This is a genomic window from Aquimarina longa SW024, from assembly GCF_001401755.1.
In the GTDB taxonomy this organism is placed as follows: domain Bacteria; phylum Bacteroidota; class Bacteroidia; order Flavobacteriales; family Flavobacteriaceae; genus Aquimarina; species Aquimarina longa.
In genome coordinates, this window is sequence record NZ_KQ474102.1 from 57,672 (window position 1) to 288,357 (window position 230,686).

200 protein-coding genes and 1 other RNA gene (2 of these 201 only partly in view) are annotated in these 230,686 nt (G+C 31.0%); 93 read left to right on the forward strand and 108 right to left on the reverse strand.

Going from position 1 to position 230,686, the window contains the following annotated elements; all coding sequences use genetic code 11:
* The 3 genes from N456_RS16375 to N456_RS16385 all read left to right on the forward strand — a co-directional run.
* Positions 1-2,779: the 3' portion of a T9SS type B sorting domain-containing protein gene (locus N456_RS16375; RefSeq protein WP_062059594.1), read on the forward strand. It extends 35 nt beyond the left edge of the window; 2,779 of the gene's 2,814 nt are visible here — the last part of the coding sequence; its start codon lies off the left edge, out of view; its stop codon occupies positions 2,777-2,779.
* Between the two features lie 121 nt (positions 2,780-2,900).
* A complete protein-coding gene (gene uvrB, locus N456_RS16380) occupies positions 2,901-4,907 on the forward strand; it encodes an excinuclease ABC subunit UvrB (protein WP_062059595.1) in 2,007 nt (668 codons plus the stop codon).
* Positions 4,908-5,403: 496 nt separating this feature from the next.
* A complete protein-coding gene (locus N456_RS16385) occupies positions 5,404-5,748 on the forward strand; it encodes a 5-carboxymethyl-2-hydroxymuconate Delta-isomerase (protein WP_062059597.1) in 345 nt (114 codons plus the stop codon).
* A 254-nt stretch (positions 5,749-6,002) separates the two neighbouring features.
* On the opposite strand, the gene N456_RS16390 is transcribed toward N456_RS16385, so the two are convergent.
* Complete coding sequence (locus tag N456_RS16390) at positions 6,003-8,387, reverse strand: TonB-dependent receptor (protein ID WP_062059599.1); 2,385 nt, start codon at positions 8,385-8,387, stop codon at positions 6,003-6,005.
* Positions 8,388-8,658: 271 nt separating this feature from the next.
* Between N456_RS16390 and N456_RS16395 the strand changes: the two genes are divergently transcribed.
* From N456_RS16395 to N456_RS16405, 3 genes are read left to right on the forward strand one after another with little or no spacing between them, the layout of a single operon-like run.
* Positions 8,659-9,732: a sensor histidine kinase gene (locus N456_RS16395; protein WP_062059600.1), complete on the forward strand. Its 1,074-nt coding sequence runs from the start codon at positions 8,659-8,661 to the stop codon at positions 9,730-9,732.
* 1 nt (position 9,733) lies between these two features.
* The gene (locus tag N456_RS16400) at positions 9,734-10,492 is read left to right on the forward strand and encodes a LytR/AlgR family response regulator transcription factor (protein ID WP_062059602.1); all 759 of its coding nucleotides are present in this window, start codon (positions 9,734-9,736) and stop codon (positions 10,490-10,492) included.
* A gap of 22 nt (positions 10,493-10,514) precedes the next feature.
* Complete coding sequence (locus tag N456_RS16405; RefSeq protein WP_062059604.1) at positions 10,515-11,141, forward strand: DUF2306 domain-containing protein; 627 nt, start codon at positions 10,515-10,517, stop codon at positions 11,139-11,141.
* 148 nt (positions 11,142-11,289) lie between these two features.
* On the opposite strand, the gene N456_RS16410 is transcribed toward N456_RS16405, so the two are convergent.
* The 6 genes from N456_RS16410 to tssD all read right to left on the reverse strand — a co-directional run bounded on the left by N456_RS16410 (position 11,290) and on the right by tssD (position 14,920).
* On the reverse strand, positions 11,290-11,745 hold the full coding sequence (locus N456_RS16410; protein ID WP_062059606.1) for a hypothetical protein: 456 nt from the start codon (positions 11,743-11,745) through the stop codon (positions 11,290-11,292).
* A gap of 101 nt (positions 11,746-11,846) precedes the next feature.
* On the reverse strand, positions 11,847-12,275 hold the full coding sequence (locus N456_RS16415) for a hypothetical protein (RefSeq protein WP_062059608.1): 429 nt from the start codon (positions 12,273-12,275) through the stop codon (positions 11,847-11,849).
* A 206-nt stretch (positions 12,276-12,481) separates the two neighbouring features.
* The gene (locus N456_RS16420) at positions 12,482-12,913 is read right to left on the reverse strand and encodes a hypothetical protein (protein ID WP_062059610.1); all 432 of its coding nucleotides are present in this window, start codon (positions 12,911-12,913) and stop codon (positions 12,482-12,484) included.
* A gap of 52 nt (positions 12,914-12,965) precedes the next feature.
* On the reverse strand, positions 12,966-13,394 hold the full coding sequence (locus N456_RS16425) for a hypothetical protein (protein ID WP_062059612.1): 429 nt from the start codon (positions 13,392-13,394) through the stop codon (positions 12,966-12,968).
* Between the two features lie 3 nt (positions 13,395-13,397).
* Complete coding sequence (locus tag N456_RS16430; RefSeq protein WP_062059614.1) at positions 13,398-14,654, reverse strand: hypothetical protein; 1,257 nt, start codon at positions 14,652-14,654, stop codon at positions 13,398-13,400.
* Between the two features lie 2 nt (positions 14,655-14,656).
* Positions 14,657-14,920 (reverse strand): type VI secretion system tube protein TssD, encoded by a 264-nt coding sequence (tssD, locus tag N456_RS25425; protein ID WP_420834728.1) that lies wholly within the window; start codon positions 14,918-14,920, stop codon positions 14,657-14,659.
* Between the two features lie 1,232 nt (positions 14,921-16,152).
* Here tssD and N456_RS16445 point away from each other — a divergent pair.
* Entirely contained in the window at positions 16,153-16,647 is a 495-nt protein-coding gene (locus N456_RS16445; protein WP_062059619.1) for a YybH family protein, read from the forward strand.
* A gap of 66 nt (positions 16,648-16,713) precedes the next feature.
* Positions 16,714-17,133, forward strand: coding sequence for a DUF1801 domain-containing protein (locus N456_RS16450; protein WP_062059621.1), 420 nt, complete (start codon positions 16,714-16,716; stop codon positions 17,131-17,133).
* 78 nt (positions 17,134-17,211) lie between these two features.
* Here N456_RS16450 and N456_RS16455 read toward each other — a convergent pair whose 3' ends face one another.
* The 7 genes from N456_RS16455 to N456_RS16485 form a co-directional block, all read right to left on the reverse strand.
* Entirely contained in the window at positions 17,212-17,646 is a 435-nt protein-coding gene (locus N456_RS16455; protein ID WP_062059623.1) for an Hsp20/alpha crystallin family protein, read from the reverse strand.
* Between the two features lie 249 nt (positions 17,647-17,895).
* Positions 17,896-20,613 carry a protein-arginine deiminase family protein gene (locus N456_RS16460; RefSeq protein ID WP_062059625.1) on the reverse strand — a complete coding sequence of 906 codons (2,718 nt, stop codon included), beginning with the start codon at positions 20,611-20,613 and terminating at the stop codon, positions 17,896-17,898.
* A 64-nt stretch (positions 20,614-20,677) separates the two neighbouring features.
* Positions 20,678-23,713, reverse strand: a complete 3,036-nt coding sequence (locus N456_RS16465) for a hypothetical protein (RefSeq protein WP_062059627.1) — start codon at positions 23,711-23,713, stop codon at positions 20,678-20,680.
* A 678-nt stretch (positions 23,714-24,391) separates the two neighbouring features.
* Positions 24,392-27,619, reverse strand: a complete 3,228-nt coding sequence (locus N456_RS16470; protein WP_240315549.1) for a VCBS repeat-containing protein — start codon at positions 27,617-27,619, stop codon at positions 24,392-24,394.
* 170 nt (positions 27,620-27,789) lie between these two features.
* Positions 27,790-29,445, reverse strand: a complete 1,656-nt coding sequence (locus tag N456_RS16475) for a RagB/SusD family nutrient uptake outer membrane protein (protein ID WP_062059630.1) — start codon at positions 29,443-29,445, stop codon at positions 27,790-27,792.
* 21 nt (positions 29,446-29,466) lie between these two features.
* Positions 29,467-32,415, reverse strand: coding sequence for a SusC/RagA family TonB-linked outer membrane protein (locus tag N456_RS16480; protein ID WP_062059632.1), 2,949 nt, complete (start codon positions 32,413-32,415; stop codon positions 29,467-29,469).
* Between the two features lie 18 nt (positions 32,416-32,433).
* Positions 32,434-33,792: a Gfo/Idh/MocA family protein gene (locus N456_RS16485; protein WP_062059634.1), complete on the reverse strand. Its 1,359-nt coding sequence runs from the start codon at positions 33,790-33,792 to the stop codon at positions 32,434-32,436.
* 458 nt (positions 33,793-34,250) lie between these two features.
* Here N456_RS16485 and N456_RS16490 point away from each other — a divergent pair, with 458 nt between their 5' ends.
* On the forward strand, positions 34,251-38,255 hold the full coding sequence (locus tag N456_RS16490) for an ATP-binding protein (protein WP_205410278.1): 4,005 nt from the start codon (positions 34,251-34,253) through the stop codon (positions 38,253-38,255).
* A gap of 25 nt (positions 38,256-38,280) precedes the next feature.
* On the opposite strand, the gene N456_RS16495 is transcribed toward N456_RS16490, so the two are convergent.
* Complete coding sequence (locus N456_RS16495) at positions 38,281-38,736, reverse strand: TerB family tellurite resistance protein (protein WP_338021429.1); 456 nt, start codon at positions 38,734-38,736, stop codon at positions 38,281-38,283.
* 62 nt (positions 38,737-38,798) lie between these two features.
* On the opposite strand from N456_RS16495, the gene N456_RS16500 reads away from it, so the two are divergent.
* The 4 genes from N456_RS16500 to N456_RS16515 all read left to right on the forward strand — a co-directional run bounded on the left by N456_RS16500 (position 38,799) and on the right by N456_RS16515 (position 45,219).
* Positions 38,799-39,053, forward strand: a complete 255-nt coding sequence (locus N456_RS16500) for a DUF1456 family protein (protein ID WP_062059640.1) — start codon at positions 38,799-38,801, stop codon at positions 39,051-39,053.
* 82 nt (positions 39,054-39,135) lie between these two features.
* Positions 39,136-40,755: a class I SAM-dependent methyltransferase gene (locus tag N456_RS16505; protein WP_062059642.1), complete on the forward strand. Its 1,620-nt coding sequence runs from the start codon at positions 39,136-39,138 to the stop codon at positions 40,753-40,755.
* A gap of 81 nt (positions 40,756-40,836) precedes the next feature.
* Complete coding sequence (locus N456_RS16510) at positions 40,837-41,718, forward strand: IPT/TIG domain-containing protein (RefSeq protein ID WP_062059644.1); 882 nt, start codon at positions 40,837-40,839, stop codon at positions 41,716-41,718.
* 222 nt (positions 41,719-41,940) lie between these two features.
* The gene (locus N456_RS16515; RefSeq protein ID WP_062059646.1) at positions 41,941-45,219 is read left to right on the forward strand and encodes a S41 family peptidase; all 3,279 of its coding nucleotides are present in this window, start codon (positions 41,941-41,943) and stop codon (positions 45,217-45,219) included.
* A 39-nt stretch (positions 45,220-45,258) separates the two neighbouring features.
* On the opposite strand, the gene N456_RS16520 is transcribed toward N456_RS16515, so the two are convergent.
* The 3 genes from N456_RS16520 to N456_RS16530 form a co-directional block, all read right to left on the reverse strand.
* On the reverse strand, positions 45,259-45,762 hold the full coding sequence (locus N456_RS16520; protein WP_062059648.1) for a cupin domain-containing protein: 504 nt from the start codon (positions 45,760-45,762) through the stop codon (positions 45,259-45,261).
* Positions 45,763-45,841: 79 nt separating this feature from the next.
* The gene (gene sucC, locus N456_RS16525; protein WP_062059650.1) at positions 45,842-47,035 is read right to left on the reverse strand and encodes an ADP-forming succinate--CoA ligase subunit beta; all 1,194 of its coding nucleotides are present in this window, start codon (positions 47,033-47,035) and stop codon (positions 45,842-45,844) included.
* Between the two features lie 348 nt (positions 47,036-47,383).
* The gene (locus N456_RS16530; protein WP_205410279.1) at positions 47,384-48,019 is read right to left on the reverse strand and encodes an LON peptidase substrate-binding domain-containing protein; all 636 of its coding nucleotides are present in this window, start codon (positions 48,017-48,019) and stop codon (positions 47,384-47,386) included.
* A gap of 153 nt (positions 48,020-48,172) precedes the next feature.
* Between N456_RS16530 and lysA the strand changes: the two genes are divergently transcribed.
* A complete protein-coding gene (gene lysA, locus N456_RS16535; RefSeq protein WP_062059654.1) occupies positions 48,173-49,411 on the forward strand; it encodes a diaminopimelate decarboxylase in 1,239 nt (412 codons plus the stop codon).
* 224 nt (positions 49,412-49,635) lie between these two features.
* Here the strand turns inward: lysA and N456_RS16540 are convergent, their stop codons facing one another.
* The 5 genes from N456_RS16540 to bshC all read right to left on the reverse strand — a co-directional run bounded on the left by N456_RS16540 (position 49,636) and on the right by bshC (position 57,142).
* Complete coding sequence (locus N456_RS16540; RefSeq protein ID WP_062059656.1) at positions 49,636-49,860, reverse strand: DUF3820 family protein; 225 nt, start codon at positions 49,858-49,860, stop codon at positions 49,636-49,638.
* 11 nt (positions 49,861-49,871) lie between these two features.
* Positions 49,872-50,405 (reverse strand): DUF922 domain-containing protein, encoded by a 534-nt coding sequence (locus tag N456_RS16545; protein WP_062059658.1) that lies wholly within the window; start codon positions 50,403-50,405, stop codon positions 49,872-49,874.
* Between the two features lie 869 nt (positions 50,406-51,274).
* Complete coding sequence (locus N456_RS16550; RefSeq protein WP_062059660.1) at positions 51,275-53,437, reverse strand: LysM peptidoglycan-binding domain-containing protein; 2,163 nt, start codon at positions 53,435-53,437, stop codon at positions 51,275-51,277.
* A gap of 56 nt (positions 53,438-53,493) precedes the next feature.
* Positions 53,494-55,023 (reverse strand): glutamine-hydrolyzing GMP synthase, encoded by a 1,530-nt coding sequence (gene guaA / locus N456_RS16555; RefSeq protein ID WP_062059662.1) that lies wholly within the window; start codon positions 55,021-55,023, stop codon positions 53,494-53,496.
* Between the two features lie 523 nt (positions 55,024-55,546).
* The gene (gene bshC, locus N456_RS16560) at positions 55,547-57,142 is read right to left on the reverse strand and encodes a bacillithiol biosynthesis cysteine-adding enzyme BshC (RefSeq protein ID WP_062059664.1); all 1,596 of its coding nucleotides are present in this window, start codon (positions 57,140-57,142) and stop codon (positions 55,547-55,549) included.
* Between the two features lie 287 nt (positions 57,143-57,429).
* On the opposite strand from bshC, the gene N456_RS16565 reads away from it, so the two are divergent.
* From N456_RS16565 to N456_RS16605, 9 genes are all read left to right on the forward strand, one after another.
* Positions 57,430-59,913: a M14 metallopeptidase family protein gene (locus N456_RS16565; protein ID WP_062059666.1), complete on the forward strand. Its 2,484-nt coding sequence runs from the start codon at positions 57,430-57,432 to the stop codon at positions 59,911-59,913.
* Between the two features lie 12 nt (positions 59,914-59,925).
* The gene (locus N456_RS16570; RefSeq protein ID WP_062059668.1) at positions 59,926-62,091 is read left to right on the forward strand and encodes a M3 family metallopeptidase; all 2,166 of its coding nucleotides are present in this window, start codon (positions 59,926-59,928) and stop codon (positions 62,089-62,091) included.
* A gap of 95 nt (positions 62,092-62,186) precedes the next feature.
* On the forward strand, positions 62,187-62,615 hold the full coding sequence (locus N456_RS16575) for a DMP19 family protein (protein WP_062059670.1): 429 nt from the start codon (positions 62,187-62,189) through the stop codon (positions 62,613-62,615).
* 671 nt (positions 62,616-63,286) lie between these two features.
* Positions 63,287-65,503, forward strand: coding sequence for an ATP-binding protein (locus N456_RS16580; protein WP_062059672.1), 2,217 nt, complete (start codon positions 63,287-63,289; stop codon positions 65,501-65,503).
* A gap of 14 nt (positions 65,504-65,517) precedes the next feature.
* Positions 65,518-66,234: a LytR/AlgR family response regulator transcription factor gene (locus N456_RS16585; RefSeq protein WP_062059674.1), complete on the forward strand. Its 717-nt coding sequence runs from the start codon at positions 65,518-65,520 to the stop codon at positions 66,232-66,234.
* Positions 66,235-66,911: 677 nt separating this feature from the next.
* Positions 66,912-67,094, forward strand: coding sequence for a hypothetical protein (locus N456_RS16590; RefSeq protein ID WP_062059676.1), 183 nt, complete (start codon positions 66,912-66,914; stop codon positions 67,092-67,094).
* Between the two features lie 20 nt (positions 67,095-67,114).
* Positions 67,115-67,300 (forward strand): hypothetical protein, encoded by a 186-nt coding sequence (locus tag N456_RS16595; RefSeq protein ID WP_062059678.1) that lies wholly within the window; start codon positions 67,115-67,117, stop codon positions 67,298-67,300.
* Between the two features lie 19 nt (positions 67,301-67,319).
* Positions 67,320-67,502, forward strand: coding sequence for a hypothetical protein (locus N456_RS16600; protein ID WP_062059680.1), 183 nt, complete (start codon positions 67,320-67,322; stop codon positions 67,500-67,502).
* Positions 67,503-67,667: 165 nt separating this feature from the next.
* Positions 67,668-68,171: a hypothetical protein gene (locus N456_RS16605; RefSeq protein ID WP_062059682.1), complete on the forward strand. Its 504-nt coding sequence runs from the start codon at positions 67,668-67,670 to the stop codon at positions 68,169-68,171.
* Positions 68,172-68,519: 348 nt separating this feature from the next.
* Here N456_RS16605 and rimO read toward each other — a convergent pair whose 3' ends face one another.
* The 12 genes from rimO to N456_RS16660 form a co-directional block, all read right to left on the reverse strand.
* On the reverse strand, positions 68,520-69,821 hold the full coding sequence (rimO, locus tag N456_RS16610; protein WP_062059685.1) for a 30S ribosomal protein S12 methylthiotransferase RimO: 1,302 nt from the start codon (positions 69,819-69,821) through the stop codon (positions 68,520-68,522).
* Between the two features lie 307 nt (positions 69,822-70,128).
* Positions 70,129-72,303, reverse strand: a complete 2,175-nt coding sequence (locus tag N456_RS16615) for an ATP-binding response regulator (RefSeq protein WP_148639357.1) — start codon at positions 72,301-72,303, stop codon at positions 70,129-70,131.
* 167 nt (positions 72,304-72,470) lie between these two features.
* Positions 72,471-74,144, reverse strand: coding sequence for an amidase family protein (locus N456_RS16620; protein WP_062059689.1), 1,674 nt, complete (start codon positions 74,142-74,144; stop codon positions 72,471-72,473).
* 162 nt (positions 74,145-74,306) lie between these two features.
* Entirely contained in the window at positions 74,307-75,260 is a 954-nt protein-coding gene (gene ftsY / locus N456_RS16625) for a signal recognition particle-docking protein FtsY (protein WP_062059692.1), read from the reverse strand.
* 118 nt (positions 75,261-75,378) lie between these two features.
* Complete coding sequence (locus tag N456_RS23790) at positions 75,379-75,531, reverse strand: DUF4295 domain-containing protein (protein WP_082422566.1); 153 nt, start codon at positions 75,529-75,531, stop codon at positions 75,379-75,381.
* 6 nt (positions 75,532-75,537) lie between these two features.
* Positions 75,538-75,720 (reverse strand): 50S ribosomal protein L33, encoded by a 183-nt coding sequence (rpmG, locus tag N456_RS16630; RefSeq protein WP_062059694.1) that lies wholly within the window; start codon positions 75,718-75,720, stop codon positions 75,538-75,540.
* A 29-nt stretch (positions 75,721-75,749) separates the two neighbouring features.
* Positions 75,750-75,989 carry a 50S ribosomal protein L28 gene (rpmB, locus tag N456_RS16635; RefSeq protein ID WP_062059696.1) on the reverse strand — a complete coding sequence of 80 codons (240 nt, stop codon included), beginning with the start codon at positions 75,987-75,989 and terminating at the stop codon, positions 75,750-75,752.
* A gap of 428 nt (positions 75,990-76,417) precedes the next feature.
* A complete protein-coding gene (locus N456_RS16640) occupies positions 76,418-77,662 on the reverse strand; it encodes a CinA family nicotinamide mononucleotide deamidase-related protein (protein ID WP_062059697.1) in 1,245 nt (414 codons plus the stop codon).
* A 1-nt stretch (position 77,663) separates the two neighbouring features.
* Positions 77,664-78,002, reverse strand: a complete 339-nt coding sequence (locus N456_RS16645; RefSeq protein WP_062059699.1) for an Hpt domain-containing protein — start codon at positions 78,000-78,002, stop codon at positions 77,664-77,666.
* Complete coding sequence (locus N456_RS16650; protein ID WP_062059701.1) at positions 78,003-78,614, reverse strand: fumarylacetoacetate hydrolase family protein; 612 nt, start codon at positions 78,612-78,614, stop codon at positions 78,003-78,005.
* A gap of 25 nt (positions 78,615-78,639) precedes the next feature.
* Positions 78,640-79,419, reverse strand: coding sequence for a 3'-5' exonuclease (locus tag N456_RS16655; RefSeq protein ID WP_062059703.1), 780 nt, complete (start codon positions 79,417-79,419; stop codon positions 78,640-78,642).
* 81 nt (positions 79,420-79,500) lie between these two features.
* The gene (locus N456_RS16660) at positions 79,501-80,187 is read right to left on the reverse strand and encodes a metal-dependent transcriptional regulator (protein ID WP_062060082.1); all 687 of its coding nucleotides are present in this window, start codon (positions 80,185-80,187) and stop codon (positions 79,501-79,503) included.
* Between the two features lie 51 nt (positions 80,188-80,238).
* Here N456_RS16660 and N456_RS16665 point away from each other — a divergent pair, with 51 nt between their 5' ends.
* From N456_RS16665 to N456_RS16700, 8 genes are all read left to right on the forward strand, one after another.
* Complete coding sequence (locus N456_RS16665) at positions 80,239-82,521, forward strand: TonB-dependent receptor (RefSeq protein WP_062059705.1); 2,283 nt, start codon at positions 80,239-80,241, stop codon at positions 82,519-82,521.
* 2 nt (positions 82,522-82,523) lie between these two features.
* Complete coding sequence (locus N456_RS16670; protein ID WP_062059706.1) at positions 82,524-82,991, forward strand: thioredoxin family protein; 468 nt, start codon at positions 82,524-82,526, stop codon at positions 82,989-82,991.
* A 4-nt stretch (positions 82,992-82,995) separates the two neighbouring features.
* Complete coding sequence (locus tag N456_RS16675; protein WP_062060084.1) at positions 82,996-83,910, forward strand: metal ABC transporter solute-binding protein, Zn/Mn family; 915 nt, start codon at positions 82,996-82,998, stop codon at positions 83,908-83,910.
* Positions 83,911-83,952: 42 nt separating this feature from the next.
* Positions 83,953-84,327: a hypothetical protein gene (locus tag N456_RS16680; protein ID WP_062059708.1), complete on the forward strand. Its 375-nt coding sequence runs from the start codon at positions 83,953-83,955 to the stop codon at positions 84,325-84,327.
* A 63-nt stretch (positions 84,328-84,390) separates the two neighbouring features.
* Complete coding sequence (locus N456_RS16685) at positions 84,391-85,131, forward strand: metal ABC transporter ATP-binding protein (RefSeq protein ID WP_062059710.1); 741 nt, start codon at positions 84,391-84,393, stop codon at positions 85,129-85,131.
* 76 nt (positions 85,132-85,207) lie between these two features.
* Complete coding sequence (locus N456_RS16690; protein ID WP_062059713.1) at positions 85,208-86,338, forward strand: metal ABC transporter permease; 1,131 nt, start codon at positions 85,208-85,210, stop codon at positions 86,336-86,338.
* The gene (locus tag N456_RS16695) at positions 86,331-87,491 is read left to right on the forward strand and encodes a metal ABC transporter permease (protein ID WP_062059714.1); all 1,161 of its coding nucleotides are present in this window, start codon (positions 86,331-86,333) and stop codon (positions 87,489-87,491) included. The genes N456_RS16690 and N456_RS16695 overlap by 8 nt, the downstream gene beginning before the upstream one ends.
* Positions 87,492-87,597: 106 nt before the next feature.
* A complete protein-coding gene (locus N456_RS16700; RefSeq protein WP_062059716.1) occupies positions 87,598-87,927 on the forward strand; it encodes a hypothetical protein in 330 nt (109 codons plus the stop codon).
* Between the two features lie 87 nt (positions 87,928-88,014).
* Here N456_RS16700 and N456_RS16705 read toward each other — a convergent pair whose 3' ends face one another.
* The 8 genes from N456_RS16705 to N456_RS16740 form a co-directional block, all read right to left on the reverse strand.
* The gene (locus N456_RS16705) at positions 88,015-88,536 is read right to left on the reverse strand and encodes a hypothetical protein (protein WP_062059717.1); all 522 of its coding nucleotides are present in this window, start codon (positions 88,534-88,536) and stop codon (positions 88,015-88,017) included.
* 111 nt (positions 88,537-88,647) lie between these two features.
* Positions 88,648-89,811, reverse strand: coding sequence for a sigma-54-dependent transcriptional regulator (locus N456_RS16710; RefSeq protein ID WP_062059719.1), 1,164 nt, complete (start codon positions 89,809-89,811; stop codon positions 88,648-88,650).
* A complete protein-coding gene (locus N456_RS16715) occupies positions 89,811-90,710 on the reverse strand; it encodes a DUF6268 family outer membrane beta-barrel protein (protein ID WP_062059721.1) in 900 nt (299 codons plus the stop codon). Before N456_RS16715 ends, N456_RS16710 begins: the two co-directional genes overlap by 1 nt.
* 30 nt (positions 90,711-90,740) lie before the next feature.
* Complete coding sequence (locus tag N456_RS16720) at positions 90,741-91,649, reverse strand: mechanosensitive ion channel family protein (protein WP_062059724.1); 909 nt, start codon at positions 91,647-91,649, stop codon at positions 90,741-90,743.
* Between the two features lie 4 nt (positions 91,650-91,653).
* Entirely contained in the window at positions 91,654-92,964 is a 1,311-nt protein-coding gene (locus tag N456_RS16725) for an ABC transporter permease (protein ID WP_062059726.1), read from the reverse strand.
* Positions 92,957-93,886 (reverse strand): ABC transporter ATP-binding protein, encoded by a 930-nt coding sequence (locus N456_RS16730; protein WP_062059728.1) that lies wholly within the window; start codon positions 93,884-93,886, stop codon positions 92,957-92,959. The genes N456_RS16725 and N456_RS16730 overlap by 8 nt, the downstream gene beginning before the upstream one ends.
* A 322-nt stretch (positions 93,887-94,208) precedes the next feature.
* On the reverse strand, positions 94,209-95,315 hold the full coding sequence (gene dnaJ / locus N456_RS16735) for a molecular chaperone DnaJ (RefSeq protein WP_062059730.1): 1,107 nt from the start codon (positions 95,313-95,315) through the stop codon (positions 94,209-94,211).
* A 7-nt stretch (positions 95,316-95,322) separates the two neighbouring features.
* Entirely contained in the window at positions 95,323-95,892 is a 570-nt protein-coding gene (locus N456_RS16740; protein ID WP_062059732.1) for a nucleotide exchange factor GrpE, read from the reverse strand.
* 161 nt (positions 95,893-96,053) lie between these two features.
* On the opposite strand from N456_RS16740, the gene N456_RS16745 reads away from it, so the two are divergent.
* Positions 96,054-96,725: a YceI family protein gene (locus tag N456_RS16745; protein ID WP_062059734.1), complete on the forward strand. Its 672-nt coding sequence runs from the start codon at positions 96,054-96,056 to the stop codon at positions 96,723-96,725.
* Between the two features lie 57 nt (positions 96,726-96,782).
* On the opposite strand, the gene N456_RS16750 is transcribed toward N456_RS16745, so the two are convergent.
* The 3 genes from N456_RS16750 to N456_RS16760 all read right to left on the reverse strand — a co-directional run bounded on the left by N456_RS16750 (position 96,783) and on the right by N456_RS16760 (position 99,085).
* On the reverse strand, positions 96,783-97,694 hold the full coding sequence (locus tag N456_RS16750; RefSeq protein ID WP_062059736.1) for a TIGR01777 family oxidoreductase: 912 nt from the start codon (positions 97,692-97,694) through the stop codon (positions 96,783-96,785).
* A gap of 182 nt (positions 97,695-97,876) precedes the next feature.
* Positions 97,877-98,551 (reverse strand): tRNA (5-methylaminomethyl-2-thiouridine)(34)-methyltransferase MnmC2, encoded by a 675-nt coding sequence (gene mnmC2 / locus N456_RS16755; protein ID WP_062060086.1) that lies wholly within the window; start codon positions 98,549-98,551, stop codon positions 97,877-97,879.
* A gap of 12 nt (positions 98,552-98,563) precedes the next feature.
* Positions 98,564-99,085 (reverse strand): DUF4920 domain-containing protein, encoded by a 522-nt coding sequence (locus tag N456_RS16760; RefSeq protein ID WP_062060088.1) that lies wholly within the window; start codon positions 99,083-99,085, stop codon positions 98,564-98,566.
* 239 nt (positions 99,086-99,324) lie between these two features.
* Here N456_RS16760 and N456_RS16765 point away from each other — a divergent pair, with 239 nt between their 5' ends.
* The gene (locus N456_RS16765; protein WP_062059737.1) at positions 99,325-100,392 is read left to right on the forward strand and encodes a branched-chain amino acid aminotransferase; all 1,068 of its coding nucleotides are present in this window, start codon (positions 99,325-99,327) and stop codon (positions 100,390-100,392) included.
* An 82-nt stretch (positions 100,393-100,474) separates the two neighbouring features.
* Here N456_RS16765 and N456_RS16770 read toward each other — a convergent pair whose 3' ends face one another.
* From N456_RS16770 to N456_RS16845, 14 genes are all read right to left on the reverse strand, one after another.
* Positions 100,475-100,861, reverse strand: coding sequence for a pyrophosphohydrolase domain-containing protein (locus tag N456_RS16770; protein ID WP_062059739.1), 387 nt, complete (start codon positions 100,859-100,861; stop codon positions 100,475-100,477).
* A 132-nt stretch (positions 100,862-100,993) separates the two neighbouring features.
* The gene (locus N456_RS16775; protein ID WP_062059740.1) at positions 100,994-102,175 is read right to left on the reverse strand and encodes a sodium:calcium antiporter; all 1,182 of its coding nucleotides are present in this window, start codon (positions 102,173-102,175) and stop codon (positions 100,994-100,996) included.
* Between the two features lie 26 nt (positions 102,176-102,201).
* On the reverse strand, positions 102,202-103,716 hold the full coding sequence (locus N456_RS16780; RefSeq protein WP_062059742.1) for a helix-hairpin-helix domain-containing protein: 1,515 nt from the start codon (positions 103,714-103,716) through the stop codon (positions 102,202-102,204).
* 53 nt (positions 103,717-103,769) lie between these two features.
* Positions 103,770-105,179, reverse strand: a complete 1,410-nt coding sequence (locus tag N456_RS16785; protein WP_062059744.1) for a PP2C family serine/threonine-protein phosphatase — start codon at positions 105,177-105,179, stop codon at positions 103,770-103,772.
* Between the two features lies 1 nt (position 105,180).
* The gene (locus tag N456_RS16790; RefSeq protein WP_062059746.1) at positions 105,181-106,239 is read right to left on the reverse strand and encodes a TerY-C metal binding domain-containing protein; all 1,059 of its coding nucleotides are present in this window, start codon (positions 106,237-106,239) and stop codon (positions 105,181-105,183) included.
* 250 nt (positions 106,240-106,489) lie between these two features.
* A complete protein-coding gene (locus N456_RS16800) occupies positions 106,490-107,125 on the reverse strand; it encodes a vWA domain-containing protein (protein ID WP_062059750.1) in 636 nt (211 codons plus the stop codon).
* Between the two features lie 84 nt (positions 107,126-107,209).
* A complete protein-coding gene (locus N456_RS16805) occupies positions 107,210-107,848 on the reverse strand; it encodes a vWA domain-containing protein (RefSeq protein ID WP_062059751.1) in 639 nt (212 codons plus the stop codon).
* 129 nt (positions 107,849-107,977) lie between these two features.
* On the reverse strand, positions 107,978-108,451 hold the full coding sequence (locus N456_RS16810; RefSeq protein ID WP_062059753.1) for a hypothetical protein: 474 nt from the start codon (positions 108,449-108,451) through the stop codon (positions 107,978-107,980).
* A gap of 3 nt (positions 108,452-108,454) precedes the next feature.
* On the reverse strand, positions 108,455-109,114 hold the full coding sequence (locus N456_RS16815; RefSeq protein WP_062059755.1) for a TerD family protein: 660 nt from the start codon (positions 109,112-109,114) through the stop codon (positions 108,455-108,457).
* Between the two features lie 14 nt (positions 109,115-109,128).
* On the reverse strand, positions 109,129-109,683 hold the full coding sequence (locus N456_RS16820) for a TerD family protein (protein WP_062059758.1): 555 nt from the start codon (positions 109,681-109,683) through the stop codon (positions 109,129-109,131).
* 2 nt (positions 109,684-109,685) lie between these two features.
* A complete protein-coding gene (locus N456_RS16825) occupies positions 109,686-110,495 on the reverse strand; it encodes a phosphoribosyltransferase family protein (protein WP_062059760.1) in 810 nt (269 codons plus the stop codon).
* A 3-nt stretch (positions 110,496-110,498) separates the two neighbouring features.
* A complete protein-coding gene (locus tag N456_RS16830; protein ID WP_240315550.1) occupies positions 110,499-111,164 on the reverse strand; it encodes an HAD family hydrolase in 666 nt (221 codons plus the stop codon).
* 16 nt (positions 111,165-111,180) lie between these two features.
* Entirely contained in the window at positions 111,181-111,756 is a 576-nt protein-coding gene (locus tag N456_RS16835) for a TerD family protein (RefSeq protein ID WP_062059764.1), read from the reverse strand.
* Between the two features lie 667 nt (positions 111,757-112,423).
* Positions 112,424-114,478: a dipeptidyl-peptidase 3 family protein gene (locus N456_RS16845; protein ID WP_062059768.1), complete on the reverse strand. Its 2,055-nt coding sequence runs from the start codon at positions 114,476-114,478 to the stop codon at positions 112,424-112,426.
* 103 nt (positions 114,479-114,581) lie between these two features.
* On the opposite strand from N456_RS16845, the gene N456_RS16850 reads away from it, so the two are divergent.
* From N456_RS16850 to N456_RS16860, 3 genes are all read left to right on the forward strand, one after another.
* On the forward strand, positions 114,582-115,616 hold the full coding sequence (locus tag N456_RS16850; RefSeq protein ID WP_062059770.1) for an SRPBCC family protein: 1,035 nt from the start codon (positions 114,582-114,584) through the stop codon (positions 115,614-115,616).
* A 77-nt stretch (positions 115,617-115,693) separates the two neighbouring features.
* Complete coding sequence (crcB, locus tag N456_RS16855) at positions 115,694-116,059, forward strand: fluoride efflux transporter CrcB (protein ID WP_062059772.1); 366 nt, start codon at positions 115,694-115,696, stop codon at positions 116,057-116,059.
* A 164-nt stretch (positions 116,060-116,223) separates the two neighbouring features.
* Positions 116,224-117,369, forward strand: coding sequence for a porin (locus tag N456_RS16860; protein ID WP_062059774.1), 1,146 nt, complete (start codon positions 116,224-116,226; stop codon positions 117,367-117,369).
* 70 nt (positions 117,370-117,439) lie between these two features.
* On the opposite strand, the gene N456_RS16865 is transcribed toward N456_RS16860, so the two are convergent.
* A complete protein-coding gene (locus tag N456_RS16865; protein WP_062059776.1) occupies positions 117,440-118,054 on the reverse strand; it encodes a DUF1684 domain-containing protein in 615 nt (204 codons plus the stop codon).
* Positions 118,055-118,186: 132 nt separating this feature from the next.
* Between N456_RS16865 and N456_RS16870 the strand changes: the two genes are divergently transcribed.
* The 8 genes from N456_RS16870 (at position 118,187) to N456_RS16905 (ending at position 128,571) form a co-directional block, all read left to right on the forward strand.
* Positions 118,187-119,410 (forward strand): MFS transporter, encoded by a 1,224-nt coding sequence (locus N456_RS16870; RefSeq protein ID WP_062059778.1) that lies wholly within the window; start codon positions 118,187-118,189, stop codon positions 119,408-119,410.
* Positions 119,411-119,421: 11 nt separating this feature from the next.
* Positions 119,422-120,168 (forward strand): DJ-1/PfpI family protein, encoded by a 747-nt coding sequence (locus N456_RS16875; protein ID WP_062059781.1) that lies wholly within the window; start codon positions 119,422-119,424, stop codon positions 120,166-120,168.
* 449 nt (positions 120,169-120,617) lie between these two features.
* On the forward strand, positions 120,618-122,462 hold the full coding sequence (locus N456_RS16880) for a type VI secretion system Vgr family protein (protein ID WP_062059782.1): 1,845 nt from the start codon (positions 120,618-120,620) through the stop codon (positions 122,460-122,462).
* A gap of 4 nt (positions 122,463-122,466) precedes the next feature.
* Positions 122,467-123,333 (forward strand): hypothetical protein, encoded by an 867-nt coding sequence (locus N456_RS16885; RefSeq protein WP_062059784.1) that lies wholly within the window; start codon positions 122,467-122,469, stop codon positions 123,331-123,333.
* Positions 123,326-126,505 (forward strand): DUF4280 domain-containing protein, encoded by a 3,180-nt coding sequence (locus N456_RS16890; protein WP_158447918.1) that lies wholly within the window; start codon positions 123,326-123,328, stop codon positions 126,503-126,505. Before N456_RS16885 ends, N456_RS16890 begins: the two co-directional genes overlap by 8 nt.
* A 31-nt stretch (positions 126,506-126,536) precedes the next feature.
* On the forward strand, positions 126,537-127,388 hold the full coding sequence (locus N456_RS16895) for a hypothetical protein (RefSeq protein WP_062059788.1): 852 nt from the start codon (positions 126,537-126,539) through the stop codon (positions 127,386-127,388).
* Between the two features lie 2 nt (positions 127,389-127,390).
* Positions 127,391-127,792: a hypothetical protein gene (locus N456_RS16900; protein ID WP_062059790.1), complete on the forward strand. Its 402-nt coding sequence runs from the start codon at positions 127,391-127,393 to the stop codon at positions 127,790-127,792.
* Positions 127,793-128,286: 494 nt separating this feature from the next.
* Complete coding sequence (locus tag N456_RS16905) at positions 128,287-128,571, forward strand: hypothetical protein (protein WP_062059792.1); 285 nt, start codon at positions 128,287-128,289, stop codon at positions 128,569-128,571.
* 162 nt (positions 128,572-128,733) lie between these two features.
* On the opposite strand, the gene N456_RS16910 is transcribed toward N456_RS16905, so the two are convergent.
* Entirely contained in the window at positions 128,734-129,198 is a 465-nt protein-coding gene (locus N456_RS16910; RefSeq protein WP_062059794.1) for an Lrp/AsnC family transcriptional regulator, read from the reverse strand.
* Between the two features lie 221 nt (positions 129,199-129,419).
* On the opposite strand from N456_RS16910, the gene N456_RS16915 reads away from it, so the two are divergent.
* Positions 129,420-129,803, forward strand: coding sequence for a hypothetical protein (locus N456_RS16915; protein ID WP_062059796.1), 384 nt, complete (start codon positions 129,420-129,422; stop codon positions 129,801-129,803).
* 102 nt (positions 129,804-129,905) lie between these two features.
* On the opposite strand, the gene N456_RS16920 is transcribed toward N456_RS16915, so the two are convergent.
* The 3 genes from N456_RS16920 to N456_RS16930 form a co-directional block, all read right to left on the reverse strand.
* Positions 129,906-130,484 carry an NAD(P)H-dependent oxidoreductase gene (locus N456_RS16920; RefSeq protein ID WP_062059798.1) on the reverse strand — a complete coding sequence of 193 codons (579 nt, stop codon included), beginning with the start codon at positions 130,482-130,484 and terminating at the stop codon, positions 129,906-129,908.
* 64 nt (positions 130,485-130,548) lie between these two features.
* Positions 130,549-131,112, reverse strand: coding sequence for a Crp/Fnr family transcriptional regulator (locus N456_RS16925; RefSeq protein WP_062059800.1), 564 nt, complete (start codon positions 131,110-131,112; stop codon positions 130,549-130,551).
* Between the two features lie 227 nt (positions 131,113-131,339).
* Positions 131,340-134,771, reverse strand: a complete 3,432-nt coding sequence (locus tag N456_RS16930; RefSeq protein WP_062059802.1) for a methylmalonyl-CoA mutase family protein — start codon at positions 134,769-134,771, stop codon at positions 131,340-131,342.
* A gap of 281 nt (positions 134,772-135,052) precedes the next feature.
* Between N456_RS16930 and purU the strand changes: the two genes are divergently transcribed.
* The 3 genes from purU to N456_RS16945 all read left to right on the forward strand — a co-directional run bounded on the left by purU (position 135,053) and on the right by N456_RS16945 (position 137,186).
* Entirely contained in the window at positions 135,053-135,907 is an 855-nt protein-coding gene (purU, locus tag N456_RS16935) for a formyltetrahydrofolate deformylase (protein WP_062059804.1), read from the forward strand.
* A gap of 255 nt (positions 135,908-136,162) precedes the next feature.
* A complete protein-coding gene (locus tag N456_RS16940) occupies positions 136,163-136,876 on the forward strand; it encodes a DUF4197 domain-containing protein (RefSeq protein ID WP_062059806.1) in 714 nt (237 codons plus the stop codon).
* Between the two features lie 124 nt (positions 136,877-137,000).
* Positions 137,001-137,186, forward strand: coding sequence for a Lacal_2735 family protein (locus N456_RS16945; RefSeq protein ID WP_062059808.1), 186 nt, complete (start codon positions 137,001-137,003; stop codon positions 137,184-137,186).
* A gap of 97 nt (positions 137,187-137,283) precedes the next feature.
* Here N456_RS16945 and N456_RS16950 read toward each other — a convergent pair whose 3' ends face one another.
* From N456_RS16950 to N456_RS16960, 3 genes are all read right to left on the reverse strand, one after another.
* Positions 137,284-138,075, reverse strand: a complete 792-nt coding sequence (locus N456_RS16950) for an ABC transporter substrate-binding protein (protein ID WP_062059810.1) — start codon at positions 138,073-138,075, stop codon at positions 137,284-137,286.
* A gap of 426 nt (positions 138,076-138,501) precedes the next feature.
* Positions 138,502-139,323, reverse strand: a complete 822-nt coding sequence (gene pyrF, locus N456_RS16955) for an orotidine-5'-phosphate decarboxylase (RefSeq protein WP_062059812.1) — start codon at positions 139,321-139,323, stop codon at positions 138,502-138,504.
* A 28-nt stretch (positions 139,324-139,351) separates the two neighbouring features.
* Positions 139,352-140,557, reverse strand: coding sequence for an NAD(P)-dependent oxidoreductase (locus N456_RS16960; protein ID WP_062060089.1), 1,206 nt, complete (start codon positions 140,555-140,557; stop codon positions 139,352-139,354).
* Between the two features lie 153 nt (positions 140,558-140,710).
* On the opposite strand from N456_RS16960, the gene ssrA reads away from it, so the two are divergent.
* Positions 140,711-141,110: a transfer-messenger RNA gene (ssrA, locus tag N456_RS16965) on the forward strand.
* 74 nt (positions 141,111-141,184) lie between these two features.
* Here the strand turns inward: ssrA and N456_RS25430 are convergent.
* From N456_RS25430 to N456_RS16975, 3 genes are all read right to left on the reverse strand, one after another.
* Positions 141,185-141,370, reverse strand: a complete 186-nt coding sequence (locus tag N456_RS25430; RefSeq protein ID WP_062059814.1) for an NAD(P)H-dependent oxidoreductase — start codon at positions 141,368-141,370, stop codon at positions 141,185-141,187.
* A gap of 8 nt (positions 141,371-141,378) precedes the next feature.
* Positions 141,379-141,615 carry a hypothetical protein gene (locus N456_RS24745; protein ID WP_162491425.1) on the reverse strand — a complete coding sequence of 79 codons (237 nt, stop codon included), beginning with the start codon at positions 141,613-141,615 and terminating at the stop codon, positions 141,379-141,381.
* Positions 141,616-141,741: 126 nt separating this feature from the next.
* Entirely contained in the window at positions 141,742-142,149 is a 408-nt protein-coding gene (locus N456_RS16975) for a hypothetical protein (RefSeq protein WP_205410281.1), read from the reverse strand.
* Between the two features lie 338 nt (positions 142,150-142,487).
* On the opposite strand from N456_RS16975, the gene N456_RS16980 reads away from it, so the two are divergent.
* From N456_RS16980 to N456_RS16995, 4 genes are all read left to right on the forward strand, one after another.
* Positions 142,488-142,994 carry an RNA polymerase sigma factor gene (locus N456_RS16980; protein ID WP_062059816.1) on the forward strand — a complete coding sequence of 169 codons (507 nt, stop codon included), beginning with the start codon at positions 142,488-142,490 and terminating at the stop codon, positions 142,992-142,994.
* 166 nt (positions 142,995-143,160) lie between these two features.
* The gene (locus tag N456_RS16985; protein WP_062059818.1) at positions 143,161-144,135 is read left to right on the forward strand and encodes a FecR family protein; all 975 of its coding nucleotides are present in this window, start codon (positions 143,161-143,163) and stop codon (positions 144,133-144,135) included.
* A gap of 154 nt (positions 144,136-144,289) precedes the next feature.
* Entirely contained in the window at positions 144,290-146,941 is a 2,652-nt protein-coding gene (locus N456_RS16990; protein ID WP_158447919.1) for a TonB-dependent receptor, read from the forward strand.
* Positions 146,942-147,041: 100 nt separating this feature from the next.
* On the forward strand, positions 147,042-147,881 hold the full coding sequence (locus N456_RS16995; RefSeq protein WP_082422568.1) for a DUF4249 family protein: 840 nt from the start codon (positions 147,042-147,044) through the stop codon (positions 147,879-147,881).
* A 9-nt stretch (positions 147,882-147,890) separates the two neighbouring features.
* Here N456_RS16995 and N456_RS25435 read toward each other — a convergent pair whose 3' ends face one another.
* The 5 genes from N456_RS25435 to N456_RS17015 form a co-directional block, all read right to left on the reverse strand.
* Positions 147,891-148,157 carry a hypothetical protein gene (locus N456_RS25435; RefSeq protein ID WP_420834729.1) on the reverse strand — a complete coding sequence of 89 codons (267 nt, stop codon included), beginning with the start codon at positions 148,155-148,157 and terminating at the stop codon, positions 147,891-147,893.
* 943 nt (positions 148,158-149,100) lie between these two features.
* Positions 149,101-152,019 carry an Ig-like domain-containing protein gene (locus tag N456_RS17000; protein WP_062059825.1) on the reverse strand — a complete coding sequence of 973 codons (2,919 nt, stop codon included), beginning with the start codon at positions 152,017-152,019 and terminating at the stop codon, positions 149,101-149,103.
* 550 nt (positions 152,020-152,569) lie between these two features.
* Positions 152,570-153,310 (reverse strand): 4'-phosphopantetheinyl transferase family protein, encoded by a 741-nt coding sequence (locus N456_RS17005; protein ID WP_062059827.1) that lies wholly within the window; start codon positions 153,308-153,310, stop codon positions 152,570-152,572.
* Between the two features lie 38 nt (positions 153,311-153,348).
* On the reverse strand, positions 153,349-154,074 hold the full coding sequence (locus N456_RS17010; protein WP_062059828.1) for a thioesterase II family protein: 726 nt from the start codon (positions 154,072-154,074) through the stop codon (positions 153,349-153,351).
* 486 nt (positions 154,075-154,560) lie between these two features.
* Complete coding sequence (locus tag N456_RS17015) at positions 154,561-155,085, reverse strand: UpxY family transcription antiterminator (protein WP_062059831.1); 525 nt, start codon at positions 155,083-155,085, stop codon at positions 154,561-154,563.
* Between the two features lie 1,007 nt (positions 155,086-156,092).
* On the opposite strand from N456_RS17015, the gene N456_RS17020 reads away from it, so the two are divergent.
* On the forward strand, positions 156,093-159,152 hold the full coding sequence (locus N456_RS17020) for a basic secretory protein-like protein (protein WP_082422570.1): 3,060 nt from the start codon (positions 156,093-156,095) through the stop codon (positions 159,150-159,152).
* A 283-nt stretch (positions 159,153-159,435) separates the two neighbouring features.
* Here N456_RS17020 and N456_RS17025 read toward each other — a convergent pair whose 3' ends face one another.
* Positions 159,436-159,897 carry an Lrp/AsnC family transcriptional regulator gene (locus N456_RS17025; RefSeq protein ID WP_062059835.1) on the reverse strand — a complete coding sequence of 154 codons (462 nt, stop codon included), beginning with the start codon at positions 159,895-159,897 and terminating at the stop codon, positions 159,436-159,438.
* Between the two features lie 618 nt (positions 159,898-160,515).
* On the opposite strand from N456_RS17025, the gene N456_RS17030 reads away from it, so the two are divergent.
* A complete protein-coding gene (locus tag N456_RS17030) occupies positions 160,516-161,433 on the forward strand; it encodes an ROK family protein (protein ID WP_062059837.1) in 918 nt (305 codons plus the stop codon).
* Between the two features lie 94 nt (positions 161,434-161,527).
* Here N456_RS17030 and N456_RS17035 read toward each other — a convergent pair whose 3' ends face one another.
* The 4 genes from N456_RS17035 to N456_RS17050 all read right to left on the reverse strand — a co-directional run bounded on the left by N456_RS17035 (position 161,528) and on the right by N456_RS17050 (position 163,560).
* Positions 161,528-161,923 carry a rhodanese-like domain-containing protein gene (locus N456_RS17035; RefSeq protein WP_062059839.1) on the reverse strand — a complete coding sequence of 132 codons (396 nt, stop codon included), beginning with the start codon at positions 161,921-161,923 and terminating at the stop codon, positions 161,528-161,530.
* 13 nt (positions 161,924-161,936) lie between these two features.
* Entirely contained in the window at positions 161,937-162,254 is a 318-nt protein-coding gene (locus N456_RS17040; protein WP_062059841.1) for a rhodanese-like domain-containing protein, read from the reverse strand.
* A 107-nt stretch (positions 162,255-162,361) separates the two neighbouring features.
* Positions 162,362-162,988 (reverse strand): thioredoxin family protein, encoded by a 627-nt coding sequence (locus N456_RS17045; protein ID WP_062059843.1) that lies wholly within the window; start codon positions 162,986-162,988, stop codon positions 162,362-162,364.
* 47 nt (positions 162,989-163,035) lie between these two features.
* Complete coding sequence (locus N456_RS17050) at positions 163,036-163,560, reverse strand: redoxin domain-containing protein (protein ID WP_082422571.1); 525 nt, start codon at positions 163,558-163,560, stop codon at positions 163,036-163,038.
* Positions 163,561-163,786: 226 nt separating this feature from the next.
* On the opposite strand from N456_RS17050, the gene N456_RS17055 reads away from it, so the two are divergent.
* The 11 genes from N456_RS17055 to trpA all read left to right on the forward strand — a co-directional run bounded on the left by N456_RS17055 (position 163,787) and on the right by trpA (position 172,942).
* Positions 163,787-164,239 (forward strand): MarR family winged helix-turn-helix transcriptional regulator, encoded by a 453-nt coding sequence (locus tag N456_RS17055; RefSeq protein ID WP_062059847.1) that lies wholly within the window; start codon positions 163,787-163,789, stop codon positions 164,237-164,239.
* A 28-nt stretch (positions 164,240-164,267) separates the two neighbouring features.
* Entirely contained in the window at positions 164,268-164,834 is a 567-nt protein-coding gene (locus tag N456_RS17060) for a YceI family protein (RefSeq protein ID WP_062059849.1), read from the forward strand.
* A 232-nt stretch (positions 164,835-165,066) separates the two neighbouring features.
* A complete protein-coding gene (locus N456_RS17065) occupies positions 165,067-166,464 on the forward strand; it encodes an anthranilate synthase component I family protein (protein WP_062059851.1) in 1,398 nt (465 codons plus the stop codon).
* Between the two features lie 52 nt (positions 166,465-166,516).
* Positions 166,517-167,089: an anthranilate synthase component II gene (locus tag N456_RS17070; RefSeq protein WP_062059853.1), complete on the forward strand. Its 573-nt coding sequence runs from the start codon at positions 166,517-166,519 to the stop codon at positions 167,087-167,089.
* 81 nt (positions 167,090-167,170) lie between these two features.
* A complete protein-coding gene (gene trpD / locus N456_RS17075; RefSeq protein ID WP_062059854.1) occupies positions 167,171-168,166 on the forward strand; it encodes an anthranilate phosphoribosyltransferase in 996 nt (331 codons plus the stop codon).
* A gap of 64 nt (positions 168,167-168,230) precedes the next feature.
* Positions 168,231-168,752 carry a hypothetical protein gene (locus tag N456_RS17080; RefSeq protein WP_062059856.1) on the forward strand — a complete coding sequence of 174 codons (522 nt, stop codon included), beginning with the start codon at positions 168,231-168,233 and terminating at the stop codon, positions 168,750-168,752.
* A 42-nt stretch (positions 168,753-168,794) separates the two neighbouring features.
* The gene (locus N456_RS17085; protein ID WP_062059858.1) at positions 168,795-169,376 is read left to right on the forward strand and encodes a GrpB family protein; all 582 of its coding nucleotides are present in this window, start codon (positions 168,795-168,797) and stop codon (positions 169,374-169,376) included.
* A 3-nt stretch (positions 169,377-169,379) separates the two neighbouring features.
* Complete coding sequence (trpC, locus tag N456_RS17090; protein ID WP_062059860.1) at positions 169,380-170,165, forward strand: indole-3-glycerol phosphate synthase TrpC; 786 nt, start codon at positions 169,380-169,382, stop codon at positions 170,163-170,165.
* A gap of 66 nt (positions 170,166-170,231) precedes the next feature.
* The gene (locus tag N456_RS17095) at positions 170,232-170,876 is read left to right on the forward strand and encodes a phosphoribosylanthranilate isomerase (protein WP_062059862.1); all 645 of its coding nucleotides are present in this window, start codon (positions 170,232-170,234) and stop codon (positions 170,874-170,876) included.
* A gap of 61 nt (positions 170,877-170,937) precedes the next feature.
* Complete coding sequence (trpB, locus tag N456_RS17100; RefSeq protein ID WP_062059864.1) at positions 170,938-172,119, forward strand: tryptophan synthase subunit beta; 1,182 nt, start codon at positions 170,938-170,940, stop codon at positions 172,117-172,119.
* Between the two features lie 61 nt (positions 172,120-172,180).
* Positions 172,181-172,942: a tryptophan synthase subunit alpha gene (trpA, locus tag N456_RS17105; RefSeq protein WP_062060091.1), complete on the forward strand. Its 762-nt coding sequence runs from the start codon at positions 172,181-172,183 to the stop codon at positions 172,940-172,942.
* Between the two features lie 66 nt (positions 172,943-173,008).
* Here trpA and N456_RS17110 read toward each other — a convergent pair whose 3' ends face one another.
* Positions 173,009-173,956 carry a zinc metalloprotease gene (locus N456_RS17110; RefSeq protein ID WP_082422572.1) on the reverse strand — a complete coding sequence of 316 codons (948 nt, stop codon included), beginning with the start codon at positions 173,954-173,956 and terminating at the stop codon, positions 173,009-173,011.
* A gap of 1,722 nt (positions 173,957-175,678) precedes the next feature.
* Here N456_RS17110 and N456_RS17115 point away from each other — a divergent pair.
* The 10 genes from N456_RS17115 to N456_RS17160 all read left to right on the forward strand — a co-directional run bounded on the left by N456_RS17115 (position 175,679) and on the right by N456_RS17160 (position 186,344).
* On the forward strand, positions 175,679-176,143 hold the full coding sequence (locus N456_RS17115) for a PAAR domain-containing protein (protein WP_062059868.1): 465 nt from the start codon (positions 175,679-175,681) through the stop codon (positions 176,141-176,143).
* A gap of 10 nt (positions 176,144-176,153) precedes the next feature.
* Entirely contained in the window at positions 176,154-180,656 is a 4,503-nt protein-coding gene (locus N456_RS17120) for a hypothetical protein (RefSeq protein ID WP_062059870.1), read from the forward strand.
* Positions 180,657-180,665: 9 nt separating this feature from the next.
* Complete coding sequence (locus N456_RS17125) at positions 180,666-181,493, forward strand: hypothetical protein (RefSeq protein ID WP_148639360.1); 828 nt, start codon at positions 180,666-180,668, stop codon at positions 181,491-181,493.
* A gap of 71 nt (positions 181,494-181,564) precedes the next feature.
* Complete coding sequence (locus N456_RS17130; protein WP_062059873.1) at positions 181,565-181,831, forward strand: hypothetical protein; 267 nt, start codon at positions 181,565-181,567, stop codon at positions 181,829-181,831.
* The gene (locus tag N456_RS17135) at positions 181,831-182,601 is read left to right on the forward strand and encodes a YARHG domain-containing protein (RefSeq protein WP_062059874.1); all 771 of its coding nucleotides are present in this window, start codon (positions 181,831-181,833) and stop codon (positions 182,599-182,601) included. Before N456_RS17130 ends, N456_RS17135 begins: the two co-directional genes overlap by 1 nt.
* Before the next feature lies 1 nt (position 182,602).
* A complete protein-coding gene (locus N456_RS17140; RefSeq protein WP_062055737.1) occupies positions 182,603-183,454 on the forward strand; it encodes a YARHG domain-containing protein in 852 nt (283 codons plus the stop codon).
* Between the two features lies 1 nt (position 183,455).
* Positions 183,456-184,292, forward strand: coding sequence for a YARHG domain-containing protein (locus N456_RS17145; protein WP_062059876.1), 837 nt, complete (start codon positions 183,456-183,458; stop codon positions 184,290-184,292).
* 220 nt (positions 184,293-184,512) lie between these two features.
* Entirely contained in the window at positions 184,513-184,818 is a 306-nt protein-coding gene (locus tag N456_RS17150) for a transposase (protein ID WP_033566529.1), read from the forward strand.
* Positions 184,815-185,681 (forward strand): IS3 family transposase, encoded by an 867-nt coding sequence (locus N456_RS17155; protein ID WP_240315552.1) that lies wholly within the window; start codon positions 184,815-184,817, stop codon positions 185,679-185,681. The genes N456_RS17150 and N456_RS17155 overlap by 4 nt, the downstream gene beginning before the upstream one ends.
* A gap of 78 nt (positions 185,682-185,759) precedes the next feature.
* Positions 185,760-186,344, forward strand: coding sequence for a DUF1287 domain-containing protein (locus tag N456_RS17160; protein WP_062060093.1), 585 nt, complete (start codon positions 185,760-185,762; stop codon positions 186,342-186,344).
* Positions 186,345-186,374: 30 nt separating this feature from the next.
* On the opposite strand, the gene N456_RS17165 is transcribed toward N456_RS17160, so the two are convergent.
* Positions 186,375-187,055 (reverse strand): endonuclease/exonuclease/phosphatase family protein, encoded by a 681-nt coding sequence (locus tag N456_RS17165; protein WP_158447920.1) that lies wholly within the window; start codon positions 187,053-187,055, stop codon positions 186,375-186,377.
* Positions 187,056-187,577: 522 nt separating this feature from the next.
* A complete protein-coding gene (locus tag N456_RS17170; RefSeq protein WP_062059880.1) occupies positions 187,578-188,393 on the reverse strand; it encodes a hypothetical protein in 816 nt (271 codons plus the stop codon).
* A 306-nt stretch (positions 188,394-188,699) separates the two neighbouring features.
* Here N456_RS17170 and N456_RS17175 point away from each other — a divergent pair, with 306 nt between their 5' ends.
* Both N456_RS17175 and N456_RS17180 read left to right on the forward strand, forming a co-directional pair.
* Positions 188,700-189,434, forward strand: a complete 735-nt coding sequence (locus N456_RS17175; protein ID WP_062059882.1) for a porin family protein — start codon at positions 188,700-188,702, stop codon at positions 189,432-189,434.
* Between the two features lie 23 nt (positions 189,435-189,457).
* Positions 189,458-191,191: a S41 family peptidase gene (locus N456_RS17180; RefSeq protein WP_062059884.1), complete on the forward strand. Its 1,734-nt coding sequence runs from the start codon at positions 189,458-189,460 to the stop codon at positions 191,189-191,191.
* A 163-nt stretch (positions 191,192-191,354) separates the two neighbouring features.
* Here the strand turns inward: N456_RS17180 and N456_RS17185 are convergent, their stop codons facing one another.
* From N456_RS17185 to N456_RS17205, 5 genes are all read right to left on the reverse strand, one after another.
* Positions 191,355-192,008, reverse strand: coding sequence for a uracil-DNA glycosylase family protein (locus N456_RS17185; RefSeq protein ID WP_062059886.1), 654 nt, complete (start codon positions 192,006-192,008; stop codon positions 191,355-191,357).
* Between the two features lie 1,038 nt (positions 192,009-193,046).
* Positions 193,047-194,705 carry an MBOAT family O-acyltransferase gene (locus tag N456_RS17190; protein ID WP_062059888.1) on the reverse strand — a complete coding sequence of 553 codons (1,659 nt, stop codon included), beginning with the start codon at positions 194,703-194,705 and terminating at the stop codon, positions 193,047-193,049.
* The gene (locus tag N456_RS17195) at positions 194,698-195,981 is read right to left on the reverse strand and encodes a GDSL-type esterase/lipase family protein (RefSeq protein ID WP_062059890.1); all 1,284 of its coding nucleotides are present in this window, start codon (positions 195,979-195,981) and stop codon (positions 194,698-194,700) included. The genes N456_RS17190 and N456_RS17195 overlap by 8 nt, the downstream gene beginning before the upstream one ends.
* Positions 195,971-197,482, reverse strand: a complete 1,512-nt coding sequence (locus N456_RS17200) for an SGNH/GDSL hydrolase family protein (protein WP_062059891.1) — start codon at positions 197,480-197,482, stop codon at positions 195,971-195,973. Before N456_RS17200 ends, N456_RS17195 begins: the two co-directional genes overlap by 11 nt.
* Before the next feature lie 188 nt (positions 197,483-197,670).
* A complete protein-coding gene (locus tag N456_RS17205; protein ID WP_062059900.1) occupies positions 197,671-201,123 on the reverse strand; it encodes a pyruvate carboxylase in 3,453 nt (1,150 codons plus the stop codon).
* 256 nt (positions 201,124-201,379) lie between these two features.
* Between N456_RS17205 and N456_RS17210 the strand changes: the two genes are divergently transcribed.
* On the forward strand, positions 201,380-202,219 hold the full coding sequence (locus N456_RS17210; protein ID WP_062059901.1) for a hypothetical protein: 840 nt from the start codon (positions 201,380-201,382) through the stop codon (positions 202,217-202,219).
* 65 nt (positions 202,220-202,284) lie between these two features.
* On the opposite strand, the gene N456_RS17215 is transcribed toward N456_RS17210, so the two are convergent.
* From N456_RS17215 to N456_RS17250, 8 genes are all read right to left on the reverse strand, one after another.
* Positions 202,285-203,412 carry a TRAP transporter substrate-binding protein gene (locus tag N456_RS17215; protein ID WP_062059903.1) on the reverse strand — a complete coding sequence of 376 codons (1,128 nt, stop codon included), beginning with the start codon at positions 203,410-203,412 and terminating at the stop codon, positions 202,285-202,287.
* A 7-nt stretch (positions 203,413-203,419) separates the two neighbouring features.
* Positions 203,420-204,766 (reverse strand): TRAP transporter large permease, encoded by a 1,347-nt coding sequence (locus tag N456_RS17220; RefSeq protein ID WP_062059905.1) that lies wholly within the window; start codon positions 204,764-204,766, stop codon positions 203,420-203,422.
* Positions 204,766-205,269, reverse strand: coding sequence for a TRAP transporter small permease subunit (locus N456_RS17225; RefSeq protein WP_062059907.1), 504 nt, complete (start codon positions 205,267-205,269; stop codon positions 204,766-204,768). The genes N456_RS17220 and N456_RS17225 overlap by 1 nt, the downstream gene beginning before the upstream one ends.
* A 92-nt stretch (positions 205,270-205,361) precedes the next feature.
* On the reverse strand, positions 205,362-206,123 hold the full coding sequence (gene yaaA / locus N456_RS17230; RefSeq protein ID WP_062059909.1) for a peroxide stress protein YaaA: 762 nt from the start codon (positions 206,121-206,123) through the stop codon (positions 205,362-205,364).
* 93 nt (positions 206,124-206,216) lie between these two features.
* On the reverse strand, positions 206,217-206,618 hold the full coding sequence (locus N456_RS17235) for a VOC family protein (protein ID WP_062059910.1): 402 nt from the start codon (positions 206,616-206,618) through the stop codon (positions 206,217-206,219).
* A gap of 180 nt (positions 206,619-206,798) precedes the next feature.
* On the reverse strand, positions 206,799-206,990 hold the full coding sequence (locus tag N456_RS17240) for a cold-shock protein (RefSeq protein ID WP_034244160.1): 192 nt from the start codon (positions 206,988-206,990) through the stop codon (positions 206,799-206,801).
* 142 nt (positions 206,991-207,132) lie between these two features.
* On the reverse strand, positions 207,133-208,185 hold the full coding sequence (locus tag N456_RS17245) for an RluA family pseudouridine synthase (protein WP_240315551.1): 1,053 nt from the start codon (positions 208,183-208,185) through the stop codon (positions 207,133-207,135).
* Positions 208,186-208,187: 2 nt separating this feature from the next.
* A complete protein-coding gene (locus N456_RS17250; RefSeq protein ID WP_062059912.1) occupies positions 208,188-208,772 on the reverse strand; it encodes a PASTA domain-containing protein in 585 nt (194 codons plus the stop codon).
* A 244-nt stretch (positions 208,773-209,016) separates the two neighbouring features.
* Here N456_RS17250 and N456_RS17255 point away from each other — a divergent pair, with 244 nt between their 5' ends.
* The 3 genes from N456_RS17255 (at position 209,017) to N456_RS17265 (ending at position 211,437) form a co-directional block, all read left to right on the forward strand.
* A complete protein-coding gene (locus N456_RS17255; protein ID WP_062059914.1) occupies positions 209,017-209,994 on the forward strand; it encodes a D-alanine--D-alanine ligase in 978 nt (325 codons plus the stop codon).
* Between the two features lie 185 nt (positions 209,995-210,179).
* Positions 210,180-210,635, forward strand: coding sequence for a pantetheine-phosphate adenylyltransferase (gene coaD / locus N456_RS17260; RefSeq protein WP_062059916.1), 456 nt, complete (start codon positions 210,180-210,182; stop codon positions 210,633-210,635).
* A 343-nt stretch (positions 210,636-210,978) separates the two neighbouring features.
* Positions 210,979-211,437: a GyrI-like domain-containing protein gene (locus N456_RS17265; protein WP_062059918.1), complete on the forward strand. Its 459-nt coding sequence runs from the start codon at positions 210,979-210,981 to the stop codon at positions 211,435-211,437.
* Between the two features lie 178 nt (positions 211,438-211,615).
* On the opposite strand, the gene N456_RS17270 is transcribed toward N456_RS17265, so the two are convergent.
* The 3 genes from N456_RS17270 to N456_RS17280 form a co-directional block, all read right to left on the reverse strand.
* Entirely contained in the window at positions 211,616-212,707 is a 1,092-nt protein-coding gene (locus tag N456_RS17270) for a polysaccharide deacetylase family protein (protein WP_082422574.1), read from the reverse strand.
* A 534-nt stretch (positions 212,708-213,241) separates the two neighbouring features.
* Positions 213,242-213,616 (reverse strand): hypothetical protein, encoded by a 375-nt coding sequence (locus N456_RS17275; RefSeq protein ID WP_062059922.1) that lies wholly within the window; start codon positions 213,614-213,616, stop codon positions 213,242-213,244.
* Positions 213,617-213,656: 40 nt separating this feature from the next.
* Entirely contained in the window at positions 213,657-213,974 is a 318-nt protein-coding gene (locus N456_RS17280) for a roadblock/LC7 domain-containing protein (protein WP_062059924.1), read from the reverse strand.
* Between the two features lie 178 nt (positions 213,975-214,152).
* Here N456_RS17280 and N456_RS17285 point away from each other — a divergent pair, with 178 nt between their 5' ends.
* Together N456_RS17285 and N456_RS17290 are read left to right on the forward strand one after the other, a co-directional pair.
* Positions 214,153-214,440: a hypothetical protein gene (locus N456_RS17285; protein ID WP_062059926.1), complete on the forward strand. Its 288-nt coding sequence runs from the start codon at positions 214,153-214,155 to the stop codon at positions 214,438-214,440.
* A gap of 201 nt (positions 214,441-214,641) precedes the next feature.
* Positions 214,642-215,469 carry a class I SAM-dependent methyltransferase gene (locus N456_RS17290; RefSeq protein WP_062059928.1) on the forward strand — a complete coding sequence of 276 codons (828 nt, stop codon included), beginning with the start codon at positions 214,642-214,644 and terminating at the stop codon, positions 215,467-215,469.
* Positions 215,470-215,489: 20 nt separating this feature from the next.
* Here N456_RS17290 and N456_RS17295 read toward each other — a convergent pair whose 3' ends face one another.
* The 4 genes from N456_RS17295 to N456_RS17310 are packed head-to-tail and all read right to left on the reverse strand — an operon-like array spanning position 215,490 to position 219,500.
* Positions 215,490-215,708: a hypothetical protein gene (locus tag N456_RS17295; RefSeq protein ID WP_062059930.1), complete on the reverse strand. Its 219-nt coding sequence runs from the start codon at positions 215,706-215,708 to the stop codon at positions 215,490-215,492.
* Positions 215,705-217,099 (reverse strand): radical SAM protein, encoded by a 1,395-nt coding sequence (locus tag N456_RS17300; protein ID WP_062059932.1) that lies wholly within the window; start codon positions 217,097-217,099, stop codon positions 215,705-215,707. Before N456_RS17300 ends, N456_RS17295 begins: the two co-directional genes overlap by 4 nt.
* Positions 217,089-217,829 (reverse strand): prolipoprotein diacylglyceryl transferase, encoded by a 741-nt coding sequence (locus N456_RS17305; RefSeq protein WP_062059934.1) that lies wholly within the window; start codon positions 217,827-217,829, stop codon positions 217,089-217,091. The genes N456_RS17300 and N456_RS17305 overlap by 11 nt, the downstream gene beginning before the upstream one ends.
* Positions 217,830-217,868: 39 nt before the next feature.
* A complete protein-coding gene (locus tag N456_RS17310; RefSeq protein WP_062059936.1) occupies positions 217,869-219,500 on the reverse strand; it encodes a SulP family inorganic anion transporter in 1,632 nt (543 codons plus the stop codon).
* Positions 219,501-219,645: 145 nt separating this feature from the next.
* Here N456_RS17310 and N456_RS17315 point away from each other — a divergent pair, with 145 nt between their 5' ends.
* A complete protein-coding gene (locus N456_RS17315) occupies positions 219,646-221,394 on the forward strand; it encodes a M14 family metallopeptidase (protein ID WP_062059938.1) in 1,749 nt (582 codons plus the stop codon).
* Between the two features lie 7 nt (positions 221,395-221,401).
* Here N456_RS17315 and N456_RS17320 read toward each other — a convergent pair whose 3' ends face one another.
* Positions 221,402-222,619 (reverse strand): glycoside hydrolase family 18 protein, encoded by a 1,218-nt coding sequence (locus N456_RS17320; RefSeq protein ID WP_062059940.1) that lies wholly within the window; start codon positions 222,617-222,619, stop codon positions 221,402-221,404.
* A gap of 170 nt (positions 222,620-222,789) precedes the next feature.
* Complete coding sequence (lysM, locus tag N456_RS17325; RefSeq protein ID WP_062059942.1) at positions 222,790-223,257, reverse strand: peptidoglycan-binding protein LysM; 468 nt, start codon at positions 223,255-223,257, stop codon at positions 222,790-222,792.
* A 316-nt stretch (positions 223,258-223,573) separates the two neighbouring features.
* Here lysM and N456_RS17330 point away from each other — a divergent pair, with 316 nt between their 5' ends.
* Positions 223,574-224,008 (forward strand): copper chaperone PCu(A)C, encoded by a 435-nt coding sequence (locus N456_RS17330; protein WP_062059944.1) that lies wholly within the window; start codon positions 223,574-223,576, stop codon positions 224,006-224,008.
* A 183-nt stretch (positions 224,009-224,191) separates the two neighbouring features.
* Here N456_RS17330 and N456_RS17335 read toward each other — a convergent pair whose 3' ends face one another.
* Positions 224,192-224,800, reverse strand: coding sequence for an NUDIX hydrolase (locus tag N456_RS17335; protein ID WP_062059946.1), 609 nt, complete (start codon positions 224,798-224,800; stop codon positions 224,192-224,194).
* An 8-nt stretch (positions 224,801-224,808) separates the two neighbouring features.
* Here N456_RS17335 and pyrE point away from each other — a divergent pair, with 8 nt between their 5' ends.
* Together pyrE and N456_RS17345 are read left to right on the forward strand one after the other, a co-directional pair.
* Entirely contained in the window at positions 224,809-225,450 is a 642-nt protein-coding gene (gene pyrE / locus N456_RS17340; protein WP_062059948.1) for an orotate phosphoribosyltransferase, read from the forward strand.
* A 15-nt stretch (positions 225,451-225,465) separates the two neighbouring features.
* Entirely contained in the window at positions 225,466-225,858 is a 393-nt protein-coding gene (locus N456_RS17345; RefSeq protein ID WP_062059950.1) for an SRPBCC family protein, read from the forward strand.
* Positions 225,859-225,889: 31 nt separating this feature from the next.
* Here N456_RS17345 and N456_RS17350 read toward each other — a convergent pair whose 3' ends face one another.
* Complete coding sequence (locus N456_RS17350; RefSeq protein WP_062059959.1) at positions 225,890-226,621, reverse strand: biotin--[acetyl-CoA-carboxylase] ligase; 732 nt, start codon at positions 226,619-226,621, stop codon at positions 225,890-225,892.
* 91 nt (positions 226,622-226,712) lie between these two features.
* Here N456_RS17350 and rsfS point away from each other — a divergent pair, with 91 nt between their 5' ends.
* From rsfS to N456_RS17375, 5 genes are all read left to right on the forward strand, one after another.
* Positions 226,713-227,084, forward strand: a complete 372-nt coding sequence (rsfS, locus tag N456_RS17355) for a ribosome silencing factor (RefSeq protein ID WP_062059961.1) — start codon at positions 226,713-226,715, stop codon at positions 227,082-227,084.
* A 13-nt stretch (positions 227,085-227,097) separates the two neighbouring features.
* Positions 227,098-229,047 (forward strand): ATP-dependent zinc metalloprotease FtsH, encoded by a 1,950-nt coding sequence (gene ftsH / locus N456_RS17360; RefSeq protein ID WP_062059963.1) that lies wholly within the window; start codon positions 227,098-227,100, stop codon positions 229,045-229,047.
* A 115-nt stretch (positions 229,048-229,162) separates the two neighbouring features.
* Positions 229,163-229,774, forward strand: coding sequence for an LUD domain-containing protein (locus tag N456_RS17365; RefSeq protein WP_062059965.1), 612 nt, complete (start codon positions 229,163-229,165; stop codon positions 229,772-229,774).
* 2 nt (positions 229,775-229,776) lie between these two features.
* Complete coding sequence (locus tag N456_RS17370) at positions 229,777-230,580, forward strand: phosphatidate cytidylyltransferase (protein ID WP_062059967.1); 804 nt, start codon at positions 229,777-229,779, stop codon at positions 230,578-230,580.
* Positions 230,570-230,686, forward strand: partial view of a phosphatidylserine decarboxylase family protein gene (locus tag N456_RS17375; protein ID WP_062059969.1) — the start only. 531 nt of this gene lie beyond the right edge of the window; 117 of the gene's 648 nt are visible here — the first part of the coding sequence; the start codon lies at positions 230,570-230,572; the stop codon falls past the right edge of the window. The genes N456_RS17370 and N456_RS17375 overlap by 11 nt, the downstream gene beginning before the upstream one ends.

Here is a 230,686-nt window from a genome sequence, read left to right on the forward strand (position 1 = left end):
TTTTTATAATTCATTATTATATGGTCAAGGAGAAGCTAATAATTGGTATTTTGGTCAGAATGCAGGAATAAGTTTTAACGCGACTCCACCAGCAGTTCTTACAAATGGAGCATTAAATACCTTAGAAGGATGTACTACAATATCCGACGCTACTGGTAAGTTATTATTTTATACTGATGGGATTACAGTATGGGATCAATCTCATGCAATCATGCAAAACGGAACTAATTTAAACGGAGATCCCTCTAGTACCTCATCTGCATTAATTGTTCCACAACCAAACACTCCTAATATATATATTATTTTTACAGTCGATGAACCGCACCCTCATAACGGTGATAATGATCCCAGCACATCTGATGGAGATGGTATGAATAATGGGCTGATGTATTCTATTGTAGATATGTCTTTAAATACTGGTAGAGGAGCCATCATTAATGGGCAAAAAAACCTTCCTTTAATCACTTATGACACCACTAATACCCAAGAAAGTTTATTTAAATGCACCGAAAAAATTACAGCAGTAAAAGGTAATGATTGTAATTCTTTTTGGGTGATCACTTATTTTAAAGACACATTCTATTCTTTTAAAATTGATCAAACTGGTGTCACCACAATGCCTGTTACCTCTCGCGTGGGAACCATTATTCCTTTCTCTGGTCTTAGTGCATTAGGATATCTCAAGGCTTCTCCTAAAGGAGATAAACTAGCAATAGCACATACTTCTACTACAGGAATAGTCAGAGAAGGAAAAGTACTACTTTATGATTTTGACACTACTACCGGACTAGTGAGTAATGAAATCATATTGAGTACAATCGATTCTCCATATGGAATCGAATTTTCTCAAACTGGGCAACGATTATACGCAACTCTAGGTATCGGAGATCGACCAGGAACTGGATCTAGTTATTTGATGCAATACAACCTATCACTACCCGACAATCAAATAGCAGCAAGTGGTACAAAAATCAAAAATGAAACTGGATTAGTTACTTTCTCTACTACCATAGGAGCATTACAGCTTGGACCAGATAGTAAGATTTATAAGACAATGATTAATCTTGATATAGGTAAGGGGGGTGATTATCTTGGAATAATAGAAAACCCAGAAGAATTAGCCCCTAATATAGTATATAAAGAAAAAGGAATTTTAATTAATCCTAACGGTTTTAATAGTACTCTCTTTGGACTCCCTCCTTTTATACAATCCATCTTTGCTCAGAAAATTGATATTATTAATAGAGGGGATCCTAATAATGTTAATTTACCTCTTTGCGAGGGAGAAACATATCGGTTATCCTATCAAAACATTCCTGGAGCAACATATACTTGGTACACAAATGATGTTCTAATAGCAAATACTACTCCTTTTTTAGATATAACTATTACCGCTAACTATAGATTAGAAGTAGATCTTAATGATGGTAGTTGTCCTTTGATTGGCGTCGCTAATGCCACTTTTTATGAAATCCCAATAGGAGTACCATCAACATTAGTGCAATGCGATGCATATCAAACCATTGGTGACGGCAGTACTTTATTTGATTTACGTAATGCAACTAATCAACTTACATCGGGTAACCCTAATTATTCTATTCAGTTTTTTAATGATTTAGCTTCTGCACAAGCAGGAACTCCTACTATTGATGAAAAAGTACCTTTTGAAAACAATCAAAATAATCAGCAAGTATATGCAAGAGTGATTAGTAATCAAAACACCAACTGTTTTAGTATTACAACACTAACACTACAAGTAAGTTCTACCTCTGTAAATGATGCAGAATTAAGAGTATGTGATACTACTACAGAGGATGGGTTTACCGTTTTTAATCTAAATGATGCAAGTCAGCAGATATTATCAGGAATAACAATTCCTGATTTAGCGATTGCATATTATCAAAATGTAGAGGACGCATTACTAAGCAACAACCCTATTACCACTTATACCAATACAACCCCATATTCGCAAGGAGATGATATGATTTATGCAAAAGTAGAAGAAAGTGGAGGAGCATGTTTTGGAATTAGTACGATACGTTTATTTGTAGTGCCCCTGCCCGACATTGAGACTGAAGCCGACTATTTTTTATGTCAAAATCAGACAAGCACCAATATTGATAGTGGTTTACCTCATAATAATGATAGTAATGACTACTCTTTCTTATGGTCTACAACTGAAACAACTGAAACTATTGCTGTCAATCAAACAGGCACTTATAGCGTACAGGTTACCAACATATTAACCGGATGTACTAAAACCAGAACAGTAACAGTTATTGCATCTAGCAGAGCAACTATACAATCTATAGACATCAATGATGCGAGAGATAATAATACCGTTACTATTAATGCCCAAGGATTAGGAAACTATGAATATGCTATAGAAATAGATGGGACATTAAGTTCATATCAGGATACCCCTACACTTACCGATATCTCTCCTGGATTTCATACCGTATATGTAAGAGATAAAAATGGTTGTATCCCTGTAACAACCAAAGATATTTCTGTAGTTGGTTTCCCTAAATATTTTACACCTAATGGTGATGGTTTTCATGAAACTTGGAATGTAAAAGGAATATCAGCAGAAGTAATGCCTAACTCTTTAATCTATATCTTTGATCGCTACGGAAAACTAATGAAACAACTTAAAGTGGGGAGTATTGGATGGGATGGAACATATAATGGTAAATCAATGCCATCTAGTCAATATTGGTTTCGGGTAGAACTAGAGGATAGTAGAATATTAACAGGAAGTTTTTCTCTCATTCGATAGTTTTTCATTCATTTTTAATACAAACATTAGTGTAAGTGAGAAACAAATCATAAATTTTTGGTTGAATAAAAAAATACAAGATGAGTTCAGTATCTTTATTCTCTAAAAAGTAAGCGCATACATGAAGTTCGAATTAGATTCTGAATTTAAACCTACAGGAGATCAACCACAAGCTATAAAACAATTAGTAAACGGTATTGAATCAAATGAAAAATACCAAACACTTCTAGGGGTAACTGGCTCTGGAAAAACGTTTACTGCTGCTAATGTTATAGAAAGAGTACAACGCCCAACCCTAATATTAGCACATAATAAAACACTTGCTGCTCAATTATACTCAGAGTTTAAGCAATTTTTTCCTAAAAATGCAGTAGAGTATTTCGTATCATACTATGATTATTACCAGCCAGAAGCATATATTCCTACTTCGGGTACCTATATAGAAAAAGACCTATCTATTAATGATGAAATTGAAAAACTACGACTAAGCGCTACCTCATCACTTTTATCAGGAAGAAGAGATGTTTTAGTTGTTGCTTCTGTTTCTTGCTTATATGGTATTGGTAACCCTATAGAGTTTCAAAAAAATGTAATCTCCATACAAACAGAGCAACTTGTATCCAGAACTGCATTACTCCACCGTCTAGTACAAAGTTTATATTCCAGAACCGAAGCAGAATTTACACGAGGAAACTTTAGAATAAAAGGAGACACCGTGGATATTTTCCCAGGGTATGCAGATCACGCATTTAGAGTACATTTCTTTGGAGATGAAATTGAAGAAATTGAAGCCTTTAATGTTATTGATAATAGTATTATTGAAAAATATGAGCAATTAAACATCTACCCTGCCAATATGTTTGTGACCTCTCCAGAAGTTCTCCATAATGCTATAGATCAAATAGCTCTTGATCTAGGGAAACAAGTAGAATACTTTAAAGAAATCGGAAAACATTTAGAAGCCAAAAGATTAGAAGAACGTACTAATTTTGATTTAGAAATGATTAAAGAACTAGGATATTGCTCTGGTATAGAAAACTATTCTCGTTACTTAGATGGTAGAAATCCTGGTACCAGACCATTTTGCTTGCTCGATTATTTCCCTGATGATTACTTGATGATCATTGATGAAAGCCATGTTACTGTCCCACAAACTCATGCAATGTATGGAGGAGATCGATCACGAAAAGAAAACCTTGTAGAATATGGCTTTAGACTTCCGGCAGCAATGGATAATCGCCCCTTAAAGTTTGAGGAACTCGAAGCAATACAGAATCAAGTCATATACATTAGTGCTACACCTGCTGACTATGAGTTACAAAAAAGCGAAGGTATCTTTATAGAACAAATTATTAGACCTACCGGATTATTAGATCCCGTAATCGAAGTAAGACCTAGCCTAAATCAGATTGATGATTTGATTGAAGAAATGCAAAAACGTATTGATGTCGATGAACGTATTCTTGTCACAACATTAACAAAAAGAATGGCTGAAGAATTAGCAAAATACTTAACCCGAATAGATATTCGATGCCGATATATACATAGTGACGTAGATACCTTAGAACGTGTAGAAATCATGCAAGATCTACGAAAAGGGATTTTTGATGTGCTGATAGGAGTAAACTTATTAAGAGAAGGGCTAGATCTCCCAGAAGTATCATTAGTCGCTATATTAGATGCTGATAAAGAAGGGTTTTTACGAAACAAAAGATCTTTAGTACAAACCGTTGGTAGAGCAGCCAGAAATGTAAATGGAAAAGCTATCATGTACGCTGATAAAATCACTGATAGTATGCAAAAAACAATCGATGACACAGAGTATCGCCGACAAAAACAGATTGCTTACAACACCAAACATGGTATTACTCCTACTGCCATCAAAAAATCATTTGACAATGCTTTATATGGTAAAAAAACAGAAGCCTATACATTCGAGAATGCACCTACACTACAAGCCGCAGAAGAAGAAACAGCATATTATACTAAAGAACAATTAGAAACTCGAGTACGAAACGTACGTAAAGAGATGGAAAAAGCTGCAAAAGAATTAGATTTTATGACCGCAGCCCGATTACGAGATGAAATTAAGATGTTACAATCCAAAATTCAAGATCAAAAAGCATAGCTCATTGCTATAGCAAGCACTACCACTATTTTTTTTATGTAATCGAAGTTTAAAACCCTATACACATAATTTAATAAAAACTAATATAACACCATTAAGCAAAACCTCTGCAAAATGGCATGCAGAGGTTTCTAGATTTAAAAAACAAATTTTTATTATTTAGATAATAATAAACATTCTTGTAATGATAACAATACTCTGCCAATGCTTACAAAATAACCCTTTAGGTATTTTTACACATTAATTTCTATATTATTATGATTCGTCCTCTTAGTTGTAGCTCTATTTTTAGCAATAACCTACTCTATAATACCTATCAGACTTATATGCATTTCACTTTTTTAGTATACTTATCTTTAGTAAAACTAAGCAATCATACTAATATACATTTTATTCATTGTACATAGTTCTTATATAATTGTATAAAGCGCTTATAAAAGTGTATAAAAAAGTATTTTTGCAATAAGATATTTTCGCACTATTAAAACATCATAAGATGCCACATTTTATACTAGATTGCTCAGAAAACATTATCACATTAAAATCTCCTAAAGAAATCATACAAGCCGTATATAATACTGCTGATAGCACTGGTCTTTTTGCTAAAGGTGATATTAAAGTTAGAATTAATCCTTTTAAATATTATACGGTAGGAAACACCTCAGATGATTTTATCCATGTATTTGGTAATCTGATGGAAGGTAGAACTGAAGCCCAAAAAGCTGACCTCTCTAAAAAAATAGTGACCACATTAAAATCTATGTTCCCCAACGTCCCTATCCTTTCTATCAATCTTAGAGATTTTGAAAAATCCTCATACTGTAATAAATCAATGGTATAACTATTATTTTTTCAATTCTTTATCAATTCTATACATGAGTGCCTACCACCGTAAAACACCTAATCTTTAACTTGTGTAAACTATGTATCTTAACGAACATATAAATATCAAAAAGAGTGTATAAAAATTCATACACTCTTTTCTCTAAAACAAACACTATTCTAAAAAATCACTTAGGAGCTCACTCATACTTATCATCTAAAAAAAACGTATTTATTTTTATAAAAATTACTTACTTTAATTATCAAACTATTCTAAAACTGAAAACGATATCCAAAATCAGGAAAAAAACCGATCTGATCGACTTGATTTACTTGATTCGTTAAACGATTATAGCGTCTTGCAAAAATATTTTTGTTATTCGTTACATTCTGTAGATCAACATAAAATTGATGAGACCGCTTTTTCGATTTACTATTGATTTTATACCCTATTTTAACATCCCATCTAAAATAATCGTCATTTTGTTTACTATACGCTAGATCTTCTCGTAGTACCTCAAACCCTGCCTGTCTAGAAGCTTCTAAATTTACTGGAGTATAATATTTCCCCCCTGATACAGTTAATTTAGTATCTAAGAAAAAGACATCTTTTTTAGATTTTCCAATAGTAAATTCTTTTCCTGCCAAGAGATTAGCAACATATCCATTATTAAAAGGAGTATTACGTTCTATACCATCACTACCTTTATACTTACTTTCGAAAAATGATGTCGTTAGCAATCCATAATATCCATCGCTAAAAAATTTCTCTAAAGTCAGCTCTATCCCCTGATTAGAACCTGTACCCTCATTAACTAATGATACTCTATCATTTTCAAACCCAAAATCTGCCCCTTCAGTCAAAGAAGAATAACTAGATAAAAAAGGTTCTACAGCTGCTTTATCAATATCCTGATAGTACACCTCTATTTTACTTCTCCACCCCTGGCTTATTCTTACATCATATCCTAGTACATAATGAGTACTTCGTACAAAATCAAGATCACGATTAGTTTGCTTTAACGCACCATTAACATTCTCATTAAGAAACAATAATGGTAGTGATATAGGTTGATGATGCAATCCATACCCTACATTTAAACGATGATTCTTAGCGACCTTATACACTAATCCCGCTCTGGGTTCTATCACAAATTGCTTATTTAAACTACTATACTGACTATGCACACCAGTATTTAGCGTTAGTTTTTCTGTTAACCTAAACTGCCCCTGTATATAAGGCTGTACAATAGACAAACTCTCATCTATATCTGTAAATGTAAACAGGTCAGGATCACCATCGCCATTAATATCTTGTTGTTTCTCTCGGTCACGCAATACTGATTCTACTCCAAAACGCTCTACCAACACCCCCGTTCGGAGTGTACTTTTACTACTTAGCTTAGAATTAAAAAGAGTAGAAAACGTAAAACGAGATTCATTATTATCATTCTCTGTATACCTAATAAGGCGTTCTTGTGATGTATTCTTATCAATAAAACGATCTGCCTGAAACTCATTAGTTGCAAAAGATCCAGATACTATTGTTCTTAAAAAAGAAGCTTTACCAATACTAATCTGATGCTTTACTCCTACTACTCCAAATCCAGAATCCGCAGATGAATTTTCATCTTCGGCAGCAAAGAGATCGTCTTCATCAATATCATCGCCTAAAAATTCTATATCAGAAGCTCCTATAATCCCAAATAATGAGAAATTACCTAAGTTACTTTTTCCTAGATCTATATTGAATGATACATCGTAATAATTTGGTGTTGCAGATGTTCCTCCTGCTCCAATTCCTAATATACTTGCTAATGAGTACCTTCCTGCTACGAGAAAAGAGCCATTATTTTTTCCTAAAGGTCCTTCTGCCATTGCTTCTACTCCACTAAAAACACCGATTTGCCCTGTAAACTCATAATCATCGATATTACCTTTTCTAAATCCAAGATCAAACACTCCTCCGATAGCATTACCATATTCTGCAGGAAATGCCGAAGTAATAAAATCCGAATTCTTTAATAAGTTAGGGTTTAATGCCGATACGGGACCTCCTGTAGAACCAGCAGTAGAAAAGTGATTAGGATTAGGAATTGGTACACCTTCTAACCGCCATAATAGTCCTACAGGAGAATTACCACGTACCACAATATCATTTCTGCTATCATCAGGAGAAGCAACACCAGCAAAATTAGATGCCAACCGACCTACATCACTCCTTCCTCCAGAAAATCGGGTTACCTCCTCTACCCCAAACTGTCGAGCAGAAACAGACGTCAGCTTATTAATTGCATTTACCTTACTATTCTCTGCTGTAATGATCACCTCATCTAATTGCCCAAAGGCTTCGACAAGTCCTACATTGAGTATTGCATTCTTACCAGAAGTAACAACGATATTTGGTATTACAATAGGCTCAAAACCAATATAACTAACACGTATCGTCTGGCGACCTAATGGAACATTCTCTAGTGTAAAGTATCCATCTATATCCGTAATAACACCATTTACTTTATCCGCATCTAATAACGCTACTGTAGCTCCAACCATAGGGGTTTCTGATTGTTGATCTACTACAAGACCTTTTATAACACCGGTTTGTCCACTAGCGATACATCCCAATAAAACACTAAATACAAAAATGACTTTTTTCATGATTTCGAATAATTTTATTCAAAACTGTGTTTTCTTTTTTAGGATTTAAAATTGAAAAAACCAAATTGGTATTTTTACTTTTGAAATGTCAAAAAACATGTTTGAATATCCTATAATAGTATCCTATCTATAGTTTATCAAATCAACTATCATTTATAACAATTCAGCTTCTAATTCGACAATTACATATCACTACAATTAATTAATATAGAGCAGTTATGTATCTTTACACATGGTCGGTTTCAACAAAAAATAGTATCCATTTTACTGTATGATATCAAAAACATATATAAAGAAATTTTCATTACGTTTTCTAATCATCAACATTGCCTATTTATTGATTAAATTAACGGTAGATCATGATGGAGATCAGGCTGAGTTTGACGTTACAAGTCTATTTTATTATGTAAGTGGATTTCTTTTTTTTATGTTAATGTGGGAAACCAATGATTGGCTTATTAGGAGAGCAACTACACCCAATAAAAGCTTAGATCTACATACTGGATTAAAAATTATTACGCTTAATATGGTAATTTGTCTTCCTATAATTGCTTTAGTGTATTATATGGCCATTTTTGAGTTTGATTATCTCTGTAAGATTAATGCTCATAATCCTTGGCTACGGTTTAGAATAGATTTTTTTAGAGCAACCTTGTTAGGATTTGTAGTTATTATTTTTAATCTTTTTTATTATGCATTACAGCAAAAAAAAGAGTTAGAAAACACCATGAATCAGCTCAGAAAAGAAGTGATGACCTCTAGATATCAATCTTTAAAAAATCAAATTAGCCCTCATTTTTTATTCAATAGTTTAAATACGCTCACTTCGTTAATGTACGAGGATAGAGATCTAGCTTCTGATTTTGTATCTAGATTAGCAACATGTTATCGGTATATTCTAGACAACCGAGAAGAAGATCTAGTAAGTTTAGAAAAAGAATTAAACTTTCTAGATTCCTTTATATTTATGATGAATGTGCGACACCAAGATGCGCTAAGTATTACGACACACATCTCTGTTGATCCAAAAGAATATGTAATCCCAACACTATCGTTACAAATGCTAGTAGAAAATGCATTGAAACACAATTATTATTCTAAAGAAAAACCATTAGAAATTAGTATCGTTTCTACGACTACAAACAATATTATAATTCAAAACACGCTACAATTGAGATCTCAAAAAGAAGAATCTACACAACTAGGATTAAAAAATATCAAGAAACGATATTCGTTCTACACCAATCAAAACGTATTAATACAAGCAGAGGAAGATCATTTTAAGGTAACACTACCTTTACTACCTAAGAAAATAAAAGAAATTACAATAGTAAAAGCTTCATAAGATGACAGCAGTAATTGTTGAAGATGAAAATATCGCCTCTAGACGCTTAGCTAATCTTATCAAAGAACTCGCCCCAGAGATTACAATCTTAGATCATATTACATCTGTAGAAAGTGGAAAAAATTGGTTTACAAAAAACCCTTTACCAGATTTAATTTTTTTGGATATTCAATTAAACGACGGCTATGGTTTTGATATCCTCGATCTTCTAGAAGAGCATCCCCCTGTCATATTTACTACAGCATATAATGAGTATGCCATACGGGGATTTAAATACAATGGTTTAGATTACCTCTTAAAACCTATTGATAAAAATGATTTAAAGAAAGCACTAGATAAATATCGAAAAAATTTTAACACCAGTACTACAATTACAGATGATGCTAAATATGAAAGAATAAAAAACTTATTTGCAAAAGAATACAAACGACGTTTTATGGTTAAAGTAGGAAATCAATTCAATACATTTAATGTAGATGACATTGCCTATTTTAAATCTCATGAAGGGATTATTTTCCTATATGCGCATACCGGAAAAAAATATCCTATAGAGTATACTATTGATCAACTAGAAGAAATTCTAGACCCTGTTCATTTCTTTAGAATCAATAGAAAATTTATGGTATCCGTTAAAGCTGTTGTCGAAATTCATAGCTATTTTAATAGCCGATTAGCCCTAAAACTAAACCCATTAGATGAAGAACAAATTATTGTTTCTAGAGAACGGACATCTAATTTCAAAAAATGGTTAGATTTATAAAATCAAAAACAATAGGAAAAAAATGAAGAAAGTTAATCAAGGAATTATATCAATATTAAGTATTGTAATAGGCCTATATCCTCTTATCTATTTATTTATTGATAAAAGATTTGGTCTTTTAAGTTCCAAAAGTACAAACCTATTATCTGATACCTATTGGAATTTTTCTTTTTTCACACATATATTTATAGGTGCAATTGCATTATTAATAGGTTGGATTCAGTTTCATAAAAAAATACGAGAAGCCAAACCAGAAATACACCGACTTATCGGAAAAATCTATATGATCAGTGTTCTAATCAGTGGCGTTGCAGGGATATATATATGCTTTTTTGCTACAGGAGGAATCATCTCATCTTTAGGATTTATGAGCTTAGGAGTACTATGGTTATATACTACCGCCAAGGGATATTGGTACGCTAGAACAGCCCAGATCGATGAACATAAAACGATCATGTATTATAGTTATGCTGCCTGCTTTGCTGCCGTAACCCTTAGAATATGGTTACCGATACTTATGCTATTTCTAGAAGATTTTATCATCGCATACAGAATAACTGCATGGTTATGCTGGGTACCCAATATTATAGTTGCTTATTTTATCCTTAATAAAATAAATTCTAGAGATGCCTCTATAGATACAATATAGGTACTAATATTTATGCAATGTAGATACTCATTTCCTGAATATAGTATCTGCGCATATTCTATAAGTGATATAAAAAATAGCGCAAATACTTAGGAGCGCGTACTCTATCTAACCAGTTACTCATAGATTAAAATGTATTTCCTTAGTATCATAGCATAACCGTAATGTGTTTTTCTAGAATATATACTCCGAACAAAGCATCTAATATGAAAGGAAACAACGCCAAAAAAAACCATGTAAATAAATAAATGAATAAATAAATCAGACCTCTTTTCCTATCTTTTCGCTTTAAATATTCAAACTCTTTTATTATTACTTTCCATTTATTATCATAAATAAATAAAACATAGTAAATTAAAAAAACAATAAGGCTAAAAAAAATTACTATTGTGTTGGAGAAAACTAAAAATTTCTTAGAATCTATCAATAAAGAAATGTTATTGATTACAAATAATAATAATGTATTAGGTAACGCAACTATCAACATTGCACCAAAATGTGCATCAGATCGATCACTTTTATAGGGTCTGTACCAACTATAAGCGATATAAAAAAAATACCGTAGATATTTAGGAGCGCGTACTCTATCTAACCAGTTATTCATAGATTAAAATGTATTTTGTTTATAAATCACTCTAGGCGTTACATAAGTATTATCTCTAGCAAACTCCCTGCTCTCTTGTAGCATCTCTAGACGCATCTGATCTAATAATTTGATGAGTTTTTTACAATAAAATAAAAACTTAATGGCAATAAGATAATTATGATAATAAAGAAATAAAGAAATAAATAAAGAGCACCTCTCTTTCTATCTTTTTTCTTTAAATAATTAAACTCTTTTATATATTCTTTCCATTTTTGTTTTCTAAAAAAATATATATAATGAATACAAGTCATAAAAATAATTATAGTTATGATAATTCTTTTTGAACCTAAACTATTAACAATAAAATTACCTAATATCATAAAAACAAAAGAAATCAACGCAATAGTATTTGCAAAAGCTAAAAAACAAACTGAGTTAAAATGTGCATCAGATCGATCACTTTTATAGGGTCTGTACCAACTATAAGCGATATAAAAAAAATACCGTAGGTATTTTGGTGGGCGTACTCTATCTAACCAGTTACTCATAGATTAAAATGTATTTTGTTTATAAATCACTCTAGGCGTTACATAAGTATTATCTCTGGCAAACTCCCTGCTCTCTTGTAGCATCTCTAGACGCATCTGATCCATAGGTTTACTATATAAAACATCAAATTCTGAACTATAATACTTTTTATGGGCTCTCGCCCAATCGTTACATTCTTATGTCATTTTATATATTTTAATATAATCTAAGTATAATGTGGTGAGTTTTTTACTATAAAATAAACACTTAATGGCAATAAGATCAAAAAAATAATAAATAAATAAAGAAATAAATAAATAGTACCTTTTCTTCTATCCTTTTTCCTTAAATGACTAAATTCATCTATATACTTTCTCCACTTTTTCTTATAAAGAAATAAATAATAGAAAATTATATAAAAGATAAAACAAATAGAAAGTGCCCATATATGTTTGTTCCCCTTTCGATATATCGTATCTGTAAAAATAATACTCAAAAGCATCAATGCTATTAACCCATTTGATATTGATAATATTATAGTAGCTGTATAATGTGCTTCTGAACGTTCACTTTTATAGGGTCGATACCAACTATAAGCGATATAAAAAAAATACCGTAAGTATTTAGGTGGACGTACCTCTTCTAACCAGTTACTCATAGATTAAAATGTGTTTCTTTAAATCGTTCAAAATCTTCTGTAATCTTTCTATCTATTTATAATGAGGAGAAGTTTGCATAATCATCCAACCAGAAAAAATCAGTAATATTATTATGATGAATAAATAAAGAAATAAATAAACAGCTCCTTTTCTTCTATCTTTCTTCTTTAAATGTTCAAACTCTATTAAATAAAACTTCCATTTTTCTTTTTTATAAAATAAAATGTAATGACTCAAACCAATTATAAATACAATGATAAACGCGCCTATATTTCCATCAATTTTTTCAAAAAAATAATTACTAAAAAAAATAAATATGAAAGAGAACAAACCTATCATATGAAAAAAAGCTAAAAATAAAATTGTTGTTACTGGGGCTTCTTTACGTTCACTTTTATACGATCTATAAAAAGAGTGGACGATATAAAAAAAATACCGTAAGTATTTAGGTGGACGTACTCTATCTAACCAGTTACTCATAGATTAAAATGTATTTTGTTTATAAATCACTCTAGGGGTTACATAAGTATTATCTCTGGCAAACTCCCTGCTCTCTTGTAGCATCTCTAGACGCATCTGATCCATAGGCTTACTATATAAAACATCAAATTCTGAACTATAATACTTTTTATGGGCTCTCGCCCAATCTTCTGTAATCTTTCTATCCAACTCATTAGGAGTATACCCAGTGGGTTGTCCCCAGTCACCAAATACCCCTCCCATATCCATTAAAAAATAAGTACCCGAGATTGCCCAGCCAAACCCTGGGACAAAGGCTATAACCCCCATAGTGATGTCTAATGCCGATTTACCTACTACTCCCCATTTATTGGAGTCATTATCATACAATGCTGTACCTGAATTTTTTAAACTAATCGCTACAGAAATCCCAAAGCAAATTTTCCCAATTTTTGGAGAAAACGGTTTTGCCTTATCCCCTCTTACTTTTGCCCAGTGGTGGCTGGTTTTAAGGCTTTGGCGTACAAAACCATTTTTTGCTTCTAAGATCTCTTGGTAGCTATGCCATCCGCCATCTAGGCTTTTCCATTGTATCCCCGGTAGTCCTTGCATATTTAAAAACGAGTGATTGTAATGCTGGGTCATAAAATAGGCATTAAGCGTACCAGCACTCTTACCTACCATACCTGATCCCGATTTTACAATCCCCAGAAAAGGACTCTGGTACTGCATCTCTCGCCAATCCTCCTCTAAGGAACCCCAGCGGAGGTTATCTAACAGCATCAGATCTTGCTTAGTAATCTCGTGATCGATATAAAACAGGCGTTTGCCATACTCGGGATCATAGGCAGAGACATGTATCGCAGGCTCATTATCACTCTCCATACTACGCTCTATAGTAATAGAAATTTCTGATCTTTTAGAAAATAATACCCACGATTGACTATCCCTATCATAGATACGATAACCATTGCTATGCTCCTCGATATAGCGATTGCGTAGCTCCTCATCAGATAGGGTATTGGGATCATCTATAGCCCCCATTGCCATCTCATAGGCACTTCGGGAGACACTATCATCATAGCCATGCATTGCCAGATCTACCTTATATAAAGCTTCTGATAGCTGAGTACGGGTGGCATCTATCTCTCGTTCGAATGCATGTGCTAACTGGGCTGCACTACCAGAACCACTGCTATTGCTATATCGGGCTGCTCTATTCAGTGCCTCGCTAAGAACGCCATCTAACTCCTCTAGGGTTTCATTACACGTATAACTCATAATTATGCACTTTTGGTTGGCCAGTTATTAGTATGTGTAACTCCATTAAATAGGATGCTCTGAGCAGAAATTTTTAATTTTATACGTACCTGCTTACTACTTACTGAATTGTACTGACCTCCCAGTCGACCACAATAGGCATCTCTAAACTCTATAGTAAGTAATGATCCCATACCATCGTGTCGGTTAAAAATTACTTTACCACTCTTAGTCTGGGTAGGGCTTATCATCCACTCTAATAGATCCGTACTTTTTTCTAGATCAATCGNGTAACGTTACACTACAGGCAATAGTATGAGTTTCTGAGATATAATATTCTTTATAATCACAGCAGTATGCCTGATAGATTTGATGATTGATCAGCAACTCTCCATCTCCATAAAACTGAATTGTGATATCTTTTTTTTCGATACCTTCTGCCAACCAATAATTGATTGCTGGGAGGTCATTATTAGCCTCTACATCCACTCGTATATACCGCTCAAAGGGTACGTTAGGAAAATCGGGATGTTCCTCACTTCTATATAAGTGCATCAGCATATCGCATATTATATAACACTTATCATCTACATACATATGCATTGTGTATTCTGTTTCCATAAAATAAAAAATAATACAATAGTATAAAACAGTACTCGCTTTATCTATACAGTTTTTTTAAATGCCAAATTACTTATGGGGTAGGAACAAAAGTAACGATTGGCAATGTATATTATATTGGACTAAAGTAGTAAAGGGAAATAGAAGAAACAATTGCTATGCTTCTTTTTCGATAAAGTACTTATTGCAGGGATACGCTACTATAGCATCCTCGTATGACTACGATACACTACCCTTAGTAAAAATAGCTTGTCAGAGGTTTCTGATAAATAGCCCATTAGACATTAGAAATTGCCCGTTTAATGCTAAGAGGATAAAAATACAGTTCCTGATACGCTAAACTGCCTAAAAAGTATTCATCGGGGGTTCCCGATTGGCTGAACTGCATAAAAACAGCGCGTCGGGAACTCCCGATTCGTAGAACTGACCAAAAACAGCGCATCGGGAACTCCCGATTGGCTGCCCTGAGTAAAAACAGCGCGTCGGGAACTCCCGATTGGTTAAATTGACTAAAAACTAGAAACCGGAAATTCCGATTGGTTAAATTGACTAAAAAATACTCATCGGAAGCAATAATTGATTAAATTTAACAAAAAACGACTTATCAGAAACTTTCTATTGGCTAAACTGAGTAAAACATAAAAGTATAAGACTCTAGTCTACTATAGCTTTGATAGGTATGCTAAAAAATAAAATTGATTGATTTTTAAAATAATTATCTCTCCCTAAATCCTTCCTTTTAGGAAGGGCTTTTAATACTTTTTATGCTAAGAATTAATCGTAAGATTAAAAACTAAAAAACCTACAGATTCAAAAACTAAACAAATCAGTTTAATACCTAACCGTAAAACATTATTTTTAGGTACACTTACATTGGTAACACTTAATAAAATTATATATGAAAGTAACGTCTATAGTTAAACTTATACCTGTTTTATTCTTTATCATTATTATAACTTCTTGTACTACTACTAAAAAACCAGATCATAGTTTTAATACAGAAAATGAAACTGAAGCAAAAGAAGTGCTACAAAAACTATTAACTTCTATTGAAAACAAAAACATAGAATCTCTACAAGCTACACTATCTCCTACAGGGCAGATGGAACTTATTTTACCAAAGACAGCCACTACGTATACAGTAGATGAATTTGTAGAAATACATAAAAAATGGTTTAAAGACTCTACTTGGACTATGAAAACTAAAATTCTGAATATAAAATCCAGTAACACTATAGCAGCCGCTACTACCGAAGCTATATATAATGAGCCAGACAGGAATGGGGTTCCTTATTATAATCATATGATTGTTACCTATGTATTAGAGAAAATAAATGGTAAGTGGTATGTTATTAAAGATCATGCTAATTCCTTAAAAAAATCTACGGATTAAACTACGCTCTGTATCTGTAATCTATACTGTACTCAAAAAAAAAATATTGTATCTTAAATCATTGTAATGCAATTAACAAGCAACCCAAAAGTTAAGGCTATTTTTAATAACTATCCCGAATCTGTACAACCACAATTACGTTATCTTAGAGACCTAGTATTAAGCACTGCTTCAGAAATTAATGGATTAGAAAAACTCGAAGAAACCCTTAAATGGGGTGAACCTAGCTATCTTACAAAACATGGTAGTACTGTACGAATGGATTGGAAAAAGAAAAATCCAGAGCAGTTTGCAATCTACTTTAAGTGTACGGCTAATTTAGTACCTACATTTAAAACACTCTATACAGATAAGTTTACATTCGAAGGTAATAGAGCTATTGTTTTTAAACTAAACGAAAAAATCCCTGAAACTGAATTAAAACACTGCATCTCTATGGCTCTTACTTATCATAAAATAAAACACCTACCCTTACTAGGTGCATAAAAAAACGCCCTCTGATATAGAGGACGTTTTCATAACATTAACGTTAACTAACTAAAAAATAATCAAATCAAACCTATATTATAAAATTTCTATCAATCGCTTAGGCTGCGGTTTTGCCTCTTCTTTTTTAGGCAACTTTACCTCTAGTACACCATTGGTATAAGACGCTTCTATCTCATTACCATTTATAGTATCTGGTATCGTAAATGATCGTTGGAAAGTACTGTACTCAAACTCTTTTTTAGTATACTTTTCGGTTTCCGTATCTTCTGTTTTTGATGTAGTCTTAGAAGATATGGTAAGATTTTCATTATTTAATTCTATAGTAAAATCTTCCTTAGAAAGCCCCGGTGCAGCTAATTCTATTATATAACTATCATCCGATTCTTTTACATTAACTGCCGGAGTATTAAACCCCACCTTAGCAGTAGAGGCACTCCCCCCTAACCAATCGTTAGTAAATAAATCTTCAAAAATAAAAGGTAATCTGTCTGCTTGTTTTAATAAACTCATTGTATATGTTTTTTAAGTTATTTATTCTTTTTAAATACAATAGGTCTATAGCAATATGAGTTCCAATCATAAATTAATGACTTTTTGGCAGCTTATCAATGTAATAAACTGTCAAAAAGTCATTTTTATAGTTACATATAGTGACAAAACGTGAGTATAAGATCTAAAAACAAGATCCTATAGATAAAAAAGAGCTTCTGTTTAGATATAAAAACTTTAAAAACAATCTTGCTAAATCCCCCTCCTCCATTACGTATGTACTCTCCACCAATAAGTACTTCTACGAACTTGCGGTCTTCTGATTACATTGGTTCCACAGTGTATTCCTCCCAATCGCACATGATAAAACCATGAATCGACCCAATGCACAGTAAGATGAAGTGATTCTGCTACAATCTGAGTATAGGCTTCGAACAATCCTATCGTATTTTCTGGAATGGTTAGTTTCCTCCAACCGCTTCTAAGATTATCATTACGATCAAAGTCTCGTCGATTAGCATTAAAAATTAAATCCTGAATTTCATCTAAGGTGTTATCAGGAAATCCATCTCTAAATTGTTTTGCTATCTGCCTTAATTCGCTTTGTGTAGTCCCTGGGTTTAAAGGGCTTTTCATCCATACTTCTGTTTTATGTAATCGTCTGGATACAAAATACCTTCTATTTAGTTTTCCATGATACTTGGTATCCATCACTTGCCGTAATACGGTAATCGCATCGGCTGTTTTCATTCTGGGACCATGTGGCTTAGGGATGAGTAAGTGTCCATTAATGATCTGCATATTAATCATATCTGGGGTAAATGCAGTGGTACTATCATCATCAAAGTTTGGTTCTACCTCTTCTGTATCTGGGTTTTCTCGTTGTACCACTCTATCAAAGAGTACAGGTATAGGGATCAGTTCTACATCTGGTGTTTCTAAACTTAATTGCTCTACCAGATTAGTTATAAAATTATCTGCAATCCACTCATTGGTAATACTACCAAAATATAGCAGTTCGTGTGCATTTAGTGCCGCTGGATAATACCTATCCCGCCCTTCTCCTGATTGATATCTTACAAAATAAGAGAAGTACTCTACCATTCTCAGATACAGTTTTGGGGGTTCTATAGGATTTAATGCTCCTTCGGGATGATGATGCCACCAATATTTACCTCTAAACAAGCGTGTTACGGGATGATTCCCAGCATCCATTCTGCGCATTGTACCGATAGTTAGCGGGCGTCCAATCTCGTGTGGATGACCATTTGGTAGCCCCTGTATGTATAATGTATATGCCTTGGTAAGAATATCCATTGCTATTTTAGGAGAGGCATAAAATGCTGCATGCTTTGCTCCATTACTTCTAGGATCAGAAACAAAGGTAACAAGCTCATCTACATGTGCAACATCTAACCAAGAGGTATTGATATTAAGTATAGGTTGTTTACCCTGACTCATCAAAAATCCAAATAGCTCACTATCCATCCTATCGGCAGATCCTAAGACAATCTTACCTAATGGAGCTCCTGCAATTGGTGGAGTCACCTCTAGATTGCCTCCATAATTTGTAGAATCATGTAATGCATAAATTTTTGCATCCAATCGATTTGCTTCTTCTGTACTAAGGGTAATTACCCCCATGCGCTGTGTTGTAATGCTGATCTGATTTGGATGCTGTAAGACTACAATATCTCTGACCTGATTATACCGTACTGTTAGATCTGCACTTAACCCTGTATAAAAACTCCTTTGATCATCACTATAATTTATATCATCTGCTCCCCTACTATTTAATTCATCTCTGATTGCTGTATAATACCGTTCTAATTGCTCTCGAGCTTCTGATAAGTTTTCATTTTTTAGAATTTCTTTAAGGTTTTCTCGTATTGTATTCATAATTCCGCTAAGGAGCATCGTATTATCCGAGGGAGGGTGCAAAATATCAAAATCCAAGCGTATCAGTTTAGACCATAGGTTCCAGAATTTAACCAGAAGGGACATCACTTCATAACTTTGACTAAAGGATAATGATTGTGATCTTCCATTTGCATCTACATAGTTAGCTACATTACGTTCCCAAAATTCTTGAAACAACCCTAGATTAGTAGAAGGAAAATGTTCTGTCACAAAAGTAGATAGATTAGGTGTATTGTTAACCACTACCACATTAGAGCGCATCCTAGGTAAATGTAAAACTACGCGTTCTATACTTCTAGGTTTATGACAATATCCTACCTGAAACTGATCCTGAAGCCAAGAATCTCCTAAACTGGTACTAATAGGCACTTTTACTAATCGAACTCCTCTTATACTTCTAAAAGCGTTGGTAATATCTCTTATAGCAGGGGTATTGCCCTGATCTATATTTTGGATCTCAGGGATTTCGCAAATATAAAGCCGCTCTACTACAGCATTATTATCCATAAAAATCAATGGTGAAACAGATAATAATGAAGTATCTGCTACCTGTACATTGGCTCCTACTACACATAACAATTCTAGCCTTAGCAACTGATCATTAGTAAGTGTAGTGGACACCGTATTGGTAGAAGGGCTACCAGTAAGGGTATGGACTTGTATCTTAAAGGTGATCTGATTGGTAAAATTAGGTACCGAAAATAAGGTCTCAGAAAAACCAACCATAGGAATAATTCGTTGTCCTCGGGAAGAGTATAATCGTACTTTTTTTCTACTCTTCCCTACTACTTTAAGAACAAGGTTGCAATTAGCTGGAAATCGTGTTCCTGCGCTTTTTTTAATAATTATGTTAGACACTTCATTTTCTCCTCTTACCAAAGATCTATTCTTCCAATCAAGTACAGGAGCTGCTCCATTTGACACCCTATTAGGAAGTCTTCTGGATTCTACATCTATATTAGGAATTACAACGGCTCCTGTCCCAGTATTTCTGGATTGATATTCTCTTGTACTAAAAGATATTCTACCGTCTTTATCATAATCTGCATGTATCGAAAAATCTGGCATTGCTATATGTATTAGTTTACTCCTTCATTGAGGGAGATAATTTTCTCCAAGATTACTACTACTATTACGCCTCAGGGTCGGGTTCTTCTGCATTACGAATATCGATAGGTTTCCCTGTAAGGATATCTCGTATATTAGGGATCTCTTCTAAATCCTGAAGTACTACTAAACTTGTTGGTACTGTAACTTCCCAAGGTTCTGAATCTTCGGGATAGGGTACTCCATCATTTAGTTTGCCTAGATTTTCTGTGATTTCATTAATAATAGGAACGTATAATTTGTCATTTTTTAGAGGAATATCGTTTCCTTCCCATATTTTTCCGAATTGACAGAAATGTGCTATTGCTTTTTCAAAACCAGGTCGTACAGGTACTTGCACTCTTGCAGCTCCTGCTTTTAGGAATGCTGCAAAATCTGGATCGGGATCTGTAAGGTGTAATGCAGAGATCCATTTAGATTTTCTTCCCCAGAAATAAGGATATAATACATATAGCATATTTTGCCATTCGAAGATGTTTTCAAAAAATCGAATCTGAGAACCTATTTTACAGGCTTTATCAATATCCATTCTGGGTTCATTGGTATTTAAAAATACATTGATATTAATATTATTAATCCCTGTAAGCATCATAATTACCAATTTCTTTAACTCTTCTTTCTCTAATCGTCGATTCTCTAGTGGATTTCTTCCTAGAATCTGGATGCCTTCTGCAATTTCTTGTGCCGCAATTTGCTCTTCATAATCTGCTTTTTGTTGCAGATAAGCATTCATAATAGAATCATATGTATCTTGTTTCCATTTTGTATACCCTTCTGATGTCAGCTCGCAGAACACATCTACTCCTAGTGTAAAACTATTACTATAAAAAAGATGAATTGCATAGGATAGTTCTTTTTCTCGTCGGGTATGAAAGGATTTATATTGCCCACCCCAGCTTTCTGATCTATTATACTCTCTTCCTCCTACCATTACTCTGTAATGATGCCCTTTATCTTTATGAAAAGTATAATCACTCTGTACAGTCGCTCCATAGGCAGCATATCCTTTTGGGATTTCAATTTTACCTGATCTTCCAAAATGTGTATGATCTCCTGTTTTATCTTGCTTATCAAAAAAGGCTATTGTCTGATACTGTGCTGGTGGCTCATTAGCATTAGTTACCTGATATTTACTAACATAATTATGGTAATTGCTTCTTGTAAGATTACTGGGTTTTAGCGGTTTTCCAGAATATGTTGGTGCTTTGGGTTTGATCAATTCCATTTCTTTAGGTGGGTTATCCACCAATGCGTATAAAAAATAAGCTGCTGGTTCTGGGATCACAAACTCATACATCATCCGCTGTCCATAATTAAAAACCTGAGCGTCATATATTTTATTTAACCAACGATAAATCCCTCTTACATGCCCATTTTCTGCGTTTTCATTATTAATTGCATGTTTATTGATTTCTTCAATCTCTTCGAGGTTTTTATTTCTTCGTTCTTCGCGAACTCGCTCTCGTACACGTTCAGAACTTTTTTCGGTTACTTCTCTGGAGTATGAAGATACTTTCTTTTTAGATTCTTCTGTAGATGTAGAGAATCCTGTATTTAGATTTGCCGAAAAACTTACTACTGGTCCATAAGATCCACTTATTTGCAGACCTGCTTCGAGTTCAAACTGGCTTTTTACCGTTTTTTCTGCTTCTGTCTGTAATTCATGGCGTTCTGTACTTTGTAGATTTCTTTCGCTTTCTGTTTCGGTTTCTATCTCAGTAATAAACTCTTCTTCTCGTACATTTAAACGTCTGTGCTCTCGTTCTCTTAATTCTCCTGCCAATACATTTTCTACATGGGCAAATTCTGCTAGCTCATATGCTTTTAATTTTTGCTTGACCATCAATAGATCACCAATCCCTGCTTTGAACTTGCATTGCTTTACAACTGCTTTAAGCTTATCCTTTATTCCTCTGGCATACCCAATTGACTCATTAAACTTATCGGCACTTAAGTAGGCGCCACCCAGTACTACTATTTTTTCATGAGCTTCTTTTGCTTTTATTTTTCCTCCCACATAAGCCATTTCATTTTCGATTTCGGCTACAACTTTTACAGGATTAATTTTTGCTATATCGAATTGTAATTCTGATAATACTTCTTTAGTTTTTACAGGCAATCTATCTACACTTTTACTGGATAGTATAAATTGACTGTCTGTAGTATCTCCTTCATTTTGTGGCACTCCGCTATTTCCTACAATTAATTTTGAAACCATATCGATTTTACCAGAGGTTTCTTTACTAACCGCATTTAAGGTAATTAAATCATTAATTCTGTTTTCTAAACTACTAATCCTTTGATTAGGAACAGTAGTAGCTATTTTTGACACTTCTCTAAAGCGTTCATCTGTTGCTACCTTAGAAATAGCACGATGTGCTTCACTTAATATAGCGAGTTTTTCTCTTAACTTTTTTTGCTCTTCTTCTTCTGGATCATCTTTATCAGGGTCTGGATCATCATCCTCCTTAGATGGCATTTTTAAAAGATGTACAAGCTCTGGCATTATTAAATCAACTGTATTTAAAAAATCGCCTATTGCTACACCTTTTTGAAGAACAATGGTATCTTCTGCAACACCTTTAATCAATTGTAAGACCTTAAATGATAATATTAAGATATCGAGATTAGTATCTGATTCTTCCTCTTCTTCTAAAACACTATCTATAAGAAGCGTTTCTCTAAGGATCATTATGGAATCATTGAACGCTTTTTCTTTTGCTATAGTTTTTGGAGTTTTACTATAGCGCTCCTTTATTATTTTTGAAAAATCGGTTATCGGAGTAGCTGCATTCTTTTTCTCGGATAACCAATCCAGAAAAATAGAAATATCAAAAGGTAGGTTTTCGATTGTTTTTAAATATATTCCTTTTTTCTTTTCTTCTTTTGCTACTTTTTCTAGTTCTGGTCTAGTTGCTCCTGCAGTAACTACAGCTTTTAATTTTTTAAAAACACTCGATCCTCCATTATCATTCGTTACTACTCTAAATTGACCGTTTATCTTTTTCTTTATTTTGGCAGGTCTAACCGCCAAAAGTCTAAAAATACTCTCTTCTGCCATGATTAATAAATTTGTGATTTATAGTGAAGTTAATTTTATATTCTCAAAAATACGTTTTTACAACACCTTGAATATCAGTTTAAAAACTAAATTAACCGGGGGTGAACACCCCTTTTTTATGAAATATACCCCTCCCATTATTTGTTATTTCTTAAAATATGTAAACCTTAATCAGGTATTTTTGTTTAGGTAAAAAAAAGTTTGTGTTCAGAAATTAGTAAATCAATAACTTCGGAGTAAGATCAATGTTATCAAACTAAGGAGTTAGTCTTTAAATGTAAAGATTCATAAAAACCTATATTTTTAAATATGAATACAGACATTAGGATTGAATGACAAAATGAATCAACAACCTCGGAGTAAGTTCAATATCATTAAACCAATAGTATATTCTATTGATTTAAAGCTTTTTTAATACTGGATTCTGGTATACACCAGAAAGACAAAATGACCAAAAAAAACAATACACTCTACTTGTCATTCTAATATAGGGTAGAATCCATAATGAAAGTAAAAGAGTATTTTGTTTATACAGGCATTTAATAATAAAAAATATACAGCTTAATTTAATGACATTGGGAGCAAGCTTATGAGGTATGCTTCTGAAAAAGGTATTTTGATTTTTAGATAAACCTTAGAGAGTCAATTCCTTAATAGGAGATTTAAAACTAAGATGTATTAATTACGTATAGTATACATTTGAGATTTACTATTATTATTTACCACAATAACGGCTTTCTTTTTCTGAGAAGTTATAAGTAACATCTCTCTAACATCTTTATCTGCATAAAATCCCGTTTCTGTATTTTGTATAGGTTTGAATTCTCCATGTATACTTCCTTTAAGATAGATACCTATGCCTGCATCTGCTCTGGTGGTTTCTACTTCGGTATGATAATTATTCCCTGCCATTAATAAATCTTTAATTTGATCACCATCAAAATCTTCATAAAGTATACTATTTATAGGGCTCATTTGCGCCTCAATAGGAAAAGGAATAAATTCAAAACTAGTGTTGTTATTTATAAAAATACCAGATCTAAATTCGGTAACTTGATAATGAATTGCGGATTGGAAAGTTTCTCCTAGTATTTCTTGAATATCACTATTAGCAAAATCATTGTATGTTTTTATTTTATCCTTTAAGTGTGGTATTTGTTGCGCTGTACAGTGTTTACCTCTTACAGGAACTTGCTTGGACTTATAATACTTAGCCAATATAATATCTTCTGTACCATTGTTGTCAAAATCATTTGTATAGATATGAAAGGGTTTTTCTTTTGAAGCTTTATGTTTATAGTTTAATCCTAGATTTCCTGCTATTATATCGTTGTCTCCATCCTTATCTATATCGGCAATCAAGATCTTATTCCACCAGCCTTTGGTTGATGATAAGTAGTCATATTTAGTTTCTTTAGAAAGAACTCCTTTATGATTAATAAATACTTCTATACCCATCCATTCTCCTGTGATGATTAGATCTAAATCATTGTCATTATCGATATCATTCCATGCTGCACTGGTTACCATTCCGATATTTTTTAATTCAGGTGCTAGCTCATCTGTTTTATCCACAAAACTCCCATTTTCATTACTTAAGAGATAACTGATAGGTGCATAAGGGTATTTGCCTGATATAACACGGTTTCCTATAAACAAATCTATATCTCCATCTGCATCATAATCTGATGCTTTTACAATACCTCCTGTTGCCAACATGACGGGTAACTTTTCTAAAGATCGATTAAAATTATAATTCCCTTCGTTTATATATAATCGATCTTGTAGTAATGAAGAATCTGTAGAAAATTCATAGCTACCGCTTACTACATATAGATCTTTGTCCCCGTCATTATCAGCATCAAAAAAACAAGCGTTTATATCTTCATATGCACTATCTTTTATAAAATCTCTAACAGATACTGGCTTAAAACTCCCGTCTTGTGATCCAATTAATAATTGTGCAGCTTGATTGTGCGCTCCTCCAATAAAAAGGTCGTCAAAACCATCATTATTAAGGTCTGTTTTTGTAATTGCAGGCCCTGTTTGAGATAGTTTATGCGGTAAAAGTAGTTGTTTGTCAAAATCGTTGTAAGGGATTTCTGTATGTTCAAAGTCAGATGGGGCTTCAGTAAAAATCATGTTTGATTTTTTATCAATATTTTCTTTTGTTGTTTTTACACTTTTGGCATACTCAATATGTAGTAATTGATTTGCTTTTATGTTTGTAAGTGATTGTGTGTTGCCATCTGGCCAAATGATTTTGATTTGAGGAACTATAGTGGTTTTACCGATTCCAAAATGTAATGTATTGGGCATAGAGGAGAGATAACCCCTAGCATTTATAAGTTGCCGGGTTAGTATGTCTCCATTATGCTGATATATTTTTACTGTTGTTCCGACTCCAAATGTATTGTCCTTAGCTCCTTTAAAAGCAAATTGTAAAAAATTATTGGTAGTATTTTCTCTGGCGTTATTTCTGAGTATTGTAGCGTTTTCATCTAAATTATTGGTGACAATATCTAGATCTCCATCATTATCTAAATCGACATATACAGCACCGTTTGAAAATGTAGGTTTTTCATCTGACCATACTGCGGTTGTATTCTCAAATTTTAGATTCCCTTTATTTTTAAATAAATAGTTGGTTAATTTTTGTTGAGGTAGTTTTTGAGTGAATTCGAAAAAATCTTTTTCTTTTAGTTTATTTTTTTTCTCTTTGATAGTAGTGTTGATTTCAATATTCATGTCTCTATCAACGACATCTCTATAAATACCATTGGTAACATAAATATCATTTAAACCATCTAAATCAAAATCAGCAAAAAGCACAGACCAGCTCCAGTCGGTTTGAGCAAGACCAGATAAGTGTGCAATTTCACTAAAGGTTCCGTTTCCGTTATTTAATTGCATTACATTATGCATATATTGATGGTGGTAATTATTGTTGACCATTTTATTAAAACGATCGATAGACATCATAGACATCGTTGTTTTGGATCGTACATGGTCTTCTGGACTCATGTCTAAAACCATTAGATCATTAAACCCATCGTTATTGATATCTCCTATGTCACTGCCCATACTGTAGTACGAAATATGTTTAAAGAGTGAATTTCTTTTCTCAGAGAATGTTCCATTTTTATTATTTATATAAGCAAAATCGGGTCCGATAAAGTCATTGGATACATAAATATCCTGCCACCCATCATTATTAAGATCTCCTACCTGCGCATTAAGCCCAAAACCTATATCTGGTAAGATTCCTGCTTGTTCAGAAACATCTGTAAAATATCCAGTTCCATCATTGTTATATAACTTATCACTACTTCTAAATGCTTGCGTTTGTTTACTATTTTGAATTTTATTTATTGGTATTATCTTGCCCGATAGGTCGAATTTAGCGGGAGCATTGGTGATATAAACATCCAAATCACCGTCTTTGTCGTAATCAAAAAATGTAGATGTGATCGATCTGTTTGTATCTGCTAGACCATGAAGTTTTGCTTGTTCTGTAAAAGTGAGATCACCATTATTTATATAGAGCATATTGGCTAGTTTTTGATCTCCTTCATACCAACCAGCTCTATTGATATAAATATCTAAAAAACCATCACCATTAATATCTACAACAGATACAGCCGTATCAAAACCAGTTCTTTTTTTTATTCCTGCTTTTATGGTGATATCTTCAAACTGAAAATTTCCTTTGTTTAAGAAAAGTTTGTTATGATAGATATTAGAGGTAAAGAAAAGATCTTCTAATCCATCGTTATTGAAATCGGCGGCAGCAACACCGCCACCGATATAGATGTATAAATATTTATAATAGTGCAGCTGTTCGGATTCTAATATTTTATTCTCAAAAGTTACCCCAGTGATTTCTGTTGGAATTTTAGTAAACAATTTTTCTGATGGCAGTTTATTGATTGGATTCTTACATGAATACAAAGAGATAAACATCAATATTACAATCCAGGTTTTGTATATATACATCTGCATAGTTAGGGTATATCAATATTTTAAATAGTAAAAAAATAGCATAGACCTCAAAAAGAAGCCTATACTATTATATATTAATCATTTTGTATCAGGGATGGTTGTAAAATGATCTGTTGCTCGGGTATAAATTCTACCACTCTTAGACTCGTAGATGGAATTTCTAGGAATGCGTTTGTTCCATTTAGGTGTGTTCCTGGATATTTTCTATTCATTATACGCCCATTTCTATAAACATCATACCGTCTATGTCCTTCATAGGCTAATTCTAATCTACGCTCTTCTAAGACAATATCTAGTACCGTTTTATCCGTAGGAATATCAGCAAGTGTATATATCGGGATGCCTGCTCGTTTTCTAATAATATTTATGTTATCTAGTGCTAACTGATCCATATTTCTTTTGGCTAAGGATTCAGCTTTGTTTAAATACATTTCTGATAAACGAGATACCATTGGTGACCACATATGTATATCATTTTCTTGCAGTGAGGCTTTAAGAATATAGAATTTTGGGTGACCATTCCGTTTTTCTAGATCAAACCCTTTTATAACATCCTGTCTACCATCGGGGGCATTAAAATAATATACTGTTTTTCCATCTACAATTTCAGACATTAGAGTGTATGTAGTTCCATTATCTTTAAACGTAGTTGTTCCTCCGCTTTCGGATGTATTTCTAAATTCATAAGTGTATTCATCATTGACCCAATAGATAGCAGGGGTTTTATCATCATTATCATCTTTTGTAAATTGTGGTTCGATAAATGATTTTCTGGCATCGTTAGGGTTTTTGTCTATTAAATCCAGATATGTTCTCGAGGCATACATCTCTCCCCAGCCTTTGCCTTCTACATTGGCATAAAAAGAGCCTATGGTGTACCAATCGTCAGAGCCTCCTAATAGATCAGAATCAGAGCTTAATGCTACTGCAAAAATAGCTTCATCATTTTGATCAGGAGTTAAGGTATTCATTTTAGAAAATTGAGCTGTTGAGAGTAAAGAGTAGTTTCCGGATGCAATAACCTTATCTGCATATTCTTCGGCTTTTACATTATCTTCTTTATATAAATACACCCGAGATAATAAAGCATATGCTGCTTCTTTTGAGGCAAAAGAGGCTCCTTTATTTATTGTCATTAAAGATGCTGCTTTTTCTAAATCCTTGATCACTTGAGTATACACTTGTTCTACTGTGTGTCTGTCGGGTCTATCTGTAATGTCTGATGTTAATTTTAGAGGTACAGATAAGTTTGAAGGTCCTTGGTTGTATGGTCTGCCAAATACATTACCCATTTGAAAATAAGTAAGTGCTCTCAGGTAATAATTTTCTCCTAATAATTGATCAGTTTCAACTGATTCTCCTTCTATAATTTTTTCGATAATTACATTACATCCTACGGCTATTTTATACGAATTTCTCCAAAACCGTTCTACTCTAAAATTGGTTTTTATGGATTGGTAATTATATAAAAAGAACAAATGATCTGTTGTACCTCCGCTAAGGCTTACATTATCTCCCGCATATTCTGATATTCTATGCAGGTCATCTACCCAGCCATCATAGCCTTTATCTCCTTTTAGTAACGCATAATTACCTATTGTAGCAGTTTCAATCGATTCTGGATCAGAAAATAATTCTTCTACAGAAATATCCTCGTATGGATTTTTTTCTAAATCGCAAGAATGTAGTATAAATGCAATAGCAAGTAGTAGTATTATTAATTTTTTCATACTATTTGTTTTTAAATGTTTTTAAAATGATACGTTAACACCTAACACATAGCGTTTTGGTATAGGATAAGTCAACCCAGGGTTTCCTGATAAACCTAAATTGTCAGTATCTTGATCATTTGGATTACCTGTAACTGCTGGGTCAACACCACTGTACTTGGTAAATGTCAATAAATTATCTCCTGATACATATATATTGAAGTTGCTTATTCCTATTTTGCTTAACACGTTTTGTGGTAAATTATACGATAGGGTAACATTTGTCATTCTTAGATAACTAGCGTCTTCTAAATAACGAGATGAGCGCTTATTAGAATTGTTATTACCGCCTTCAACAGCCAAGGGATGTGTTGCTATATCTCCTGGTTTTTGCCATCTGCTCCAATCATCTGCTAATACTTGCTGATTAAATGTTGTGTAGAATCCATCTGAGTCAAACAGTTCTCTGGCGCCATTATATAGTTTCCCTCCTTTAGAAAAATTAAAATTGGTAGAAAGAGATACATTTTTATAGCTTAGTTTAGAGTCAAATCCACCTATAAAATCTGGTGAAGCTGAGTCAACAATTTGTAAGGTAGCATCATTCCAATTACTGGTTTCGGTACGCTCTCCAGTATCAGGGTCTACAACTTCCCATAAAGGGTTTCCATTATCGGGATCAACACCTAACCATTTTCTGATATACCATGAATTAGAATCTTCTCCTATTTTAAATAGTTTGCTGTCTCTAGGAATCTCTGTTTGTCCATCGAACAACTCCGTAACTTCATTTTTGTTATATCCTATATTAAATCCTATATCCCAGTCAAAATTTTTGCTTTGTATAACATCGATAGAAACTGCTGCTTCATACCCTATATTGGTAAGTCCTCCAACATTTTCCCAAAACCCACTATATCCTGTAACGTCTGGTAAATCTACAAAGTACAAGAGGTCAGAGGTATCTTTATTATAATATTCGAGTGTTGCACTTACTCTATTAAAAAGCCTTGTGTCAATTGCAATATTTGTTTCATATGTTTTTTCCCAGCTTAAATCTGGATTTCCTAATTGATTTAATATTGCTCCAGGTGTTCCGATATATTGTGTGTTTAATCTATAGGTGTCTTGGTAGGGGTATAAAGATGATGGCCTGTTTCCTACTGATCCATAACTTAATCGTAGCTTCAATTCATTAATATGTTTACTATTAAAAAATGCTTCATTATGTATGTTCCAGCCTGCTCCTAACGCAAAGAAATTACCATATTGGTTATCCAACCCAAAATTAGAAGCTCCATCTCTACGTATTGAGGCTTTTACAAAGTATCGATTGCTATATCCATAATCGGCAGATAAAAAAAACGATTGTAGCGCATAATCATTTTTAGTGCCTTCGATTTCTCCAGCTTCGCTTGCAACATTTAAAACTTCTGTTCCAGCAACAATACCATTACCAGTAACATCTACATTTTCATACACATAATCATTATATTCATACCCTCCTAAAGCTGTTACAGAATGTTCTCCAAATAAATTTGAATATTGTAATACCTGAGTTGTTAATTTAGTAAATTCCTCGTCTATTCTATCTCTTATACTACCCTCTGTAGCTAATCCAGAAATTGACCTGGGATCTGTGTATGTTTTTGATTTATAGCGATAATAAGTGAAGTTATTTGTAGATCTGAATAGTAGATTAGGTATGATTTGATACTCAAAATCAAAGTTTGAACTTAGATTAAATGTATTATCTTCAGAGTAGTTCCACTGCTGATCATATAAATAGTTTCTTTGATCTCTACCTAGCCAATTTGAGTCTTCTTGTGCATTAATTGGTTTACCTTCTGCATCAAAAGGGTTATCCCAAGGCAGGTTAAGGTACAATTCATATAACGGAGCTTCGGTAATCCTATTTCTGTCATCAAAGCTAAATGATAGTTTAGGACTTATTTTTAGTCGTTCTGTAATATTGTAATCCAAATTCATTCGATAGGTATACCGATCTAATTCATTACCTCTTAAGGTTCCTGTTTCATTATAATACCCGCCATTGATATATAAATTTAATCTTTCGGTTCCCGAAGTAAACGATACATTTACGTCTTTTACAAACCCGTCTTGGGTTCCGTTTTTAAGCCAATCATGATTACGATTTAGCAGTTCTGGAGAGAACCAAGGTTGAGAGTTGGCAAATTGAGTATGGTAATCATATAGTTGTTGTGAATCCATAACTTCAAATTTTCCTGTATTAAAAGTATTAATTGCCATTTTAGAACTTACCGTAATTTCTGACTTACCAGAGGTTCCTCGTTTTGTTGTAACGATTATCACACCATTGGCGCCACGAGATCCATAAAGTGATGTTGCCGAAGCGTCTTTAAGTACAGATATCGATTGCACATCGTTTGGATTAACAATGGGTATAGTGTGTTGTATAACGCCATCAACCACCCACAAAGGGGTTACTCTACCACCTAATGATGAGGAACCCCGTATTAATATATTTGGTATAGATCCTGGGCTACCACTAGAGGCTCCTAATCGTACTCCTGCAACTTTTCCTTGTAGCATAGTAGTTACATCGGGAGTTGTGATATCTTTTAGTTCTTCTGATTTAATATTAACTATTGATGAGGTAATTGTTTCTTTCTTTTGTGTTCCATAAGCAACAACTATGATTTCACTCAATTCACTAACATCATTTTGTAGAACAATATCTAGTTTTGTTTGAGTATTGATCTGAACTTCTTGTGTTATATATCCTAGATACGATATTTCAAGAATATCTTTTTCTTTAGCTTCTATTGTATAGTTTCCATCAAAATCTGTAGAGGTTCCTTTTGCGGTACCTTTGATTAAGATAGAAGCTCCCAAGATAGGTCTATTGGATGTGTCATACACGGTTCCTTTTATTGTTTTTTCTTGAGCTGATATGCTATTTGTAAGCATAGACATAAAGATCAATAGAATGATTCCTAGTTTTTCCATATATTGTGATTTAATGATTTAGTACTTACTTTTTATCCAGTTATAAGGTTTACGTTTTACCCACATACCTCTGGTGAAATCAGGAAAATTTTGTGGTTCTCCATTGTTTTCGATAGATAATTCTGAGAGCGGAGTAATTGCACTCCAGGCTGCTGCATCATAAGCATCTAGTGGAGGTGCAATATTTTCTTTTGCAGATTCAACAAATGCATTTAGAACAAAGAAATCCATGCCTCCGTGTCCAGCACCTGTTGCTAATTCTCCATGTTTTTGCCATAAAGGGTGATCATATTTTTTAAGCCATTGATCAGCTTTATCCCATTGATGCGGTTTTGATTGCCCTTCGATATACATTCTATTACCATCAACTTCCCATAATCCATTGGCTCCTTGCACTCTAAACCCTAATGAATACGGACGTGGTAAATTACAATCATGAGTTACAATGATTGTTTCTCCATTAGCAGTTTCAATGGTAGTAGTAATAACATCTCCTTGTTTAAATTTTATTTTCGCATTAGGATGGTCTTTTCCACCATGCTTTACGATATAATTATGTAATCCAATTGCTTTTGTAGCATTAGAGGTCAGGGATACGAAACGATTACCTCTATTTACATCACACATGATAGCTATAGGACCGACGCCATGTGTAGGATATACATCACCATTTCTAAGAACAGAATGTTGGGTTCTCCATTTTGATTCTGAAATTCCTTTTTCTCCAAATTCAACACCTTTTCCATAGGCAGTTTTTCCGTCATTTAGTTTTACAAAACGAAGATCATGTTGGTATCCACATCTAAAATGAACTAACTCGCCAAAAACATTTTGTTTCACCATGTTTAGAACCGCAAGTACGTCTCTACGATAATTCACATTCTCTAAGATCATTAGATGAGATCCCGTTGCTTCATGTGTATTTACCAGATCCCAACATTCTTCGATAGTATTGGCAGCAGAAACTTCTAGTCCTGTGTATTTTCCTGCTTTCATAGCATCGACCGCCATTTTGGTATGCCATAACCATGGCGTAGATATTATTACAGCATCAACATTGTCTAATTCTAATAGATTTCTGTAATCATAATCACTATTTCCAAAAACTTTGGGTTTTGACCAATTAGCGGTATCTATTTTCTTTAATGCTAATTTTATTCGTTCAGGATCGATATCACAAATAGCGGTTATCTCAATATCTTTTCTATTCAGAGCATTGTTAAAATGATTCATTCCTCTTAATCCAACACCAATAAAAGCTAGTCTAAGTTTTTTATCATTTAGGTTGGTCATCGCTCCAAAAGATACATTAGAAAGTAGTGATATACCCGCACTGGCAAGTGCTGTTTTTTTAACAAAATTTCGTCTAGAATTCATTTAAGTTATTTTACTGTTAAACTATTTATAACTCAAATATGATGGATACATTCGGTATTTAAGATGATATTTTAGGCATTTAGGAGTAGTATTTAAGATGTAATCTTATCAGTGCTTATTTTGTCCCCCTTTTTGACGAATTAGACTACTTTATAAAGTGTATTTTGAGTTTTTTGGAATTATGATTGCTAACTTTTATTAATATATTTAACATCATTTTAAATGATAATCAACTTCAATTGTTAAAAAAACATAATTACAGCATAAAACTATAGTTATGTCGATAACACTTCATATACACAATTTTCATAATAGTACAATTACAGAGAACCGTACTAAATGGTATTTTACTAAAAAATGAATATTTTATGTTTAGATCAAGAGTCTATTTTTTGTTAAGTATTTTTATCTGGTGTGTCTCTTTCTTGCATGGTCAAAATCATACAAGTTTTAGACACTTGTCACCTATAAACGATAATAAATTTGTTATCCCTTCAAAGACCACGCAAGATGCATTTGGTAATATATGGATGTTGTCCTCTGATGGGATTTTGGTTTATAATGGTTATGATTATAAATTAATTAAAAACAAGATGGTTTTTCCTAATATTCAGCATAATGATTTTATAAATAATATGCTTGTTGATTACAATAAGAATATATGGATAACTACTCAATTTGGATTGATTTCAAAATATGTTGCAATTGCTAATCAATTTGAAGATATGACTCTTTTATTGCCCAAAAACGATATTATAAGCTCAATTGTAGCAAAAAATGATAGTGTTTGGCTGGTCTCTAAACTTGGTAATATTTATAGATATATTGATTCTAAAATGAATTTTATCACTACAATTTCACACAAAGGTGCTAAGATCAAAAACATCATGGATATTGATGTATTACATTCATCAGAGATATATGTTAGTACCAAAAGTGGTACAATTTATAGGTATTCCCTAAGGTCAGAACAAACAACTGAATTAGTCGGTCTGTTTACAAATTATCCAGGAGATATTATCCTTGCAGCAGATATTAATAATAAGCTTTGGGTGGGAACCGAAACTTATGGACTATTTGTCTATGATCCTATCAATAACCAATTTATTCAGGATTCTTTTTTTGAACAAGAACGGTTTAATATTAATAAAGAAATGTTTCTGTCATTATTTTGCAGTAGTGATGGGTATATGTGGGGAGGAACAGATGGAGGTGGATTGTACAAAATAAATATAACCACTGGAGAGATTGATTTATTTACACGACAATATTCTAATGAGTTTTCTTTGAGTAGTAATACTATTTTGGATATTAATGAAGATAACCACAAAAATATATGGATTACTACAAATTATGGTAAACTTAATATTCTTCCTAACAGAAATAACAAGATTAAATATCATGAAGGCTCTGATAATAATATACCTCTTAGAGTATTAAGTATTTTAAAAAGCTCTAAAGGTGTTTTATGGATTGGAACAGATGGGTCTGGGTTAACAAAAATGACGTGTGCTACCGACGGAACTACGCAAGAAAAACGATACTTTAATGATATATCTTTAAACAGAGGATATTATATTCAATCTATAGCAGAAGATAATCGATCAAATATTTGGTTCGGAACCTATAAAAATGGGTTATGGTATCACAATACCAGTAAAAATACTTTTCAAAAGATAAGCGTTTATAATTCTAATAAACAGGAAGCAAAGGATATACGAACCGTTTTTTCTGATACTAAAGGACGTATTTGGGTAGGATCTAGTCTTTCTATTAATGTGTATTCTTCTGATTTAGAACTTCTGGCCGTTTTTGATAATACTACTAAAGGGTTAAAAGGAACCAACACAGAGAGTATTCTGGAAGATAGAAATGGTACAATTTGGTTAGGACTTTATAACGGAGGATTATTTCAATATAATGAACATCATTCTGATATACAGCAATCTACTTTTATAAGCTATTCTCAGAAAAATAGAAACTATAAAAATGAAATCCATACTGTTAAATCTATGGTTCTAGGTGACTCTGAAGAAATATGGTTACTTGACAGGTTGGGTAAATTATTAAAATTTAACACCAAAGATAAAGTATATACCACATTTGAACATATAGAGTCTACAGAAGAAAAAATATTTATAGCGATTCTTAAAGATGGTAATGGAGACCTATGGATGAGTTCTAAAAATAATGGAATAAGCCATTTTGATGTTAAAAATAGTACTATAAAGACCTATTATGATACAGATGGTTTTCAGGATAATATGTTTTTACCCAGAAGTAAATTTAAAGATGAGCAGGGGCTATTGTATTTTGGAGGAGTTAAAGGGTTAAATAGTTTTAACCCAAAACACTTGAATAAAAAAGCATCTGAAACAAAATTATATATTAATAGTGTAGAGATACTTAACCAACCCGTATATTCTTTGTTACCTTCTACAACTACAACAGGAGTTTTTAATGTCGAATCGCTACAATTAAAACATGATCAATCCCACTTTTCTTTTAGGTTCTATGCTGTAGATAATATTTTAAATCCTAGTTACTATTATGCGTATAGATTGAAAGGGTTTGACAAAAATTGGATCACCAGTAAATCAGAACGTTTGGCTACCTATACAAATATCCCTCCAGGAGACTATACTTTTGAAATCAAAACAGGAACCAAAAAAGGAGTTTGGGATCTTCCTCAAAAAAGTATAGCGATCACTGTACAACAACCGTTATGGAATACATCATTGGCGTATATTTCTTATCTACTGCTTCTGGCATTAACAGTTTACGGAATAAGGAGATGGTATGCTTTAAGAAAAAAATTATTTCTTGAAAAAGTTAGTCATAAAAAAGAAAATGAATTACATGATTTAAAGATGAATTTCTTTGCAAAAATGTCACATGAAATTCAGACACCGATTACATTAATTCTTGGTCCTATTGATGATATGTTACAAAAAGCAGAAAAGAACGGAAACTTGTTATTAAAACAACGCTTGAATATTATATCATATAATACTAAACGCCTTTCTAAGATTGCAAAAGAATTAACACTAGTAAGAAATAAAGAATTAGGAACTTTAAGATTAACAGTTACCAAGAATGACTTATGTAAAGACATAGAAAATATTTCATTATCGTTTAAGGAACTGGCAAGAAAAAGAAAAATAGATTTTATTATCAATTGCCCGAAAAATTTACCTAAAGCATGGTATGACAAAGAAAAACTAGAGCATGTGGTGTATAATTTACTGTCTAATGCTTTTAAATTTACTCCAAAAGAAGGAAATGTTTTTCTAAATATTGTTCCAATCAATACGAAGAAGCATATAAAATTATCTGTTTCAGATTCTGGTCCAGGGATTCCTGATGAAGAATTACAGCATATTTTCAAACTATTTTATCAATCGGATATAGGTAAAAAAAACAAAGGTACTGGTATTGGGTTAGCGCTAACCAAAGAGCTGATGAATTTGCATAAAGGAAAGATAAAAGTAAATTCTAATCCAGCTGAAGGAACAACATTGACTATCAAGTTTCCGATTACTAAGAATGCTTATGACGATACAGAAAGAATAATAATCCGTGATTCTGAAAAACCTAATACTAATACTATATTAGAAAATGAAGTATTAAATCAAGAAAAAGAAAAAGACCTCTCCAAGAAAACTATTCTAATCGTAGAGGATAATTATGATTTACAGACTTTTTTAAAAGAGCTTTTATGTAATGAATATAATATCATCTTGGCAGAAAATGGTGAAGAAGGGTATTATTATACTAAAAACAATTTCCCAGATCTCGTTTTAAGCGATATAATGATGCCAAAATTAGATGGTATCGAAATGTGTAAAAAAATTCTGAATGATCCTATGACGATACACATTCCTGTTATATTACTCACTGCCAAAAATTCTACAAATTCTAAAATATTAGGGCTAAAATCAGGGGCTATAGAATACATTAGTAAGCCTTTCAATACGAATGAATTATTATTGAAAATAAAAAATATTATCTTATCTAAAGAGCATATTATATCAAAATATCGAAAAGAAATCATTAGTCGTCCAAAAGTAATATTAGAAAAGTCACAAGATGAAATTTTTCTTGAAAATCTAATGAATAATATAAATGCGAGATTAGATGATCCAGATTTTAAAATGGAAGAATTGGCAGCATCATTACATATGGGGTATTCTAGCCTTTACAGAAAATGTCAATCCCTAACAGGGCATAGCTTAGTTGATTTTGTACGGTTACTTCGCTTAAAAAAGGCAGCTATCTTAATTACTCGGTATGGCTATAATATCTCTGAAGCTTCTTTTATGACAGGGTTTAATGATCCTAAGTATTTTTCGAAATGTTTTAAAAAACATTTTAAAAAAACTCCTGTAACATTCAAAAAAGAAGCTAAAGAAATGGGAGTTATTTTATACCTAAATAAGCATAAAGTAGATACTACTTTTTAATAATAGATACCTAATTTTTAAATAACTAGTTATAATGTCTCGTAAAAATAGCTATTAATTCTTGTGGTGGAATTAACTTATTAGGATAGTCATGCATTTTTTCTAGAACTGCATCAATAGCTTCTAATCGTAATCCTAGATGTAATCCTATTTCCTTAATTTTATGGATTTCTTGTTGAGAAGTTTCCTGATCAACATTCATAAGCAGTACCAATCTATGAAACTGAAGAATACGCTGTGATTCTGGTTGTAGATTTTTTTTCTCTACTTCTGTATCTTTTAAAGCATCAATCTCTTCTTTTTGTATTCCTAATTGTGATGCAACTGCTAGAATAAAATTATACTCTTCATCTTTAAACTTATGATCTGCTTTTGCAAATTCTATCATTTCTGAAAGCAGACTCAATTTTTCTTCTTTACTATACATGTTCCTAATTACTTTTTGCCGAAAATAATAATTTCTAATTACATTGACCTCTATTTTTTTATACTCTAACCTATATTTTCAACCATTTTTAAGTTCAAAACATATACCTTTGCTTCATGGGTTTAACAAACAATGATATTTTCAAAAAACTACGAGTAGCACATAAATTACGTGATGATGATATTGTAAAAATTTGTGCTTTAGTAGATTTTAAAGTTACTAAAAGTGAATTAGGTGCGATTTTTAGAAATGAAAACCACCCAAAGTATATGGAGTGTGGTGATCAGATTCTACGTAATTTCTTAAATGGATTAGTGATTCATCTTAGAGGACCAATGCCTAAAAAAAAGAAAGTTACTCCTGAAAAATAAGAATCCAAAATAACATTCTATTACCTCAGAATAAATTCTTAATTTGGAGAATATAACTTTATCTAATCCAAACTAAGTATTTATGCTCACTACTACCGAAAAACAAGAATTTAGACAAGAACTTTTCAGGCATTTAGATGGTATTGCTGTTGCTCCTGTTGCCTATACTCTTTTTAAAAACGGTATCACTAATTACCTCTTTAGCAACAAAGAAGTATCTATTTCAGAACTTACTACTTTTTTTAAAGCTAATGAAGGGTATCTTACTATAGCATTACGAATACTGGCAGCTCAGGGATGGGTAGATTACAACATTAATAATAATGATATTATTATCAAAACCAACAACTTTTCTAAATTAGCATTTGATCATTTTTATCTGTATGAAGATATCGTTAATTTATTAGAATATTCTGGTAAGTTTCATCCTCGAAAGTTCGAATTAGAGCCTTTTCATAAACTAGAACAACTATTCAAAAACTATCAAAATCGTTTTAATTTACCTCCTACATCAGATCCTATAACTACTAAAATACAAGATCAAATTATTAAACATATTGAGGGTGTTTTGGTTGGTCCAACTACAGTACATCTCGGTATGGGGGGTATGTTTCATAAGTATTTTATGGAAGCTTCTTTTAGCCCCGATGAGTATCATAAATTTCCTGAGAGTTTTGATACTATTCTTACATTTCTAAGTTATCTAGGTTGGTTTAGCAAATCTAATGGTAACTATACCTTTACTAATAAAGGGTTATTCTTTGCCAAAAGAGCTTCTGCTTATGGCGTTACTGTATCATACATTCCTATGTTTAGACAAATGAAAGATTTAATTTTAGGAAACCCTAATGTATTATGGGAAACCCAGTCTGATACAGAAACTCATGTAGACCGAGAAATGAATGTATGGGGTAGCGGTGGTGCACATGCTAGTTATTTTAAAAAAATTGATGAGATTATCATTAGCCTATTTAATAAACCTCTAGAACAACAACCTAAGGGTATTTTAGATATGGGATGTGGTAATGGTGCTTTTTTGATACACCTTTTTGATGTTATTGCTTCAAAAACATTAAGAGGAAAGCATCTAGATGATTACCCTTTGTTTCTGGTAGGAGCAGATTATAATAAAGCTGCTCTAAAAGTTACAAGAGCTAATCTGATACAAGCAGATATATGGGCTAAAGTTATTTGGGGAGATATCAGTGATCCTGATTTACTGCAGCAAGATCTAAAAGAAAAGTATGCTATCGAATTAAAAGAATTATTATCCGTAAGAACATTCTTAGATCATAATAGAATATGGAGTAAACCCATATCTAAACTTAACACTCCTAGTCTATCTACAGGAGCTTTTGCTTATCGAGGAAAGCGATTGCAAAATAATGATGTAGAGCGCAACCTTAAGGATCATTTTATAAAATGGGAATCCCACATTGCTAAATTTGGTCTAATTGTAATAGAGCTACATACTATATCACCAGAATTAACTGCTAAAAATCTTGGTAAAACTGCAGCAACAGCCTATGATGCTACTCATGGTTTTTCTGATCAGTACATTCTAGAGATTGATTCTTTTCTTAAAGTAATTGAAGAAGTAGGTTTACATAGTGACCCTAACTACTTTTCTAAATTCCCTAATTCTGATCTAGCAACAGTAAGTATTAATTATATTATAGGTATAAACAATCGCGAGAAATAATAGTATTTTATTAATTATAAAGTAACATTTTTCAATATTTAAGACATATACCTATAAAAACTACAGGTTAAACATATAGAAATGGAAAAAATTTATTCAATTATTACTTTATGTTTTTTAATTATTAGTTGCTCAAGTGATGACAATACTACTACTGAGCTCGTAAGCAAACCTACAATCAACAACATTTCGACAAATAGCGCAAGCATAGGTGATATTATAATTATAAATGGAAAAAATTTCAATCCAAACGAAACCTATATCGTAAAATTTAATGAAATTAAGGGGCGAATTACAGAGATTACATCAACTCAACTTAAAGTAGAAGTTCCAGAAAATGCAACTTCTGGAAAAATAATTTTAATATATAAAGGAGAGAAAGTAAATGTAGGTAACCTTGAAGTTACTATAGAATTAATAAATAAACTATATGGATATGTAGCTTATGATAAACTTGTGGAACTGAATATAGATGATGGTTCAGAATTATCAACTATTGCTACAATTGGATCTGATTATCTTTCTGATATTGTATATTCAAAAAACACTAATGAAATAATAGGACAAACCTCTGTATCTAATCCTAATACAGGAAATAACACATATTACTATCACAAAATAGATATTACTACTGGACAAATCAGTAAAAACACGTATCCTGGATATGAAAGTTTGGTAATAACTGATAGTGGAAAATTATATGGATATGTAGCCTATGATAAACTTGTGGAACTGAATATAAATGATGGTTCAGAATTATCAACTATTGCTACAATTGGATCTGATTATCTTTCTGATATTGTATATTTAAAAAACACTAATGAAATAATAGGGCAAATCTCTGTATCTAATCCTAATACAGGAAATAACACATATTACTATTATAAAATAGACATTACCACCAGAAAAACAAGTAAAAACACATATGCTGGATATGAAAGTTTGATCACAGCTGGTGAGTAAGTATTAATTAGTATAGGAAAGTAAGTGCAAATGGATTATAAAAGTATTTTGAGTTAATGATAATTTCTATCACTATATTTTTTTCCTAATTATTGAAAATAACCTATTTCAGAAAATGATCTACAATAATTTAAAAAATGATTAACAAAACACTCCTTAAAAAAGCTGTATTTTCACTTAATCTATACTATATCGCATAAATATTACAAACCGCCATCGATCATGAAGAAATTTAATTTTACACTCTCTAAGTGTATACTAGTACTTACTCTAGCTTTTATTCCATTACAATCATTTTCTATTGATCCATCGGATACAAGAATGATGCATCAACCCGCTATAGGAAAATCACATATTGCATTTATTTATGCAGAAGATCTGTGGATTGCCAATCTAGATGGTACGCAACCCAGAAGACTCACCATTGATAAAGGTCTTGAATCCAATCCTGTTTTCTCTCCGGATGGTAAACATATTGCTTTTAGCGCAGAATATGATGGTAACGTAGATGTATTTATAATTCCTGTTAGTGGGGGAATCCCTAAGCGACTTACATGGCATCCCGGGCTAGATAATACTCTTAATTTTTCTCCCGATGGAAAATTCGTGCTATTTAATTCACAAAGAGCGATACATACCAACAGATACTCTAAGTTATATCAAATCTCTATTGATGGAGGATATCCAGTAGAATTAGAAATACCAAATGCTTGGCATGCAACATATTCTCCTGATAGCAATCACATGGCCTACACCCCTATACAAGAACGTTTTCATCAATGGAAAAATTATAGAGGGGGAACAACTGCTAATATTTGGTTATTTTCTTTTATGGATAAATCTATTATTAAAATTCCTCAACCAAATAAAGGAAGTAATGATGTACAACCTATGTGGAAAGGAAGTGAAGTCTTTTTCTTAAGTGATAGAAATGGAGAATTTAATCTATTTTCTTATAACACTTCTTCAAAAAAAATTAATCAGCTTACTCAGTATAACGATTTTCCTATTATAAATGCGAATCTTAGTGAGAATACGATCATTTTTGAACAAGCAGGGTATCTTCATATCTATAATATCTCTCAAAAAAGCACTACTAAATTAAAGATTGGTATTGGTACAGATTTATTAGAATTACGAGAACGATATATAAAAGGTAACCAACATATCCGATCAGCAAATATATCTCCTACTGGTAAAAGAGCTGTTTTTGATTATCGTGGTGAAATCATAACCGTTCCTGAAGATAAAGGTGATCCCAGAAATCTAACATTAAGCCCCGGTAGCCATGATAAGTACCCTGCATGGTCTCCCAACGGAAAACAAATTGCTTATTTTTCTGATGTTTCTGGTGAGTATGAACTTTATATTACATCGCAAGATGGTAAAGGTGAAACTAAAAAATTTAAAATCCCAGGAACAGGATTTTATGCCTATACAAGCTGGTCACCTGATAGTAAAAAGATTAGTTTTTCTGATAATGGTCGAAATCTATACATTCTTGATATTGCTTCAAAAAAAATCACCAAAATTGATAATGATGAATACTATCTCCCCGGAGCTTTTAGAGATTTATTTGGAGATTGGTCTTCTGACTCGAATTGGATCCTATATTCAAAAATTATAGAGAGTAATTTCGAACAAATATTTTTATACAACATTAAAGATTCTAAATCTTACCCTATATCTGATGGCTTAAGTAATGTAAGTGATCCCATTTTTGATGCTAATGGAAAATATATCTATTTTACAGCTTCTACAGATGCTGGACCTGTAGTAAATTGGTTTGATCAATCCAATCAAGATATGTCGCTTACTAATTCTATATACCTTGTAACACTCCAGAAAGATACAATTTCACCTTTTGTAAAAGAGAGTGACGAAGAAAAGCCTACAGAAGATACTAATGAAGAAAAGTCTAAAGACAAGAAAAATTCTAAAAAAGAAAATGAAAATAGTAGTAAACCGATACAAATTGATCTCGACGGGATACAAAGTAGAATTATTGATCTGCCAATAAAAGCAGGTGTTTATTATGATTTAAGTTCTAGTAAAGAAAATAAATTATTCTATATAGCGGATACTCCTAATAGTGAATCATCTATGCTCTACCAATATGATCTAAAAAAGCGCAAAGATACCATGATCATGGAATTAGATAGCTATGTAATTTCTGCTGATGGAAAAAAGATGTTGTACAACAAAAAGGATACATGGGGAATTACAGAAATAGGTAAAGCACCTAAAAATGGGCGTGGAGTATTAAAAACAGAAAAAATACAAGTAAAAATAAACTCTTCACAAGAATGGGAAAATATCTTTAATGAAGCATGGAGAATTAATCGAGATTATTTTTACGATCCTGGGATGCACGGTTCTGATTGGAAAGCTATGAAAAAGAAATATGCTCAATTTTTATCGCACTTATCTTGTAGAAACGACCTAAATAGAATCATACAATGGATGTGTAGTGAATTGTCGGTTGGTCATCATAGGCTTATAGGGCGGGGAGAACAATTAAATACTCCCAAACATATTCCGGGTGGGTTATTAGGAGCTGATTATACCCTTATAAATAATAGATATCAATTTAAAAAGATATTTGGGGGGCTTAATTGGAATCCAAAATTACGATCCCCTTTAACAGAACCAGGAGTCAATATACAGGAAGGTAATTACCTATTAGCTGTAAATGGAAAAGATCTGAATAGTAACCAAAATATTTTTAGTTTTTTTGAAAATACTGCTGATAAAATAACTGAATTAACCGTTGGACCTAATCCAAACTATACCAATTCAAAAGTGATAAAAGTAACTCCAATAGCTAGTGAATATTCTCTTCGGAATCGTGATTGGGTAGAAGGAAATCTAAAAAAAGTCAATGCAGCAACAAATGGGCAAGTTGCTTATGTGTATGTTCCTAATACTACCACTGCTGGTCATGAGTATTTTAAAAGATACTTTTATCCTCAAGCCAATAAAAAAGCAATTATCATCGATGAACGATTTAATGGAGGTGGGCAAATAGCTGATTACTATATTAATCTTTTACTTAATCCTTATCAATCCCATTGGAATTTTAGATATGGTCGAGATCTAAAAACTCCAAGTGCTTCAATCCAAGGTCCTAAAGTAATGCTTATTGATGAGACTGCTGGATCTGGGGGTGATATGTTACCATGGATGTTTAGAAAATTTAAAGTAGGTACATTAGTAGGTAAACGTACTTGGGGCGGCTTAGTTGGTATATTAGGTTTTCCCGAATTTATTGATGGAGCTAGTGTTACAGCTCCAAATATAGCTATCTGGACCGAAGAAGGATTTATTGTTGAGAATGTTGGTGTTGCACCAGATGTAGAAGTAGAACAACTGCCCTCTGAAGTTATAAAAGGTAAAGATCCTCAATTAGAAAAAGCAATTGAGATTATCCTAAAAGAGCTACAAAATAATCCTATAAAAGAACCTAAAAAACCTCCCTATCCTATACGAGCAAGAAATTAAACACTAAAAAAATGTCTGGTTAAATAATCAGACATTTTTTTATCTTGTCAGCGCTGTAATAATTTCTTTATATTTTGGGTATTCTCTAATTAAAGCCTTTCTTTCGGCTAATTCAAAATCATTAAAATCAAATCCTGGTGATACGGTACAACCTACTAATGAGTAACTATCATCATTTTTTACGCTAGATGCAAACCAACACCCTGCAGAAACCACTAATTGTGGAACTTCTCCTTGATCGATATCCATACCTACAGTATATCTTTCATATCCTCCATTTAGTCCAATGACATGTACATATAATGGAGATCCATCATAAAAATGCCATATTTCATCTTGCTTAATTTTATGAAATGCAGAAAAATTAGCTGATGTAAGAAGAAAGTAAATAGCAGTACAGTAGTTACGATCTCCTGTAAATTCATCTCCTAAAACAGCTCTTGGGATAGTACCTTTGCTTCTATAGGTTTCTTTATAAAAACCTCCTTCGGGATGAGGATTCATGCTTAATCCCTGAACAATTTTTTCTATTTTTTTATTCATACTATCATTTTATAACGTACAAAAAAAAGCGATCTTAATAAAGATCGCTTCTAATATATAACAAAAATTTTGATGGCTATTATGCCAATACTGCTTGTACTTTATCAGCTGCTTCTTGGAATTGTACTGCACTTTGTACATCTAATCCACTAGAATCTATTAATTCTTTTGCAATATCTGCATTAGTTCCTTGCAGACGTACAATAATTGGTACTTTAATTGCATCTCCCATGTTTTTATATGCATCAACAACACCTTGTGCTACACGATCACAACGAACAATACCTCCAAAGATATTGATAAGGATTGCTTTTACATTTGTATCTTTTAAGATAATTCTAAATGCTGTTTCTACACGTTTGGCATCTGCTGTACCTCCTACATCAAGGAAGTTAGCTGGTTCTCCTCCTGCTTGTTTGATCAAATCCATTGTAGCCATTGCTAAACCTGCACCATTTACCATACATCCAACGTTTCCATCTAGATCAACATAGTTAAGTCCAACTTCTTTTGCTTCAACTTCTATTTGATTTTCTTCACGAATATCACGCATATCCACATAATTCTTATGACGGTATAATGCATTATCATCTAAAGTAACTTTGGCATCTACTGCCATAATCTTATCATCACTTGTTTTAAGTACTGGATTAATCTCAAACAAAGATGCATCTGACTTAACATAAGCTGTATATAGTGCCATTACAAACTTGGTCATTTCTTTAAATGCAGTACCACTTAATCCTAGATTAAATGCCACACGTCTTGCCTGAAATGGTAATAATCCAACAGATGGATCAACTTCTTCTGTAAAAATAAGATGAGGAGTTTCTTCTGCTACTGTTTCAATATCCATACCTCCTTCTGTAGAATACATAATCATATTACGACCAGTAGTACGGTTTAGTAATACTGACATATAAAACTCATCTGGCTCATTATCCCCTGGATAATATACATCCTCTGCAACTAATACCTGATGAACTTTCTTACCTTCAGCAGAAGTCTGCGGAGTAACCAAATTCATTCCTATAATTTGTTCTGCAATTTCTTCTACTTCTTGTAGATTTTTAGCCAACTTAACTCCACCACCTTTTCCTCGGCCACCTGCGTGAACCTGTGCTTTAATTACATGCCACCCAGTCCCGGTTTCGGCAGTAAGTTGTTTTGCAGCTGCTACAGCTTCATTTACGTTTTGCGCTACAATACCGCGCTGAATACGCACGCCAAAGCTGTTTAATATCTCTTTACCCTGATACTCGTGTAAGTTCATACTATATTTTTTTTGCCTTTTTTAGGAGTTCCAAAAATAGGAAAAGTGAAGTTATTGTGCCAATCTTTTAAGGTAAAAAAAACTAATCCTATATAATTCATCAAACAATCATAAAAATAGCAAAGCTATTATACTAGATTATGCATGATATATTATAATCTTAGTTATCAAAAAACACTTTCAATTAGAAACTAAAATATCGTTATTAATTCAGTTATTTTTATCCATATCTCTAACTGTCATCTGTTTTTTTTCTATTTCTGAATAAAAAAATGAATCAAATTTTAAATTGTATAATAAAATATAGAGTTCTATATATTCCTATAATAAAAGTGATAAAAACTACCATTACATCTTAAAATCTTCAAAATCTAATGGATTAAAGCTTTTAAAATGTCCATTCATTTTAATTACTTCTTTAGTTTTATTCATTTGCCTAACTACAGGAATTGTTGTCGTAAGATGGTTTATCAGATACTTTAATCTCTCTATTTCGTTTCTAAGTTTTAACAAATAGTATTCTTGATGTAAAGATAACCCTATTTTATGTGCTACTTGATAGCTAATCAAAGGGACGGTAAATACAGGGGGAGTGTCTATAGCTAATTCTGTATATAAAATTGTTATTTTTTTTAGTAGTTTTTCTTGTAATGCTGCTCTACTACTATTATCATCTTTTATAAATTCGACTTCTCCGCCAGCATAAAGCTTATCAGGAAACTCTTGATAAAACTTTTTTATTCTAAACACTCGTTTCCCCATACATATAACATCACACTCTCCTCGGGGATACTTCTGAGATATTTTTAGTAACTGTACTTCGGTTCCGTATTCTAATTTGTTATTTATAAATGTAGGTATTCCGAATAAGATATTTTCTTCTTCGCAATCATTAATTAATTGCTGGTATCTTTTTTCAAAAACATGTAGAGACAAACGTTCTCTTGGATAAACAACTGTCTGTAATGGAAAAAGAGGTAGCATTTTTTTTATTAAAAATACTAATTAACCTTATTTCCTTACCTTAAATAGAAGTTAAATATATCACAATCTCACTTAATCATATTTTTTTTTTGTACTAGTTATTAATATCTGTATTATTATTAATAATTTCGTGGACTTAAAATTTATACCACAATGGAGAATGAAAATTTATTAGCAATTGCAAGAGAATTTGGGAGTCCTGTTTATGTATATGATTCTTCTAAGATTATTTCACAGTATAATCGTCTTTCTAATGCTTTTAATAATGTCAAACAGCTAAAACTTAATTATGCTGTAAAGGCGTTATCAAATCTTACCATTTTAAAACTAATGAATTCATTAGGTGCTGGTTTAGATACGGTTTCTATACAAGAAGTGAATTTAGGCTTGAAGGCAGGTGTAAAACCAAGTAATATTATTTTTACTCCTAATGGGGTATCGCTTGAAGAAATAGAAAAAGTATCTGCCTTAGGTGTACAGATAAATATAGATAACCTTTCTATTCTAGAACAATTTGGAACAAAACATCCTAACACTCCTGTCTGTATCCGTATTAATCCCCATGTAATGGCCGGAGGAAATAGTAAAATATCAGTGGGGCATATTGATAGTAAATTTGGTATATCAATACACCAAATTCCACATATTCTTAGAATTGTAGAAAACACAGGTATGTCTATCAATGGAGTACACATGCATACTGGCAGTGACATCCTTGATGTAGATGTTTTTTTATATGCAAGTGAAATACTTTTTGAAACTGCTAAAAACTTCAAAAATCTAGATTTTATAGATTTTGGAAGTGGTTTTAAAGTGCCTTATAAGCCAGGAGATATTGAAACTAATATCGAAGAGTTTGGTAAAAAATTAACCAAGCGTTTTAATGCTTTTTGCAAAGAATATGGTAAAGAAATAACTCTAGGTTTTGAGCCAGGTAAATTTCTAGTAAGCGAGTCTGGACATTTCTTAGCTAAAGTAAATGTAATCAAGCAAACAACTTCTACCGTCTTTGCTAGTATTGATACTGGTTTTAACCATTTAATTCGTCCGATGTTCTATAATTCTCATCATGAAATTATTAATGTATCTAATCCTAAAGGGAAAGAACGTTTTTATTCTGTAGTAGGCTACATTTGTGAAACGGATACTTTTGCTAGAAATAGAAGAATTTCTGAAATTATTGAAGGGGATACTATTGCTTTTAAAAATGCTGGAGCGTATTGTTTCTCTATGTCTAGTAATTATAATTCTCGTTATCGTCCACCAGAAGTATTGTGGCATGAAGGAAAAGCTCATTTAATTCGTAAACGCGAAACTTTTGAAGATCTTATAAGAAATCAAGTAGATATTGCTGTTTCTTTCTCTAAAGAAACAGAATCGGTATCCTCCTAATTATAATTTATAGATAAGTATATTTATTTAGGAAATTAGTATGCCTTTATATAAAGAATTCTAAAACTTCTTACATAAATATACTTATTCTCTTAAGACTAGGGGAAACAAGCTCAAATTTATAAGTATTCATTTCTTACATAAATGATTTAATTATTCTGATATTTCTTAGAAGGCAATTAGTTATAAGGACTCCAATAGAGTACTAGTTATAAATAAAGTATTTATAATTCTCTAATATTTCTAACTAAATATTCTAATCCATTTACTTTTAACTCATAAACAGTTTGTAATTGCTGACCTAATGTTCCTTTAGGAAATCCTTTAGTATGATACCATACAATATAGTATTCTGGAAGATCTATAAGATATCTATCTTTATATTTGCCAAAAGGCATTTTAGCATGGGATAGTTTGATTAAAAAATCTTTTTGTAGTTGGACCTCCATAGATTTAAAAATTACTTGGCGAAATCACGATAATACCACATTAGTGTTTCCACTTTTTTTACCCATTTTTTCTGGGCTTCTCTATTTTTTGAATGCTCTGTTTCTTCATCATACCTTTCTTGCATATTAACTCTCATTCTTTCCACTAGCTTATACATTTTATTGAGATCCCTCCTTATATTACTTCCAGCATTATACTCTTTTAATCTTTTTCGCATTATTCTAGCATGTAATTCTGAAATATCAAAATGTAATTGCTCATGGGAAAGAAGACCATCTGACATATGCCCTCTTTTAACCCAAGATAGAGAAGGATAACAAAAACTATCGACTTGATAATTTAATTCAATCTCTCCTTTATCTTTACCATAAGACCATTGATATGTTATTCCCGTATTGACACTAGCATGAAAACTACTGTCCATATCAGGTTTTCCTCTAAAATCTGACCACGCTAACTTACTCCTTTCTGTATATGAGAATTTACCTACGTAACCATTATTATTGGCAAAAAATAAAAGTATAATAATAAAGTACTTACCCATAATTGCAAACAATTATGCCCAAATAAAAAGTTATTTTTCCATCCATTTTATAGAGATATTAGAAATACAATATGGGGCAAATATTGCAGTCTATCTATAGAATAGTTATTTATTGTTTAAATCATAAAAGATATATTGTATTTTTAAATCATCCACACTATCTTTTCTAAATTTAATCTTATTTCCTCCTTTGTTTTCCTTAACAATCTACATAAGCAATTATAATGCCAAGGTGGGGTATATTATGTTACATATTACAATTTTATAACCCTTATAATATCAAATATATATAAAAAATCTTTTTTTCTTATATCAATATATAATTTAATTTAGTAATCACATACTATTTTTGCTTTCTATTTTAAAGATTAAATTTGTCGGTTTCTAAAAACTTTACTTACAACTAACTAATCTCTGATCTTAACTTAAAACAAAAATAATCCTGTAGCCCCATATTTATCAATGGATTGGGGTAGTTATAAAAAATCATAAAGCTAATAATTACGAGGAAATATTAGGTTTTTCATAAGAACCATTATCAAAGAATTTCTATATCAGTTTCAAACTTATAATCTTAAGAATCTTCTATTAACTACCTTCACTACTACTTCTAACTACCTCCATAATACTAGTAAAAATCATTTTTTTTAATGTTTCTTCTTTGCCAAATAATAAGATTACTATAGAGTTTATAATTCTAAACATGAAAATATTTCCCTATTAAAAAAATAATTGGAAATCAAATATTTTAAAGTTCTAGATATAAAATAGTCACAAGATATAGTGTATTCTTCTATAGAAGAAGTACTTTACTACGAAATAAACAAATAATTTTATTACATGTCATCAAGCAAGTAGTTAAATGCTATTTATTTAACTATAGTTAATTTTAAATCATCTTCAAACTTAATTAGATATACTGCGTCATTACAATAACCTCCTAGAAGTTTTTTGGAATAACTAAATTTGTTTTCAACATACTCTGTAGTTGTTTCAAATGCAGCTGCATGATACATATCATCAGCAGTACCTAACCTCATCAAAATATCATAGGCTATATCAAAACCTCGTATTGCCCAATTATTAGGATAACTACCATATTCTTTTTTATATCTTTTTATAAATGGTGTAATTTCTTCTCCTTCTTCAATCTCCTTATTATCAAACTCTTTATCTACAGATGGATAATGCATATGTAATTTTGATAAATGCTCATTTTTAATATTATCATTATCAAAGGCATTGTTTTTATCAGTTGTAAATAATGTAATATTGTGGCTTTCTGATTTAGCATTAAGTAAAGGAATTACATTACTTATCATAGCTACGTCATCTGACTCAAGAAATACCCAGTTTGGTTTGTTCTTACTTAATACTTTATTAAGTCGTACCTCATACAAATAATTCCCTTTTTCTATCTTAGCAATTTTAGCCTTAGGAAACTTGGAAACTAATCTCTCTTTTATTGCTTCATATTCTGTTCCTTGTTGTACTACAAGAACAATATTTTTATCCGTAGAATCTTTTTCTACAAAAGATATTATCTTATCCTGAAGTATTATATTTGTTGGACGTGTTTGAAAAAAATTATCATGTAAGTTTGACTCTTTTTTTGATGCGGGAGAAAATACTGGTGTATTATATTTTTTAAGTTCTTCTGCTACTATCTCTGCATTAACTTGATACAATGGCCCTATAACTACATCTGTTTCATCAAAATTATTTTCTTTGATTATACTTTTAACATGTTCTTTATTATTATTTTTTTGGGTATCCAAGACAGTAAGTTCTGTGGTTATTCCTTTAGTTTTAGCAGAATCTACAGCGATTAAAATACCACTATAAAGATCTAATGCAATCCTTAGGCTTTGCTTATTCTTAAGATATTCTTCAGTTTCTTTTCTAGCTTCTAGATCTAAGGCATTTAAACTAAAAGGTAGCATCACTGCTACTTTTTTAGGAGTAAAATTATATAGACTACTTTCTAAGTTAATATATGTTCCTTTAGTAACTCTTGTCTTAACTGCGGATAATGTATCTTTTGGAATTGTAATAACCATACCTGCTTTTAACCCTTCTCTTAAATAAGGGTTCATATTAAATAGTGAGTCAGAAGAGATACCTGTTCTGTTTAAAATACGAAAAATAGTTTCTTTAGGCTTAACTTCATATAACTCATATCCGGGTTGTATTGTTTCTTTTAATGAAACAAAAACTGCTGTAGGAACAGTAATTTGCATTCCAACCGGAAAACTTGGATCCATATTAGGATTAAGTTGTTCTAACTCCCCTATTGTAATTCCATGTCTTCTGGCGATACCATATTTGGTATCTTTTGGTTGTACTGTGTATCTAGTTGTAGTTGATAATCTTGAATCTCCACTATGATCTACTACTTTATCTGGTATAGATTCTTTAGCAAATACGGGGATTCTTATTTTATCTTTCTTTCTTATCTGCTCAGAATATAATCTTTTATTATTCTTCTTTATATCTTCAACAGTGATTTCATATGTTTTTGCTATCCCATACAGCGTTTCTCTTCTTTTCACTTTATGAGTTATAAAACGAATAATTTTTCGCTCTTCTGGAATTGATTTCAAATCATCCAAAATATTATTCTTATCTCCATCTAAAGTGTTTTCTACAGAAATAGCATCTTTTTGTTGTACCTTACCTACATTTAGGATCTGACCAATATTAATACCCTTATCAGCTTCTGGATTAAGTAAATAGATCGCATCTACACTTATATTATATTTTTTGGATAAGCTATACACGGTATCGTCTTTTTCGACAACATGTGTATTATATTCTTGATCATTTACTACCGGAATAACTAAAATTTCCCCTTCACTAATCCCTTCTTTTGCCGTCGGATTAATTTTATATATAGCTTCAGGAGTAGTATTGTAACGTTTTGCTATCCTGTATACATTATCTCCTTTGGCTACTTTATGACTTTTATATTGTTGTGCATAAGTCGAAACTGATACGATCAACAATAAAAAGACCAATACAAACTTTTTCATGTACTTCCTTAATTTATTTTAATTCCCCACTTTAAAAAACTAGATTTTATAGAACTTTATTCCCACTCTATAGTTGCTGGAGGTTTAGAACTAATATCATATACTACTCTATTAACGCCTTTTACCCTGTTTATTATTGCATTAGAGGTTTTTTGTAAAAATTCATAAGGAAGATTTACCCAATCTGCAGTCATTCCATCTGTACTTTCTACCGCTCTTAATGCTACACAATTTTCATAAGTACGTTCATCGCCCATTACTCCAACACTTTGTACTGGTAACAAAATAGCGCCTGCTTGCCATACCTTATCATATAAACCATCTTCTTTTAATCCATTAATAAAAATAGCATCTACTTCTTGTAAAACAGCAACTTTTTCTGGAGTGATATCTCCTAGTATTCGAATAGCCAATCCTGGTCCTGGAAAAGGATGTCTACCAAGTAATTCTGGATCAAGTTCCATTGATGCTCCTACTCTACGAACTTCATCTTTAAACAACATACGTAGTGGCTCTACAACTTGTAACTTCATAAAATCAGGCAATCCACCTACATTATGGTGAGATTTTATGGTAGCAGAAGGTCCGTTTACTGATATAGATTCTATTACGTCTGGATAAATTGTACCCTGACCTAACCATTTAGCATCTTCTATTTGATGTGCTTCATCGTCAAACACTTCTATAAAAATATTCCCTATGATTTTTCGCTTTCTTTCGGGATCACTTTCTCCTGCAAGAGCTTTCAAAAAACGTGCCGAAGCATCTACGCCCTTAACATTAAGTCCCATACCTTCATATTGTTTCAATACAGCAGAGAATTCATTTTTACGTAATAATCCATTATTTACAAAAATACAATGCAGGTTTTCTCCTATAGCTTTATGTAATAGTACCGCAGCAACTGTAGAGTCTACACCTCCACTTAAACCTAGTACCACTTTATCATTCCCTATTTTTTCTTTGAGTTCTGCTACTGTAGAATCTACAAAAGAATTCGGTGTCCAATCTGGTTGGATATCTGCTATCTTAATAAGAAAATTTTCTAGTAATTGTTTCCCGTCAGTTGAGTGATATACCTCTGGATGAAATTGAATTGCATATGTTTCTTCTTCTTTAATTCTATATGCTGCATTCTTTACATCACTAGTACTGGCTAATCGTAAGGCATTATCAGGAAGTTTTTTTATCGTATCACTATGACTCATCCATACTTGTGAGTTTTTTTCTATATTTTCAAAAAACTGTTCTCCTTTTTCTATAAAAGATAGATTTGCTCTACCGTATTCCCTAGTATCTGATGGTGCAACTTGCCCTCCACTAAAATGCGCTAAATATTGAGCACCATAACAAACTGCTAAAAGTGGTTTTTTACCTCGAATCTCTGATAAATCAGGATGAGGAGCATCTTCTCCTCTTACAGAAAACGGTGACCCTGAAAGGATTACAGCTTTAAAATCTGATATATTCTTTGGTAAATTATTATATGGGTGTATCTCGCAATATATATTTAATTCCCTCACTCTTCTTGCTATCAATTGAGTGTATTGCGATCCAAAATCTAAAATAAGTACGTTGTTTTGCATAGGCAAAAATAAAATTAAATTATAACCTCTGAAATCCTAAGCACATTAATTTTCATTTGCTTCGCATTATTTTTGTTAACAGTGTTTTTTTAATACTATAAATACTTCCAATTGACGCTATATATCTTACTATAATTCAATACTATTTGTATTAAAAAAAATTAATCCTCAGATCAATAATCTCAGAACGTACCCACAAGATGTATTTTCTAAAAATATTTTGAATTCGAGAGAAATCCATTGAAATTAGAATCTTCAATGAGGAATTAAAAACAGTCTATTATACCTTTTTACGATACTATATATAATATAGTCAGGTTGATTGTATTTATAATAAAAAAAGATAGTCATGAAAAAAATGTATATATGTGGGAGTTCTTATCTTCTTATCATTATTAACAGTTTTCACTGTTTTGATTTAGAGATAAAGGCATACTAAAAATGATAATATAACGACCAATATTGATTAAACTAAAAAAAGTAAGGCATCTATTTTAAATCATTAAAAAAATAATATACTCCTTTATTGTTTTAAAATTACAAACTCTCCTTGTAATGGATTTAGGCAATTTATTAATATTGGTATTAAATCTTCTCCATACTCCAGATACATTTCAGAAAAATTAGTATTACGCTCTTGTAAACTCTGGTTAGGGAACAACTCATTTTGCAATATTGTTAATCGTTTTACATGGTCACTAAGCTTATATCGCTGCGCTTTTAGTAATCTTTTTTCTAGAGTATCTATACCTTTAAGTTGTTTAGTTTCTTGTGCTTTTACTGCATTATAAAAAGTAACATCTGTTTGTTTTGCTACTTCATACATTGCCTGAAACTGTTCTTTTAGATGCTTACGTTGCGTATCAAAATTAATATCAATATCAGAAATTTGTCTAACCTTTAGATTAATCAACTCATGTTGTTTCAAAAACAATTCTCTATCAGAGACATTGAGCTTCTCAATTTTTTTAGTTTGTTTTGCTTTCTGAATAAGAACTGAATTACGCAGTAATAGCATCGGAAAAGGGATTTCTACTGCTTCAAAATAATCTTTTAGTTCCATCCAATATGCTAATTCTCCTCCTCCACCTATATAGCAAAGGTTTGGCAAAATAACTTCTTGATACAATGGTCGCATCATTACATTAGGACTAAACCTCTCAGGCATCTCATAAAGGTGGTTTATTAGTTCCTTTTCACTCCAAGAGATATCAGTCTCGTTTACATAATATCTTCCTTCTTTTTCAATAATTCGTTCTCGCAATCCTTTATCCAAATAAAACAAATTTATCTCTCGTGGATTGACTTGTACTTTATATCCTGCTGCCTCTAATTGTTTTGCTTTTGGTAATACAGTAGTATATGATACTTTAGAAACTAACTCTTTTTCTACAAAAGGAATTAGCAATCGTTTTAATGCTTTATCATCTCCATCTATAATCACTAAACCATATGCTCCAAATAACTCATTAGCCAAATACCTAGTTGCTGCAGCAAGATTTCCATGTGTTATATATGCTTCCTTAAAAAGGAGTTTAAGGCGTTCTGCATTTTGTCCTAGCCCTATTTCTGAAGAAAAAACTTCAAAAACCTTATCTAACCCTTTTGTATCAAAATCTCCTACTGCCCCACCGTCCTTATGACTCCACTGTATTTTCTTTCCAAAAAGATTGAAATAATTAATTTCATCAAAATCATGATCTTCAGTTGCCATCCAGTAGATAGGCACAAAATTATACTCCGGATATTTTTCTTTTAAAATCTTAGTTAGATTTATCGTAGAAATAATCTTATATAAAAAATATAAAGGTCCTGTAAAAAGATTTAATTGATGCCCCGTAACAACTGTAAATGTATTTGACTGTTCTAAAAAAGCAATATGCTTTACTGTAACATCAGAAAGAATACTATTTTTATATTGCTCTTGTAATGCTTTTACTACTATTGCTCTATTCTCATCAGAGAAAGAGGCTTGTTTTTCTATGATTTGGTTTTTAAAGTTTTCTAATTTTGGATAACGATTATAAAAAGAATGTAACTCAGGTTTTTCTTCTAAATAATCACAAATAAGAGAGGAAAAGTAATTCGTATCACTAAACGGAATACAGTCACTAGGCATATATATATATTTTTTTAAAAAAGATTAAATTTTCTTTATGTATTAAAAATTTTATTCCATTTTCTAAATTTCACAAAATACAGTTCCGTATCTTTAAATACAAATACTATACAAAAATCCTTAAACATTATATTTTATAGTAATTAAAACTCTACTAATACAGTTTAATACATAAAGTGGGTTAAATATACATCAGATTGTTATTGTAAATCCTAAATTTTAGTTAATACCGATTATATCGTAAATTTAACTCGGTATTTTACGATTTTAAAATGAACAGTCAATCAATGAAAAAATTAATTATTACAATCTTTGTCGTAATTGTAACAACTTTCCTAACCTATTCACAACACAAATTACAATCTCCATCAGAGTTTTTACAATATCCCATTGGAAATCAATTTACAAGACATGCAGATGTTATACAGTATTTTGATTACATAGCTCGTAATTCTGATATGGTAAACTATCATACTTATGGAAAAACAAACGAAAGAAGACCTCTAACATATGCCATCATATCCTCTAAAGAAAACTTAAAAAATATTGAAAAAATACGACTAGATAATTTAAAGAATATAGGAATAGCAGAAGGTACTACCTCCAATCCAAAAATTGCAATTGTTTGGTTAAGTTACAATGTACATGGCAATGAAGCTTCTAGTACAGAAGCTGCTATGCAAACTTTATATGAGTTAATAACCCAAAAAAAAACTTGGTTAGAAAACACTGTAGTTATTATCGATCCATGTATGAATCCCGATGGACGTGATCGTTATGTGAACTGGTATAATCAAACCAAAGCTCACCCATATCAAATAGATCAATTGGCAGCAGAACACAACGAGCCTTGGCCAAGTGGTAGACCAAATCATTATCTATTTGATCTTAATCGTGATTGGGCGTGGGTTACTCAGGTAGAATCACAACAACGGTTAGAAATATATAACACGTGGATGCCCCATGTTCATGTAGATTTCCACGAGCAAGGGATTAATGAACCTTATTATTTTGCTCCTGCTGCAGAACCTTTTCATGAAATTATTACTCCTTGGCAAAAAAAATTCCAAACTCAGATTGGTAAAAATCATGCTAAATACTTTGATGCAAAAGGATGGTTATTCTTTACAAGAGAAAGCTTTGACCTACTGTACCCAAGCTACGGAGATACATATCCTACTTTTATGGGAGCCATTGGGATGACCTATGAGCAAGCAGGTCATGGACGAGCAGGACTAGGAATTAAAACTGATGAAGGCTACGTACTAACTCTAAAAGATCGTGTATTACATCATACTACAACAGGATTATCGACAGTAGAAATTTCATCTCAACAAGCTATAAAACTAAACTCGGAGTTTAAAAAATTCTTTACCAATACTACTCTAAAGTATAAAAGCTATATCCTAAATGGAGAAACTAATAAAATTAATAACTTAACAAAACTACTAGATCAGCATCAAATCAAGTATGGATTTACTAATGCTTCAAAAATTTCAGGATTCAACTATAGAGAAAACAAACAAGGTAGTATCAATGCTAATGGAGCCCTTGTTATAAGTACTAATCAGCCAAAAGGCAAAATGATAAAAGTACTTTTTGAACCTAGTGCTAAATTAAACGATCCACTTACCTACGACATCACTGCTTGGAGCATCCCATACGCATATGGGTTAGATGCTATTGCTTCCACCACATTGGTTATTGCTAATAGCACAAAAAAAGAAGTTCTTCTTGAAAATAGTATCAATACTTCTGGAGCTGGATATATTGCTAGATGGAATAGTATTAATGACGCTGCTTTTATGACTGATTTACTACAGCATGGTATTAAAGTTCGTTTTAGTGAAAAAGACTTTAGTAATGATGGTAAAGATTTTAAAAAAGGAAGTCTTATTATTACTAAAAGTGATAATCATAAAAACTATGATAAAACAGTTATCAATATAGCCAATACTCATCATCGAAAACTACATGTTGCTCGTACTAGTTTTTCTGATAAAGGAGTAGATTTTGGATCCCCAGATGTAAAACTAATTAACAAACAAAAAATTGCAGTTCTCAAAGGAACATATACATCATCATTAAATTATGGCGAAATTTGGCACTTCTTTGAACAACAACTTAAATTCCCTATTACATCTATTGACACCGAATATTTTAAGAGTTCAGATCTTAATAGTTACGATGTTCTTATACTACCCAATGGAGATTACAAAGACTATTTTAATCCGGATGCTTTAAATAAACTAAAAAAATGGATTACCAATGGTGGAAAAATAATCGCTATTGCTAATGCTTTAAATAATTTTATTGATAAAGAAGGATTCAATCTCAAAAAAAATAAAATCGAAGAAAAAGAAAACGATTCTATAGGGAACCTTATTACTTACAATCAACGAGAACGCGAAAGTGTGAAGAAATTTATTACTGGTAGTATTTTTAAAACCAAAGTAGATTCCTCACACCCAATGGCATTTGGATACAAGGATACATATTTTAGCCTGAAACTAGGAAATGATTCTTATAAACTTCTTCAAAAAGGATATAACATCGCATATATCGATAAACCTGAACTCATATCAGGGTTTGCTGGAGAAGATGCACTAAAAAATCTAAATAATTCATTATTATTTGGTGAGACAAAAATGGGTAATGGGTCTATTATATATATGATAGATAATCCACTATTTAGATCTTTCTGGGAAGAAGGAAAACTATTTTTTGTAAATGCTATCTTCTTTACTAACAATAACAAATCTAGAATTTAAAATTAAACAATCATGATTAACTCACAACTCTCCACAACTTTTAAAACAATAGCTTTATCAGCTATCGTGGTTTTAACAAGTTGTAACCAAAAGAAAGAAACTGTGGAAATAACCAAAACAAAAGAAACTGAAAACATCTTATTAAAAGAATGGACCGGTCCCTATGCGGGGACACCTGCTTTTGATAAAATGAATGTCACTGATATAAAACCAGCTCTTGAAAAAGGAATGGAGCTAAAACTTACAGAAATTGATGAAATTGCTAACAACCCAGAAACTCCTACTTTTGAGAATACAATTGTCGCAATAGAAAAATCTGGAGCAGAACTTGATAGGGTATTTACATACTACTATATTCTAAGTAGTAATCTGTCCTCATCAGAGTTTAGAGAGATCCAAAAAGAAATGGCTCCTAAATTATCAGATTTTGAATCTAAAATATCACAAAACAAAAAATTGTTTGAACGTATTAAAACAATTTATGATAACTCATTACAAACACCTTTAGAAGCAGACCAACAGCGTGTAGTACAACTGATCTATGAATCTTTTGCTATGAATGGTGCAGCTTTAGATGAAGAAAAGAAAAAACGGTATGCAGCAATCAACAATGAGTTGTCTGGTTTGTATACTAATTTCTCTAACAATGTTTTAGCAGATGAAGAAGGATATGTAACCTATCTTACCAAAAACCAATTAAGTGGATTATCAGAACCGCTCATCAAAGCTTACGCAAAAGCTGCAAAAGATAAAGGACAAGATGGAAAATACGCAATAACCAATACTAGATCTTCTATGGATCCTTTTCTTACATACTCTAATGAGAGAGCTATACGCGAAAAAGTATGGAGAACGTATTATTCTCGTGGAGATAATGGTGATGATAAAGATAATAATGAAAATATTGCAAAAATTCTAAAACTTAGAAAAGAACGTGTTGGATTACTAGGATTCGATAATTTTGCAGATTGGAGGTTACAAAACCGTATGGCTAAAAATCCTGAAAATGCCATGAATTTAATGAATGCTGTTTGGCCAGCAGCAATTGCCAGAGTAAAAGAAGAAGTTGCAGACATGCAAGCTGTTGCAAATGCGAACGGAGATAAAATAACTATTGAACCTTGGGATTATCGTTACTATGCAGAAAAAGTACGAAAAAAGAAATATGATCTGGATTCTGATGAGGTAAAACAATATTTACAATTAGACAAACTAACAGAAGCTATGTTTTTTGTTGCAGGTGAACTGTTTAACTATAAATTTACTCCTATTCAAAAAGGAAAAGTTCCTGTATTTCATGAAGACGTAAATGTCTGGGAAGTAAATGATAAAACCTCCGGAGCACATATTGGCTTATGGTATTTAGATCCATTTGCCAGAGAAGGAAAAAGATCTGGTGCATGGGCAACAACCTATAGAAGTCACACTACTTTTAATGGTAAAAAAAATGTACTTGCATCAAATAACTCTAATTTTGTAAAACCCGCTCCAGGAGAGGCCGTTTTAATCTCATGGGATGATGCGAATACATTTTTTCATGAATTTGGTCATGCATTACATTTCTTTTCATCAGAAGTAAGATATCCAACTCTTAATAGTGGTGTACGTGATTATACAGAATTTCAATCTCAGTTATTAGAACGTTGGTTAGCTACTGATAAAGTAATTAACAAATATCTAGTGCATTATAAAACAGGAGAACCTATCCCCAAAACATTAGTTGACAAAATAAAAAAAGCAGCAACTTTTAACCAAGGTTTTGGAACCACAGAATATTTAGCATCTGCATTAATAGATATGAAGCTTCATTTAGCTGATCCTACAAATATTGATATTGATGCTTTTGAAAAAGAAGCTTTAGCAGAATTAAATATGCCTAAAGAATTAGTAATGCGACACCGCACACCGCATTTTGGACATGTATTTTCTGGAGAAGGATATGCTACAGCATATTATGGTTATATGTGGGCAGATGTATTAACCTCTGATGCTGCAGAAGCTTTTGCTAAAGCTCCAGGCGGATTCTATGATAAAGAAGTTGCCACTAAATTAGTTAAATATCTATTTGCTCCTCGTAATGCAATAGATCCAGCAGAAGCTTATCGAAAGTTTAGAGGACGAGATGCTAAAATCGAAGCATTAATGAAAGATAGAGGTTTTCCTATTCCGAAATCTTAAAAAATCATCTAATTAAAAAATACACATATACTAGTTATCCTTAAGTATATGTGTATTTTTTGATTATACTATTATCCTGTTTAATTTATTTTAAAATGAGTATCTCTAAAATAGAACAAGAATGGTTTGATTATACGATTCATTTTGTTGAAAAACTAAATGAAAATAACCAAGATTGGTCAAAACTTAACAAAGATGAACAAGAATTAGCCGCTCTTTGGAAACTAGAAATGGATGTCCATAATGGAGGTTTTCTTCAGTTTTTCACAAATTGGGGATGGTCTTGTTATGAAAATGCTATACGTTGTTTAAAAAAAATAGAAGCAAATAATTCACTTAGAATTATTGAAACAGCCTATGCTATAATTGATAAACACAAAGATGATAACAGATTAAAAACCTTAAACGATTTATATCATATATTATCCAATGAAGAAGTCGATATCATTGATAAACTTGATCATGAGTATTGGGATGTACCAGATGATATTCCCAAATTGACTTTTAAACAATATAAAAAATAATTTAGAAGTTATAATATTGATAATTCATAGCCACTACTAACTTCGTTATTTTATTGGAAACGTCATTACACTACTAATAAAAATAACCCTGATTACACACTGGTTTCTACACACTACATAAAACAATATATTATAAATAGTCTACTACTCCTATTTAAAATCTATTATACTTATAGTAAGTATCCCCATACCTCTATCTCATACGTAGCGTATGTTCATTAAAGTTTTTATTTTTGCGTTTACCATACTAATACTTCCTGCAATAAAAACTGTTAAAAAAAGCTAATGTTTTTTTAACACACGATCATCACAAAAACCTAGTGTATAACCTAGAGTTAATTCTTAAAAAAAATCAGATAATCTTTTCTCTTTACTTTTTAATATTCATTCTATCATATATCAACACCAATTCAGTATAAAATTACGGAACTTTATATATAAATTTAATACAACTTATTTTTTTGTTAATTTTATTGCATTAATTATACGAGTAAAAATATACTACTCATAGAGTATTCAGATATATTAGAGGAGTTTTGTTATAAATATGTAGCTGGTTGTCTAAATAATATGGATGATTGTTTATAACAATTACTTTTGTGTTAAAAAACTTACTTAAAAATCAATGCACTTAGTGTATTATATATTTTAATGCTGCTTATTTTAAATTTATGCTAAAACGAATTTTTATTTTCTCTATCTTAATTCTTATAGTATTTTTAAGCATTTACGCTAAGAGTAAACAGGATTTCTGTGAGAAATGGAATAAACTACTCGATACAACAACCAATGTAGATTTAAAAATACGATATAGTAAGCAAATAGTTTCTAAAGCAGATCCTTTATGTAAAGTACGAATTTATGCAAAAATAGGAGCATTCTATCATCAGAAACAAAAACTTGATTCTGTAGTACATTTCTACACTAAAGCGATCAAATTAGGAGAACACATAAAAATCAAAGAAGAAGAACTCTGGTCTATGTATGCTAACAAATCGTTTTTTTTAGTTAAAAATAACAATCAAAAAGAAGCTTTAATTTTATTACAAAACGTAAAAAGACTTATTAAAAACGATATCAATAATAATGCATGGTTAGATTATTATGCTAGTCATGAATTAATTGCAGAAAAAAACAAAGATTATTATAAAGCTATAGCGTATTCAGATTCTACAATCCAATTAAAAAGAAGAATCAATGATACAACTAGCTTACCTACTAATTACAATAATATAGGATCATATTATTATCTTTCTTCTAATTATGAAGAAGCTATCAAAAATATATTATACGCTACAGAATTAAGAGAAAAACAAGATAATCCTAAGGGTTTAGAAACTAATTATCATAATCTAGGGCTTTTTTATGTAGAATGGGGGCAGTATGAGACTGGAAAAAAATTTATTAAGAAAAGTATTTCTAGAGCAAAAGAAGTAAGAAATCATCATGGACTTATGCTTGCTTATTCAACATTAGCAAGATGCTATCGAAAATTACAAGAAAATGATAATGCAATTAAAACCGTAGATTCTATCTTAGTTCTTGCTAAAAATCAAAAAGATGATATAACAGTTGCTGGAGCCTTAAGAGAAAAAGGTTGGGTATATCTTAATAATATAAAGCAGTATGATACCGCAGAAAAATATTTTATAAAATCTCATGAGATCATTAAGCTCTCTAATAATAACAATAACTTACATCAATCTTTTAAAGCTTTAACAGAAGTATACATTAAGAAAAAATCATATAAAAAAGCAGGGAAATATTTAAAACTATTAGAATATATAACAAAAAGAATGACTCCCTTAATTAATCAGCAAGAACTACATAAAAGATATAGTGAATATTATGAAGAAATAGGGCAACCCTCTTTAGCAATTGATCATCTTAAAAAGTACTACACTATTAAAGATGCTATTGCTAATGAAAAAGTAAAAACTCAAGTAGCGCATCTCGAAAAAAAATATGATACAAAAAAGAAAGAATTAAAAATTGTAACTCTTAATAAAGAAAAAGAAAAGCAAAAAAAAATAGCAATACAAGCAAAGTCTAGGCAAAATTTATACTTATTGGCTACCTTTTTTTTATTATCCTTATTAATTACTGGAATATGGGCTTTTCGAAAATTACGCAAACAGCAAAAAGAACTAGTCTCTATAAATCAAGTTAAAAATAGGTTATTCTCTATCATTGCTCATGATCTTAGAGGAATGATCATACCATTTCAACGATCTGGTAAAATTTTAAAATATCATATTGACAAAGAAAACTTTCATCGCACTATAGAAATTTCTCAAGAGTTAGAAAAAAACTCAGAAAACCTTTCTTACATGCTTGACAATCTACTGAATTGGTCTTTAGAACAAATGAATGGATACAAAATTAATCCTGAAAAAATCTCTATAAAAAACCAATTTCGAGAACTTATTGCTAGTTTTGAACAGCAAACAATCTATAAAAAAACCAAAATTAATTTAAAATATAAAGAAGATATACTTATAGAATTCGATAAAGGAGCTTTTAATGTTATATTTAGAAACCTAATTAGTAATGCATTAAAATATACTGAAAATGGAACTATAACTATTGAATTTAAAAAAGAGTTAAATTCTTTTATATGTTCAATTATTGATACAGGTATAGGAATGTCTGAGAAGCAACTTCAACAGCTATTTACAATAGAAAAAGAACAATCTACCATAGGGACACAAGGAGAAAAAGGTACGGGGATAGGTCTTAATTTAGTATATCGTTTTGTGAAGATGCATAACGGCAAAATTACAGTATCGTCAAAAAAAGAAATTGGCACACAGTTTGAATTAAATATACCTATATTACAATCATTAAAAATAAAAGAAGAGAATGTATCAAAATTCTTTTCTACATAAACTATTTATGGATAATGAATATATATATAGTAGAAGATGAGATTTTTCATTTAGAAGATCTTAAAATTACTTTAGAAGAGTTAGGATATACTTGTATAGGAAACTCTAATGACCCTTTTGAAGCACAAGAACAAATTGGAAAACTAAATCCAGAAGTTGTTCTATTAGACATCCATCTTAATGGAAAACAGGCAGGAATAGATTTAGGAAGAAGAATTAAAACCCTTTATAACATACCTACCTTATTCACCTCTTCTGATTGCAGTCCCACTATTATATCACAAGCTGCTGATATTGAACCTATAGCATATATCACTAAACCAATTAATAAAAAAGATTTACAAGCTGCCATGATTCTTGCAGAAAAAAAGATTTCTACTATTAAAAATAAAAATACTGCCGAAGAGCCATCAAACGTGTTTATTAAAAGTGGTAACAAGCTAGTAAAAGTAACTATCGACTCCATTCTTTTTGCCCATACTGATTCTAAAAATTATTGCTCATTAGTAACATCTGATAATAAAAAACTTTCTGTCCGGTATTCTATTCTTGGTCTACACAAACTCTTAAATAATGATGTCTTTGTACAAACACATCGCTCTTATATTATTAATTGGAGAAAAGTAAATTTTTTTTATGAATCAGACCAGACTATAGAAATAGAAGGATACCGTATTCCTGTAGGACGAACATTTAAAAGTGATGTTTATAAAAAACTAAAAATAATTTAGTCAAATTCTACTTCTAATAATCACACTAATTTTTGCCGTCTAATGATATTAATATTTTATTCTTAGGTCAAACAATTAAGATAGTCTAATGTCGCTAAAAAAATATTCTCCTTCTCTAAATGCGTACAGTATTATCAATCCAAAATTAAATTATATAATAGCTCATTTTTTTATTACAAAAGAAAGTTAACCGTTATTGTTTACCCAAAGAAGAATAGCTTATTCTTAGCTTAATTAAATAACAAATATAAAATCATGCAGTTTAGTCATGTTTTGAAGTATTATTAAAAAAACAGTTATATTCCATTAAATTCACAACAAAAACAACATAAAATAGTTTTTCAATAATTTAAACCATATAATACAACCTAAAATTATTCAGAAACACAACTCCCAATGTTACCAAATTGTTAATTCTAGTGTTTTTTTAAAGAGAATTAGAAGTATTGATTATTCAATAAAACAAATGAAAAATTGAATAAAAATCATAAGATAACTTAACTGTATTAAACAATTCAAAAATGATGTTATGAGTCTATTAAAAACTTCTCAATTCATTTTCTATTAACTTATTAATCTCAAGCAGTTCGTTAATCTATTTTTAAGATTTCATGTCTTTTTTTTAGATACATTTGTCCTCGATTTAACCTAATATACAAAACAAAAAAATAAAAGTGATGATCAAAAAATTCCTATCTCTACTTGCTATTACTGCTGTTCTATGTTCATGTGAAGCAGAATCAGTTGATGAAAGTGTTTTTACTTCAGAAAAAGAACCTACGGAGACAACTCCTGAAAATGAAAAACCTATAGAAGTTATAGATTCGTCTAATGAAGTGAAAAATGATCTAAATTTTTAAAAAAACAAAAATAAAAAGTGATGATCAAAAAATCCCTATCTCTACTTGCTATTACAGTTATTCTATGCTCATGTGAAGCAGAATCAGTTGATGAAAGCGTTTTTACTTCAGAAAAAGAACCTACGGAGACAACAACTCCTGAAAATGACAAACCTATAGAAGTTATAGATTCGTCTAATGAAGTGAAAAATGATCTAAATTTTTAAAAAACAAAAATAAAAAGTGATGATCAAAAAATCCCTATCTCTACTAGCTATTACAGTTATTCTATGTTCATGTGAAGCAGAATCAGTTGATGAAAGCGTTTTTACTTCAGAAAAAGAACCTACGGAGACAACTCCTGAAAATGAAAAACCTATAGAAGTTATAGATTCGTCTAATGAAGTGAAAAATGATCTAAATTTCTAAATTACATATAATTTATATAAAAAAAGAAGTCCAAATTGGGCTTCTTTTTTTATGTAAAAATCTGAATCATACTAAAATATATGCACATTAACTGATCTCTATTTAGACATCAGAAAGCAAAATAGGTCAACAAAATAATGTATCTTTAGAAAAATATCATTGTTAATGCATCCTATAGCAAAGTTATTATTATTATTTGGGTTTTGTTTTTTACAGAGTACTGCTCAGGATAAATCTAATGATCAATATAGAGCATTTGATTTTTGGATTGGAGAATGGAATGTATATAAACATAACACTGATTCTATAGTAGGAAAAAGTAAAATAGAATCTATTATAGATAATAAAGCCATTAGAGAAACCTATCATTCTACTTCATCTAAATATCAAGGTACTAGCCTTAATAAATACAACCCTAGAACGAATCAATGGGAACAGTTTTGGGTAGATAATAGTGGACTTACATTACATCTTCAAGGGAATCTTAAGCATCGTAAAATGATATTACAAAATGAGGTTGTCACTAAAAAAGGAGCTTTATTAAATAAAATCGAATGGCAAAAAAACACTGACGATACCGTAAGACAGACTTGGTACCAAAGTACTGATAAAGGAAAAAATTGGAACATCATTTTTGATGGTGACTACAAGTCTTCAAAAAGTAATTAAATCAAATCGTAACTTATATAAATTCTTATAAATAACAACACTTTAAGATCAGTTTTTCTAAATAGTTCCAAGAAATCTGAAAATTCTTTTAGCGATAGAAAATCTAATGCAGCTTTCATCTCTATTATATTAATCTCAGTAATATATTTTACTCACATCTTAGTATATAATTGATTTTTAAAATTAGAAATACTAAACATATCTATTTATATCAGAATCATGACTTTTCTTCTATTTTTCAAAGAATTTTATACCATTTACATAAAATATGGATATGTAGAATCACATCACTTAAATTTTAAATCATAATATTTTGACAGAAAAAAATAGTAGAAAAATACTATCTAACTAAATAACTTCTCCGTATAAGTCAAAATCTTCGGCTTCATAAATTTTTACTTTTGCAAAATCACCTGTTTTGAGATAATGTTTAGATGCATCAATTAACACTTCATTATCTACATCTGGAGAATCAAACTCTGTTCTTCCTATAAAATAATTTCCTTCTTTACGATCCACAACTATTTTAAACTCTTGTCCAATTTTTTGTTGATTTAACTCCCATGAAATTTGCGATTGAATTTCCATAATCTCATTAGCGCGTTCCATCTTTATTTCTTCTGGGACATCATCTTCTAAAGTATAGGCATGTGTATTCTCTTCGTGCGAATATGTAAAACATCCTAAACGTTCAAAACGCATTTCTCTCACCCACTCTCGTAGGGTTTCAAAATCCTCTTGTGTTTCACCTGGATATCCTACAATAAGTGTTGTACGAATAGTCATTTCAGGAACAGCTTCTCTAAACTCTTTTAAGAGTTTAGTTGTTTTTGCTTTAGTTGTTCCACGGCGCATCGATTTTAATATAGGATCTGCTATATGTTGCAGAGGTATATCAATATAATTACACACCTTTGGTTCTGCTTTCATTACCTCTAGAACTTCCATTGGGAAACCTGTTGGGAATGCATAATGTAACCGTATCCATTCTATTCCTTCTACCTTTACTAATGCTCTAAGTAAATCTGCTAGTTTTCTTTCCTTATAAAGATCTAATCCATAGTATGTTAAATCCTGAGCAATTAAAACTAGTTCTTTAACACCATCAGCAGCTAATTTCTCCGCTTCTATCACTAATTCTTCAATTGGTGTAGATTTGTGTTTTCCTCGCATTAAAGGAATAGCACAAAAAGAGCATGGTCGATCACATCCTTCTGCTATTTTTAAATATGCGTAGTTTTTTGGGGTTGTTGTTAATCGCTCTCCAATAAGCTCATGCTTATAATCTGCTCCTAATGCTTTTAATAATCCAGGAAGTTCTGTTGTCCCAAAATACTGATCAACATCTGGTATCTCCTCTTCTAGGTCTGGTTTATAACGTTCAGAAAGACACCCTGTAACAAAAATTTTATCTACTGCTCCATCTTCTTTTTTCTGCACATATTCTAAAATGGTATTTACAGATTCTTCTTTAGCATTAGCTATAAAACCACAGGTGTTAATAACAACAATATTCCCTTCCTCTTCATGAACAACTTCTTTATTGTTTGCTCGCAATTGCCCCATTAATACTTCGCTATCATATACATTCTTACTACAACCTAATGTAACTACATTAATCTTATTCTTCTTTAATGTCTTTGTTCTCATATCTTCTGAATAAAGGTGTGCAAAGATACGAGGATAAAACAAAGTTTAAGGTATAAATTCAATAACTATATAGATTTAACCCTGATTACTCTATAGTCCTATACTAACTTAAACAGATATTTGGTTATATTATAATATATAAGCTAATCAAATGACTTTCATCGTGTACTATCTAAGCGATATAATGAAAAAAGGTAACATATCTCTTCTACTTTAAATACTATTTATCTCTTGTTCTAATAATAGTTTTATAGGTACTTATATTTTATGCAAAAAATTAAAAATTCTATCTAAATTTAAGATCATATTAATTAAAACAATACTCTATAATTTTCTGGTATAGTATAGATTCTTTATAAGGTTTACTAACGACATCTGTTAACCCTAGGCGTTTTAAATCTTCGGAACTGAAGTCTATTTCTACTGCAGTAAGTGCTAAAATAGGAATATTATGATCTTTTTCTCTAATTTTTAAAGTCGCATCATAACCATTCATCACTGGCATATGTATATCCATTAATATAAGATCATAATAGCATAAAGGTTTAGAATTAAAGGTTTCGACTGCTACCAAACCATTATCGCAAATAGAAAATTCCATCTTATTTTTTTTTAGTGTTTTTGCTATAATCAATTGGTTTAATTTATGATCTTCTACAACTAACACTTGTAGTCCTTCTAGCTTTTTTAAATCAATATCAGTTATTTCTTTAGGTATTTCTAGCTCTATATATTTAAAAGCTAAACTAAATGAAAATTGACTCCCTTTATTTTCCTCACTCTCTATATTAATAGTGCTCTCTAGCGATTCTAAGAGCTGTTTTACAATCGATAACCCAAGTCCACTACCTTGGAATTCTTTATTTATATTCTGTGATTTTTGTCCAAATTCATCGAAAATTCCCTTTTGATCAGCCTTAGAAATACCAATACCGGTATCTTTTACTTCAAATAAAATTCGACAAGTAGTATTGCTCTTATTTTCTAAAATAGCACTAACCCAAACTGTCCCTCCTTCTGTAAACTTTATAGCATTGCTTATTAAATTAATAAGGATCTGATTGAGTTTTAAATGATCACCATGTAGTATTTTAGGAATGGTAGGATCTATACTTAAAAGTAAGTTATCATTTTTATTTTTTAATTGAACCGTAAATGTATCGACAACTTCTTGAATACATTCTCTAAATTTAAAATCAGAGTTTTGAGCTTCTAATCGATATGAATTAGATCTATAATGATTTAACATATTATCAACTAACAATAATAAATGATTAGATGCATTTTTTAAAAACTGTAAATATTTTTTTTGACTAGGTCTTGGTGATTCTTCTAATAAAATATTATTAAACCCTATAACAGAATGTAGTGGTGTTTTAATTTCATGGCTAATCATCGCAATAAATTTTGATTTTTGCTCTGAAATTTTAACTGTACTTTCTCTTAGTTTCTTAAGAGTTTTATTTTTTTTAGATAATATAATGATACTTATAATAAATAATATTACAAAAAAAGAGAGTAATAACAGTGAATATTTTAAACGCTTTTTTTGTTCTTTTTGCAACGCTACTTCTTTTTGAGCAATTTCGAGTGCTAAAACATTATCTTCAAATTGCTTAAGCTCTTCATTTTCTTTTATTTTCTCCTCTAAAAGTTCTTTATTATACTTTTTATCGTGTTTGGCATACGATAAATGATAATCAAAAGCTTTAGTAGAATCTTTGATTTGTATATAATACTCATAATAACGAAAATAAATAGTAGCTATATTTTTGTCATCTCCCTGTCTTATATAATAGTCTAACGCTTTTTTCAAATAGATATCTCCAGACTCAAAATCATCTGACTTTATATCTGCAACACCAATAATCATCCAAGAAAGTGCACGAACTTGATCTAAAAAACGATCATATTTTTTAGAAGAAAAACCCTGGATTACCTGTATTGCTTTTCTTGCATATGTTTTTGCTTTTTCATATTCTTCTTTCTTATAATAATAATTAGCTAGATTTACTAAAGGAGATGAATTATGAGTTTTATTATTTGTTAAAACAGCATATTTAATAGCTTCATTATATTTAGAAAATGCTTCTTTTTCTTTTTTCATATCCAGAAGCAAGCTAGCATAAGTGTTATAAATACCTGAAAGTTCTGATATTTGGTGAATATCTTTTTGGTATTGAATCGCTTTTTTATAATAAATCTCAGAGTTTTTATAATCTTTTACTGCTCTATAGATCGTTGCGTAATAAAAATAAGAAGCACCTATTAAACTGTCTCTTTTATATTTTTCAGCTAATGCAAAAGCATCATTTACAACTGCCATTGCTTGAGTATTTCTGTTTTTATTTCTTAAAAACATTGACTCGCTAAACATATTTTTTATACTATCATCTATAGTCATTTTAGGCACTTCTTGCGCATAACTAACAGTAAGTAGTGTATATAGAAATATTATGATATAAGAAATAGATAGCTTCAATATAATAGAGTAATACTATTTAGATTCATTCCTTAGCTTACGAAAATACAAAACAAGCATATAATGTAGAGCTATAATATATTTAAACACTTAGTAAGAATACAAGTTATATATTTTATCACTAAATAATCATAGTGTATCTGCTAAATTTAAACCAGATACAATGACTAGTTACTATACTTAACAGGTACTTTTCTTTCTTTTGCAACCTGCTCATAGGCATACCCTAATTGCAATAATAATCCTTCAGAAAAAGATTTAGCTATAAATGTAAGTCCCTTTGGCTCTCCATTGTCAGTATATCCCATAGGAACAGTAATCGCTGGGTATTTAGCTACAGCTGCATATCCCGCATGATAGTTATTAATAGATAAAACTGCATCTAATTGATGCTTATGCATATGAGTATCAAAATAATTTCTTGCAATCGTCTTTAAATTTTCTTTTATAACAGCTAACTCTTCAATAGTAGTACTATCTTCAATAATCCCTTTAAATAACTGTTGCCCATAAGGAATTCTCACTAAAGTATCTTCTAGATTAAATGTAATAATATCTTTTATATTTTTAACAGTAACTTCTTTTGCAGCATGTGTTTTAATATATTGAGGTAAATCGTTTTTCATATCTATATTCAGAACAGTTAGAAATTCTGGTAACTGAGTATCTTTGGGTTCAATTTCTATAATCTCTGCACCGGCTTTTTTAATTTTTTCTATTGCTATATTATATATCGAATCTTTAAGAAGTTCTTTTATCACACCTAAACGTTTTCCTTTTAATTTCCCTTTCTTAAGTTCTTCTACAAAATCTACTTCTATTGCTACAGAAGCAGGATCATCGATATCCTTTCCAATAATAGATCTAAGTAAAATAGCAGTGTCAATTACACTTTTAGTCATAGGACCAGGAGTATCGAGTGTGCTAGAAATAGGCACTACTCCTGTTCTACTTACTACTCCTATAGTTGGTTTTAAACCAACTATAGAATTCTGACTAGCTGGGGACAAAATAGATCCACTAGTCTCTGTTCCTATTGCGGCAATACAAAAATTGGCAGCTACAGCAACTCCACTACCTGAACTAGATCCACCAGTCTCAAAAATCATTCTTCCATAAGGATTAAGTGTTTGTCCTCCGATTGCACTATATCCTAATGGACATCCTGAACACAAAAAATATGCCCATTCACTCAGATTTGCTTTACCTAAGATTAGAGCATTATTATCGATTAATTTATCTGTGATATAAGCATTTTTTGTTTGATTATCCTGTAATACAATTGCGCCTGCAGTAGTCATCATATCATTTGTTCCTATATTATCTTTTAATAAAATAGGCATTCCGAAAACAGAGTTTACATCAATATTTTTTTTATCAATTTTGTCCAATGCTTTAGCTTGCTCAATTACCTTAGGGTTAAGTGCAATTATAGAATTTAAGGATACAGTATTATCACTTTCATATTTTCTAATACGATAGATATAAAAAAGAGTAAGCTCTTCATACGTAAATCTACCTTCTTTTATATAGCGTTGAATAGTAGGAATGTCACTTTCTATAATATATTTTGCTAAGTTATTGTACTTTTCTTCTGAAAAAAAGTCTAATTCTACCTCTAACGCACCCCATATATCATTTTTATCTAGTACTTTAGAGTTAATTAATTTAAGGTGCATTCGTGTTTCTTGTAACTTATGGGTAGCCTCTAAATCTTTGGTTTCATCATATGCTTGCCATACTATCTTTGATTGTTTCTCCTTTAGTAGTTTTATGTCCTTTTGTTTTTTGCAGGAAATTAAAAACAAAGTCGAAAGTAAAAAGTAAAGTAATGCTCTCATAATATTATATATGAAGTTTATAAATTATACTAATTGAATTCCTAAGTAGTAAAGCATAAGCTTTACCTGATTGTAAGAATTTAATTGATGATGTCTTCAAAATATAAAAAAAGGTATTGAAAACATTATTCAACACCTTTTTTAACTATTTTGTAACATGTACTATTTAAAGAATGAATCTACAAACTCATATTTATTAAATACTTGAAGGTCTTCTATTCCTTCTCCTACACCTATATATTTTACTGGAATTTTAAACTGATCACTTATTCCTATAACGACTCCTCCTTTTGCTGTTCCATCTAGTTTTGTTACTGCTAAAGAGGTTACTTCTGTTGCTGCTGTAAATTGTTTTGCTTGCTCAAAAGCATTTTGACCTGTAGAGCCATCTAAAACTAATAATACATCATGGGGTGCATCTCCTATTACTTTCTGCATTACTCGTTTTACTTTTGTCAACTCATTCATTAAATTGACTTTATTATGTAATCTTCCAGCAGTATCAATAATAATTATATCAGCATCTTGATTTACCCCAGATTGTAAGGTATCAAATGCTACAGAAGCAGGGTCGCTCCCCATATCTTGTTTTATAATTGGAACGTCTACACGATCAGCCCATACTTGTAATTGATCAATTGCTGCTGCTCTAAAGGTATCTGCTGCCCCTAAAACAACTTTTAATCCTTTATTTTTTAGCTGATATGCTAGCTTTCCTATCGTAGTTGTTTTTCCTACTCCATTAACTCCAACAACCATTAACACGTAAGGTTTTTTGTCTTTTGGGATCTCAAAATCAGTAGCTTCTCCAATATTAGTTTCAGAAAGCAGTCCTGCTATTTCTTCTCTTAATATTTTATTTAACTCAGTTGTTCCTAAATATTTATCTCTAGAGACACGATCTTCTATACGTTCTATTATCTTAATCGTAGTTTTAACTCCAACATCACTCGTAACCAATATCTCTTCTAGGTCATCCAAGACTTGGTCATCTACTTTGGATTTACCAGCTACCGCTTTACTTAATTTAGAAAAGAAATTTGTTTTTGATTTCTCTAATCCTTTATCAAGTGTTTCTTTTTTCTCTGAAGAAAATATATTTTTAAAAAGCCCCATTTACTATTCGATATGATAAAATTAAAAACGCTTAGTTACAATGCTTAAATATAAAAAGAAAGAGCCATTTCAATAGAATTGAAACGGCTTCTTTTTAAATATCTTATTACCAGATTAATTACTTTTTCTTTAAAAAGTCATTAACTGCTTCTGGAGCCATAATTGATTCTACGAAAGTATATGCTCCACTCTTTGGAGATTTAACCATTTTTATGGCTTTTGTTAATCTCTTTGATCCTGTCTGTAACGATGCTACTGATTTCTTTGCCATCTCTTATTATTTGATTTCTTTATGAACAGTCATTTTCTTAAGAATAGGATTAAATTTCTTTATTTCTATTCTATCAGGAGTGTTCTTTTTATTTTTGGTTGTAATATATCTTGATGTACCTGGTTTACCAGAAGCTTTATGCTCTGTACATTCTAAGATTACTTGAACTCTATTACCTTTCTTTGCCATTATAAATATCTTTTAAAATAAGGAGACTACTATTTGTTGAAGAAACCTTTTGCTCTTGCTTCTTTTAAAACAGCAGAGATTCCATTCTTATTTATATTTTTTAATGCAGCAGTAGACACTTTTAGTGTTATCCAACGATCTTCTTCTGGGATATAAAAACGCTTTTTAATTAAATTTGCGTTAAATTTACGCTTTGTTTTATTCATTGCGTGAGAAACATTGTTCCCTACCATTGCTTTTTTACCTGTAAGCTCACAAACTCTTGACATCTCTTCTTAATTTTTGTGTTATTTCAAAAACAGGGTGCAAATTAACGAATTATTTACCTAACGACCAATAATAGTTAACTAAATTTTTACTCTTTTTTAAAGTTTTTTGTTTGGACACTTATAAAAGTAAAAAAACAAAAGTGATAAACACTATCATTATCATCATCACTACTATATCTCTAAAACAATTACCTAATACAAGATCAACCTATTAACAAACAATAAATAAAGTAAATTAATATTTATGTTATTGTTTTTATTGCTCTTCAAAATATTGAAATTTTAGAACTAGCTAATTCACATAATATCTCTATAAAACTAATCTTACAAAAAAATCAGTCCCAATTCTGTTAGTTTCCTAAAATTTGTAAAATAGTACACTAATACTTTAGGAAAAGTGTTTATTAATTTTTATATAAAAGTACCTTCTATTTAGGTAATTTTTCAAGCAAAAGTTCAAAAGATTTATTTACTGCTTTACCAATAGTTCGTTCTCTAAGATTGCTAAACACATACTTCTCTGAAAAAACATTTTCTGGAGTAGCTATTGCTATAAAAACGGTTCCTACTTCTACATCTCCATCCCCTTTTGTTGGTCCTGCATTACCTGTAGTAGCGATTGCATAATCTGATTTAAACTTTTCTTTTACAGCAGTTGCCATAGCTTCTGCTACCTCACTACTGGTCACTGTATGTTTTTTTATGATATTAGATCCTACTGCTAACACATCTATTTTAGATTGTGTAGCATAGGTAACCGTTCCTCCATTAAAATAGGCTGAAGCTCCAGGGTTAGCAGTAAATGATTGTGCTATTCTACCTCCTGTACAACTTTCTGCTACAGCTAGTGTTTTATTATGTTTTGCTAATATTTTTCCTATCCTAACCTCTATAGTCTCATCTTCTTCATATCCTACAATAATATCTCCTATAATAAGATCTAGCGCTGATACTTTATCTCTAATAGTATCTTCAAGGAGTTTTTTATTACCTCCTCGTGCAGAAAGCCGAAGTCTTACTCTTCCCAGATTAGGCAAATATGCTAATTTGATATATGATGGCAAACTATTCTCCCAATCTTCGATCTTTTCGGATATTGCACTCTCTCCCATACCATAAGTTAGAATTGTTTTATGAATAATATATGGTCTATCAAATTTCTTTTGTAATCTTGGTAAAACTTCATCTTTCATCAATCCTTCCATCTCATATGGTACTCCCGGCATAGCTATAAAAACCGTACTTTCTTTCTCTAACCACATCCCTGGAGCTGTACCATAAAGGTTCATCAAAACGGTAGATTTGCTCGGTACAAGAGCTTGTTGCTTATTAATATCAGAAAGAGGTGTTGAAATATATTTTGCAAATAATTGCTCTACATGTAGAAGCACGTCTTTATTTTCTACTAAGGTATCATCAAAATATTCACAAATAGTATGTTTAGTAATATCATCTTTTGTCGGACCAAGCCCTCCTGTAATTAATACTACATTAACTCTATTGGCTGCTTCTTCTATAGCATTAAGAATATGTTGCTTATCATCCTTTATAGAAGTGATTTGATATACATCTATTCCTATTTTATTAAGTTCTTTTCCTATAAATGCAGCGTTAGAATCAATGATTTGACCAATTAGGATTTCATCTCCTATCGTAATTATTTCTGCCTGCATTCTACTTATAATCAGTTTTAAGATCTTCTAAGACATTGTTCACCACATTAACAATATGGTCTAATGCTGGCATAATTTCTTCTTTTGACTTATTGGTCTTAGACCAGGCTTCTATCTGCTTAATCTGTTTTAAAAGATCAATATCAAATAATTGAAAATTTGGTTTCATCTTATGAGCATACTGATATGCCATCTGAGGATTATTCGAATTGACTGCTTGCACCATACTATCAACATCGGGAGGTATTTCTTCTAAAAAAGTTTGTACCAGAACAGCTATAAATTCATCATCACCTCCTGATAACTCATTTACGTTTTTTAAACTATAACCTTTACTCATTTACTTTACTTTTATTGAAAAAAATTGTTGGTTTCTTATATATCCGGTCAAAACATCATTAGCTTTTACTGCTCCAACACCTGCCGGCGTACCTGTAAATATAATATCTCCTATCTTCAAAGTAAAATATTTTGACACATATTCTATTAATTCATCAATCTTCCATAACATAAAACTAGTATTACTTTGCTGAACTATAGTATCATTTTTCTCTAAATGAAAATCAAGATTATCAATATCTTCAAATTGCTTTTTATCCACCCAACTCCCTATTACAGCAGCTCCATCGAAGGCCTTTGCTTTTTCCCATGGCAATCCTTTTTCCTTAAGTTTAGCTTGTAAATCTCTCGCTGTAAAATCTATTCCTAAACTTATTTCATTATAGTATTTATGAGCAAATTTTCTATTAATATGCTTTCCTACTTTATTTATTTTCACCAATACTTCAACTTCGTGGTGCACATCATCTGAAAAATCTGGAATAAAAAATGGTTGTTTTTTTAATAAAATAGCGGTATCTGGTTTTATAAAAACAACAGGATCTATAGGTTTTTCATTCTCTAACTCTTCAATATGATCTGTATAATTACGTCCTATACAAATAAGTTTCATATTTCTGGAATACTAAAGATATTAATTATGATTTTAAGCTATTATTTAATTTTCGAAGCCTCACTGCTGTTAGTACTTTCTTTGTGTATAAAGGAAAATCTGCATTCTGTATCCACCCAAAATAACCTGGTTCTTCTTCCATTACTTGTTCTACCAGCTTGCCTTTATGTTTCCCAAAAGAAAAAACCTCTTTTCCATCATCATTATACACAATAAAACCTGCAAAGTCTGCAAATTGTTTTCTAGAGCTAAACTCTGCCAAAAACTTAGCATCGTTCTCTAGTTCGGGATATCGATCTAATTGTGATTTTAAGACTTCATAAGTTGCTAAAGTATCTGCTTCTGCAGAATGAGCATCAGTCAAATCTTTATCACAATAAAACTTATACGCAGCAGAAAGTGTTCTCTTTTCCATTTTATGATATATCGTCTGGACATCTATTGATACTGTATTTTTCATATCAAAATCTAACCCTGCTCTCAATAATTCTTCTGCTAATAATGGAATATCAAAACGATTAGAGTTAAATCCTCCCAGATCACATCCTTTGATCATTTCACTAACTTTACTAGCAAGTTTTTTAAAAATAGGTTCGTTAGATACTTTAGCATCATCAATACCATGTACTGCAGTTGTTTCTGGAGGAATAGGCATTTCTGGATTAACTAACCAAGTCTTACTTTCCTGCGTACCATTAGGAAAGATTTTTAAAATAGAGATTTCTACAATTCGATCTTTAGAAATGTTGACACCGGTAGTTTCAAGATCAAAAAAACATATCGGTCTTTTTAAATTAAGCTCCATAAATTGATTGTGTAATACTCAAAGATAACTGCTATTCCTTAACATTCTTATAGACTAACTCTATTTTAACATTTACAAAACCTATATAACCTTATTAACGAATACATTATCTGCAAATTTTCTTGTAACGGTTTCCTCTCCTTCATTAAATTGAATACGAATAGATTTATCAAAATCCCTAATTTCTATGATTTTTATTTCACTACTTAAAACCAAGCCTATCTCTGAAACATATTTTAAGAAATTAACAGACCCATCATTTACTGCCACAAGTTCACAAACATCTCCTTCTAACAAAGAAGAAAGAGTAATTTTTGGTAAAATAGCATATTCTCCATCGGCATTAGGAATCATTTCTCCGTGTGGATCTTTTTTAGGAAAATCCATAAACCGATCCAGTTCATCTATCAATTTACGAGATTTAATATGCTCTAACTGTTCTGCAACTTCATGTACCTCATCCCATGTAAAATTTAAATAATTACATAAAAAAGTTTCCCATAATCTGTGTTTGCGAATCAATCTTACTGCTATTAATCTCCCTCCTTCTGTTAGATCCAATTTACCATACTTCTCACTAATCACATAATCCTTAGCTTTTAGCTTCTTAATCATATTATTAGCAGATGCAGGAGAAACATTAAGGTACTCGGCTAATTGATTGTTTCCTACCTTAACTGAGTCTTCTTCTACAATCAAATAAAATAATGCTTTTAAGTAATCTTCTTCACTTTTTGTTAAATTATTCGAATTTAATTTGTTAGTCATAGCTAACTTTTTTAGTTTTACCAAATTAATAATTATAGTCACACGTCAACAATGTACAACAAAAATATCCTTAAATTTATTTATTCGATTACTATTCTTGTATTTTTTAATATCGGAAATGCACAAAATGGTACATTAAAAGGTTCAATATATGATGAAAATGGAATACTACCATTCGCTAATATATCTATAGAAGGAACTTCATTCGGAAGTTCTAGTAATGAAAATGGTAATTTTGAAATTGGTAATATACCTACAGGAACATATAAAATAGTGGCTTCTTTTACAGGTTATAATTCTATCAAAAAAAAAGTTACTATTAAGGAAGGGGAAAACAAAACACGCCTTGTTTTAACTCAGGGGTCTTCTTTAGATGAAGTTGTTATTTCTGGCACCCTTAAACCTGTAAAAAGATCAGAAAGTCCTGTACCTGTAGAGATATATTCCCCTACATTTTTCAAAAAAAACCCTACCCCAAGTCTTTTTGAAGCTTTACAAAATATCAATGGAGTACGTCCTCAACTTAATTGCAGCATTTGTAATACAGGAGATATCCATGTAAACGGGCTAGAGGGTCCTTATACATTGGTAATGATTGATGGTATGCCAATTGTGAGTGGTTTATCTACTGTTTATGGATTATCCGGAATACCAAATTCATTAATAGATAGAATCGAAGTAGTTAAAGGCCCTGCTTCTTCTTTATATGGTAGTGAAGCTGTTGGAGGACTAATTAATATTATCACCAAAACCCCTGATAATGCTCCAAAATTAAGTGCAGATACCTTTGTTTCTGGATGGGGAGAGACTAATATAGATTTAGGTTTTAAAACAAAATTAGGAACTGCAACAACACTAGTTGGTGCCAACTATTTTTTTTATGATAACCCCATTGATAACAATAATGATGGTTTTACTGATCTAACATTACAAGATCGAATATCTGTATTTAATAAATGGAGTTTTAAAAGAAATAGTGGAAAAAACTTCACTCTAGCTGGTAGATTTTATTATGAAGATAGATGGGGTGGAGAAAATGAATGGAATAAAACGTTTAGAGGTAGTGATGAAGTCTATGGAGAAAGTATCTACACTACTCGTTATGAAATATTAGGGAATTACGAACTACCAATCAAAGAATCAGTTGCACTTTCATTTTCATATACAAATCATGATCAAGATTCTTTTTATGGAGATTTATCTTATCAAGCCGAACAACGAATAGGGTTTACACAACTTACTTGGAGTAAAAAAGTAAAATCCCATGATCTATTGGCTGGGGTAGCATATAGATATCAATATTATGATGATAATACACCAGCAACTGCTTCAGAAACTTCTAATACTCCTGAAGAAAAGAATGTCCCTGGAGTGTTTGTACAAGATGAAATTACTTTAGCTCCTAAACATAAACTATTATTAGGTTCGAGATTAGATTATGACAATGATCATGGAACGATATTTACCCCTCGATTAGCATACAAATGGAGTATTAATTCTAAAAACATATTTAGAATTAATACTGGTACTGGTTTTAGAGTTGTTAATTTATTTACTGAAGATCATGCTGCTCTTACGGGATCGCGAGAAGTAATTGTAGAAGAAGATTTAAAACCCGAAGAATCATATAATATAAACGTTAATTACATTAAAAAAATATTTTTTGACAATGGAACCTTTATGAATCTAGATGCTTCTGCTTGGTATACTCATTTCACAAACGCTATCCAACCTGATTATGAAACTAATCCTCAAGAGATACGCTATAGTAATTTAGATGGTTATGCTGTTTCTAAAGGAGTAAGTCTAAACGCTGAACTGAACCTTTCTAACGGTTTAAAACTTATGACTGGTGTAAGTGCTTTAAATGTTTCTAGTACTGAAAATGGAGTACGATCACGACAAGAATTAACAGAAAGTATTACAGGGACGTGGGGAATCACTTATAAAATACAACCTCTCCACCTTACTATTGATTATACAGGTAATATATACGGACCAATGCGTCTTCCTACTTTAGGACCTAATGATCCTAGAAGAAAAAATTCCCCTTGGTGGAGTATCCAAAATATTCAGTTCACCTACACTTCTAAAAACAATATTGAAATATATGGAGGTATAAAAAATTTACTGAACTGGACACCCAATCAAGGAAATCCTTTTTTAATCTCGAGAGCAGAAGACCCTTTTGATAAAAATGTAAAATATGATCAAAATGGAAGTGTATTAGTCACCCCAGATAATCCTTATGGATTAACTTTTGATTCTACTTATATTTATGGACCAAACCAAGGAATACGAGGTTTTTTAGGAATCCGTTATAAATTTTTATAATAATGAAAATAGTTAGTATTATAGTATTCTTTTTTTTATTTATAACATATCAGAATACAATAGCACAAATAAAATTACATTCTTTTGAATCCTTAGAGTACAAAATGGAAATTGCACCTAAGCCTATTGTAGTATTTATTCATACAGATTGGTGTATCTATTGTAAGAATATGGAAAATACTACTCTAAAGAACTCTCATATTATTCAAAAACTGAATACTAATTTCTATTTTATATCTTTGAATGCGGAAAGTCGTGAAAGTATTATTTTTTTAAATAATACGTTTAACTTTCAACCAAATGGGCATCGAACAGGCGTACATGAATTAGCAAAAGAACTTGCAACAGTAAATAATAAAATAGGATACCCTACATTAACAATACTAAATAACAAATACGAAATTATATTTCAGAAACAATCTTTCTTAAGTGCTAACCAACTTCTTGAAATATTAAAAAAAATATCATAAAATGATTAAAAATAGTTTATTTATATGCATTCTTCTGTCAATCTTTTCTTCTTGTAAAAAAGAAGTTAAAGACAAAAATCAAAAACTTAGCGTAGTCACTACTACATCAATGATTACTGATCTGGTTAATAATATAGGAGGTGATTTAATAGACGTGCAAGGGCTAATGGGGAGCGGTGTAGATCCACATCTATATAAAGCTAGTGAAGGAGATGTTTCTATATTGGTAAATGCTGATGTGATTTTTTATAACGGTTTACATCTAGAAGGAAAACTTGTAGAAATATTCAAAAAAATGAAACGTCAGGGTAGTAATACTATTGCTATTGGAGAAAGCTTAGATAAAAAAACATTAATAGGCTCTGATTATTTCGCTTCTAATTACGATCCCCATATATGGTTTAGTGTTGCTAATTGGAAAATAATATCTGAATTTGTTATAAATAAACTTACAGAAATCGACCCAAATAATGCGACTGCTTTTAGAGAAAATGGGAAATTATACTTATCCCAATTAGATGATTTAGAATCTAAACTAAAAAATACAATCGCTACATTACCGCAAGAAAAGCGAATCTTAGTTACTGCGCATGATGCATTTAGTTATTTTGGGAAAGCATATGATTTTAATGTAGTTGGTCTCCAAGGGTTATCTACAGCAACTGAAGCTGGAGTACAAGATGTACAAAAACTAGCGAGTTTTATTATTGAGAAAAAAGTAAAAGCAATCTTTGTAGAAAGTTCTGTTCCTAAAAGAACTATAGAAGCTTTACAAGCTGCTGTAAAATCAAAAAATCATGAGGTTACTATTGGAGGAACATTATTTTCAGATGCACTAGGTAATTCAGGAACAAAAGAAGGCACTTATATAGGAATGTTCGAATACAATGTAAATACTATTGTGAATGCTTTGAAATAATTATTCATATATTACAATTGCTTTTTAAAAGTATAAATTAGAATGAATAAAACAACTACTGATCATATTCTAAGAACAATTGATAAAACACATGCATTAGCTCAAGAAGCGATGTCTCAAAAAAACCTTTCTCAATACATGTCTGTATTTGCTAATGAATTAAGCTACAAGGCGCTTAATAAAAAGGTTATTACAAAACAACAATTAACAAAAGATACAAAAAAATATTTTTCAAGAATTTTATCTTTCAAAAATAATTACAAACGTATTAACTATACAATTGAGTACAATAAACTCTTTGAAACTTTAATTCAAAAAGCTAAAATTTGTATACGCGTATTTTTTTTCTTTAAAAAAAATATGGACTATAACTCAAAAAGGAATCTACACATGGATACATCAAGATTGGAAAATTAAAGAAGTAGAAATAGTAAAAGAACATATAAATTAAAAATATAGTACCATTAAATTTAAATTTAAATGCAAGAGCAGAAAATTGCGATTCAAATAGATGATCTTACTGTAGCTTATAACTATAAACCTGTTTTATGGGATATTGATCTAGCTATTCCTGAAGGGGTTTTAATGGCTATTGTAGGTCCTAATGGGGCAGGAAAATCAACCTTAATAAAATCGATTCTGGATATCATTAACCCAATTGCAGGAAGCGTCCAAATCTATGGAAAACCCTATAAAAAACAACGTTCTTTAGTAGCCTACGTTCCTCAAAAAGGAAGTGTCGATTGGGATTTTCCTACTACTGCTCTAGATGTCGTGATGATGGGAACTTATGGTAGTTTAGGCTGGATAAAAAGGCCTGGGCAAAAAGAAAAAAAAGCATCTCTTGAAGCTTTAGAAAAAGTAGGTATGCTCGCTTTTAAAAATAGACAAATTAGTCAACTATCAGGTGGGCAACAGCAGCGTATTTTTTTAGCAAGAGCATTAGTACAAAATGCTGCTATCTATTTTATGGATGAACCTTTTCAAGGGGTTGATGCGACTACCGAAAAAGCAATCATAAATATTTTAAAAGAACTTAGAAAAGCAGGAAAAACAGTAGTTGTAGTACATCACGATCTACAAACAGTCCCAGAATATTTTGATTGGGTTACATTTCTAAATGTAAAAAAGATTGCAACGGGACCTGTTAAAGATATTTTTAACGATGATAACCTTACAAAAACCTATGGGATTAACTATAAAGTTAGTATACAACAATAAAGTTAGCGGTTCATAACTGATGTTATTATAACTTTTGATATAAAAAATGTGAACTCACAACAATCAACTTAATACTATGAATCTAAACGAATACATAGAGTTAGTTTTTACAGATTATACCCTGCGTACCATTACATTAGGCACAGCAATATTAGGGGCTATTTGTGGTATGTTAGGTAGTTTTGCTGTATTACGTAAGCAGAGCCTGCTAGGCGATGCTATCTCTCATGCAGCATTACCAGGTATCGCTATTGCATTTTTAATCATAGAAACCAAGAACAGTTCTATTTTTTTACTAGGAGCATTAATTAGTGGTCTAATCGGTACATTTTGGATTCGTGGAATAACTAGTAAAACACATTTAAAATCAGACACAGCCCTAGGACTTATTTTATCGTTATTTTTTGGGTTTGGGATGTTACTTCTCACATATATTCAAAAAATGCCAAATGCTAATCAAGCTGGATTAGAAAGTTATCTTTTTGGGCAAGCTGCTACTCTTTTAGAAAGTGATGTATGGTTGATGAGTATTGTTACAGGAATCAGTCTAATCATTTTATTATTATTCTGGAAAGAACTAAAACTATTATTGTTCGATGCTGATTATACAAAGACATTAGGTTTCAATACTAAATTTTTAGATATACTGATTACTACATTCATTGTAATTGCTATTGTGTTAGGATTACAAACTGTAGGAGTTGTATTAATGAGTGCCATGCTGTTAGCTCCAGCGGCGGCTGCAAGGCAATGGACAAATAATCTTGCTGTAATGGTTATTCTGGCAGCTATATTTGGTGCTTTTTCAGGAGTTTTTGGAACTGCGATTAGTGCTAGTCATAATAATTTATCTACAGGACCTGTAATCGTATTGGTTGCCGGAGTATTTGTATTATTCTCTTTTATATTTTCTCCTGGACGAGGGTTATTGTTTAGAGAAATACGTTTCAGAAAAAACAGAAATGATTTACAACTACATAAAACATTATCTTTTATGTATAATATTGCCAGTACTCATGAGAATATAGCACATCCACATGCTATTAAAATCTTAAATAATTTTCAAGGGTTTACCAGAAAATCACTCCAGAAACTGGAAGATAAAGAGTATATCAAAATCCAAGGTAATATGTGGTCTATGACTGAGTCAGGATATCAAACTGCCTCTAATTTATATAATCAATTAACTAAAGACGAAGATGAATAACGCGCAGATAGAAATACAATTAATTGCTAGCCTAGTCGCTATTGCATGTGCCATACCAGGTACATTCTTAGTACTACGAAAGATGGCGTTAATTACAGATGCAATAAGCCATTCTATCTTACCCGGTATTGTTATTGGTTTTTTTATCACTCATGATTTATCGTCTCCATTATTAATCATTCTTGCTGCTGCAAGTGGCGTAATCACTGTAGTATTGGTAGAATTTATTCAAAAAACAGGATTAGTTAAAGAAGATACGGCTATTGGACTCGTATTCCCTGCTTTATTTAGTATTGGTATTATTCTAATTGCTCAGAATGCTAATGATGTACATTTAGATATTGATGCAGTATTATTAGGAGAACTTGCCTTCGCTCCTTTTGATCGGCTTAGTATTGGAGGTATAGATGCAGGACCTAAATCCTTATGGATTATTGGTAGTATAGTAATAACTACATTAGGGTTATTACTTGCTTTTTTTAAAGAACTGAAAATAAGTACTTTTGATGCTGGTCTTGCCTCTGCTTTAGGATTATCTCCCGTAATTATGCATTATGGTTTAATGACCGTTTCTTCAATTACTACAGTAGGAGCTTTTGATGCTGTTGGTGCTATTTTAGTTATTGCATTAATGATTGCTCCTGCAGCTACAGCTTATCTCTTAACAAATAATCTTACAAAAATGTTAGCTCTCTCTGTTTTCTTTGGGGTAAGTAGTGCTATTGTAGGGTACTGGGTTGCCCATATAATTGATACATCTATTTCTGGATCAATGACTACAGTGCTAGGCTTGATTTTCCTATCTGTATACTTATTCGCACCTTCTAAAGGCTTATTTTCAGTATTATATCGACAAAGGCAACAACGTGTAGAGGTTTCATTGCTTACTTTTTTATTGCATTTAGGAAACCATCAAGAGGAAGAAGAACGACATGTAAAACACCTTAATGAACATATTAATTGGCAAAAGGTGCAATCAAAATCTGTTTTGGATTTAGCTCTAAAAAATAATATGATCACGATCAATAATGATATTGTCTCTTTAACTGATAAAGGAAAAGTCTTTACGACAGAAGCTATTGATTATATTATAACTAATAAAAATTCTGAAATAGAAAATATGAAAGATCGTTTTTTCCTATTTAGAGGGTAATAGTTAACCCAAATACATAATTCTTTTTTTTCACTATATTAGCTTATATACAATAATAACTCAAATAAAAAATGTATTTTTACAAGAATCCCTAAATCTTATTTCCATGAAAAAAATAATTACTATACTAATGTTCTTACTATATTTTGTTCCTTATGCTCAGGAAGAAAAAATATATTTAGTAGAAGAAAAACAAGAGAAACGAACAATTATATATGTTAAGAATGACACTAGTGAAAGTAAAAGTGTATTCTTAAAAGTTAATCCCACTGGATATAGAAGAAGCGCACAACGACCTATGCTTAAAGATATCCCTGCCAATAGTAAGGTAGAAATGTTAATATTAATACCATTAACCGACAAAGAATCTTACTACACATATGATCTTATTATAAACGAGATGAAAGAGGTTATCAATATCAACAAAAAAACATAAAAGTATTATCTATAACTAATTTTTAAATTTAGTTTTCACAATAGTACTAACTATATTTGAAGCCAATTAATAAGTATATAAAGCCTATTATCTGGCTTCAAAATCATAATTAAATCCTATCAAAAGCGTATCGTACCTTCTCCCTAAACTCTTAATATTTAATTCTGCATAAACATGTAATGGTGTAATAATCTGATGTAATGCACGTATTTTTATTTGTGCACCATGATTAAAATCACCTGTTCTAAATCCTAAAAATGCTTCATCCTCTATGCTTTTAAAAATATTAGAATCATTTCCTATATAACCCATCCCTGCTGTTATAGTTGTAGGGTACCAATTGAATAAAATCAAATTTACTCCTAAAGCAAATTCATTAAATCCTTCATATTCCTTCTCAACTTTTATCGCAAACGAACGATTATATTCTCCAATAAAAGTGGTAGAGCAATTAAATGCATATTCTATTCTACCACCAATAGCTAACTCCTGTTCTTTACCAATTATTTTTGCTAATGTCAAACCATAATTTATCGCTCCTGGATCATATTGAGCAGTAGATATATAATTAGCACATAACAATAAAGTTATCATTACAATTATCCTCATAGTACATACATATCCATATTAAGTCGCATATAAAAAGTGTTAATTACAGGGCTTTATCAGTAATTTTCTGTAAACGAGATTATAAAAAAACAGTAAAAAACTATCGTTATATTATTTTGCTGCAAACAGTTTTACATCCTCTTCACTTACCTCTGCACCTCCAAGAATAATTAAACGCTCTACCACATTTCTTAACTCTCTAATATTACCTGTCCAATCATATTGCTGTAATTGCTTTACAGCCTTTTCAGAAAATTTCTTTATTGGTGATCCTTGTTCTCCTGATATTTTTTTAGAAAAATACGTTACTAATAATGGAATATCTTCTCGTCTATCATTTAATGATGGTACTTTTATTAAAATCACCGCTAGTCTATGATATAAATCTTCTCTAAACTTATTCTCTGCAATTTCTTTCTTTAAATCTTTATTTGTAGCTGCAACTACACGCACATCTACTTTGATATCCTTATCACTTCCAACTCGTTGAATTCTATTTTCCTGTAATGCTCGGAGTACTTTAGCTTGAGCAGAAAGACTCATATCTCCAATTTCATCCAAAAAAATAGTTCCACCATTGGCTGCTTCAAATTTACCTGCTCGATCTTTATTAGCAGATGTAAACGCTCCTTTTACATGACCAAAAAGTTCGCTTTCAATTAACTCTCCTGGTATTGCAGCACAATTCACCTCTATCATAGGCCCTTTAGAACGTTCACTTTTTTGATGAATCCAGTGTGCTACAAGCTCCTTTCCTGTACCATTCGGTCCTGTAATTAATACTCTTGCATCTGTTGTAGAAACTTTTTCTATAATATTCTTAATATCAGCAATAGCCTTCGACTCTCCAATCATCTCATAATTCTTAGAGACTTTCTTTTTTAGCATTTTATTCTCTACTACTAATTCTTTACGATCTAAAGCATTACGTACGGTATTAAGTAAACGATTTAAATCTGGTGGTTTAGAGATATAATCAAAAGCTCCTAAACGCATCGTATTTACTGCAGTATCTAAATCGCCATGTCCAGAAATCATAACTATCGGAATCTCCGGTTTTATTTTTTTGACAGCTTCTAATACCTCTACTCCATCCATTTTTGGCATTTTAATATCACAGAGTATCAGGTCATAATCTTCTGCTTTGATTTTCTCTATTCCAGAAAGTCCATCATCAGCCTCTACAACTTCATATTTAGTATTCTCTTCAGATAAAATTTTTACAAGCACTCTTCGGATTGCTGCTTCGTCTTCAATTACTAATATTCTTGCCATTATATTTTAAATTTTATTCCACTGCGAAAATATAATGTATTACTATCATTGATAGTTACTACATCTTCTTGATTACTATTTCGTAAGCGAATTTCATTACTTAATGTATACCCCATATATGCATATAACAATAAATGTTCCGTAAAATAATGTTCATATCCCAAGCCTCCCATTACTGTAAACATAGACACATTTTTTGCTACAATGGTTGCTTCTCCTTTATTAAAAAATGTTTTATTGTTTTGTAAATTACTATAAAAACGATCTAAACTGACAAAAGTTTCAATTCTACTCTTTTTATTTAGAAAATATTTAATATTAGATTTAGGTGTTCCTATAGCATATGACCAATCAATATGAAATCTTTTAAAATAATTTATAATGGGTAAAGGAAAATTTAAACTTGCTGGTGTTGTATATTTTACACCTATAACAAAACGAGCTATCTTAGGGGTTTCCATATTTTTATAACTCTTTATAAAATATACTGAACCTGTATATCTAAAATCATCTCTACCTACCCCAACACCCTCAAAATCAGACGAAATCTTAAACCCAAAATTAGTTCCGAATCGCCAATCATTCTTCATTTTAAAGGTATACCCTAATTCGAGCCCTATAGTCTGAAAACTATCTAAACGCTCCTTATCATCGTCTATTAACTCTTCTTCTAACTCTAACCTATTAAGCTTATATGTTCCAGTAATAATCAAATAAGTACCTTTATTATTTATTCTAATAGGATAATTGGCAGTAGCTCTAAACCGATTATAAACATTAGCACTATTTGCTTGTGGAATATAGGTATATTCTATTCTTGCTAATTCAGTACTCTGGCTCTGTAAATTATTAAAACTGTACAGTAGTATACATATGAAGAGTAAACTATTTTTTATCATTCATGTTTATTCATAATCCCTTCCCTTACTCTATATTTTTCCTTGCTTTACAGTAATTTCACGTTGTGGGAAAGGAATATTAATATCATACTCTCTAAATAAACGATCTATCTCGAATCTAATTTCACTTTTAGGAATTCCTGATTGAAAACTATCATCGATAGTAAAGACTACTTTAAAATTTAATGAACTGTCTGCAAAATCCGTGAATAAAACAATAGGAGGCGGATCTTTTAATACACTAGGGTTAGAAGATGCTGCTTTGATAAGTAAATCTTTAACCAATTGTGTATCACTCCCATAAGCTACACCTACAGTAACAGATTCTCTGGTTATGGTACCGTTCTGTGTCCAATTATATAGAGATGAAGACATATACTTATGATTAGGGATAATTAAAACTTTATTATCTATAGTTACCGCCCTAGTAGTTCTTAGCTTTATTTCCTCCACTCTACCAACTTTATCATCTAATTCTATAATATCACCTACATGTACTGTTTGATCTATAAAAATAAATATCCCTGATAAAATATCCTGAATAAAAGTTTGTAGCGCCAATCCAACACCTACCAATAATGCTGCAGAGGCAGCGAATATGGCCGTAATATTAAATCCTATACTATCCAACGCAAAAAAGATAACAATGAAATAAATAAAATATTTTGAAAATGAGAATACTGATTCAAACTTCAACTTATCTTGATTCTCCATTTTACGGGTAAAAATTCTTTTACTTATTTTTAAAAGAACTGTTGTAATAATAAAAATCAATATTACAAACAATAACAACCCTACAGTAAGAACAAATGGATGTTCCTCTTTTCCAAGATGAAAAATCTCATAACTAAAAAAATCTTGCAAAATATCCCATATATTTTTAGGAATTGCGTCTTTCACTTGTTTTGTTACCTGTTCTGTAATTTTTTCTTGAATCATACTATTAATATTTCATCCATTTAAATAATTCTTTATAAGTTATTTTTTTACCATACATAAGTATCCCTACTCGATATATCCTTCCTGCCAACCATGTAATAAAAACAATACTTGCTATGAGTAAACATATGGAAATTAAAACTTCCCACCAACGTACTCCAAAAGGTATACGCATCAACATTACGATTGGCGATGTTAATGGAATCATAGAAAATATTGTAGATACGGTACCATGAGGGTTTTCTATAACCGAAAAGAACCCCACATAAATCCCTAACATTAATGGTAAAATAACTGGCAGCATAAATTGCTGAGAATCCGTTTCATTATCTACTGCCGCTCCAATCGCTGCATAAATAGAACTGTATAAAAAATATCCTCCTATGAAGTAGACCAAAAATGATAACACGAGTGTTCCTAACGGAAGTCCTTTAATTTCAATCAAAAACTCGGCAGCATTAGCCATCATTCCTCCTTGTGTTTTTTGTATAGTATTAAGAGCTTCCTGAATATTATTCTGATCCAGATCTATATTAAAAAAAAGAAGTCCTACTGTTAATAAAATACTACCCAAAACTACCCATATAAAAAACTGAAGAATTCCTGCAAATGACGTTCCTAATATTTTACCCATCATAAGTTCCATAGGTTTAACAGAAGAAATAATAATCTCTATGATACGATTAGATTTTTCTTCTATAACAGAGCGCATCACCATATTACCATAAATAATAATAAACATCATCAAAAGGTATCCTGCAAGACCTCCAAAAATCATTTTTATATAACTAGACATCTTCGATGTTTTCTTTCCTAAAAAATTTTGTATTTGAATATTTACTTCGGTTTTAGCTTCTTTTATCAGATGTAGATCTAACCCTTTTTCTTTAAAATTATGATTTGTTAACTCATCACCTATAATTTTTTCAAGCTTATTAAGAGTTGTAACATTTGGCACTTCATCTGCATAGAATTGTATTGATTTAGCAAGTTCTTTTGTGTTTACTATTTTTGGCACATACAGTAATCCATCAAGTTTTTTAATTACTACAGAGTCTTTTGCATCATTTAAAGTTAAATGACTATAATTTATATAATTAATATCATTTGAGTCTTTAAAACTTGTATTAAAAAAACCTGTTTCATCAAAGAAAGCTACTTTATGAATTTCATCATTATTTACTGTAGCCAACCAAGTAATCAAAGAAATCATCCCCACTACAATCAGAGGACTCAAAAAAGTCATTACTATAAATGTTTTGTTACGAACTCTAGCAATAAATTCACGTTTTATGATTAATTTTAGATTACTCATTATCTGTAATAGTTTTGATAAATATCTCGTTAACTGTAGGGATTACTTCATTAAATCTCATTATCTGACCTTTATTAGACAAATACTGCAATAATTCATTTGATGATGTATCATCATTTAAAGTTATTTTCACCTTTAATTGATCATCAATAGTTTTAAAATTCGCTGGAGTTATATCGAAATTGTCTTGCAGGTTTTTATACAAATCATTATTGTTTTCTGTTAAAACACCTACCTCAAATGTATTTGTTTTAAAAGCTTTTTTTATATCTGTTACTTTACCATCTAAGATTTTTTTAGACTTATTAATCAATGCCATATGATCACATAATTCTTCTACACTCTCCATACGATGTGTAGAAAATATAACAGTTGCTCCTTCATCTCTCAGTTGTAGGATTTCATCTTTAATCACATTAGCATTTATAGGGTCAAAACCACTAAATGGTTCATCAAATATTAGGAGCTTAGGTTTATGAAGTACTGTTACAATAAATTGCACTTTTTGTGCCATCCCCTTAGAGAGTTCTTGTATTTTTTTATTCCACCAATCTGTAATATCAAATTTATCAAACCAGTATTTTAAGCGCTCTTTGGCTTCTGATTTACTAAGTCCTTTTAGCTGGGCTAAATACAGTGCTTGTTCCCCAACTTTCATAGATTTATACAGACCTCTTTCTTCTGGTAAATAACCTATATCTTTAATGTGTTGTGGATGTAATAATTCATTATCTAAATATACACTACCTTGATCTGGTAATGTAATTTGATTAATAATTCTAATCAAAGTAGTTTTACCTGCTCCATTAGGTCCTAATAATCCAAAAATACTTCCTTTGGGTACTTGGATTGATACATCTTTCAGTGCTGTAAAACTTCCGAATTGTTTTGTGGCTTGCTGTACTTCTAAAAGGTTAGCCATAGATCGTTAAAATATTGTTATCATTTATATAAAACCCGAATAATACGAAAACTTAAAAAACTATACTAATTATGTTCGTTATTAATAGGCTAAAATCTTATATCCTAAATGGTTTTTCTTATTCCTAAAAAAATTAATAATCAAAAACTTTTAAAAAACAAAACCCACCCTAAATACAAGTACTAAGGATGGGAAAAAAATTGCTATGAAAAAGAAAAATTATCACTAAATATAATAGTGATGTTTCAAATATACGAATTTTTCTTAATCAAACGTTAATAGAGTTAAACGATTCTTAATACACTAAAACCATCTAGTTTCTCTACGAAAACATATCTTTTACTTTTTCAAAAAATGATTTTTCTGCACTATCAGGATTTGGTCTAAAATGATCATCCTTAGACATTTTTTCAAAAAACTCTCGTTGTTCTTTATTTAATGTTCTTGGTGTCCATACATTAACGTGTACTAAAAGATCTCCTTTTCCATAACCATTAAGACTAGGAATACCTTTTCCTCTAAGTCTTAATATCTTACCACTTTGCACGCCATCTTCTATCTTAATACGCACTTTTCCTGATACTGTATCGATCTCTCTAGATGCTCCTAAAACAGCTTCAGAAAAGCTAATATATAAATCATAATGTAAGTTATTTCCTTCTCTCTGTAAGTCTGCATGTTCTTCTTCTTCAATTGCAACTAAAAGATCCCCTGCAATACCATTACCTGGAGCTTCATTACCTTTTCCTGAAACCTTAAGTTGCATTCCATCTTCTACTCCAGCAGGAATTTTTATGCTTACCGTTTCTTCAACAGCTTTTAATCCCTGAGCATCTGCATCACTAGGTCTATGATCTATTATTTTACCAGCTCCACCACAAGAAGGGCAAGGAGAGGAAGTTTGCATTCTTCCTAAAATTGTATTGGTTATTCTAGTTACTTGTCCTGCTCCATTACATGTAGTACATGTTTTATAAGTAGTTCCTGGTGCCTGAATCTTTCTTTTTACTTTAATTTTCTTTTCTACACCATTTGCGATCTCTTCTAGCGTAAGTCTAACACGAATACGCAGATTGCTTCCCTTTACTTGACGTTGCCTACCGCCTCCGCCACCAAAACCACCGAAGCCTCCGCCGCCAAAGATATCTCCAAACTGACTAAATATGTCATCCATATTCATACCGCCTCCACCGCCAAATCCGCCTCCTTCAAAAGCTTGATGACCATATTGATCATAACGTGCTTTTTTATCAGGGTCGCTTAAGATTTCATATGCTTCTGCTGCTTTTTTAAATTTCTCCTCAGCAGTTTTATCATCAGGATTTTTATCAGGATGATATTCTATAGCTTTCTTACGATATGCCTTTTTTATTTCTGCTGCTGTAGCATTTTTATTTATGCCTAATATCTCATAAAAATCTTCCTTCATAATTTTATTATTGACCAGTAACTACTTTTGGGAAACGAATTATTTTATCTCCTAACTTATATCCTTTTTCTATAATATCTATAATCTTACCTTTTAGATCATCACTTGGAGCAGGGATTTGAGTAATCGCCTCATGATTATCTGCATTAAAGACATCACCAATAATTACTTCTACTTCTAATAAACCTTTACTTTTCAATGTTTCTTTTAGTTTATTATGAATTAATTCCACTCCTTTAATCAAGTTTTTATCCTCTGATTTTTCGATTTCTTTTAATCCTCGATCAAAATCATCTAGCACGGGTAACATAGATTGTATAACATCTTGACTTGCTGTCTTGAATAACTCTAATCGCTCTTTAGAAGTTCGCCTTTTATAATTTTCAAACTCTGCAAAGAGTCTTAAAAATTTATCTTTTTCCTTATCAAGCTCTTCTTTTAGCTTTGTTTCTTGATCAACTATTGCCTCTTCTGTTTCTGTTTCTTCTGTTTCTGTTTCTGGTTCTTCAACAGAAATATCAAGTACTTCTTCTACTTGATCTTTTACATCTTCAGTATTTTTATTTTTCTTACTCATGTAGTTCGCACCTTTTATACGTTTTGATTTTCAATTAGCAAAAGTACTGCCATTTTTAAATTAATGTCATAATGTCACAGGTTTTTTTAATATATATTTAAGAGTATTATTTTTATAAAAAAATACTTTTGAAATTATTTTTCAAACTAAAAACTAATCTTATGAAAATCAAATTTATCAACACTCTTGTTATTACTACACTTGTAATAATGACATTCTCTTGTAAAGGAGAAAAAAAGAATGCTGTAGAAACGACTCCTACAGAAGAAGTAAAAGAAGCACCTATAGCATCTATAACATATAATGTAGATGTTCAATCAAGTAATATAGATTGGATTGGTTCAAAACCTTTAGAAAAACATACGGGTACATTAAAATTAACTAGTGGTACTTTAGAAACTAAAGAAAATATTGTAAAAAGTGGTTCTTTTGTTATTGATATGACTTCTATTAATGTTACAGATCTAGAAGGAGATGAGAAAACACATTTAGAACAACACCTTAGAGGTGAAAGTAAAGGAAAAGAAGATCACTTCTTTAATGTTGCTAAATTCCCAAAAGCAGTTTTTGAAATTACTGGAATTTCTGAAAAAGAAGGTAAAACATATTTAGAAGGTAATCTAGAGATAAAAGGAATTAAGAAAAATGTTTCATTTCCTGTCACAACGTCTATAGAAACTAATGTAATGACATTAAATACAGAAGTTTTTACTATCAACCGTACTGAATGGGGGGTAAATTATGGTTCTAAATCTATTTTTGATAATTTAGGTGATAAATTCATTAATGATGATATCGAACTAAAAATAAGTATCAAAGCAAATAAAGCATAAATACAAAAAAATAGTGTGCTTGAGACCGGTACTTTTAAAAAGTATCGGTTTTTTTATTTACTTATCAATAAGTGTATCTACTGCAGATACAATGTTATCATAATCAAATTCAAAGCCTGAATCAGAAATTTTACTGCTACAAACACGTTGACTAGAAAATAATAAGGTATGCATTTCTCCTAAAATTAGTTTCATAATTACTTTTGGTATACTTGGAAAGATTATTTTTTTATCTACCTTTTCTGCTATTGCAAGCGTCAATTTACTATTGGACACAGGATTAGGGGCTACGGCATTAAAAACCCCTATTAAATTCTCTTGTATTACAAACATAAACATACGAGCAAGGTCTTTTATATGAATCCAGCTTTGCCATTGTTTACCATCCCCAAAAAAGGCTCCTAAACCTAATCGAATAGGCTTAAGCATTTCAGGAAATGCTCCTCCTTTATCAGACAACACCAGACCTATACGAAGCAAGCTAACATTTATATCTAATATTTTAAATTGTAAAACTGCTTCTTCCCACTGACATACAACACTTCCTAAAAAACCAGTATCACGCTCTGGAGAATCATCCATATAGTAGTTTTGAAAAGAATCTGGATAAATACCTATCGCACTGGCAGAAACAATATGTTTAACTGAATGCTTTATTTTTTTTAATGTTTCTAAAATGAGAGTAGTTGTTTCTATTCTACTATTTAATATTTCTTTCTTGTATGATGTCGTCCATCGTTTTGCTACAGTAGCTCCAGCAAGATTAATAATTACCTCTACTCCTTTAAAACATTCTATATCAATTTCTCCATTTTTTGGATTCCAAAAATACCCCTGATAGTTAACTGTACTATAATTAAGCTTATTCCTATCCGTTGTAAGATAATGTACACTAAACCCTGATTGATGGCATAATGTTACTATTTCTTGACCTATCATACCTGTAGCACCAGTAATTAAAACCTTCATCTACTTAATAATTTATTTTTATAAAGAATATTTAGAAATCAAATTGATATATCTAGGTTGGTATTTTACTAATTTGGCACAAATTATTGTCACTACAGGATAAAGCCTATTTATTTATTATAGTTTTAACAATCGTTTAGCATCTATGGAAGTTCAAAAAAAACAATATCATACTATAGCAATCATTTTTTTGTAGCTCTAAGCATTTCTCGTTTCCCAGGAGGTCCAGGGAGTCTCTCTACATCAAAACCAACTTCTTGCATTGCTCTTCTTACGCTCCCTTTAGCAGAATAGGTTACTAAAACTCCTTTATGACGCAATGCTTTGTACATTTTTGTAAATATCTCAGAAGTCCAAAGTTCTGGCTGTACCCTAGCTCCAAAAGCATCAAAATATATCAAATCAAAACATTCTATATCGGATATTTCTACAAAAAACTGTTTCCGTTTTAAAAGCTTAAAACTAGAGGAAATATCTACGGGTTTTTCCCAATTAGACTGATGCATTCTACTAAATATAGGGGATTTTTCTTCTACAGAAAGCACCTCGGGATACATCATAAGCTTAGCTTCACTCCATGTAACAGGATATGCTTCTATACTAACATAATTAATAGGCTGATTACACTTTTCAGCCTCCAAAAATGTGATAAAAGCATTTAAACCTGTACCGAACCCCATCTCTAAGATAGCTAAGTGATCTAAGAATTCTTTTTTTAAAATATGATTAAACCCACTTTCTATAAATACATGCATTGCTTCATTGACTGCCCCATGCTTAGAGTGGTACTGTTCATTTAACTCTGGTAAATGAATAGTTTTTGACCCATCATCTGTAATAATAATTTTGCGTTGTATTCCTTCTTTCATCTATTTCTTTTTACTCTTTATTAAAACACCATCTGCTATAAAAGAGTATGTTTTTTTAGGAGTTGTAATACTTGCTATTTTATCCTTGGTCATACCTGCATCACTAGCATAATGGCGTTGTTCCGAAACAGATACTTCATTTACAAATGCTTTTCCAAAAACAATTACGGTATCATTTTCTATATCTTTTGGTACAAAAAAACCATAGTCTTTAAACTTTATCATAGATTCTTGATCATCGGTTCCTAAGGCTACTCTCATCCAACAACCTTTAGCTTTGCATACTGAATTTACAGTACTCAAAAAAGTAGCAGTAATGGTATCTCCTACTTTTAAATTTTTATATTTTTCGGTAATTCCATTCTTATTCAGAATATAATCAGATGGTACAATACTTCCTCCATACTCTTTATAATCTTTCTTCATACTATCTGAAATATAGACAGAGTTCTCCTTTTGAGAATATGAATTACAATTAACTAACACTACTAATCCTATAAAAAACAATACAATTTCTTTCATAATCATTCATTATACTTATGTTTTGTAAAATTAAACATTTTAAAAATTCTTATTTTATCAGAAAAAAGTATTTTTACATTAAATTTCAGAAAAACATTATGTTGTCTCTCCTATTTTTTGAAGCTAAAATTAGAAAATAAGTCTCAGAGGGGCTCTCTTTTATTTTAATAGATAAAAGCACAATCTTTTTTTGTCATTAGTTGGGTACCATATAAAATAATTTCCAAAAAGATAATCATATGAAGAACACAGTTTCCAAAGAATTAAAAATCAAAAAAGCAAATGAATCTAAAATTGGGCAAGTAGATTTTGAGAATCTAGATTTCGGAAAAGTATTTACAGATCATATGTTTGTTTGTGATTACGCAAATGGAGAGTGGCAAACACCAGAAATTGTTCCTTATGGCCCTTTAACTATGGATCCTTCAGCTCGTGTATTTCATTATGGTCAAGCTGTTTTTGAAGGGATGAAGGCTTACAAAGATGATAACGGAGATACTTTTTTATTTAGACCAGATGAAAACTTTAATCGTATTAATAAATCTGCTGAGCGTCTTGCTATGCCAAAATTTCCTGAAGATTACTTTTTTGAAGGTCTAAATACATTATTAAAATTAGATAGCGCTTGGATCAAACCTGGTTTTGGAAACTCTTTATACATCAGACCATTTGTAATTGCAACCCAGGCTAGTGTTTCTGCTTCTGAAGCTGATGAATATAAATTTTTAATCATCTGTTCTCCTGCACAATCATACTATAGTGGTGATGTTAGTGTCTTGGTTGCAGAAAAATATAGTCGTTCTGCTGATGGCGGTATTGGATTTGCTAAAGCTGCAGGAAATTATGCAGGGCAATTTTATCCAACAAACCTTGCTAAAAAAGAAGGATATCAACAAGTAGTATGGACCGACTCTAATACACATGAGTATATGGAAGAGGCTGGGACTATGAATGTATTCTTTAGAATTAATGATACGCTATTAACTGCTCCAGTAAGTGATCGTATTTTGGATGGTATTACTCGTAAGAGTCTTATTGCTATTGCTGAAAAAGAAGGCTACAAAGTAGATGTAAGACCTGTAAAAGTAAGCGAGATTGTAGAAGCTGCTAAAAATGGAAGTTTAAAAGAAATTTTTGGTGCGGGAACTGCTGCAGTAGTAAGTCCTGTAAAAGCTTTTGGATATAAAGGTGAGCATTATGAGATAGAGAAACAAGAAAATTCTTTTGCTTCTCATTTTAAAAATGCATTAATGAATATACAATATAATAAATCAGAAGATTCTTTTGGATGGAGAGTGAAAGTTTAGATCTCTGAATATCTAAAAATTAAATTTATTATTATAAAAGCAATAACTCCCGAAAAAAATATTTTCGGGAGTTATTATTTAATTATCGATCCAATATCTCTTTTATATTAGGTTTAAAATAATTAGGCCCTTTTAGCACCTTACCATCCTCTCGATAAATAGGTTTACCATCTTCACCTAATTTACTCATATTACTACGTTGGATTTCATTAAATACTTCTTCTATTTTATGTTGCATCCCATGCTCGATAATCGTGCCACATAATATATACAACATATCTCCAAGAGCATCGGCTACTTCTACCAAATCATTATTCTGTGCTGCTTCTAAATATTCTTCATTTTCTTCTTTCATTAAATTAAAACGAAGTATATTTTTTACTTCTCCCAAGTCTGCAACAGGTTCGTCTTTATAACCTATTTTAAATGCAGTATGAAATTTCTGAACTGCACTAATTTTATCTTTCATATGAATTAAATTATATTAAAACTTAAACAATTCACATGTGTAGACATGTGAATTGTTTAAAATTATTTTATAAGTATTCTAATTTTCTAAACACATTTTTTTTAAATATGTGTTTAGAAAATTAAAAATATGTTACTTCCAAAACCTAAAAGCATCTATGTAATCATTTACATTACTAAGCATAGTACTTATTTGAACAGACCATTCTGCATCTACAGAACGACCTAAAATATACACTGTAAATACTACATATATCAGAATTAATAATAGTGCACTTATCACTCCCATTTTCTTTCGTGAAATATAAATAAAAAATGAAAATGTCGTAAGAATAAAGAGTAAAATACGTAATTCTGAAATGTTTGTTACTGTTTCTGGAGACATTGTTATAGGACCATATATAACTGTAAATAAAATCAATGGCAATCCTAATGCAAAGCATACATCAAATATATTACTTCCTAATGCATTAGATACAGCATCATCATAATTTCCTTTTTGAGCATCTTTCATCGATAAAATTGTATCAGGAACACTTGTTGCTGCACTTGCCAATACTACTGCTATAAAATAAATAGGAATATGCAATTCATCTCCTAACCATTCACATGATTTAACTAATAAAAGACATGCACTACCAATAATAATCATAGAAAAAATCAATAAACTCCAAGCATTACTACTATTGATTTTTTCTCTAACAAAAACAGGCTCTAGGTTTAATGTTATAAGATTTTTAAAAAACGAACCTTCTTCTTCCTCATCCTCTTCTTCCTCATCCTCTTCTTCCTCATCCTCTTCTTCCTCATCTTCTTCTTCTACAGACTCTTCTCCACTCGATTTCATACTAGATAACATATACACTACGTATGCTACATATAAAAATACTAAAACTAATCCATGAGTCCAATTAAGAGTAGTTCCTCCTAATAAAAATATTAGAACAAATTCACAAATTAATAATGAGATTCCATCTCTAAATAAAACTTTTCTAGAAACCTGTACTGAACTATTCAATCTTTTTAGAATCACAACCAATATCACTACTGCCGGTATAATCATTCCATTAAATATTGCACTACCTGCTGTAGTTCCTATACCTCCTGCAAATCCATCTTTATCTTTTAAAACAAATAAGAAAAATAAGGTGGTAAATAATTCTGGCATCGATGATCCAATCGCATTGATTGTTGCTCCACGAACACCTTCGCTTAGGTTTCTTCCTAAAAACTCTGATGCTGTTTCAAAACCATCACTGGCTCTCCATATAATGAGACAACACACTACGATAAGAAAAAGAGATAATAGTATCATAAATTTTAAAAATTAGTTATAAGTTATTAGTTGTTATTAGTCATTGTTATTAATAATAATCTACCTCCATCTTCTTTGGACAATAATAGTTTTTTACCGTCTGTTAATTCTACCATAGAATTAATAGGGATTTCTTTATCATCTGTAACATCTTTTAAAGATGTTAATTTTTGATTTACAAAAACCCATTTATGGTTATGAAATGTAAAATAACCTACAGGTATTTTTTGTCTGTTTGTTATTTTTTCATTTCTTGTAATATTTCTGTCTACATGCCATTGAAAAAGATATTGATTATTATACACCATTAATCTATGGTTTTCGGGTTTCCACACAGATTCTTTAAACTGATAATAAAAGTCTAATACTGGCAATGTCCCTTGATGCGCTGTACCACAAAATGGGCATCTAGGCTTACTAGTATTATCAAAAACATACCATTTTTGATCACAAGAAGTATTATGACATTGCTGCATTAAATCAGTAGTTTTTAATAGTGCTATCTCCCATTCTTCTGCTGTAGGTCTTGCCATAGGATTGTGTAATCCATCTATAAATGCTCTATCAAACATTGTTTTTAGGTAAGGACCTGTTATAGTATATGGTAGTTTAGAGATATCCGCCCAAGGAAGATCCCACTTAGATACCTGATTTATTTTCGGTCTATTAGATGAATCTGTAGGGTGTTCAATAAACAAAGCTTTTTCTCCCATAGATAGCAAATCATCTTTTTCTGTATCTAGGTCATGAACTTTACTTCCTTTTAAAGGATGTCTATGTAATAAAAACATATAAATCAAAATTGGTAACGCATGTAAATCAGTTAATCGATTAGGTAATTTCCTGTTAGGGTCTGATTTATCTAAATGTTTTGTTGCCAAAACTTCTGGGGCAATAAATTCTGCAGTCCCTATTACTTCTGCCTGAAAAAGACCTGGAACTACTAAACCATCTAAATCAATCATGCATGCTGATTTCTCTACAGGGTCGATCAGAACATTATTATATGATAAATCCGAATGCGACAATCCCATAGCGTGCATTTTTTTTACTCCCCGCGATAAGTTTACACATACCTGAAAATAACTTAACCAATTCCCCAGCTCAGAGCCTGCTACTCGTAATGGAAATTGTGAATTTCTAAATTTTGCTCCTGCAAACCATTTTCCATTTTTTTCCTTTCCTTTAATCAGATCGCTTGTTTCATACCCTTTTTTAAAGAAAAACTTAGAATTATAAATGGGTACAATAATACCTGTTAATTCACCATGTCCTACAACATCTATAGGCCATCGATATACTTCGTTTAAGTAATAATCTCCGGCCTCTTTATTCTTGATTTGTGGTAGATAGTGATTTGTTATTTTTTGTAATCTTTCTTTTTGATTAAAATCTAACTTCTCTCTAAATATAGCCACTACATATGTTTTGTCTGGACTAAAATATACATCTTTTACACCTCCTCGCATCGGCTCGCCATCATCTATGAACTGGTATGTTTTAGAGGTGTCATTGACAGATCTTACTGTTATCGTTTTCATCTGTTATATTTTATTGTTTTTAAATGCTGTTCACATCGTCCTATAGAGACAATTTAATATATAATTGCTAATGTTCTATCATCATGGTTTCCTGGATTCCAAAAATCCATCCATTCAGAGAGTTGTTCTTCGATTCCTTCTTCTGATGTCTCAAAATCAACACTAAGTTTATCTTCGTTATTTCCTTTTAGATCATCGACAAACTCTTTCCATTTTTCAATTTTTTCTAGATTAGCTTCTACCACGAATTTAGGGTCATAAATCCCATCTGTCATCAACATTAAATATGAAAAATCTTCAACTAATTTAAACCCAAAACGTGTAGTAAACTTTTCATTCTGAAAAATATCTTTCATCGTAATAAATCGAGTGCCTCCTCCAAATTCTCCTACATCTAACCAATTCATTAAATTAATTTCAGACATGTCTTTAGACAATAACCCTATCGGGCAGTCTCCTACTCCAAAAGTAAGTACCGTATATCCAAAATCATATTTTTTTACTAATGCAAAAATTAAAGTTGCATGATAATCTTTTAATACTGTTTCTGTCTGCGTTGCTAATTTCTCTAACTCTTTATGTACATGATAGGCTGCTGCAGAAAGTTGTTTGTACACAAAATGGCTTATTTTTTTTGTAGTTTCTGCTGTGCTTTCTTGATAATGTGCTGCTATTACTTCATCAAAATCTTCTAATTTATCTGACAAGAAGTTTTCTTCAAAATAAGAAACTACTAGCTCACATGCTAGTTGAGCCCCTTTTCTAGACAATGTTGCTGACCCTGCTCCATCAGAGACTGCTACAACGCTCCATCCATTCTTCTCATAATTCTTATAAGCAAAATCATCATCTCTAAATGACCCTACATTAGCATGAGAACGTCCTCTTTTTGAGGCTACAACGATTTTTTTATCTAAAAAGCTTCCTGACACAGCTACATCATCTTCTTTCCAATGTGGATCTGTTATATCACTTTCTTTATTTTTCCATAGAGATTTAGGGTCTGGGTTTATAATTAGTGTAATTGTTTTTTCATTAAGTACAGAATCTTCTTTTTCTCCATCTACCCTAAAAAGGAATTTCACTTTTATATCTCCACTTGCTGTTGGTGTTCCAAAAATTAAATCTTCATTATTATCATACTGAAGTCCAATCTCTTCTAAGCCTTCGAATTCAGAAAAAATAACATCATTCCAGTTCAGTTTTATAAATTCTATTTTTGCTTCATATACTTTATTAACTGTTGCATTGGGAAGCATAATTACTTGTTGAAGGATATCATCTATTCTATTCTTCAATCTCCATTTGTCTAGCATTTTTTTCTGATTTTCCTGAATGATTTTCACTGTACTAATCATATCCTCATTTGAGGCAAAATCATTGAACAGTGTTTCTTTATTTGATGTAATAGGAATATTATTTTGTAATAGAAATTTTTCTATATACTTTTTGGTCTGTTCCATACTAGCCCTGTGTCCTATTTACATCAAAGCCTCCTTCTCCATATCCGTATGTACCCTGATTACCACACCAAGGACAAGTACTGACACTTTCTTCTCCTATGCAATGAATTTTACCACATCCACACATAGCAAAAGCTACTTGATTACCGCAACACGGACAGGTAGGTGATCCTATCAGTTCTTCTGTATTGATTTTAAAATTAGTATTGGCTTCATCTGCCAATTCAAAATATGAATTATCTACTTGATATGCTCCTACTAATCTATATTTTTTTGAGGTAAGTTCTACCCCTGCATATATAGATGGTGCTATTGACTTACTATATTTCATAAGGTATGGTCTCTTTGTATTTTGGCATTTTCCGCTCAATACAACAAAATTATCATCAACATATTGCTGATCATTTGGTAATGGATTGGTTGGGTCTATTTTAGTAATTACATCACCATCGATTTTTGCTAGTTCAAATTCTGATGAATTATTTTCTACACTAACACTACTTGTTTTTATAGAATCTGTTACCCATTTAAAAAATTCTTTATAGGATTCTACATTAGTATTTTTAAAATGTAATACATTTTCTGTAAGCTGTCCTAGAATTTTTGTATCTGTTTCATCTCCAAAAGAAATTGCTACCATATTAGCTGTTTTAGCCCAGTTTTGTTTCCATTCTGTAATTGCAGAATTTGTATCATCGGTAGGAACTCCATCGGTAAATAGAAAAACGATTGGCTTCCAATCTCCTTTTTGTTCATAGGTAGTTTTTACAATATTAGATCTCAGTTCATACATTAAGTGCCCTAAGCCTTTGCTTAGTGAGGTTCCACTACCTACAGGAAATCTAGGCGGGTAAAAACTTACGATCTCTTGTAATGGCACTAGTGTTTTTGGTTGACCTGCAAAAACTATAATAGATACATATACTGTTTCCAATGCATGAGGATCTGTTTTTAAAGCTTGTATGATCGTTGATAAGCCTTCTTCTACTTGCTGGATTGGTTCTCCAACCATAGATTCTGAAACATCTATCAAAAAGTAAATGGGTAATCGTCTATTCATTATAAAGAATTTAAAATTACTAAAAACAGGATCAGCAAAACAATCTGAGTCATATCTACTGATAATCCTGTACCTAACTTAAAAGGTTTTATAAACGTTTTAAAAAAATTAAAAATCGGAGCGTATATAGTATTAAAAAAATCAAACACTTTTCTATATTTAGTATCTAATTTATCTTTATATGGTAATAGCTTAGAATACAAAAACAATCCCACAATTAAAATACTAATAATACTGTTTATTATTCTCATTATGTAACTACTGTTATTTCACTTGGTGGAGGTGGTAATCCAATACTTTCTCCTGTTCCTTGACTTTTATTTCCTTGTTCAATGGTTTCTGAAACCCACTTAAAGAATGATTTTAGGGTTTGGCTATCAGCTGAATCTAAATGAACAACGTCGTCTGTTAATTCTTTTAGAATATCATCATTAGCCATATGTCCTGCTGCACATCCTACAACTGCTCCAAAATTTAATGCTTTAATTTCTGGCGTTTTTTGTCTATACAACTGGATATCTGATGGTTTCCCATCCGTAAAAACAAAGAGTAATGGTTTCCAATCTCCTTTTTGAGTTTCGGAGCTTTTGATCACATCACTTTTTACTTTTTGTATAATATACTCTAATCCTGCTCCTGTATTCGTAGGACCGCTCTGAGGACATGTGATTTCTGGAAGCTGAAAATCAACTAATTCTGTTAATGGAACTACTTCTTTTACTTCTCTATCGAATGTAACAATACTTATCCAGAGTGAATCTAATGCCTGAGGGTCTGATCGTAACGTATTAACCATTCCACTTAATGCATTATTTAATGCTTGTATTGGTTCTCCATACATAGAGCCAGATGTATCTAGTAAAAAATAAACTGGTAATCTTCTCATATTAATAATTGGTTTAAAAAAGATTCTTAAAATTATTCTTAATCTTTAAGTAATCAAAAATTAAGAATAGACTAATCACATTAGCTAGACAACAATATTCAATTCTGATGGTGGATCTGGCAATTCATCAAATCCTGTAACTTCTTTCCCTGAGTCTTCAACTTTGGTAGAGCTAACACCTATAGATGCTGTTACCCATTGAAAAAACTTCCCTATACTTGCACTATCTGCAGTGTCAAGACTTACTACGTTTTCTGTAATTTGTTTCAAAATTTTAGAATCTGCTCCATTACCTGCGGCACAAGCTACTGTAAAAGCTGTTTTTCTTTTCTGAAATTCTTGTAACCCTTTTTCCCAATCATCAGTAGGAATACCATCTGTCATTATAAATACTAAAGGTTTCCAATCTCCTTTTTGCTCTGTAGTCGTTTTTGCTACTTCTGTATCTATTTTGGTACTTACTAGTTTTAATGCTTCTCCTAGTGCTGTAACTCCAGTAGCCTTGATATCAACCATCTGAAACGATGCTAAATCTGTTAATGGAATTATTTGTTGTGCTGTACTATCAAAAGTAATTACACTTAGGAATGCTGTCTCTATTGCTTGTGGGTTTTGACGCAATGAGCTTATCATTATCTGAACACCGTTTTTAACAGCTTCAATAGGTTCTCCTGACATAGATCCAGAAGTATCTAACAATAAATATACAGGTAATCTTCTCATTTTATATTGTTCTTTTATTTTAAAATTTTAAAGAATTCTCCGAGATCCCTTAAGGAAATACAAAAAAATAAAAACATACGTTTCTTTTATCACATACCTCCTTATAAGGTTTCTCTAAGAGTATTTATATTACCTCGGAATATTATAATCTGAGGCATTAGAATCTGTATTATTAGAATCTGTGTTACTAGAATTCGACATATTATTTATACCATACGCATTTTCATTGGATGCTGTATTAGAACTTACATTACCATTGATATTATAAGTGCTTGTATTGGCTTCAGGATCATTTTGTATCAATTCGCTTAGCACTTCTTGAGTAACTTTTTTTCCTCCAGAAATATGACTTCCTATTGCTCCAAGTGTATAAATAGGTCCCCAAGGAATTCCCCACCAACCCATAATAAAATTAAGCAATACAAAACCTATAGAATATTTAATAGTACCTTCTCCTGGTCTAATAAAATAAATATCAGAACTTCTTTTAAAGGTTGCCAAAATAATTGATATGGTATAAGGAAAAACAACAAATTTTCCACCTTGCTGAACTAACTGCTGTATTTCTGATACTCTTAGTCCTTCTATATTCTTTATTTGCATAGCTTATAGGTATGATTTTACAATTCTATGTATTGTTTGTCCTAAGAATCTATCATCTGTAGGGTCTCCAATAGCACTAAATTTCCACTCTCCATTTCTTTTATATAGTTTTCCCATAATAATAGAGCTTTTTCCTATATATTGAGATTCAGCAGAAACATTATAATCTGCAAAAACTGAACTTACACGAGTAGGTGTCCCTTCATACATTCTTATTTTTGCATACGGTATCTGAGAAAAATCTTCTTTTCCGGCATTATTTAAAAAGAAAAATATCTGAGTTACTGCTGGATTTACTTTGCTTAAATCTACAGTTATAATCTCATTATCAAGACCATCATCTCCTCCTTTATCTCCTTCTAGATCATCTCCTGTATGTTTCATTGCTCCATCAGAGGTTAATAATTTTCCTTTAGGAAGCCCAAACTGTTGTAATACTTCTACTCTATATAATGGTGAATATAAATGATCACATAAATTCTTTTGATCATCGACTAAGATACAACTTAAATCAAGGTCAATATCCTGAACTGTTTTTGTTAATCCAAAAAGGGCTTTCTTTTCGATAGCTCCCCAGTTTACTCCTACACAAAAATTAGTTAATGTTTCTCCAGTTGATTTTCTTAAATCAATCTTCTGTCCTTTAGTTAAATTAATTGCCATTTAATAATAGTTTATTAGTTATACTTATTCAAAAATTCTTCTAATCCGCCTTTTTGCCCCATTCCGACAGCTTCAAACTTCCACTGCCCTTCTCTGTTATATATTCTTCCAAACTCTACAGCAGTCTCTATAGAAAAATCTTCTTCTAATTCGTACTTAACTATTTCTGTATTATTGCTGTCATCTACTATTCGAATAAACGAGTTACGTACTTGCCCAAAATTTTGTTTTCTTGCCTCTGAGTCATGTATTGTTACTACAATACAAATTTCTTTTACTGTTGGTGTTATTTTAGTTAGATCTATTTTAACCTGCTCATCATCACCATCACCATCACCCGTAAGATTATCTCCTGTATGTACAACTGCCCCATCTGGAGAGCTTAAATTATTGTAAAAAATAAAATGAGAATCTGAAACAATTTTTTTATTATCTCCTAATATAAAAACTGAAGCATCTAGGTCAAAATCTGAACCTGTTGAACTCTCGTTAGTATCCCAACCTAAACCAATTGTAAACTTAGGTGCGTTGATATTTTCGCGTTGTCCTTTTTGTAAATTAATTGCCATATTTAATTTTGATGGATTAAATTAATATTATTCTCGTACTCTACTATTTTATGATAATTATTACTTATTGCTAGCTCAAACAATTCATTTGCTCTTTGGCTAGATATTTTTGATAGGAAAAAATCAAATTGTTCTTTATCTAGTTTTAAAATATACTTGACTATCCTAGTATTAAACTGAAAATCATGGCTATCTAAAACATCAATTATATCATGTATATCCTTAATAGCCGCATAATTATAATAATTTTCAATATTTGGATGAATGTCTTTATTCATCAATTCTGCTAAATACACAAAAACAAAATCTCCATCTACATCATATGTGTCCAAAACTTTCTTTACGGTATACTCATGACTTCCTGTAATCTTTATATCATCAACAAAAATGCATAATTTACCACTAATAAAATTTCTATCGATATAATAGGTATCATTAGAGATCATCTGTATTCTTTCTTCAAAATCTAAATTTCCATAATCTGCTACATATGTTTGGTTTCTATATATCTTAGATTCTATTGCTACTTTTTTATTGTTCTCAAATAAAAATTTATTCAAATGTTTTTTAAAATAGTAACATAAAAAATTTGATGCCGTTGGTATTGACAAATAAGGGCTTGGTAAAATAACTATACTATCTTCATTAGAGAGTAGTATATCTCCATATTCAGCCACAAAGCCCTTAAACAGTTCTTTTGCAAATTTTTTAGCATAAAATTTATCTCCAAATTTAAACTTACTATAGTCCTGTGGTTTAAATGGATGGTTTTCCTTTTCTTCGATTTTATATAAACTATACCTCTTATTCATTTTCTATTTTTCGTATAAAAAAGCATTAAATCCAAAGTTTAAAGCTCCTGTGTAATCTGAGATATAATTATCTCCAATATGAATAATCTTATTCTTTACTATTGATTTATTTTCATTTGCTTTAGTATACACTAATGAATATATTTCTTTATTAGGTTTAGAATATTCTACCTCATCAGAATATATCTGAAACGAAAAATAATGCTCTAAATCATAATATGAAAGTAGTTTTCGCAATGTATTTCCCTTAATAAATCCAGTGTTACTAAGTATATTTATAGTTTTTTCTTGACGTACAATATCATCAAATAAGGTATGAATAGCTGTATTAAGGAGTACAGGTTTGTACTCCATAAATAGAGATTCTGTTTCCTCATAAAAGTCTTGTAGTCTATCACTATTTATTGTCATCATATCAATTTTTAGCTCATTTAATATTAGACAATAAATTTCGAAAGTATTGATATTAAATCCTGTTCTCTCATTTATGGTATTACACAGAACATCAAACTTTCGAACAACTTTGATTACTTCTTCTATGGGGAGTTCTATTTCGAAGAACTCTCTAAACAGTTCACTTCTTTTGTTTTTAAATTCTGGGTTAGACTTTATCAAAGTAAGCCACAGATCAAAAGAAAAATGGTCAAAATCATTAATTTTTAAGTTCAAATCGGTGACTATGGGGTTATTTAATAATCTCTCCTGAATAATATTTTTCTAAGAAAAATGACAAATCGGCTTTATATCCAATACCTGAAGCTTCAAATTTCCACTCTCCATTCTTTTTATATAACCTCCCGAATTCTACTCCTGTTTCTATAGAAAAATCTTCATCCAATTCATATTTTGCAATCTCTTCTCCATTAGCATTATCTACAATCCTAATATATGAATTCCTTACTTGTCCAAAATTTTGTTTTCTTCTTTCAAAATCTTCAATAGTTACAACAAATAAAATTTCATTAACATTAGCATCTATTTTTGACATATCTACTTTAATAGCCTCATCATCATCTCCATCACTACTTTTCCCATCAGGATCATCTCCTGTATGTTCTAGTGAACCATCTGGGGAAATCAAATTATTATAAAAGATAAAATAACTCTCTCCTAGCAGTTTTCTATCTTCATTAATCATAATTGCAGAAGCATCTAAATCAAAATCAAATCCAGTTCCTTCATTTGGATCCCATCCTAATCCAACAGTAATTTTAGACAAACCAATATTAATTTTTTGTCCTTTTTGTAAATTAATTGCCATATATAATTATTTATTATAGGTTAATGTTGTAAACAATAGAATTGTTACTTATTAATATTTTATTTCCCTGTCTCATTAAATATTTTATAAAAATAAAAACTAAGTAATCTAAAAATTTATAGTAATAATATAAGTCTATAAATTGTTTTTATCTACTCTCTTGTCTATTTTTAAAATATTAATATTTTTCAACTTCGATATTCCCCTACAAAGTAAAAAGTGTGAGTAGCTAATTTAATACAAAAAATTAGAAAAGCAATATTTTTTATAATTCGCCTTTCTACAAAGCATAAATATGATGAGATAATCAAAGTCATCTACTATATTTGTAAAAAATAGTAGCATATGTTTAGTCAAGGTCAGTTAATATTTGCAGGAGGTTTTGTAGTTGCTTTTATTGTCTTAATGGTTTTTAGTTACAGAAAAGATAGCAAACTACATCGCAAATATCATAAAGGCAGTATTTATATCTTAATTGGTTTTATTGTATTTATCATATTGCTTTTTTTCTTAAAAATGTATTTACAACCATAGTAATACACAAATACATCACTGCAATTAAAACACTAAATATCAATTAGGTAATATAATTTATTCGGTACACAAAATCAAAAACGTCCTCTCTAGTGTGTCTAGAGAGGACATTTCAATTTTTATAATCAAGAGATTAATTTACCTCTGGTAAGAAATTATAGTTTTTGCTATACATCAACATTTGAGAAGTAAAATCTTCTGGTTGGGTAACGCTAATTTTTATGATCTCTCCATTTTCATTTAGCTCAGGAACTAAAACAGGATTTACAAAACCATTATATGGTGCAGATGTAAATTGCTTATTACGTTCTAACACTTCTGTATGTAATGCTTGATCTACTTTTACACCATATCCTTCTACTAAAGCTTCTGCTGCTTTATAATCTCCTTCTGACTTGATACGTTGTGTTTCACGCAATAAACGTCCAAAGATTTCGCGTAATTTTGCATAATCATTAATATTAAAGTATGTTTTACCGTCTTTAACTATTTTTTCTATGACATTATCTTTTTTTCCTTGCTCAAAAGCCCATCCACTTACCCACTGACGGTTTCTCATATGTGCTTCTTCTACATCATCTCCAAGATTTAATCGTATTAACTGTGTCATTAATCCATTACGGATATATCCATCATAAGCAGCTTTTCCTGTTTTTTCCCAATCTTCAACTAATCCTAGTTCTTGTAATTTTGAGTCCATTAAATAGTATAACCCCACTAAATCAGCACGTCCTTCTTCCATTGTAGATGCATAGTTTTTTAATGTTTCTTTAGTTTCTCCTACACCAGGGTTTAATTGTCCTGATGCATGACCTACTACTTCATGTAAAGCTGTATGTAGCTTATCTGCTAATTGACCATACTTTTCTTCTAACTCAAATTCTTCTTGATCATGTACAAATTCTTTTAATCGACCAGAACCACCTGCATTACTATATGCATTAATGATATTCCCTAATGATACAGACTTAGATCCTACTGCTGCTCTAATCCAGTTCGCATTTGGTAAATTTACTCCTATAGGAGTACTAGGTGAAGAATCTCCTGCTTCTCCCGCTACAGCTACCACTTTATATGTTACACCAACTACGCTATCTTTTTTGTGAGCATCCATTAATGGTGAGTTATCTTCAAACCATTGTGCATTCTCTGATAATACAGCCATTTTTTTAGACATATCAAAATCCTTGATTTGTATAATACTCTCATAAGATCCTCTATATCCTAGTGGGTCATTATACACTTCGATAAAACTATTAATATAGTCAATATTTCCTTCAGTAGCTGCCGTCCAAGCTACATTATAATCATCCCAAGTTTGTAAGTTTCCTGTCTTATAATATGCTATCAATAAACCTATTGCATCGCCTTGTGCTTTATTCTCTGCAACACCCTGTGCTTTCTCTAACCATTTGATAATTTGATCAATTGCAGCTCCATACAATCCTCCTGATTTATACACTCGCTCTCTTAGTTTTCCATTCTCCTTTACTAATTGAGAATTTAAACCAAAAGACAATGGCTTATTAGGGTTTGGAGATTTCATTTTTCCATAAAAAGAGGTCACATCATCATTAGTAACTCCCTGTCCATAAAAATTAACTGCAGATAATGCTACATTATCAACACCCTTTGCTTGATTTACTTTTTTAGCATCCTTATCACTAAAAATCACCTCATACACTTCTTTAGAAACTTCAACACTTGTAGCTGCAAGGAGAGCACTAAAATAATCTTTCCCAAATTCTGGTTTGATTTTACTATTACTGTAATGATGATGAATTCCATTAGAAAACCAAACTCTTTTAAGGTATATTTCAAAAGCTTTCCAGTCTTTAGAACCTTTATCTCCATCATATGAAGTGTATATTTTCTCTAATGCTTTTCTTATAGTAAGGTTATGACGATAATTCTGATCCCACATAATATCTCTACCACTTAATCCTGCCTGAGTTAGATAAAAAACCAGTTTTTGTTCTTTTAAAGTAAGGTTTTCCCATCCTGGTATTTGATATCTTAATACTTTAATATCTGCAAATTGTTCTACAACATAGTTAAATTTATCTTCTTCTACTACTTCTTGTTTTTCTTCTTGCTGATTAATCTGATCTTTTACTTTTGGATCTTTTTTACACGCTATCATCAAACTAGTAATAGCGATAAAAAATAACATTTTGTTAAGTTTCATTTGTCTTATTTTATTGTTTTGTTATTGTTTTGACAAATGTAACAAAATAAAAGGATGTTAAAATTGATTATATTAGCCAATCAAATAATATAAACTAACTAACATGAAAATAGTAAAGTATTTATTTTTTCTATTATTATTAGTCCTAATTGGTGGTGCAGTTTATGTCGCAACCATAGATGGTGAGTTTCAAGTAGAAGAAAGTAAAGTAATCAATGCTCCTGATGAACTGTTGTTTACTACAATTAATGAGTATAGAACGTGGGAAAAATGGGGACCATGGATGGATGAGTCTGATGACCTTATTATGCAATATCCTGATAAAACTAGTGGTGAGGGAGCCTCTTATTCTTGGAAAAGTGAAACACAAGGAGATGGTAAAATGGAGACTAAAAAAATTGCTCCTTTTAGTAGTATAGATCAAAATATTACATTTATTACTCCTATGGGGGAAAGTAATAGTGAAGTATACTGGAAATTCGAAAAAATAGAAGGTAGAAAAACTAAAGTAACATGGGGTATGAAAGGCAATCAATCTTTTATGGAAAAAGCGTTTTGGGCTACTCAGGATAGTACTGTATCGCAAATGCTAAAACCTATGTATGCTCGTGGACTTGAAAAACTTGATGCATTTGTATCTGAAGAAATGAAAAAGTATGCTATTAATGTAGATGGTGTAACAGAGCATGGTGGTGGTTTTTACATGTACAGTGCTACAGCATCCTCTATAACGGCCATTCCTGAAAAAATGGCTCAAATGTTACCTGCTGTTTCTTCCTACATGAAAGAAAACAATCTTCCTCAAACAGATATGCCATTTACCTTATACAATGAGTATAACGAAGAGCAAGGAACCGCTATTTTCTCTACAGGTATCCCGACAAGAGACAAAGTTGTTACTCCTAAAACAAGTTCTATTCTTTGTGATTTCTTACCAAGACAAAAAGCAGTAAAAACCACATTAAAAGGGGATTACGCAAACTTAAAAGAAGCTTGGGAAACCGCATACAAATATATTGGAGAAAATAACTTAGAGCCTAATACAGAATCTGCTCCTTTTGAAGTATATCGTATAGATCCTGAGGTACGTCCAAATCCATCAGAATGGATTACAGAAATTTATATCCCTGTAAAATAATACAGAACTTATAAAAACTACCTTTTATACTAGTTCATAGTAATTGGTATAAAAGGTAGTTTTTAAATTACAACTTAATGAAACAACTATTTTTTGTATTTATAGGTGGAGGTACGGGTAGTATTGCGCGTTATCTTATCAGTAAATACTTTAATAACTCCTCTATAGCTATTCCTTACGGAACTTTTATAGTTAATACCTTAGGTTGCCTTTTTATAGGTCTCATATTAGGGTTTTCTCTTAAAAGTAATACAATGTCTCAAAATACAGTAGCTCTTCTTGCTACAGGTTTCTGTGGAGGATTTACTACTTTTTCTACATTTGCATATGAAAATCATGTATTACTAAAGTCTGGAGATTTTATAAACTTTTTTCTCTATACTGCAGGATCTCTGCTTATTGGACTTCTTTTTGTCTTTTTAGGAATATTTATCGCTAAATAACTTACATCTCTTTTTAAACTATTAAATAAAACACAGCCTCTAAATATAATAGGGGCAAACTATTAATTTATCAAAAAAATTAAACAACCTTATACAAAAACACGATTGAGTAATATTCTCAACTAACTTCAAAACTATAAACAGTACCACAATTAACATTTATTATGAAAACAAAAAACAGTGTATTTTTCTCAAATAAAGCCTTTATCCTTATAAGCTTCATATGCTTTAGTTCGTATGCCCAAGAAGAAGAATCTAAATCAACAGTTAAAGAAATACTATCCAAAGTATCGATATCAGGATCTGTAGACGGGTACTACAGATATAATTTTAATTCTCCTAATAAAGCTATGGATGTTGATAATGATCCTACAACAGAGAACACGTTTATTGCTCCTAATACTTTTTTTGCTAACCAAAGTGGTTTTGCTTTAGGTATGGCAAATGTTATTTTTAATTATGATAGTGAAAAAGTCGGTTTTGTAGCAGATCTCGTATTCGGACCAAGAGGTGAAGATGCTGTATTTAACTCTAGTGGTTCTGCCCAAACAATTAATCAATTATATGTATATTGGAATGTAACCCAAAAAATTAAACTTACTCTTGGTAATTTCAATACTTATATTGGAAATGAATTAGTCTCTCCAACAGGAAATTTCAATTATTCTACTTCATATATGTTTACGTATGGCCCTTTAGCTCATACTGGATTAAAAGCAGATTTTGTTATCGATAAAAAATGGTCTGCTATGCTTGCAGTAATGAACCCTAGTGATTATACAGAGAATAACCCTTTTGACACCTATATCATAGGAGGTCAATTAGGATATACTATAGACAATGGTAATGCATTCCTTAACTTCAGGTATGGTAATGAAGGAGAACCTGGAAAAGTGGGACCTACTTTACAAGTAGATCTTACTACTGGATGGGATATTAACGATGATTTTTACTTAGGAGTGAATACTACCTACTCTTCAACAGAACCTCAAGAAAGTGGTGATACTTCTGGATTTTATGGTTTCGCATTATACCCGCAGTATAAAACATCCGAAAAATTTTCTATTGGATTAAGAGGGGAGTACTTCTCTGTTTACAATAGAGGATTAACAAGTGTAATTGGTTTAAATGATAAAGGCGATGGAGATGTTATCGCTGCCACACTTACAGGAAGCTATACTATAGAAAACTTAATTATAAAACCTGAATTAAGGTTAGATACGACTTCAGAAAATTCTTTTATTGATAATGATAAAAAAGCAACTAAGAACCTTTCGTCTTTTGTATTAGGAGCAATATACAAATTCTAATATAACTAATATTTCTAAAAGCACTCTGAGTTATCAGGGTGCTTTTTTTACACTAAACTTATATAATAAACTACTTGTTTTCAGGTGATTTCTTATACTTTTTAACCCCAGCAAGTATTTTTATATCCATATGGTTTTCCTCTGGGGGTATTGGGCAAGAATACCTATCATTATAGGAACAATATGGATTATAAGCAGTATTAAAATCAATTAAAAGAGTTTCTTTATCAGGAATTTTAAGGTCAATAAAACGACCTCCTGCATAACTCGATTCTCCATTAGTTAAATCTGTAAAAGGTAAAAACAGGTAATCTTCATATTCTAATTGCATTTTCAACCCTTGATTTTGATAGATATTTAAAACATAAGACTTATCCTGAAGAATAAAATGTGCTTCTCCATATTTTACATACAACGGTTCTCTACCTGTTGTAGTTTTCATTATAAAAGGAGTTTCATAAGAAGTCCTTACAAATTTTGCTTGAACACAAAATGATACATCTATTTTGAAGAAATCTAACATTTTAAAATACTCTAATTCTTTTAGAGGCAAAGGTGAAGTTTCTTCAGAAGCAAAATCTCTATTAAGCTCTTCCTGAAAAGATAATATCCTTTTGATTGCTATTGAGTCTTGAGCAATTATATTCCCAATAAAAAACACACATAAAATCGATACCCTAAACACTTTCTTATATTTTATACAAAAATACAGTTTACAATCTTTTAACTTATTAATTTTGGTAGAATTGTTCCCTAATAATAGATAAAAAGCTACTTTTATCTATTATTTGAATCCGTAACATAAATCCTGTACTCTTTGTTAAAAATTATACTCCGTTATTTTAACTCTTTTTCTGGACTATCAAAAGAAGTCTGGTGGCTAGCATTAATTACACTAATTAATAGAGCTGGAGCTATGGTAATCCCATTCTTGTCATTATACCTAACCGATGATTTAGCTTTTTCATTACAACAGGTAGGGTGGATTATGACTAGTTATGGTCTTGGTTCGTTCTTAGGAGCTTGGCTAGGAGGTAAATTAAGTGATAAAATTGGATATTATAAAGTTATCCTTACATCGCTTCTATTAACAGGAATATCTTTTATAGCTATTCAATATTTTACAAGTTTTTGGAGTATCTGTATTGGTTTTTTTATTCTTATTGCTATTGCAGATATGGCAAGACCTGCATTTTTTGTAGCATTAAGTGCATATAGCAAACCAGAAAACAAAACACGATCATTAACCTTTATCAGGCTAGCTATTAACTTAGGATTCTCTCTAGGCCCTGCACTTGGTGGGATAATCATTGCTTCAATAGGATATTATGGGCTATTCTGGGTAGATGGTATTACATGTATCATCGCTGCTATAGTCATGACACAAACGCTACATCCTAAAAAAGCTAAAATATTAGATAAAGAAATTGTTATCAAAAACCCTATAAAAGCACATAGTGATGGGCTATATATTTTGTTCTTAATCACACTAGCTATATTTGGTTTTATATTCGTTCAATATTTCTCTACAATACCATTATATTATAAAGAGATCCACCATCTATCAGAAGAAAAAATAGGTCTATTACTAGCATTAAATGGTGCCTTGATATTTTTCTTTGAGATGCCATTAATTGCTTATCTAGAAAAATCTAAAGTTACTAAGATCGGAAATGTTATCAATGGTTTTATACTTACAGGAGTGAGTTTTATGCTACTACTAATCACACCATGGGCAGGTATTCTTGTTATTGGTATGATCATAGCCACTCTAGGAGAAATGGTTGCATTCCCGTTTGGAAATGCTTTTGCTTTAGAAAGATCTAAAAAAGGAAGGCAAGGTGCATATATGGCATTATATAGTATGGCCTTTTCTGTAGCTCATATCTTTGGGCATAATTCTGGCATGCAATTAATTAATAATTTTGGTTATGAGAATAGTTGGATTTTCATGTCATTAATTGCTGCTTTAGGAATATTTTTGTTATACATCGTAAAGCAAAAATTAAATAAAGAAAAGCAATCTTTTAAGAATAGCTAAACCTAGGAATCATGAAAAACCTACTTTATATTCTGTTCACAATAGTAACTTTTGGATGTACTCAATTACAAAAAGAAAAACCTTCTATTACCGAAACAAAAATCACTAAAAAAAAGTTCCCTAAACTAGCTCCTAATCGATATAACGTTGGATTTCTAATTATGGAAGGAACTTATAATACTGAGTTTACAGCTCCATATGATATTTTCCAACATACACAATATCGCAATACTATAAAACAAATGAATGTTTTTACTGTTGCCAATACAGATGATCCTATAACTACTTTCGAAGGGTTAAAAATTATCCCTGATTACAATTATACTAAAGATTCTTTACCAAAAATAGATATTCTGGTAGTACCCAGTGCAAAACATCATTTAGATACAGACCTAGAAGATCAAGTAATGCTTAACTTTATACAACAAGTGGACAAAACAGCTACATTTGTAACCTCTCATTGTGATGGGGCATTTGTATTAGCCAAAGCCGGAATATTAGACACCGTAGTTTCTACTACTTTTCCTAGTGATATTGATAAAATGCGCACCATGTTTCCTCACTTAGATATCAGAAAAGAAGTAATATTTGTACATGACAAAAAATATATCACCTCTGTAGGAGGAGCAAAAAGTTTTGAAGCAGCACTATATCTATGTGAATATCTATACGGAACAGAAATTGCAAAATCACTCGCAGGTGGACTAGTTATTGATTGGAATTTAGAAAATGTCCCTCATTTAGTTGTTAAAAACTAAGCAATCCTTATATTTAACTCTAAGATCCCTTTGTTTTTAAGTAATATCTCTTATAGTATATTACATCAATCAGACTAAATCTAATTCGAAACATATCTGTAGAATTTATTTGTTTTATATTAAATATAACCACAAGCATTAGTCCTTACAACAACTACATTCATCCACATATTTACTACCAAAATCCACCAAACTATCATCTTCACATCTATACAATATATATTTACTACAATATATAGAAGTAAGGGGTAAACAAAAAATAATGAAGATTACAAAACTAATATGGATCAGTGAATGTATTTATAAATATAGTTTCATCACTAGCACTAACTGATTCTCATTTTTTTTGAAATAAAAAATCTTTATTTCAAAATTAAAAGACAACTTAGTTTTAATGTCTTTCATTATATACCCCCCATTCTCTTTTCATAGTAGAAACCTCATAATATATGGCAATAGAAGCTCAAATTCAGATTTATATCGATGGTAAACAGATACCAGGGTTTATTAGTATAGCATTAGAACAGGAAATAGATGCACATCATAGTTTTGAATTGGTATGCAGAACAGATGTTTTAGAAAATTTCTCTTCTGAGTTTTTTGGGGATAGTAAAAACTTCTTAGGAGAAAAATTTGTATTAATGATACAACCCAACGAAGTTTTTTCTGGCAACAAAGAACTTCATTTTAAAGGAGTCGTAACTTCTATTAGTGCAATAAAGGGCTTCTACCATGGGGCAGGAGATTTAATTAAAATCATAGGTAAAAGTTCTAGTATTATTTCTGATGATGGTCCTCATTATACATCACATATGGATATTAATATTGCTGATATCATAGAAAAAACATTTAGAGAGTATAATTCTTCATTATTAGAATTAAAAATTTCTCCAGAAAACCGTAATGCAATACATTATAGTGTACAACATAATGAAAGCTCATTTCAATATGCCAGTAGGTTAGCATCACAATATGGAGAGTGGTTTTATTATGATGGCATGCAACTTGTTTTTGGAAAACCCCAAAATAAAGAAGCAACCTCACTAGTATATGGAGTTGACTTATTAGAATTATCAATGAGTTTACACCCCATACCTAATAGTTTTAAGTATATCACTAATGACTACTATACAGATTCATATCATGAGACTAAAACTAAAGAAATACACGCTCCCACAACTAATGAAACTGGCTTTGTAAATGAAAAAAGGAATTTATTATACCCTAAAGAAACGCAAGTTTTTATGAATGCGTATGATGATCCCATGATGAAATCCAGAATGGATGATCAAATTACAAGACAAAAGCGCGCTAAAGAAGCAAACCAAGTAAAAGTAACCGGAATTAGTAGCAACCCTTCCATACAAATAGGTGGGATTGTAAAGATTAAAGGAGAAGACTCTTTTTACGGAAACTATAGAATCATTAAAATATCACATACTTGCGATCAAAATGGGAGTTATGAAAATACATTTGAGGCTATTCCTGAGGAAATGACCGTATACCCAAAAACATCTATACAGTCATTTCCTAAAAGTAAATCACAAACAGGCGTCGTAATTAACAATAATGATCCAGAAGGGCTAGGAAGAGTACAAGTACAACATGCTTGGCAAAAATCAATAGGAGAAACCACTCCTTGGGTACGATTAAGTAATACTGCTGGAGGAGCTGGACAAGGCTTCTTTTTTGTACCAGAAGTTGGAGATGAAGTAATTGTGGATTATGAGGGTGGTAATGCAGAAAGTCCGTATGTACAAGGAAGCATGTATAACTCTTCCTCTGTGCCAGATAGTTTTAAGAGTGGAAACAATCATCTAAAAGCTATAAAATCAAGAAGTGGTAACCAAATCACTCTTAATGATGCTGATGGTAGTATTACTATTGCTGATCCTAGTGGCAATACAATCTCTATGGGAGGTAATGGAGAAATTACAATTAATGCTCCTAATAAAATCACATTCTCTTCCACAGACATAGCTATTGAAGCTAGTAATAATATAACTCTAAATGGTGGAAATGATATTACTGCTAATGCTAGTAATAATATGAACTTGGATGGAGGAAATAATCTTAGCGCTAAAGCAGGAGTTAAAGCATCTCTCAATGGAACAAAAAGTGCATCTGTATTTGGCAAAAGAGTATCAATAACTGCTTCCGTAATGGCTAATATACAAAGTGGAGCTATACTAACTATTATAACCGCAGGTGTTCTTAATGTAACAGGAGCGGTAGGTAGTTTTCTAAACGGAGCTAAAGTAAAGATATTAGGTGGTAAAGTAGAAATAAATTAATCTTATGATAACAACTCCAATACAAGAAGATATTTTACTTTCTACAAATACAACACCCATCATTTATGATTTTGGAGTATCACAGCATAATATCTCTAAAGAAAAAATCATCAAAAATCAGATCAAAGCAGTAATTAAAAAAACACTAATCCAAAAAGATAGTCTAGGATATTTATATTTTGTAGAAACTATAGATCGATCACAAACGAATCTAGAAGGCATCTTAAAATTAGAGAATTCACTAGCTTTATTACAAAAAAAAATAGCGCTATATACAGATCCTCATGGCAAAATTATTTCTATCATAAATAGAGGTGAAATTAAAGAAAACTGGTACGACCTATCTAAAAAAATAAAAAAAGAGTTTGCCCATATAATACCAAAAATGGACACTTTCTTAAAAGGAATAGATAAAGTAATAGATACTAATGATTCTTTTGTCAGTCTAATAAAAAAATCAGAACTCTTCACTTTATTATTTCCACCTATCTATAACAACCAATTATTAAATACAGCTCAGATACATCAAGAAAAAGATTTTGATAATTTTTTTGATACCACAACACTCCCATTAGCTATTCAAACCACATTAACTGGGATCAATAGTAATACTAAAGAAAAACAAGTACTACGATCAGGAAAATTAGATCACTCTCGTTTTGATAAAGAAAATGCTACTAAACTATTTACAGAATCTTATGGTACCCACCAATCTAATACAGATTTTAAGGTCTCGTATTTAGAAACTCTAGATCTAGATGAATTTAATATCATAACCAAAGGAAATGGAATGCTAGGAGTAACAGTAGAAGATCTATATAGTTTTAGACAAATGAGCATGCTCAAAAAAAAAGATGTACACTATGGCTGAAGAAAAATTTATTCCTAGCAATACTTTTATAGAATGTACTGGTTGCAAAGGAGTACAATCTAATTTATTATCAAAAACACCAAATGTTTTTGTAAAAAAACAACCTATGGCTACAGCCTTAGATGCATTACCCTCTAGCATTACTCCTTTTAGTGGAATGTGTAGTTTTACTAATAAAGTATGTACCCCTATCCCTTCTGGAAAATGGAAAAATCCTAGAAAAACAGTAACTACCGTAAAAAATGAAGCACTAATAGAGCAAAGTACCTTACAATGTAGTAGTGGAGGAATAATTTCTATACCAAAACTTTCATCTACTCCTCCTCCTCCTCCTAATATAATTGATAAGACACAAGAAAAAATTAATACTGCTGCCAACTATGCTAAACAAAAAGCTGACAAACTAACACAAGCAACTGGAAAAACGATAGAACAAATTGCTAATACATCTAAAGAGGGTAGAATTGCTAAAGTATTTAAAAACAAAAAATTACAAAGCATGGCCTCTAATGCCAGTAAAGCAATAGAGTATACTAATCAAAAAAAGGAAGTAGTAGATACTAAGGTAGAAAATACTGACACCCGTATATCTAACTTAAGATTAAAGCTAAAAGAAAAAATAACTGGTGTAGAACAAGAATTACAGAAACTAAAAGAAGTAAATGCTACTGAAGTAGCAGCTCAGCAAAAAAGTCTGCAAACTTCTGAAATGACTATAGAAGAAAAGAAAGAACTGGCAGACAATAACGCATTATTCGATAATGCTAATCAAGAGTCTATAAATGTTTTAGTAACGCATTTTGATACTTCTCTCATAGCACCAAATACATCATTAACGCTACTCAGTGATACAAATGAACAAAATAATCTTACTTCAGAAAAATCAATTCTTAATACATTAAACCCATACCCTACTCCTGCACCTCCCCCTGTTATATTTCCTCCTAAAAAAAAATCCTTTCTAGAAAAGGTCTTAGAAAGAAATAAAGCCAAAAGAGAAAGAGATAAAAATACCGCTAGTCGTCAATATGATAAATATGAATCACAAGTTCATTCATTAGACAGTACTATCAACTTAGGTGACAAAAAAGATAGCCTCAATGCATTAATCTTACTGAATAATGTTGCACCTCTCATTAATTCACACTCTTCACCCAACACTATTGTAGCAGTTTCGCCTGCTGATATTAAAGGTCTAAAAAATGTTGCTAAAGATAAAATCAAGAAAAAGATTACAACAAAAATTGCTGATAAACGCGAAGAATTAGATACTAAGGTACAAGCAGAAATCGATGAATTACTAAAAGAGACTGGATACACCGAAAAAATTAATGAATACAAAAATAAGTCTGAAGATTTACAAGAAGATTTAGATAAAGCCTCTTCTGTAATGGGCGCATTAGGTGATTTTAATGGATTTATTGATGGGCTTAAAGATAAAGCCATAGGAAAAGTAGGTGCCAAATATAAAAAATCGCTTTCTCAATTTACTAATAATATGGAACTGGTTAATGCTTCTTTAGGAGGATTAAGTTATGCAGCATCTGGTTTTGTAGCTGGGGATGTAGTTACTATGGCTCCTGATAGAAAACCAGAGAAAGAGAAAGAAGAAGAAACACCACCACCAACTATAGTTTTAGAACCTGCAACTACGTCTTCTGGAGGTGGAATTGGAAAGAATGAAGCAAAATGCTGCTATACAAAGTTAAAAGTAATTAAAAATGATACCATTGAATATACCGTAATTGATGAAAAAAAATCAATCTTCAAAAATATTGACGTTATTAAATTTGTATCTGGTACTACTAAAAATCAAAATAAACTAACCCTAATTATTGAAGGTTTAGAACGAGAAACCTGTGCTCAGAACCATAGTAATCAAGATTTAATATATACAAAATCAGATAATATTTTTGGAAGCCTTACAGAAGAGCACTCCCTTCCATTAAAAGACTTAAAAACAAACTCTTTTGACATAAAAATCCATGCAACAGATCATATTTCTATTTTTAAAGATTTTATGGATATCTTTATTATTGGTATTAAATCAATAATGCCTGTTATTTATCGAATACCTGTAGATACATGTAAGTATTCTAAAGAAATTATCGCAGAAACATATCTCGATGCCGAATGGCATTTATTATTAACATTAAAACCTAATGATCCTTTAACATATAGCCATACAGGATTTAAACCAAGAGGAAAAGATGCATTCAGAAACCATCAAAGTATCGCTGTCCATATAGGAAGAAGAAACCTTAATTTACCTTATTCAGAAAAAGGAGCTCAATTAAGCATCGGATGTGGGGTAATTTATAACGATAAAAGTCAATCTCATAACTTATTAGGCAAATTTCCACTCAAAAAAATCGAAGACTCTTCTCATAAATTATTTTCAATATTAGGTCTTATAGATAAATATACCAAAAAAGTTACTGGAGATCAACGAAAGAGTAAATCCAAATTGGGAGTTAAAGTTGCAGTATACCCACCTTCATTATCATTAAAACTATCTGGAGGTCTAGAAGATCAAGGAAAATCAATTAATACTGAACCAAGTATCTATGGGAATCTTACTATAGATCTAGAACCTTTAATTTCTGCAGAAATTTTTATCGACCTTGTTGTTGCTGCTAATAAACACCCTTTTATACTATTGTTGGATGCAACTATACATTGGATTGAAACTAAAGTTGAAAAAATAGTTAGAAAAGTTCCTTTTAAAGGTGGTTATAATTTACAATTACCCGGAATATTAGATTTTCTCACATTTGAAATTGAGCTTAATTTTGGTTTTCGAATAGGTGGATCTATTGATTTTGGGACTAGTAGAGATAAAAAAATAACCGCTGGAGGGATGGCTTCGCTAAAAATTAATGCAGGAATAGATTTAAAGTTAAAGATGTTTGGAGTTTCTTTTGTTGCAGGAGTAGAAGGTAAAGGTAGTGGAACCCTTGAAGCTGATACTACAGTAGGTTTTGACGGTAATGTATATTGCGAAAGCATGTTACAATTTTCTGGTGCAAAGGTTGATGTTCTGATATATGGCGAAATAAGCGGATTTATATTTGAAATAGATCGTTTTGAAAAAGGATACAAATCTCCTAAGATTGGAAGTTTTCAATACCCTATGGATAAAATGTATTTTACTGGTAGTACTAATGCCTAAAAGTAAATTAAGAAAATAATCTTTAAAAAATATGAATTTATCACAAGCTGCCTACACATTAAGCATAAACATCAATAATTGTCATGCTGAAATATGGTGTAATGATGTTATCATTTTTGAATATAAAAGTGTATCAACTCAAAAAAAAAATATATCAATATCAGTACCATTAAATCATGTTATCTTAAAGCCTTGTGAGTTTAATATACGAGCAACTATAACACCAAGGTTTAGACAAGAAAGTTTTGAAAAAGATTCTTTTGTTAGACTGCAACTATTCGTTCTTGATTATTTAAATCCTAAAAAAACAAAAACAAAATTATTTGATTTAAAAACTCCCGAATCCTCAGATATCCCTGAAAAAAATACTATAGAATTACCTTCTGTTACTAAAGGTATCGAAGGATTACCTTATTATGAGATTTCAGGAATTTTTAAAGATAAAATATTACCTTTTAATGAAATAGGATGGATAAATTCTGTTGATCTAAATGAATATGATTCAAAACTCTTGCTAATGGAGCTTTTTGAATCCTACAATACAGTATATACAATGCTTGTCAATAAAAATGCCGAAGCATTTTTAAATATGAATGCTGAGAAAGATAATTTAATGGCCGTAACCTATTATTTAAAAAGTGATGAAATTAAGCATCATAGAAATAAAATAAAAAACGTTATTCAAAATGATGAATTAGAATTGATCCCCTTTGATATTTCAAATATTGAAAGTGTAATCATGGGAAAAGGTAATGTAGCCAAACTTAGAAGAAAGAATGGACTTCCATTAATAATATTTAATGATCCAAAAAATGGAGGAACAATAAAATTAGATTTAAAGTTTCACAAAAAAAATGCAACATCTAAATTTAGTATTATATAACTATGAAAGTATCAATAGTAGATCCTTTAAACAGTGTTAATATTTTTGATGATCAACTAAATAATAATGAGGTTAATCAACAAATTGAATTATTATCTAATCATCGTGATTCTGAAATAAGATTATTTATGGATGATTATGAAAATTATATTTTTTCTATTAAAAAGAAAAGTCTTACTAAATGGAAAGTCGATTATCCTATAGAACTTTATAAAATCCATAAGCAATGTTATGCTAGTAAAGAAGAATGTTTAATATTGATTAAAAAAATATATCAAGGAGAGCAAATAGAAGATATTGCTATGTTTACTGATGTACCAATACGTCACTTTACTCTAGATGAAATGTTAGAATTTGAACAAGAAGATGCAATGATGCTTAATGGTCAAGATCCTAATCTATAATAATAGATCATCTTTTTTGAAACTATTTCTGTAAAAATGATAAAAAAAGAATTGTTGTAAACTATCTCGAGGCAGACCATAGACGCATTAAAGTCTCACTTAGTGAGTAAAAATAAGAATAAGGCAAGAGTGTTCATGATCATGAACACTCTCTGTTTTTAGGAAAAATTACGTACTCTCTTTAGTTTCAAGATCTGGGGTCTTTAGACTAATGTCCTCACACCTAATTTATTCCCCTACGTATTCCAAACTAATATTTTAATCCATATCGTCATACAAGTTAAAATGTTAATTCTGGGGCATACATCAAAGTATTATAACTTATGGTAAATGTACTATAAAAAAATTATACTAACAAAATTTTTAACGATAAAAAACACTAAATATCGACAAAATACACAAAATACTTATATTTTATAGAAAAAAGCTTCAGAGAATAAATCAAAAATAGTTTAAATAAAGTATTTTTATACAAACTATTTATTACTAAAATTATGAGAAAAACTAAAAACTTATTTGTTATCCTATTTATACTATCTGGTTTTATTGCACAAGCTAATGTGTATATCAGATATTATAATAAAGACTCAAAGAATCACACTTTTGAAGTAAAAATCGCAGGCTCATCCAAGACTGTTGATTTTGATAGTAGCAGAACTTCTTCTGTAACGATCCAAGGAGGCAGTGAAAAAGCAGAGATCAAAACAGATTGTGGTTGGATAACTATTACTAATAATTCAAAAATCGAGATTAAAGACGGTTGTATTACTATTAAATAATTTCGACTATAAAGTGTATCCTACATATGACAAAAAAAAACGTCTGAACAAGTTCAGACGTTTTTAGTTCTTCCTTGCACTCTCTTTAGTTTCCCCAACTAATGTCCTCACACAAGGTAAAATAATACCCACACCTAAATATTATCAATTCTTATGCCAAAACTAGATTTTAGTCTTATCAATTTTTTTATGATCAATAATAGGGCTATTCTCTATTAGGTTCGATAATATAATATGTGTTTTTACTTCTCCATATGTAATAAGCCTATCTATAAACTCTTGTAAGTGTATTTGATCTTTTAGAACAACTTCCATAATTATATTTTCATTACCTGTTATACGATAGCAGTTCACAACCTCCTTAAATTCGGAAACTTTTATCAAAAATGGTTTTAATCGTCCCATAAATGCCCTTAAAGTAATCATTGCTTTTAGCTGATACCCTATTTTAGTATAAGAAACATTAGCCGTATATCCTTCTAAAACACCATAATCTTCCATTTTTTTTATTCTCTCTGCAACAGCAGGCGAACTTAATCCTACCTTACGACCTATTTCTGCATTAGATAATCTAGCATTGTGTTGTAATGCATCCAAAATTGCCCAATTTGTAACATCTATTTTCATTTATCTACATAAGATTAAAAAATCGTTCCATTTATTTTTTAATTAATAAAAGAAAGTTACAGTTGTATATTTAATGCATACATAATCTACAAATTAGCTTCCTTATATTCTTAAGCAAAAATAGCAATATTAACCAAAAATTAAAGTAAAAAATGATTTTGGCTTTAAAAATCAAAGAAATATTATTACAAATAACATTATTTTTGATATAGTATAGTATCATGAGATCACAGCCACGAAATAAAAGATTATATAAAAAAGCGTTAGAAATTTTTACGCTTTCTCGTCATATTTCTAATTATATGATCCATGACTTAGCTACATTACAAAATAGTGGTAATGAAAATCCTCATATTTACTTTACAGGAGATATTATAAGACAATCAGATGCGCTAGCTCCCAAAATAATAAAAGCTGAAAATCAAATTTTTCAGGATGATCGTATTAAACAAGCAACCTCTCTTATACATATCACTAATCTCCTTTATAAAAACTGTGAGCGCTTAGAGCAATCTGAAAGTAATGGAAAAGAATTTATAATTTTATTACGCAAAGAACTTAGAAAATTTAAACGCTTACAACGCTCATGGATGATGAGTTTATAAAAAACCAACTATTTTCTTTACTAAAAAACATCTCGAACAAAAATAACCTCTAATCATAATCAACGATTCTTTTATAGTTCGATAAATAATATTAATCAATTTTTAGTTTAGTTTTAATCCTAATTGTGTTATTTTTTTCAACCAATCTTCTCTGAACTTTAGATCAGATCCATTTATTGGACTGATATAAGTTATTTTTACAGGACTTATTCCACAATACTCCAGTGTTCCTTTTTTAAATTGATGTATTACAGGGCTTTTCATAAATAAATAGTTATACCACTTTGGCGTATCTGATGTTATAATCACTCTAGCTGTTTTTCCTTTTAACAATTTTTCTGGCAACGCTTTTCCTTCGATTGGTTGATATGTTATACCTGGTAAAAAAGTGCGATCTATAAAACCCTTCATAAGTGCAGGAAGCCCAAACCACCATACCGGAAATACCCATACAATATGATCTGCTTTTTTAATTTTTTCTATTGTATCTACTAAATCAGGCTCTAACTCCATTCTCTGAGTATACCCATATTGCAAATTTGGATTAAATTGTAAATCTGCTATGTTTATTTGAGAAATAGCGCATTCTGTAGCATATGCTCCTGCTTTATAAGCTTCTGATAGCGCATAATTAAAACTATTCTTATTAGGATTTCCATTTATTATTAATAATTGTTTCATTCTTTTTTATTGTTTATTGAGTACAAAAAAAGAAACTATTAATACAATCTTATAGGACATTTGTCTAATTCGAAAATGTCTTTCTTATTCGGCTTAAATGTCGCTGTGTAATCCCTAAATAAGATGCTAAATAATGTAATGGAATTTGTTGAACATACTCTGGAGTATTATTTATAAGTTCTTCATATTTTTTTTCAGCTTTTTCTTTTTGCAAAAGAAAAATCCGTTTCTCCAACAAGATATATTGTTGCTCAGCCAATATTTTAAATAGTAACAACCAATTCGTACTTGTACGTACTAATCGATCCATTTCTGATTTAGATATTACAAACAGTTCTATAGCAGTCAAAGCCTGAATATTTTCTTCTGTCGGTTCTTTGGATATGTATGATGAATATGCAGTAATTAGATTACTAGGAAATGTAAAACAATAGGTTACTTCTTCTCCAGAATCTAAATAGTAGAATGAACGAAAAATACCAGTAGATACAAATGCTAATTTATTACTGACATCTCCTTCTTTTATAAAAAAATCTCCTTTATTTAATATCTTATGTCTACCTAGCTTAAGAACCTCTTCAATCTCTTCATCCGTGAGAATATTAAACTCTTTTAAATACTCTTTCATTTCGTTATGATATTCTTCTTTTGGGTATTCACAATTTTGAGCTTAATTATTTTTTAAAAACAGTAATTCTCTTTCATTTTTATTATGAAAAGATTTGAATTAAGATATTTTCACAAAAAGTTCTTAATATAAATAAGGGTGTTTGAATAATCAAAACACCCTTATTATTCTTTTATTTATATTCTTTTTTATGATTTTTAAAAATACAACAGAAATTAAAAAAAGTACTACATATTTCTACGATACTGTCCTCCTACTTCAAACAATGAAGCTGTAATTTGTCCTAAAGAACATTTCTTACAGACATCCATCAAGGCTTCAAAAATATTATGATTATTGATTGCTTTTTGTTGTAGATCTTTTAACAAAGTTGTTGTATCGTCTGCATTGCCTTTATGAAATTCATTAAGCATGGTAATTTGATACTCTTTTTCTTCTTCAGTAGCACGTATAACTTCTCCTGGTGTAACTGTTGGAGATCCTTTAGAGCTTAAAAATGTATTTACTCCTATAATTGGAAACTCTCCATTATGTTTTAATGTTTCATAATACAAGCTTTCTTCTTGTATTTTACTACGTTGATACATTGTTTCCATAGCACCTAACACTCCTCCTCTTTCGGTGATCCTATCAAATTCTAGTAATACTGCCTCTTCTACTAGATCTGTAAGTTCTTCTATAATAAATGATCCCTGAATTGGGTTTTCATTTTTAGCCAACCCTAATTCTTTATTAATAATTAGTTGTATTGCCATTGCCCTACGTACAGACTCCTCTGTGGGAGTAGTTATTGCCTCATCATACGCATTGGTATGCAATGAGTTACAGTTATCATAGATTGCATATAATGCCTGTAATGTTGTACGGATATCATTAAAATCTATCTCTTGGGCATGTAGTGAACGCCCAGAGGTCTGAATATGATATTTTAACATCTGAGCTCTTGGGTTAGCACCATATTTTCCTTTTAAAGCTTTTGCCCATATCTTACGGGCTACACGTCCAATAACAGCATATTCGGGATCAATTCCATTGGAGAAAAAGAACGATAAGTTTGGACCAAATTTATTGATATCCATTCCACGACTTAAATAATACTCTACGTAGGTAAATCCATTAGATAATGTTAATGCTAATTGAGTAATAGGATTTGCTCCTGCTTCTGCGATATGGTATCCTGAAATCGATACTGAATAGAAGTTCCGCACTTGTGTATCAATAAAATATTCTTGTACATCTCCCATCAATCTCAGTGCAAACTCTGTAGAGAATATACAGGTATTCTGGGCTTGATCTTCTTTAAGAATATCTGCTTGTATTGTTCCTCTTACTGTAGTTAACGTTTTTACTTTTATATCTTCATAAACAGCTGCTGGTAGTACTTGATCTCCTGTTACCCCTAGAAGTAATAATCCTAATCCATCATTACCTTCAGGAAGTTCTCCTTGATATTCTGGGCGTTTTACTCCTTTTGCCTCATATATCGCTTTAATCTTAGTCTCTACCTCAGACTCTAAGTTATTTTCTTTAATATATTTTTCACAATTTTGATCGATTGCGGCATTCATAAAAAATGCTAGTAACATTGGCGCAGGACCATTAATAGTCATACTTACTGAAGTCATCGCATGGGTTAAATCAAATCCTGAGTATAATTTCTTTGCATCATCTAAGCAACAAATAGATACTCCCGCATTACCTATTTTACCATAGATATCTGGTCTTGGATCTGGATCACTACCATAGAGTGTCACAGAATCAAAAGCTGTAGAAAGTCGCTTAGCTGGCATTCCTAAACTTACGTAATGAAAACGGCGATTGGTTCGTTCTGGTCCTCCTTCTCCTGCAAACATACGCGTTGGGTCTTCTCCTGTACGTTTAAAAGGGTATAATCCTGATGCATAAGGAAACTCTCCTGGTACATTTTCTTGTAATGACCATTGTAAGATATCACCCCAAGCTTTATATTTTGGTAGTGCTACTTTAGGGATTTGAGTATGTGATAGAGATTCTGTATGAGTTTCTATTTTAATTTCTTTATCTCTTACTTTAAATGAATAAATAGGATCTTTATACTTTTTAACTTTAGCATCCCAACTTGTAATAATTTCCCAATTATAAGGATCGAGATTAAGTTTTACTCTATCAAATTCTGCCAAAAGTAGTTTTAAAAATGCTGTATTCTCTTCTGATTGAGCATTTTTAAAACTTTCTTCTTCAATACCACTTTTTGATAAAGCTACCGTAGTTTCTGCTACGCTACAGATTGTTTTGTAAATCCCATATAGTTTTTGAGCTACTTCAACTTGTATACTTGTGGTTTTATCATATGCCCTGTTATTCTCAGAGATTTCTGATAAATATCGAGTTCTATTTGGTGGAATAACAAATATCTTTTCAGACATTTCTTTAGAAATATGAAAGCCTGATTCTAATGATGCTTCGGTTTTTTCTACAATTTTATCCATGATTGCCTTATACAAGGTATTCATACCTGGATCATTAAATTGTGATGCAATGGTGCCATACACTGGTAACTCATCTTGTGGAATATCCCATAAGTTATGATTACGCATGTATTGTTTTTTTACATCACGTAATGCATCCAGAGAGCCTCTTTTATCAAATTTATTGATTGCTACCAAATCTGCAAAATCGAGCATATCAATTTTTTCTAATTGCGTTGCCGCACCAAATTCTGGTGTCATTACATATAGAGAAGTATCACTATGCTCCAAAATTTCGGTATCAGATTGTCCTATTCCTGAGGTTTCAAGAATAATCAGATCAAACTCTGCTGCTTTGAGCACTTCTATTGCTTCTGATACATACTTAGAAAGTGCTAAATTAGATTGACGTGTGGCTAGAGAACGCATGTATACTCTTGGAGAATTTATTGCATTCATTCGTATTCGATCTCCTAGTAAAGCTCCTCCTGTCTTACGTTTAGAAGGATCTACAGAAATTAATCCAATAGTCTTTTTAGGAAAATCAATCAGAAATCGCCGTACTAATTCATCTACTAATGAAGATTTACCCGCTCCTCCTGTACCTGTGATTCCTAATACTGGAGTTTTGGACGTTTTGTTTTTTGTATGTATCTGATCTAAAGCATCTTTAGCAACTTCTGGAAAATTTTCTGCTGCAGAGATGATACGGGCAATAGCTCCTATTTGTTTTTCTTCTAAATGATTTACCTCTCCATTAAGGCTATCTCCAATAGGAAAATCTGCTCTTTTTACTAAGTCATTAATCATCCCTTGTAACCCTAACGCTCTACCATCATCAGGGGAATAAATACGAGTAACTCCATAATCCATCAACTCTTTAATCTCTTCTGGAAGGATTACTCCTCCTCCTCCTCCAAATATTTTTATATGGGTTGCTTTTTTTTCTTTAAGCAAATCATACATATATTTAAAATATTCAGTGTGACCTCCTTGGTAAGAAGTCATCGCAATAGCATTAGCATCTTCTTGTATAGCACAGTTTACAACCTCTTCTACACTACGATCATGCCCTAAATGAATAACTTCGACTCCGGTAGATTGTATAATACGACGCATAATATTGATTGCTGCATCATGACCGTCAAACAATGAAGCTGCTGTGACGATTCTTACTTTATTCTTGGGTGTATACGGTGCTGTTTGTTCCATTGATAATAAAAAGTAGTTTTAATGTTGCTAATTTACGAAATATGCATCAAAAAGGATTATTTTTTTAGAATTATCTAATTTATTTAATCCTTTTGATGTATTCATTATTTATCGTTTAAATTTAATAAGCATATCTCCTTATTTTTTAAACATTCTGCAATACCTCTGCTTACTATTTTTTAAATCCATAAAAGCAAGGGTATCAGATACATCTTAACTGTAAATAATCCGAAAAATTATTTCAATTATACTAAGTTTATATCTTAAAGATACTTTTACAAATGAAAAAAACAACTTTATTAATCAATTGTCCTGATAAAAAAGGAATTATTGCAACTGTTACTAACTTCATTTTATCCAAAAAAGGAAATACTGTTTATATAGAACAGCATGTAGATCGCGAATTGAAAGAATTCTTTATGAGATTAGAATGTGAATTCGATCAGGATGAAGAAAAACTAACTTTATTCAAAGAATCATTTAATACAAATGTTGCAAAAGATTATAATATGCATTGGAAGATGTATAATACCGAAAAAAAACCAAAGATGGCTCTTTTTGTTTCTAAATATGATCATTGTTTGTATGATATTTTAGGAAGACATGCTTCTGGTGAATTAAAGGTAAAGATTCCTATTATTATAAGTAATCATAAGGATCTTAAATCTATTGCGGATGCTTTTAATATTCCGTTTAAGCATATTCCGGTAACAAAAACTACAAAAAAAGAAGCTGAGACACAACAACTAGAGCTTCTAAAGGAACATAAAATTGATTTTATCGTTTTGGCAAGATATATGCAAATTTTATCTCCTAATTTTGTTGATCAATTCCCTCATAAGATTATTAATATTCATCATTCTTTTTTACCAGCATTCCCTGGAGCAAAACCTTATCATTCTGCCTATAAAAGAGGAGTAAAAATTATAGGTGCAACAAGCCACTATGTAACTTCGGATCTGGATGAAGGTCCTATTATTGAGCAAGAAATCGTTCGTGTATCACATATTCATAATGTACGGGATTTTATCCTTAAAGGTCGTGACCTTGAAAAAATTGTATTATCTCGGGCTATTAAACATCATATCGAAAGAAAAGTATTGGTATATAACAATAAGACTGTAATTTTTTCGTAAAAAATGAATATATTCTATGTAGTATATGTAAACATCATAAGTTAGTTTTCTGCAATGATTTATAAAAAATCCTTTTGATGAATCATTTTTATATCAAAAAATTAAAATAGATCCTATTAAAGATCTAATTTTGCTATTATATGCTCTAATTAATAGTTTATAAAATTAAATAATGATTTACTATATATTCTAGTTGGCATTAAGTTTGATAACCACAAATCATAATATTTTAACCTCATATCTAACATGAAATTAATGAAACATTTTTTTATAGTACTTGCGCTATTTTTAGTATCTAGTTGTGCAGAACTTCAACAAGTAGTAAATAGTCTTCCACAAACAACAGGAGGAGGTTTTGGTATAAGTAATATTGATATCGCCAATGGATTGCGAGAAGCACTAGATAATGGAATTGATAAACAAGTGACCAAACTTACTCAAAGAGATGGTTTTTATAGAAATCAACTTGTTAAAATTTTATTGCCTCAAGAATTGCAAAAAGTTGACAAAACTCTAAGAGACATTGGATTGAGCAAGCTTGCTGATGAAGGTCTAAAAGTAATTAATCGTGCCGCAGAAGATGCTGTAAAAGAAGCAACTCCAATATTTGTAAATACTGTAAGACAAATCACATTTACTGATGCTAAGCAAATTCTTCTAGGTAATAATAACGCTGCTACTCAATTCTTAAAAAACAAAACTCGTAGTCAATTATATCAAAAATTTTCTCCGGTAATTAGCAAATCATTTGCTAAAGTAGGAGCTGATAAAATCTGGTCTAATATTATCTCTAAATATAATGCTATCCCACTTACTAAAAATGTTAATCCTGATTTAACAGACTATGTAACTAACGAAGCTCTTAAAGGAGTTTACACTATGATTGCTGTAGAAGAAGAAGCCATTAGAACTAAATTAAGCTCTAGAACCACTGATCTATTAAGAAGAGTATTTGCTTTACAAGATTGATTACCAATCCAATAATAGTTTATTATGTTATTTTTATCACAACTTTAGGTTATCTTAACTGACTATTAAGAAATCTCTTTTTCTTTATCAAGTATCTTTGTACTGCTATTGAAATTAGAAGAAAATGTTTACGTGGTTAAAAAACAAAACTGAATTACAGAGATTACAGTATAATTACTGTAAACTTATGAAAAGTTCTTATAAATTAGCACTTACTAATAAGCAAAAAAGCGATCAGCTTCATGAAAGAGCTAATCAAATCATGCTTCAAATAAAAGAAATTGAAGGTCAAGGTCAGAGTGCTAGTTAATACTTTATTTTACAATATATACTCTTTGATAAGTATACTATAAATTTAGATCTTATTTATCAAAGAGTATAAAGAGTATTACAATATGTAAATTGCTTTACAATGTTTCTTGAAGTTTTTTAAAATATGAAAATGCTTCTACTAACCGGGATCCGTACCATGAAAAATATTCTCCATCAACAAGAATAACTTTTGTAGTAGGATTATCATTATTTATTAGACGAATATGCTTTTCAGAAAATGGATATGGTTCTGAAGATAGTAATATCATATCTAAATCTTTAATTGCCCTTAATTCTTTTTCTGAAATTACAGGATATCGCTCTCTATCATCAAAAACATTGAGAAAACCATTTATTTTTAACATATAGTCTACAAAAGTATTTCTACCTACGGCCATATAAGGGTCTTTCCATATAAAATATGCCACACGCTTTTGAGGTCTCTTACAAATATAATTTTCAAAAGATTTTCGTTGTATTAGTATTTCAGATATCAGTATGCTTGCTTCTGTCTTTTTATCAAAGATATCTCCGTATTGCTCAATCATTTCTATAACATCTGATATAGAAAAAATATCTGATACATGAACAGGATATTCTTTTTCCAACTGTTCTACGATCTCTTTAGTATTTTCTTCTTTATTACAAAGAATGATATCTGGATTTATTTCTTTGATTTTGTCATACTTGATGCTCTTAGTTCCACCTACGTTTATTTTTTGACTTTTTATAGTCTTGGGGTGCACACAAAACTTGGTTACTCCAACAATATGATCTTCTAACCCTAATGATACTAATAATTCTGTTTGAGAGGGAACTAAAGATACAATACGTTTTGGAGAATCTAATATTACAATCTCCCTTCCTAGTTGATCAAAACACTTCATATATCTAATTAAATTACTGTAACCCCGCCTTCAAAATACTCATAAACACTTAATTAATAGCTATTTAATTAGGAATTCTGATATAATTTCCCTAAATTGTACATTATGAATTAAAATCTTGGGGCTATGGATTCAGTGTTACTTAACGTTGTCATTTATGGTATAATGGCATTTTTTATTATTTTTATTGCATACGGACTTTATGGATATGCAAGACAAGTGTTTAACGCCAATAGACATTAATATTTCTATTGTATTAAAGAAGGAACAAAGGTACTATTACATTTGTTCCTTTTTTAATATTAAATAATAGTACTTAAAAAAGTCTTTAATCTATATCATAATAAATTCTAAAAATATACTCCCAAAAAGAAATATCTTGGTTTCTAAGCATATGTATAAAATTCATAATTCTTGAATAAGAGATTAATTATTATTTTTTAAAATTTCTTCCATCTGTGTTTGTAACTCTAATGCTTTATCGAGTGCTGCACTAGCATAATCTACATCACTAGAAGCATATATAATTCCTCTAGAGGAATTTATTAATAATCCGACCTGATCATTCATCCCATATGTACATACATCCTGTAAATTACCTCCCTGTGCTCCAACGCCAGGAACTAATAGAAAACTATCTGGTATAATTTTTCTTATATCTGATAAGTATTCTGCTTTAGTAGCTCCAACTACATACATCAAGTTTTCTGAATTCTTATAAGATTTAGATACTTCTAATACTTTTTTATATAATTCTTTTTCTTCTAAGTTTTTTGTCTGGAAATCAAATGCACCTTGATTAGAAGTTAATGCAAGTAATATTGTATGCTTATCAGTAAACTCTAAAAATGGTTCTACAGAATCTTTACCCATGTAAGGAGCTACAGTAACCGAATCAAACTCTAGATCTTCTAAAAAGGCTTTAGCATACATTCTACTCGTATTTCCTATATCCCCTCGCTTAGCATCGGCGATTGTAAAAACATCTGGATAATTGGTATTTAAATACCGAATAGTTTTTTCTAAAGATTTCCATCCTTTGATCCCATAAGCTTCATAAAAAGCTGTATTAGGCTTATATGCCACTGCTAAACGATGTGTGGCATCAATGATTGCTTTATTAAACTCAAAAATAGGGTCTTCTTTATCTAGTAAATGTTTGGGGATTCTATTTAAATCTACGTCTAATCCAATACAAAGAAATGATTTTTTCTTGTGTATTTGTTTAACAAGTTCTTGAGTTGTCATATCCTATATTAACCTAGTTTATTAATGATTATTCTTTTCCGTCTACATAACCCTGCAGATAACTATATCGCTCTGTCAATTTTCCTGCTTTAGTCATTCTTGCTCTTTCTAAAATTCCATCTTTATCATCATTAAAAAACGCAGGAATTACATGGTCTAAAAACATTTCTCCAAACCCTTCACTTGCATCTTTTGGTAATTCGCACGGTAAATTATCAACTGCCATTACCACAATTGCATTAGGGTTTTTAAAATCTATTTCTTTCTCTGTATTTGGGTCGTACCCATATACTGGATCAGCTATCGTGGAAGATCTAATTGTACTCGCAATAGGTCCGTCTATATCACATGAAATATCAGCTACTAGTTTAATCGAAAATTCTTTAGATCTAGCATCTTCTTTTGTAAAAATGAAAGGCGCCCCATCTCCAAAAAAGTGACCTGCAATATACATATCACTTACTTTTGCAAACCTCATAAAGTCACTGTTATACTCATTAGGTTTTTTAAAAAAATCTGTTTTATCTAGTATACAACCATCTTTACGCTTATTATACTCCAAAACATCAATCTGTACATAAACAGGCTCATCAAAAGTATGCTCTAAGTATTCTGGTACAGAAACCTCCTTAATATGCATTGCATCTAAAATCTCTTTTGCTCCTCCTCCCACTTTTCCTTTTCCTGTAAGTACTATCTTCATATTAGGTAACGAAATTTTAGATAGCTCTAATTCCAATTCCTTTTGATCTCTTAATGTTTCTGCTTTGGGCAATTGAAAACCACCATAAGCAAGTCCCCATGCTCTAAAGCCATTATATGCGCCAACAATACCAGCATATTTACCAAAACCAATTAACCTAAATCCATTATTACCTGTAATCACTTCGTGATCATAAAACTCTATATTTTTATCCAGAATTGCATTTAACAATGCTCTATTATAAGGTTGTTTCTTGATCGTATGAGAAAAGAAAAAATATTTTTTATTAGGAATTAAAGCCGAAATAGGAACTTCTTTTACTCCTAATAATACATCACAGGCTGATATATCATCAGAAACTATAAATTCCTCTCTCTCATATTCAGAATCATTAAAAACCCTAATATCAGAGTTTTCTATAACAAAAGAAGCTTTAGGAAACTTAGTTTTTACTGATTTTAGCCCATTTGGCGAAAAAACAACACGACGATCTGGCGGGTTTTTTCGCTCTTTAATGACACCGAATTTAATCATATGAATTGGTATAAATTTTGTGTTAAAAAAACGAGGATAAAGATATAATAATTATGATTATATTTGCACCCCTAAAGTGTTTTTGATCAAATTGAAAACAGATTTTATCTCCAAAAAGAAGATATTAGTCAAATTTAGGAAAATACTATCGGGGTCGACTGGTTTTGACAGCGAGATTAATAAAGTGGTAAGCACGTCGAGCGCTGGGATATAGCTCGTAAATATCATATTTCAACTTTTTTAAACGGCGAGAACAACTACGCCCTAGCTGCATAATCTGAATATTAGTAAGATAGTGCCTCGGTTCACAAGGTGAACAAGCAGGATACCTCTCAAGAGCCTTGGTTTATGGCGATTGATAATGAGGTATCGTAAAAATAAACCTAGAAATTATAGGATCTTGATATAATTTCGAAATCTAATCGAGAATAAGCGATAAGTTGGCAGTTTTTGGTCTTTCATATCGACGAAAATTAAACAAGAACTAAGCGTGTAGAAAGCTATTCTATTACTTGTTTGGACGAGGGTTCGAATCCCTCCGACTCCACTGAAGTTAAACAAAATTCGAATAAACACCTGTAAATCAAACGTTTACAGGTGTTTTTTTCACTTTATTTGATATCATTAGATACCACCAGTGGTGATTATAACAACTGCCCTTTTGTTTATCACTAACCCCATAGGATAGCCTTGTTCATTGTATTTGAATGTTTTTCCAGCTCTTGCGATTAAATCAAAATAGGCCTTTAAACTGGCTGGAATACAAAAATTGTACATTGGCGCCCCTATAACCAAAATATCACTGACCATAAGTTCATTCACAAGTTCATCTGATAGTTGTGTCTCTTTTTTTGTTTATCGGTCAGTTCCCCATTATGGAGAATTGCCTCTATGAACTTGTCATTAGGAAATGGTAAATTATCGTAAGCAACATCTCTGTTTATAACCTCTGCATTTGGGTATCTAATCAATAATCTGGAAACAATGGTATTTACTTCTTTACGACTGATGGACTTTTCTTTTGCTCCACTGGAATTAACCTTTAAGATTTTCATTGTATCTAGTTTTATTATTTGATTTCTATTGGCTTGGGTTAAAAATTAAATATTGACTCCGAAAACCAATTTTCGGACTTCAGAGATAACCTAATCGAATGTAAACTATCTAACTACAAACAGTTTTTATTCTGCTTTTTTAAAATCACTATGGAGGCCATCGGCATTGTTATCCAAGATTTTTAAACTATTTGAAGATTGTACCTTCAACACACCACTTACAATAACATTGGACACCTGTACATTTTTAGAATACAAAATAAAACGTTCCATATCTTTTTTGTGGATGGATTTTTTTGTTTTAACTTCGTATGCTCCATTTGAAATCTCCGAACTATTTTCTAGAATCGAATATGTATTGTTCTTGTTCAGTATCAATACCACCGTTTTTTCTGTAGAGGTGGGAGTTTTATCAATGTTATTTCCGACACCACCCTTGGTAGATGTCCAATTCCATTTTCCCAATATATCCGAGTTGCTGGGTAGGCTATCTTCTTTTGTACAAGAAACTAAGGTGAAGATAATTGTTAACATTAAAAACACTTTTTCCATAATCTTGGATATTTTTATTAATTGAATTGCCAATTAAAGATATCATTTGGTATTTTATTATAGGACGTTTTTCAAGTAGTAGTACCCTATAAACTATTACAAATAATAAGTTAAAGACTTGAAAACCTCTGTAAACAAGAGGTTTAGTTGATATTAATAAAATCGTAATTTTAATTATTAGCCTTGGGTTAACTTTTCAACCGAAAAATTTTAATAGATTTACCAACATAAAAAACAAACAAATAAATTCTCTAAAAAAGAAATTAATATATGCTTAGTATGGTTTATTAATTGTCTACAGAGAAGTAGAAAGTTAATAAATGAAATCTATAAGAGCCAAGAAAGAGAAATTCTCAAAATTATTTGACATACACTATAAAAGACTATTTAATTATGCTTTTAAAGTAGTTAGTAATAGAGATATTGCTGAAGGCTTAGTTCAGGAAACATTTATTAAACTTTGGGAAAATATCGGGAATATCAATGATGATGAACGTTCTATAGAATCGTATCTTATTACCGTATTGAAGCATAAAATTATTGATAACCACCGAAAAAAACAAACGCAAGAAAAGCACCTAAATCTTTACAAATTAAATACCGAGTTTACCACAAGCATAGATGGTCAGTGGGAACTAGAAAAAGAAATAGATAACATTTACAATTCACTTCAGCCTAAAACTTCAGAAATATTTAAACTATCACGAGACAAAGGACTTACATATCCAGAGATTGCTTCTTTAAAAAATATATCTATCAAGACGGTTGAGTCTCATATTTCAAAGGCATTACACACTTTTAGAAAAAGATTGAAGGACTATTTGTAATGTAAAATAGGGTACTACTACTTGAAAAACGTCTTATAATAGAACACCTGTTATGGAAGACTCTAATGAGCACCTGTCTGTTGGCAGATAGGTTTGGCAAGCAATGCAATTACCTGTAAAAAAAATTAAATAACTGAACCATAGGTTCTTTATAAAATTAAAACAGATGAAAACCAATATAGTCGACGAAACAGAGGTTTGGGCTTATTTTTCTAATAATTCGGATGAGGCCACTCGCATAAAAGTTGAAAACTGGAAAAACTCAAACGATTTTGATGAGCCGTTTTTCAATTCAATTAAAAAAATTTATGAGGTAACAGAGAAGACCCCATTTAATGAAACTATCGACATTGAGAAAGAGAAAACCAAATTCTTTGCAGCAGTAGCTCCTGTCGATAGAAAAAGTAGTAGTTATAAGCAGTATTTAAAATATGCTGCAGTTATGGTGTTATTTATTTCTATCGCAGGTATCGCTTACCAAAGCATATCTAAAAACATTGTTACTATAGAAACTGGTTATGGAGCAGAAAAACAAATTACCCTTTTAGATGGTTCGGTGGTTTGGCTAAACACTAATAGTAAAATTTCTTACCAAGAAAATGCTCCAAGAACACTTAAATTATTTGGTGAAGCTTTTTTTGAGGTAGCTAAAGATAAAACACATCCTTTTACAGTAGAAACATCAGACAAGGTTATTGTAAAAGCATTAGGTACAAGTTTTAATGTTAAGGCCTATCCTAAGGACATCTATTTAGAAACCACACTTATTACCGGTAAGGTCGAAGTATCCTCAAAAAACTACTTTGAAGAGAAAATTATTATGCTCCCCAAAGATAATATTAAAATTCTTAAGGCGGATGGAATACCAGTAAAGACTATAATTAAAAATAAGAAAACCATTTTGGCTTGGAGAACCGGTAAAATTCGATTTGAAAACACCCCGTTTAAAGACATTGCAACCGATTTAAACAATCAATTAAATATAAAATTAGTTTTTGAAAACGACGCAATTGCCAAATCTAGGTTTACTGCTGTTTTTGATAAATCAACCCCTATAGAAGAAATTTTAGAAGTTCTTAGAACCTCTAAAAACTTTAAGTACAACCTAAACGAACAAACCAATGAGTGGATAATCAAATAAAAAAAGTGGGAAAATTGCCGCTTTCCCACTATAAACTGCTAAAAAATAAATCTTCGAATATCCGTATTAATTAACAATATTCAAATTTATGAAAATAAAACAAATTGCCGTTTCATTAAAACAGAAACATATTTCAAAAAAAAGTATTTTTTTAATGAAATTATCATTTATAATTTATCTAGTCTGTGGCTTTCAACTAATGGCATTTACAAGTTTTTCTCAAAATCAAGTTACCTTAAAAGTGAAAAACACGTCCCTGAAAGAAATTCTGAGCCAGATAGAGTCGCAAACTACGTTTAACTTTATTTACAATAATGATGAAATAAACAGTAACCAAAAATTTAGTATTGATGTGCTAGAAAAAGATATTGCACCTACCTTAGGTGTGCTATTAAAGAATACAGAAATTCAATATAAATTCAGAAAAAATCTGGTTATTCTTTCCAATAAAAAGGCTAGCAATAAAAAATATACCATAAGTGGTACTGTTAAAGATGCTGCTACCGGAGAAACACTTTTTGGAGCAAATGTATTTGTGGTTGGAAAGAACCAAGGGACTATTACTAACGAATATGGGTTTTACTCTTTAACCTTGGCAGAAGGCAATTATACACTTCAAATTTCTTATTTGGGTTATACATCCATAGATGAAACTTTAGACTTAAACAATAATATTAAAAGAAATTTTGAATTACAACCCACATCAAACGCACTTGATGAAGTAGTGATAACCTCAGATATAAAAAACAAAAGCCAGGTACGTAATCTTTTATCGGGTGTAAACACTTTAAAAGTTACAGACATTAAGCAGTTGCCAGCTTTTTTTGGAGAACCCGATATAAACAGGGCAATACTAACACAATCAGGGGTAACCTCGGTAGGTGAAGGTACGGCAGGTTTTAATGTTAGAGGAGGTAACATAGACCAAAACCTAACCTTGCTAGATGAAGCACCGTTATATGTATCATCACATTTATGGGGGCTTTTTTCTGTAGTAAATACAGATGCGATCAAAGATATAACGCTATATAAAGGAGGAATTCCCGCAAGATATGGTGGCAGAGCATCTTCGGTGCTCGACATTCGTCAAAAAGAAGGGAATACTAAAGAATTTAAAGGTGAAGGAGGATTAGGAACATTATTTTCAAGAATAACCTTAGAAGGGCCAATAGTAAAAGAAAAGCTAATTTTTTTGGTCTCAGGACGGAGGTCTTATTTTGATTTGTTTTTCCCATTACTAGGAGGAGACATTAAAAACAGTAAAATGTTTTTTTACGATTTAAACACCAAACTATCTTGGAACATTAACGAAAATAACAAACTATTTGCTTCTGGTTATTTTGGGGCAGATGTTATGAAATTAGATGAAACCGCTAGTGCCAATGAGCCAAATGAACCTGATACCTCTGTAGATTTTAGGTGGAAAAACGCTACAGGCACCATACGTTGGAATCATCTTTTTTCGGATAAATTGTTTATGAACGTATCTGGTATATACAGCAGTTACAAATACAATCTAGTATCGCAAAACGATAATGGAGGAATTATTAATGGGGCAGGTACATTTAAATGGAGTTCCGGAGTAGAAAATTGGATAGTAAAACCTGATTTCACCTATTACACTAATCCAAATACTAAAATGAGATTCGGAACAAATGGTACACTCTACAAATTTAATCCAGCAGAACTTTCGAGTAATGAGGCAGGTTTAAGCCCGAAAAGTTTTAATGTTGATAAGGGTTTAGAAATCGCACCTTATTATGAAATAGAAAAAACTTGGGATAAACTTTCTCTAAATCTAGGACTTCGCTATTCCTGGTTCGGAAACATTGGTGCTAATACGGTTGCTATTTATAATCCTAATTTTCCTTTAACAGTAAGCACAATCATTAATAAGAAAAAATATAAAAAAGATGAAATTATTAAAACCTATTCAGGTTTTGAACCGAGACTTTCTCTAAAATATGATTTGAGTGATCGAAAAGCTCTAAAGATAGGGTATAACAGAACATTTCAATACATTCACTTAATATCAAACACAGCTGCGGCGTTGCCTTTTGATATCTGGAAACCTTCAGGTAAATATATAAAACCTCTTGAAGTCAATCAGATATCTGGTGGCTATACTTATGATACTTCTGGTAGAAAGTACAACATAGTGATAGAAGGATATTATAAGACCTTTAAAAATTTTGTTGAGTATAAAAACGGAGCCGATTTATTTATTAATGAGAATATTGAAACGCAATTGCTCCCTGCAAAAGGATATGCGTATGGCCTAGAGTTTGGGTTTTATAAAAACCTTGGAAAGTTAACAGGTAGTTTTAATTATACCTATTCCGTATCAAAACGAAAAACAACAAGTAAATTTAATGCAGAAAATATAAACAATGGTTCGTATTACCCTTCTAATTATGACAGACCTCATTTATTAAATATTACTACAAACTATAATTTAAGTAAGAAATGGGATATGGGTATTTTCTTTACCTATCAAACAGGAAGACCCAGTACAGTACCTACTGGTAGGTTAGCCTTTGACGGAAATCCTTATTTAACCTATTCCAAAAGAAATGCTTATCGAATTCCAGATACTCACAGAATGGATATTTCATTTACCTATAAACCCACAGGAAATCCAAATACAAAATGGCAGAGTAGTTGGAACTTTGGGCTGTATAATGTCTATGGTAATTCTAATGCCTTTTCTGTGTTTTCAACTTTTCAGAACAATGAGGTAAAAACCTTTAAATTTTCTGTATTGGGTACTCCAATACCATTTATTGCTTACAACTTTAAATTTTAATATGTATGAAAGCTCATAATGAGCATTAGATAACTAATGGTAACCACTCATTAAAATAATTAAATAATTGAACTACAAGTTCTTGAAAAAACTTAAATAGATGAAATTAATATATAAAACAGCAATTTATTTCTCAATTGTAGTACTATTCACAAATTGTGTTAGTGAAATACCCAATGTGTCAAATTTTGAACCTCAAGTTTTTATATCGGGCTTTTTGACTAATGGTACGGAATATGTAAATATAAAAATTCAGCAGACCGTTCCTATTAACGAACAAAACTTGAACCCCATTAATGATGCCCAAATTTCACTTTTTACAAAAGATCCTAATGGAAATGATACGTTAATTACAAATTCTTTTAACGTTACAAAAGGTATGTACAGAAGTTCTGAAATGATAACATCAAGTATTGGCAATACTTATTGGATAGAAATTTTGCTATCAGATGGCACAACATTTGTATCGGATAAAGAAATTTTAAACCCTGCAATAGTCATTAATGACATTGAAATAACACATGAGCTTAACCGGATAATTTTTGCCGACCCAATTGATGATACCAACTTTTACCTAATCAATTTCCTTTTTTATAATGATGGCTCGTTAGATTTAAAAATAAATGAACTTACAAACGATGTTCTTTTTAATGGAAATGACAATGCTACTTTTGATTCTACAGAATTTCTTGTTGCCAATCCGCAAGAAGTACGTGTAAGCATTTCAAACCTTAATTTTAATTCTTATCAGTTCTATCTAAATCAATTTTTACAGTTCGAAAATCAAATAACCAATGCCGGAAGTGAAGATGACCCTGGACAGCTGTTCTTACCACCACCTGCAAATTTAACAGGTAATATTATGAATACAACCAATAATACTAGAGCGTTGGGTTTTTTTAGTGTGCAAAGTACCACTCAATTTATTAAGAATTTTTAAGACATAACGCTAAAAATAGAAGAGTAATGAGTAATTATAAAAATAAGGAGACTGTCTAAAAAAATTTAGGCAATCTTTTTGGACTTGCAAGGTTAATTTCTGATCTTCTAAAACCCTATTACAAGAACCATTACTATACCATCTATAATAACTACTCCTACTAACTTTTAGCACTTTACATATTTTCTCAATGGAATACATATTATTTATATGAAACCATGAATTGATAGATTTCTCATCGCTCTTGGAGAAAATGGGAACGACTTTTTTTAAGATCTCCGGTTCTAATTGGGCCTCTTTAAGAACTTTACATAACTCCTTTACTTCTTAGATATCTATTTAGGAAGAAGGTAATTTAGAAGTCTTTTTAGAAAACCAATTTTCACTATCTAACTTACGCCAACATAAATCCTATCAACTTTAATCCCTAATTCATTGGCTAATTCTTTTATGTTTTTTCGCTTATAGCTTAACTGAACAGCTTCTGGTTTAAATTCTTTACTGTAAAATCGTTTCTTTATTTTTCTAAGATATTTATTTAAACATAAACTGTCTTAAATATCTGTCCGAATAAAGGTAACAACTCCATTCTGAGCCTGGTGAGAAAAATTACACATCCCAATCATTAGTAAACAATACAAAATCTCTTCTTTGATTTGATGTATTTTTAATAATACATTTAAGCCAAATCATTGCTGTACTAGAATATTCCTTACCTTTTATTCTTGGGTTCAACAAATTTTTAGCATTTGTTTAAACCAACTGTTCGAAGGTTAGTTCTCCAGAAACATCTTCGTAGATAAAAAGTTCTTGATCATTTAGAAATACTTTTTCTGTAATCAAATTTTCATCTATTTTAAATACCTGCGAAAATGCAGGTAATGTAGAAATACATAAAAAAGTGATCGTAAATAAAAATAGAAATCTATTTTTATTGTTGTAAATCGAGCATTTTCAAATTCTGTAAACTGGTATTTGGTCAAAAACATCCGTTAATTTCAATTTATATCTTAAAGAAAGTGAAAAATATAATACTCTTCTCTATTTTAAGAATCTTTAGAAATGCTCTGAATTTTATTACTCCCCGATAAATATTTTATAATCAAAAGAATATAAAAATTAAACTTCTCTCACTTTAATCTTACTTTTTAAAACATAAAAGCCTATCACTGTAATCAGTAATAGGCTTTTTATGTTTTAATCTAATCGATTGTTATACTTAATTTTTTATTACTTTTTGTGTTCGAGTTTTACCGTTTATTTCTAATTTCACAAAATACATTCCTTTAGGAAAAGTATTGGTATCCCATTGGTATTGATGCATTCCAGATTCTAAATTTTTATCAATCAACACTTTTATTTTATTTCCTATTACGTTATATATTTCTAGAGTAACTGAAGTCTCTTCGTGTAAGCTAAATCTAAAATTAGCAGTAGTCTCTACTGGATTTGGAAATATATTGAATGATGTCTTTTCATTTTTTATAGATTTCTGTACTGAAAACTGATTAGTTTTTATAGAGCACTCCCCTAATAATGTCCATGATCTACCACTCCCTGTAGGACCATTATCTACCTCTGGGTTAGATCGAGTCCACCAGTTTGCTCTATATTTTTTAGTATTAAGTTGTACTTCATCTCCTTTTGTATATGTAGCCCCTGATGACCACATCGGTATTCCTGTACATCCTCCTCCAGATTCTTCTTTTACTATAACTTCTATAGCAGAAGAGGTTGCATATGCTCCTAGGTTATCAGTTGCTATAGCTGTTAAAGTATGAGTCCCAACAGGTGCATTATCCCATGTAATACTAAATGGCTTAGAAGTATCTGTTCCTAAACTCGTTTCATTAGCAAAAAACTCTACTTTAGCTATTATACCATCAGTATCCATAGCATTTGCAGTAATTACTATAGCTGTTCCTTGATCAAAAGAAGCTCCTGATGATGGAGATGATATATTTACAACTGGTACCTCATTATAGGTATCCGTAATATTAATTAGTACAGTACTAGATGTTCCTGTAGCCCCTTCGTTATCTGTAGCTATTGCTGTAATATTGTACGTGCCTGTCGTGGTAGGGTTCCACGTTATATTATATGGAGTAGTTGTATCAATACCTACACTTGCTCCATCAATAAAAAATTCTACTTTAGCAATACTTCCATTATCTGATGCACTAGCACTTATATTAATACCATTTCCTAATAGAAAATTATCATTATTAGAAGGTTCTGTAATAGTAACTACTGGCGGTGGATTCCCTCCATTTAGCGCATCTAGATATGCTCTGTGTTCATTAGAAAACTCAAAATTATTAAAGGCATCCCAGTTAATAGACCACGTCATCAATCCTCTAAGGTTTGGATAGCTTTGGGAGAGTGTATAGTTTCCTCCATATGAAGTTCCTTTAATTAAATAATCTAACGCTTTATGAACTTCTGCAGGTGGAACAAAACCTCCTCCTGCATTAATATTTGCTGGAAGACCAATTAGAACTTGATCCTGTCTAAGAGGTGGAAAAAATTTAGAAGGGTCTTTAGTGATAGGAAACCCTTTTAGAAGCATATCAGCCATAGATACATAAAAATCAGCATTACCCATAGCATAAAATTTATCATCTAAGGCTGTAATAGATCCTGAGTTATAATATTGGACTTGTAAGAATGTAAGTTTATCTCGTAATGCATGGATTACAGGTAGGTATGCTCCTGCCCTTCTATCAGCACCAGAAGAAATTCCTCCATAAAAACTATATCCTAATTGTACAAAGAAAGTCTCTGGAGCCATTGTTAAAATAAACGTATCTCCAAAGTGATCATATATCGTGTTAATCGCACTAATTAGATTAACAATACGAGGAGTAGTTGGATTACGAAAATCATCATCTCCTAAATTAAGTGCTAGCGATTGTCCTTCAAAATCAATATCCATACCATCAAATCCATATTCTTCAATAATTGAAATCATAGAAGTGACAAACTCATCTCTTTCTGCTATTGTATTCAATTGTACTGTTCCATTTGCTCCTCCAATCGAGATCACTACTTCTTGTCCACGACTTTGTAATGTTTCTACACCTGTTCTAAAATCTGCATCAGAGATATTGGCTGCATCGGGTGTAAAATCTATAAGTGACGTACTCCCAGAAACTGGTTCTGCAAAAGATATATTCACTACATCAAATTTAGAAGACACATTTTCTGGTCGTATAAAACCAGATCCATTCTCAAAATTATGCCAATATCCTACAATGACACGATTAGGCAGTTTTCCATCAGATCCTCCACCAGCTTTTACTCGAATAGGAATCACAGTAGAATTGGTTCTCGCTCCAACATTATTAGTAGCAACAGCCGTTAATACATAATCATCTGGCGTAGCATCTACCCAAGTAAATGAATATGGCGCAGTGGTATCTTCTCCTAGTTTTGTGGCACCCTGAAAAAATTCTACCAAAGTAATAGTACCAGCTGCATCATAAGCTGATGCTGTTATAGTGATATCATCGCCTACTATAAAACTTGTATTATGTATTGGAGAGTTAATACTCACAGATAGAGGAGGTGGTCCTTCAGGATTCACTGTTATTGAAATAGCTGTAGTGGTGGTCGTTAATCCGTTATCGTCTATTGCTACAACAGTAATCATATGATTTCCAATAACAATATCGTTCCAGTTTATACTATAGGGGGGTGAAGTGTCAACTCCAATACTTGTTGTTCCTTCAAAGAATTCTACTTTTACAATTTCTCCATCAATATCAGAAGCATTTGCTGTAATAGTTACAGTATTACCTTCATCAAAAATACTTTTATCCAAAGGTGATGTAATCGCTACTATTGGAGACTGATTCTGTCCGTCACAAGGACCAAGTAATGTCCATGGATTACCAGTACTCCCCACAGGACCACTATTAGTTTCTGGGTTATCTTGTGTCCACCAATTTGCAATATATTTATTACCGTTAAATTGTACTTCATTACCTCCATTATATGTATTGGTAGATGACCATTCTTGAATATTAACACAATCATTTTGAACCGCATCATACTCCTCTTCAATTAAGATGATACTTGGAATATTATCTATCTTACTAAATCTGTTTACATGGATATTGGCATAACTGTTATACATATGGAGTATAAGCAGGAAAAAGAGCAGTATTAAAAATTTAAATGAGTTTTTGAACAAATAACAATAATTATTTTTCATGATTAAAAAGTTTAGTTTGTGTTATAGTAAAAAATATAGTTGACGCATTGATGTGTAGTTCATTAGTAAGAAATTAAAATATCCTTACTATCACTATGAATTTTCATTACATACTACTCTCTACTCTATTCAAAAACTCTATTAATGAGTTGTTTATGAAAAAACTACAAAACTAAACTTAATTAATTAATGTTAATTCCTTACTGTTTTTTAGCTAAATAAGCTAAAACTATAGACAAACAACATTATAAATAAGGAACTTTTATTATAATGAAAAACTTTATTTTTTAAAATTTAGAATTTGGTAAAATTTAATTTATTGAAGAATCTTAATTAATAAAAAAACTAGATAAAGATTTATCATTAATCGGTGTAATTTCTTAGGAAGAAGAATTTATGTTCTTTAATTTTAGAAGAAAAATATATGGGGAATAAAATTTATCTGAGCTAAAAAAACTGTCTTTACAACAATTTAAGTAACAATTTTTATTTGTTCTCTAAGGGTATGCCAAAACTCACTTAAATCAGTAAAACTATTCTTTGGTAGTACTATAGAACAAATGTACTCTTCTATATGGCATGAAATAGCTTTATATTGGCTAAAGTTCTTAAAACTACTTATATAAGTAGTTCCTATTTTTTCTAAGGTTTCGATTTCTAAAACTTTAAAATCTATCATCAATCCTGTCTTTAGTATTTTTGATAAACCTTCTTTAACAGTCCACATAAGAGTACTTCCCATAGCTGTTGTTAAAGAGTACGAATCTAATTTACTTATCTCTTTATCACATAGATAACTTTTTATAACGTCTATTTTATCTTCACTTATCTTCTCTATATCTATTCCTAACGGGTGTTCTTCAGGAAAAGCAAGAGCGACTCCATAACTATCACAATGACTTATGCTAACCTGTATATTTTGTTCTTTTATGTTTTTAACAACCGGAAATTGAAATACTCCATTTTGTATTAGTATGGAGTGAGCAGTCTGTTGTGTAATCAATATTTCTGATATTGCTCCTTTTGCAGTAATTTTTCCTAGTAGATAACTTGTTTTTCTCTTATCATACCTTAATGTATTGTAATAAGCATACTCATTAGGGTGCAACATAGATATCTCTTTTTCAAGATAGGATAATTCTTTATTAATTACACAAAATCCTCCTTTAAAACAACTTTTTTCTCTTTTAAAAAAAATTATGCCTTTATTCATTGATTATAAATCTAATAAAATAATAGAGCTTGCTCTCTTTAGTTTAATTGATGTACTACTGATTCGCATGCATTACTAATTTTTTGAGCAATAGCTTTTGGATGTTTCAATATAAAAAAATGATCCCCATCCAAAAACTGTATTGTTTGTGGAAATAATGTTTCTTCATTCCATTTCTTTATTCTTTCTAAAGAAACTTTTCCTTTTCCCTCTCCTATTTCTTCTTTACCCATACAAACAAATATAGGTATAGGAAATGGTTCATTCATATCATCGTATACATAATTTTCAATAGCACAAAAATCTGCTTTTAGAATTGGATAATATAATTCTAAAAGATCTTTATGTTCTAAAATCTCTTTGGGAAGTCCTCCCATTTCATTTACTTCTTCCCAAAATAGTTTTTTTGAGAATGTTGAAATTTTCTTTTTTGTAATAACACTTGGCGCTCCTCGACCTGTAAAAAACAAACATACTGGTAAATGCATATCTTTACGAATCAGAGTTTTGATTAACTCATATCCTAATAAGGTTCCCATACTATGACCATAAATAAGATAAGGTTCATTTTTTATATGTTGCTGGACTTGGTTAAAAATATCTTCAACCATAATCGAAACTTCATCAAGTAACTTTTCTTTAAATCTGGCTCCTCTACCTGGAAGCTCTACAGTAATCCACTCAAAATCTTTTGGCAAACATTTAGAAATTTCTTTAAAACTATATTTATTACCTCCTGCAAAAGGTATTGCTATGATTTTCATTTTAATTTATTTTTTATTCATTCTAAAAATACCTCATTAGGTACTATTTAATTATTTAACATTAATCACTTCGCTGCTAATGAGTTATAAACCATTTAAATATATAGTTGCTGTTTAAGATTACAATATAGATGAACTATAAAAGAAATTATGATTCATTTTAATCTTTGGGATCTCCCTAAATCAATATTATAAATATATTAAAGTAGTTTATACTATTAATAACTAAATCCCAACTTTAATAAATTAGGGTTCTATATTAATTGTAACACTTTTTTTACACATAAAAATGTATTAGTAAACTATATAAATAAAAATAGCTACATAATATATCTTATTGTAAGCTAAAAACGAAACTCCATAAGTTTACTATTACTAATAAAAATATATTCATTAATTTTATTCGTATACAACTACAATTCATTCTTAATTCTGATAGTTAAAAAGAAATATAATGTATGCTTTTAAACTATCAGAATTAAGAATTTAAGCTAGCACTAATTCTACAAGATCTGATGAAGGTACTGTTGCTACAATACTTTGTCTAATAGAATCAATACGTACTACTATTTTATCTTCATTTTCTATTTTAACAATCTCACAATCCATACCATCTAATACTCCTTGTTTTATTTTTTTGAACTCACCTACCTTTGGTACCATTCCCAAATTCTCTACTTTCATATCGACATTCATTTTCATAAGATGTCTAATAGAATTTATTTCGTGCTCCTGAACTTTAGCGAACTCTGATCCAAAACGGATAAAAGAACAAGGAGTCCTTACAGACAAAACTCTATCTACATCTTTTTTCAAATTGATTTTTACAAAAATATAAGAAGGAAATAGCGGCATTTCAACTTCTTTTTTACGATCACTCCATTTCCGAATTGTTTTTACAAGTGGTAAAAATGTTTCTATTCGGTTTTCTCTCAATAAAGCATCTATCTTTTTCTCATGACGAGATTGTACATATAGTACATACCACTTATTAGGACTACTAACACTCATTATAATTACATTAAGAATAAAAATTATTTAATTAAGGGTAAAGCTTCGCCATATGACTCACAATTTTTCTCTAAAAAATAGATTTTTTGTGAATCAATACTATTGGAAAATAATTTTAAAAAAACGACTAATTATATAAAAATATTTTTTCTAATTAACTAGTCTTTATAACAAAAAAAACAGTGGGGTAAAATAATACTTAAGCTATTATAAATTGCATGATCATGTTTTCTAAAAAAGCTCATTCAAATGTACAAATCTTAATCAACAAGGTTGTTACGGTTAACCCGTATTTTTTTAAAACAAAACTTTAAAAAACAGCTAAATAACTTAAAAACAATTACTTAAGGCTAAAAAAAACATTACTTAAAGTGTAAATTAACATTTAAATAACTTTTTTTTAATAGAGAAAAAGTTGAAAAAAAACCATTAAGATGCGCTCTTTTTTTGTTGTAAATTTATGTATATTTTAATTCTAAACGCAACCTCCATATTTTCTTTATTAACTACACAATAAATCCACTAATCTTTTAATATATCCATAAATAATAAATATCATATTTAGTTTTATATGCACGTTATAATTTTTTAATTATGATATGGATTTGATTCCTATAGGCTAAGATTATAAAATAGGAAGTAAGACTGAAAAAACAAAACAATTATATTTATTCCATTTAGAGGTAAGTATATAGAGGTTATCATATATCTTTTCTTTAAAAAAGTAAGCAAAACCTAAAAGCTTCTTTTTTAGAATACAGTTAAAATTATCTATTTTATTTACACAAACTCCATTAATTCATCCTTTTTTTAACATAAAAAACACTTATCCTGATAAACCTAACTATCTATATCAAGTAAAAAAAACTTAAAAAACAAAAAATAACATAAAATTCACTTAAATCAAGCCCAGAAAAGAATAATAAATCTTCATAGCGTAACTTTGAATACTTAACATTAACATGAGTATAACCTCATGAAATTTATTAACAAAAACAAACTCAACTATGAAAACACAAAACAAAGTCTTGCTTTATATAAGCATGATGATTTCAATTGTATTAGCATTTAATGTAAATGCACAGTCTCCTCCTCAAAACTCAAATAACTTAGCATGTGAATGGGGGAATAGCTTCCTTACTCCTACGGTAAAATTTACTGATTTTGATGGTTCTACTATAGGATCCAGAATATTTAATCAGGTAATTCCTAATGCAGAAAGTTATATGAAACAACGTTGTCTGGATGTAGCTAAAATATTGTATAGAAATTCTGCAAATTCTCCTAAATTTAGACTGTTAAATTTTAATCTAAAAAATGAAAATTTTGTAGCCCATAAATTTGGAGAGGGTGATCAAATGACTATAGAAGTTAGCACACAACATCTTGCTAAAATCTACAGAGATTCTGGAAACAACTCTCAGGTTATAAAAGACGAAATCGATGGTATATTGTTTCATGAAGTAACACATGGATATAACTACTCTCCAACTACAGGCGGTACTTATGACGGATCTTCTCCGTTTTGGGCATATACAGAAGGTATTGCAGATGGTGTAAGAATATATTCAGGATTTCACCAAACAAAAACACCAGATGTTAACAGTTCTAGCAAATGGCTAGGAGGCTATACTACAACAGGGTTCTTTTTACAGTATGTTACCCAAAAATATGATAAAAACTTTATATACAAGTTTAATAAAGCGGCAAAAGATTTAGGAAAATCTTGGTCATTTGATAACGCTTTTAAAAACATTTTAGGAAAAGGCGTAGCAACGGTATGGAATGAATATAAAAACTATATCAATAATGGAAACAAGTTAGATTATGATGGTAATTATCCTTGGACATTAGATTGTGGAGGAGGTACTACTCCCCCTGCAGGAGACACTATTGATATAACTAATGATGGAGGAACTATATCTAGTCAATATAATGATTCTCCCTCTAATGAAGGAATATCTAATATAGTTGACAATAATCTAAACTCAAAGTATCTAACTTTTAATGCATCTGCATGGGTACAATATAAAGCTACTAAATCTTATGTTCTATCATCTTATACGATAACTTCCGGAAATGATGCCCCAGAAAGAGATCCTAAAAGCTGGACATTACAAGGATCTACAAATGGAAACTCTTGGCAAAATATTAATCAAAGATCTAATCAAGATTTTTCTGGTAGAAATCAAAAAAGAACCTTTACTGTAACTACTACTTCTTCTTATCAATATTATCGATTATCGATGAAAAACAATAGCGGAAACATCTTACAGGTATCTGAAATTGAGTTATTTGGAAAAGAAAAAAACGCTAAGCAACTTCCGGTAGCTAATTTTAGAGTAACTAAAACTAGTATTAAAGAGGGAGAGAGTGTTTCTTTTATTAATTCTTCAACTGATGCCACTTCATATAGTTGGACATTTAGTGGAGGTACTCCATTTAATAGCACACAAAAAAATCCTACAGTACGATATAATAGAGCAGGAACATATTCTGTTACTCTAAAAGCAACTAATAGAGATGGATCTGATACACAAACTAAATCATCATATATTACTGTTACTCGAGATAGTGGTGGTGGATCAGGAGATATCAAAGATATAACAGATCTTGGTGGAGAAGCTTCTAGTCAATATAATGACTCTCCAGCTAATGAAGGTATCTTAAAATTGTTTGATAACAATGCTAATTCTAAATTCTTAACTTTTAATGCATCTTCATGGGTACAATTTAAAGCTGATAAATCTTATATACTATCTTCTTATACTTTAACTTCTGGGAATGACGCTCCAGAAAGAGATCCAAAAAGTTGGACACTACAAGGCTCTACTAACGGTACCTCATGGACAAATATTGATCAAAGATCTAATCAAGATTTCTCTAGTAGAAATCAAAAAAGAGCTTTTCAGACAAATACTAGATCTGCGTATGCCTATTATAGGTTATCTATGAGAAATAATAGCGGAAATATTCTGCAAATATCTGAATTAGAATTATTTGGAAAAGAAGGTTCTACAGGAGGTGGTTCTTGCCAATGGGGTAATAATTTCCTTACTCCAACTGTACAATTTACTGATTTTGATGGTTCTACTATAGGGTCTAGAATATTTAATCAGGTAATTCCTAATGTAAGAAGTTATATGCAACAACGCTGTTTAGATGTAGCTAAAATATTATATAGAAATTCAGCAGATGCTCCAAAATTTAGGCTATTAAAATTTGAACTAAAAAACGAAGATTTTGTAGCATATAAATCTGGAGAAGGAGATCAAATGACTATCGCAGTAAGTACACAGCATCTTGCTAAAATTTATAGAGATTCTGGTAACAATTCTCAGGTTATAAAAGATGAAATCGATGGTATTCTATTTCACGAAGTAACACATGGATATAACTATTCTCCAACTACAGGAGGTACTTATGATGGATCTTCTCCATTTTGGGCATATACAGAAGGTATTGCTGATGGAGTAAGAATATATTCAGGATTTCATCAAACAAAAACACCAGATGTTAACAGTTCTAGTAAATGGCTAGGAGGTTATACTACAACAGGATTCTTCTTACAATATGTTACTGAAAAATACGATAAGAACTTTATCTATAAGTTTAATAAGGCGGCAAAAGATTTAGGAAACTCTTGGTCATTTGATAACGCTTTTAGAAATATTCTTGGTAAAGGTGTAGCAACAGTATGGAATGAATATAAGAACTACATCAACGGTGGTAATAAAATTGACTATGACGGTAATTATCCTTGGACTCTAGATTGTAGTAATAAGCAAAATCGTGCGATTGCATCAGAGGACAAAGAACCTGTTAAATCACTAAGTTTAACATCATATCCAAACCCTGCAAAAAACACTCTCTTCTTTGCTAAATCAGACGATTTAAAAAACAAGATATTAGTCTATGAGATTTATGACACACATGGAAGAATAGTTATAAAAAAACAAACTACTAAAGATGAAATACAGATTAATCATCTTACCAATAAAATGTATTTCCTTATCGTTAGACAAAATGGTAAAATTATTTATAAAAATAGATTTATTAAAAAATAAAATCAATTTCAATTCATAATAGATCTGATTTTATATCATCATATAAACACCTGTTACTTTTTATAGTGCAGGTGTTTTTTTTATTTTTCAAATGATTATAAAAACTAAATAGTATAAAATGAGGGTAGAAAATATAGTTACACATAACAAAGGTAGCGCATATGGTATTTAAACTTCTAGAGTTATTATACTAGTTCATAAAAACAATATAATTTATATTATGAATATACTGTAATACTAGTTATTTAGTCTTAGTACCAAGTTAGGAGATAGATACAACGTACTATAAATATAGCTCAGAAGTATGTTTAATCACTTTTAAAGAAAAGGTAGAATTTAATATTCCTATATTATCTATTTTAGAAAGTTTATATCGAATAAAATCATGGTATTCCTCTAGACTTCTCATATTTATTTTTAACAAAAAATCTATCTGCCCAGCCATGTGATAACACTCCTGAACTTCTTTTAGATTTATAATCTGATTTTCAAATTTATCAATAAAAGACTCGTCATGAGATTTAAGAGATACTTGGCAATATGCAGTTATTGGTAGATCTATTAGTTTATTATTTACTATTGCCACATATTTTTTTATATATCCCTTACTTTCTAATCGTTTTATACGCTCATATATGGGAGACACTGTTAGGTTTAAAAGATTAGCTATTTCTTTTGCTGTTTTTTTAGAATCCCTTTGAAGAATTCTTAAAATAGTCTTATCTGTATTGTCTAGCCCTTCCATAAATTAATCATCAAGTTTATATTCTCTAAATAAAATCATTGAATTATATAACTACGTTGTGCCTGAATAATTCTATTATTAAGATTGATCTAAATTTAACATAAGCTATAAATTTAACAGATTTAATCAATTAAAGCATGTTTTTTAAGTATTTAACAATCAATTTCATGAAATTTAGCCTTTTTAGAAATCAAAATACCATATACGACACAACCATATACATCAATGAAAATTTATGATAAACGAAAATAGTATACATATCATATAAATAATGTGTGGAAATTTATAACTTAAAAAATAGGAAACTAGAATTATATAATATAACCTTATCATAAAGCTTGAAAAAGTAATATACACTAGTGCTTTCTTTGTTTTAGCATAACATCACTATAGTGAAGCTTTAAAAATCAGCAAACCGGCTAGGTGCTTGCAATAATTTTAAGATGGAATAAGTTTTCTATTGCAGAATGCGCGAGTTAAATAAGGATCTATATAGATATGACCATTCTATAATTAAGAATAATAAATATTACCGAACTCAAAATTATTATAAATTGTATTTTTGATAATTTACAAGGCATTTTAGTAGGAATTATTAAATACAGAGTAAGTTTAAAAATGATAATAGGAGTAACTATAGGAGGTAATAGTATTACCACAACTAAAATAGAAACCAAAACAAATAGCATATTAGAAAACACTTTAGTTACTATCCCTATAGATAATAAAGCAGATGCTAATACAATAATAGAACAATGGATCTGTAGTTTACAAAAAGTAATTAGCACCTTTACTGAAGAAGAATTTCTAGAAGGTATAGGAATAGCAATACCTGGCCCTTTCGATTATCATAATGGTATATTTGCCTTTAAAATGAATCAAAAATACACTTCTCTTTTTTGTATAAATATTAAAGAAATAATAGTCAAAAAGTTACAACTTACTGATCATATTCCTGTACGATTTTATAATGATGCTGCTTGTTTTGGCATTGGCGAAGTATGGAAAGGAAAGCTTAAAACTATACAAAGAGGGCTAGGAATAATACTTGATACAGGATTTGGCGCTACATTCTTATATCATGGTCTTCCTGTACTTTCTGGAGAAGAAATCCCAAAAGATGGTGAACTATACCATATCCCATATAAAGATGGAATAGCAGATGATTACTTTTCTACTCGTTGGCTTATCAATAGATATAATAGATGTTCTACTACAACTACAATCACTACTATTAAAGAATTAATCAAAGTATCATTAAATAATGATCTTGTAGCACTACAAACATTTAATAAATTTTCAGAAAATCTAGCTGATTTTTTAGCTCCATGGTTAAAGTCTTATAATGCCGAGGCAATTAGTATAGGTGGCAGTATTAGTAATGCATGGCCATTTTTTGGCAAAAGCTTAGAAAAAAGATTACGTACTCAGGGTTCTACCGTCAAAATATACAAAAGTGATTTACAAGAAAAAGCAATTCTCTTGGGTAGTGCCAGATTGATCAATGATATTTTTTACAAGGGACTTCCTTTTTGACAATATATTGAATTTTTTAAAGATCCATTTTTAGCAAAAAAAAACACGTTCTAAAACTAGAAGTGTTTTCTTTAACTAAGTATTTAAAATAAAATTATTTTTTCACCTCTTTACCTTTATATTTCCATTCTGTAATTCCACCATTCAAATCATAAATTTTAGTAAATCCTGCTTTTTTCATATATGCAGAGCATTTACCACTTCTTCTTCCTGTACCACAATATACAGCGACAGGTTTAGTTTTATCTACTTTAATAATAAGTTCTTCAAAATTCTTATTCCGAAAATCAATATTTATAGCTCCTTCTATATGACCTTCAGCAAATTCATCAGGAGTCCTTACATCAATAAGCTGTACTTTTTCCATTTGCAAAAGAGAATCCATCTCTTCTACTGTTATCAATTCTACTGTAGAAGGATTATCTACCTGCTTACAACTAAACACTATAATAGTAGTAAAAATAACTAATAAGAAAGGTATTATTTTCATAAGACATGATTATCTAATCTTCTTCTATTTCACCAGTCCAGTTCATAAAACCTCCTATCAAATTATAAGTAGTCTCAAAACCCATTTGACTCATCAATGTGCATGCCTGAGCACTACGCGCTCCTGAACGACAATACACATAATAATTCTTATCCTTATCCAGTTTTTCTATTTCATCCAAAAAACCCTGCCCTTGGCGGATATCAATGTTTAGCATATTAGGTATGAAACCATCTTCTACTTCTTCTTCTGTTCTTACATCCAAAATTATTGCATTAGGATCATTAGTGACAAGGTCCTGCCACTCTTCTTGTGTAATATCTTCTCCCATTATAACACTATTCTATTAAAAATTAAGACTATTTTGTCTATACATTCTTTACAAAGATAAAGAGTACTTTGTAAAGTATATGTACATTTAAAAAAAACTATAGAAAATTATACTTTAATACTACAACCAATGGCTTTTGTAGTTTCAATAAGAATTTTTTCTCCGTTCAACAATGCATTAACCGCATCCTCCACATATTTTTTTGTAACGGCTGATACATTCTTATAATTGTTATCAATCGCACCAATATACCTAACAATATTTCCTTTTTCTGTTTTCTGTAATACATAAACATGAGGCGTTTTTGTAGCTCCATACTGAGGATATATATGTTGTCCGTCATCAAATAAATATGGGAACGTAAACCCCTTATTCTTTGCACGTATCTTCATATTTTCAAAACTATCTTCTGGATAATCTTTTGAGTTATTAGGATTAATCGCGACTACAGGGTACCCTTTTTCTTTATATAATGTATTCAATGCTATAATTCTATCTTCATATGCCACAGAATACGGGCAGTGATTACATGTAAAAATTATAATAAATCCTTTAGCATCACTATAATCAGCCAAAGAAACAACAGAATCATCTATATTTTTTAACTTAAAATCTACTGCAACATCCCCTATTAAATACCCTTTAGTCGTCTTATTACTAGATACCTTGTCTATCGCAAAAGCACTTATTGCTATTACAAACGCTACTGCAACCAGAATTTTTAAAGTTTTCATCTGTTTAATTTTTTATATTGAATCAAATTATCGTAGTTATCATCCATTTACAACATTTTCTTTAACTCTTTTTCCAATTCATTATATGTAAAAGATCTTTCATAAAAATTACTATTCCCTCCCTTATATATTATCGTTGCAGGTATAGAACCTGACCAATTACTACTAACTTTTGGAATCCAACTATTCGCATCCGGATCATCTAATAAAACTATTTTACTAGCTATTTTTTGTTTTTTAATAAAAGGAATTAATTTTGATTCAACTTGGCTAGGTAAATCCAAACTTACCAAGATAACTTCTACTTTGTCCCTAGAATATCTACTATTAATTAACTCAAAATATGGTAACTCAGCAACACAAGGCCTACACCAAGTAGCCCAAAAGTTAATGATCCTTATTTTACCATCATTGATTCTTAATAATGGTTTAAAACTCTCAAAATCATATACAGGAATCTCTACACCTCTACCCTCAAAAACATTAGTCGCATCAAGTGCTACTGTTTGTTCTCCTTTACAATTTATAAAAAGAAAAATAAACCCTATGTACAAAATAAATCTTAACATCATACTAATGTATCAAAACAATTAATTAGCCAAAAGAAAATTAACAAGGTTTGTATTCTTTATCAAAAAATTTTGAAAATTTCTAATCTAATAGCATTACTCTTATAAATCACAATAATACTATTTAACATAGTGTTACAGTAAAACTTTAACAAAGAATTAATATCCATTTCTAATTTATAATCAGTCTCTATAATTACATTTGTATATACAAATATTGTAAGCACAAGTGAAAATAGAAGATATCATAAAAACAGAAGTCGAACTCCCTATTGCTAAAAAAGCAATAATCAATTTGTTCTATACCGAAAATTGGATAATGGAGAAAATCAACATTGAACTAAAAGCATATGATATTTCTATCCAACAATTTAATGTGTTACGAATCCTAAAAGGGCAAAAAGAAAAACCTGCTAACCTCTCTACTATACAAGAAAGAATGGTAACCAAGATGAGTAACACTACCAGATTAGTAGATAAACTTATCACTAAAGGATATGTAAAACGAGTTATATGTAAGTCTAACCGTAGAAAAGTAGAAATTACAATCACTCAACAAGGAAAAATCTTTTTAGATGAAGTAAGTCCAATAATGACCAATTTTGAAAATAGAGTTACCTCAAATCTTTCAAAAGAAGATTTGACACATTTAAACGAATTATTAAACAAATTAAGAAGTTAAAATTAATCATTAATATATAATAAAAATCATGAAAACTAAACTTAGATCATTAACCATAGCTGTATTAGTTCTTGCTACAACTACCACTTTTGCTCAAAAAAAAGAAATCAAAACCTCAGAAAGTACTATTAATTGGACTGGTAAAAAAGTAACAGGATCCCATACAGGAACGCTAGACATATCAAAAGGTTTCTTAATTTTTGATGGAGAAAATATTACAGGAGGAGAATTTATTGTAGATATGACTACGCTTACTGTTACTGATCTTGAAACTGGAAAAGGAAAAGAAAAACTCGAAGGACACCTAAACTCTGATGACTTTTTTGGTACTACAAATCATAAAAATGCAAAGCTAACGATACTAAGGTCCTCAAAGGTAAATGGTAAACATAAAATTGCTGGAGATCTTACAATTAAAGGAAAAACAAACCTTATCTATTTTGATCTTGTAGTCACTAAAAATATTGCTTCCACTACGCTTAATGTTGATCGAACTAAATATGATATTAAATACGGATCAGGTAGCTTCTTTGATAATTTAGGAGATAAAGCAATCAATGATGAGTTCGAATTAACAGTAAATTTAAAAATGTAATTTTTTATTATTTAAAATTATAATTAATTTATATATTTGGATCAGCAAATAAAAAAATGAAAACAATCTTAACTAATAATTGGTGGTGGTATTCTCAAAGCGAAAACGTCGTGAGATAGCTCCTATTATTATGTTACGTAAACAACATATCAAAGGCTTGTCAAATCACGACAAGCCTTTTTTTATTGCCAAAAACTAAAAGAAATAGTAATCAAAATTATTAAATCGTAAAATGAGTTATCATCTAACCACACATTTCAAACAAATTCTGGCAGATACATTTACTCCTGTGAGTGTATATTTAAAAATTAGAGATCGGTTTCCTAATAGTCTATTACTAGAAAACAATGATTACAGAGGTAGTGAGAATAGTTTTTCCTATATCTGCTGTAATCCTATTGCTACTATCAAAATAGAAAATGAAACTATTCATCAATCATTCCCTGATAAGAGTAGCATAGAAACTCCTATTACAAGTAATACTAATATCCCTGAGATTGTAGAGCAATTTGGTAAACAATTCCAAACCTCAAAAAGTGATTTTAAGTTCATTAACAATGGCCTTTTTGGGTATATCTCTTATGATGCAGTACGCTATTTTGAAAATATATCTATTTCTAAAAAAGAAAAAGGGTTACATATTCCTGATATGCAATATACTGTATATCAAAACATAATAGCCATAAGCAATTTTACTAATGAAGCTTATATTTTTGCACACTGCTATGAATCAGAAAGCAATATTGCAGCCATAGAATCCTTATTAAAAGTCAAAAATTTTGCTTCCTATAATTTTACTACAGTTGGTGATACTACATCTAATCTGGATGACCAACAATATAAAGAACATGTTTCTCTAGCAAAAAAACACTGTCAGCGTGGAGACGTATTTCAATTAGTCCTATCTAAGCGTTTTTCACAGAAATTTAAAGGAGATGAATTTAATGTATATCGCGCATTACGTAGTGTCAATCCATCACCATACCTTTTCTATTTTGATTATGGTGATTTTAAAATATTCGGTAGCTCTCCAGAGGCTCAATTAATCGTTAAAGATGATATGGCAGAGATTCATCCTATTGCAGGAACCTTTAAACGTACTGGTAATGATGAACAAGATGCAGAACTCGCTAAAAAACTATCAGTCGATGAAAAAGAAAATGCCGAACACGTAATGCTTGTTGATCTAGCAAGAAATGATCTCAGTAGAAACGGTAATAATGTTACCGTAGAAACCTACAGAGAAGTTCAATTTTACTCTCATGTAATTCATTTAGTTAGTAAAGTAACAGGAAAGAAACACAAAGACACGACCACCATGCAAGTAGTTGCAGATACTTTTCCTGCAGGAACATTAAGTGGTGCCCCTAAACATATGGCAATGCAACTTATCGAAAAATATGAAACTGTAAATCGTGATTTTTATGGTGGTGCTATCGGATTTATGGATTTTTCAGGCAACTTTAATCATGCTATTATGATTCGAACCTTTTTAAGCAAAAACCACCAATTACACTGGCAAGCAGGAGCAGGATTAGTCAATGAATCTAATGAAGAAAGTGAATTGCAAGAAGTATATAATAAACTAGGCGCATTAACAAAAGCTTTAAAGCTCGCAGAAGAAATATAAAAAAGTTTAAATCTAAAAAATTCAAAACTGAAAGGCTAAAAAACTAAAAAAAATGAACACAAAAATATTAGTAATAGATAATTATGATTCATTCGTATATAATCTAGTCCATTATCTCGAAGACTTAGATTGTGAGGTTATCGTAAAGCGTAATGATCAATTACGATTAGAAGACATTGAACCATTCCAAAAAATACTACTATCTCCAGGCCCAGGAATTCCAGAAGAAGCAGGGTTACTAAAAGAAATCATCAACACATATGCATCTACCAAAAGTATATTTGGCGTCTGCTTAGGACAACAAGCCATAGGAGAAGTTTTTGGAAGTAACCTAATAAATCTCGATAATGTATACCATGGAGTTGCAACCAATGTAACGCTATCTGTAACAGATGAACCACTTTTTGAAGGGCTTAACACTAATTTTAATGTAGGGAGGTATCATTCTTGGGTCGTAGCAGATCAAGGCTTACCAGAATGCTTAGAAGTAACATCATATGATGAAAATGGACAAATCATGTCACTACGACATAAAGAATTAGATGTACGTGGCGTACAGTTTCATCCAGAATCAGTATTAACTCCAGATGGAAAAAAAATATTAAAAAACTGGATTAATAATTAAAAACAATATAACTCACAAAAACATATCATTTTAAACACTCTCAGATTATTATAAAAGAAATAAGAGTTACAATCAGGTCATATGAAAAAATTACTAAATCGATTAATTAATCACGAAACCATCTCCAAAGAAGAAGCCAGAAATGTTTTAGTAAACATCTCCAAAGGAGAATATAATCAGAATCAAATCGCATCATTTCTTACCGTATTTATGATGCGAAGTATTACCATAGAAGAACTAGAAGGATTTAGAAACGCATTATTAGAACTTTGCATCCCTATAGACTTAAGTGAATACAACCCTGTCGATCTATGCGGTACAGGAGGTGATGGTAAAGACACCTTTAATATATCTACACTCTCCTCTTTTGTATCAGCAGGAGCAGGCATCAAAGTTACCAAACATGGTAATTATGGAGTTTCTTCAAAATGTGGAAGCTCTAATGTTATGGAACACCTAGGAATCAAATTCAGTAATGATAAAGACTTTCTAAAACGTAGTATTGATGAAGCAGGCATTTGTGTATTACATGCCCCTTTATTTCATCCTGCCATGAAAAATGTTGCACCTATACGCAGAGAACTAGGTGTAAAAACATTTTTTAATATGCTAGGTCCTATGGTAAATCCAGCATTCCCTAAAAACCAAATCGTAGGCGTTTTTAATTTAGAACTAGCAAGAATGTATGGCTATTTATACCAAAATACAGATAAAAATTTTACAATTCTTCATGCACTAGATGGATATGATGAAATTTCCCTAACAGGCAACACCAAAACAATCTCTAATCATACCGAAGGAATGTTATCCCCCCTGGATTTTGGGGTACCAACATTACGCCAAGAAGAAATTTATGGTGGTGATTCTATCGAAGAATCCGCAACTATATTTATGAATATTCTAAACGGAAAAGGAACTGAAGCCCAGAACAATGTAGTCTGTGCTAATGCAGGGATGGCAATTGCTACCGTACAAGGCTTACAGCCAAAACAAGGATTCGAAAAAGCAAAAGAATCTTTACACTCAGGAAAAGGCTTAGTAGCATTAAAAAAAGTACAAGAACTTAGTAAAAACTAATAAGCCTATCATTCTAATATAAAACTAGAAGCTATTATTATATAAAAAAACTAATTCAATACACATGAAAGTCGAAACATATACTATTAAGGGTTGGGAAGAAAAAGAAACCGGACTACTCATTGATGAAAACGAAGACTGGATTTTAGTAAAACATATCCCTGTAGATTATGTTATTGACGGATATCGCTTATATAGAAAAAATACTATACAAAAAAGAAAGTCAAAATCGAAAGAAGAAAAAATAGCTAGAGTATTACGACTTAAAAACATTGAAATAAAAGCACCCAGTACTTTTAAATTTACAAATAGTATTGATATACTTAGATGGTGTGAACAACAATACGGATTATTCGAGTTTCAGGATACCGAAGCTTCTCTTTTTTATGGTAAACTAAGTAGCGCAACAGATCACATCTTTATTATAGACATGATCCAACCCGATGGAAGTATCGAAAAACAGTATAACTATGACTTTTTGCCAAGTGATATCGTAAGTATAACATTCGAAACAGATTATTTTGAATCTATTCGATTATTAATGAACGATGAATTAAGAAAAGGAAGTACACTACTTAAAATATAGACATTAACATTCACTACAACACATATAATTGAATCTTATAGAATGAATGTAACGCATAAAAAACTCGAAGAACTCACCATAGAAGAATGGGGCGAGTTATTTCCTATAAAGATGATACCTTCTCAAAAAAAATGGGCAGCTTTTTTTGAAAAAGAAAAATATCTAATTGAAGAAAAACTAACTAAAGAAATTGCTATAGACATTCAGCATATTGGTAGCACTTCCATCCCTAATTTGGCTTCTAAAGGTAGTATTGATATTCTGGTAGATATCCCACCAAAGTATGTTTTTGATACTAATGTGATTACACTAATGCAAAGTATCGGTTACGAATATTGCGTACAAGGAGGATATGGACCAAACTATATGATATTTGCCAAAGGGTTTAATCGACAAGGCAAAAAAGAACAAAAATATTTTGTCCACATAACCCCAAAAAGCCATACCGAAATTTGGGATAGAATATTTTTTAGAGATTATCTAAGACAATATCCTGAGATTGCTAAAGAATATGAAACACTAAAAATTAATTTAACTACAGAATTTAGTAAAAACAAGAGGAATTTTCAACAAGGAAAAACTGAATTTGTAACAAAAATAACAGCACAAGCCAAAAGGAGATAAAAAATGAATATTCTAGATAAAATAGTAGCCGATAAACATAGAGAAGTATCGCTCAAAAAAACTCTTATTCCTAGTAAACAATTAGAACAATCTGCATTGTTTGATCGATCAGAAAACTCATTAACCAGCGCTTTAAGAAATAGTTCTACAGGGATTATAGCAGAGCACAAACGTAGATCTCCATCAAAAGCAGTTATCAATCAAAAAGTAAGTGTACAAGATGTAGCATCAGGGTATCAAACTGCAGGAGCATGCGGAATGTCTATTCTAACTGACGGAAAATATTTTGGTGGCTCTCTGGATGATCTAATATTAGGCAGAGCAGCCACTACAATGCCGTTATTGCGTAAAGAATTTATTATTGATGAATATCAATTATTAGAAGCTAAAGCCTATGGTGCAGATGTAATACTACTAATTGCTGCCGTATTATCTCGAAAAGAGATTAAGTTTTTATCCGAATTTGCAAAAAGCCTGTCTCTAGATGTACTATTAGAAGTTCATAATCAAGAAGAGTTAGAAAAATCCATTATGCCCTCCTTAGATATGCTCGGAGTAAATAATCGAAACTTAAAAACTTTTGAAGTCAGTACAGATATCAGCAAATCCCTGAGTACATTGATCCCAGATGAATTTGTAAAAGTCTCAGAAAGTGGTATTAGTAGTATTGATGCTATTAATGATCTACAACAATATGGATATAAAGGCTTTCTTATCGGAGAAAACTTTATGAAAACCGAAAACCCCGGTGCTAGTGCTACAGAATTTATAAAAGCATTACACTCCTGATTAGTATATCTAAAAAGATAGAGATCTATACTAGACTATTAAACACATCAAAAATGAATAATTGATATGAAACTGAAAGTATGCGGAATGAAATATTCAGAGAATATAACAGCAATTGCAAGTATGCAGCCAGATTACCTTGGTTTTATCTTCTATGAAAAATCTCCTAGAAATTTTGAAGGAGAAATTCCGAGCATCCCAAAAAGTATTAAAAAAACTGGTGTTTTTGTAGATGCATCTATCGATTTTATTATAGAAAAAATAAAATTGTATGATTTTAAAGCTATCCAATTACATGGAAAAGAAACCCCTGATTATTGCCTAAAATTAAAAAGTAGAATTGCCCCAATAGATACCACTAATCAAATCGAATTATGGAAAGTATTTTCTATAAAAGATACTTTTGATTTTAGTATACTAAAATCATATGAAGGTATTGTTGATTGCTTTCTCTTTGATACTAAAGGAAAAGAAAAAGGAGGTAATGGATATACTTTTGATTGGAATATATTAAAAAAATACCCCTCTACTACTCCATTTATATTAAGTGGTGGGATCGGATTAGAGGAAACAGAAGCTGTTTTAGATTTTTTAAAAAGTCCAGAATCTAAGTATATACATGCCATAGACGTAAACAGTAAATTCGAGAATATCCCAGGAGAAAAAAAGATAGAAGATTTAAAAAAATTTAAAAAAATTATTAGCTGTTGATTGAATCGTTTATTTATACAAACACAATATCAACTACCAACTATACATAAATTATTAGAACATGAATTATCAAATTAGCGAAAAAGGATATTATGGTGATTTTGGAGGGGCGTACATTCCCGAAATGCTCTATCCTAACGTAGAAGAACTACGAACCACATATCTAGAGATTATGAATGAGCCTTCTTTTAAAGAAGAGTTTAATCAGTTACTAAAAGATTATGTCGGACGTCCTTCTCCTCTATACTTTGCAAAACGTTTATCAGAAAAACATAATACCAAAGTATATCTAAAACGAGAAGATCTTAATCATACAGGAGCTCATAAAGTAAATAATACTATTGGGCAGATTCTTGTTGCCAAACGACTCGGTAAAAATAGAATTATTGCCGAAACTGGTGCTGGGCAACACGGTGTAGCAACTGCTACAGTCTGCGCCCTAATGGGTATACAATGTATTGTATATATGGGTGAGATTGATATCGAACGACAAGCCCCTAATGTGGCTCGTATGAAAATGCTAGGTGCCGAAGTAAGACCTGCAAAATCTGGTAGTAAAACGCTTAAAGATGCTACTAATGAAGCTATAAGAGATTGGATCAACAATCCTATAGACACACACTACATTATCGGCTCTGCCATAGGACCTCATCCATATCCAGATATGGTAACACGATTTCAATCCATCATCTCAGAAGAAATCAAATGGCAACTTGCAGAGAAAGAAGGTAGGGAAAATCCTGATTATGTAGTCGCATGTATTGGTGGTGGTAGTAATGCTGCAGGAACCTATTATCATTTCTTAGAAGAAGAATCCGTAGGAATTATTGCTGTAGAAGCCGCAGGAAAAGGAGTGCATAGTGGTGAAAGTGCTGCTACTTCTCAGTTAGGTAAAGAAGGAATCATACATGGATGCAAAACACTATTAATGCAAACCCCTGATGGACAAATCACAGAACCCTATTCAATTTCGGCAGGATTAGATTACCCAGGTGTTGGACCGTTACATTCTCATTTATATAAAACTGGACGAGGAGAATTCTATTCTGTTACTGATGATGATGCTATGGCTGCAGGATTAGAATTATCTCAATTAGAAGGAATTATTCCTGCCATAGAATCCTCACATGCATTAGCCATTTTTAATGATAAAAAATTCAAACCAGATGATATTGTAGTAATTAGTCTATCTGGTAGAGGAGATAAAGATCTGGACACCTATATTAACTATTTTAAATTATAATCATTTGGTTATGAGTATTACTTACAATTACTCTCAACGCGAATTAGTCAATACTAAAAACATGAATAGAATTAACAAAGCACTAGAGCAAGATAAAAAATTACTATCTATATATTTTACAGCTGGCTATCCATCACTAAATGACACCGCAAAAGTCATACAAGATCTAGAAAAAAATGGTGTAGATATGATCGAAATAGGATTACCATTTAGTGATCCTTTAGCAGATGGACCAACCATACAAGAAAGCTCTACAATCGCTCTTAAGAACGGAATGACCACCACCATTCTTTTTGATCAATTAAAGGATATTCGTAAATCCGTTAACATCCCCTTAATCATTATGGGATATTTTAACCCTATGATGCAATATGGTATCGAAGCATTCTGTGCTAAATGCCAAGAGATCGGTATTGATGGATTGATCATTCCTGATTTACCTGTAGCAGAATATCATGAGCAATATCAAAAAACATTCGAAAAATACGGTTTGATTAATGTTTTTCTAATCACTCCACAAACCTCTGATGATCGAATTCGATTTATTGACAGTGTATCTAATGGATTTATTTATATGGTCAGCTCTGCCAGTACTACAGGAGCTAAAAACACCTTTGGAGATGTACAACAACAGTATTTTGAGCGAATCAAAGCTTTAGACCTAAAAAACCCACAAATAGTAGGTTTTGGAATCAGTAATGCTGAAACCTTTACTCAAGCTACAACCACTACTAAAGGTGCCATAATTGGTTCTGCTTTTATCAAACACCTTACTAATGAAGGAGTAGATACTATTGACAAATTTGTAGGAAGTATTAGATAACTATATAGTATGCATGAAGCTGTCAAAAAAATACTTTTTTGACAGCTTCATGATTTTACTTCTCCTTTACTTATTCTTAAGATATAGCGCTCTTCTGGCACCTCCTTCATTAAACAATGCTCGTATTCTTTCTTTCTGCCCATTGGTAAACATAAACATAGTATCATCATCAACACGATCCATAAAATTCATAAACATCTCATTAGTATCACAAGAGCTTTTAGGATGAGTTGGTTTTCCTAAGTTTTGGCTTTTTTGATCTGGAGTATCTGCTACTTCATCTCCAACTTCACAACTACCATCTTTACCATATATATGTTTTAAGTTCAACCAATGCCCTATTTCATGAGTAGCCGTTCGTCCTAATTCATATCCTGCTTCTAATGGGGGTAATGTCCCAAATACTCTAGGATCTATAACCACTGCATCTATTCTTGGATCTGCTCCAGGAAAATATGCATACCCTGCTAATCCTAATCCTCCCCATCTATCAAACATGTCTGCTATATAAATATTTAAATAACTATCACTAGGCCAGATATCCTGTCCTCCTTTATTCTCGAAAAAAAGTTTGTATTCTTCTATAGGTAGCTCACCCGTTAAATCATTTCCAGAAAAACCCGATATATCTGCTTCTGTTCTAATAATTCCCGTAGTTGGTTTTCCATCTGGATCTTTAGTTGCCAAATAAAACTCTATACCTACATCTGCAACCAGATTCATAAACTCATCTGGTGTTTTTACATGATCCTTATTTTTTTTCCTATAATCTTTATTCAATACATCAATCTGAGATTGTATTTTTTCATCACTAATAATAAATGGTCGTGATGGCGGATTGATTACATGTATAACTACTGGGATTTTAATAATCTCATCTGGAGAAACAATCGGTTCTTCTGGCAGAACAACAACCTCTTCAGGCATTTCACCTAAGTTATTTTCATCATCACTACAAGAATAAAAAAATATAACTAACATAACTGTTGTTATAATGCGTAACTGTTTAATCATACAACTATTTATTTATTATTAGGTATTATAGACTTGATGAACATCTAATAAATAGGTTGCGTATCAAATCGTATTTTGAAGTTAATTTTAACAGATGGACCTCATCAATCTCAAAACGAAACTACTAATAACAGGCTATAATAAACCATTTGTAAACCCCAAAATTTTGATAAATATTAAGCGCTAAGACACGAAGTGTCTACTTACAAATCTAATTGGTTTTTATTAACTTAAAATTATTTACTACAATCCCCCCATAAAACAAGATGTTTTACTTCTCTTTTTATCTCAAAACTCTTGGTATACCATCTAATTCTGGTTAGATAATATCAAAAAAAAGAGATCCCCACAATATCATTAAGTTAAGTATATATTTTTTGATTAATCAACAACCTCGGAGGAAGCTTACGAGGTATACTTCCGAAAAAAATAGTTTGATGTCAGGGCAAGTATCGGGGAATTAATCCCTCAATGAAGGAGTAAACACTGGTAAAAATAAAACACTACTTTACTTCCATTGTGGATTCCGACCTATGCCGAAATGACAAACACAGCATATTATTTTTTAGTCATTTTATATTTCTGGCATATACCAAAATCCATTAGTAACAGACTTTTATATCAATACCTTATATCTACACTCTAATAATAAGGGAGGTACCCCATCTCGATACCGGCTCCGAGCCAGTCAGAAGTAGTTAGAACTGATAAATTGCCGCTTCGAAGTGATCAATTATCAAATCGAGCTGATCAGTTGACCCTTTTTTTTGATAAGTTAATGCCTCGAGCTCATCTCCTCACCCTTTTTTTTGATCCTATAAGGACTGCTGACCCTAAAGAAGGTGGTTCGAAGTACCTTTGTATCACTTCGAACTACCTCAGCAACCCTTCGAACTATCTCAATAACCCTTCGAACTATCTCAGTGACCCTTCGAACCCTTCTTAGCAACCCTTCGAAGGACCTCAGTGACCTTTCGAAGTACCTCAATACCCCTTCGAACTACCTCAGTGACCCTTCGAACCCTTCTTAGCAACCTTCGAACCCTCATAAACACTGGGTAGTATAGAAACTCTTCAGTAAAGTGTGTCACCAAGTATAAACATTTAACTTTGTGATATTATGGAAGAAAAAAAGAATGGTAGTGTTCATTAAAATATAATTTAGATCATTTTTGTTGTATTATTTTATATCGGGTAGTGTTCAGATAGTTCTCGATACAATTTTAATCCTGTTATTATGCGAAACATCTACCTGTAAATCATATCAAAGAATAAACCACTATAGATTTAAAATCCATTCTTATAACGAGTATTATGGATTCTGCATCAGGTGCGGAAAGACAAACCTGTAAAAATGTGTATCGCAACTAAAGTAACTGTAATAAAATTGAAGGATTTTAACCTTTAACTAAATACGTAGCTTTTAATATCATAAAAGAGAAACAAAATTTTTAAAAAAAAGGGTCTTTTTCCCCTCATTAATATGTTGTTCCCTTGCTTATATAGCATTACTTTTGGGAATAATATATCGAATACACTAAATATACTAGTATACCAACAAAAAAACACATTCGATAAAAACTCATTAAACCGATACAACATGTCATTACAAACCACTACTACTGTTTACCTATCAGTAGCTAAAGTAGCCCCCTACCTTAGTAACCTCACTACCACACCACAGCACATCACTACACAAGTAACTGCAAAAATCAACTAACTATGCCAGGACCAGCAACCACAGTAGGCAGTATGCACCTATGTCCCATGTGTACAGGTACCGTACCCCATGTAGGAGGCCCCGTAATAGACCCAGGAGTACCCACCGTATTAATCGGCAATAAACCCGCCGCCATTATAGGAGATCTATGTACCTGCGTAGGACCACCAGATACTATTGTTACAGGAGTATCCTCTGTACTAATCGGTGGTAAACCTGCCAGTACCCTAGGCGATACCACAGCACATGGCGGTAGTATTACAGAAGGCAACCCTACCGTACTAATCGGTACAGGATGTAGCCAACCAAGAGCAGTGATGCCCATTGCAGAAATACCGTTCCCCACCATCTCTATTGTTAATAGAATACTCGGCAATACCAGAGAAGCACAAGCCAATCAAGAAGCACTAAGAGAACAGTCAGAAGAACAACATGGATTACTAAATCATTTTGAACTTAGTCTATAATTGATGAATTATGAAAATACACTATCCACTAAGTAATAAAGACACCAAACCTAATTTTAAAAGTCAATTTGGAAACTATCTGATGAGTGACCAAAATACTTGGCATGGAGGGATTCATATAGAAGGAAAAGGAAAAGCTATAAATGCTATTGCAGATGGTAGAATTATCGCCTATAGACTAGAACAGGAATATAAAAAAATGGTAGTAGAAACCTCTGATCCTTCTAAAAAAGAAAACTACCTATATTCAAATAGCTTTGTACTTATACAACATGATATCCCTCTTACCAGAGAAGTAAAAGAAAATGAAGGTACTAAGGAGGAAACAACCAAAAACGAAAAAAAGTATGTTACTTTTTATAGTTTGTACAATCATTTAATGTCATTAAATGAGTTACAAAATGACACCTCTGATATGCAACTACCTGATTTTATGTCAAAAAAAGAATATCGTACACAAACAGATAAAACAATCAAAGGATTAGGGGTATACAAAATCATAAAAGACGAAAAAAGCAACAAATATAAAAAAGACAAAGACTCTGAAGTAGTAATACCTGTACATGAGACTTTTAGCCTAGAAGATGATTCTATCCCAGAAAATACACGAAAATTAATAATTTCTAATAATACAAGAACATATAAAAAAATAAAGCCATTCAAAGATTTAAATGGAGACACTCATTCAGGTTTTTATGCTAATATGAAGAAAAGCTTGACTGAAACAAAAGATAAAATCACGTATAAAGTAAAATTTAAAGGAGACACCTCCTCTATAAAAGGGGTATGGGTACACCAAAAAGCTGAAGCATCGTCCACAGTTATCAAAATATTAGAAAAAAACAAACCTGTTCTGGTGACAGAAAAAGCCATAGGAGATTTTTTTGCACTAAAGGACAATTCTGGTTTTATTCATAAAAATCAATTAAAACCAACCAATGTATTAGATACATCCAATTTTAAAAAAAATAAAATTTTTCGTTGTGATACCCCTATTAAATCAGGGAAAAAGATCGGTTACACAGGCTTAAAACAAAGCAAACTGTCTGGCAAAAAATACTATACATGTCACCACGAAGTATTTATGGCTGATCAAGTAAATGATTTTTTAACAAATAAGTTTAAGGCAGGTACGGATGAGCAAAAGATCTATGCAGTACTTCCAAAAGCAACAGAACTATTTAAAAGAATAACAGTAGAAACCAATCTCAAAAAGAAAACTCCAGTAGAAATACTACAAATCAAAGGTTATTATTATAAAGTAAAGGTTTTAGACAAGGTAGAACGCACCATTCAGGCAAGTGCTCTTTGGACAAAAAAAACACCCAGTAAAGAGGGAAGATATACTCCCTACAATAAAACCAAAGGGTATGATATCATAGATTTTGATTATGTTAACCAAGAATTTAATGGAATGTTAACAAAAGGAAAGAGTGTTCTTACTCATGTTAGTGAGGTAGAAAATACGCTTATTAAAGTTAGATATTCTTTTCAGAATAATTATGGAAACAATGAATTTTGGGTATTAATAACTGATTTATCTTTGAACTATGAATACACAACAACAAGTAAATTAGACGAAGTATATGCCAGTATCAAAAAATCAAAAAGTGTCAAAGCACTTGTACAAAACCCTAAAAATGAACCTTTCGAGTTTCATTTTTTTAATTTTTGGTCAACCGATAATGCAGATACATCTAACAAAGAAAACTCAAAGAAGAATACCGTAAAAAAGAAAGTAAAAAAAGAGGAAATAGGTATTGTAGACATAAAAGACTTAAAGTATAAACTTTTTCATAGAGTAAATGGACCTGATTATTACTACCCAGGAACGATAAATTTTAAAAAAATAAATTGCTGTTTTAATAACAAGCTTACCAGTGCACACGATAAATTATATTGGATAGAAAAATGTGATAAAAATGGAGGAACTAAAACTACTACACATAGAAAATTACGATATGAATATTATGAAGAAGAAGTAGTAGAAATAACTCCCAATACTACAGAAGATGACAACCATATAGATGCAATTGTGCCTAAAGCAGATTATTATCTGCTAAAAAAAGTAGGAACGAAACTAAAAATTAAATCAGCTGATTTTGAATTATTTAACGCCTATTTTGATCAAAAATTACCTGATAAAGAAGTTACACTTATATGGCAAAAAGCATGTGACAGCACAGGGAAAAAATATGACTATACAAATAAAAAAGCTACGCATCGAGCATTAAGATTTGATAAAAAAGCCTACGAGAAAAAACAAGATAAAATGCATGAGGTACAAGATCGGGAATTTGTCGGTGCTTACATAGCCAAAAAAGGAGACACAATACCTCTGATAAAAGATGTTACTACAGCTTATCTTGCAGTACCCGATCATGAGCATGACTGTAATCATATACTAGAAAAAGAAGCTCTAGTAAAACTCACCAAAGAAAAAGAAATTGACTTTGGCAATGGCTACCAGTATAAGCAAGTCATAACACAAAATTATATTTTAGGGAACACCTCTAAACAACACAAAGCTTGGGTAAAAGCTGATTTACTTAATAAAAAAGATTATTTTAGTCCTTATAACTGGGATAAATTCGGTTTTGATGTCATAAATGGAGGTAATGAATATATGTACAAAATAAAAAACGTATTAAATTGCTCTCAAACAAAAAGTGAACTTATCAAAAAAGTCTGGGAAAAATTTGATATTGAAAAAGATACTATCATTGATGCTACAGAAGTAAAAACAGCATATAATATTTTAGAAACCCTAAACGAAATGAGTAAGGTTGTAGCATTACATAAAAATGAATGGAGCTATACTGACGATCAAATCAAAAATGAAGTGGTGCTCTTTTATGATTTTCAAATCAACAAAGCAAAAAATGCAAAAAAGCCTGCAAATGTTATTCAGAAAATGAAAAACTTAAAAGAGCAAAAGCTAAAAAATCTAGATCAACAGGTAGAAGATTTAATGTTTTGGGATGATGCCAGTAAACCCTATGTCCCCAAAGTAAGAAAGGTCGAAAAGCCTATTTTATTAAAACCTAAATCTGTAAAACTAGATTTTGGTGTTACAGACGAGCATAGAGCAGATTATAAAGAACAAGACACTCCAGTAACAACAGCTAAACCTACAACAACAGCATCTGAAACAAAACCCGCAGAAACTAAAAAAGAAAAACCAAAACAACCAGAACGAATATTTCCTGCATCACCAAATGTATATCATTTTCATCCCATTGCTTTTATTAATCAATTGAAACTTATGTTCCCGCAAGGAAATGGAGATTGTCCAGAATTAGTTTGGGGTAAAAAAGTCTCTTCTGAATTTAGAAAACGTGTGGTTCAAATCTCTAAACGTCTTGAATGTGATCCTAATCACTTGATGGCAGCTATGGCATTAGAAACTGGTGGGAAATTTAGTCCTAGTATTGATAATGGATTAGCTAAGGATGCTGATGGCATAGGTTATGTAGGATTGATTCAGTTTGGTAATCTTGCTGTTAAAGAATTAAATAAGAATTATTTTCTTCATAAAGCTAAATTGAAAAAAAACCATTTAAAAAATATGTCTGCCGAAGATCAATTATGTTATGTTGAATGCTTTTTAACTAAACATAAAGGTAAACTTAATACTCTAGCAGATTTTTATTTAGCTATTCTTTGGCCGAGTGCTGTTGGTAAAGGAAATCAAAGAGACTATGTAATATTTGAACAGGGTACAGATACGGATAGTGCTTACTATAGAAACCCTACTTTTCATAGGGAAGAAGATGAGTTTAAAAAAAATAGCAAAGGAAAAGTTTATGAAAGACATGGTAAAGTTGGAGGTAAAACTTATGTTTGGGAAATAGCAGAAGCTATACAAGAATGGTATGACAAAGGAGTTCCACATACCAATACTTCAAATGATTGTCCAACTTGCTCTTGTGAAGAAAAATGTATTGATCTTACAGGTAAAGTTACTTGGATGTCACAATTCAACAACTCGGAATGGAAAAAAAGAAGAAATAAAAAAGGTGAAAAAGTGATGAAAACAGACGGTTGTTGGAGGACTTCACAAAAACTATTAATGAGTGCAGGACTTAGTAAAACCTCTGGTTATAAAACAGGGATGATTATAACTGCTTTGGAGGATGACAAGCATACTGAATTAAAATTAACCGCTAAAGCAAAAGAAGGTGTTGAATATATTGACAGTCAATTAGAAAAAGGAAATCCTATTTTAGTGGGTCTAGATCATACAGTCAATTATAGACATAATGGGAAAATAATTAATGCAGACCCTGATCTTGGAGACCCAGGAACTACAGATCATTATGTTGTTATAGTTGGCAAGGGTTGTGAAGACAATAAAACATATTATAGGTTTTACGAAGTTGGTACTAGTTGGTTACATTATGGGCAACATGCTAGTAATAAGTTGTTTTTAGGAGATGATTTTTCTTTAAAAGGAACTCCTGCTCATAATAAAAGTAGGAACTATACCGTAACACAAGTTCGTAAAAATTAATACAAAAAAATGATTAAACTAATACAAATATTTTGCTTGTCCCTTTTTTTAAGTACTTGTTCTAAAGCTAAACAAACAGATAAGTCAAAAAAAGGTGATCCAAACTTTGCTACTATTGAACAACAGACAAAAGAACCATCACAAGAGCAAGAGTACTTTTCTAATATTGAGGATTTTAAAAAGTTTATTATCGATAAAAAATGGGTTGATATAAAAGGAGATGATCCTTGTGATCCTCATGGTCAACATATTACTGTTAAAGATGGGTATATATATGAATATAATACTATAGAACCTTCAGAATATAAAATAGATAAGATTTTACAAATTGATTCGAAAACATTAGGTATAAAAATACAAAGTAATTCTGGTAGAAATGTTGTGTTTAAAGTGGAAGTACTTGATGTCAAGAAAAGATTAGTGAAGTGGATTTATAATTATGAAACAGTATATGAGGCAAAACCTTATGATATTGTTTGTGATAGTTCAGGTGATTATATAGAAGATACTCTTATGTCAAATGAAAGTAGTTTTCCCAAAAAATGGGGAGGTTTTTATAAATTTTCAGATGCTAAGGGAGATGAAGATTGGAGAGAAATTAAGCATTATGACTTATATGTTTCTTTAGATTCTGTTAACTTAAAAAGCTATGGTTATCAGCATGTAAGAAATAGGAAAAGTTATGCTATACAAAAAGAGGATAGTTTATTTATTTACGGACAGGATCAGGATGAAGATGAGGGATTATTATTAAAGCTTTTTGTTAAAAACAATGAATATGTTGTTTTGTCTCTTGTGGATAGAAAAGGAGAATTTAAAGTCCTGAAAAAAAAGTAATATCCTGCTGCTCCTAGTATGGCTACCGCTAGTTTGTAACTAGTATATAAACTATTTTAAACATTTGGCTAATGAGTTTAATTAATACTCTAAAAACAACATTTTTTTTATTTTTAGTATCGCTTTGTGGTTGTAAAGAAAGAAAACAACCTGTAGCTATTCCTGAAGCTAAAACAAATATGAGAATAGTAAGAGGTAACTATAATATTAATAATGGTGGGTATGAAGGTAAAAATTGCACTCGTACCTCTATTTACCAAAAAGACGGTAAAGCCTTAGCAGGGCATACGGGATGGAAAGGCTACTTTAGACCAAAAAACTACACAAAACAACTGTAATGAAAAAGATATTATTGGTACTTATAATCTTATCTGTTTGCCTAAGTTGCAAAGGACAGACTGAAAGTAAGCCAGAAACTTCTGTAGCTACCTTTAAGTATTTATCAGACAAAGAATTACAATCCAAATCGGCAGAAGAATTAAGATTTCTTCGTAACGAGGTGTATGCAAGAAAGGGATATGTGTTTAAAAGCGATGAATTTAATCAATATTTTAAAACTAAGTCTTGGTATAAGCCTAATTCCAATATTTCTTTAACACTTACCGATCAAGAAAATACTTATATCTCTAAAATAAAAAACTTAGAGAAAAAAGTAGATGATAATTCTTCAATAGTTAATTGTATTGATTTTTATCACGTTAATAATTCAAAAGTATACCCATTGTCTGGTGCTAAAATAGAGAATGAAGATCTTCCTAATGGATTAATCGACATTGAACTAAGTCATAATAACTTAAAACCTGATATAAAAGAAATTTTATTTGATGGATCTATTTTTAATTTAAATTGTGAAGAAAACTATAATTATAGATTTATAATTACAGCATATCCTAATGAAAACCTTCATTCATATTTAATTGTAGGTAATCTAATTGAAATCAAAAAGTTATATGGTAGCTTTGGTTCTTATGACGATCATCAAGAGTATGATTTTGTATTAGATCATAAGGACTTAGAAATCACTATTGAGAGTTGGCAACGGTATAAAAAAATATCTACTAGCGTTGAGAAATACAAGCTTACGGATCAAGGTTTGATAGCGTTATAAAATGCAGAAGGTACTATTATTGATATTTATATGGTTTTTTTGGTTTTGCAAAGGGCAAACAGAAAGCAAATCAAACAATACTAATGAAGTCGCTTCATTTGAGTTCCTGCCAGAAGAAGTATTAAAGACAAAAAACAAAGAAGAACTACGTTTGATAAGAAATGAGATATTTGCACGTAAAGGACATGTGTTTAAAAGCAATGATCTTAATGAGTACTTTAAAACGAAATCTTGGTATAAACCTGACCGTGATATAAAAATTTCTTTATCAAATAATGAACAACTTTATATAAAGAAAATTAAAGAATTAGAGCAAAAAACAGAAGATAAGATACATATTGATAATCTAAATTGCATTAATTCTATTGATAGGAATAAATCAAGTATCTATCCGTTAACAAATGAAAAATTATTATCTGTAGAAATTGAAAAATTAATTTCTAATGCTGAAAATTATCACAAATATAAATTCTATGAAGACATACGGGAATATATTTGCGAAGGTAAAGGTTCTTTTATATATAATATAAATTGCTTAATGGAAATTGAAAACATCTTATTTGTAACATACTGTGGCGAAGACCCTACTTCTCATATATTTAGTATCAAAGGAGATAAAATAATAAACAAAGTGAAAGTTATAGATTCTTCATTAAGAGAGGGTGAGGGCAGCATCACGAGTGGTTTTTATGATATTGATTTTAAACTAAATAAAGATGATTTAGAGGTTTATAAGATTTTTAAAATCTGGGATAAAGAAAACAGTACAGAAGAAAATCGATACCCAACTAAAGAGATTAGACGGGAAGTAACCAAATATAAGCTTACGGATCAGGGTTTGATAGCGTTATAAAATGCAGAAGGTACTATTATTGATATTTATATGGTTTTTTTGGTTTTGCAAAGGACAAACAGAAAGCAAGCCAGAAACTTCTGTAGCTACCTTTAAGTATTTATCAGACAAAGAATTACAATCCAAATCGGCAGAAGAATTAAGATTTCTTCGTAACGAGGTGTATGCAAGAAAGGGATATGTGTTTAAAAGTAATGAACTCAATGCTTATTTTAAAAATAAGGCTTGGTATAAAGAAGACTCTAATAAGGATATAAACACTTTAAAATTTACAAATCAAGAGAGTAATTATATCAATAAAATTAGATATCTAGAAGAAAATAAAAATAAAAAAAATGAAACAGATACATCTACAAAATGTTTAAACTATTTAGTAAAAAAGAAATCAAACTTTTACCCTTTAAATCAAAAAAAACTTGATTCTGACGAAAATTATGAAACTCTTAAACAACTAGATTATGAGTCAGAATCAAGAACCGAAATTGAAAAAATAATGTTTGATGGCGGTTTAGTTTTTGATATTAATTGTTTAGGGAATATAAAATATAAGATAGTATCATACTACAAAAATCTTAAAAATCATTTTGTTCAATTAGCTATCATTAACAATACTAAAATCGAATTCATGAGACTTTATGGTTCTACTATGGGAGAAGATGGAGATAGTCTGGTAGATGGTTATCACGATATTGATTTTAAATTAGATCACGATAATTTAGAAATATACAAAACATATTACATTTTTGATCCTGATGGTGATAGTCCATTTGCTAAAAAATTGGTGCGAAAAGAAACAGAAAAATACAAGCTTACTGATCAGGGCTTGGTAGAGCAATAAACTACTCCCCTAGCTACCGCTAGTTTGTAACTAGTGGCGGTATGAGTAAGCGGTAAAGATATTAAGTAAACCCACGGCAATGTTTTGTTGTGGGTTTTTTATTACATAATACTCTGTAATTTTACTTGTTTTAAAAAGGCATCAAGAAGCGCATGGAGTTGCTACCTTTATTCGGACAGATATTTAAGACAGTTTATGTTTAAATAAATATCTTAGAAAAATGAAGAAACGATTTTACAGTAAAGAATTTAAATCAGAAGCTGTTCGGTTAAGCTATCAGCGAGAAAACATAAAAGAATTAGCCGATGAATTAGGAGTTAAAGTTGATAGGATTTATCGTTGGCGTAAGCTAGATAGTGAAGATGGAGTTTCTAAAAAAGCTTCTAAACCACCTTCTTCTCAAATAGATAACCAAGAAGTGAAGGAGTTACGTAAAGCTCTTAAAGATGCTCAATTAGAACTAGAGATCTTAAAAAAGGCCGTTCACATTTTCTCCAAGAGCGATGGAAAATCTATCAATTCATAGTTTCATATAAACATATGTATTCCATTGAGAGAATGTGTAAAGTACTAAAAGTTAGTAGAAGTAGTTATTATAGATGGTATAGTAATGGCCCTTGTAATAGGGTTTTAGAAGACCAGAAATTAACTTTGGAAATAAAAAATATCTTCTATGATAGTAGACAAACTTATGGGAGTCCTAGAATTAAACAAGAACTTCTTAGAAGAGGGTATAAGGTATCCAGAAGTAGGATCTCCCGATTAATGAAATCTAACGGGTTAAGAAGTAAATTAAAAAAGAAATATAAGATTACTACAGATTCAAATCATTGTTTTCCCATATTCAAAAATCATTTGGATAGGGAGTTTAACCCCAAGAGATTAAATCAGGTTTGGGTCTCTGATATTACTTACATTAAAACCAATAAAGGATGGTTATATTTAACAACATTAATTGATCTTTATGACCGTCAGGTGATAGGTTGGTCATTGAGTACTTCTTTGTTTACTGATCAAACCATAGTACCCGCTTGGAAAATGGCAACTTCTAAAAGAAAAATAGAGGCGCCTTTACTTTTTCACTCTGATAGAGGGGTTCAATACGCAAGTAAAGAGTTTAGAAAAGTTGTTACTACTAATAAGTTGATTACCCAATCCATGAGTAGAAAAGCTAATTGTTGGGATAATGCAGTAGCAGAATCTTTCTTTAAAACATTAAAAACAGAACTTGTTTACCATCATAGTTTCAAAACAATACAAGAAGCTAAAACAGCTGTATTTGATTACATAGAGGTCTGGTATAATAGGAAAAGATTACATTCTTCTTTGGGATACAAAACTCCAATAGAAGTTGAAATAGAATTTTATAAACTTAAAAATGTAGCATAGGTCTTAGTAAAATTGTCCGAATTTATCTTGCAAGTCCAGTATCCTTATGTTCACAATTTAAAGAACCAATCTATGAGTATGAAACAGCATATACTTTCTTTATTTTTTTTCATTTCTTTTATTCAATTTAGTAATGGGCAAACTGATTTTAAGGTTCAATTATCTGATGCAGCACTAGAACTGACTAAAAATAGAGTAATATACGATCCGTCATACTTTTCTATTGATTACCCAAATGGAGATGTTCCTAGTACTGTAGGAGTATGTACAGATGTAGTGATTAGAGCCTATCGAAAACTAGATATCGATTTACAAAAAGAGGTCCATGAAGATATGCTTGCTAATTTTAAACTATATCCAAAAAATTGGGGATTATCTAGAACAGATAAAAATATTGACCATAGAAGAGTTCCTAATCTAATGAAATTTTTTTCGAGGTTTGGAAAAACAAAACCAATAACTAATAATGCAAAAGATTATATCCCAGGTGATATTGTATGCTGGAGTCTGGAAGGAGGACTAACTCATATTGGTTTAGTAGTGAATAAAAAATCTAGTGATCAACAGCGCTATTTAATCGTTCATAATATTGGTAGTGGACAAGTATTGGCCGATTGCTTATTTGATTATAAAATTATTGGTCACTACCAGTATAAAAAGTAATAATATCCTATGCGATTTTGATGATTATGTTTATTCATACCTTCCTATTAAGAGCGCATGATCTGATAATGGATGATATTCTTTTTCTAGAAAAACAGGTTTAATCTTCTTAGCACTCCATATCTGATCTATCTCAAGTAAAGGAATACCATATGGCCAAGTTGCTGTATACCCCTTAGAGACTGAATGAAAACTATTCAGATTATTTTTGTAATCCCTAAAATGAACACTCTCATAAGGTGTATTAAAATCTCCTACAATAAAAGATGGATTATTCTTTATACTAAATTCATGAATAGTGTGTAAAGCAGATTTTCTATACGTAAAAGGCACTGCATTAACATCTGCAATGAGTATTGATTTTTTTTGATTTCTAAGCGAAACTGTTGCGTAATTAAATTTAAAGCTTTGATACTGTTTATAATACTTAATGGATTCTATTTTTCCTCGTATTGCCAATACCATCCCTCCTTGCAATTTTTCTATATTATATGAAATACATGTATTTTTAAACAGCTGTATATCTTCATTCGTTAACTCATCCGCCTCTACCAGTGCAATAAAAGATGGTTTTTGTTCCTGTACTTTTTTGATAATAATATCAATAGCTGATTTTCCTTTTCTTGCGATATTCCAAAATAGAATACTCTGGCTTTTATTAGAAAAACTTGATGATGATGTTTTTTTATAATAACCATTAAACCAATACATTGACAAACATAAAAAAACTCCTACTAAGGGATAAAATATTTTTTTTACTCTAAAAAATAGTATTCCCAAAAGTACATTTCCAAGAACTAGAAATAGAACAGGGGATGCATAATATATAATATTAATAGGATATATGTAATCTTTAAGAATAAAATGAATACAGATAAGTATACTATACAATATAAGAAGAAACTTCTTATTTAAAATTTTATAACTACGTTTCAATGTTTTTCTAAATAGCATCGATTGACAAATCAAAATTCGCCAAAGATACTATTATTCGATATGTAGCCCTCACTTCTTTTTAATTTATCATAAAAACTATTACTCTAAAAAATTATAACTCTATTTGGATAATACTTAATATGTTTACTAACATATTAAGTCGCTACGGATATCTAAGAATCTTAACAAGCCCACTCCATAAGGTATAAGAGTTTTATAAAACTTATTTCTAATAACTTAAAAACATATCACTTAGATCTTTTTCTATTTTTTTAAAACTAAAAGCTTATAAAACGCTTATCCATTGATATCTGTAGGGTACCCCATAATGTAATAACCTAAATTCTTACCGTTTGTTTTTTGAGCATCTGCAATATCCCAATGATACCTTATATTCTCATCTACATCTAATAAGCCTTCTATATCTTTTTTTGTATAAGTTCTCATTAAAGATGCTTGTCCATCCCAAGCATATACGATAGGTATAATAGGTATTAAGTATGTAAACAATACTTGTGTAAAGGTTAAGGGTCTAACAAATAGAGTCATGATTAATGACATTATCATAAGGATGGTTAATGATATTGGTAATAATAACCACCAGACCACTACAGGTATATTATTTTTTGCAATTTCATAAATAAGAATAGGCTCTTCATTTTCTTGTGCAGATTGAAGAATTTTTTTTGCTATAGCTGGTCTCATATGATGAAAACTAGCGATCATGGTTTTTAGCCCTGCTGGTGCCTTTCCTATAGTAGTTGCATCTACAGATTGCTCATTATAAGTAATGTTTTCTAATTTCTGAGCATTTATTTTTTGAACAATTTTTGGGTTAGGATATAAATCTGTAAGCATTAAACGTATTGATGAATGTTTGTTAATGTTATGTATCTTATTTAATACTTCTGGCATAGGGCCTCCTGACCCTGATCCTAAATCTGTAATTTGAGAAAATTTATATTTTTTATGTATCGTAAGTACTAATTCTGTTATCACTTCTGCCGTTCCCATCATTTTATGAAGAACAATAATCAGATTAGTCGCTCCTGTTCTAATTATTTTTGGTAACCAATCAAAATCCTCAAACTCGAATAACTCTATTCTTTTCATATTTAGATGTATTTTATCCTATAAAATAAAGAGATAGTAAGATACTGAAATATCAGAATCGAACGACTAAAAGCTCAGTTAAAATATAAGCTAAAAAGTATCTATACTACACTATTAATCATCCTCAATTAGAACATTATCTTAATAAAATTGACTAAAATCTTTCTCTAAGGAAACAAACCGTTGTTTATACATTAAAAGTAGTCCTTCATACATTTATAAACTTCTTTCATACAAGCAATATCAATAGCCACATAGAAACATCTTATTTTCGGCCCTTATTTAAAACCAACAAATTTATATATCATGAAATTTTATTATTGCGCTATTTGTTTCTTAACAGTTCTATGCCTTAGTGGTCAGGAACTAAAAAATAAAAATAATGACAGCGGTAAAACCAGAGTAAGTTTACATGGAGGGGTCTCAATTAACAATGTTAAACAGAATCTTTCAAATCTTATATATTCTAAATATTCGGGGTCGAATGGTTTTTTTGCTAGTACAAATGTAGAATACCAATTTATTGGTCCTTTTATTGCCTCAACAGGGATTTCTATCTTACAAAAGAATTTTAAGTTTGAAAAAACAGCATCTAAAAGTTTTAATTCATCCTACAATACAGATTATGAAACGCTGTATTTTAATGTTCCTATAATGATTGGAGTGTATTTGATTAATCCCTATAAGGAAAAAGGAATTAAATTATCAATTTCGGGAGGAGGATTTCTCGGAAAGTGGTTAAAACTGACAAGAGAAGGAAGGTATAATAAAATCTTTGAAGCAAGTAGTACTAGCTTTAATAGTATTGTTTATTTAAAAGAAAACTATGATTTTGATACTAATCAAAATAATTTTAATCGTTTTGATTATGGTTTACAAGGAGAAGCTAAATTGTTATATGATTTTTCATCCCATTATGGAGTTTCTTTAGGCTATACTTATTTACATGGGTTTTCGAATATATATAAGAAACAACGAAATGAACACCCAATTAAACATAAAACATCTATAACTTCTTTAGGGATTTCTTATAAATTCTAAAACTTTAAAATAACTCGTACATTATGAAAAAAATAGTTCTAATAATTTTCTCCGTATTCTTATCTGTTGTTAATTTTTCTTGTTCAGAAGATGACAATGTAATCATCGAGCCTGAACGAAAAAGTCATCCCAGTTCATATGCAGAAATCTTTCAATTATTTTGGGAAACAATGGACACTAAATATAATTATTTTTATGAAGAAAAAGTCCGTAGAGAATTAGATTGGGATGATGTATATAACGAGTACCTTCCTAAATTTAAGCAATTAACAACATATAGCAATGAAAATGCAGATACTGAATTAGCCTTAAAAGAACTTCGATTGGCTGTTAATTATTTTTTTGATATTATAAATCCATTAATAGATCGTCATTTAGAGGTTAAGATTGATTATTCTGTTCCTGCTCTTTCAAAAAAAAGCTACTCCGTTATTTATGCAACAGGTGCAGAAGATAACAAACTGTATGCTAATTTTCCTTATAATTATGAAAATGATATTAATACTACTAAGGTTAACAAATGGCAAATTCGTAGAGTAATGGATTTAAAAATCGATAAGGACAAAGCAGGTTATTTTTCAATGGAAAATTCAATTATAGGCGGATACTTAAAATCAAATCCAGAAGTATATTATTTTGCTTTTGATCAGTTTTTTTTATCATCCTTTAATATCGAAATTAGAAGAAAAACTGATCTAAAGTTAAAAAAAGTACCTGCCTCTTTATTACCAAAAAAGGAAAAGTATTTACTAAATACTATACAAAACATCGAACTTAGAAAGCTTGCAGAAGAGCATATTGATACTTATAGTAATTTTTGGATTGAAGGTCTAAATAACTTAATTCTTTCTACTGAATATAAAATGTATACAAAAGAAATTGATGAATTTTTTGAAACAAATATAGTAGATGGACTTATAGAACCTATTGAACCTTTGTCTGAATCAATAGAAACATTAAAGAAACAAGATAGTTTGTTAACAAAAGGATTTCTTGACAAAGTGTCGGGTTTTATTGCTAATCACCCTGATTTAGAAACTAAGGATAGAAAACGAGTTAGTGATATTTTTGTTCATACTTCCCGTAATATTAAATTTATAAAAAATTTGTATAATCTTGAAGTGTTTCAATCAAACTTAGCGGATATACAATTAGCTTATCCTCTATATCATAATTTTTATAATAAATTGACTGATGGCTCCATCAAAAAACTTATCATTGATTTAAGAAATAATCCAGGTGGTAACCTATTTGATCAAAAATCTTTTACAGAGCGTCTAATTACTCAAGAAAAAGTGTTTTTATACCAAAGAACGAAAGAAGGAAACGGTAGATTTAACTATACTCCATGGATAGAAAACATGGTAAAACCTCACCGATTTGGAATTTCTCAAAATATTCCTATTGCTATTTTAACAAATTCAGAATCGATAAGTATGGCAGAAATAACAACTATAGCACTAAAGTCACAAGGAGATCATGTAATATCAATCGGTGATTATACAAAAGGAGGTACGGCTGCTCTATCAGACACTGATGAGTTTAATGGAGGATTTCTAAAATCTACAGGTAATATAACTTTTTATATGCCACTTATGGCTACAAGAGATGCTTCTAAAAATGTGATTGAGGGTATAGGAGTAAAACCAGATATTAAAATATCACCTAGCCTAAAAGAAATTAATGGGTTAGGTACGTCACCAAGTATTCATGATAGTGTTTTTGAAAGAGCTGTATTAGAAATTTCAAAAAAATAATTACTTCAAAAATGTTGTTTTTTAAATCTGGGAAGAGGGTAATTTCTAATTACTCTCTTCCTGTTTTAATACAATGATGTGAGATAAATCAAAAAAAAAAAAATTGTCTACAAAAAGATATACTACTGTTATAAAAGCTACTCTGAAACTGATTATCACTTCTCTAAAAAAAACGCCTATACTGCTGTACTCTATAGTCGATTGTAGTAAACTTTGGGTTTTGTTTTTTCAAGGTTTTATATTCTTGTAAGCTTCCTATTGCTCGATTAGCCGCTCCTGATGGGGCTGTAAGCGAGATAGTTTTAATAATACGTTTATCTATAGAAAATTGGTGTATTCTAGGAATATCATTAGATACTAATTCTAATTTCATATCATATGTTTTTAGATGCTTTCTAAAAAAATATTCTGGACCATTTTTACTATTCCCTCCTGTAAAAAGTAATGTATCTATTTTTGGATACTGTTTTATATATGATATCAAATTTCTAAGCTGTATCTGTTGCATCCCTAAATCTGATGCATCAATTTTATCGCGCTCACAGCTATGTACTATATCACACACTCCTATATGACGTGATGCTAAAAACGCTTTGCGTTGCTGTACGGCTTCTTTTGTAGTTTCAAATTTTAACTCTAAATCAAAGATTCTATCCAAAACCGGCCATAATAAACCACTAATACTGCCGTAACAAAAATTAACATCTCCATCTTTTAATACTCCTGTAGTAAATCTCGGGGGTGGTAGTGTTCCTACAATCAATTTGGTAGCTCCTTCAGGAAAAAATGGTGGGTATGGATGGGTGTGTAAAAACAAGTTAATGATTAGTTACAAATTATAAAACACGAAGGTAAGTGTATTGCTCCAAACATAAAAAAAAAAGAAGTTTCAAAATCTAGCTGTACATCCTAGAAAACATCACCTGTACTACGCTTCTAACATTCATTATAAGTTTTTAACCTATACTACCGATTAAGGACTATCAATCAACATGCTATATCTTTTATTTATACTATAAAACCCCTTGAAAACTAGGCAGTATATAAAATACCTGTCAGGTATTTTTACTCCCATATATTACAGGACAAGAACTGAAAGTTATAAAAGTCTCTACCTATTAATAGAACTCTTACCTATAGTCTCATTACACAAAATCCTGAAAATGCTTTTACTATAGATCCAAAAACAGGAAAATTAGCGGTAAAAAATTCTATTTTATTTGATCATGAAAACAGAACAGTACTTACTGCCACAGCATAAGTACAAAATGGAAAGATAAATAAAGATGTTATCGTTACTATACATCTAAATGATATCACATTAAAAAATATAAATGAGAATATTATATTTCCTGACTCCAATTTAAAAAAAGCTCTGCTAAATCATACTCTTATAATAGATACCAATAAGGATAATGAAATAGCTATAAAAGAAGCATTAGTAGTAACAGAAATAAAAATATCTAATAAAAAAATAACTAATTTTATGGAATTGGGCATTTTACAAATTTAACAGTACTATCATGCATTCATAATAAAAATATCCAAATTAGATTTAAGTAATAACATGAAGTTGACAAAACTAAATTGTAACAATAATAAAATAAGTAAATTAAATCTAGGTAATAGTATAAATCTAAAAGAGTTAGAATGTATTAGCAATCAAATCAACACATTAGATGTATATGCTATAACATGTTTATTCAATTAAAAACTTAATCTAAAAAAAAAAGGATATCTTTTAAACAATAACCTTATTTTTTCTGACTCTAAAATATAATTAAAAAGAACATATTAATTCTATAACTCGATATTATATCGAAATAAGAAATTCATATCCTAAAAAAACTGACTTCTAAAACTGAAAATAAATAAATGGCTGAAAATCGGCTGCATAGGTCTGGTAACAGATAATGGCTACAATCATTACCACCATAGCTTTTACAATCATATTACTTTTCACAAACGTCTGTTCTAACCAATCTTTAGTACGGTATGGCAACCAATGGGTAATATATCCTATAAGCATTACTATAAACACGATGCGATATTCCCAGAGTACGATCAAGGAATTTTGCCAATCCATATTAGTCATTATTTGATTGTAGAAACGATTGATGTGATCTAAACTATTGCCTCTAAAATAAATACGAGTAAAAGTAATAAATATAAAAGTCAATGCAATTTTCCATACTAATGTATACCAAGCCTTAGAGTTTTCATATGGGCTTACCTTACGCCAGTATTTATAGATTACAATACCAAGACCATTAAGACCACCCCATATCACAAATTTCCAAGCAGCTCCATGCCATAACCCTCCTACTAGCATTGTAATCATAATATTAACATTAGTATTAAAATGAGATGCTAGCTTAGGAGAAAACAATGTAATGATTAATAAAAAACCTACCGCTGATGCCGCTAAGAGCGCTACCATATAATCTGATATTGCAAAAACTCCTAAAAAGGTAAAAACTAATATAAATATATATGAAAAAACAGATCCATGACGATTACCTCCTATGGGAATATATAAATAATCTTTTAGCCAGCTAGACAATGAGATATGCCAACGCTTCCAGAAATCACCACAATGAATGGCTTTATACGGAGAATTAAAATTAACTGGTAATTTATACCCCATAAGTAGCGCCAAACCGATTGCAATATCAGTGTATCCAGAAAAATCTCCATAGATCTGTAATGAATACCCAAACATTGCCATAATATTAGTAAATCCAGAAAACATCTCGGGCACATCAAAAACACGATCCAAAAAATTAGCAGCTATATAATCCGCAAATAACATTTTTTTAATCAACCCTTTTAGAATCATAAATGATGCACTACCAAACTCTTGCTTAGTGATATTAATTTCTTTTCTAATCTGAGGTACAAAATCAGCGGCTCTTACAATAGGTCCTGCTACTAATTGTGGAAAAAAACTAACAAAAAACCCAAAATCTATAATAGATTTTAGAGGGGTAATCTGTTTTCTGTAAATATCTATACTGTAACTAATCGTCTGAAATGTATAAAATGAAATCCCTACAGGAAGAATGATCTTATCTACTGTAAAATAGTCTATCGCCCCCCATGTATTCGCCCATTGCGCTAAGTAATTAATTACTTCATAATCTGTTTCAAAAAGATAGTTATAGGAATCAGTAAAGAAATATGCATACTTAAAATAGCAGAGTGTCCCCAGATTAATGATAACACTAATGGTAATCAGTAGTTTTTGTTTGATCACTGATTTACTGTTATAAATCGCTTTTCCTATAAAGAAATCATTAACGGTACTAAATAATAGAATACCTATAAAGAGTCCACTGGTTTTATAATAAAATAGAAGACTAATCGCAAAAAGATAAGCACTCCGAAGGCTTTTTTTACTATAAAGTAGTGCATATATAAAGTATATAACGGCAAAAAATATCCAAAAGTTTGCCTGCGTAAAAATTAACGGGAAATCTTCTGAAAAAGAAAATATATCAATAAGTCTATTCATTAATAATTTGGTTCAAAATAGAATTTGGTTTTAACTGTAGCTCTTTCTCCCAAGAATTGGCTATTGCTTGTAATAAGAGGTCTGCTTTTATACGATAACCTGGTACCGTAAAATGAATACGATCTCTAGGCATTAGTTTATGGGTATACCAACTCTGTGATGAATTAAAACCTCCCATGATTTCATAAAAATCCCAAACAGCCATTTGTTGCTCTTTTGCTACTTCATAGATTATTTTTTGGGCAATTCTTGTTCTCGGATTTGGTATTTTTCTTTTGTAATATGAATCATTAGGTACTGTAAGTAATACTGCACAATTAGGATTGGCTCTCTGTATTAATTTAATTAAATCTGTGTAGTATTCTTTATACTTCTTAGGATTAAAATCAGGATGATATGCATCATTGGTTCCTATAGACACAATAAATAAATCTGGAGTATATAATCGTAATTGTTCCTCAAAGTAACGACATCGTTTATAGAACGAAAAGCTTCCTCCATTAACCCCTATAGAAGTATATTGGATTCCTTTATTTTCATTCATTAGCTCTATTCCCATCATTAAAAACTCTGCATTTGGTATATCCTCAGTTTTACGAATACAAAATTCAATTTCTTTTACTGTTTTATGAAGTGTATATTCTATATAATGAGCTGTTTTATTCTCTTTGATCTCAGATACTAATGAGTCTTGCTTAAATGAAATCTCATAATCGGTACTCCAGTTATCATAAAAAATTCTGATTTTATTAAAATCATACATATTATCATGGTATGTATTACCATTGGCTATTATTTTTACATTAGAAATAGAATCTTTAAGAACTGCTGTTACTCCTGATAGTCCCCAAGCTATACTATCTTTTCTGACAGAACATCGATATCCTCTCCAGTTGCCATCATATTTTACTTTATAATTACCTGGATTATTCGTCTTGGCAATACTATAGGGATATATAAAACCTCGCTGTCCTGTAGCTGTAGGTGTCATGGTCTGAAGATATGACCTTAGACGATTAGAATAAATATCTGCTTGGATATGAGATCCTCCAATATGAAAAATATGTAAATCCTCCTCCCCTCCTCTAGCAATAGTATCTAGTTTTTTAAAAAAGGTTTTAAAAGCCGGAGACTTTTCTACCATCTTAATTTTGTTGGCTTTCCAATTGATAAAGGAATAGTTACTTTCTATACTATCTAAGAGATAAGTCTGTGATAATGCAGGTATAGACAAAGTAAAAAGCCATATAAAAACAAATAATGTATTACGTATCATCAGCATTGCTATTAGGTTCTTTGAGATCTAGGTATAGGGCTGTAAAAAATAGCTCTGAAATTATTTTGGTTCCTTTCCAGGTAAAATGCATATAATCTTTGGCTGTTAGCTTTTCCTCCACCCATAATTCCATCGATCCTTTTCCTCCCATAGCATCAAACATACTCCAGTAAGCTACATTATTTTCTAGACAGGTTTCCATTAGTTTGGTATTAAGATATGGCAATAATGGATAAGTTTCCATTTTACCATTTACTGGGATACACATATCTGTGGGACCTATAAATATAAAACTAGTGTTTTTTGTACGTCTTTTGATCCAACTTATTTGATTTTTTATACGCTTTGCATACTTATTAACATCTGTCGAGTCCTTAAGATATGGCATTGTATTACCTCCGTACTGCATGATCACTATTTTGGGTTTTAGCTGGCTCATCATCTCTTTATACGTTACAGAATTAGAATTAGCAAAAATAGTTCCTGAAGCTCCTCTCATTGCCACATTATCTATTTGGATCCCATAGCCGCTATCTAGCGTTAATCCATAAAAATCTGGGCTAACCCTACCCTCTAATTCTATAGTAAGATCTGTAGGTGCTGTTGTAGTTCTAATTTTATAGTGATGATAATTACCATCTGCAATCAACTGATCTTTCTGTAGTAAAACCCCATTATTATATACAGATATTTTAACTGGAAAGTTACAATTACCATAATGCAATCCTATCTTTGTAAAATTTCTGAATTTAGCATAACTCTTCACCGATTTTCCAATCTTTATAGAAGCTTTCACAAGAGGTAAAGAATCGATCACAATACTATCTAGGAGTTTTTCCTGATGCCTTGTAAAACGAGAAAGAGAAAGGTATGCTCCATATTTTCTATTCGAAAACTTTTTCTTAGTAGGATCAAAAAATGCAAAACGTTCCCAATGCTCACTAGGCTCTACAACAGCACTAATTTGGTTGTATACGGGTAACACAGGGATAAAACCTGGACCACCTCCTTTATACATATGCTGTAGTCTATTACGTAAATATGCTGTAATACGATCTCCCTCGATCTGAGAATCACCATAATGTATGATTCTGCATGATCTAGACGATAATTTTTTTCTTAACTCTTTAGCAAAATCAGGATTATTCTCTGGATATTTTATCCGAATAATCTGAGTAGTATCAATCTCGGTAAAATCTGGTAATTGTTTAGTCTTTTTTGTTATAACAGTATCAATACTCTCCTCACTATCTTCTATATCTAAAGGGGTTACAATTTCTGTTACTTTTAGAATATCCTCTCTACTAAGAGAAGAATCTTTCTCCAACTCTAAAAAAGTAGTATGTGTAGGGTATTTAATAGAAAACTCTTTGTATGAGAATCCATCATTTTGATTTTTTGCACTTTCTGCTGCTCCTTTTTCACTTAAAAACATTAGCCCAAATAATGCTCCTAATACAAATAGGATAAATACTGATATCTGAATAGGTTTGACTCTCAATGCTTCTAAAAAAAATGTTAATGTATTGTAAAAATAGAAAGATTTTACAAACTACAAAGGAATCTCTGTGAGTAGTTACTCGTAAATTAATAATATTGCTTGTATAGCCATATCACAAAAACACTATCAATCTAAAAAGTAATATTTAAGAAAACCCCACAGGTTTGTAAACCTGTGGGGTTTGAAACTTATTTAAGCATTAATACCAGATCATCGGCATTTACCATAGTACCTGATTTTAGTATTATTTTTTTAACTGTAGCATCTTCATTAGCTGTAATGGTGGTTTCCATTTTCATAGCTTCTATGATAAATAGAGGCTCATTCTTTTTTACTTCCTGACCTGTTTTAACCAATATCGATGATAATGCCCCCTGTAGTGGTGCTCCTATTTGTTTAGGATCTGTCTTATCAGTTTTAGCATGCACTACTTTGGTTACCTTAATTGAATGATCTTGTATCATTACATTTCTGGTTTGACCATTTACCTTAAAAAATACAGTTACCTTACCATCTTCGTTAGGTTCTCCTACAGATATTAATTCTATTAGTAATACTTTTCCTTTATCTAATTCTACTATAATCTCTTCTCCTGGTGTCATCCCATAAAAGAAATTTTTAGTAGGTATATTTACAACATTATCATATTTTAAATGATGGTTATACGCTCCTGTAAAAACCTTTGGATATAGCTTATATGAAAGGAAATCTGTAATATCTAATTCTCTCCCCATACCTTTTTTAAATATTTTCACAAATTCTTTAAACTCGGTTTCGAAATCTACTGGTTCTAGATGAGCATTGGGTCTGTTCGTAAATGATTTTTGGTCTTTAAGAATTGATTTCTGAAGTTCTTTAGGAAATTTTCCTACAGGTTGTCCTAATTCTCCTTTAAATAAACTCACTACAGACTGAGGATATGAAATAGTATCTCCTCTTTCCTTAACATCTTCTATGGTCAAATTATTACTCACTAGATACTGCGCCATATCTCCTACAACTTTAGAGCTTGGCGTTACTTTAACAATATCTCCAAAAAGCTGATTGACCTCACCATACATTTTGGTAATCTCATGAAAACGATCTGCTAATCCTAATGCTGTTGCTTGTGGTTTTAAATTAGAATATTGCCCTCCTGGGATTTCATGTTGATATACCTCTCCTGTCCCTGCTTTTAATCCAGACTCAAAAACATAGTAATATTCTCGTACAGTCTCCCAATAATTAGAATACTCATTTAATTTAGAGATATTCATTTTATGCTCTCGCTCATGAAACCTCATCATCTCTACTATTGCATTAAAATTAGGTTGTGCCGTTAATCCTGATAATCCTCCTAAAGCCACATCTACGACATCTACTCCTGCTTCGATTGCTTTGAGATATGTTGCAGATTGTACTGAGGATGTATCATGTGTATGTAAATGTATTGGAATATTAATTTCGGTTTTTAATGCCGAAATCAGCTCATAAGCAGCATAGGGTTTCAATAGCCCTGCCATATCTTTGATTCCTAAAATATGTGCTCCTGCATTTTCGATATCCTTTGCTAATTGTATATAATATGCTAAGGTATATTTTGTTCTTTTAGGATCGAGAATATCTCCTGTATAACATAGTGAACCCTCCGCCAGTCCTTTTGTTCTTGTACGTACATGTTCTATACAAGGTGCAATAGATTCCATCCAGTTTAAAGAATCAAATATTCTAAATACATCTACACCGTTTTCCCAAGATTGTTCTACAAATTTCCCTATCAGATTATCTGGATATGCAGTATATCCGACTCCATTTGATCCTCGAATCAACATCTGTAATAATATATTAGGCATTGCTTGGCGCAAAGAACGAAGTCTCTCCCAAGGGTTCTCTCTAAGGAAACGTAAACATACATCAAAAGTAGCTCCTCCCCATACTTCCATACTAAAAACCTCAGGATGATTCTTAGCAAACCCTTCTGCTACTTTTAGCATATCGTATGTACGCATCCTAGTGGCTAACAAACTTTGATGAGCATCTCGCATAGTAGTATCTGTAAAATGAATCTTAGTGTCATTTTTTAACCATTCTGCAAATTTCTCTGGTCCTAATTCTGTAAGCAAATCTTTAGTCCCTTTTGTATAAGGAGCAGCCTCTTCAAATTTAGGTAGTATTGGTTTTACAAAGGTTTTTGTTGGATCTATTTTTTTAACATCAGAATTACCATTTACAATAACATCTCCTAAAAAGTTTGCCAATTTGGTAGCACGATTACGTGGCTCTTTTATGCTAAAAAGTTCTTTTGTATCTCTGATAAAATTAACAGTTACTTCTCCTTTTCTAAAAGTTTCGTGTCTTAGAATATTGTCCAAAAATGGCATATTAGTCTTTACTCCACGTATCCTAAATTCAGAAAGAGCTCTTAACATTTTTCTACATGCACCATCCAATGTTCTACTATTAGCAGAAATCTTAACCAACATCGAATCAAAAAATGGTGAAATTGTCACTCCTTGATATACACTTCCCGCATCTAATCGAATTCCAAATCCAGAAGCACTACGATAGGTAGTAATAGTCCCATAATCTGGTTTAAAGTCGTTCTCAGGATCTTCTGTAGTAATTCTACATTGTAATGCAAATCCTGTAGTAGAAAGATGTTCCTGGCTTTCTATTTTTATCTGTTTATCTGATAATTTATAGCCTCCTGCAATAAATATTTGGGCTTTTATGAGATCAATTCCTGTAACAATCTCTGTTACAGTATGCTCTACTTGTACTCTCGGGTTTACTTCGATAAAATAGATACTTTCATCTTCATCTACCAAAAACTCTACAGTACCAATATTATTATAATCTACTGCCTTACAAATCTTAAGCGCGTAATCATATAAGCTTTCTTTTATTTTTTTGGAAACTCCAAAAGAAGGTGCATATTCAATAACCTTTTGATAACGTCGTTGTACTGAACAATCCCGCTCGAATAGATGTACCATATTACCATGATGATCGGCTACAATCTGTACTTCTATATGTTTCGGATTCTCTACAAATTTTTCTAGAAATACGGTATCATCACCAAAAGCATTAAGAGCTTCTCTACGAGATTCTGGATATGATTTTTTTAATTCTTCTTCATTACGGATCACTCGCATTCCTCGACCTCCTCCTCCAGAAGCTGCTTTAAGCATTACAGGAAATCCTATTTGTTTAGCTTCTTTTACTGCTGTCTCAATATCTATCAGTGCTTCTTTATTGCTTCTAATAATAGGAATCTGATTAGCTATAGCGACTTCTTTTGCTGTAATTTTATCTCCTAAAGAACGAAGTACTGAAACTTTAGGTCCTATAAAAATAATATCATTTTCTATACACTGCTGTGCAAAATCTGCATTCTCTGATAAAAACCCATACCCTGGGTGGATAGCATCTACATTATTTTTTTTAGCTACTTTAATAATTGCATCCATATTTAGATACGGTTTTAAAGGCTCATTGTTTTCTCCTATCTGATAGGCCTCATCAGCTTTATATCGATGTAAAGAATACCTGTCTTCATAGGTATATACACCAACTGTTTGTATCCCTATCTCTGTACATGCCCTAAATATTCGAGTTGCAATTTCTCCCCGATTAGCGACTAAAACCTTTTTGATTTGCATAGTGTGAGTTTTGTAATTAAATGATTTTTAGCGAACATTCGCTTCGAAGATATTGATAAGAAAAATGCTATGCAATAGTATCTATAAAAATTACTAGAAATAAAAACCTGTATATAATTAGACAGATTCCTTTTTAATTTCTTTAAATAAAATTAACACTCAATTAACTAGGATAATTATATAACAACATGTATTACAACCGTTCTTAAACAACAAATCATCATAAAAATATATTCATTTCATAAATTCATATACCATGAAAAATAGAGTTATCATCTTTTTAGGTTCATTGTTTATAGCTAGTTCTTTTTTATCGAGTTGTAGTAGTGATGACAATAAATCTCAAGTACCAACGACTAGTGTTGTTACATCAAAGCAGTATACTGATATCGAGTCTGCAAATAAGAATATTAATACTATAGTAGAGGATGTCTTTACTGCGGAGTCTCGTACTAGAAAAAGTTCTGATACCAATCATCAATTACCAGATTGTGTAAAAATAACCTCAGAAATAACAGATCAAAATAAAACGGTTACGATTGATTTTGGAGATAAATGTAAATTATCTAATGGAGAAGTAATCTCTGGAAGTATTCGTATGAGTTTTGATATCAAAGTAGATACTGAGAGTGAAATTAAGATTAGTTATGATCTCGATAAAGTGGTTTATAAAGATATAACGGTAAGTGGGACTGCTACCAAAATATTTTCTTTTAAAAATGATACTGGGAATACTAAGTTTACAACCAATTCTAACTTTTCATTCGCATGGGAAGATAAACTTACGGCCACTAGTAAAACTAATTTTATTACAGAATCTTTTCTAGAAAAAAATACTACTGACACTCCAGAAGAAATAAAATATTATAAACTAACAACCGGAAATAGTGAAACAAAATTTAGTAACGGAGATCAGTATTCTACTGAGATTACGACTCCATTACGAAATGAGACTAATTGTTTGTATATTGTAAGTGGTGTTATTGTTACTAAAAAAAATAAAGATACTATTACCTTAAACTACGGTGATGGTAAATGTGACGCTATCGCTACACAAACAGATGCTGACGGCAAAGAGACTACCATAGAACTATAAAATCTAAATATCTTATTAAAAAATAACCGTTTCGGGAGTGTATTCCGAAATGGTTATTTTTTTTATCACTCCTGTATTTTATTATAATATGCCTTCTCTGTCACCTTTGACCATTTAGCTGTTCTTTTCTGGAAATTAGAATAACTTTCATATACTTCTTTTGATAAAGGGTCATCTCCTATCATTTCTTGGATTGCTTCATTGGTGTATTCTCGTAATGCATCTAATGTCTCTTTAGAAAACTCACGTATTTGAACATTTTCATCATTTACTAACTTATCAAAATAAATACTATTTTGTTTATCAAACTCAGCCAAGACCCATACTTGTGCTCGCTTAGACGCCGCTTGCAATACTGATTGCAAATGTGGAGAAAGACCATCGTACAAGTTTTTATTTATAAAAAATTCTAATTGTGATCCAGTCTCATGCCAACCAGGACTGTAATAATACTTGGCAATTTTATGAAACCCCATTTTATAATCATGATATGGACCAATCCACTCAGTAGCATCAATCACTCCTCGTTCTAAACTTGTGTATACTTCACTACCTGCAACCAGAACTGCAGCACCTCCTGCTTTTTCTATTACTTTGCCTCCTATTCCTGGTAATCGCATTTTTAGACCTTTAAAATCTGCTACAGAATTAATTTCGCGATTAAACCATCCTCCCATCTGTACCCCCGTATTACCTCCCATAAATGGAACAAGATTAAATTTTGCATATGTTTTTTTCCATAATTCATAACCTCCACCTGTTTCTAACCACGAAGTAATCTGTTGACTATTCATCCCAAATGGTACTGCCGCAAAAAATTGTGCCGCAGGGGTTTTTCCTGCCCAATAATATGCTGCTCCACACCCCATTTCGATAGTTCCTTGAGAAACAGCATCAAAAGCTTCTAGAGCAGGTACTAATTCTCCTCCCCCATATACCTTTATTTTAATTTGTCCATTAGACAGTTCTTCTACCCATTTTGAGTATTTTTCAGCTACCTCTCCTACTACAGGAAAATTAGGCGGCCAAGTAGTCGTCATTTTCCAATAAAATACTTTATCCGGTTTTGCTACGTCATATGATGTAGTACTCATACTGGCAGGTGGATCTCCCAGACAAGAAGTTACTAATACTATGATCATTATCAATGTAAATGATCTAATGACGGTATATTGCAATGCTCTCTTTTTCATTAAAACTTTATTTTGAAATAAAAATAATCTCTGGAAAAAATACGACTATACCCACAATAATCAATTGAATGATAATAAACGGTATGATCCCTCTATATATCTGACTTGTTTTTACACTTTCTGGAGCTACTCCTTTAAGATAAAATAAAGCAAACCCAAAAGGAGGTGTTAAAAATGAGGTTTGCAGGTTTAATGCTATCAAAATTCCTACCCATAACATATTCATATCAAAACCATTAAAAATAGGAGTTACTACTGGTACTATAATAAATACGATTTCAATAAAATCAATAAAAAAACCTGCAATAAAAATGATGACCATAACCAATACTAAAAACATTAAAGGTGTTAGATTTGATGACATAATTAGCTCTTGTAAATAAGTATCTCCTCCTAATGTTCTAAATATTAATGTAAATGTGGTTGCTCCCAATAAGATAAAAAATACCATTGTTGTAAGCTTTGTAGTTTCTTGTGCTACTCCTTTTAGAATCTGAAACGAAAATTTTTTCTGAACAACAGTTAATAATGTAGCTCCTATTGCTCCTATTGCGGAAGCCTCAGTTGGTGAAGCTATACCTGTAAAAATAGATCCTAATACCAATGAAATCAGTAATATTGGCAAAAACAATGCTTTCAATATTTTTACTGTAAAATTAGTCCCTCTAAATTCTTTGATCTCTTCTATAGGAATACTAGGAGCATCTTCTTTATGTATCCATGATTTTATTAATATATATATAATATACAGTGCTACCAATACTATCCCTGGTAATAGTGCAGCAGAAAATAATGTGCCTACATCTACAGAATCTGCTCCTCTTGATGCACTATTAATTGTATCTGCCAATAATACCAATACTATTGATGGGGGAATAATCTGCCCTAATGTCCCTGATGATGCAATTACTCCTGTAGCAAGTTCGGGTTTATATCCTCGTTTTAGCATTGTAGGCAAACTTATCAATCCCATAGTCACTACAGTTGCACCTACAATCCCTGTAGATGCCGCTAACAATGCCCCTACAATCACTACAGAGATTGCCAAACCACCACGAACACGCCCAAATAGCATTGCCATAGTTTCTAATAAGCTTTGTGCTAGTCCTGATTTCTCCAGCATAACTCCCATAAAAATAAACAAAGGGACTGCCATTAATACATAGTTATTTACAACTCCCATAATCCGTGATGGAAGTAAATAAAATGTCGCCATCTGAAACTGCTCTGGAACAAAAATAGATACCCCAAAGGCAAAAATTACTGAGACTCCTCCTAATGTAAAAGCAACAGGATATCCTCTTAAAATCAAAAAGAAAACAATTACAAATAATACTACTGCAAGATATCCCATTAGTATTCTTTGTTAAAAATAATTTGAATTGATTTTAGCATATGAGATATTCCCTGAGATAATAAAAACACAAAACCCAAAGTAATACAGAACTTGAGTATATATAAGGCAGGTAACCCCCCAGGTTGTGGTGAGCTTTCTCCGATTATAAAAGAAAATACTCCATAATACCAAGAAGAAACAATAACGACATAACACCATGGAATTAGTAAGAAAACTCCGCCTAAAAGATCAATCCAAGCCTTTCTTTTTTTAGAAAGTTTAGCATAAAAAACATCAACTCGTACATGTTTTTCATATTTGAATGTATATCCAGATGCTAGTAAAAATAGCATCCCAAAGAGATATATCTCTATTTCGATCATCCAAACATATGTAAACTGAAAAACATAACGAATAATAACATCCAGACTGATTACTATTGCTAATACTACTGCTATCCAACTAACCAGCAACCCTATTTTTTCACCAATCCAGTCAAGGAGGTTAATTATTTTTTGCATCTAATGATTTGTGTTCTTAATAGTAAGGCTGAAGATACTAAAATTAGATGCATTTTAAAAAAAGTATTATTATTTGTCTAGCGTAAAAGAATTTATCTTACAAAAACTAATTCATTAGCTTTGGTAGTGTACTCTTCACTAAACCCGTATCCTTCATAGTTAAACCCTTTTAAATCTTCTACAGTTTCTGCTCCTGTATCTATAATATAACGAACCATCATACCTCTGGCTTTTTTAGCAAAGAAACTAATCATTTTTAGCTTATCTCCTTTCCAATCTTTAAATTGTGGAGTAATCACCGGAACTTTCAATGTCTTTTTATCAATTACACTAAAGTACTCATTACTTGCTAGATTGATAAACAACTCACCCTCCTGCAACTCACCATTTAATTGCTGAGTAATTGTCTTTTTCCAAAACTCATATAAATTGTCTTTCCTACCTACTTTGAGCTTAGTTCCCATCTCCAGACGGTATGGTTGCATAAGATCTAAAGGTTTTAAAACTCCATATAATCCAGAAAGTATCCTCAATTGATCTTGTAATGTATCTAATTTATCTTCTGGCAAGTTATATACATCTAATCCTGTATACACATCTCCATTAAATGCATATACTGCTTGTCGAGCATTTTCTGAAGTAAATGGAAGAGTCCATTCTTGATTACGTTGCCAATTGAGTTGTGCTAACTTATCACTGATATTCATTAATTCCGAAAGTTTTTTAGGTGACTTCTTTTTAAGCACTGTATTTAACTTTTCGGATTCTGTAAGAAAATCAGGAGTTGTATATTGCTGAGTAGGTACGGTAGTTTCAAAATCTAATGATTTAGCCGGAGATATTACAATTTTCATGTATATGTTTTTTTTGTATTTCAAAAATACAATTGTGTATTGAGAATTAAAATTTGTAGATGTATTTATTCTCTATTTAAGTATTTGTAAAAGCTATTTCGAATTCAATCGATAATTTTTAAGTTGTTTCACAAACCCTTCTTCATCTTTAAATGCAATGAAATTCCCATCAGGGTCAAAGAATTTTGCCACCTTTCCCCAGTGATGTTCTTGATAATCTACGATGACCCCCTTGTTTTTCAAGTCATTCGTTTCTTTTTTCACATCATTAACATTCAATCTAATACAATTATAATTTTTACGAGACTTTTCTTCTACATTTAGATATATTATTCTATCCTCTTTTTCTACCATTAGATATATTCCATAAAAATCAAAACATGTTAGTTCTTCATTCTGAAACAAAATATCTAATTCTAATATTGTTTTATAAAATAGTATACATTCTTTATATTTCTTAACATATAGGATGAGACCTGTTCGTTTGATTTCCATATCATAAGGTTATGCATCTAAAAGTACAATCATTGACATTAAAAATCAGTTGTTTATAGTTACTCTTCTCTATTATACTATCGAGATACTTTATACTTGTATATCTGTTTTCTTTATTTTTTTTCAAAAAAAAAGCCCATCGAATCGATGGGCTTGTGTTTTAAAAAAGTCAAATGTATATTATAATACTTTCACGTTTACCGCGTTCATTCCTTTTTTACCTTCTTTAAGGTCAAACTCTACTTCGTCACCTTCACGAACTTCGTCGATTAGCCCTGAAATGTGTACAAAATGATCTTTGTTTGATCCTTCTTCTGTGATGAATCCAAATCCTTTGGAGTCATTAAAAAATTTTACTGTTCCTTTGTTCATTATAAAATATTAAAGTGCAAATGTATAAATTATTTAGTTAGCATCCCTCATTCATCATTAAATAAAGTTTTTAATAACCTTAAATTAATACTACACAAACACTTTATTAACAGCAAAATAAAAGTGTCCTATTATAAAAAAATTATTCTTCTGGTAACTGGTTCTTAGCATAATTTCTCCATCGCTCTATACAATGTTGTATATCATCTGGGATAGCGGTTTCAAAATGCATCTGTTCTCCTGTTACAGGATGTTCAAAACCTAAGGTTCTAGCGTGTAGGGCCTGTCTTGGCAATACTTTAAAACAGTTATCTACAAACTGTTTATATTTAGTAAATGTAGTCCCTTTTAATATTTTTTCTCCTCCGTAACGTTCATCATTAAATAAGGTATGTCCAATATATTTCATATGTACTCTGATCTGATGAGTTCTCCCTGTTTCTAATCTACAAGAAACTAGAGTAACATACCCTAATCGTTCAATAACTCTATAATGTGTAATCGCTGGTTTTCCTTTTTCTGCTTCATCTTCCTCAAAAACAGTATTTTGCAATCTATTTTTAGGATGACGACCTATATTACCTTCTATAGTACCTTCATCTTCCTTTAAATTACCCCATACAATAGCAACATACTCCCGTTCACTAGTTTTATCAAAAAACTGTTTTGCCAAATGTGTCATTGCTTGTTCTGTTTTAGCTACGACTAATAATCCACTAGTATCCTTATCAATACGATGTACTAATCCTGGTCGATCACTACTATTATTAGGTAAATTATCAAAATGATAAATTAATGCATTAATCAGCGTACCAGAATAATTCCCATGACCAGGATGTACTACCATGCCTGCAGGTTTATTGACCACTAGTAATGCATCATCTTCATACACAACATCTAATGGAATATTTTCTGGGGTTAGTAAATTTTCATAGGGAGGGTGAGAGAATAATACCCGTACCACATCGTTAGGTTTTACCTTATGATTTGATTTTACAGCAACATCATTTACATACACACTCCCTTCTTTTGCCGCTTGCTGTATTTTGTTGCGAGTTGCATTTTCTACAAAATTCATCAAAAACTTATCTACTCTTAGAGGAATCTGCCCTGCTCCCGCTACAAAACGATGATGTTCGTAAAGTTCATCTTCATTAGTATTATCAAAATCTCCTATATCTATATGTTCTTCCAAAATCAGTTAGAAAGATTTATTGTACCTCCTTGCCCATCTCCAAGAACTAGGTCTATGGTAGAGGTTTTCATCAATTTGGTTCCTGGTTTAATTCTTTTTCCTTTATGTCTCATTTCCAAAACCATATCTCTGGCTATATTGGGTTTATAGGTTACAGAACCTATTTTAAATCCAAGAGCTATTAATTTTGGTTCTGCTTGCCTTTTTGTTCTTTGTACTACATTAGGAACTTCTATTTTTCGATATCCTGAGGGGTTTAAGGTTACATAAATCTTACGATTTTCTTTAACTTCACTACCTGCTACAGGGTTTTGTTCTAATACTGAAAATCTAGGGAAATTAGGATTAAAATTAGCTGAATCCTGAACTTCATATCGTAACTCTTTATTTTCCAGAACTTCTTTTACTTCATCCAATGTTTTTTTACTTAAACTAGGTACTACAATACGTTGATCATGATTAGTTGTGCTTTCTAACCATTGTAACGCTACGTACGATAAGATTACCAGCATTGCAACTGCTATAACTAGCTGAATCAAAAATATTTTACTATAAATAAACTTGAAAAGGTCTTTAATGAAATTCATAAATACAGTTATAATTTGGACAAATATATAAAAACGGAAAGTTTTAAGCTTTTCTTATTAGATAAATGATATTTTTGTTTTTAAAAATCACGCTATGAACTCCTCATTGGGAAATTTTGCAAATCAAAAGTCATAGCCTCTACAAAAGAAAATAAATAAAATGATAGTTGGTAAGAAGTTAACTGTTTTTTTACCACGTCTAACAATATACTGAAGAACAAATGTTTAATTTAAATGTATTCGGATGAAAAAAAATATAGCCATTTTAATGGGTGGATACTCTAGCGAGTTTAAAATCTCAGTCCAAAGCGGAAATGTAGTGTATAAATATCTTGATAGAGATCAATATCACCCCTTTCGAATCTATATTACTAAAGACAGTTGGTATCATATCGATGATGCCGATCAAAAGCATCCTATCGATAAAAATGATTTCTCCTTAACATTAGAGGGTTCTAAAATAACTTTTGACGCTGCTTTTAATACTATTCATGGTACTCCTGGAGAAGATGGTTTACTACAAGCTTACTTTAAATTAATTGAAATACCACAAACAACTTGTGATTTTTACCAAGCAGCACTGACATTTAATAAACGGGATTGTATCAGCACACTACAGCCCTATGGAATCCTTACTGCAACGAATTATTTTTTAAATAAAGGAGATACAATAGATGCTAAAGCTATTCTGGATAAAGTAGGGTTGCCATGTTTTGTAAAAGCTAACAAAGCAGGTAGTAGTTATGGGGTTTCTAAAGTAAAAACTGAAAAAGAATTACTTCCTGCTATCGAATTGGCTTACAAAGAAGATGATGAAATCATTATCGAATCTTTTTTAAGTGGTACTGAAGTCTCTGTGGGTGTCATACAATATAATGGAGAAAACACTGTCCTACCTATAACCGAGATCGTAACTGAAAATGAATTCTTTGATTACGAGGCTAAATACTTAGGGAAATCAGAAGAAATTACTCCCGCCCGATTGTCTGACGCAGATACTAAAAAAGTTAAAGATTTAGCATTAAAAGTATATCAAATCTTAAAAATGAAAGGTTTCTCTAGAAGTGAATATATTTTTCATAATGGAGAACCCCACTTTATAGAAATGAATACTACCCCTGGATTAAGCGAGGCTAGTATTTTACCTCAGCAAGCCAATAAAGCTGGAATTAGTTTAAAAGAATTATTTTCTAATGTTATTGAGGCTTGTATGTATGTCTAAATATTAAACACATATCATACCATAACCCCAGAATAACAAGAAACAATCTCAAAGCGTTAAGAAATATATTCAGAATACTAAAAAACTATTTCAGAATGTAAGAGAATGGTATTGAAATGATAAAAAATCCATAATTATAAATTCATTTATATTTGTATTGCACATAAACAAATCTATAATCACTCATGAGAAGAGCAGTTTTTCCTGGATCATTTGATCCCATTACTTTAGGACATTGTGATATTATCGAAAGAGGACTCACTCTTTTTGATGAAATTATCCTTGCTATAGGTGTAAATGCAGAGAAAAAATATATGTTTTCCCTTGAAGAACGGAAACAATTTATAGCAAAAGCTTTTAAAAACGAACCTAAAATCAAGGTTATGACCTACAAAGGATTAACTATTGATTTTTGTAAAAAACAAAATGCGGATTTTATATTAAGAGGGTTACGTAATCCTGGTGATTTTGAGTTCGAAAAAGCTATCGCGCACACCAATAGAAAAATGTCTGATATAGAAACTGTATTCTTATTAACTTCTTCTGGAAAAAGTTATATTTCCTCTTCTATTGTAAGAGATGTTATCCGTAATGGTGGAGATGTTTCTGGATTAGTTCCAGATACAGTTCTTATTAAATAACATTTATATTGTTGTAAAAAGAAAAAGTAACAAAGTATGCTTCTTAAAAATAATTTGATTTTGACGTGAATTTTCAGTTTCCCTAATAAATAGTATCATAAAGCTAAGCTTTATGTTTTTTTAAGCACTCTCTATTTTTAATAGATACTGATTCTTCAATTATAAACTTAATAATACCTTGTATGGTTTTATACAGTTACTATTTAAGATAGTATAACTTTAAGGCGAGTTATTTACAATTAGGAAGAAAAAAATAATTGTTTTATCAAATGATTACTGACACACCTTTGTCACTATCGATATCTAATTTTATCATACTATTAATTTTTAACGATGATACATCATGATAAAAACAAAAATTGAATCTTTCTGGATTATTGGCATCTCTGTCCGTACTACTAACAAAAATGAACAATTTGCTAAAGACATCCCTGCTTTATGGAACACTTTTATGTCTGAAGGAGTAATGCATAAAATTCCTAATAAACTAAATGATACAATCTATGGAGTCTATACAGATTATGAGAGTGATCATACAGAGGGATATACCACAATCATAGGGTATAAAGTAAAGAACTTAGATATCATCCCAGAAGGGATGAGCAGTGTCCAAATCAAAGAAAGTACTTATATTAGATTTACTGCCAAAGGAGATCTTAATAAAAATGTGATCTATAACAAATGGAAAGACATCTGGAAACTAGATCTAAATAGGGCATACACTACCGATTTTGAAGTATATGGCGAAGAAGCTGTAAACCCTACAGATGCAGAAGTAGATATTTTTGTTGCAATTAATTAGACCTTATAGCTACTATTACTAAAAAAACCAGTAGCATTAATGCTACTGGTTTTTTTTAGTATAATAGTTAATTATTTTGTTTAAAAAATATAAAATTTTAAAATCAAATAGAACATAACATATAGTTCTAAATTAACTATATAATTAATAATCAAAAAAAAACATCTTTGATTGTCAGTTAATAGTATTTAAAATCGACTTCTAGCGCTTTAACTATAGCAGGATTTACATTTACTTGTATTGTATTATCAGCGCCTTTAACATACTTAATCTCTTCATTTGTATCAGAAACAATACTTTTCACTTCTATTTCTTTTGGAATTTCTAATACAAGTGTAACTTCAGAACTTAGATCAGAATTTCCATCATACATCAAAGATATATTTAGTACAGTTCCTACCTGGTTTTGGGTATAGCTAGTATGCTTATTTGTTTCTAGATACTTCATAACTGATGAAGGAGGAGATATCCATAAATCTCCTTTTTCCTGAAGTTCTTGTATTGCTTTCATATGATTGATATAGTCATCCTTGGGTATTGGACCCCAAGAGCCATCTGCTACGCCATGTACCTCTCGTATAGCCCACATTCCTTTTTCTACTGCAAGCGAAGCTGATTTACTAAGATTTTCTATCGGTACTCCAGGGCCATGAGCATAAAACTTGAGTTGGAAATATGGCGTATCACTATCATTTAAAAAATCTGGATTTAAATCTTGTGTAAAAGCGCCTGCTCTAGCTCCTAAGTAGTTTTTTGATTTTAGATATGATATCATTTCTGGAGTACTCTGATCAAAAGGAAATGCAAAAAACAAAGGAGTTATTCCTGTATTTTCTAAAATAAGCTGATGACTAAGATCTATTTCGATATCAAAATCATCAACACCCCATACTTGAGAAGGGCACCAACTAACATCATGCCCACAATAATGGCGGTGTGTATGGTTGATAGGTTCGTGCCCATTAGTTATCATTTTTTTTGCTATAGCCCATTCATTTTCATCAACCTCGTTGGTTATAATCGCAAAACCAAATTTTACATCATGTGCTTTAGCAATACTATCTGCATAGTCTATAATTCCGTTAGCATTAGGTATACCAAAATCATCATGTATTAAAGAGTATACACCTTTAGTATCATTCTTCCATTTAGAAGTTTCTATTTTTACATTTTTAATATGTCCTATTAGTATAGAATCATCTATTTCTGTACAAGAAATAAATCCCATTAAACATACCGCCAATAGAATAGCGAAGTTCATTTTTTTCATAATTAAGTTAGTTAATTGTGTTAATATCTAACTCGAATATACTATTATTTTAACAAAATCTATAAAGCCAAAATAAACTTAAAGTTTTAATAAAAATTTCGCATTTTTTAAACACAAAAAATGATAATATAATAATGAATATCCTCATTTTATAATATTTTTTAAAGCTAAACTAGCCTAAATTAGTTGCTGGGAAAATGAATGATTAAAGAATCTAATCTATGCGAAGAATGGAACGACATGAAACATTTTGAGTTTAAAACGATAACATATCTAATGTAAATATATACTACGGTAATATAGTATGATTATAAAAGAAAATTAGGGGTAATTTTATGGATTAAAATACAATGTATAAAACTATACGTCGTATGCAATTAGTATCGCTAATTATTATTATAATTAGTAAAAAAGCACCTTACAAAAAATAAATCTTTATCGAATATCTATGTAAGATGCCCTTAATATTGTAATTGTTTATAATAAGCTTAATGTTTATATAGTCATAATACCTCCTTTATGCTTACATATCAATTATAATTGAGAAACTACGTTCTTTTTATATTTTTTCAAAAGTGCTCTTGTCATACCTAGGTTTGCTTTTGAAGAATCTACGGCTAGGTAAATAAAATACTCCCCGTTTTCTGAAAGATCGATAATATGGATTTGAGATGTTAGAGTTATCAGAATGTCCTGAATATTCGAAGTTAAACCTAATGCCTTGATTGCACTCTTTTTAGCTTTAACCACTTCTAAATTATAAGCAGAAGCTATTTCTGGATCAAAATCCGATTTTTCTGAATGAGATACATAACATACCCCTGTACTTACCTCTGTAATTGTGACTGCGATATATCCAGGTACGTTTGATTTGATTTCTTCAATAAATTCATCTAAAAAATTTGACATAGTTTGATTTGGTTTAATTATTAATAATATGTTGATAACATTACTTCTCTATAGAATTCATGTATTTAAGAAGTAATCCTAATTTTGATATATTTTTTGATACTACCAATATAATTGAATTCGTATTGATCCTATTAGCTATTAAATACCCTTCTGAAGATTTAGCCATCAATTGATCTAAAGAACCATTAAGTAAATCTTGTGACATATCATTACACATCGAAAATGCTGTTTCTATCATTAAAGCAACATTAGTGTCATATTCTGTATCTAAAGCATCTACCACATTCCCTTCTTTATCTGCAATAACAATGCTATCAACTTCTGTATCTTCTTTAATCTTTTTCAGATCGATCATATGTGTTCAGAATTATAAATTTATTGTTTTTTTAGTAAATATACTAACATTATACAAATTTCAAAATAATTCTTTTATCGTTTATTCTTGCTTTTTAACGATATTTTCTTTATTTTGATAAACTCAATTCATGAACAAAATATTACTCCAAATTTTATTAAACCTTTAACCTACACCTATGATTTTAACAGCGTTACCCTATTCAGAACTAAAGACAATTTTAAAAACTAGAAAAGAAAAATTCAACTCCTATCGAATAGTGCAAGGAAAAATTTATGAAAAAGTTGAATATGTTTCTGAAATAATCGAAAAAATAACAAAAAAAGAATCTAAAAGTGTCCTTGAAAACAACAATAATTCTAACTTAGATAATCATGTATCATCAGAAGATACCACTAAAGCTACAAAAACATATAGCGAAAAAATCAAAGGAGGGTATTTCGGAAAAAGAAGAAGTCGTTTTTAATATTATTATACCACTATTTTAGATACCATAATTACCAAAAAGAAATAACGTTTCTTTTTGGTAATTATAGATTTTTAATTGATCTGATGCTTCATTATAATAGTTTTATTAAGGTTAATGATAAATTAAATAAGTAATCAAATTCCTTATATTTATTTAATTTTAAATTTCTCTTTAACATAAATATCCTTATTAGCATCTATGAAAATCCACGAAACAGCATTTATTGTATCAACTTATCGGTCTTACCATGAAGATATTAGTAAAGATATCTATGCTAAACTGTGGAATAATACCAAAACAGAACTTCTGATCCCTTCTATATTAAAAAGTATCTCTAAAGACGAAGCAATTTTACATAGTCTTAGAAATCGTTTTTTCTATGAGCGTATCAATTCTTTTTTTACTAAAAATAATGGAGGTACTTTAATCAATTTCGGTGCTGGATTTAGTATGTATCAATTTATCATCGATGATACAGTATCTACTATCGAGATCGATAAACGAGAAATTATTGATTATAAAAAAAATAAAATTGATCTATGGGTAGATCAAAATAAATTACCTTATCGAGAAACGCTATACACTGCTATTGATTTTAATCAAAAAACAGAGAAAGAAATCATAGAAATGTTATACCCTCTGATTAAAAAGAAGCCAACCTTTATTTTACTCGAAGGAGTTCTATTCTTTTTAGATCAACAAACAACAAATAAATTATTTCGTGTTTTTAACAAATTACAAAATCAAGGAGATTTAGTTGGTGTAGTATCATATCTTCCTGAAATTGAAAAAACAGAAGTATATCAGCGATTATTGAACTATTTTGATACTCATAATAGTACGAATGATTCTTTTAATCATCAAACTATAGCTACTTCATATTATAAGAAGATAAAAGGTTATCGATTACAAGAACATATAGATGAATTTCAATTATCAAAAATCTATACTCCTCAAAATTCTTTTATAGATAAAACACAGCTACTTAATGAAAATATGTACATTCTAGAAAACTATAAAGTTTAGGCGCTTTTACTTTTACTATTCTAAAAACCTGATAAAAGAGCCCCACAAATCCCTAATCCTACTACTAAGTAAATTCCTGAAAGAATAAATAGAATTTTTGCTGATTTCTTTTTTTTATTACCATATAATATGGCTCCAATAATTGCTAATACCATAGGAGGTCCAAGTAGTATCAAGAGAAAAAAATAAACAATTCCTGCGTAATTCCCTCCTTCCAAAAAAAACAAGTGTAGTATCATATCATATCTTTTCTTAATTCTTCTAAATATTCTTGTTTATCATCTCTATAAAACAAGTTCATTGTCTCAAAAGGGATAATTTTATAATCTTTATTAACAATATGTACGCAAGATTTTTTAATTGCTCTCACATCAAAATTATAAGCATCAATAAACTGCATGATTATAATTCTAAATAAATTATTATACCCTAAATCTGGTGCATCAATCTCTGGTAAACAACACATAATCGATTTCAGATTTTCTGAGGCTGTTTCTACAGAATTACCAGTACTAAATAACTCTAAAACTTTACCATGCAACTCTTCATCTTGTTCGTATACAATAGTATTCTTACCATTATCTAATAAGTCTGCAGGATTAATATATCTGGTAAGAGGTAGAATTCCGTTTTCATTTTTTAAAGCATATCCCATTACCAAAGCATCAGGATTACAAGGAACAGGAATAAGATCATCTGATTCAAAAACAGGAAATTGCTCTAAAATTTTTCTTCGTACTTCTGTTAATGTTATTCTATCTGTTTGAGTATTAAAATCCTCTAACCTCCCTGCAATCTGAGTAGGTTGAAATGTGACTCCCCTCACACATTTTTGTTGTGTTGCAAATGTCAATATGTCTCCTATAAGAGTATCATTTAATCCTTTTTCTAAAGTAACAACCAGAGTTGTCGATAAATTCACTGCATTTAGATGTGTAATAGCTTGCTTTCTAACTTTGGTTAAATCTTCTCCTCTTAGTTTTTTCAGCACCTTTGAATCTAAGGCATCAAACTGTAAGTAAATTTCAAAATCTGGCATATACCCTGCTAATCGCTTTGTAAATTCTAGATCCTTAGCAATACGAACACCATTAGTATTTACCATTAGGTGTCTAATAGGCAACTGTTTAGCATAATCCAGAATTTCAAAAAACTGTGGATGAATAGTAGGTTCTCCTCCACTGATCTGCACTACATCTGGTTCTTTTTCATTCGCTACAATGGTATCCAACATTTTTTTGATTTCATCTAGTGATCGATGTCTCCCATAATGCGGAGATGAGGATGCATAACACGTAGGACATGTTAAATTACACCTATCTGTTACTTCAATAATCGATAGACAAGAGTGTTGCTCGTGATCAGGACATAATCCGCAATCATATGGACATCCATAATCAGTAGCTGTATTAAATTTATAAGGAAACTCTGAGGGTTTGTTATAATTTCTAATATTTTTATAATATGCTATATCATCAGCAATTAAAACTTTTGATCTCCCATGTTCAGAGCAACGCTTAAGCATAAAAACTTTATTATTCTCAAAAACAATTTTAGCATCAATTCTTTTAAGACAGATGGGACATAAACTTAATGTAAAATCGTAATACGTATATTTTCTAGTAGGCATAAAAGAGGTTTCGAATAGTTTTTTGATAATAAATAAAACATAAGATACATAAATATTGAATACTACTAAGACCTAATATAAAAAAGGTATTAGGTTTCAAAAACTCAATGCAAAATCTAAATAAAAAGTATAAAATCATAAAATACTTAAACAGCAAGCCACTTTCTAATTGAGATTTGGTTTGAAAAAACCTTAAAACTCTCCATAAAATAAGTAGAAAAACAACCTCAAACAAAGCTATAGGATACCTAAGCACACCATCTCCTAAATCCATTCCTAAAAAAGAAGCCGTCTCTTTACCATAGGTAAATTCTTTAACTCCTGCCAAAAAACATCCAATTCTACCTATACTAATACCTAAAATGATAGGAAATGTAAACAAATCTCCTGAAGAATGTTTCTCTCCTATAACTCTCTTTGCTAATTCCACTCCTAGCAAGCCTCCAAAAAGCCCTCCCATTATCGTTTTAACACTTAATAATTGAAGTATACACTCTGGTGTAAAACATATAACAGGATTTTCTAAAAAACCAAAAATTCGAGATCCTAAAAAAGCTCCAAATACAGCACCAATAAGTATCGATAATCTGTTTGTAGAAGAAATCGGATCATGAATATGCTTCTTAAGGTATCTGTAATATCTATATCCTATAAAAAAAGCTACATATTCTAGAATTAAATGAATATTTACTTTATTTCCAAAAATGATAGGCTCAAAGGGAATATTCATTTCATCTCACTTGGTTTAGTTTAATCCAAAGTTACGTATTTACTTCATAGCTTTAGCCATTACATGATATCTTGGATCATCTACATTATGTTCTATAACACTTGCTAATTTTGGAGAAGCTTTAATCATCAATGCTTGGCATTCATCACTAAGATGTTTTATTTTCACTTTTTTGCCTGCTTCTTCATACTTACCCACTAATGTAAATATCGCTTCTAAAGCAGAATGATCAGAGACACGAGATTCCATGAAGTCTATTTCTACGAATTCTGGATCGTTTTTAACATCAAATTTACCATTAAAATCCTGAATAGAGCCAAAGAATAATGGACCCCATATTTCATACACTTTAGTACCATCCTCTTTAAAATGCTTACGAGCTCGTATTCGTTTAGCATTTTCCCATGCAAAAACCAAAGCAGAAATAATTACCCCTACAAAAACAGCAATAGCTAAGTCATAAACGACAGTAACTACAGAAACAATAATTAATACAGCTGCATCTGCTTTAGGGATTTTTCTAAGAATACGAAAACTAGACCATGCAAATGTTTCTATAACCATAATAAACATTACACCAACCAATGCTGCAATAGGAACTTGCTCGATATACTGATCGGCAAACAATAAAAAGGTTAATAACGTTAATGCCATCATTACTCCTGACAATCGACCTCTACCACCAGCATTTATATTAATTACCGTTTGTCCTATCATACCACATCCTCCTGTACCTCCTAACAAACCACTTAAAATATTTCCTGCTCCCTGAGCTACACATTCTCGATTACCATTACCTCTTGTTTCTGTAAGTTCATCTACCAAATTCATTGTCATCAATGATTCTATTAATCCTACAGAAGCTGCTAAAAAAGCATAAGGTAAAATAAAAGTAAAGGTTTCTAATGTAAACGGTAAATATTCCCAAAATTCCATATTTGGTGTTGGGAACTCTCCAGAAAGTCCTTCTCCCCCTCCTTCTCTAATATACGAACCTACGGTACTCACATCCAACTTTGCTAAAATAACAACAGCAGTAGTCACTAATATTGCTGTTAATGCTGCAGGAATTTTAGTTGTCAATTTAGGCAATACCCAAACAATTGCCATGGTTAGTAGTACAAGACCTAATGTAGTATATAGCTCTGTTCCTTCCATAGGTATTGTTAGGTATTTTTTTACTCCTCCTTCTGCAATCTCTAATTTTTTATGAGAAAACATCTTTACTTGTGCTATAAAAATTACAATTGCTAAACCATTAACAAAACCCAACATCACAGAATGCGGTATTAAACGCACAAAACGACCTAACTTCAACACTCCTGCTCCTACTTGGATAAGTCCCATTAGTATCACAGTCCCCAACAAGTAATAGTACCCCATATTCTCTATAGGAGTAGCAAAAGCCATTCCTTTTGCATGCCCTTCTGATATCATATGGACAAAAATTACTGCTACCGCTCCAGCCGCACCAGATATCAATCCTGGTCTTCCTCCAAAAATTGCAGTAATCAATCCTATAATAAAAGCTCCTGAAAGTGCTACCAAAGGATCTATCTGAGCAACAAAAGCAAAAGCTACTACTTCTGGTATCATTGCCAATGATACTGTAATTCCTGCTAATACATCATCCTTAGCATTAGGTATAATTTTTCTTACAAACTCAGTCATAGTAGTAGTATTTTGAGGGTGCAAAAATACAGTTATTTTATAGCTCTACAAGTAAAACGTAGTTCTATTCTTTTACTCTAATCAACATAGTATACTTCAAAATTTAAAATCTTAGTATATTTAACGTTCTTATATTCAATACAACATGCTAAAAAATATTTTTATAATAAGTATTCTATACCTTACCATCTCTTGTAATGTATCACAAAAACAAGATGCAATAAATTTTGATTTTACTACAGTTTTTGAAAAAAGTAATGGAATAGAAACCGCTATATATACAGAGATTATTTCGTTTTATAAGAATTTAGCAAAAGCCTACTCTACAGTTAACATTAAGGAAATAGGAGTAACTGATAGTGGTAATCCACTACATATAATTACTATAAATCCTGATAAAATTTTTGATTTTGAAAAAATCAGACAAACAAAAAATATCCTTTTGATCAATAACGGTATACACCCCGGAGAAAGTGATGGTATTGACGCTACGATGTTACTCTTCAGAGATATAGCCCAAGGTAAAATCAACTTTCCAAAAAACACTGTTTTAGTAACCATACCTATCTATAATATTGGGGGTGGACTAAATCGAAATTCGACTACCAGAACAAATCAAAATGGTCCTAAAGCATATGGTTTTAGAGGTAATGCCCGAAATTATGATCTCAATCGTGATTTTATAAAAAATGATACAAAAAATGCAAAAGCATTTGCTTCTATTTTTCATTTGACACAACCCAATGTTTTTATTGACAATCATGTAAGTAATGGTGCTGATTATCAATATACACTCACCCACCTATTCACCCAACATAACAAGTTAGGAGGTAAATTAGGAAAGTACTTACACCAAGAAATGCAGCCTCAATTAAAAGCTTCTCTAGAAGCAAAAAAGTGGGATATCACACCTTATGTAAATGTTTGGGGAACTACTCCAGAAAAAGGTTGGTCTCAATTTATGGACTCCCCTAGATATTCTACTGGTTATACCACTCTCTGGAATACCATAGGGGTGATGATAGAGACACATATGTTAAAACCTTATAAACAAAGAGTTGAAGGGACATATGAACTCATGAAATCTATGATTGAAATTATAGAACGAGATGGTACTAAAATCCAGTTGCTACGTAAGAATGCTTTTACCACTGCTCCTAAACAACATATGTATGCAACAAATTGGGTAGTAGATACAACTAAAAATACTACAATCAATTTTAAAGGATATGAAGGTGAATTTATAAATAGTGATATCACTGGAGGAAAACGGTTAAAATATCACCAAAACAAACCTTATACAAAAGAAGTAATATATCAAAATTACTTTACCCCTACTACTCAAATAAAAATTCCTAAAGCCTATATCATACCTAAAGGATGGTGGAATGTGATTGAATTATTAAAATTAAATCAGATTGAATTTACTCCCCTAAAAAAAGATTCAATGATTACCGCCGAAATATACCATATTAAAGACTATAAAACCCGAACAACTCCTTACGAAGGGCATTATCTACATTACAATACCTCTATAATGAAAAATACAGAAAAAATTATGGCATCAAAAGGAGATATTATACTATCTACAAATCAAAAAGGGTTTAGATATCTTATGGAAACACTAGAACCAGAAGCTACTGACTCATTCTTTAATTGGAATTTTTTTGATACTATACTACAACAAAAAGAAGGATTTTCTCCATATGTTTGGGAAGATAAAGCCGCTGAATTATTAAAAGATAATGAAAAATTACGAGCCTTATTTAATCTCAAAAAAAAAGATTCTACTTTTGCTAATAATTGGTATATGCAGTTAGACTGGATACATAAGCAATCTGAACATTATGAAAAAGCACATATGCGATATCCCATCTATCGGATTTTAAAATAATAAAGAACTATTCTTTTTTCCCAAACTTATTCGCTATAAGCTCCCATAGTTCCGTAGTACCATGATCATATCCTAAAGCCCATATTCCTACTCCAGAAAGCTTTTTTTCTTTAATCCAATCATACTTATATGATAATGAAAGGCTATCATCAAACCAAAGTTGTTGTATCATATCATCTTTTTCATATACTCCATAACGTGTTGTACTCATCGTATCAAAATGCAGCTTGTATTTTTTAAAACCAAATATTTTTTTTATGTCACTATAAGTATTATGAGAAAGAAATTTTTTAACCTCACTAGGTATAGTGGTACTTTTAGTCTGCCATTGATCCCCATAATATGGTAAGCCAACTATCAATTTATCTAAGGCAACACCTTCTTTTATATAATAATCCACAGAAGACTCGATACTATGTGTACCCCATACTTTACTACTTTTTAAAGGGGAGACAGGACCTGCATGTTTACTAAACCCTCCATAATAATCATACCCCATAAGAGTATAAAAATCTATAACCGAATCGATTGTTTTTATATCAAATATTTTATGATAATCAACCGCATATAGTGCTAGTGAAATTTGATAATCAGGATTCTTATTATGTAAATGCATAGATAATCTAATAATAAAATCACTGAATTGCTTTCTATTAGCAGAAGAAACCCCTTCAAAATCTATATTTATACCATCTGCTTTTCTAAGAGATAGCAGCACACTTAAACTATCTGCTAGGGTTTTCTGAGCTTTAGGATTCTTTAAAAAAAGAGCGTTTCGTTTTGCTCCAAAATTAGAAACACTGAGAAAAACTTTACAATTTTTCACTTTTGCACTATCTACCAAAGCAGTCGTTTTCCATTGATGAATAGTACTATAACTCCCTGTTTCTGCATTAACAACGTATGAAAAATATGACACCCCCCATAATAGCGAAAAATTATAGCTTTTATAAGCTGATCCTTTAGAAAAGATATGCCATCCAAAAGTTTTATAATCTTTGCGTACAGCATGTAATGGCATGGGAGTAGAATGTATGGAAACACCATTTATACTATCCCACTGTTGCTCCGTTGTAAATTTATAATCAGAAACTAATGTATCTCGTAGTCGTACCGTATGTATCGGTGAGTTTATTACACCCTTGATATCTTCGGAATTTTTATTTTTACAAGAATTCATAAAAATAATTGTAAAAAAAAGAAGTATACATATATCAGTTTTCATTTTCTTCTAATTACCTTACCATTTATAATATAAGCAAAAAATAATTGGTTTGCTTTTACAGCAAACTTTTATTTAAGACAATCAATTCTATCTAATATAATACTCTATTTACTATCTATAAAAAAAGGAGGCAATACCTCCTTTTTTATAAATTTTATTTGGTTTTTCTATTATCCAACTGCAGGTATACGTAATGTTTGTCCTGGATAGATTTTATCAGGATGTTCTAACATTGGTTTGTTTGCTTCAAAAATAACATTGTATTTCATAGGATCTCCATATACTTCTTTAGATATTTTTGAAAGTGTATCTCCACTCTTGACTACATGAAAAACAGCTTCAGGTTCTGGGTTAGTTACCATAATATTATCTTCCACACACCCTATACAATCAATATTACCCATTGCTAAAATAATCTTTTCTCTATCTGCATTAGTTTCTGTTTGCCCTGAGACAGTTACCATTTCAGAAACAGATACATCAAGACCCGACACTGGTATTCCTAAACGATCTATTTCAGCTTTTAATAATTCTGTTTTGCTTTTTGGTGTCTCTACTGCTTGAGTAGCTTCTGTAGCTTCATCTTTATTGCCAAATATCTTTTTTCCTGCATTTTTAATAAATGAAAATAATCCCATAATGTTTTTAACTTTTAATTAATAATTGCTCACCTGTAAAAATATTTTTAATAAAGTTAAAAAACAACATTATAAAAACAATTATTTTAAATTCATCTGAAGGTCTAAAAAACTCAATTATTTTTATGACCATAAAAAAATAAATAGCAATAAGGGATACCTACTTAATGATAACACCTCTTTTTATAATATCACGACTTGCAAGAATAGTTTTAAAGTTTAACTAATTTATAATATTATTTCTCCAAACACACAGCGCTAATAATTATTAAATTAGTAACTTTAAAGGGATTATAACTCTTAAAACCAAATAATTATGTCTACTCAAAGTAATCAAATTCAATTTATCGGGGCTTATGCAGGACAAAAGAATCCTGGAGCAAACTCAAGTGCAGCTTTTGCATTAGTAACAAACTTAGGGAGCGAACCTGTAAATATCATAAAATGGAAATCTACTACCGTGCCAATGGTTATGCCAATGTATTTTGGTCTTGACCAAGAGAATATATGGAGAATGATTGATGTACCCTCTAAAAAAGTAAATATAGATCCAGGTATACCTACATTATTTGCTCCTGGATATTTACACATAATGCTAAACAATCTAACCTCAGAACTTCCTGATAGTTTTGATATAACTTTTACTATAGAATGTAAATCAGGGCCAGTTTTTGAGAAAACAGTAACTTTCGAAACCGTAGAATGGGATCAACTGGCAAAACAAAATATACTTTCTAAACCAGTCTTATAGTTTTTATACAAGCTAGTTATATACCTTTTAGGCTTTTAAACTATATTTTATAATATCATAAAGTCTAAAAGGTACTGTAGCAATTTAAAATAAAAATTAGTGCTACTTTATTTTTAAAATAAATAAAAGAAATCAAAAAATATAACAAAACCTTAATCTTAGAAATTGCTAAAACAGTAAATTTTATGACAAATAATCGTATGAAAATAACTGCTTGATGTTTGCATAAGAATCTAACAAAGCCTTCTTCGCTCTTTTCCTATTTTTCCATTTTACTTTAGTGATACCTTCGTTTATTTGTGGAATTAGCTTTCCATCATATGATGTTTTCATCTCAAACCAGTATGTAACTTTCAATCTAAACTCTCCATTCCTTTTAAAAACATGATAACTTTTATACAAAAACTTATTAACCACCAAATCTTTAACTCCTGTCTCCTCTTCAACTTCTCTTATTGCAGTAGTTTCCATGTCTTCATTTTTCTCTGCTTTGCCTTTTGGCAAGTCCCATTTTCCATTACGATAAATAAACAAAATCTTTTTACTAGAATTATATACTTTACCTCCTCCAGCTATGACTACAGGTAATTTCATATATAAATGATCTATTAGTTTATCTTCTTTCTTATGATAAAGATGGTATTTTGCCTCTTTATTTAATGCTTCTTTACTTAAAATATCTCTTATAATCGTTGGAAAATCAGCATCTTTTATAGGGATCATTTTATAATCCTTAATAGATTTTTTTGTAGATAGAATAATAGGAGTATTATTCACAAAAACTTTATACATTTGCAATTATGATTTTTGATAAATATACAGCAAAAAAAACTGCTGAACTACTATTGCAAATTAATGCAATTAAATTGAAACCACAAGAACCCTTTACTTGGGCATCTGGTTGGAAATCCCCAATCTATTGTGATAATCGTATCACACTTTCTTACCCAGAAATAAGAAAGTACTTAAGTAAAAATCTTGCCGATTTCATTAAAAAAGAATATGGTAAGCCTGATGTAATTGCGGGAGTTGCCACTGGAGCTATTGGTATAGGAATGCTTGTTGCAGAACAGCTAGATCTCCCTTTTATCTATGTCCGCCCTGAAGCCAAAAAACATGGCAGAAAAAACCAAATAGAAGGCATTATACCTGTTGGTAAAAATGTTGTTGTTGTTGAAGATCTTATTAGTACCGGTAAGAGTAGTCTTAACGCTGTAAAAGCTTTAAAAGAAGCCAATGCTAATGTTGCAGGAATGGTCGCTATATTTAATTATGGATTTGATCTTGCAGTACATAATTTTGAAGAAGCGGCATTGTCTTTGCACACATTAAGTGATTACCAAAACCTCCTTGAACAAGCTGTTGATACAGAGTACATTACACAGCAACAACAAGAAACACTACAGAAATGGAGAACTAATCCTTCTGAGTGGAATATATAACAATTAATTAACACTATGACGCTAGAAAGCCCTACTGTAAACGTAAATAAAACTGCAGAAGATGTATTCGATTTTCTAACTAAAGTTGAAAATTTCGAACAACTTATGCCAGAAAGTAAACAAAAGTTTGAAAAAATAAGTGATTCAAGATTTCTTTTTCAATTAAAAGGAATGCCAGAATTGGTTTTAGATCAAAAAGAGAATACAAAACCTAGTCAAGTAGTTTTAGGAGCTGCCAGTGACAAACTTCCTTTTACACTAACCGCCGATATTATTGATTGTGGTGACGAAAAAAGCACTACAAAACTAACTTTTGATGGACAATTTAATGCAATGATGTCTATGATGATTAAAAATCCAATTCAGAATTTTATCAATACACTTAGTGAAAACATCAGCAAGCTATAAATGAGTCTGTGAGTAAATTAAAATATATCTTTTAATACAATAACTTAATTTCTTTAAGATCAAAACTCAGGATAATCTCATCTTCTATTAAGATTTGAAGTTTTCCTTCATTAGTTACACCTTTAATAATTCCCACAAAAGATTCTCCTTTTGCATTTAAAAATGTAGAAGGTTTATCTTTTCTAAATAAAATATTTTCGTATTCTTTTTTTAATTTTTCAAAATTAGAAACATGTAACTCAGAAAACCGCTCCTCTAATTTATCTAATAGTATATGTAACACTTCATTTACAGCTATTTTTTTTCCTAAAATTTGCTTTAATGATCCTGCCTGAGGAAGATTATTAAATTTTATTTGATTAACATTAACACCTATTCCAATAATAACTGCGATAAGACTGCCACTCTTTACCACATTTTCTATCAAAATACCACATAGTTTCTTTCGATCTGACAGAATGTCGTTAGGCCATTTTATAGCCAGTCCAGGTGTTACCAAATCTCTTAATGTATCACATACCGCCAAAGATGTAGCCATAGAAATATAGAACTGATCCATCAACGCCACACCTGTAACCCTCATAAACACACTACACGTAAGGTTTTCTCCTGGATTACTTTGCCAAACCGTCCCCATTTGTCCTTTACCTGCTAATTGAGTTCTTGTTATAACACAAGTTGGTTTTAAAAGGTTTTTTTCACGATTAAGGTTCCTTAAAAAAGAATTTGTAGAGTCAATGGCATCAACTTTGATTATATGCATATGTTATAGTGTAAAAGTTTTGCAAATGTCCGGCTAAATACAGACATTAAAATCATAAAAAGTAATAACTTTACACAAATTAAAAAAATGCATGACTAAAAAAGAAATTGATAACGATCAATTAATCGCCCAAATAATAAAAGGTATTGAAGAAGTAAAAGGTAATGATATTAATATTTTAGATCTTAGAGCCATCGAAAATACTGTATGTAGTTACTTTGTAATCTGTAATGGAACTTCTAACACCCAAGTAAACGCAATTGTTAATTCTATCCAAAAAACAGTAAGCAAAGAACTTAAAGACAAACCTTGGCATATAGAAGGTAGCGAAAATGCAGAGTGGGTATTAATTGACTATGTAAATGTTGTTGTACATGTCTTCCAAAAACACATAAGAGAATTCTATGATATAGAAGGACTTTGGGGAGATGCTAAAACGACAGTTATCGAAACAAATTATTAAAAGAATAGCGTAAATGGGGAAAGAAAATAAAAAACCTGAACTGAATAAAAAACCGAAATTTAGCGCATATTGGATTTATGCAATTATTATTATTGGTTTTTTAGTACTAAACTTCATCGGAGGAAGCGGACTAGGATCAGCTCCTACAACCTCTACTTCAGAATTCCAAAAATACTTAAGTAATGGAGAAGTAGAAAAAGTAGTAATTGTTAACCGTAGAAAAGCACAAGTTTTTCTTACTAAAGAAGCTAGATCATTAGAAAAGCATCAAAAAACAAAAAGCAAGTCAATATTACCCAGTAGCCCTAGTGATCCTGACTATCAATTTGAATTTGGAGATTTACAAAATTTCGAAAATAAGATTGCTACTATAAAAAGTCAAAATAATCTTACTACAGAAATCAACTACGATACCGAAAGTAATGTTTGGGGAGAAATCTTCATTACATTATTGCCTTTTGCCTTAATAATAGGAGTATGGATATTCATTATGCGCAGAATGGGCGGTGGCTCTGGAGGTGGTGCAGGAGGACAAATTTTTAATATAGGTAAATCCAAAGCTAAACTATTTGATCAAAATACAGAAGTTAAAGTTTCTTTTGAAAATGTAGCAGGTCTAGAAGGTGCAAAAGAAGAAGTACAAGAAATTGTAGACTTCTTAAAAAACCCAGAAAAATACACCTCTTTAGGAGGTAAAATACCTAAAGGAGCATTATTAGTAGGACCTCCAGGAACTGGTAAAACTTTATTAGCAAAAGCTGTAGCAGGTGAGGCAAAAGTACCTTTCTTCTCCCTATCAGGGTCAGATTTTGTAGAAATGTTCGTTGGAGTTGGAGCTTCTCGTGTTAGAGATTTGTTTAAACAAGCTAAAGAAAAATCTCCTGCAATTATTTTTATTGATGAAATCGATGCAGTAGGAAGAGCTAGAGGTAAAAGTAATTTCTCTGGATCTAATGATGAAAGAGAGAACACGCTAAATCAGTTACTAACAGAAATGGACGGTTTTGGCACAAATACTAATGTAATAGTAATCGCAGCTACCAATCGTGCTGATGTACTCGATAAAGCACTACTACGAGCAGGTCGTTTTGATCGTCAGATATATGTAGACTTACCTGATATCCGTGAACGTAAAGAAATATTTGATGTTCATTTAAAACCTTTAAAGAAAGTAGAAAATGAATTGGATACCGAATTCATGGCCAAACAAACTCCAGGATTCTCTGGTGCTGATATTGCAAATGTATGTAATGAAGCCGCTTTAATAGCAGCCAGAAAAGGTAATAAAGCAGTAGGAAAACAAGATTTTCTTGATGCAGTAGATAGAATTGTAGGAGGTTTAGAGAAAAAGAATAAAATTATTACTCCCGCAGAAAAACGAGCTATAGCATTTCATGAAGCAGGACATGCAACAGTAAGTTGGATGTTAGAACATGCCGCTCCACTAGTAAAAGTAACCATTGTTCCTAGAGGACAATCTCTTGGAGCCGCATGGTACTTACCAGAAGAGCGATTAATCGTTAGACCTAATCAAATGCTAGACGAAATGTGTGCTGCATTAGGAGGACGTGCTGCAGAAAAAGTGATATTTAATGAAATCTCTACTGGGGCATTAAGTGACCTAGAAAAAGTAACCAAGCAAGCTAGAGCTATGGTAACTATATATGGACTGAATGAAAAGGTAGGAAATCTTACATATTATGATTCATCAGGACAAAGTGAATATAACTTCACAAAACCATATAGTGAACAAACGAGTGAGTTAATCGATAAAGAAATTTCTAATATAATAGAAGAGCAATACCAACGTGCAATTCAACTTTTAGAAAAAAATAAAGATAAACTAACAGAATTAGCCGAAGTTTTATTAGAAAAAGAAGTGATTTTTAAAGATAATTTAGAAAAAATATTTGGAGAAAGACCTTTTGACAAAAAAGAAGAAATCATAGAAGAACCTTCATAAAATTACTATTTACTTGTAATTAATTAAAAATTCTTAACCTAACAGAATGCTAGGTTAAGAATTTTTTTATCTTTGTAGGTATTATAAAATTGTAGTCCCAATCCTAATTAAAAAAATGAGTCTATTTAGAAGATTATTTTCCTCAAAATCTAAATCAGACCAAAAGAGTAAGGAACGTCTCACTGATGATCGCAGTAAATATATGCCAGAAATTGATCTTCCGATTGATGAAAGCTTTATGATTAATTTTAAAAGAAATGGTGGTAAATTTCTTTATTGTGATAATGAAAACGAAGTTTTAGACTCTTTTGATAAAATTCTATTGGAAAATGATTGGTATGAAAAAGAAGTTTGCACTTTTGACAAAAATTTAGAAGATAAATTCTCTAATTTTAATTTAAAATTTGTAAAAAAAACTTCTTCTTCTTTCTTTTTTGCTACTTGTGAATATTTGATAGCCGATAGTGGCGCAATATTAATATCTTCAAATCAGCTTAAAGAAAAAAAAATAACAGAGTTACCTGATGATTTTATAATATTAGCCTCTACAAGTCAGTTAGTTCAAAATATTGGAGAAGGCCTAAAAGGCATAAAAAACAAAAACAAAAATACTATCCCATCTAATATTACAACTATTAAGGATTTTGAACCACAAAAAGAAAAGGACTTCTTAAACTACGGAAATAGCTCAAAAAATTTATATTTACTGCTATTGGAAGATTTATAAACATGAAAGAACTTCTTACTAGATCCATATCGGGATTTTTATATATCTCTATATTATTATCATCAATATTTATTTCTAGATATACTTTTATAGGAATCTTTCTAATTTTTGGAATAATTTCTATCTACGAATTTCAGAAATTAATACACCTTAATAATAAAAGACTATATGTCATATTTATTTTATTATTAGTAGCTCTAAACGTATTTCAGGATAAAGAATATCTCATACTCCCAGTCTTAGCACTTACAATTATTACAGAACTTTTTTTAGTAAAAGATTTAATTACAATTCGTATCATTCCAATGTTTGAAAAACGAAAGTACCTTACCAGCATCTTTTACTTAATCACATGTATTGTATTCTCTTCTCTTGCTCCTAGTTACACAGGAGAATACCAACCCTTCATCATTGCTGGAGCATTTCTAATCATCTGGGTTAATGACAGTTTTGCATATTTAGTCGGAAAAAACTTTGGAAAACATAAGTTACTAGAGCGAATATCCCCAAAAAAAACTGTAGAAGGTTTTATTGGTGGATTTATTTTCTCAATGCTATCAGGATATCTAATAGCTATATTTTCTAATACTTTATCAATAAACATTTGGTTGATTATAAGTATAATTATGAGTATTTTTGGCACATTAGGAGATTTAATACAATCTAAGTTTAAAAGACAAGCAGGAGTTAAAGACAGTGGCACTATAATGCCAGGTCATGGAGGCATATATGATCGATTAGATAGTATTATATTCGCTAGCCCATTTTTGTACGCATTTTTACAAATATTAAAGTATGTTTCATAAAGAAGGATATAAAATAATATCAGTTGCACTAGTATTATTTTTAGGAATCAATTTAGCTTCTTACGTAGCTATCCAAATCAAAGAATGGCAAATCGCTATACTACTG

Bases quoted from the DNA above. Each gene is read 5' to 3' on its own strand.
- N456_RS16400 (WP_062059602.1), top strand. From the start codon at position 9,734: ATGACAGCAGTAATTGTTGAAGATGAAAATATCGCCTCTAGACGCTTA.
- N456_RS17180 (WP_062059884.1), top strand. From the start codon at position 189,458: ATGAAAAAAATAGTTCTAATAATTTTCTCCGTATTCTTATCTGTTGTT.
- N456_RS16910 (WP_062059794.1), bottom strand. From the start codon at position 129,198: ATGAAAATAGATGTTACAAATTGGGCAATTTTGGATGCATTACAACAC.
- uvrB (WP_062059595.1), top strand. From the start codon at position 2,901: ATGAAGTTCGAATTAGATTCTGAATTTAAACCTACAGGAGATCAACCA.
- N456_RS16455 (WP_062059623.1), bottom strand. From the start codon at position 17,646: ATGAGTTTATTAAAACAAGCAGACAGATTACCTTTTATTTTTGAAGAT.
- N456_RS16950 (WP_062059810.1), bottom strand. From the start codon at position 138,075: ATGAAGTGTTTTGATCAACTAGGAAGGGAGATTGTAATATTAGATTCT.
- N456_RS16510 (WP_062059644.1), top strand. From the start codon at position 40,837: ATGGAAAAAATTTATTCAATTATTACTTTATGTTTTTTAATTATTAGT.
- N456_RS16775 (WP_062059740.1), bottom strand. From the start codon at position 102,175: ATGATACTATTATCTCTTTTTCTTATCGTAGTGTGTTGTCTCATTATA.
- N456_RS17135 (WP_062059874.1), top strand. From the start codon at position 181,831: ATGAAAAAGATATTATTGGTACTTATAATCTTATCTGTTTGCCTAAGT.
- N456_RS17120 (WP_062059870.1), top strand. From the start codon at position 176,154: ATGAAAATACACTATCCACTAAGTAATAAAGACACCAAACCTAATTTT.
- rpmG (WP_062059694.1), bottom strand. From the start codon at position 75,720: ATGGCAAAGAAAGGTAATAGAGTTCAAGTAATCTTAGAATGTACAGAG.
- N456_RS25430 (WP_062059814.1), bottom strand. From the start codon at position 141,370: ATGGTCAGTGATATTTTGGTTATAGGGGCGCCAATGTACAATTTTTGT.
- N456_RS16835 (WP_062059764.1), bottom strand. From the start codon at position 111,756: ATGGCAATTAATTTACAAAAAGGACAAAAAATTAATATTGGTTTGTCT.
- N456_RS16990 (WP_158447919.1), top strand. From the start codon at position 144,290: ATGAAATTATCATTTATAATTTATCTAGTCTGTGGCTTTCAACTAATG.
- N456_RS17235 (WP_062059910.1), bottom strand. From the start codon at position 206,618: ATGGAAATCAAACGAACAGGTCTCATCCTATATGTTAAGAAATATAAA.
- N456_RS16500 (WP_062059640.1), top strand. From the start codon at position 38,799: ATGGGTTTAACAAACAATGATATTTTCAAAAAACTACGAGTAGCACAT.
- N456_RS16820 (WP_062059758.1), bottom strand. From the start codon at position 109,683: ATGGCAATTAATTTACAAAAAGGACAACGCGAAAATATCAACGCACCT.
- N456_RS16385 (WP_062059597.1), top strand. From the start codon at position 5,404: ATGCCACATTTTATACTAGATTGCTCAGAAAACATTATCACATTAAAA.
- N456_RS16515 (WP_062059646.1), top strand. From the start codon at position 41,941: ATGAAGAAATTTAATTTTACACTCTCTAAGTGTATACTAGTACTTACT.
- N456_RS17115 (WP_062059868.1), top strand. From the start codon at position 175,679: ATGCCAGGACCAGCAACCACAGTAGGCAGTATGCACCTATGTCCCATG.
- ftsY (WP_062059692.1), bottom strand. From the start codon at position 75,260: ATGGGGCTTTTTAAAAATATATTTTCTTCAGAGAAAAAAGAAACACTT.
- N456_RS17350 (WP_062059959.1), bottom strand. From the start codon at position 226,621: ATGCATATAATCAAAGTTGATGCCATTGACTCTACAAATTCTTTTTTA.
- N456_RS16410 (WP_062059606.1), bottom strand. From the start codon at position 11,745: ATGAATAACTGGTTAGATAGAGTACGCGCTCCTAAATATCTACGGTAT.
- N456_RS16520 (WP_062059648.1), bottom strand. From the start codon at position 45,762: ATGAATAAAAAAATAGAAAAAATTGTTCAGGGATTAAGCATGAATCCT.
- trpA (WP_062060091.1), top strand. From the start codon at position 172,181: ATGAATAGAATTAACAAAGCACTAGAGCAAGATAAAAAATTACTATCT.
- N456_RS17140 (WP_062055737.1), top strand. From the start codon at position 182,603: ATGCAGAAGGTACTATTATTGATATTTATATGGTTTTTTTGGTTTTGC.
- coaD (WP_062059916.1), top strand. From the start codon at position 210,180: ATGAGAAGAGCAGTTTTTCCTGGATCATTTGATCCCATTACTTTAGGA.
- N456_RS16720 (WP_062059724.1), bottom strand. From the start codon at position 91,649: ATGATTCAAGAAAAAATTACAGAACAGGTAACAAAACAAGTGAAAGAC.
- N456_RS16580 (WP_062059672.1), top strand. From the start codon at position 63,287: ATGCTAAAACGAATTTTTATTTTCTCTATCTTAATTCTTATAGTATTT.
- N456_RS16485 (WP_062059634.1), bottom strand. From the start codon at position 33,792: ATGAATTCTAGACGAAATTTTGTTAAAAAAACAGCACTTGCCAGTGCG.
- bshC (WP_062059664.1), bottom strand. From the start codon at position 57,142: ATGCCTAGTGACTGTATTCCGTTTAGTGATACGAATTACTTTTCCTCT.
- N456_RS16540 (WP_062059656.1), bottom strand. From the start codon at position 49,860: ATGGAGGTCCAACTACAAAAAGATTTTTTAATCAAACTATCCCATGCT.
- N456_RS17305 (WP_062059934.1), bottom strand. From the start codon at position 217,829: ATGAATATTCCCTTTGAGCCTATCATTTTTGGAAATAAAGTAAATATT.
- N456_RS16895 (WP_062059788.1), top strand. From the start codon at position 126,537: ATGAATTTATCACAAGCTGCCTACACATTAAGCATAAACATCAATAAT.
- N456_RS17000 (WP_062059825.1), bottom strand. From the start codon at position 152,019: ATGTATAACAGTTATGCCAATATCCATGTAAACAGATTTAGTAAGATA.
- N456_RS16770 (WP_062059739.1), bottom strand. From the start codon at position 100,861: ATGAAAGATAAAATTAGTGCAGTTCAGAAATTTCATACTGCATTTAAA.
- N456_RS17205 (WP_062059900.1), bottom strand. From the start codon at position 201,123: ATGCAAATCAAAAAGGTTTTAGTCGCTAATCGGGGAGAAATTGCAACT.
- N456_RS16405 (WP_062059604.1), top strand. From the start codon at position 10,515: ATGAAGAAAGTTAATCAAGGAATTATATCAATATTAAGTATTGTAATA.
- N456_RS17025 (WP_062059835.1), bottom strand. From the start codon at position 159,897: ATGGAAGGGCTAGACAATACAGATAAGACTATTTTAAGAATTCTTCAA.
- N456_RS16620 (WP_062059689.1), bottom strand. From the start codon at position 74,144: ATGAGAGCATTACTTTACTTTTTACTTTCGACTTTGTTTTTAATTTCC.
- N456_RS16805 (WP_062059751.1), bottom strand. From the start codon at position 107,848: ATGAGAAGATTACCTGTATATTTATTGTTAGATACTTCTGGATCTATG.
- N456_RS16395 (WP_062059600.1), top strand. From the start codon at position 8,659: ATGATATCAAAAACATATATAAAGAAATTTTCATTACGTTTTCTAATC.
- N456_RS16890 (WP_158447918.1), top strand. From the start codon at position 123,326: ATGGCTGAAGAAAAATTTATTCCTAGCAATACTTTTATAGAATGTACT.
- N456_RS16945 (WP_062059808.1), top strand. From the start codon at position 137,001: ATGTTTACGTGGTTAAAAAACAAAACTGAATTACAGAGATTACAGTAT.
- N456_RS17110 (WP_082422572.1), bottom strand. From the start codon at position 173,956: ATGATTAAACAGTTACGCATTATAACAACAGTTATGTTAGTTATATTT.
- N456_RS16415 (WP_062059608.1), bottom strand. From the start codon at position 12,275: ATGAGTAACTGGTTAGATAGAGTACGCCCACCAAAATACCTACGGTAT.
- N456_RS16605 (WP_062059682.1), top strand. From the start codon at position 67,668: ATGCATCCTATAGCAAAGTTATTATTATTATTTGGGTTTTGTTTTTTA.
- lysM (WP_062059942.1), bottom strand. From the start codon at position 223,257: ATGGGATTATTTTCATTTATTAAAAATGCAGGAAAAAAGATATTTGGC.
- N456_RS17040 (WP_062059841.1), bottom strand. From the start codon at position 162,254: ATGGGAGAAGATATTACACAAGAAGAGTGGCAGGACCTTGTCACTAAT.
- sucC (WP_062059650.1), bottom strand. From the start codon at position 47,035: ATGAACTTACACGAGTATCAGGGTAAAGAGATATTAAACAGCTTTGGC.
- N456_RS16530 (WP_205410279.1), bottom strand. From the start codon at position 48,019: ATGCTACCTCTTTTTCCATTACAGACAGTTGTTTATCCAAGAGAACGT.
- N456_RS17365 (WP_062059965.1), top strand. From the start codon at position 229,163: ATGAGTCTATTTAGAAGATTATTTTCCTCAAAATCTAAATCAGACCAA.
- N456_RS16825 (WP_062059760.1), bottom strand. From the start codon at position 110,495: ATGAATAAGAGGTATAGTTTATATAAAATCGAAGAAAAGGAAAACCAT.
- N456_RS17130 (WP_062059873.1), top strand. From the start codon at position 181,565: ATGAGTTTAATTAATACTCTAAAAACAACATTTTTTTTATTTTTAGTA.
- N456_RS16655 (WP_062059703.1), bottom strand. From the start codon at position 79,419: ATGGAGCTTAATTTAAAAAGACCGATATGTTTTTTTGATCTTGAAACT.
- N456_RS16740 (WP_062059732.1), bottom strand. From the start codon at position 95,892: ATGAGTAAGAAAAATAAAAATACTGAAGATGTAAAAGATCAAGTAGAA.
- N456_RS17050 (WP_082422571.1), bottom strand. From the start codon at position 163,560: ATGATGTTAAGATTTATTTTGTACATAGGGTTTATTTTTCTTTTTATA.
- N456_RS17060 (WP_062059849.1), top strand. From the start codon at position 164,268: ATGAAAACTAAACTTAGATCATTAACCATAGCTGTATTAGTTCTTGCT.
- N456_RS16905 (WP_062059792.1), top strand. From the start codon at position 128,287: ATGAGAAAAACTAAAAACTTATTTGTTATCCTATTTATACTATCTGGT.
- N456_RS16845 (WP_062059768.1), bottom strand. From the start codon at position 114,478: ATGAAACTTAACAAAATGTTATTTTTTATCGCTATTACTAGTTTGATG.
- purU (WP_062059804.1), top strand. From the start codon at position 135,053: ATGAAAAAAACAACTTTATTAATCAATTGTCCTGATAAAAAAGGAATT.
- N456_RS16765 (WP_062059737.1), top strand. From the start codon at position 99,325: ATGAAGAACACAGTTTCCAAAGAATTAAAAATCAAAAAAGCAAATGAA.
- N456_RS17255 (WP_062059914.1), top strand. From the start codon at position 209,017: ATGAAAAAAAATATAGCCATTTTAATGGGTGGATACTCTAGCGAGTTT.
- N456_RS17030 (WP_062059837.1), top strand. From the start codon at position 160,516: ATGATAATAGGAGTAACTATAGGAGGTAATAGTATTACCACAACTAAA.
- N456_RS16690 (WP_062059713.1), top strand. From the start codon at position 85,208: ATGAATCTAAACGAATACATAGAGTTAGTTTTTACAGATTATACCCTG.
- N456_RS16425 (WP_062059612.1), bottom strand. From the start codon at position 13,394: ATGAGTAACTGGTTAGATAGAGTACGTCCACCTAAATACTTACGGTAT.
- N456_RS16600 (WP_062059680.1), top strand. From the start codon at position 67,320: ATGATCAAAAAATCCCTATCTCTACTAGCTATTACAGTTATTCTATGT.
- N456_RS16815 (WP_062059755.1), bottom strand. From the start codon at position 109,114: ATGGCAATTAATTTAACTAAAGGACAGAAGATTGATTTAAGAAAATCA.
- N456_RS17310 (WP_062059936.1), bottom strand. From the start codon at position 219,500: ATGACTGAGTTTGTAAGAAAAATTATACCTAATGCTAAGGATGATGTA.
- N456_RS17270 (WP_082422574.1), bottom strand. From the start codon at position 212,707: ATGAAAAAAATGAACTTCGCTATTCTATTGGCGGTATGTTTAATGGGA.
- ftsH (WP_062059963.1), top strand. From the start codon at position 227,098: ATGGGGAAAGAAAATAAAAAACCTGAACTGAATAAAAAACCGAAATTT.
- N456_RS17125 (WP_148639360.1), top strand. From the start codon at position 180,666: ATGATTAAACTAATACAAATATTTTGCTTGTCCCTTTTTTTAAGTACT.
- N456_RS16810 (WP_062059753.1), bottom strand. From the start codon at position 108,451: ATGCAAATAAAGAATATAGAAGGACTAAGAGTATCAGAAATACAGCAG.
- trpB (WP_062059864.1), top strand. From the start codon at position 170,938: ATGAATTATCAAATTAGCGAAAAAGGATATTATGGTGATTTTGGAGGG.
- N456_RS16920 (WP_062059798.1), bottom strand. From the start codon at position 130,484: ATGAAACAATTATTAATAATAAATGGAAATCCTAATAAGAATAGTTTT.
- N456_RS16475 (WP_062059630.1), bottom strand. From the start codon at position 29,445: ATGAAAAAATTAATAATACTACTACTTGCTATTGCATTTATACTACAT.
- N456_RS17085 (WP_062059858.1), top strand. From the start codon at position 168,795: ATGAATGTAACGCATAAAAAACTCGAAGAACTCACCATAGAAGAATGG.
- N456_RS17275 (WP_062059922.1), bottom strand. From the start codon at position 213,616: ATGTCAAATTTTTTAGATGAATTTATTGAAGAAATCAAATCAAACGTA.
- N456_RS17015 (WP_062059831.1), bottom strand. From the start codon at position 155,085: ATGAGTGTTAGTAGTCCTAATAAGTGGTATGTACTATATGTACAATCT.
- N456_RS16850 (WP_062059770.1), top strand. From the start codon at position 114,582: ATGAAAATAGTAAAGTATTTATTTTTTCTATTATTATTAGTCCTAATT.
- N456_RS16705 (WP_062059717.1), bottom strand. From the start codon at position 88,536: ATGAGGATAATTGTAATGATAACTTTATTGTTATGTGCTAATTATATA.
- N456_RS17020 (WP_082422570.1), top strand. From the start codon at position 156,093: ATGAAAACACAAAACAAAGTCTTGCTTTATATAAGCATGATGATTTCA.
- N456_RS16900 (WP_062059790.1), top strand. From the start codon at position 127,391: ATGAAAGTATCAATAGTAGATCCTTTAAACAGTGTTAATATTTTTGAT.
- N456_RS16760 (WP_062060088.1), bottom strand. From the start codon at position 99,085: ATGAAAGAAATTGTATTGTTTTTTATAGGATTAGTAGTGTTAGTTAAT.
- N456_RS17065 (WP_062059851.1), top strand. From the start codon at position 165,067: ATGAGTTATCATCTAACCACACATTTCAAACAAATTCTGGCAGATACA.
- N456_RS16925 (WP_062059800.1), bottom strand. From the start codon at position 131,112: ATGAAAGAGTATTTAAAAGAGTTTAATATTCTCACGGATGAAGAGATT.
- N456_RS17280 (WP_062059924.1), bottom strand. From the start codon at position 213,974: ATGATCGATCTGAAAAAGATTAAAGAAGATACAGAAGTTGATAGCATT.
- N456_RS16730 (WP_062059728.1), bottom strand. From the start codon at position 93,886: ATGGCTAACCTTTTAGAAGTACAGCAAGCCACAAAACAATTCGGAAGT.
- N456_RS16715 (WP_062059721.1), bottom strand. From the start codon at position 90,710: ATGATAAAAAATAGTTTACTCTTCATATGTATACTACTGTACAGTTTT.
- N456_RS16590 (WP_062059676.1), top strand. From the start codon at position 66,912: ATGATCAAAAAATTCCTATCTCTACTTGCTATTACTGCTGTTCTATGT.
- N456_RS16670 (WP_062059706.1), top strand. From the start codon at position 82,524: ATGAAAATAGTTAGTATTATAGTATTCTTTTTTTTATTTATAACATAT.
- N456_RS16975 (WP_205410281.1), bottom strand. From the start codon at position 142,149: ATGTTAACAATTATCTTCACCTTAGTTTCTTGTACAAAAGAAGATAGC.
- N456_RS16660 (WP_062060082.1), bottom strand. From the start codon at position 80,187: ATGACTAACAAATTAAATTCGAATAATTTAACAAAAAGTGAAGAAGAT.
- lysA (WP_062059654.1), top strand. From the start codon at position 48,173: ATGGAGAATGAAAATTTATTAGCAATTGCAAGAGAATTTGGGAGTCCT.
- N456_RS16985 (WP_062059818.1), top strand. From the start codon at position 143,161: ATGAAAACCAATATAGTCGACGAAACAGAGGTTTGGGCTTATTTTTCT.
- N456_RS16450 (WP_062059621.1), top strand. From the start codon at position 16,714: ATGCAATTAACAAGCAACCCAAAAGTTAAGGCTATTTTTAATAACTAT.
- N456_RS16790 (WP_062059746.1), bottom strand. From the start codon at position 106,239: ATGAATAGACGATTACCCATTTACTTTTTGATAGATGTTTCAGAATCT.
- N456_RS17250 (WP_062059912.1), bottom strand. From the start codon at position 208,772: ATGAATTTCATTAAAGACCTTTTCAAGTTTATTTATAGTAAAATATTT.
- N456_RS16880 (WP_062059782.1), top strand. From the start codon at position 120,618: ATGGCAATAGAAGCTCAAATTCAGATTTATATCGATGGTAAACAGATA.
- N456_RS16460 (WP_062059625.1), bottom strand. From the start codon at position 20,613: ATGCCAGATTTTTCGATACATGCAGATTATGATAAAGACGGTAGAATA.
- N456_RS16940 (WP_062059806.1), top strand. From the start codon at position 136,163: ATGAAACATTTTTTTATAGTACTTGCGCTATTTTTAGTATCTAGTTGT.
- N456_RS17080 (WP_062059856.1), top strand. From the start codon at position 168,231: ATGAAAGTCGAAACATATACTATTAAGGGTTGGGAAGAAAAAGAAACC.
- N456_RS17295 (WP_062059930.1), bottom strand. From the start codon at position 215,708: ATGATACTACACTTGTTTTTTTTGGAAGGAGGGAATTACGCAGGAATT.
- N456_RS17095 (WP_062059862.1), top strand. From the start codon at position 170,232: ATGAAACTGAAAGTATGCGGAATGAAATATTCAGAGAATATAACAGCA.
- N456_RS16480 (WP_062059632.1), bottom strand. From the start codon at position 32,415: ATGGAAAAACTAGGAATCATTCTATTGATCTTTATGTCTATGCTTACA.
- N456_RS17035 (WP_062059839.1), bottom strand. From the start codon at position 161,923: ATGAAAATAATACCTTTCTTATTAGTTATTTTTACTACTATTATAGTG.
- N456_RS16390 (WP_062059599.1), bottom strand. From the start codon at position 8,387: ATGAAAAAAGTCATTTTTGTATTTAGTGTTTTATTGGGATGTATCGCT.
- N456_RS17370 (WP_062059967.1), top strand. From the start codon at position 229,777: ATGAAAGAACTTCTTACTAGATCCATATCGGGATTTTTATATATCTCT.
- N456_RS17170 (WP_062059880.1), bottom strand. From the start codon at position 188,393: ATGAAAAGAATAGAGTTATTCGAGTTTGAGGATTTTGATTGGTTACCA.
- yaaA (WP_062059909.1), bottom strand. From the start codon at position 206,123: ATGAAAATTGTAATATCTCCGGCTAAATCATTAGATTTTGAAACTACC.
- N456_RS17290 (WP_062059928.1), top strand. From the start codon at position 214,642: ATGAAAATCCACGAAACAGCATTTATTGTATCAACTTATCGGTCTTAC.
- N456_RS17005 (WP_062059827.1), bottom strand. From the start codon at position 153,310: ATGAATAAAGGCATAATTTTTTTTAAAAGAGAAAAAAGTTGTTTTAAA.
- N456_RS16550 (WP_062059660.1), bottom strand. From the start codon at position 53,437: ATGAAAAAGTTTGTATTGGTCTTTTTATTGTTGATCGTATCAGTTTCG.
- N456_RS16695 (WP_062059714.1), top strand. From the start codon at position 86,331: ATGAATAACGCGCAGATAGAAATACAATTAATTGCTAGCCTAGTCGCT.
- N456_RS16430 (WP_062059614.1), bottom strand. From the start codon at position 14,654: ATGAGTTATACGTGTAATGAAACCCTAGAGGAGTTAGATGGCGTTCTT.
- N456_RS16875 (WP_062059781.1), top strand. From the start codon at position 119,422: ATGAAAAACCTACTTTATATTCTGTTCACAATAGTAACTTTTGGATGT.
- N456_RS17160 (WP_062060093.1), top strand. From the start codon at position 185,760: ATGAAACAGCATATACTTTCTTTATTTTTTTTCATTTCTTTTATTCAA.
- N456_RS16710 (WP_062059719.1), bottom strand. From the start codon at position 89,811: ATGGCAAGAATATTAGTAATTGAAGACGAAGCAGCAATCCGAAGAGTG.
- N456_RS17010 (WP_062059828.1), bottom strand. From the start codon at position 154,074: ATGAAAATCATAGCAATACCTTTTGCAGGAGGTAATAAATATAGTTTT.
- N456_RS17240 (WP_034244160.1), bottom strand. From the start codon at position 206,990: ATGAACAAAGGAACAGTAAAATTTTTTAATGACTCCAAAGGATTTGGA.
- rpmB (WP_062059696.1), bottom strand. From the start codon at position 75,989: ATGTCAAGAGTTTGTGAGCTTACAGGTAAAAAAGCAATGGTAGGGAAC.
- N456_RS23790 (WP_082422566.1), bottom strand. From the start codon at position 75,531: ATGGCAAAGAAATCAGTAGCATCGTTACAGACAGGATCAAAGAGATTA.
- N456_RS16585 (WP_062059674.1), top strand. From the start codon at position 65,518: ATGAATATATATATAGTAGAAGATGAGATTTTTCATTTAGAAGATCTT.
- rimO (WP_062059685.1), bottom strand. From the start codon at position 69,821: ATGAGAACAAAGACATTAAAGAAGAATAAGATTAATGTAGTTACATTA.
- N456_RS16545 (WP_062059658.1), bottom strand. From the start codon at position 50,405: ATGGGTAAGTACTTTATTATTATACTTTTATTTTTTGCCAATAATAAT.
- N456_RS17225 (WP_062059907.1), bottom strand. From the start codon at position 205,269: ATGCAAAAAATAATTAACCTCCTTGACTGGATTGGTGAAAAAATAGGG.
- N456_RS16595 (WP_062059678.1), top strand. From the start codon at position 67,115: ATGATCAAAAAATCCCTATCTCTACTTGCTATTACAGTTATTCTATGC.
- N456_RS16650 (WP_062059701.1), bottom strand. From the start codon at position 78,614: ATGAAACTTATTTGTATAGGACGTAATTATACAGATCATATTGAAGAG.
- N456_RS16685 (WP_062059710.1), top strand. From the start codon at position 84,391: ATGCAAGAGCAGAAAATTGCGATTCAAATAGATGATCTTACTGTAGCT.
- N456_RS16700 (WP_062059716.1), top strand. From the start codon at position 87,598: ATGAAAAAAATAATTACTATACTAATGTTCTTACTATATTTTGTTCCT.
- N456_RS16665 (WP_062059705.1), top strand. From the start codon at position 80,239: ATGTACAACAAAAATATCCTTAAATTTATTTATTCGATTACTATTCTT.
- N456_RS16575 (WP_062059670.1), top strand. From the start codon at position 62,187: ATGAGTATCTCTAAAATAGAACAAGAATGGTTTGATTATACGATTCAT.
- N456_RS17045 (WP_062059843.1), bottom strand. From the start codon at position 162,988: ATGAAAACTTTAAAAATTCTGGTTGCAGTAGCGTTTGTAATAGCAATA.
- N456_RS17265 (WP_062059918.1), top strand. From the start codon at position 210,979: ATGATAAAAACAAAAATTGAATCTTTCTGGATTATTGGCATCTCTGTC.
- N456_RS17285 (WP_062059926.1), top strand. From the start codon at position 214,153: ATGATTTTAACAGCGTTACCCTATTCAGAACTAAAGACAATTTTAAAA.
- N456_RS17300 (WP_062059932.1), bottom strand. From the start codon at position 217,099: ATGCCTACTAGAAAATATACGTATTACGATTTTACATTAAGTTTATGT.
- N456_RS17145 (WP_062059876.1), top strand. From the start codon at position 183,456: ATGCAGAAGGTACTATTATTGATATTTATATGGTTTTTTTGGTTTTGC.
- N456_RS17210 (WP_062059901.1), top strand. From the start codon at position 201,380: ATGAAAAATAGAGTTATCATCTTTTTAGGTTCATTGTTTATAGCTAGT.
- N456_RS16860 (WP_062059774.1), top strand. From the start codon at position 116,224: ATGAAAACAAAAAACAGTGTATTTTTCTCAAATAAAGCCTTTATCCTT.
- N456_RS17320 (WP_062059940.1), bottom strand. From the start codon at position 222,619: ATGAAAACTGATATATGTATACTTCTTTTTTTTACAATTATTTTTATG.
- N456_RS17330 (WP_062059944.1), top strand. From the start codon at position 223,574: ATGTCTACTCAAAGTAATCAAATTCAATTTATCGGGGCTTATGCAGGA.
- N456_RS17215 (WP_062059903.1), bottom strand. From the start codon at position 203,412: ATGAAAAAGAGAGCATTGCAATATACCGTCATTAGATCATTTACATTG.
- N456_RS16505 (WP_062059642.1), top strand. From the start codon at position 39,136: ATGCTCACTACTACCGAAAAACAAGAATTTAGACAAGAACTTTTCAGG.
- N456_RS16980 (WP_062059816.1), top strand. From the start codon at position 142,488: ATGAAATCTATAAGAGCCAAGAAAGAGAAATTCTCAAAATTATTTGAC.
- N456_RS16995 (WP_082422568.1), top strand. From the start codon at position 147,042: ATGAAATTAATATATAAAACAGCAATTTATTTCTCAATTGTAGTACTA.
- N456_RS16645 (WP_062059699.1), bottom strand. From the start codon at position 78,002: ATGAGTAAAGGTTATAGTTTAAAAAACGTAAATGAGTTATCAGGAGGT.
- N456_RS17345 (WP_062059950.1), top strand. From the start codon at position 225,466: ATGACGCTAGAAAGCCCTACTGTAAACGTAAATAAAACTGCAGAAGAT.
- pyrF (WP_062059812.1), bottom strand. From the start codon at position 139,323: ATGACAACTCAAGAACTTGTTAAACAAATACACAAGAAAAAATCATTT.
- crcB (WP_062059772.1), top strand. From the start codon at position 115,694: ATGAAACAACTATTTTTTGTATTTATAGGTGGAGGTACGGGTAGTATT.
- guaA (WP_062059662.1), bottom strand. From the start codon at position 55,023: ATGCAAAACAACGTACTTATTTTAGATTTTGGATCGCAATACACTCAA.
- dnaJ (WP_062059730.1), bottom strand. From the start codon at position 95,315: ATGAAGGAAGATTTTTATGAGATATTAGGCATAAATAAAAATGCTACA.
- N456_RS17220 (WP_062059905.1), bottom strand. From the start codon at position 204,766: ATGGGATATCTTGCAGTAGTATTATTTGTAATTGTTTTCTTTTTGATT.
- N456_RS16680 (WP_062059708.1), top strand. From the start codon at position 83,953: ATGAATAAAACAACTACTGATCATATTCTAAGAACAATTGATAAAACA.
- N456_RS17070 (WP_062059853.1), top strand. From the start codon at position 166,517: ATGAACACAAAAATATTAGTAATAGATAATTATGATTCATTCGTATAT.
- N456_RS16420 (WP_062059610.1), bottom strand. From the start codon at position 12,913: ATGAGTAACTGGTTAGAAGAGGTACGTCCACCTAAATACTTACGGTAT.
- N456_RS17165 (WP_158447920.1), bottom strand. From the start codon at position 187,055: ATGTATTGGTTTAATGGTTATTATAAAAAAACATCATCATCAAGTTTT.
- N456_RS16465 (WP_062059627.1), bottom strand. From the start codon at position 23,713: ATGGCAGAAGAGAGTATTTTTAGACTTTTGGCGGTTAGACCTGCCAAA.
- N456_RS16800 (WP_062059750.1), bottom strand. From the start codon at position 107,125: ATGAGAAGATTACCAGTTTATTTTTTACTAGATACATCTGGCTCTATG.
- N456_RS17190 (WP_062059888.1), bottom strand. From the start codon at position 194,705: ATGAATAGACTTATTGATATATTTTCTTTTTCAGAAGATTTCCCGTTA.
- N456_RS16885 (WP_062059784.1), top strand. From the start codon at position 122,467: ATGATAACAACTCCAATACAAGAAGATATTTTACTTTCTACAAATACA.
- N456_RS16565 (WP_062059666.1), top strand. From the start codon at position 57,430: ATGAAAAAATTAATTATTACAATCTTTGTCGTAATTGTAACAACTTTC.
- N456_RS16915 (WP_062059796.1), top strand. From the start codon at position 129,420: ATGAGATCACAGCCACGAAATAAAAGATTATATAAAAAAGCGTTAGAA.
- N456_RS16930 (WP_062059802.1), bottom strand. From the start codon at position 134,771: ATGGAACAAACAGCACCGTATACACCCAAGAATAAAGTAAGAATCGTC.
- N456_RS17315 (WP_062059938.1), top strand. From the start codon at position 219,646: ATGCTAAAAAATATTTTTATAATAAGTATTCTATACCTTACCATCTCT.
- N456_RS16570 (WP_062059668.1), top strand. From the start codon at position 59,926: ATGATTAACTCACAACTCTCCACAACTTTTAAAACAATAGCTTTATCA.
- N456_RS17150 (WP_033566529.1), top strand. From the start codon at position 184,513: ATGAAGAAACGATTTTACAGTAAAGAATTTAAATCAGAAGCTGTTCGG.
- N456_RS16750 (WP_062059736.1), bottom strand. From the start codon at position 97,694: ATGAAGGTTTTAATTACTGGTGCTACAGGTATGATAGGTCAAGAAATA.
- N456_RS16745 (WP_062059734.1), top strand. From the start codon at position 96,054: ATGAAAATCAAATTTATCAACACTCTTGTTATTACTACACTTGTAATA.
- N456_RS17195 (WP_062059890.1), bottom strand. From the start codon at position 195,981: ATGATACGTAATACATTATTTGTTTTTATATGGCTTTTTACTTTGTCT.
- N456_RS16725 (WP_062059726.1), bottom strand. From the start codon at position 92,964: ATGAGTAATCTAAAATTAATCATAAAACGTGAATTTATTGCTAGAGTT.
- pyrE (WP_062059948.1), top strand. From the start codon at position 224,809: ATGATTTTTGATAAATATACAGCAAAAAAAACTGCTGAACTACTATTG.
- N456_RS24745 (WP_162491425.1), bottom strand. From the start codon at position 141,615: ATGAAAATCTTAAAGGTTAATTCCAGTGGAGCAAAAGAAAAGTCCATC.
- trpD (WP_062059854.1), top strand. From the start codon at position 167,171: ATGAAAAAATTACTAAATCGATTAATTAATCACGAAACCATCTCCAAA.
- N456_RS16445 (WP_062059619.1), top strand. From the start codon at position 16,153: ATGAAAGTAACGTCTATAGTTAAACTTATACCTGTTTTATTCTTTATC.
- trpC (WP_062059860.1), top strand. From the start codon at position 169,380: ATGAATATTCTAGATAAAATAGTAGCCGATAAACATAGAGAAGTATCG.
- N456_RS16785 (WP_062059744.1), bottom strand. From the start codon at position 105,179: ATGGAACAGACCAAAAAGTATATAGAAAAATTTCTATTACAAAATAAT.
- N456_RS17335 (WP_062059946.1), bottom strand. From the start codon at position 224,800: ATGTATAAAGTTTTTGTGAATAATACTCCTATTATTCTATCTACAAAA.
- N456_RS17175 (WP_062059882.1), top strand. From the start codon at position 188,700: ATGAAATTTTATTATTGCGCTATTTGTTTCTTAACAGTTCTATGCCTT.
- rsfS (WP_062059961.1), top strand. From the start codon at position 226,713: ATGACTAAAAAAGAAATTGATAACGATCAATTAATCGCCCAAATAATA.
- N456_RS16640 (WP_062059697.1), bottom strand. From the start codon at position 77,662: ATGCAGGCAGAAATAATTACGATAGGAGATGAAATCCTAATTGGTCAA.
- N456_RS16780 (WP_062059742.1), bottom strand. From the start codon at position 103,716: ATGAAAACGATAACAGTAAGATCTGTCAATGACACCTCTAAAACATAC.